This is a genomic window from Spiroplasma endosymbiont of Cantharis lateralis, assembly GCF_964030855.1.
In the GTDB taxonomy this organism is placed as follows: Bacteria; Bacillota_I; Bacilli_A; order Mycoplasmatales; family Mycoplasmataceae; genus Spiroplasma_A.
This window is the reverse complement of sequence record NZ_CAXIQF010000008.1, coordinates 519041-701480: the sequence shown is the minus strand read 5'-3', so window position 1 is coordinate 701480 and position 182440 is coordinate 519041. Positions and strand designations below refer to the sequence as shown.

Here is a 182440-nt window from a genome sequence, read left to right as displayed (position 1 = left end):
AGCTCTTTCTTGAGCTGATTTTGTTTCCTTATTAATTGGGTCTTGATAACATCCTGAGTTTTGACCAGGTAAACAACTTGGAAGAGTTACTTTTCCTAGTGCATTTTTATATACTTTTACAAAGTCATTAGAATTGACTCCATATAGTCTATCTGGATCAAGTTCATTTGTTGAATAGTTTTTAATAATTTTATTTGGATTTGAAGACGTTGTCTCTTGTAAAATTGGGTTTTTCAGAAATTCTTGAGAAAGTATAGAGTTCTTATCCCTATATTGCTCTCCTTGGTAGTTATAAAGTACTTCAGAACCTATTATTTTAGAATTAAGTTTTAAATCCTTTTCAATTTCACTAATTTGCAATTCAGCCTTTTCATTAAAACTCTTTCTTGTATTTTGTTCAAAACTGTTTGTTAATAATGGAGCAGTAGTTGAAAAAAGAGCTGCCATAGATAGTAGAAACTTTGCTTTCATTAATTTATCCCCCTTGTATTTGAATTATCAATTTCTTTAATGTTTGAATATAAGTAATCTATATATTCAGCTCTATTTGAGAAAAATTTATCATTTAGTCAAAATTGTTCAACTTCAATCTCAATTAAATTATTTCTAAAATTTAATAATTTCATAATGTAATACATTAAATTAGTTTTGTCTTTAAAATAGTATTTTATTCCATAAAAATCAAAATAATAAATAGTTGTCTCTTCAAAATCTAAACTATACAACTCATCATAGTTATTTTTACCTTGTACTAATTCTGAAAATAAAACCTTTTTACTTGGTATAAGTAAATGTTGATAATACATATTCCTTTGCTTCTTCAAATTTTGTAAAGTATCTATATTCGTTTTTGTTCAAATGAATATTTATAGAAAATTTGATATTCTTCTTTTTCCAAATTTTTCTAGCATGCTTTGAAGAGCCATTTGTTCATTATCAAATCTGCCTCCAAAAAAATCTGTATATCTTTCGCCAATTTTTCCACTAATTAAAATATTCCTCTAATAAAATATTTACAAGATCATCCTTATTTTCATTTTTATAGTTTTTGTCTTTAGAAGAGAAATAAACTTTTTTTCCATTCATTAAAGTCTCATTAATAATATCTCTTTTTAATTGAATAATAGCATCATCATAAGTTGGAAAGTATCTTTCCTGATATAAATATATATCATTTTTAATAGGTTTTTTTAATTGGGTCACTCTAAAGATTTTTGAAGGATCAAATTTTTTTGATGAAAGAATAAAATTTGTCATTTGATATTCTAATCTTTGATGAGTATCTGGTATTAATAATTGATAAGTTTTTGTACTACTTATAGGTATAAAATCTAGAATCTCAATAACAATTGAAGTTATAATTAAAGCCTTTTGTGCCTTAACAGATAAATCCAATACCTTTGTTACATATCTTTCAAAAACTCCATTATTTTGGGCTACTTTTTTTTTGAATATCTGAAACTAAATCATTAAATTTACTCTCAGCAAAATCTATACTCTTATCTGCAAGATGTTTAAGAATATTTTTTTATTTCATTTGAATCTTTTCTTGAGTTATTGAACTTACTAAATTCCTTTTTATTGACTAAAAAGTCTGTTATATAAGTTGCATCTTCAATACCAATTTTTTCTACAAAATCTTTTCATTCTTTTCTTGTATCAAATTTTAAAAAGAAATTATAATAAATTTTAGAGAGCATTAGAATTATCCTCTTGTGTGATATTTGTAAATCTAAAAGCCTCCTTCATTTGATATAGATAAATTGAACATAATGTTGAAAAAATCCATACTTTTAATATTTTTTAGACTATTAACAGCTGCATTGGATTCTCCAATAAGGCCATTTTTTGTTATTAAATATTTAAAGTCAGATAGTTCCCTTTCCGCCTTAAATCCTTCAAAAACAGTATTCACAGTAAAGTTTTCTAAACTTCCAAATCTATGTTCTAAAATACCTAAATCTACAATTGAATTGACATTCATTGTCACTAAAAACATTAATTGTTCTACCAAATAAACAATTGTAGAGCTTATTAAATTAAATAAGGCTTCTTTTGCACTCCCTGTTTCAGAGCTTACTAACTCTCAATTATTTTTATTTAAAATAATATTTTGTATATCTGAAGTTGATTCAATTATTGAATCACCTGTATAGACACCATCTTTTTCATCAATTTGTTCCAGATGATAAAGTCCTGGGGAGTTATAAATCTTATCAATTTTTGCCTTATCAACTTCAGTTGGATTTATAACTGATAAATCATTAACTTGACTATCTAAAAACTTATCTCCACTTTTAGTTGTATATTCTAATTCTAATGAGTTTTCTATTTGTTGTTTCAAACCTTCTTTTGTATATGCTAAATTTCCATAATTATATAAATCTTTACTTGGAAGGGAATTATTGTTTAAAAAATTTGAGTAATAATCCTCTTCTAAATCAGATTTATTTTCATATTCCTTACCATTTGAATAGTAAACTTTTTCTATTTTATCAAGATAACTTTTTTCAACTGCTTCTTTTGCAATTTGTTCATTAGATTCAGAAATAGCTTTACCATTTGCATCTTTATAAACTATTGTTTCATCATTTGAATCAGCTAAAACCTCAGGATATAGTTGTCCTAGCGAATCCATTACATAATCATCTACATTTTTATTTGTTTTTGTTTCTTTTATTTCATAAGAGTTTTCAATATAATCAAAAACCTCTTCAAAAGTTTCAAATTTATTTTCACCAAGAATTAATTGATTATAAACATCTTGATATTTTTGAGACTTTACTCCACTTTCTTTATTATATAAAAAATAGTCGATAGCCTCCATTTTTGAGTCAAATTTTTCTCCAAATAATTGATAATATAAATTATTGTTAGGATTTTTTCAATCACCATTTTCATCAATGTTACGACTACATGCTACTACCATTGATGCAGAACTTGCTCCAATAGATAGTGTACTAATATTGTTAGTATCTTTTTAATACTTCTCACCCTCTCTATTATTTTTTAATGTATTTAAAAATATCTTTTAAAAATTTTTGAATGCTAAATTGATTATTAATGATTCTGAATTTTATGTATGAAATAAATTCAGTAAAAAATATTATTGAAATATTTAACATAAATACTACTAATATGAAAATAATAATAATTGAACTATTATTTTTTGCAATTTCATTAATAGTTGCTGAATTGCTCTTAATATTAAATTTAATATTATTATATTGAGTTAATTCACTTATCATTAATCTATTATTTTGAATATTTTTAAATAATGTTTTTTGATATTGATTAATATTAATTATACTTTTAAAAATAGTTGAATTATAACTAGAAATATCTAGCAACTTATACGTTCTTATTTTTTTAAAACTTAGATTATATTCATAAGCTATTTCTTTATCAATGCCTATTGTATTAATAATATTAAAGTAAATTGAAGGCTCAATATTTGTCTTAAAAAAATAATTAAATCCATATCTTTTAAAATCTTTATAAATATATCTAAGTTCATTATCTTCAATATCTATGTTTTTAATATCCTTTCATAAAAAAGAATTTATGACATTTAATCAGTAATCCATTTCATATTCTTTAAAGTATAAAAAACTTTGAAAAACCTCGATATAACTTCTTTCAGTTATTTCATCAATTTCTAAGGGATTACTAATATAATTTATAAGATAAAAATAAAATATATCTTTATAAAAATTGTTAATAAGACCTATTTGAAAATCGCTTGCGTTATTAATTTTTAATATAAGTTTGCCATTTTTAAAGTCCAGTTGAGAGACCAAGAATTTTAGTTCATTAATTTTTTGATCATCTCATAAATAATTATTTTTTAGTGTTTGATTAAATTTTTCTAAACCTCTATAAAAATTGCTTGATTCTTTAAATCAAACTGTTATATTAGACATTATTTTTTCAAAATCCTCAGATTTCATTAAATTTTTTCAAATTAAATTTATTCCGTCACTTTTGTTATATTCATTGTTAATTTTATAATCATATACATTACAAACCGGATATATTTCTTTATTTACATATACAATTTCAGTATTATAACCCTCACAAAAATTAAGCATATATTTAGTATATTCATCAAAAATGACTTCATTTTTATAATTAATAATATTTAAATTTTTAAAATTTATATTATGAATAGGATTATTTAAAGCTGCAGCAATTAAATTAATATCTTCAAAGGAAAAATTTAATTTTTTCTTATTTTTTGAAACTTCATCTACTATTTCATAAGAAACTCTTCTTTCTGAAATATTTTTTTGAACAATTGTTAAATGTAAAATATTCATTAAAGATAAAATTACAAATAAAGAGCTAAAAATTATACTCGATACTTTATTTGAAATTATCATTACTCCTGAAATAATTAAAAAACAAAATGGAATATACAATATTAATAAGAGTTCTTTTATAAGAAATACTTTAAAAACAAAACCAATATTATTAAATCCTATTATTCAAAAGTGAAATAAAATAAATATTGAGTGAATAGAAGAAGTTACAATTAATAAAATAATAAAACTACTCAATAATCATAGACAAATATATCTAAAAATATATAAATTTCTATATGCATCTCTTTGAAAGAAATAGTGTAGTGTAACCTTTTTTCGGACACATTTTAAAAATACTTTATATATTGATATAAAATATTTGTGAACGAAGAGAGGTTTTATTTTGACTAAGTATTCAATCGATCAAAAAATTGAATTAGTATTAAATTTTTATAAATCAAATTTGTTATTATCACAATATTCAAAAGCAGTAGGAATTGATAAATCAAGATTAAAAAACTGAATAAAAACCTATGATGAAAATGGAAGAAGTGGCTTCAAAAAGTCCTTTAAAGCAAATAATGAGGAGATTATAAATTTAAAAAAAGGGCTTAAAAAATCAAAAAGAGAAAGTGAAGATTTAAAATTAAGAGATGAAATGTTTAAAGAATTAAGAGAATTGATTGATAGAAAGAAGTAAATAAGTGAGAGTTAAACACATTTAAATCAAAAGTAGTTTATAACTTTGCAATTAAAAACCCAAATATTGCAATTAGAAGACTTTGTAGACTAATTGATCTAGCAAAAAGTACTTACTATGATTGAATATCAAAAGGTAAACCAAAAATTAAGGCTATTAATTGAGATTTGGTTTTGAGAATTAATGATGTTTATAAAAATGAAGTTAAAATCTATGGATCTAGAAGATTATTGAAGTATTTAAATTTAAATTGTAGTCATAAAAAAGTTCTGCGAATAATGAAGTTTCTAAAGTTAAAACCTAATAACTATAAAATACAAAAGAATAAATCAGTTACTCCAGAAAAAATTGGTAAGTATCCTAGATTATTTAAATATCAAACAGATTTGAAAAATTATGGAGATATTTTCTCTGTAGATATTACAGAGAAAATAATAGCAGGATGCAAACTATATACTTGCGCCTTTTATCATGTAAACACTAAAAAAGTTTATGGTTTGGTAACTAAAAATATTAAAGGTATGAAATTAGTATTAGAGTCATTTTTTAATATGGTTAATGAGTTTGGAACATTTAAACCAAACTCAATTATTCACTCTGATAACGGTTCAGAATTTAAATCTTATCAATATCGTTTAGCTACAATGTGATTTGATTTTGGTTTAAGTATGTCTAGAATAGGCAGATCAACGGACAATGGATATATTGAAGGTTTTTGAAGCACTCTTAAAAGAGAAGCAATCAAGGAAGGTTATAAATACAATGTTGTAAATGAATATATTTATAATTTGAAAATGTATCAATATTTTTATAATACTAATAGAGTTAGTTATAAAATATAGGTGTCCGAAAAAAAGGAACAGTACACTTTGAAAGAAATAGTTAAGAATTTTTACTTTTTTTAAATAATTTATAATTACAAATGATATAAAGGGAATTATGCAAAAATAAATAAATCAATCAACATAATAAACTAAAACATTTATAAGGATTAATTTATTTTCATCAGCTGAGCTTTTTGAATTATACGATAAATTTGATTTATATGTAAAAAAGGCTATATTAAAAATTAAAAAATATATTAAAGTCAGTGAAATTAATATTATTCATGACTTTGCATTTTTAATATGCTCTTTAAAAAAATCAAAATTAATATGCATTTTCCCACCTATTATTCTTACTAAAGTTTTTAAATACTAGTTACTTAATATAAAACAAAATTTAATATGTATAAACTAAATTCAAACTTTTTAGAATTAAATACATAAAATAATCTCAATTTAAAAATTTAAATAAATCTATTTATTATTCACCACATTATACTTTTTTATTATATTCATTATTTACTTCTCCTTTCAAATTCATTTTATCAAAAAATAATTAAATAAGTGTTATTTTTTTAAATAAAAAAAACTTTAAAGTTTAAAACTTTAAAGTACTATCTAATATTTTTTGGAGCTGGAGCAGGTTTTCTTTTATGTTCTGAAATTTTGTGCAAATAATCAACTCTTTCTTTTACTTGAATATCCACTAATTTACCACTAATATAATCATCGATTAAATCATAACTAAAACCTATTTCAGATTCATCTGTTTGATCTTCTCATAAACTTGCAGTTGGAACTCTATTTATAATTGATTCAGGCACACCTAAAATTTTTGCAGCTTCTCTAACCTCTCTTTTTAAAAGATGAACAATTGGTAATAAATCCACTCCTCCATCACCAAACTTTGTAAAATAACCAATATGTCATTCATCAGCATTATCAGTTCCCAAAACTAAATAATTATGAGTTTGAGCCATTGAATAAAGTGTTGTCATTCTTAATCTTGCTTTAGAATTTGCAAGAGCTATTTTTGATTGTTCAATTCCAGATTTATTTAATGAATCTGATAGAACCTCAAATGTTTTAGATAAATCAACTGATACATTTTTTAAATTAAGCTTATTAATTAATTCTAATTTGCATTTTTCATCTAACTCACTTGATTTACATGGCATTCAAACAGTCACATAATCATTTGGAAATGCTTTTTTTGCAAGAGCTGCAACAACAGCTGAATCAATACCACCACTAATTCCTACAATAACACCTTTTTGATTTGCTTTTTTAACTTCTTGTTGTAATCAATTTACTAAATAATCTAAATATTCTTTTAATTGCATACTAATCCATTCACTCCAATTCTATATCAAAAACTTTAACTACATCACCACGTTGGGCTCCTTTTTCTCTTAAGATATTATAAACACCTAAATGTTTAAGTTTTTCATTAAACAGTAGTAAATTATCATAAGTTGAGATTGGAGTTTTTTGATACGCTTTATAAACATCCTCACCTTCAATTCTTCATCTACCATTTCCAAGATTTTTGACTTGAATATCTTTTAAGTCAGATTCAAAGTTATAAACTTTATAATCTTGAGGATTTTCATCTTTTATTTCTCATAAAGGAATATCTTTTACTATTTCTAAAGTAGAACCTATTTCTAATAATAATTGATCAATATTAATTTTAGTCAATCCAGAAACTTCAATAATTTTTTTATCTTTATATTTTTCCTTAAAGTATAAAAGATTTATTTTAGCTTCATCAATATCAATTTTATTAGCTACAATAATTTCAACTCTTTTTTCTAAATTAAAATTATATTCAATAAGTTCTTTTCTAATCAATTCATAATTTTTTACAACATCTTCTGTTGCATAATTTCCTGACATATCAATAACATGACAAATTATTTTACATCTTTCAATGTGTCTTAAAAATTCATGACCTAAACCTTTTCCTAAACTAGCTCCCTCAATTAGTCCTGGCAAATCTGCTACAGTAAAAGTTCTTCCGCTTTTATCTCTACTTACTCCTAATTGTGGATTTAAGGTTGTAAAAGGATAATCTGCAATCTGAGGTTTAGAGTTTGAAATAGCTCTTAATAAAGTAGATTTTCCAGCATTTGGAAGTCCAACAAATCCAACATCTGCTAATACTTTTAATTCCGCTTTAATATTTACTTCTTGTCCTGGGTCTCCTGCTTCAAAAATTGTTGGAGCTTTATTTCTTGAATTTGCAAATCTTGCATTTCCTCTGCCACCTTTACCACCTTGAGCCAAAACTTCTTGTTGTCCATCACTAATAAAATCAAATAATAATTCCTTTGTATCATTATTATAAATAATTGTTCCTACGGGGACTTTGATGTAAGTATCCTTACCATTTTTACCATGCATATTTTTAATATCGCCTTTAAAACCATCTTCTGCACTGTAAAATTTTTGTAATTTTAAGTCTAATAATGATGATTTACCTTCATCTGCTATGAAAATAATATCACCACCTTTTCCACCATCACCACCATTGGGTCCTCCATTTGCTACATATAGTTCATGACGAAAAGAAACAGCTCCATCGCCACCTTTACCTGATTTAATATTAAAATGCGCTAAATCTACAAATTTCATGAACTAAGTTCTCCTCTTTTATATACTATTCTAAACTATCACTATTCATTGATATTGATATTTCACCATTGATCAATTGAGTATAACAATTATGACATAAAAATGTTGGCATACCAATTGAAGCATTATAATCATCTAACTCTTGCCATGCTTCAATTTGAGGCTCTATCATGTCATTTAACTCATCATCGTCAATTTCAGGATTTTCATCCAATATTTCCTTTGCAATTTGGCCAAATGTTTTTGGTGCTTTTTCATCTATAAAATCTATTTCATCAATACCACAAACTGAACAAGTAACTCCAAATAATTGCATCATTACATTTTTTGGGTCATTAAATTTTACAAAATCCTCTTCTGTGAAAGTTGTTTTTATCATAATTTTTACCTCTTTTCTTTAAATGATATTATTTAACTCACTTAATAATAACATTGTATTTTCCTTATTAAAATCTATTTTTAATTCTAAACCCTCTTCTAAACTAATTCCTAATGAATCACAAGCCTTCATAATAATTGCCATTGCTAAATCATTTAATGTAAAGTTATCAAAATTTAAAATTGGAAAAACATTGTAAAAATATGAGTTTGCAATGTGTTGACAAATTGTAAATAAACTTGGATTTGAATCATAAATAGTTTGCTCTATTTTTAATTCAATATCTTTTAAAATTTCTTGTGCTTCTCTTAAATTAAATTTTGAAGGATTTATAGATATAGTAGAACCATTTTTTTCAATAAATATTTCTTGATCTACTAATTGTTCAATTAAAACCATAATTAAAAATGTTTTATATTCTGCTTTTATCTCACCATCTAATAAATAAACTTTAATTTCTTCTAGAATTAATCTAGCATTTAATCCCCTCAAAGCATCAAAAGCCATTAAATGAGATTCTTGATCTAATTTTTTGGACATAATATCAACAACTTTATCTGTTGTTCAATTTATAAAATTTTTTTCATTAAAATTAAGTTTTTCCATTATTTTTCTTTGCATTTGTTCCAATTGCTTTTCAAAATCTTGAGGTACATATGGAGCATTTAATTCCTCACAAACAATTTTAAAAGCCTGATCATAATCATTTTTAGCCATTGCTTCACTAATTTTTTGCATTATTTCTTCATAATAATTTTTCATAAAAGTACCTCTTAATATCTAATATTTTACCTTTTTTAAGAATTAAATAAATAGAAACAAAAAAATCTTTCAAATGTATGAAAGATTTAAAATTAAATAATTATTTTTTAACTGCTTTTTTAACTGCTGAAGCATCTTTTGTTTTATTATTAATAACTTCTTTAATACGTGCAGCTTTTCCAGTTAATTTTCTAATATAGTAAATTCTAGCTCTTCTTACACGTCCACGTTTAATTATTTCAATATTTTCAATAATTGGTGAATGAACTGGGAAAGTTCTTTCAACAAAAACTCCATTTGAGTTTTTTCTTACACAAACTGAATATGAAATTCCACTTCCTTGAGTTTTAATAACTACACCTTCAAATGCTTGGATACGGAATTTTTCTCCCTCTTTAATTTTTACATTAACTTTGATAGTATCTCCTGATGTAAAATTTGGAAGATTAGTATTCAATTGTTCATCAATTAATGCTTTTGTGTTTTTTGTTAACATATTCATAATTATTTATCTCCTTTCATTTTTTTTAATTTTTCTATAAATTCTAAATCTAATTTGCTTAATTCACTCTTTTCTAAAAGATCTGGTCTTTTATTAAAAGTATTTCTTAATCTACCTTCTTGACGATATTTTTCAACATTTGCATGATGTCCACTTGTTAAAACCTCTGGAGCTTTTTTACCTCTAAAATCAATTGGCTTTGTATAGACTGGATGATCTAATAAGTTATTTTCAAAACTATCATTTATATGTGAATCTTTTGCAATTACACCATCTAATAATCTAGTTATAGAATCTAAAATAACTATACTTGCTATTTCACCACCAGTTAAAACATAATCGCCAATAGATAATTCTAAATCAACATAATCTAGAATTCTTTCGTCAAAACCTTCATAATGACCACATATTAATATTATATGCTCATATTTTAAAGAATACTGTTTTGCCAAATTTTGATTTCAAGTTTGACCTTGAGGACTTGTTAAAACTACCAAACTATTTTCCTTTTTACAACTTTCAATTGCATTAACGACTGGTTCTACCATTAAAACCATTCCTTTTCCACCACCAAGTTGATAATCATCAACTTGATTATGTTTAAGGGTTGTGTGATTTCTAAGATCAATAATTTCAACATCAATGCTATTTTTTTCGATTGCTCTCTTAATTATTGACTCTGATATATAAGAATTAATTAAGTTGGGAAATAAAGTTATAATTGAAAATTTCATTATAATAAAACCTCAATTTGCTTCATATATATTTTCTTACTTTCAATATCTATTTTTTCCAAATAGAATTCAACGCAAGGAACCCAAATTTGCTTATTGTCTATTTCAACTTTTATCAAGTCATGTGCACCATTAAACATTTCATCAATAACTTTTCCATAAGAATTTTTTTGATAAAAACATTCAAATCCAATATAGCTAAATTCCTCTTCAACAATCTCAGATTCTTTTTTTACATAGACCAAACTATTAATTAATTTTTGAGCACTTTCAATATCTTTAATATTTTCTAAAGCAATTATGTGTTTTTTATTTAAAAAGTAAGATTTTTCAACTTCAAAAACATCTAAGTTTTTAGAACTACTTTCTAAAAAGAATTGCTCCTTTTTTATATCTTTAACAAGAATTAAATTACCTTCCAACTTAAATTTTACTTCACCTTTTAAACCATGGGTTGCAACAATTTTTCCTATTTTTTGTAAATTATTAAACATGTAGTTCAAAAACCTCTAAATCTATAATAATTTTCTTAGAAAAAATAGATACTTCAGAATTACATAAATTAGTAATTGCTTCTATAAAACCCTCATTTTTTTTGTTTTTAAAAAAATCTTCATTCTTTTCTTCAATTACAAGAATAAATTCATAAGTTTTATCAGTTTCGTATTTTTGCTTTAAAACATATAATATGTCTTTTGGAATAATGTCTTTTAAAATTCTTTCAAATGTCTTAAAAACATCTTGCATCACTATTTATCTGAATTATTTTCTTTTGTTTCAGTAACTTTTTTAGTTGGTGCCTTTGCAGTTTTAGCAGCAGTTGTAACTTTTGGTTTTGCTACTTTTTTACTAGCTTTTGGTTGAGCTTTTTTACTTTCCAATTTAGCATTGTGTAAATCAGTCATAACTCCTTCTTTTGAAAGAATATTTCTTACAGTATCAGTTGGTTGAGCACCTTGTTGAAGTCATTTTAAAACTATTTCCTTTTTAAGACTTACTTCTCCATTAATTGGATTGTATGTACCAATTAATTCGATGTATTCTCCATCACGTTTAACACGGGCATCTGAAGCTACAATTCTATAAAATGCAGCTCTTTTTTTACCAGCTCTTTTTAATCTTAATTTAACCATTTTTATCCTCCTTTTTTCTATTTAAGAACATTATTAATATTAAACTAAAAAAAAAGTTTGTCAAGTTAAATTACTTAACAAACTTATTTTAAGTGTAAATAACATATGATAATGTCTCAATGTATAACAAATAGAAATGTCCCAATATTTATATAAATATTGATATCCTCCAATTACAATTAAGTATTAGAGGTAACAAATTATGAAATTAAAAAGGAAATTAAGTTATATGGAGAATTTAAAATATAAAACAATTAAAAAAGTTATTTCTGGGGAAATAACAAAAATGAGAGCAGAGCAAATTCTTAACTGCACACGAAGAACAATTAATAGAAATATTAAAAGATTATCAAATGAAGGTATATCTGCATTTATACATAAAAACTGAGGTAAATTATCAAATAGATCTACACCCTATGAAATTGAACAAAAAATATTAAATTTGAGAAATGAAAAATATCATGACTATAATCTAGTTCATTTCAAAGAATCCTTAGAAGAATATGAAGATTTAAAAGTTAGTTACACTTACTTAAGAGATTTATTATTTAAAAATGAGGTTTACTCCCCTTATATGCACAGATCAACTAGAAAAGAATTAATTAGACAATTAAGACAAAAGTCCTTAGAAAATAAATTAACAAATAAGGAACAAGAGTTTTTTAAAGATAAGATTATTAGTTTAGAAGAATGTAGACCCATGCAAAATAGAAAGGAATATTTTGGAGAAAGAATTCAAACAGACGCATGTAGCCATAATTGAGTAACCAATGAAAAATGATCGCTACATGCTTTCATTGATGACTCAACAGGAAAAGTATTAGCAGGTTATTTTGATTATCAAGAAACATTATTTGGATATTATACAGCTACAAAACAAATGTTTCCAAATTATGGAACTCCTGAGGAAATACTTACAGATAAAAGAACAGTATTTTATTATAAGACAAAAGAAAAAGAGTCTACTGAAACAGACTCTAATATACAGTATGCCTTTACGTGTCAACAACTTGGAATTAAGCTAACAAGTACTAGTTGCGCGCAAACCAAAGGCAAGATTGAACGTCTTTGAGGTTCTTTTCAAAAACGACTTCCCCAAGAACTAAGACAATTCAATATCAAAACTATTGAGCAGGCCAATGATTACTTAATTAATGTTTTCATACCTAATTTTAATCACAAGTTCTCTACTCAAATTGATAATAACAAAAATAAAATGAAAATTTGAAATAAAAATACGGATATTAATTTTGTTTTAGCTAGAAGAGAAGAAAGACAAGTTCATAAAGGTGGAATAATTAAATATAAAACAAAAACATATTTAACATATGATGGATACGATATAACAACTTTTGCAAGTAAAACAAAATTACTAATAACTGAAACATATGATAATGAGCTCTATGCAAATTATACAGATAAGTTCTATAGATTAGTGGAAGTCAAAACTAAAAATACACCAGTTGGTCAGGTTAATGAAGTTAAAAAAACTGAGTCTAAAATTAAAAAACCTAGTGTTCCATCTAATCACTTTAAATATACAAATTATATTTACTTTTCTAAAACATGAAAGGAACAATATAAAAATCGTAGATTTACAGTTTAATAAATCTACGATTTTGAGACATTTTCATTTGTTATTGACAGTTAAATTACTTAACAAACTTATTTTAAGCACTTATTATGAGCATAAAATATTACTCTATTTGAAAATATGTCCTCTTCTTCAAAATGCTCATAGACATCTCCATCTGAAATTCGTATCTTGCATTTATAGCAAATTTTAGCGTGTATATTTCTTTTCATATAACATAATATTAAAAGTAATATAACATATAATATTTTAAATTTTATATAATATTAGAATTTAGAAATATAAAAAGATTTTAAAATCTATCTTGCAAAAAATTTATTTCATAAACCTATAAATATTCAAAACATTATAAGAATAGTAAAATTAATAATATAGTATGTATTTTGATCTTTAGATATTGATAATATATTTATTACTAAAGTAGTAATAAATATTATCAATGGCACTATAAACGTTTCAATTGAGTTTATTAAATTGAATTTAGATTGTTCTAAAAGTTCTAAAAGACCACCAAATACATATGTTAATAACATTGTTGAAAATACAATATATAAAATACTTTTTAATAGATTAAGAAGCTCTGAATTATATCAAGCTGGCTCTTCTGAACCATTATTTGTTGATACATCTGGAAAGAAAATAACATTAAGTATAATATTTGCAAATATTATTGAAATAATTACGTAATAAACTAGTAGATGCAACCAATATATTTTAATATTCAATTTTTTTGAAGAAACAATAATTGAGATATTGTAATGAATCATAGCAACTATTAACATTGCTAATGCAAAACCAGCAAAAAAGTAATTGTTTATTTTAATACTATTTAAAGACATTATAACTCCGGCAATTACAAAAATAGTCATATTTAATAAAAATGCCATAAATAAAGAATTTTTAAATTTAGAAATATATAAGCTAGATATTTTTCATCTACTTGCATGACTATTATCTAAATTATTTAGAGCTAAATTATACTTAATTGAATCTCAACTTGTATTTGTATAATAAGCTTCTGACATTTTTAATTCTTGTAATCCCCTTTGATTTTTAAGTGTTCTTTCTCTTTCAATATTAAAAGTTTCTTTGACATTATTTGAAATTACTTCTATTGCCTCAGAAAATACTTTTATATCCTTTTCTAATAATAAGTTATTTGCTAATTTATCAATAAAATCTGATAAATAATTTGGTATATAACTAATAGATTTAAAATCCTTTAAAGCTTTTTTAGCTCCATTTAAATCATTTGCTGCAATAATTTTTTTTAAATTATCAATATAAATAATAGTATTTTCAAATTGAAAAAGAATATTATCTCTCAAATTTTTTCTATAAGTTTTAAGATTTACAAATCTTGAAAATAATAGACTTTTAATTGCTCCATAAATAATTGTAAATATTGTACCTAAAAGAATTAATTTAAAAGGATCAAATAATTGAAACATCAATTCTCCTTCACCTTTATCCTTTAAATTATTAACTCAAGCACTATAAAAATAATACATAAAAAATAAAAAACATATAAAAACTAACTGTATACTAAATTTTTTAATAAAATCACCTATATTCTTTTGTTAGTAAACTAACTTAAATTGTTCTAATCAGAAATTTTCTTCTGTAAAACCTAATTTTTTATAAATATTAAAAGCCATTTTACTACCAAATAGACATGCTTCCTTTTGGCCCTTTTCTAAACATCTATTTATTAATGACTTCATTAAAAAAGTGGCAAGACCTTTTCCTCTTGCAACTTCTAACATTGCAATATCATCAATAACAGTTATATTTTCATCAAAGTGAGTTAAATGACCTGTTCCTACATATTGACCATCATATTTTATAATGTAAAGCTCGCTTACCTTTTGATACTCTTCAAAAATTCCATAAAATTTTTTAGAATCTGTTACTTCATCTGAAAATATTGTTCCAACTATCTTTACAAAATTATCTAATTGCTCTTTAGTATCAACTTTTATAAATTCAGCCTTTTTAACACTATATTTTTCATACTTTTGTAAATTTTTTAAATTAAGCGACATAAATTGATAATTAATCTTAAACTTAATTTCATTAATTAGTTTTTGCTTTTGATAAGCTTTATTTGTAAAATTAGTTACAAACTTTGGACTATACTTTTTAATTTCATTAAGTCCCTTAAAATTATAATCTCAATTTTTCTTTATAATTGAGGTTGGATGATCATTAAAAGATAATAATTCATGCTCATTTATTTCTAACTTGTTAATTTCATTATTGACTGGATCAACATAATAACTTAAATAAACTTTTGCAATTGTGTCATATTTTTTTACTTCTGATATTTTTGATTTATATTTGAATTCCATTTTTATTACCTCTAAACCTCAACACACTTATTTTACAAAAAAATAAAAAAAATGCTAGCAAAAGCTGGCATGTATTTTTTAAAATTGGCGCCCACGAGAAGATTCGAACTTCTGACCCTACGCTTAGAAGGCGCATGCTCTATCCTACTGAGCTACGTGGGCAAAATAAGACAAAATAATAATAGCAAATTTTAGACAAGAATGCTACAATTTTATCTCTTTGGTTATAAAAATATAGTTTTATAACTATTCTAAAATTTAAATTATTTTACTTTTTTACCAAATTTATTAGATTTATGAGTTTTTTTATTTTTTATAGGTAAGGTTTGCTTTTTATAAAATCATTTATTTAAATATTCTAATTTTAGTCTATCTTAAAACTTTAATATGCAAAGTAAAACTAGTAGAGTAATCATTTGATATTATTTCTCAATTACTTTTATTTTTAAAAGTATATATATTAAAAATTAACATTAAAATATATAAAAGGCAATAAAAATATTATTTAGTCTTTAAAAATATGCCTACTAAGTACTTATAAAATATTTTCTGTTTAAAACACTCATAGGATTTAAACAGACAAATAAATAACTTTATTTTAACTTAACTAAAATTGTTCTAAGATTGAACATTTAAAAATAAAGAATTTATATTATAACTAATCTATTTTTTTCATCTTAATAATTTTAAAGGAAGTTCCAAATTTGAAATATACATTTTAGATTTTTCAAAGTCTTTGCTTAATAAATTTTCATATTCTTTACACATATTTTCAAATTTTGAATAAAGTTTTTTTACTAGTTCTTGTGTTTGAACAGTGTGATCTAAAGGATGAGGGCCCATTAAAATAAGAATGTTTTTAAAAAGTTCAAATAAGTCATAATTCATTTTTGAAGCTGTTGTATTTTCAACTCCAAGCAATAAACTCATTATTTTTCCAATTTTATAAAAGCATTTTTTATCATAAAAGTCATCAAGTTTTGTATATTTTAATTCTAAAACTTCATTGATATCATCTTCAGAAATTAAAAAGTCAAATTCTAATAGATTTTCAACATCTAATTTTCTTTTAAATTTATCTTCTTTAGTTTCTTCAAAAAGATTTAAAACATCAACAAAAAGCTTTTTCTTTGGTTTTATTCTTGAATCTATTAAATTTGGTAAATACTCGTGAATTAATAAAATTAATCTTAATTTTGCAAGTACTGTATATATTATTTCAGAAGTTCTAAAAAGAGCTTCTTGATTATATGAAATAAATCTTTCCTTTTTTGATTCAATATAAGGAATTAAAACTTCTATATTAATATTTTGATTTGCAAAAGGTGATAAGATTTTAATATTTGATTTTTTTAATTCATTCTTTATTTCACCATTTTCATTAATATACTTATCATCAGATATAAATAAAGGCAGATAGTTTTTTAATTGATCAAATAACTCCTCACCATCATCAAGCATAGTAACTGCACTAATTTCTTCTTTCATAAGAATAGTTGTTAATTTTGTTAATTGGAAAAGAGCTTTAAAGCGTTCTTTTAAATCAAAACTATTTCATTTAGATGATGAAAAATTACTTAAAAAGAAAAGTCACTCTTCATCACTTTGAATCAATTCATAAGTTTCATTTAAATAATCTAACTCTTTTTCTCTTCATTCTCTTCCAGAATTAAATTTTCTTAATAGAACATCTCTTTGATAACATTTTTCAATTCTCTGATATAAACCCTGTTTTTCTTGAATACCTATTAAACTTAAAGTGAAAACAAATGGATAAATTGTTGAAGCTTTTATTTTACCATCATCAGCTTCATAATTAATGTCATACTCATAGTTAATTACTAATTCTCTGATATAAGCTTGAGATAAATTTTTTCACATTTCATATGTTCTAAAACAATATTCATTAATATAAGGTAATAATAGATTTGAGATTATATCTCAACATAATTCATAAGTTTCCTCATCCTTTAAATTTGCTTTTCTCGGTTTGTCCTTTACAAATCTATATCTAATTTTATAGATTTCTTCATATCTTTCTAAAATATATTCTGTATATGAGTTATTTTCCTCCAATGGAATTTCTGTTAAAACAATTCCTCGATATAAAGAATATTGAATAACTCCTAAATAAACTACTGGATATAAATTATAAATAAGTTCCTTTTGAGTTGTAATATAGTATTTAAGTTGTGCATTTTCGTGTACCAAATTATGTAAACCATACCAAAAAATACTTTGTTTATCAATTTCTCTCATATTAACCTTTCGCTATTTATACTAATGTTTTAATAAATTGCTTCATTGAATTTAAAGCTCTATTTGAATACATATCTTTTTTTTCTTCTTTTTTAATTTTAGACTTAATTTCTAAATTTTCAACAATACTTCAATTTGCTTTCATAGGTTGAAAATTTTTTGAACTTGTTGAAATAATATAATTTTGTAATCCACCCATTACAGTATTTATTGGAAATTTCATAAGCTCTTGTTGATTTAATAATCTTGCAATATTTATAGCAGCTATGATACCTGATGAAGTTGATTCAACATAACCCTCTACACCTGTAATTTGTCCTGCAAAGAATATATTATTATTTGATTTTAATTGATTGAATTCATTTAAAACAGTTGGAGAATTTATAAAGTTGTTTTGGTGCATAACACCATATCTTATAAAGTTGGCTTTTTCTAAACCAGGAATTAATCTAAAAACTCTTTTTTGTTCTGGTCATGTTAGATTTGTTTGAAATCCTACAAAGTTATAAAGATTATCTGCAGCATTATCCTGTCTTAATTGAACTACAGCAAAATTATTTGTTCCATCAAAATTTCTTAAACCTGCTGGTTTAAGAGGGCCAAAAGTTAAAGTTTCAAATCCCCTTTTTGCCATTACTTCTAATGGCATACAACCTTCAAAGTATTTTAAATTTTGTTCCGATTCTAAATGTACAGGAGCTAATTTAGCAGATACTAACTCCTTATAAAATAACTCATATTGCTCTCTGTTCATAGGACAATTAATATAATCTTGAGTTTCTCCTTTTTCATAACGATTCTTTCTAAATGCTATATCCATGTTTATTGAATCCTTGGTTATTATTGGTGCAACTGCATCAAAGAAATAAAAATAATCTTGTCCAATTAACTTCGAAATCTCTGACTGTAATGTTTCACTAGTTAATGGACCTGAGGCAATTAAAGTTATTTGAGTTTCATCTATTTTTTTAAATTCCTCTTCAATTACTTCAATATTTTTATTATTTTTCATTTCATCAGTAATGTATTTTGAAAATAATTCACGATCTACTGCAAGACTACCTCCTGCTGGTATTTGAGCAAATTCAGCAGCTTTAATTATTAATGAATCAAACATTCTCATTTCTTCTTTTAAAGTTCCTACCGCATTTTTTAAATCACTTGATCTCAAAGTATTTGAACATACTAATTCAGCAAAATAATCCAATTTTTGTACTGGATTTCTTTTTAGGGTCTTTTTTTCATATAATTTAACTTTGATATTTCTTTTTGACAATTGGTAAGCTGCTTCACAACCTGATAATCCAGCTCCAATAATATTAACTATTCTTTTCATTGTTTAATTATAACAAAAAAAGCGACTTAAAAATAAAAGGTAAATATCAATTTATCTAAATTAATTATCTTGATAAATTATTACTAAATAAGCAGTTAAAAACCTATTATTAATATCTTGACTCTTTTTAAGATTCATCCTTTATTTGCATAAAGAAGTAGAATTACTTTTTTTTTTTTTTTTACATTATTAACTATTTAATTTAAATATCTTAATTTCGTCTTATTTCTCTATTTTTTATTTTTTGTATCTTTAAAGAAGTTATCTTTTTATTTCTTAGATAAATAAAATAGAAATCTCTAATATTAAAAAATGCACAATATAACATTGTGCATAAAATATTTTAAGATTCTCATTTTAATTTAAATGAAGCTGTCACTGTAAAGGCACTTACCAATGCTATTGAAACTGCTAAATAAATTCCAGTCTCTAAATCAAATATAAATCTTCCTGCTCAAGCATTTGTAAATGGTTCCATGCAATATTTAAATATATTTAAATAAGTTGCATATTTTAGAACTGGACTATTCATAATTAAATCAATTGGTAAGAATGAACCACCTAAAAAAGCAATTGGCATATATATAATATTTGAAACTGCAATATAAGTTGTTGTTGATTTAAATATACTTGCCAATAGCATTCCCATTGCGACTGCTTGAACTAATGTCAACAATAAAAATGGAATTGATTCTCCAAATTGTACTGGTAAAGCAACATTTGCTCATCCAAACTCGCCACCAAACATTATTCCAGCTCAAAGTAAAGTTCATAAGAATCCCATAAGCATGAAAACAATTCCCATTGCTACAACAGTTAGTATAAAGAATATCGGTTTTATATTTGTTGCACCAATTCTTTTCATAAGAACACTATTTTTAAATTCTAAAATTGTTTGTGGAATTATAAAAACTCCCACAGAAATTATTTGCATTATTGCTAATGATCCTATTAAGTTATGTAATAAAGCATATTTAGGTTGACCACTTGATCCGGGCATTTCCATTGTTTTGAAAACAAACCCTTCAAGAAATAGAAGAATCAATGGGAAGAAAAATAAGAAGAATGGAACTGCAAAACCTTTTGCATAGTATTTCATTAAAAGTTTTATTAAAGGAAGGTTTTTCCCTTTATTTTTTTCACTATTAATAATTCTATCTAATTTATTTTTATTTTCCTTATCTGATTTTTCAATATCTTTTTTTAAATCAGCTGATTTTTCTTCTTTAAATTTTTTTCAAGTAAAATTATGAACTGACCCATATTGTTTTACTAAATCTTTAACAAGTCCTTGTTCTCTAATTTTTCCATTATGAATATAGATATATTTATCACAAAGCTCTTCAATTTCACTCATCATATGTGTTACCAAAATCATAGCTTTATTTTTACTTACAACATTTTCTTTAATAACATCAAAGATTTCACTTCTAACTTCAATATCTAATCCTGTTGAAATTTCGTCAAAGATAACTAAATCAGGATTGTGAATTAAACTTAGAAGTATATTTACTCTTTGTTGTTGACCACCACTTAAACCCTCTAAAAATTTATTTTTAAAATTTTCAATTTGAAATTTTCTTAGGATTTCAATTAATTTCCCCTGAGTCATTGGTATATTAAAAGTTTCTAAATAATACTTAATCATATCCAAAACTGTAATTCCAATTGGATATTTTGATTCTTGGAATTGTAATCCAATTGTCATATTTTCTTGTCTTTTAATTTTACCTAAAGTTGGTTTTCTAATACCTCCAAGTATTTCACTCAAAGTCGATTTTCCCCCACCATTAGGACCAATAATACCGATTCTATCTCCTGGATTTATCACTAAACTAACATCATCTAATGCATTTTTATTTTTATAAGTTTTTGTAATATTAGTGATCTCAATTAGAGGGATTGTTTCGTCAATACCCAATTCTTTTTTGTTTATTTGCTCTTTTTCTATCATAATTATTCCTCTCATTTAAATTTTAGACTCAATAAGTATAATACCATTATTTTAGTTTTAATTTAATAATAAAAACTAAAAAATATTTTATTATGAGTAATAAGCGATTATGTCCCTACATATTAACAAGCGACTTTGTCCTCCTTTATAATCAATAAATGGAGGTTTTATGAAAGGACTAATATTAAATACCATGAAACAAGAACAACTAAGATTAATTAAAGACTTATCTTTAAGAAAAGAATCTATTAAAAATACAGCCTATAAATTAGGTTATAGTGTTAGACACACAAGAAGAAAACTTAAAGAATATCAAGAGATTGGAGCAAAAGCTTTTATTCATAAAAATACCAATAAAATACCTATAAATAAAATTTCACAGTTATTTAAAGATGAAATAATTGAATTATTTCAAACTAAATATTATGACTTTAGTATTAAACATTATTGAGAAAGAAATTGAAAAAGCAAAATAAGCTATTCTGCAATTAGACACATATTAATAGAAGAAAATATTTTAATTGATACTCTTAACAGAAAAACAAAAAAAGATATTCGTAAAAATTTAAAGGCAGCAAACCAAGAAAATTTAACAAGCGAGTATCTTTCAAAATCAATTATAACAAGCAAACCCCATCCTACTCAAAAGAAAATTGTAAAGTTTGGAGAAATCTATGAAACTGATGCTTCAAATCATCAATGGATTAAAAACTTAAAATGTCATTTGCATATTGTAATTGATAAAGCTAGTAAAAGGATTTTGGCAGGCTATTTCAGTGAACAAGAAACTACTGAAAGCTATTACAATATCTATAAAAAAGCCTTTAAACATTACGGTTTACCAAAATTAAATGTTAGTGATAATAGAAATGTTTTTAGTAGTAAAAATAATCGTGATCACTTTGGTGATAGCGTTTCAAATACACAATTACAATTTATTTTTCACTCTCTTGGAGTAAATACAAAAACAACTTCAATCCCCCAAGAAAAAGCATTAGTTGAAAGAACTTTTGGAACATTGCAAAGAAGATGACCTCAAATAATTAGACTCTTAAATTTAAAAAATATTGATCAGTTAAATAATTATTTACCTCATCTTATTCAAGAATACAATCAAGATTTTTCAATCCCTTTAGACCAATTAGAATCAGTAACTAGAGAATTTGATCAAGATGAAGATATTGTTTTCTCTTATCGAAGTGAAAGAATTATTGATAATGGTCATAGTATTAGTTTTAAAAAAAATAAGTGATTTATATGTAAGGGCTTTACTCCAATTTACTTTAAGCCAAAGTTAAAAGTAATGGTTATGGAAACTGTAAATAAAAAGTATTATGCATTAATTGGAAATGACATTTACAATCTTATTCAAGTTGAAGATGAACGTTTACATGGAAGTATGAAAACACTATCTGATAAAGAATTTGAAACTACCAAAATACCCAAAATTGAATCTCCTTGAAAAGCAACTAACTGATATTTTTTTTGATAGAAAAAGAAAAAATACAAGATCTATTTATTAGATAAATCTTGTATTTTGAGACATAATCGCTTATTATCTACATTAATAATAAAAACCAAAAAATATTTTATAAATACTGATTTTTTTTAATAAAATAATAATGTTGAAAAACACAAAGGGAGAAAAATAATGAAAAAAAATACTATCGATATTATCAGCGTTTGGATTGAGTGGTACTGGATTTTTAGCAACTGCTAATGTTGTTTCATGTACAAATGATATTGAATTGCCAGAACAGCCAAAATCATATGAAGAAGCACAAGCACAAGCAGATATTCATGAAGAAAAATATAAAAAGCTTAAAGCTGAAATTCAAAATGAAATGCCCGATTTTCAAACTGAAAAAGAAGCAATTAATTGAGCTCTTAAAAGTACAAAATATCAAGAAACTTTGATTGAGGCGACATGAACTTTTGCTTATATGGTTAAGGCTTTATGATTTTTACAAGGAGAACAACCAACAGAGTCTATTGAAGAATATGAAGCAAATATGAACGATGCTAATACACAAAAAGTATTAACATCAAAAAGCAAAAAGAGTATAAATTCAATAATTAATTGAGCTAAAATTAGTCCTTTATCATAATTATAGATATTAAAAAACCTCTTATTAGAATAAGTGAATATAATCCTCTATGTATAGAGTTAGAATAAAAAAATTCTAATATAATCTATATAGAAGAGGATTTTTTATATGGCAAATTTTAAAGGAAATAAATCAAATATGGTATCTTTGGAAACTAAAATAGAAGTTGCAAAGGATTGAGCAATTAATCAACAAAGTTGAAAGAAATTAGCAAAAAAACATAATGTTTCATATTCTGCTGCAAGAAAATGAGCTTTAGGATATGAAGAATATGGAATTGAATATCTCAAGAAGATTTCTTCAAGAAAGGGACAAACCGCAGGAATTAAAAAAATTGATATAGAGCTAAAAAATAACCCATTTAGAAAAGAGATTCTGGAACTTAAAAAGAAAAATAAACTTTTAGAAATGGAGAATGAGATACTAAAAAAGTTCAATCAGTTCCTGGAGGATTGAGAAAAAAACAACAATTAAAGTATAACTATATTGAGAAAAATAAATCTGATTGATCAATTATTTTTTTATGTAAAGCACTTAAAACAACACAATCAAGTTATTACAGGTGAGTAAAAAAAGAAAGGCCCTCATTTAATTATAAGTTTGATGAGGTTTTAGCCGATTATATTTTAGAGATATTTAATTATTATAATCATATTTATGGTTATCCTAGAATCAATATAGTTTTAAAGCGCTTTTATAATATCAATGTTTCAAATAAATTAGTTTATAAATATATGAAACTTTTGGGAATAAGATCAAAAATTAGAATAAAGAGAAATATAAAACCAAAAGAGATCAAAGTTAGAAATTCTAAATACCCTAATATTGTTAATAGGCAATGAAATAGTTTTGATAAAGGTGAATTATTTGTAACGGATGTTACATATTTGCCTTATGGTTATAATAAGTTTGCATATTTGAGTATTATGAAAGATGTTAATACTGGCTTTATAGTTGGATATGATATATCTATGAGAAATGATAATAAAATTTATTTTAGAACATTGAAAATGGCTGAAGGCTATATGCTAAAAAATAAGAACTTAATAATTCACTCAGATAATGGCTTTCAATATACATCAATTTTTAGTCAGATGTATTGTAAGATGAATAAAATCTCTATATCTTTAAGTAGACCTGGAAACTCACTAGATAATGCTGCTTGTGAAACTTTTTTTTCTTCTTTAAAAACAGAGTGATATCAAAAGAACTTGAACTCTTTTCAAGAAGTATACAATAATGTTTTGGAGTATATTCAATTTTATAATTTCAAAAGAATAATGGTAAAGCATGAAAAAACACCATGAGAAACATGGTGTTCTAAATAGAATAAAAAAGCTATTCTATACTTGACATAATATGCTTACTTATTAGAATAAGAGGTTTTTTAATATCTTTTGAACAAATTTAACCCATTAGACCTGCATCATATAGATTTTTAAAGTGTCCAGTTTTACTTTTTAATTCACTAAAACTTCCAACTTGAGCAATTCCTTTTTCTGGAGCTAATACTATAATTGTATCAACATTTTTTATTGTACTTAATCTATGTGCAATTGTAACAGTTGTTCTCCCCTTCATTAGACTATCTAATTTAGATTGAATTTCTTTTTCAACTATATTATCTAAAGCACTTGTTGCTTCATCTAAAATTAATAATTGAGGGTCTTTTAAGAACATTCTTGCAATTACTAATCTTTGTTTTTGTCCACCAGACAACATAAATCCACGCTCACCAAGAATAGTATTATAGCCTTCTGGTCATGTCATTACTAAATCATGTAATTCAGCTAATTTTGCTGCCTCTATTGCTTCTTCATCACTTGCATCAAAACGTCCATATTTTATATTGTCAAGAACATCTCCAAATAAAATTTGAGGTTCTTGTTCAACATAACCAACTTTGTCTAAGTAACTTGATAAATTTACATCTCTTAAATCATTAGTTCCATTTATTAAAATTTGACCTTTAAATGGATCATAGAATCTTAATAAGAGTTTTGCAATTGTTGATTTTCCAGCTCCAGTTTCACCAACAAAAGCATATGATTTACCATGCTCAAATGTAAATGAAAATTTTGGAATAATAACTTTTTCTGGTTTTTCTGGGTATCTAAATTCAACATCTTTAAAAATAATTTCTTTATCAATATTTTCAATTTTAATTCCTTCTTCAGGATTATAATGTGGATCAATTCTTGATTTTGAAGTTATAATTTCATCAATTCTTACAGCTGAAGTTGAAGCTTGAATTAATCCTATTTGTAACCTCGCTACTTGCATAACTGGTCCAACCATTGTTCCAACAGATGATATAAATGATGTTAAAACAACAGAAATTGTTGTTGGATCATCATGTCATTTTATTGCAGCTGCAATAACAATTATCATCTGAATTGAACTTATTCCTGCCACTAAAATAGTTACTATTGTAGATTGTAACTTAATTAAGCTACTTGATTTTTTAAAGTAATCTTTATGAATTTCTTTAAATCTTTCAGTTTCATAATTTTCAGTTCCAGAAGCTTTAATAAGTCTAACTGTAGCAATTCTATCTGTTACATCTCCATTAATTGATGTTATAGAATCTCTTGTTTTAAAAGCAGCCTTTTTTACAATTCCAAAACTTGAAAAAATTGATGTTACAATTACAATCATTGTTATTATTACAACTATTGTTAAATAAGTATCTATTGTAAACATCATAATTAATGCTCCAAAAAATGTAAATGATGCATTTAACATTGTTACTGGGATTTGTTGTGCTTGATCTCCAATAATTTGTGTATCTGAAACAATTTTTGTTAAAATCTCTCCAATTTTTTTATCAGAATAATAACTCATATCTTGTTTTACTAATTTTTCTAGAGTTTTATTTCTTAATTCAATTTCTACATTTTTTCCCATTATTCCTGCTAAGTAATTTGAAGCAAAAGTAAATATTGCTAATGATGCAAATAATCCAAGTTGCACATAAATTCAATCTACTCAAGTTAAATTAAAACCAAATAATGGTGTAGTAGTAATTGGTTCTCCCTGACCTTCACGTGGAGGAACTAATATTATCATAATATTTTGAATAATTTTAGGACTTAAAACTCCTGCAACTGAAGAAGCAAGTGTCAGTATAACTAAAAAAATACCAACTATAGGATGTCTTTTTAAATAATGAAAAATAATTGCAAAAAATGCTTTTCCACTTTTTTTCTTTTTAAAATCATTATTATTAGTTTTTTTTGTTTTTTCTTCTGAAATTAATTCTTCAGTAATATTTTTATTTGACATTTCTTCACCTTTTTCTTAAAAATTATACATTAAAAAGCAAAAAAAAGAGAGATAAATCTCTCTTTGAATTAAATAACTTTTATCATTTGTGTGTCGGGAATAAAATGATTAGTTAATTTATACTTAGTTTTTTTAGGCCTAAGCCTTACAAGTGTGATATCTCTATCACAAATTCATTATATCATTATTAGATTTGATTTAATATATCTTTTGCATTTTCTACTAATTTTGCCCCGTCTTTTATTAGTTTATTTGTAGAATTCCTAGAATAGATACTATCGGGAATTGCAAAAACCTCTTTACCTTCATTTATTGAAAATGAGAATAATTTTTTTATAATATCTTTTTCTTTAAACTGAATGAAAAGAATTGCTTTTGAGATACCACAAATCATTCTATTTGCATAGTCTCCCATAAGATTAATAATATTACTATTAGATTCATATACTTCTGTAATTGCCAATAAATTTTTTCTTTCTGGTACATCAATTGTTTTTCTAAGATAATCTTTCATGCTTTCTTCAATTATTTTAATTAATTTATAATCATTTTTTAATCCAGTATCCAATACCTCATTATTAACGCCAATATTTTCAATTGTTGAAAATACAGTACCCTCTTCATTTAAGTCTCTCATAAATGTTTGTGTACTTTTGACTCCATAATCATTAATTTCTTCTCCTCCAACCAAAGCAATTGTTTTATTATGCTTAGACATAAGAGATATATCACCTTTGTAAAATATCACAAATGGTGGTTTATGGGTATTTTTTAAGTAATTTGGATATAGCGGACTTAATATAGTTATAAAATTGCAATCAATCTTATTTGAAACTTCATCCAAATCTTTATGAGTTATTTTTTCTTTTATATCCAAAGCATTATAGATTTGATCTCAATCACCATTATATTTTATTGAAAAATATAATAATACATTTTCCATTAATTTAATTGAAAAATTTTATTTGCAACTAATTCATTTCCATATTTATTATTTTCTGCATTTCCAAAAGAAACAATTCTTCCTTCCACACCAATATAGGATTGATCAAAATATTCATATTCCTCACCTAAGATATTGGATCAAACTTTTACATTTATAAAATCATCAATAGTTTCTCCCGATTTGGTTTTATAATTTCTTGGTACTTTTAAAACAAATTTATATAATTTTTTTTGACCATCTTTAGAATCAAAGACAACTTGAGGTTCACCCTCCATTTGGCCAATAATAGTTACATTATTCATATCAATACTCCTCCTACTATTAATATCGACATAAAAATAAAAAAAATAATTGATTAATCAATTATTTTTAAATAATTTTAATATTAGCTTCAAAATCTTTTTCAACATTGTCAGCAGATAAAAACAATTTTAAATTGAATCCAATTTCAGCATTTTCCTTTGCATTTACAATTATATTATCTCCATTTTGTATATAATTGATTGATTCAGTACTACTTGAATCAATTTTAAAATTAATTAATTCTTCATAATTTAAAATTACAATTGTAGATTTAGAACCAGCTTTTAAATCTAAACTATTGTCTTCATTTAAACCCTCAACTTTAATATTTTTGTAACCCTCTAGATTTTTAACAATTTCAAACTCTATTAATTCTGTATATGCATTTTTTGCAGTTAATTTTATTCATTCTTTTTTATGGTTTTCGTCTGTTTTATTAATAGAACCAGCTTTTATTATAATCTCATCATTCATTTCTCCCACTAGTTCAACATTAAGATTTGATGAACTTTCAATTTTAAGAGCATTAATTTTACTTCTATTTTTTATTTTTAATTTAATTGATTCAAACTCCTTTATAGTTTCTGGTGGTTTTTCAAAATCAATTGTTTTAAATTCCTTAATATTTTCATTACATGCAATAACTAAACTTGAAGACGAGATAACTAATGAAGTGGTTGATAAAATAGATAATATTTTTTTCATTATTTTTTATCTCCTTTTTCATTATTTTTGTCTTTTAAAACTATTTTTTTTCTTTATATACTTCTTTTTCTTGTTTTAAATCATCTTTTAATTTAAGTTTTAATTTTTCTTTTTCTTCTTTTGTTAAGTCTTTATTTCTAAGTTCTTTCATTGTGGAAGAGTTTAAAGTAATAATTTTATTAGTATGTTCATCCTTTAAACCTTTATTTTCAAGAATTCTTTGTTGGGATTTAAGACCCTTTTCACTTAAAAGATTTGATCCTTCTTCAATAAGTCCCTCTGTTTTTGCAACAATTGTTGCAACAGCTACACCTCCAACAACATTTGCCCCTGTTCTTCCCATATCAAATAATCCATCTAAGGGTGCAATTAGTTGTAGAACACTTCCTGCATAGCCACCAAATCCAATTCCTCCTAATACCCCAACAGTAACAACTGTTGCAGTTCCAGGAACACCAGCTATCCCAAGTGATGCAATAACAGTAACAAATAGAGCCATTATGAAGAATGTAAATAATCCCATATCATGAACAGCGCTTCCTGAACCAGTTCCTGTTCATAGAATACTTGTAGCTAATCCTGATTGAACTCCAGCACAGGCAATCAATCCCATAGTTGTAGAAATTGGTTGAATTGTATTAGCAGCTCTTCCATTTACTTTCATATCTTGTGTTAATGTTTCCATTGCAATTGGCAAGGATGCATTGGAAGATTGAGTAGAGAAACCTTGTATTAAAGGTTTTCAAGCATTTTTTCATCAAGCCCCAACTTTGATTCCACTTAAGAAAATTTCTAGTGTTAAAAGACCTAAAGCAATTGCTACTCCTAAATAACCTACTCCTATAATTTTACCAATTGAAACTAATGCCCCAATTGGTCTTGAAGTAATTGAAACAGTAATCATAGACATAACAGCCAATGGCATTATTTTCATAAATGTCATTAAAATTGACATCATGACATCTCATCCAGTATCCATAGCTTTTCTAATTGCTTCCATTTCAACATGTTTTCTTTTTGATAGAATTTTTACACTTCCACCAGCTAAAGCCCCAACTACCATTACAGGAATAATTGTGTTTTTAGATAGAGCTCCTACAATATTGTTGGGAATATAATCTCAAATTATTTGTGGCAATGGTACATTATCTTTACCTGTAACAGAAGAATCAGGTGTTAATTCAAATCCTTTTCCTACTTTTACTAATAATCCTATAAAGAAAGTTATTGTAAACATTACAGCCACATTAAATAATAATAGAGCAATCCCCTTTGCTGTAATTCTTCCTAAACCAGTTTCTCCAGGTTTAGATGTTATTTTAAATATTGCAATAAATACAATTGGCACTGTTAATAAGTAAACTCCATTTATAAATATATTTTTAAAGAATGAAGCTCAGATATTTAACTCATAAATTCAATATAATTCACTTCAAGGTTTGGAAATTTCTTCAAATGAATCTGAATTAGGAAAACCAACAATGGATTGTAAAACAATACCAAATATTAACCCAATTGACATTCCGAGTATAACTCTGTACATAAATGCAAATTTATATTTCTTTAAAAAGAATCATAAACCTACTTGTAAAGAAATAAATATAGTTATAGATACAAGTGATTGTCATGTACTAATAGCTACAAAATCTCTAAGTAAATTATGACCTTGTTCTTCTGCTAAGAATTGCATATAATCTCTCCTTTTTTTATTTGTTTAACTTAGATAAAGCGATATGAATAATATCGACAGTTCTTGAAAATGGTGGAGCATAAGGCAAGTCAATTTGTTCTAAATCAGAATTTACTTTTGCCTTTTGCCAAATTAAAGCTGCCAAAGCATAAATTCTTAAAACAGAACTATTACTTCCAGCCATTTGAGCTCCCACTATTTCTTTTGTATTTTCATTAATTATCAATTTAAGATATAAGTCTTTTTGATTTGGAGTATAGTTTGTGTGATCCTTATCTTTAATAAAAACAGATTTTATATTCATATTATTTTTTAATGCCATTTGTTCTGTTATTCCAGCTCTTGCTATCTCTAAATCAAAAATTCTTAACATTGAACTTTGAATAGAACCAACAAACTTTGCTTTTTTTCCAGAAATATTATCTGCTATCACTTTTGCAAATTTACTTGCAACTGTAGCTAATGGTGAATAAATATCTTCATTATTAATATAATCCTTAGAGGTTGCACAATCGCCAGCTGCATAAACACCCTTAACATTTGTTTCACCCTTTTGATTAACAATAATTGTTCCTCTGTCATTCATTTTTAACTCACTATTTTTTAAGAATAAAGTATTTGGTTGAAAACCAACAGAAAGTAAAACTGCATCTGCTTTAATTTCTTTACCACTTTTTAATAAAATTGAACTAACCTTTTTATTTTTCAATTTTATTTCTACTAATTGTTCTCCAAGTAAAGTATTAATTTTTTTATCAATTAATTTTTCTTCTATTAAATTAGAAATTTCTTCATCAAAAGCCTTTTTCATAACTTTTGACTCCATTTCCAATAAATATACTTGTTTATTCAATTCAGTAAGGCTTTCTGTCATTTCTAATCCAATAAAACCAGCTCCAACAACAACAATTTTTTTGATTTTGTCATTATTAATTATTTTTTCCTTTAATAAAACTCCATCTTCTAATGTTGTAAGAGAAAAAACATTTTCTCCATCAACACCACTAACATTTGGCTTAATAGGCTTTGCCCCTACTGCTAAAACTAAATTATCGTAATCTTCAAATTGACCATTAAAAAATACTTTTTTATTTTTGAAGTCAACTGAATCTACTTTTGTATTAGATATAATTTTAATACCTGTTTTTTCAAACTCTTCTTTTGTTCTTGCTATTAAAATATTTTTATCTTCAAAATTATTTGCAACAAAATATGGAAGTCCACATGCTCCAAGAGAAACGTAATCCTTTTCTTGTATAACAGTTATTTCTATACTAGGATCATTTCTCTTAAGTCTAGCAGCAACACCCATTCCAGTTGCACTACCGCCAATAATTAATGTCTTCATTTTTCTCCTTACCTTTGGCTTGCAATATATTAATGCCAATATTATTATAAGTACTAAGTTCGCTTTTTTCATTTTAAATATAAAAAAATAATGACAAGCATTATTTTTTTATATTTCTAAGAATTTTTTCAAATCTTTAAATAATAATTCACATTTAGACATTGCAGCCTCTTCATTATTACTTACACAAATGAAATATATTTTTATTTTTGGTTCAGTTCCCGAAGGCCTTACTGCAAATCAACTTCCATCTTCAAAGTAAAACTTCATTAAATTTTGTCCAGGCATATTGAATAAACCGTCAATATAATCTTCAACATAATTTAACTTTAAGCCACCCATTGATGAAAACTCTTCTTCTCTAAGCTTTTTCATAATAGGCTCTACTTTTGATTTAATTTCTTCCGGCTTAAAATTTAAGTTTTCAGTGTATGTATAATAATATCCATATTTAGCATATAGATCATTTAATACATCTATTAAAGTTTTACCTTTTTGTTTATAATATCATGCTGCTTCAACTAACATTGTTGTTGCTTGAATTCCATCTTTATCTCTTGTTGATGAATCAAGAACATATCCATAACTTTCTTCGTATGCAAATACAAAATTTAGATCTCTTTCAGGCTCTTTTAAAATTTCTGAACCCATTCATTTAAAACCTGTTAGAGTTTTTATAACTTTAACATTATAAGTTTCATTTGCTATTCTATCACCTAAATCACTTGTAACAAAACTTGAGTACATAGCTGGATTTTTAGGAGTTAACTTATGTTTTTTCATTTGACTTAATTTTCATTCAATTAATAATGGACCAGTTTGATTACCATCAATTCTAATTCATTTTCCCTTATGATTAACAGCACAACCAATTCTATCTGCATCTGGATCTTGAATAATTATAATTGAAGCATCTTTATGTTTTTCTCCATATTCTAAAGGGATTTTTCAAGCAGGTTCAAATTCTGGATTTGGATTACCAACATTTTTAAACGTTGCATCTTCAAATGCATGTTCTTTTACTTCTATTACTTCATAACCAAAACTTCTCAATAATGGTGGAGTAAATTCAGTTCCTGTTCCATTAACAGCTGAATAAATCATTTTAAATTTATCTCTTGATTCATTCTTATAAAATTGTAAATTTTCAATCATTTCTTTATATTTTTTTAATACATTTTGAGGAACAACTTCTAAAAGAGTTTTATCAAACTTATAATTTCAATTTAAAATATCACTTATTTCTTCCATATATTCAGCAATTATTTTTGTATCTTCATCAATTAATTGACATCCAAATTCATCATAAATTTTATATCCATTATAAACTGCAGGATTATGACTTGCAGTAATTACAATTCCTCCAATTGCATTTAATTGCTTTGTTGCAAAAGAAACTACTGGAGTTGGTTTCATAATATTATCTTTAAATAAATATGCTTTAATTCCAAAACTTGTTAAAATCTCAGCAGCTAATTGAGAAAATTCTTTTGAGAACTTTCTATTATCATGACCAATAACAACACCTCTATTTAAAACATCTCCATATTTTGATAACAATAATTTTGCATAACTCATTGTCACTTTTTTAATTGTGTATAAATTAAATCTACCTGGTCCGGCACCAAGAATACCTCTTATACCAGCAGTTCCAAATTCTAATTGTATATTAAATGCAGCATTTAATTCATCATCACTAGCTTTTAATAATTCCTCTTTTAAATTTTCATCTAAGTGATTAGATTTCAATCACTCCTGATAGACTTCATTATTTTTATTAAAATTCATGTTTTTTCTCCTTTAGAAATTTTATTGGTTTATAAGAAAATCTATGAATATCCAAAACACCAAACTCTTTAACTCTATTTTGGTGATCAATTGTACAATATCCCTTATTTTTTATAAAGTTATATTGCGGATATTTTAAATGATAATTATTCATTATCCTATCTCTATAAACTTTTGCTAAAATGCTTGCAGCTCCTATAGTAATGCTCAAGTTATCTCCCTTAATAATTTTTATGGTTTTACACAAATCTAATTCTATATTTTCTCCATCAATTAAGCAAACTTCTGGCTTAATTTTTAATTTTTTAATAGAATCTACCATTCCTATCTGACTTGCTTTCTTTGGATTAAATTCATCCACAAATTTTGAATCATATTCACAAATGCTATAGTCAATACAATTTTTTTTAATTTCATCAAACAATTCTTCTCTTTGCTTTTCATTTAATAATTTAGAATCTTTAATTTTAAAGTTGTTATACTCAGGTTTTAAAATTACAGTTGCTACAACAATTGGACCTGCCATTGCTCCCCTACCAACCTCATCACTTCCAGAAATTAAATTAACCTTATTTTCTTCTCTTATTTTTTGATCAAATAAGTATCTTGAGTTTTCTATCATTCCACTGTTAAATCACTTACTACTGTTGAATCTAAATCATTTTCCTTAATTGATTGTTTTGATATTTCCTTAATTTCAATTGGTTTTTCAAATGAGATTTTTCCCAAATTATTTTTAATGATGTCATGAATAAATAACTCAATAGCTCTTTCAACATCAGCTATTTCATCAAGAATTGTAAATTTATTTCTTTTAGCAATTTCTTCAAAGATAGTGAATGTATCATCATAATCTATTGGTCTTAATACATGCTTATTAATTTTATAAGTGTTTTCAATTAATGATGGATATGAATTATAAATATATCTCATTAATTTAGTTGCCATCCTCTCTTTTGGAATGACATCCAATCTAATTGAATTAGTAGCAGCGCAATTACAAGCTACGGTTTCATTTTCAAACTTTGCAGGTAAAATTCCAGGAGTATCAATCAATGTAATATTGTTTGTCATTACAATTCTTTGCATTCCCCTTGTTACTCCTGGCTTATTACCTATTTTTAAAGTCTTACCTCTTGAGAGCTTTGAAATAACAGTTGATTTTCCAACATTTGGAATACCAACAACTAAAACATTAAGTTGTGGTTTTTCTATTCCCCGTTTTTTTTGTTTTAATTGTGATTCTTTTGTCATTTCATTTATAAGCTTTAAAACATCACTATAAATATCAGCTTGTTTATCTTTTACAATGTATGTTATATTTCCAATGGATTTAAAATATTCAGTCCATTGATTAGTTATCTCTTTATCTGATAAGTCAAATTTAGTTAAAATTATTAACCTTGGTCTAGTGTTTAGAACTTTTCTTAATAATGGATTTTGTGTTGAAAAAGGTGCTCTTGCATCAACAATTTCCATAACAAGATCTACTATAGAAATCTTTTGTTCAATTTCTTTAATACTTTTATTCATATGACCTGGGAATCAATTAAAACTTGATTTTTCATCATTCATAGGATTACCTCCTCAGTGATAGTATCATTTTATAGTTTAATTATTAAAAAATCTAATTTATTTTTTAATTATTTATGATACTTTTGGTTCTTATTTATTTTAAACCCTCTATAAATTTGTTCCAATAAAATTATTCTTACCAAATTATAAGGTAAAGTGATTAAGCCAAAACTAATTTTATTATTATGAATTTCTCTAAACTCTTGACTAAATCCATCACTTGGACCAATTATAAAACATATTTTACCATTTTTATAATTTTGATTTTCCTCTATAGTTTCAGCAATTAATTCAGAACTATATTGTTTAGAGTTAATATCTAATAAAAAGATTTCATAATCTTTACTTTCTTGTAATTTTAAATTAATATTTTGCTCATTTTTTACCATATTAGATTTTATATCACCATGATCGAATTCATTAATTTCAATCATCTCTAAAATACAATGCATTTTAAGCTTATCAATGTATGCTTCATATACTTCTCTATATTCTTTATTAACTTTGTTAAAACAAATTATTTTTATTTTCATATTTACTCCTAAAACCCCTATAATTATACACTTACATATTTATTCAAAAGGAAATATGATAAAATATAACTATATTTTGGAGGATATTTTATGGCTGAAAAAAATAAATTTTATTCAATTTTAGACTACAGACCACAATTTGAAAACATAGTTGATGCACTTGTGCCTGATATTCAATTTTCTTATTCTGCTATTATGAATAATTCAACTATTCAAACATATTTTAATATGATTTCACTTGAATATTATGGATATGAATACTATCAATTATTGAGATTAAATAAATTAGAATTTAAAGTTAGTGAAAGAGCATTAAACTTAACTATTTTAGAAATGGTTTATAATATTATTACACAAATCATTGCAAGAAAATGAAGGTATTCTGAGTATATTGCATATGATATGTATATATTACCTTTACGTATTAAAAAATATATTAAGGCAATGAATTATGAATTTATAGAGTATGAAACTGCAGGTAAAAAACCAATTCTAAAATTAGTTGGACAACCTTCAAGAATTGTTGTTGAAGAATTAGTAGATGAATTTCATGATGATAGATTAAACTATGTTATAGAACAATTTAGATCTACTGGTGAAGATGAAGTTGAAATGAAATTAATATTATTTAAAAGCATTTCTCTTTTCGCTCATGAGGGTGAAGCATTAATTTATCAAAAGTTTGGAAAATATTTTGCAGAAAATTATTTTAAAGATGTTAAAAGTTTAGAGGCTTATAAAGCAGAGAATTTATCTGCAAAAGAAAAAAAACATGTATCTAAAATTATTAATGATATCTTTAATATAACTTTACTTTCAGTCTTATTAATGTCAGACGCAATGAAAACTGGTGTGTGAAAGAAAATGAAAGATATTGAAAAAAGAAGATTAGAATTAGAAAGTACTCAAAAAACAATTGAAGAAGCTAATAAAAAATTACAAGCTATTTCTAAAAGAGAAAAAGAGATAAAGAAAATTGAAACTAAATAAAACTCTCTAAGGTATTTTAATAAAAGAAAACTTATTAAAATATATAGGGAGTTTTTTTATTTTAAAATTTCATTCCTCCAAGATTTGGCATTTTTCCAGATTTAAGTGATTTAGTTAATTCAATAACTTGCTTTTTACCTTTATCAAATTGATTTAAAAGCTCATTAAATTCTTTTTCTGTTCTACCTGAACCTTTTAAAATTCTTTGCTTTCTAGTTATAGCTTTTAGAAGTCTTGGTTCTCTTCGTTCTTTTAATGTCATAGAGGTCATTAAAATATTTGCAACTCAAAGTTTTTGTTGAGCTTGATTAATTTGTGTTTCACTAACTTTACCATTTAATCCTGGAACCATTTTCATAATTCCTCCAAGATTTCCCATTTTTGCAACTTGCTCCATTTGATTTCTTAAATCTTCTAAATCAAATTGACCTGCAAACATTCTTTTCATTGTTTTTTCCATTGTTCTTTGGTCAACAACATCAGCTGCTTTTTCAAATAATGTCTCAACATCACCCATTCCAAGAATTCTATCAGCCATTCTTTTTGGGTAAAATTCAGCAAGAGCTCCAATTCCCTCACCTTCTCCAATAAATTTAATTGGCAATTTTGTAATATCAGTTATTGAGAATGTTGCTCCCCCTCGAGCATCTCCATCAAGTTTTGTAACAATAACTCCTGTTAATTTTAATAAATTATTAAATTCTTGTGACACGTTTATAATATCTTGCCCAGTCATTCCATCAACAGTAAGAATTATTTCCTGAGGAGAAACAGCTTTTCTAATTTCATTAAGTTCATCCATTAATTGTTTATCAATTTGCAGACGACCAGCAGTATCTAAAATTATTACTTCATACCCATTTTTTTGAGCATAATCAACTGCTTGTTTTGCAGTTTTAACAGGGCTTTGTTTACCTTGTTCAAAAACATCTAGATTATTTTTTTGACCTAATTCAACTAATTGATCAATAGCTCCTGGTCTATAAATATCTAAACCTACCATTAATGTTTTCTTTTTATTTTTTTTGGTAATTAAATGGGAAAGTTTACCAACTGTTGTTGTTTTACCAGCACCTTGCAAACCAACCATCATAATAATTGATGGCTTTTTATCTATTTCTAATGGTTTATTTGTTTTTCCTAAAATTTCAACTAGTTCTGCGTGAACTATTTTAACCATTTGTTGATCTGCTCTAACACCTTGTTCAATAAACACACCTTGAGCTTTTTCTTCAATGTTTGCTATAAACTTTTTAACTACATCAATATTAACGTCTGCTTCTAAAAGAGCTAATCTAATTTCTCTTAATACATCTTTTACATTATCACTATTTAAAGTAGTTTTTTTTAAATTCTTTTCAATAGACTTTTTCATTCTATTGGCTAAAAAATCTCCAAATCCCATAGTTTCACTCCAATCTCAATTAATTATAACAAAAAACACCATTTTTGAAATGCCAAAAAATAATTATAATTTTCTAAAATATGAGTAATAAGCGATTATGTCCCTACATATTAACAAGCGACTTTGTCCTCCTTTATAATCAATAAATGGAGGTTTTATGAAAGGACTACTATTAAATACCATGAAACAAGAACAACTAAGATTAATTAAACAATTATCTTTAAGAAAAGACTCTATTAAAAATACAGCCTTTAAATTAGGTTATAGTGTTAGACACACAAGAAGAAAACTTAAGGAATATCAAGAAATTGGAGCAAAAGCTTTTATTCATAAAAATACAAATAAAATACCTATAAATAAAATTTCACAGTTATTTAAAGATGAAATAATTGAACTATTTCAAACAAAGTATTATGACTTTAGTATTAAACATTATTGAGAACTAACTTGAAAAAAGAAAATAAGTTACTCTGCAATTAGGCACATATTAATAGAAGAAAATATTTTAATTGAGACTCTTAACAGAAAAACAAAAAAAGATATTCGTAAAAATTTAAAGGCCGGAAACCAAGAAAATTTAACAAGCGAGTATCTTTCAAAATCAATTATAACAAGCAAACCCCATCCTACGCAAAAGAAAATTGTAAAATTTGGAGAGATATTTGAAACTGATGCTTCAAATCATCAGTGAATTAAAAATTTAAAATGTCATTTGCATATTGTAATTGATAAAGCTAGTAAAAGAATTTTGGCAGGCTATTTCAGCGAACAAGAAACTACTGAAAGTTATTATAATATCTATAAAAAAGCCTTTAAACATTATGGTTTACCAAAATTAAATGTTAGTGATAATCGAAATGTTTTTAGTAGTAAAAATAATCGTGATCACTTTGGTGATAGTGTTTCAAATACACAATTACAATTTATTTTTCACTCTTTAGGAGTAAATACAAAAACAACTTCAATTCCCCAAGGAAAAGCATTAGTTGAAAGAACTTTTGGAACATTACAAAGAAGATGACCTCAAATAATTAGACTCTTAGATTTAAAAAATATTGATCAGTTAAATGATTATTTACCCTATCTTATTCAAGAATACAATCAAGATTTTTCAATACCTTTAGACCAATTAGAATCAGTAACTAGAAAGTTTGATCAAGATGAAGATATTGTTTTCTCTTATCGAAGTGAAAGAATTATTGATAATGGTCATAGTATTAGTTTTAAAAAAGATAAGTGATTTATATGTAAGGGTTATACTCCAATTTACTTTAAACCAAAATTAAAAGTAATGATTATGGAAACAATAAATAAAAAACATTATGCATTAATTGGAAATGACATTTACAATCTTATTCAAGTTGAAGATGAACGCTTACATGGAAATATTAAAACACTATCTAATGAAGAATTTGAAACTACTAAAGTACCCAAAATTGACTCTCCTTGGAAAGCAACTAACTAATATTTTTTTGATAGAAAAAGAAAAAATACAAGATCTATTTATTAGATAAATCTTGTATTTTGGGACATAATCGCTTATTATCTACATGCCAAAAAATAATTATAATTTTCTAAAAAGTAATAGTGCAAATTAAATAAAATTAAAGTTTCTATAAATTTAAATTTAAAAACGCTAGTTGAAACTAGCGCTATAAATTTTAAGACAGGAATTTAATTTCCTTATTTAACATTATTTTATAATCTTATAACTTCTCGTTTTTCACGAATTATAGTCATATAAATGTCTCCTGGAGTCTTATTTATTTTTTGAATGTTTTCTTTTAAATTTAAAGATATTTTTTTCATACTATAATCATCTACAACAGATGGATTTACCATAACTCTTATTTCTCTTCCTGCTTTAAGAACATAAACTTTAAGAACACCTTCTTGTTGTAAACAAATATCTTCAAGTTCTTGCATTCTTATAAAATATTGATCTGCATCATTATTTCTAGCTCCTGGTCTTGCAGCACTCATAGTATCTGCTATAGCTACAATTTCTGCATAGTATGTTTCTTTTTCAACATCATTATGATGTGATTCAACTGCATTAATTATTTCAGATTCTAAATTATATTTTTTTAGAATATCTACTCCTAATTTTACATGACTTCCTTCTTGCTCGAAGTCCACAGCTTTTCCAATGTCATGTAAAAGACCAGATTTAAGTCCTATTTTTTCATCAAGACCCATCTCTAAAGCAATTTTTCTAGATATCTTTGCAACTTCAATTGAATGCTGCAAAGCGTTCTGACCGTAACTATGTCTAAATTTTAATTTACCTAGCATTTTAACTATTTCTTCAGGTAAATCATCAATATTTAAATTTAATAGGACTTCATTTCCAATTTCCAAACAATGTTTATCCAATTTTTCTTCTTGAATTATTAATTGCTCTTCAATTGTAGCAGGATGAATTCTTGCTGTTTTTATAAGTTCGCTTAAAGTTAAATATGCAATTTCTCTTCTTATTGGATTAAAAGAAGATATTGTTACCCTATTTGGAGTATCATCAATAATTAAATCAACACCTCCATAAGATTGAAATGTTTTTATATTTCTTCCCTCTTTACCAATAATTTTCCCTTTTCAAGAATCATTTTCAATCTCAAAAAAAGTTGTATTTTTTTCAGAAGTGATTTCAATATGACAACTTTGCATTGCATCAATTAATATATCAGAAGCTTTTTTTTCAGCTCTAACTTTTAATTTATTTTCATAATCTTTAATTTTATTTGAAAGCTCATTTAAATATTTATTTTCTACAATATTAAATAACTCTGTTTTTATTTGATCTTCAGTTAAGTTTGAAATATTTTCAAGAGCTAACTGAAATTTCTTTTTTTGAATGGCTAATTCATTTTTTATTTTATTTGTATTAATTTTGTCTTGAATTAGTTCTTCTTCTTTCTTATTCAAAATTTCTACTTCTTCAAAGAATTTTTCTTTTTTTTGTTTCAAATTTTTAGTTTCCATTAAAATTTCTTCTCGGATATATTCAGCATCATTTTCAGCATTAAGTTTTATTAAAGCTGCATCTGCTTTTGCTTCCGCTAGAATTTTCATTTTAACTTCTTTTGACTCGTCTAATGTTTTTTTGAAAATGTATTTGCGCTGACGAGACTTAATTAAATATACTATAACTGTACCTAATACAATTAAAAGCACTATTAAAAAAGATATTATCGCAATATACACATGTACTAAATCATCGTTCATAACTAGCATTGTTCTCCAATCCTAGAAAAGCGTGGCGTTGCCTTATGCAACTTTATTATTTTACATTAATTAATAAAAATAGTATAAATACCCGACAAGATTTTACAAATAAATAAAATAAATAAAAATTAGAATAATTTTTATTTATTTTAAAATATTATCCAACATGTAGTTCAACTTCAAAAGTAAAACTCTCAGCTGATCAATTAAAAGAAGAATTCTCATTAATTGATTGGGCTTTTTTATATGTAATAATATAGTGAATATGTTGATGTGAATGTTCTGCTTTAGAAATTATATTTTCATTAAAACTAAATGAGCTATTTTCATTCTCTTCTTTTATTGCACTAACAAATAAAATTTCAAAGTTTTTTGTAGGTAAAATTGACTCATCCATAATTACATTTTCAACCTTTTTTGCAGCTTCTTGAATTGCATTAATTGCTTCCTCTTCTGTTTCAACAACTACTTTATTTAAAACTCTCTGCAAATTTTTTACTGTATTTTCAATAGAGTTTACATTATTACAAGCAATAACACTTGTGCTAGCTGTACTAATAAGTCCAAATGATCCCAATAAAGTTAAGATTTTTTTCATATATTTTTTCCTCTAATTTCTATTTCTAATATTTTATTAGATATAAAAATTATAAATTAGATTCATTATTTTTATTTATAATTTTTATAAATAAAAATAATTTAAATTCTATAAAAAATTTTAAAATAAAAAAAACTGTATTAAATACAGTTATAAATTTATTCAATACTTTCTTTAAGTTTAGCTTGAATCTCCAAATGTTTTTCTGGATTGTTATTAAATCATTCCCTCACTGATTCTTTTCCTTGACCAATTTTTTCATCGCCATATGAATATCAAACTCCAGCTTTATTTAAAATATTATATATTGTAGCCATTTCAATAATTTCAAGATCTTTTTCTACACCTTTATTATATGCAATAGTAATTTGACAAGTTTTAAAAGGTGGCGCTACTTTATTTTTTACAACTTTAATTTTAACTTTATTTGCGGTTGCCTCACCATTTGTAGATATTGTTTCTCCTTTTCTTACTTCTAATCTTATAGATGAATAAAATCTTAAAGCTCTTCCACCAGGAGTTATTTCAGGACTTCCAAATATTACACCAACTTTTTCTCTCAATTGATTAATAAAAATTACTGTAGTGTTAGTTTTAGAAACAATACCATTAATTTTTCTTAAAGCTTTGGACATCAATCTTGCTTGTAAACCAATTTGTTGGTCTGACATTTCACCATCTAGTTCTGCTTTAGGAACTAAAGCAGCAACAGAATCAACTACAACTATATCAATAGTATTTGATTTAATTAACATTTCTAAAATGTCTAAAGCTTGTTCACCTGAGTCAGGTTGAGCCACCACTAAATTTTTAATATCTATACCAATATTTTGAGCATACTTTGGATCTAATGCATGCTCTGCATCAATAAAAGCTGCCCTACCATTATTTTTTTGTGCTTCACAAATTGCATGTAAAGAAAGTGTTGTTTTACCACTTGATTCTGGTCCATAAATTTCTATAATTCTACCCTTAGGATATCCTCCTACACCAATAGCTCTGTCAAGTAAAAAACTACCTGTTGGAATAACTTCAATTGCTGAATTAGCTGCATCTCCTAATTTCATAATTGATCCTTTTCCAAAAGTTTTTTCAATATCTTTTAATACACTTTTAAAAGCAGGATCATCATAAATATTATTATCACTCATATTTAAAAGCACCTCATTTGTATTTTTTTCTAATATTTTTTCTATCATATATTTTCCTCCTCAATTATCATTATCGACAATAAGGAAATAAAATTAAATTTCTAAAATTTTATTAATAATGAATTCACTTGCTCTAAGTTTATACTCTTCTCTTGGAATATCTTCTTTAATAAGAAATTTATAAATAAAATTCTTATTTTTAAATCTAAACCCAATAAAACTTAAACCAGATTTGTTATCTTCATATTTTGGTGGAGCATAACCTGTAAAACCAATAACAATATCTGAACTTATTTTTTCACTAGTTTTTTCTAACATTAAAGCTAGAACTTCTTTTGAAACAACACTATATTTTTTAATTACTTCTATATCTATTCCTAAAATTTTTGTTTTAAAATCATCTGAATAACAAATAAATGAGCCCTTGAAATATTCACTAGCTCCAGAGATATTTGTTATTTGATTTGCAAAATATCCCCCTGTAAATGACTCACAAGTAGATAATGTTAAATTATTTAATTTTAAATATTCAAATAATTTTTTCATATACAAATCCTTAAAAAATATAGTGAGATTAAATTATCATAACCCACGTTTTGTAACACTTACGTGCATCAACTATCTATCTATCGCTTATGCATGCGATCCCAAAGGCTTGTTGAATTCCTCGCCCTTAAGCTCCTCTACCAAAATTTGAGTTTCTTGCTTGTGGAGTTTACCCGTTCCATTTCACTATTTCTAGCTAATCGTCTCTGTGGCACTTTAAAAAGCTTATCATAGGCATAAATGCCCTTAGACTATACTTAAGTCGTTACCAATAAATTGGTACCTAAAGTTATTTTTTTCTCTAGCACAAACACTACATTCATCTCAGAATGTGCAAGCGTGGAGTTTCCTCTATATTATTTTTCAAATATAGCAGTTGATTCAAAGTTAATCTCATTGTTTATTTTATACTAAATTACTTATTATATCTCTCTTTTTCTAAATTAGAAATTCTCTTAATAAGATCTGAACTATTTAATCCTGCTCTTGCTAATGCTTCCATTTGACTTTCACTTAATTTTAAAGTTGCCAATGTTTCTGTTAATTCATTTGATAATCTATTAATATTTTCTTTTAAAGTTGCTATTTCCTTTTCTTTTTTAATATTTTTTTCTTCAAAAAATTTATAATCTTCTGCTATCATATCTAAAAAAGCATCAACTTCTTCTACTTTATAACCTTTATATTCAACTTCAAAATCTTTATCAATAATTTCTTGTTTAGTTAATTTTATAAAATCTGCCATTTTTTATGCCCCCATTTAGTCTAATTGTATCTCATTTTATAATTTTTTGTAAATATATATCGACTAATATATTTGGGTGAGATTTTGATATTAAAAAATAAGGGAATGTATCTAGAAACTATTATAAATAATAGTATAAGTACTATTGAAGAAAATAATGGTTTCATTTATAAAATGCCAATTAATAATAATATTATTTCAATTAAAGATAATATCATCACAGCAAGATTAAATAAGAACTATTTTTGTGATTATATTGGTTTATGAAAAGGAACTTATTTAGAATTTGAAGCCAAAGAATCTGAGAAGGACTATTTTAATTTGAATAATCTTTCTTCACAACAATTTGAAAAATTAAGATTAGTAAATAAAAATTATGGTTCAGCTTTTCTATTAATATATTTTCATTTATATGAAAAAATATATATTATTCATATAAATGAATTAGAGAATATAAAAAGTAAAAAAATACCCTATCAGTATTTCAAAGATAATTTCTTAGAAATAAGTTTTTCAGGTATTAGTTTTAATTTTAATGATATTTTTAATCATTTAATCAATTATACATAGTTATTTTTACAGAAGTTTCTTTTGACTTATCTTCTAGTTTCTTCAACAAATCTTTAATATTATTAATTTTACATTCATCAATTATTGACATAATCTTTGGTTTTGAAATACCAAGTTCAATAAAATTTTCGATTTTATCTATTTCATTATCTGTAAGTTTATAGTCAAACAATTTCTCAATAAAGTTATATGTATTATCATTTCTTAATTTAGAATGTTTTTCTTCTAACTCTACGAGCAACCTATTAAATAAAGGTGTAAGATCAAGGATAGTTTTTTTACCTTTTTGCTCCAATTTAATAATTCGATTTTTTAATAGCAAAGATATTTCTTTTTCAATTTCTTCTTTTGAAAGCATCATATGTTCTGCTATTTGTGAAGGTGTAAAGTTTTTTTGGTCATCATTTGATAACTCCATAATTATTAGTAAAATAGCTAATTGATTTTCATTAATTTTAATTTTTGAATAATTTAAAATTAAAAGAGTTTTTTTGCTTATTAACCCTGTTTTAAAAAGTTCAAACATATTTTTTTACAAAATTAAAACTTGCTATTTGCAAGTCTTTTAAATTTTGTTCTTATTATTTAGCTACTGCTTCTTTTAATTGTTTAGCTACTTTAAATTTTGTTACTGTTGTTGCAGCAATTTGGATTTTTGCTCCAGTTGCTGGGTTAACACCTTCACGTGCTGCTCTTTCAGCAGTAACAAATTTACCAAATCCTGCTATTGCAACTTCTTCTTTATTAACTAGAGCATTTACAATTTCGTCAAATACGAAGTTAATCATTTTTTCAGCATCAGCTTTTGTATTACCAAATTCTAATGAAATTTTTTCTGATAATTCTTTTTTTGTCATGGCTATACACCCCTATCTCTATACTACCTTAGCATGTTGGAAAAAATCATTTACTAACGCACTAGGCTTATGATTATTGTATAGTATTTTATATAGTATTTCAAACATTGGTACTTTAATTTTATATTTCTGGCTTATCTCATAAGCTAACTTACAAGATAAAACTCCTTCAACAGTATTCTTATGAGAAATTAAAACAGTCTTTGCATCATCTTTTTGAGCAATTTGAACTCCTAATGAAAAGTTTCTTGATTTTAATGATGAAGCAGTTAGGATCAAATCACCAAGTGTTGCAAAATTCATAAATGTTTCTATTTTAGCTCCAAAGTGTTTTGCTATAGTATATATTTCTGTATTTCCAATTGTAATTAATGATGCTTTTGAATTATCTGCTGCTGAAAAACCATGCAACAATCCTGCAGCAATTGCAACACTATTTTTTAATGCTGCTGCAACTTCACACCCAACTACATCCGTTGTGGGCTTTACAATAAAATATTCATTAGAAAATAAATTTGCAATATATATAGCAGTTTTTTCATCTTCATTACAACTCATAACACAAGTTGGTTTTCTCATAATTACTTCAATTGCAACAGAAGGTCCATAAATTGCACCATAAGATTTCATAACATCTTTACCTTGAAATCTTTTTCTAATTTTTTTACTTAATAAATCAAGATTTTCTTCATCTAAACCTTTGGCTACATTTATTATATGCATTTCACGCTTTCCAAATTTTATTACATTTTCAATTGCATTATCTAAAGCAAAAGTTGGTACACTTAAAATTACAATATTTGCTTTTTCCATGGCTGCTGCAAAATCTGTTGTTGCCTTTATATTTGAATTAATTAATAAGTCCTGAAAGAATTTAGAGTTCAAATGATTATTATTAATATCTTCAACTTGAGTTTCTTCAATTCCATACATAATTACATCATGACCATTGTCTGCTAAAACATTAGCTAAAACTGTTCCATAAGCTCCAGTCCCTATTATTGCTATTTTTTCTTTTTGCATATTATTATTTCCTTTCTCTAAAAATTATAGTTATTGGTACACCACTAAAATCAAATTGTGAACGAATTTGATTCTCTAAAAATCTTTTATATGAAAAGTGAACAAATTCAGGATTATTTACAAATAAAACAAATGTTGGTAAGTATGCTTCAACTTGAGAAGCATAGAATATTTTCAATCTACCTCCATTATGATTTGGAGCAGGATTAATTAATTGAGCCTTATTGAAAACTTCATTTAATAAACTGGTTCTAATTCTTTTTTTAATATTTTTTTGAACTAAATCCACAATATCAAATATCTTATGTATTCTCTTATTTTCTTTTGCCGAAATAAATAAAACCTTTGCATAATTTAAATACTTGAAATAAGCCTTAATTTCTTCTTCTTTTCTTTTCATAGTATTGGTTTCTTTATCTTTAACTAAATCTCATTTGTTACCAATAATTATTATAGGTTTATTTTCTTCAAAAGCAAAACCTCCAATATTTGTATCATGATCTTTAATATTTTCACTCGAGTCTAAAATTAATAAAACAATATCTGACTTATTAATAGTACTTATTGATCTTAAGTAACTATATTTTTCAAGATTTTCATAAATCTTACCTTTTTTTCTCATACCAGCAGTGTCTATAATTGTATAACTATTTCCATTATATTTTATTTTACTATCCACTGCATCAACTGTTGTTCCTGCAATTTCAGAGACTATCATTCTATCTTCACCAACTAATGAATTTACTAAACTTGATTTACCAACATTGGGTCTTCCAACAATTGCTAGTTTAAGCTCATCACTTTCCTGACTTTCATCAAACTTTGGAAAACTTTCAATTATTTTATCTAGTAAATCTCCTATTCCAATACCGTGAGTAGAAGATATCATAAATGGCTCACCAAAACCTAAAGTCATAAAAGTAAAGGACTCATCAAATTGATCTTTTTTATCATATTTATTGACAGCAAGAATTACAGGTTTATGAGTCTTATAAAGTATCTTAGCAACTGCTTCATCTTCTTGAGTTATTCCATCTTTATAATTAATTGCAAAAACAATAACATCTGCTTCTTTAATTGCAATTTCTGCTTGCATTCTTATCTCTTTTGAAAATGGACTATCTTGTAAAGTTATTCCACCCGTGTCAACTACAATAAAAGGTAAAGTTAGTCATTCAGCTTTACCATACATTCTATCTCTAGTGACTCCAGGTTTATCTTCAACAATAGCTTTTTTTTCTCTGATTATTCTATTAAAAAGTGTAGATTTACCAACATTGGGTCTTCCAACAACTGCTACAATTCCTTTTCTTGCCATAAACTACACCTCCTTAAAAAGTAATTACTATTTAAGTTTTTCTATTTTGTTTAAAATTAATCTAATTACTTTATTTATGTTTAATTTACTTGTATCTAAATATCAAGCATCAGGCGCTATTTTAAGTGCGCCCATTTCTCTTTTTTTATCATAATCATCTCTTTGTTGAATTTGTCTTAAAATATCTTCATAAACATTTGGTTTTATTTTTTTTCTCTTATTTTGATTAAATCTTCTCTCTGCTCTTGATTCAACTGAGCAATCAAAATATATTTTTAATTCTGCTTCTGGAAGAACAACTGTAGTAATGTCTCTTCCAATGACAATATTGTTTTTATTTTGGGTCATTTTTCTTTGAGCCAAAACCATAAATTCTCTTACCTTATTATTTTTTGCTACATATTTAATATTTTCTGCAACATCATAGTCAAAAATACTTTTTCCATAATCTATATTATTTACTAATATAGATTTTTCATTTATATATTCAAAATTAAAGTTTTTAATTTGTTTTTCAATCTCAGCATCATTTAAAAAATCAACTTTATTATCTAAACAAAATTTTGTAAAAGCTCTATACATAACTCCAGTATCTATAAAATTCATTTTCAACTTTACAGCTATTCTTTTCATAACTGAACTTTTACCAGAACCTGCTGTACCGTCTACTGCAATATTAATATATTTCAATTACATTATCCTCCTATTACAAATATTGGAATTATTATTGCTAAAAACATTAATACTGTTAAAACAATTAAAATTGGTAAAACTCATTTAAATCGATATTTTTTTTCTTGTAATTTTCAGGTTTTCAAAACTCTATTTAAACCCTTTTCATTTTTTTCACTAACCTCTATTATCATTTGTTGAGTACTTCTATTATCTTTACTTCTTACTTGTTGAACGGTTGTCATTGAAATGTCTTGAGGATTAGTTTTTAATCAAGCTTGTTTTTCTTTTAATTTATCAATATTTCTTTGAAAATTTTTATCGTTTGCTTGTAAGCTATTATACAAATTCACATACTTATCATTTCTTAGGTTAAGTGAACTTTCATCTTCTTCAACTTCACTAATAAAATTTTTATTAACTTGATTTAAACCAATTTTTTTAAGTTCTGATATTTCCAATTTCATTTCATATTTTAAATCTTCAGGAAATAAACTTGATGACTTATCTCTATCTAGATAAGGTTTCTCAAATTCGTGTTTTGCATCAAAAATTGATAACTTTTCTTTAAAAAAATCTAAATCTATCATTTTCAGTTTTTCAAAAGTTGAATGTATTACTGATTTTTCATCTTGTATATTTTTTTTATAAGCTATTTCCTTTTTCACTTTTTCATGAATTGGCTTATTACGTTCCATTCTTGTTAGGTTCATCTTTTTTTCACCCCATTAACTTATATATTATAAATTAAATATGGAAATAATTGAAATTATTGTTATTATATTAAAGAAAAGGAGATGGTTTTTATGAAGAAAACTTGAATTGATAAATCAATGTGTATAGGATGTATGGCATGTGTGCAAATTGATGAAACTGAGACTCTTTTCATGGATGATGATGGTTTCGCTGAAGCAAACGAAAATGATCTAGAATTAGTTGAATGCCAAATGGTTTGTCCTACAGGCGCAGTTAAAATTGGTGATGAATAAAAAAATTCTCAAAAGAGAATTTTTTTTTATTCATTTATTTATTAATATTTTATAATAATAACTTATTTAATAAAACTCACTCATTAATAGTCTATTAAATTTATTTATTACAACTATAAAATAATTAGCCTTTTGGACAGTCTAATATCTTTTCTTATTTTTTTGATAATGTGAAATTATAATTTCTTATAATTTCAAAATTATTATATCATAGTTAAAAAAATATTATAATTTTTAATTATAATTTAGAATTTTTTCCACTATAAGTGAAATAAAAAAACCCTAATAATAGGATTTATTTATTAATAACTTATTTCTTCTTTTACTCTTCTTAATTGATCAAATACTTCTGATTGATATTTTTTTGTTCCATTAATAACAGCTAATAAAGGTTGTTCTCCAACTTTAGTTGGTAATTGTAAAGTATCTCCAACATATTTTGCAATACCATTAATTAATGCTGTTCCACCACATAAAACAATTCCGTTTCTGAAGATATCTCCAGCTAATTCTGGAGGTGTCATTTCAAGAACTTGAACTACTAATTCAATAACTCTTGATAAAGGAACTTTTAATACTTCTCTTAATTCTTCTGGTGTAATTTCGATTTCTCTTGGTAATCCAGAAACAACATCACGTCCATAAACTTTCATTGATTTTTCATCAATAAATTTAGCAAGTGAACCAATATTAATTTTGATTATCTCTGCTGTTTTAATTCCAATTTCCATTCCATATTGTGCTCTTATGAATTTTAGAATTTCTTCATTTAAATAGTTACCTGCTATTTTAATAGATTTTGAAATAACTATATCTCCAGATGAAATAACTGCAACGTCAGTTGTTCCACCACCCATGTCAACAACAAGTCTTCCTGTAGGAGCATTAATATTAACTCCCCCACCTAAAGCAGCCATTTTTACTTCTTCTTCAATAAATACTTCTCCAGCACCTAAACTAATTGCAATTTTTTTAAGCGCTGTTTTTTCTAATTGTGTAATTGCTGAAGGACAAGCTAATAACATTACACAATTTTTAAGAGCTTTTTCTAATCTAAGTCTTGCAAAAATATAATTTAATTGAGCTTGAGTAGCTTTGATATCAGTAATAACACCATCAACCATTGGTCTAACAATTCTTAGGTTTTTATTTCCTTTACCAATCATTTTGTATGCTTCTGCTCCAACTGCTACAATTTTATTTTCCTTAATTTTGTAAGCTACTATTGAAGGTTCATTATAAACTATTCCGTTTCCCTCAATATAAACTAATGTATATGCTGTTCCTAAGTCCATAGAAACAAATACTGGTTTTTTTCCTGCCATTTTTTTATTTACCTCACTATTTTCAACTTTCATATACATTCTATCAAATAAAAGGTCAAAAATTCAAAAAATTTATTTTTACTTGTAAAAGTGATTAATTTTTTTAACTTGAGGTTCTATTACTGCAAATAATGTATAGCAAATTGAAAATCTAACTAATTCTATTGCTGAAATAACACCTATAAATATTCCTAAATTTTCTTTTATACTTGTTCATTCTTCTGAATGAGTTTCATGATACGAAATAATAATTCCTGTTGCAAAATGATTATGAGTATGACCGTGATCACTATTTGTTGTAATGTATAACATTAAAAATACTAATAGTGTGTAAATTATTGTTATTACAGGTACATAGATAACTATTGGTGTTCATCTTTTAAATCTATCAACACTTTTAATTGGATGTTTATGAATACTTGAGTTTCTAAAAATAAAGTAATATACAAATCACATCAATCAAATTGATGCAAAGTATCCAAAACTATCAATTACTAAAGTTAATGGATTGTGAGCATCAATTAAATGAATAAATGGTACTATAAATGCTATTAGCCCTGAAAATATTGGTCCAAGTGCTGCAAGCGATAATGTTATAACTAAAATATCTAATATTCTAAATGGAATTGACACACCAAATAATGGCATTTTATCTAAAAACTGCTCATACAACATTTCGAATGCTGACAACGCTACAGCTAATGCTAAGAAAACTCCTGTTAGAGTTATTTTAAATGTTAAATTTCTACGACTTGTAAATAAGCTATTTTTTCAATGAAAATCAGCGTCATTTATATCATCGTGGTTACCTAGAGAATCAAAGTGGTGTTCATCATGATAATGGTCTTTTTTACCCTCTTTTACATCATCATGATCTGGAATTTCATGTTTTTTATTTTCCATATTTTTTCTCCTTTTATTATTCAAAAATATTATATATTAAATTATAAAAATTATAATTAAAAATTATAATTTTTATAATTTTTACTTTTTTTATTTGTTGTTTATAATAATAATGTGTGTATTTTCGGGGCAAGGTGAGATTCCTTACCGATGGTAATAGTCCATGAACTTGTAAAAGAGTTGATTCAGTGAAATTCTGAAACCGACGGTAAAGTCCGGATGAGAGAAAATACCATAGCATTTTTATAAACTTTTTAGTTTGTATTTTTGTTGTATACTAAGTGCCCTTTTCTTTTTTTAATAGTAAGGGCTTTTTATTTCAAAGGAGTTAAAATGGAAAATACTTATAATTTCTGAGGTCATAAATATGACTTTGCAGAAATAAATAGATACAACTGAAGAATGGTACTAAAAGATAATTTTGTTCTAGATATAAAAAGAATATCTTTATTGGCTATGCTTTTTGCAATTGAAATACTTTTTACTATTATAAGTAAGTACACTGTTGGTGGTTTAGCAATAGCAGAAGCTTTTACAATAGAAATATCTTTAATTGGAATTTTATTTATATATCTAACGACAAATGTTTTCTACGCTGCCATATTTAATATTGCAGCAAATTCACTTAGAATGGTTTTACCTCTTCCAAGTAATTACGTTGGTGTCCTAGCAATGACTATCTCTGATTTAACATTTATAATATCTTTTGCAATAACATTTTTTCTATTAAAGAAAATTATACTATTTAAAATTAAAAGAGAGAATCAAATGAAATGATATCTATTATTGATAGCTATATCAGGAACTTTTGCAATTATGATTTCTGCATTTATTTCTCTTATTTGTAATCAAAATTTTATTTTTGAATGATATGAAGTTTTATATCCTGGTATTGTTCCTGAAAAGAATAGTTATGGGTGAAATATTTTGTTATGAACAGGATTTGGAGTTTCAATTGCCAAGTTAGCAGTTAATCTAATTATTTTTTTATTGACTACTAAATTACTTGTTAAACTTATCAATAAACATTTATTTTAGAAAGTATTGTGTAGATAATAAGCGATTATGTCCCAAAATACAAGATTTATCTAATAAATAGATCTTGTATTTTTTCTTTTTCTATCAAAAAAATATCAGTTAGTTGCTTTTCAAGGAGAGTCAATTTTGGGTACTTTAGTAGTTTCAAATTCTTCATTAGATATTGTTTTAACATTTCCATGTAAGCGTTCATCTTCAACTTGAATAAGATTGTAAATGTCATTTCCAATTAATGCATAATTTTTTTTATTTATTGTTTCCATAATCATTACTTTTAACTTTGGTTTAAAGTAAATTGGAGTAAAGCCCTTACATATAAATCACTTATCTTTTTTAAAACTAATACTGTGACCATTATCAATAATTCTTTCACTTCGATAAGAGAAAACAATGTCTTCATCTTGATCAAATTTTCTAGTTACTGATTCTAATTGGTCTAAAGGTATTGAAAAATCTTGATTGTATTCTTGAATAAGATAGGGTAAATAATTATTTAATTGTTCAATATTTTTTAAATCTAAGAGTCTAATTATTTGAGGTCATCTTCTTTGCAATGTTCCAAAAGTTCTTTCAACTAATGCTTTTTCTTGGGGGATTGAAGTTGTTTTTGTATTTACTCCAAGAGAGTGAAAAATAAATTGTAATTGTGTATTTGAAACGCTATCACCAAAGTGATCACGATTATTTTTACTACTAAAAACATTTCTATTATCACTAACATTTAATTTTGGTAAACCGTAATGTTTAAAGACTTTTTTATAGATATTGTAATAACTTTCAGTAGTTTCTTGTTCACTGAAATAACCTGCCAAAATCCTTTTACTAGCTTTATCAATTACAATATGCAAATGACATTTTAAGTTTTTAATCCATTGATGATTTGAAGCATCAGTTTCATAAATTTCTCCAAATTTTACAATTTTCTTTTGCGTAGGATGGGGTTTGCTTGTTATAATTGATTTTGAAAGATACTCGCTTGTTAAATTTTCTTGGTTTGCGGCCTTTAAATTTTTACGAATATCTTTTTTTGTTTTTCTGTTAAGAGTCTCAATTAAAATATTTTCTTCTATTAATATGTGCCTAATTGCAGAGTAACTTATTCTCTTTTTTCAATTTAGTTCTCAATAATGTTTAATACTAAAGTCATAATATTTTGCTTGAAATAATTCAATTATTTCATCTTTAAATATTTGTTGAATTTTATTTACAGGTATTTTATTGGTATTTTTATGAATAAAAACTTTTGCTCCAATCTCTTGATATTCTTTAAGTTTTCTTCTTGTGTGTCTAACACTATAACCTAACTTAAAGGCTGTATTTTTAATAGATTCTTTTTTTAAAGATAATTCCTTAATTAATCTTAGTTGTTCTTGTTTCATGGTATTTAATAGTAATCCTTTCATAAAACCTCCATTTATTGATTATAAAGGAGGACAAAGTCGCTTGTTAATATGTAGGGACATAATCGCTTATTACTCATATCAATAAACATTTATTTTAGAAAGTATTGCTATACTTGAAATAATTTAATATAAAATAATTTTATAAAGGAGAACTTAATGATGGAAAAAAATGTAATTAAGATGATTGTTGAAATACCAAAAGGTAGTTCAAATAAATATGAATATGATATTAATACTAATGAAATTAGTTTAGATAGAGTTTTATACGGAGCTAATTTTTATCCAGGAGAGTATGGATTTGTTCCTGAAACTCTTGATTGAGATGGAGACCCATTAGATGTTATAAGTCTTGTAACATACCCTACACTTCCTGGGGTTGGAGTTAATGTTAGAATCTTAGGATCAATCAAAATGATTGATGCTGGTGAAATTGACACTAAACTATTTGGTGTATTTGCAGATGATAGAAGATTTGATTCATATAAAAAAATAGAAGATGTTCCTCAACACTTGAAAGATGAAATTGAAAATTTCTTTTTACAGTATAAAGCATTACAAAAAAAAGAAGTGAAAATTAATGGTTGAGGTTCTGCAAAAGAAGCTATGAATGAATTAAAAGAATGTAAAGAAAGATATATTCAATACAAGGATAGATATTCTAAACCTGGTGGCAAAGAAGAAATTATGGCTGAATGAAAACAAAAAGGTTTAGGCCAAGGATAAGAAATAAAAAATGAGATTATAAAGTGGATACAATTTTGGTTCACTCTATTTATCTCATTTTTTTATTTTTAAAGTAATGTGAATGGTCCAACAAATTTTAAATTTGAGGTTTTTGAATTAAATCTAAAGACTTTAAAATCTATTTTATTAAACTCTTTTGCATAAATTCTTGCTATCGAAATATCTTTTTTATAACTTTCACATTCGTTTTTTACAAATTGAATAATTTCCATTTCATATTTTTCCTCTAAGCCATTTTTTAAACTATTTGAAAAAAACATTAAAGTAACAATAAATAAAAATGAACTAATAGAAATAAATTCAAATATTGGTTTTTCAAAAATGAAAATTAAAAATTTGGAAGGATTTTCTTTAATGATTGATGTCTTATCTAAAAAAGAAAAAACTATTGCAATAATTAAAGTTGAATAATAAATAGTATATAGAAATAAAGGTATTCACTTAACTATTAATTGAAATTTTTTTATATCTTTATCTTTTTGATAAAGCTTAGTATTAAATCAAATACTTGCTAATATATAATCCAATTCATATCCAACGCTTGGCATTATTCATTTTGGTATTACTATCTGTTTTTTTCTTTTATTTATCATTTGATTAATTCTTGAATAGCTTTCAGTTTCACCATAAATAACATTTAATTCTTCTGCTCTCAAATATACCTTAAATTTAGAGATTATTGAATCAATTTTTGAACTTGAAATATTGCTATCTGCTGTATTTATCTCATGGATTATTATTTTATTTAAACTAAAAGTATTAAAAATTCTTATAGTTATTAAAGAAATTAATGATAATCCCAATGCAATTAAAAGTATCTTATTTAAAGAGTCCATAAGTTCACCTTTCTTTAAAATAATTATATAACTTTAAAATACTATCTTTTATATTTGTCAAATAAAAATTTAATTTCCGGTTTTAATGAATTTACTTTTTTTACATCATAAATACTATTAAAGTTTCTAACTATTCCATGGGAAGACATGAAAGCATTTACATAGAATTTACCATTTTTATAGTCTACTGGTTTTAAAGTTCCCCCTGCAGTTAATCCTGCGGCAAAAAAACGAACTTTATGATCATCAATCAAATCTAAATCATGTAATATTGAATCAAAATCAAGATTATACTTTTCTAATCAAGCACCTTCTTTGTTTTGTCTCTCAAATGTTTCTAACTCATTTGGTCAAACTTCTTCGTATCTTACAAGTCTTGATTGCATTTTACAGTCAGCTGAAATTGCAAGAGCTGCCATTAGTGATCCCTCCGGTGCTCCCCCAATTCCATAAACAAAATCAGCTTCTCCATTCACAACATCAATTGCTGCCAATACATCTCCATCTTGGATAAGTCTTACGATTATTCCCATATCATTCATTTTTCTTATAATTTCTTGATGACGTGGTTTATCTAAAATAATACACTTCAAATCTTTTCTTTTAGCTTGAATTTGCATTGCTTCAATCGAATAGACTACTCCTTTGGATAAATTAATGCTCTCCTTAAATTCTGTGCTAACAAAAAGTTTTTCCATATACATTTCGGGAAGTTGCAACATTGTATTTTCTCTTGAAAAGGCAATTGTTGAGATACTTCCAGCATAATTATATGCCGCTGGATGAGTCCCCTCGACAGGGTCTACACTAACATCATATGTTAAAACGCTAGGATCTTCTAAATCACCAAGTATTTGACCTACAAATAGCATAGGAGCTTCATCTAACTCTCCTTCTCCATTTACTACTTTTAATTTAAATCCCTTTTCATTTTTTAACATTACTTGAAAGGCTTCAACTGCAGCTTGATCTACTAAGTTTTTGTTTTTTTTACCAATATATTTATATGAAGCAATTGCAGCTACTTCAACAGTTCTTAATAAAATAATATCGCGATTCATTTTGAATACCCCTTATATAAATAATTATAACAAAATTATCTAAATCTACTTTTAGCTCTTTTGTATTGTTTATTTCCTTATTAGTCTATAATCTAAATTGTATAAAGGAGATGTATTTATGTCAAAAAAAATAAGAGCACAAGATAATTTCTTTGACTATATGAATAAGGAATGAATTGATAAAACTGAATTGCCAAGTGGATATCCATCATGAGGTAGTTTTGAGATGTTACATAAAAAATCAATGGATGATATTAAAGAATTAATTTTAGAGTTTAAAACTAAAAAGTCAGATTTAAAAGATGATCAAGAAAAAATAACTAATATTTTTGAAAATTACTTAAATGTAAAAAAAAGAAATGAGCAAGGAATTACTCCAATAATGGAGATTATAGAATTAATTGATTCATTAAATTCAAAGGAAAACTTTACTGATTTTTTAATAGAGTCTTTTAAAAGATTTAATATATCTTTTTTTCATTCAAAAGGAATAGACTCTGATTTTAAAGATAGTAATAAAAGAGCCTTAATGATAGGTTCAATGGGTTTAGGTATGTCAGATAGAGATTTTTATGATGAAAATCACCCAAGACATAAAGATATTAAAGCTGCTTATAAAATATATTTGGAAGATATTTCAAAGGCTTCAAAATTACAATTTAAGACAAAAAGTATTTTTAATTTAGTTTATAACTTTGAAAAAGAAATATCTCAAAGTATGTTAAAACAAGAAGAATTGAGAAGTCCTGAAAATATTTATAATGTTGTTAAAATAAGTGATTTAAACAAATACTGTTCATTTATTAATTGAGATAAGTATTTAACTCAAACAAAATATGGAAAAGCTGAAATATTAATATTATCTGAACCTAAATTTTTAGAAAAATTAAATGAAATGCTTAATAAATTTGAATTAGATGAATTAAAGGATTTCTTAAAAATAAAAACTTTAATTGCCTTCTCATCTATATTAAGTTTAGATTTATATCAAATAAATTTTAATTATTCAAGTATCTTTAGTGGTGTTAAAGAAATGAAACCTGAAATTGATAGAGCTGTTGAATTTACAAATTCAAGATTGGGAGAATTATTAGGAAAAGAATATGTAAAAAAACACTTTTCACAAGAAGCAAAAGAAGATGTTCTAGGAATTGTAAAGGACTTAATTAAAGTCTATTCAAAAAGAATAAATAATTTAGAATGAATGAGTAAAACTACAAAAACAAAAGCAATTGATAAATTGAACTCGTTTACAGTAAAAATTGGTTTTCCAGATAAATTTGAAGACTACTCAAAAATTGAAATTAGAAGCTACGAACAAGGCGGGAATCTATTTGAAAACATTAGAAATCTTTCAAAACACTTTATTGAAAAAGAGTTAAATGAAATAAATCTTCCTGTTGATAAAACAAAATGATATATGAATCCTCAAACTGTTAATGCTTACTATAATCCAACCTCAAATGAAATTTGTTTTCCAGCCGGAATATTACAAAAACCATTTTACGATATTAAAGAACCAAGAGCTAAAAATTTAGGTGGTATTGGTGCTGTAATTGGTCATGAAGTAAGTCATGGATTTGATGATGAAGGAAGTAAATTTGATAAAAATGGGAATTTTGAAAACTGATGAACCGAAGAAGATTATAAACAATATAACTTAAGAACTCAAAAATTGGTTGAGCAATATAACTCATATGAAATTAATGGAACTAATGTTAATGGAAAATTAACATTAGGTGAAAATATTGGAGATCTAAGTGGAGTTGCAGCAGCCCTAGATATTTGTAAGGCTCAATGTAAAGAAGATATAAAACTATTCTTTGAAAATTATGCAACTATTTGAATGAGAAAGTCTACTGACGAATTAAAAAATACTCGTCTTTTAATAGACCCTCACTCACCTGAGGAATTTAGATGTAATGGAGTTTTAATAAATATCGATGAATTTCATAGTGCTTATGAAACAAAACCAGAAGACAAAATGTATCTTGAAAAATCAAAAAGAATTAAAATTTGATAAAATAAAAATCAATAGATTAGTATCTATTGATTTTTATTTTTTTAAATTAATCTTTATTAAATGCTTCTTCTTTAATTGCTTTTTTGTCCTTTAAAACTAATTTCCCAAAAAAATAAGTTTTATCTTCTATAATTAGTTTTCCAAAAAACTTTGAAAAACTAAAAGCATATATAAAGCAAATTATAGAAAAAGTAGTATAAGTAACTGTCATCTTAACTAATAATAATTTGGACTTTTCATTTGTATTATCAAATCCATTTAATAATTCTGGTGCTCTTAGACTAATCCCCCATATTATTGATAAAACTATTATTAGTAAAAAAATAAAAATATTAATTGATAGAAATATTCAATTTATTTTAGTTTTTTTCTTATTTACTAAAAAAATAGTATAACCAAAAATAAATCAACCTAAAGTTACAATAACAAATAATAAGGACATATAGCCAATAAGTTCTAAAATAATCATATATCACTCAATCATTTTATCTATCCCCTCAATATCTTCTAGTTTCTATTTTTAATTTATTAATAATATTTTTATAACCCTGAATTTCATCATATCCTTTTTTACTTGATATATATTTTTCAAGATTTGTTTTATTTGACATGATATTTTTATCAAATAAAGTTTTATTATAATTTAAATCAAATTTTGTACCACTAAGTTTTTTACCTAATTTAAGAGTTTGTGCTATATTTTTGTATAAATATTCTTCTGAAAAATAATTTTTATCAATTAAATAATTAATTTTATTAACATTATTTGTTCCTACAGCTAATTGTAAAAGTCTAGTTGAAGGCATAAATTTAAAGTCCTCATCAGAATTAATATCTGCAGTTTCAATTATTTTTTGCTTATCTTTTTGTGTATCATATTGTGGATAAGTAAATAATGTATCTCCAGAGACATAACTTATATCTATAAAACTATAATCATTAAAATCAGATGATCAAGCAGAATGACCCTCTTCTCATCCATTTAATATATATTTCATATAATGTGGTTCACCTTGCTTATAAAGTGAAGATTGTATATAACCTAATATTCCAGGTTCTGCTCTTGTTAAACTAAAAGTACTATCTGAGTCTAAAAAGTATTCACCACTTTTTAAATTATTTTTGTTTCTAAAATTTTTAAAATTATTATAGTTCTTGTTTTTCTCATTATAAATATCTAGCAAATGAGTTCAAGCATAATCAATGTGATCATAACTTTCAATATTTTTATAATCAATATCTCTTTCTCAATCTGAAAAAGCCATTCCTAAGTAATCTTTATTTGGATCAACTTTTTTTAGTCATTCATTAGTTTTTATAACTTCACCAGAATTTATTTCATCTAAATAATAATATAATTTTATTTCATTAGCTCATTTTGGTTTTTTATTATCTACGTGTTTTTTAAATTCCTTAAATCATCAATTCATAAAACCTTGTCCTACACTATAATTTAAAGAACCATTAACATAAAAATATTCCTCTTCTTTTTCATTATAAATGTTAAGAGTTTTATTATCTGTAGTTCAACCAGATTTTGTTGAGTTAACAAAACCATGTTTCATTCCAGCGTCAGCTAAAAGATTTAAATATGTATCAAAAGTTTCTCAATCACTTTCATCAATATAAAGATCATCTTGAATGTCTTCAATAGTAATAAATTCTTCTTTAGAATTAATTGTATTAAAATCTCCTTTATATCTTCACGGAGTAAAGTTTAAAGATTTTCTTCTTACTTTTCAAAGATTATGAAACTCTCTTTCATCATCTCAATTAGTATTTCAGCTATCATCAATTCTTAATTGAAAAGAATCCATTCCAAGGTCTGCAAGTGATTCATACTCATTTTTTCAATATTTATTTCAATTAAAATCAAGATATTCATCAAAAGATAATTTATCTTCGATTCCTATTGGAACTCCTCTATTTTCATTTTCTTTAAAAACACTATTATAATAAGCAGAAGTTCATTCAGGAAAATAAAAAATATTATAATCTGCTTCTTTATAATCATCATAATTTATATCAAATAAATTTAGAGTTATTTGATTATTAATAGAGAAATCTTTTTCATTATCTTTTTTACCAGTAATTTTGAAATTAAGTTTTTCAACTGCCTTATTTTTAATCTCATTTGATTTTACAGAAACATTTATTATATAAACTTTATTTTCATAAACATTATTTAAAACTTTTCTATCATTAATTTTTTCAGGAACAAGTAATGTTTGTTGAATACCAAATGGATTTTTCATACCATTAGTTAATTTATAATCACTAGCATAAATAAATTCATTAAATCCAAATTCTACTTCAAAATCTTGTTCATTTATTGACTCTTCTAATTCAACTTCTATTGAGTCAAATTTTTCATTAGCCACTAACACTATTTGTGCAGTATTAAAATCATTTTCTCAAATGTCTATTGAATGCTCATTATTTAAATAATTATATTTTTCTATATCTCCATAAAATTCAGCATTTTCCAATGAATTACTTTCTTCGCTTGGGATATACAAAGCATAATTTTCATAAGCATCTGTAGAAAAAGCATGTAATTTTTCTTTTCCCTTAAAATTTTCTGTCATTTCATCTGTTAACTTGAAATCTAAATAGACGCTTCTTTCTAAACTAGATTTATTTATAAATATTGCTAGTGAAAAAATTATTAAAATGAATTGTAAACAAAGAGTTGAAATTAGTAAAATTTTTTTTGTCATAGTACCCCTTTATATATTAATTCTCAACATTATGATAAATATCTTGAACATCTTCTAATTGATTTAATTTTTCAATTAATTTCTCAAAATTAATTTTTATTTCATTATCTGTTATTGTAATCATTTCATCCGCTAACATTGTAGTTTCTGCAATATTATAATTATTAACACCAGCAGAATCCAAAGCTTTTTTAACTTGATTAAATGAGTTAAAAGGCGCATAAATGACTGTCATATTTTCTTCTTCTACAACATCATTTACTTCACAATCTGTTTCCATTAATAATTCTAATGTTTGTTCGACATTTTTCTGATCAAATGCAAAAATACTTACTGCTTGAAATGAGTGAGAGACAGCTCCACTGTTGGCAATCTTGCCACCATTCTTATTAAATGCATCTCCTATTTCAGCAATAGCTCTATTAACATTATTTGTTAGTGAATCAACAATTATCATCGAATTTCCTGGGCCATAACCCTCATATCTATTTGAAGTATAATTATCAGCATCTCCACCCTCAGCTTTTTTAATTGCTCTTTGAATTACATCAGCTGGAACTTGTTTTGATTTTGCTTTATCAATTGCACTTCTAAGAGCTAAATTTGAATCTGGATCTTTGCTACCAGCTTTTGCAGCCATATAAATTTCTTTTGAAGCTCTACCATAAATTGCTGATTTCATAGCAGCTGTTTTTTCCATACTTGCTTTTCTAACTTCATGTGCTCTTCCCATATTAAAACTCCTTTGCATTTAAAAACTTTACTATAAAATTTTACACTAAAATTTTTATTTATTTGGGAAAAGTGTCATATTTTGTTTTCATAATTATATTTATATTAAAATCATTCTAATTACAACTAAATAATTTATTTACATAATTTAAATTAATTAGAAAATCTACATATTTGTAACTTTTTTATTATAAATAGGTTCTATTACTATATATAATTTTTTGAATTTTTATTAAGTAATCTAATATCAACAACACTATAAATTTTTAATTTTTATAGTTTTATTTTTAAGTTCAAAATAATATTTCAATCATAAACAGTAAAACAAGTTTAGAAAAGTTTAAGTGTCTTTTTAACTTCAAATTTATTGTTAAACTCTTTTTATAACCTTTAAAATTATAAAAAAAATAATTCATATAATAGTATTTTTGATACTTACATAATTTTAGTAACTTATAATTTTATTTAAGAACTATTCTAGATATTAAAAAAAAAAAAAAAACTTAAAATTAAGTTTTCTTTTTTAGCTCAATAACATATTTATAAAGTCTTTTAATAAAAATATTTATATTTATTAAATAACAATTTTTATATCTAAAAATTATACAAGTTTTATTTTACTAATTTTGGATCTATAGAATAAATTTTATTCATAATAAAGTCCATTTTTGTTTCTAAATTATCTGTTTCAGCGTCTACTACCAAAAAATCAAACATATGTTTTCTTCTTTCAAAGAAATCATCATATTTTTTATTTAATGTTTCTCAATATTGTCTTGGAGTATTAAGTTCTTGACTTCTTCCTCTTTCTTTAATTCTTTGAATTGCTTTGTTGGTTGAAACTTTTAAATAAATTACCAAATCAAATGTTGCTCTATGCGCTAAATTTGGAATAACAACATGCTCATAAAAATCAGTGTAAGTTTTATAATCAATATCATTCATTGTTTTTAATTCATGATTAACTGCAACAAAAATTGGGTCTTCCAAAATTGTTCTATCAAAAATTACGTTTTCCAAAGATTTTGCTGCAATTAATTGTTGACTTCTTGCAGTAAGCATATATATTTGCATTTTAAATACATTAGCTTCCATATCTTTATAGTAATCATCAAAGTATGGATTATTATCAATTGGTTCTGGAAATATTTCATAACCTAGTCTTTTTGAAATCTCTTCACTAATAGTTGATTTACCTGCACCAACTGTTCCAAAAATAGCTATTCTCATTTATTTACCTCTCTTAACTTTCAATGAATTATAAATTCCATAAAACTGCTTAATTTCATGCGACTTTAGTTCTCTAAATTTACCAATTGGTAAATCATCAATTGTTAAAAACTCTATTTGAGTTCTTTTTAATTTTCTTAAATAGATATCTGCTGCAACTAGCATTTTTTTTACGTGATGCTTTCTTCCCTCTGCAATTGTTAATTCAATAACAGATTCATCATACTCTTCATCATATTTAAGTAATCTTGCTTGAATTGCTTTTGTTTTGTAATCATCATCTATAATTACACCATCTACAAGTTTTTTAATTTGATATTTATGAACCTTTCCTTTACATAATGCTTGATATGTTTTTCTAAATTCATATTTTGGATGCATTACAAAGTTTGCAAATTCTCCATCATTTGTCATAATTAAAGCTCCCGATACATCATAATCAAGTCTACCTACTGGATATACTCTTAATTTTGAATCCCTAAAAAATTCTGCCACTGTTTTTCTGTCTTTTGGGTCGTGCATTGTTGTTAATACTAATCTAGGTTTATTAAATAAATAATAAACCTTTTCTTTATTCTCATCTAAATTTTTATTATTAATATCAATTTTTACATTTGTATCAAACTTTGAACCCATTTCTCTAATAACAGTTCCATTAACTTTTACTCGACCTTGTTCAATTAATCTTTCTGCTTGTCTTCTTGAACAATAACCTCTAGTGGCTATTATTTTTTGTAATCTTTCTTCCATTATGAACCTCTATTAAAAATGTCTTTTTCTTCTTCTATTGCTTCTTTTAGTTTTGGCAACTCATCTAAGCTATTTAAATTAAAATATTTTAGAAAATCATCTGTTACTTTATATAGCATTGGCTTACCAACATCTTGTGATTTTCCAGCCTCTTGAATTAAATTTCTTAGCTTTAATTTATAAAAGATTGTTTCGCAATTTACACCTCTAATATCTTCAACATTAGCTCTTGAAATTGGACCTTTATAGGCAACTATAGAAAGAGTTTCAATGCTTGCTGTTGAAAGTTTTGATTCAGTCTTTACATTTGCTAATTTTGTATAATATTCAGCATTTTCTTTTTTTGTAATTAATCTAAATTTATTTTTTGCAAATTTTTGAATATTTAAACCGCATGACTCATCGCTCTTATATTTATCAACTAATTTATCAATTATTTTTTCAATCTCATTTGTACTAGCTTCATTTAATATAAATTGCAAATCTTCAATTGTTGTTCCCTCATCACCACTAACAAATAATAGACCTTCAACTATTGCTATCTTTTTATTCTTATCCATAATTTTCTCCTTTTAATAATCTAATTCAAATACTTTACAATAACTTCATCTCCATTTTGAGAAAGCGTTATAAATTTCTTAGCTGCTAAATCTAATACAGCTAAGAAAGTCGCTACCATCATTCTAATTGAGAATTCTTTTAATTCAATTAACTTTGCTAAATCAATTTCATCAATATTATTATTTTTCAAAAATGCTTTAATTTCTTCTGCTACTTCTTCAGGTGAAACATCTACTCTATTAATTGTATTAACTTCCATTCTTTGGAATTTATTTTTCTCAATTGCTTTTAAGAATATATTTGAGAATTTTTCTATATCAATATTATTTTGAGCTAAAGGTAATTCGTCATCATCAATTTTAGCTATTTTTATTATACTTTTTGTTTTACTAAAAGTCTTTAAAAAATCTTCTTGTTTTGTTTTAAAGAAATTTGTTACTTCTTTAATTTTATGATATTCCATTAATCTGCGTATTAAATCATCTCGTTCTTGATCTTCATAATTTGAATCAACTTCAACTTCTTCTTTTGGGATTAATAATTTTGATTTCAATTCTATAAGGTATGCAGCCATAACCAAATATTCACTTGCAATTTCAATATCTAGTAACTCATATTCTTTAATATAGCTTATATACTGTGAAGAAAGTTCGATTAAATTAATGTCCATAATATTCATTTCTTTTTCTTTTATTAAATGAAGTAATAAGTCCAGTGGTCCATTAAAATTATTTAGTTGTATTTCATTTCATTTATTCATAATGTACCTCTTAAATTAAACTATTTTTCCACTCTTAAGGAATCTAATGTTTCTTTGATTTGATCGTTTGATTGTAAGTATTTATTTAACGCTAGCATTATTCTACCAATTATTATGAATAATAACTCTAATGAGAAGCAAATATTATATTTATATGCTGGATCAACAAAGTCATGTTCAATGGAATTTCTTAACCTTCTAATATAATGTCAAGCCTTAGAATAAGTTACTCTTTCAATAACATCTGATAGTTGTTGGAAATCGAAAGCGCTTTTTGATAAAAAAGAAATATTTGGCAAAAAATCATTGGAAAATCTTAATGACTCACTAGAGTATTTTGTAGGTTCTTTTTTACAATACTTATCATTTAAATGCTTTGCAATATAAGTTAATTTATCAAATATTGTGTAAAGATATTTGAAACTTTCATTTTGTTGATGAAATTCAACTGAACTTACACTATACAATTCTTTAAAATTTTTTAGTGCATCATATTCTTTTGATTTTTCTAAAAAATATTTAAAGATTCTTTTTATTTCTACAAAAATTGAGAAATTGAAAGTACTTTCTTCACTATAAATTGCTTTTTCAATTGATTTTTTTACATTGCTTGTATAATTGTGAACATTTTCAGTACTTAATTTAATTCCACTTGCTTTTTTAAAAGTAATATCTAAATATCTGGCACTATTATCACAATATTCAACTAATTTTTCAATAATTGCATCATTTTTGAAAAAAGTCTCATCAATGTAGTTTTGAATAATATCACTATATTTATTAAACTCTATTAAAGATTCATATTCTTTAGAGGCAAGTGATTTATTGATTTTAACTATATCTCTTAATGTAGTTTTTTCTGACATAATTTTTACCCCTTACTATATTAATTATACATAAAAAAAATTTTATAACCCCATTATGTGTACTAAAATTTAGCTTATAAAAGAGTGTATAATATTTGAGTAAAGAAAAGACAATTTGGAGAAATTTATGATAAATAGAATTAATACACGAAAAGTTATGGTTGGCAATATTGAAATTGGAGGAAATAACAATGTTGTTATTCAATCAATGACAACATCAAAAACTCACAATGTTAAAGAAACTCTAGAACAAATAAATTCACTTTATAAAGAGGGATGTCAAATTGTTCGTGTTGCAGTATTAGGTATTGATGATGCTAATGCACTTAAACAAATTGTAGATAACTCCCCTGTCCCTATAGTTGCAGATATCCATTTTAATTATAAATTTGCCTTAATTGCAGCAGATGCTGGTTGCGCTAAAATAAGAATAAATCCAGGAAATATTGGAATTGAAGAGAATACAATTGCAGTTGTTGAAAAATGCAAAGAGAAAAAAATACCAATAAGAATTGGAGTAAATTCAGGTAGCTTACCAAGAAAAATGGTTGCTCAATATGGTTGAACTGCAAAAGCAATGGTTGAATCTCTTAGAGAACATATTGAGATATTAGAAAAGTATAATTTTAAAGATATTATTTACTCTTTAAAAGCAACTGATCCTTTAATGGCAATTGAAGCCTATGAACTTGCTAGTGAAAATTGAGACTATCCTGCACATTTGGGAATAACCGAAGCTGGTAGTTTATTAAATGGAGCAATAAAATCAAGTTTTGGTCTGGGTTATCTTCTTCAAAGAGGAATTGGAAGTACTATAAGAATTAGTTTAAGTGAAGACCCTGTTGAAGAAATTAAAGTGGCAAAAAGATTATTAAATTCACTAGGTCTATTTGAAAATATGGTTGAGGTAATTGCTTGTCCAACTTGCGGAAGATTAGAATTTGCTCTAAGAGACGTTGTTAAGGAAGTTGAAGAATTTGTAGAAGAACTGCAATTCCCTTTGAAGGTAGCAATACTTGGTTGTGTTGTTAATGGTCCCGGTGAAGCTAGTCAAGCAGATATTGGAATAGCTGGTGGAAATAAAGGTGGTATTATTTTTAAAAAGGGAAAAATTTTTAAAACTGTTCAACAAGATATGTTGGTTCCAGAATTAAAAGAACTAATATTAGAATATTATGAGGAATGAAAAAAGATGCAATAGCATCTTTTTTTAAAATTCAATTTGTAATAAAAAATTTCTTTCTTGATTAGGTTCTAAATTTAAAACTCCTGGTTTATCTTTTAACTCCTTAGATATTTTATTTTTCATATCAGGTAATCCATTTCAATGTTCAATACAAATAAAATCACAATCATTATTTTCTCTTCATAATACTAAATCTTTAAAATCTTTAGTTTTAATTTTAAATTCTATTTCTCCATTATTTAAAACAATATCTTCATGATAATAATTATCAGTTATATATGATTTACTGTTATTAAATTCTAAACTTTTATGTGTAAATTCTTTAATTTCAATATCCTTATTTAAATTTACAATAAGTCCATTTTCAAATTTATCTGAAAACAAAACTGGCTTATCAAATTTTAGATTTCCTTTATTAAAAAACTTAAAGCCAGGATGATGTCCAAGTGAGAAAAACATAGTTTCGTCCTCTAGATTTTTTACAATTATGTTTAAAAATAAATTATTGTCTATTAAATATAATTCAATTATAATTTTAAATTTAAATGGGTATATATGATAAAAATCATTATTTGAAATATATTCTATAACTACCCTACTTTTGCTATCCTCAGTAACTGTTCAATTCCTTATATCTCTAAAAAAACCATGTCTCTCAAGTTTTAAAGGTTTACCATTATGTTCTAAATTACCATTTAAATTACCACAAATAGGAAATAAAATTGGTCAATTTTTTTTTCATTCTGAACTTTTTTGATATATTATTTCTACATTAGATTTCTTAACACTTTTTATTTCAAAAGGATTAATTTCAAAAATAACTTCAATTTCATCATTAAAAATCTTATTCATAATCTTGATTAATATCCTCCTCTATTGCTTTTAAGTTCAATTTTGTTTTTGTTTTTGTTATAACTCTTTTTTTAATTAACATTTTTAAATTTTTTGTAGCTGAATTGTACTTATTATAGTCTGCAAATATTTTATTACTCATAAAGTAAAATATTAATATTGAGGCAAGCACAATAACACAAGCAATTGACATTATTAATGTTGAGAAATTATCAAAGGTTCTTAAAAGTTTGTCTATTTCCTCACTTGTTGAAGTCTCTTTAAAAATAAGCAATTGATCTAAATTTGAAAAATTTTTAAAAATACCTACTTTTAAACTAGATAAGCTATTTTGTGTTACTTCAACAATAAAATATCCAAGAAACATTGAACTACCATAAAAACCTGTAACTGGATTTTTTTTAGCTCTATAATTTCAAAATACACAAGCTGAAAATAATGAGTAAATAATTTGATTAAAGCAAATTCCAGTAAGTATATTTAATAATATAAATATAAATGGATTAGAAGTAAATGCCATTATTGTATATGCTGAAAACAAAGTAAATAGATTAATATAGATTAAATATTTTTGTTCTATTATTTTTCTTAAAACTTTATAACTTAATATTGAAGCTAAGATTGTTGGAATTAAATAAATAAATTCATTAATTCTTAATCAGGTCAAAACATTCTCGTCATTTAGATTTAAATTAGTTAAATTTAAAGCAATATATAACTTTATAAATAATGAGTTATTTATTGCACTAGTGAAAGTTAATAGAAAAGCCAATGTGTAAATAATAAAGAAAGTAAAATTATTCTTCTTAGGTAACTGTTCTAAAACTTCATTATCAAATACTTGAACTAGGTTTTTATTTTCCTTAATTATAAAACTAAGTGCCAAACCTGTAATTAACATTGATATCAATAATAAATTAAATACAATTGTACTTGCATTGTTATTAGCAACCATATTTACATTATTAAAATAAACTCCTAAAGAAGATGAAAAAGAAATAAATATAAATGTAATTCAAACTGAAGGCATTATATATATTCTAAAAAAGCTTTGCTCATTTAAAAAAAGAGTAAATAATGTTGAACTTGCTAAACAAAATGAAAGCATAATTGATACAATGATTAACATTCATAATGGCAAATTTAGAAAACTTATTAATGCTAAAACTAAGATTAGTAAAACATTACTTATTTGAATTCAAATTTTCCTATTTTGCATAATTCCCGTAGTAAAAGTTGCGATTGGCTTTAGAATAATTAAAAATAGAAAAGTTGAAAAAACACTAGCTAAAATAAAATTTGTCGAACTAATATTTTGTTGTAAACTTATCTGATTTTTTATTTCAATACCTGCATATCCTGCTGCTACTCAAAATAAAATAATTTGAACTAATCATAAATAAGTAGTCTTTTGTAATTTTTCTTTTTTGCACAAAAAAACCATTGAAATAGCACAAATTATAAAAAGTATTGGAAATAGAATTATTATATCTCAGTGTTTCATTTTGCACCTCAAATTATATTTTATTACAAATTAAAACTAAAAGGTCATTTAAATGACCTTTTAGTGTGAAATTTTTTGATGATTTTGTTCCTTTTTAGAAACTACTGGGTTAATTTGTTGCTGATTAATTTTTTTAATATCTTTTTTAATTTTTTTAATTTCATTATGAACTTTAATTAAATAGACACTTGATTCATTATTATAATTTTGAATTGAGTCAATTATTTCAACCCTATTCTCAAGTTGAAAATTATAAAATGCAATTTTTTTATATTGTTTATCACTAATTATTATCAAATAGAAAACTAAGTAAATTAAGAAAACTAATGTTATTGATATAAATGCTGTCATAAAAATAACATCTATTGCATTATTAAAATTGAAAGTAAATATGGCACTTAGATTTAATGTTTTATTTTGAACTCAGTAAACTGAACTTTTAATAAACAGTCCAATGATTGGCGTAATTACCATAGCTAATAATAAAATTACTAATCATAAACTCATTAATTTAAATTTTTTATAAATTTTAGAGTTTTTTAAAGCATCCTGATTAAAATTTCTGTTAACTCCAAATAAAGTGTTTGTATTATCAACATTATCTCTATATTTTTCATTTAAACTATCTTGAAAATTTTGTTGCTTATTGAAGTTTTCAAACAATCTTCTAGTATTTAAAGGTCCAGTTTCCAAAGTATCAAAGTGTTTCTCATCAAACTTCTTATTTGAGTTATTTGCAAACTTATTAAGTTCAATTTCTTTTGCAATTACTTCCTTATCTAATGACTCAGTAAAATCATTTTTAAATAGGTTTGTATTATTATTTTCAACTTGATTAATTTCCTTATTTAAATTAGAATTCAGCTCTTTTAATAAAAGAGAGTTTCTTTCATTTGAAGGATCAGATTCCAATTCCTTTATTAAATAATCTTTAAATTTATCATTTTGATTAAAGTTTGATTCATCAGGTGATGAACTTTCTTTTAATTTTCTCTTCTCATACTCGATTTCATGTTTTTTAAAATCTTTAATTTCTTGTATTCTATTAATTTCAGATTGTTTTTTTTCTTGTTGTAATTTTCTTGTAGGAATTATTTCAGTAGTTTTAGTAGCTACTTCCCCAACCAACTTTAGATCACTAAAAGTTTCACTTATTGGTGAAATATTTTCTAATGAAGATTTTCTCCTTGGTGTCAAATGAACTTTTGTTTCAGGAGTTTGAAAGTTTTCAACTAATGTAGATGATGTGTTAGACTTTTCAAATATATTTACTGTTTCATCATTTTCAAAATCATCATTTTCAAATTTATCAAAAATAACATCATCTAATGTAAATGTATTTTCTCCAGTTAAATCAAACAAACTAATATCTTCAGTTTCTTGTGTTATACCAATTTCTGAAAATAAAGATTCAATATAACTAGTATCAGTAATTTGATTTTCAGTTACCTCTTTTTGTACTTCTTTTCTTGGTCTTAACTCAATTTGTTGAACTTCTTGAGAATTAACTGTTACTATTTGTTGATCTATTAGGTTTTTTAATTTCAAAAATTTAATGAAACTAGAATTAATCTGTCTTTCAATTATTTCTAATATTACATAATTTTGGCGATTATATGATACAACCATCCCTATACTAAATCCCATAAGATACACCTCTAATATTTAGTATATATATAAATAAATGTTTTACAACCTTGCTTGAGTAACTTTTATAATGTATCTTTTAAGTTGAATTAGGGTCAAACATTAGATAAACAAAATAAAAAAAAAGCATAAGCTTTTTAATAAATACTAAATTTTCATCAAATCATTTTCTTTATCTTTTGCCATTTTATCAAGCATATCAATAAATTTATCAGTGTGTTTTTGAATTTGATTTTCTAAATCTTTTTTTACATCTTCTGGAGATGAACTATCTTTTTTAATTTTATCATTTGCATCTCTTCTTGCATTTCTAATTCTAACTTTAAAACTCTCAAGTTCTTTTAGCATTTTTTTAACTAAGTCTTTTCTGATTTCTTCAGTTAGTGCTGGTATATTAATTCTTACTAAATCAGCTTCAGCAATTGGATTTAATCCCAAATCAGCCTTATTTATTCCTGCTACAACTGCAGCTACCTGACCTTTATCATAAGGCTTAATAACTAACTGTTGAGGCTCAGGAGAAGATACTTGTGAAGTTTGATTTAATGGTGTTGGAGTTCCATAGAAATCAACCATAACACTATTTAGCATATTTGCATTAGCTCTTCCTGTTCTAATTTTTAATAAGTATTCCTTAAAACTTTCTATTGTCTCTTCCATACTCATTTCAGTGATATCAATTATTTCATGTGACATTTTAAAAATCCTCTCTTATTTATTTAATTACAGTGCTTTCTAATTCACCATGTGCAATTTTGATAATGTTGTCTGCACCATTCATATCAAAGACAACAATTTCCAATTTACCATCTCTTGATAATGCTGCAGCTGTTGAGTCCATAACTTGTAAGTTTCCTGCAACTAAATCATTGTGTGTTAATTTTTTTAAAAATTTTGCTTGAGAATTAGTATTTGGATCAGAATCATAAACTCCTTTAGTTCCATTTTTAGCCATTAATAAAGCATCAGCTTTAATTTCAATTGCTCTAATACTTGCTCCAGTATCTGTTGTGAAGTAACTATAACCAGTTCCTCCAGCAAATATTGTTACATAACCTTCATCAAGTTTTTCTCTTGCATTTCTATAGTTATATGAACTTGTTACAGTTTTAATTTCCAAAGATGAATAAACTTTTACTTTATCAAATCCTAATTTTCTTAATGTAGCTTCAAATGCCAATGCATTCATAATTGTTGCTAACATTCCCATATAATCCGCTTCAATTCTAAATAATTCAAGAGTATCTGCTAATTTTCCTCTTCAAATATTTCCCCCACCAATTACAATTCCAATTTGCAAACCTTGCTTAGTTAATTCAATTACTTGTTTTGCAACAGCATCCAGTCTTTCCTTATCATAAATGTCTCCATTTCCTTTTAAGGCTTCTCCAGATATTTTCAATAGAACTCTTTTAAATTTTAGTGCCATACTTACCTCGCTAGATAGATTATAACAAAAACCCATATTTTTTTGATAAAAATATGGGTTTTTTGCAATTTAATATTTATATTATTAAATCTGTTTATTATCAGCAACTTCCTTTTTTGCTTGTTTTTCTTGTAAATAGAATTTTAAAAAACCTATTGGAACAATTAAAATAACCAATAATATAACTAAAATAGGTTTTCAAATATCAGCCATTTTTGTTGTACTTAACATTAACATCATTGACCCTCCAAGTGTTAATAGACAAGTTAAATATGCAAAAGTAACAAATATTCAAAATAATCATTTTTTATAAATTTTCTTATAAGTAGGTTCTTTTAATCTTAAGTAGATTACATTAGTTGTCATTAATATTTTTAATGCACTTACTGCTAATGAAAAATAAGCTAATAGTTCAACAATTTGATTAAAAATTATATATAATATAGCACAACCAATTAAAAGTAACATAGCCATATATGGCTGATTTGATCATTTAGAAGTTTTTAAAAATGGTTTAGATAAATCTTTTTCTTCTGCCATCTTGTATATCAATCTTGTTTGATATAACAAAAATGCATTAATTGAACCAATAAATAATAAAATTGCTAAAACATTAAAAGTTATTTTTGATCAATAAGGTAATTTAGAAAAAGCCAATAATCCTTGATTACCATTTGCCATTTCGTCACCTGATGAAGCTAATGATAACAGAGCAATCCCATTTATTAAATAAATTGCAATAACAATTATCACACCACAAATGATTACTCTTGGTGTAGTTTTTTCTGCATTTTTAATTTCTCCTGCAACATAAGTTGGTACTTCTGTACCTGAATATGAAAACATAGTCATTGTAATTGCTGGAATTAATAAAGAAGATGAAATATATGCTTGACCTAGACCTTGATTCATTTCCTTATTACTTAAAAGTCCATTAGTTGAACCATAAACTAAAGCTAATATCATTACAAATAATATTGGTAAAGCTTTAATTACTAAAAAGATTATTTGACTCACTTGACTACTATTTTTTAAAAATATTTGAGTTCCTCCAATTAATAATAAAATTAAAATTGATATAGTCTTTAATAAATAAATATTATCAGATTTCGCCATACTCATAATAATTGTAGATAAAGCTAAGCAGCTACTTGCAATTGCAGTTGCTGATACAAATAATGTTAGAACTCAACCAAATCAGAAACTCATAACTTTTCAATTTGCTTTTCTTAATCAACTATAAGTAGTTCCATTTTCTTGAAAAGAAATTGCAGGTTCTACCATTAAAAATGTTTCAGGAAGAATTATTATTCCCCCAATAATTCAAGCTAATATTATAAGCAATGGATTATTACCAACCATCATAAAAACTTGATTAAAAGTAACAAGTAAGCTTGAACCAATTGTTGCTGTTAGTGTCAAAGCTAACACAGTTCAAAAACCCATTTTTCTATTTTTCATTTTTTATTCTCTCGCTTTCCTGTGAAAACTCTAAAGTTCTATTAATGTACTCTTCATTATAATCTGCAATTACATTTACATGTTCAGAACCTTCTGGTGTTCATAATATACTTCTTTTATTTTTTTCTAAAGAGATTTTTTTATTATACATATCTAAACTCATTTCATAAGGAATAAATGTATCACCAATAGCATGTATAAAAAATATTGGTACGTCCTTATTAAATTTCATATTTTTAATTAAATTGTAACTATTTTGATTAGTCTTTGTGATTTTACTAAACTTCTTAGTATAATTTAAACCATTTAATCATCAAGCTTTTTTAAAAAAATTATTTTGAATGTAATAACGATATTGATACTTAATTTTATTAAAACCACAGTCAGCAACTACTCAACTTATTTCATTTTTAAAAAGACCTTTTTGAGAATATAAAATAGAAGTTGAAGCGCCCATGCTATTACCGATTAAACCAATATTTTTAACATTATTGTTAATCTTCAAATCTCTTATAATTTCATCTAGCATTTCAATACTTGAATAGCCAATATCAGTATATTTGCCATAACTCTCACCATGTGCAAATGCATCAAAAGATAAAATATTATATCCCTTTTTAAAATAGTGGTAAACAAGTCTTAACGCTAAATATTTATCTTCAGTTCAGCCATGTAAAGCAATTACTCAATTATCGCTTTTCTTGTTTATAACTTTAATGCAGCTTATATCTCCCTTTTTAGTTTGCAACCTATACTCTTTAATATCACTATTTTTAAATGACTCCTCTTTTAAACTCATTTTTTTTAAATCTCAATAGTGATAATCTAAACAATTTAATTTACTTTCAATATTTGGATACTGACCAATATTTCTCTCTTTTTCAGATCTTGGATATGTATAACAAAAATCCTTATATATTTTAAAGTCCCTTTTTGATTTTATTAAAATTAAAGGAATTAAAATAATTGTAAGTATAATTCTTGAAAAATTATACTTATATTTTTTTATATTTTTAGACATAAATTATTCCTCTCAAGAATTTCATTTTAATTCCTACAAAAAAATTTTAAAAGATATATTTGATATATTTTAATTTTTATAAAAAATGAAAATTTTTTTTATATTAAAAACTTACTCAGTATACTCTTCTTGATTTAAGTTTCTATTGTAAAAAAATCTTTCTTTTACAGTTCAAAGTGACTCACATATTGAGGGAATACAAATTATTAAAAGTATATAATCAAAAATTGTATTTATAGAATTATAAATAAATGAGTAGCCAATATTATTTGCTCAATTAAATTCTTTATTAATTACTTCAATTTTATTTGGATTTAATCAGTATACAACTCCTGAAGTAACTCTTGAGAAATATAGAAATATAATTGGTATAGAAATAAAAGCAAATCATACTCCAATCTTAGTAATCATTCTCTCTGTTTTTACATTTGGTGTAAAAAAACCTGCTGTAAAAATTAATAGAGTTGGCAATCAATAATCAAAGAAAAATTGTCAAAACTGTAAGTATGCTCCTGGCAAAAGTATTGATAAAGTTGCTGCTAAGAAACATAAAGTAATTGAAGCAGATATTGATAAGATAAAAGCTCCAAAAAAAAGTGGTATATACTTAAATGTCAATGTAATATAAAAAGGCATTGGTGGAATTAATCCTGTTACAAAACCTATTGAAAAATATAAAGCTAATAATAGTGAAATTGAAGTTATATCAAATATTGTTCATCTTTTAATTTTTATTTTTTTAAATTTAAACTCTTGTTTACTTAAATAATAAATTAAAGTCTCCAAATTAAAAGTTATAAAAGCTAATGCCATTATATTTTTTTTATTAATATTATCCTTATCGAGAATAATATTAAGAATTAATGAAAAATTTATTAAAGTAAATAAAATAAAAAATAATGAAAAGCAAAAAGAGATGGTTATTATTTTTCCAAGTAATAGACTACCGTTTTGATCTCCTGCCTCAATAATTGTAATAATTGCTCAAATCACCAAACCTAAACATATTAATATTCTTATTGTAGATAAAGCTATTGATAATTTTATAATTTTTTTATTCATGAAGTTCCTCCATGAAAAAGGCAGAATTTTTATTCTAAAGGTCTTCCTACGCTAGTATTAACTAGATCAGGTTCTAAGAGTGTTTCTCAAACTTATTTAAAAGTTACCTCTGCCTTTTTCATACTTATTTTATATTAAATAAAATAAAAACACATATTAAAATGTGTTTTTATCTATTAATTTTATTTCTCTAAATCTTTCTTAGATTTTGCAACTGTCTTTTTGGCAGTTGATTCTGCTTTAGCCACTGTTTTTTCAGCAGTTTTTTCAGCTTTCTCAATTGTCTTTTCAGCTTTTTCAACTGTTTTTTCAGCTGTTTTTTCAGCTTTTTCAACTGTCTTTTTGGCAGTTGATTCTGCTTTAGCAACTTTCTTTTCAGCTACTTTTTCAGCTTTTTCAATTGTTTTTTCAGCTTCTATTTCCACTTTTTCAATTGGTGCTTTCACATCTTTTTGAGAAATTTCTAAAGCTTCAGATCTGATTTTAGCCACTTGTTCTTTAAAATAAGTAACCTCATCTCCCTTTTCTGGATTAACACCTGTTTTTGATGCATTCTCTAAAAAATAAATTCCTAAAGCTGTTTTTTTACTAAATTTGATTTTTTTAATTGTTCTTCTACCTTCTAAGTAGTTAACATAAACAGCACTTTTTTCATCATCTTCAATTATTTTTTGAATTTTTGATAATTTGATTGATTCTCCCAATGTAACAATTTTTTCATCATCAATATAAAATCATAGTTGATTTGAAAAAAATAAAACCATTGAAAACCAAATTGCCGATGTTACAAATGATATTACAATGCAAACAATAAACAATGAATTACTTAAGCTTGGACTTTTTAAATCTATAAAATAAAATACTAATGACATCACTGCTGCTACAATTGATAAAATTTGTAAACATATCATAATTCCAACTAATAATTTATTAGCAAACTTAACTTCTGATTTATTTGTTTTAAATAATCCTGTTAAATATCATGAATAGACTGATGATAATGGTGCTACAGTTAAAAGAACAATTGAAAGAATTAATAAATTACTTGCTTCTAAAGATAATAAATTATTAACCATATTAATTACCTGCCAACTGTGCTGCAACTTCAGCTGCAAAATCTGTTGTTACTTTTTCAATTCCTTCTCCAACTTCAAATCTAAACATTTGTTTTAAAGTTGCGCCTTTTGATTTTACAAAGTTTCCTACTGTTTGTTTTTCATCCATTACAAAACCTTGATCCAATAAAGTTATTTCAGCAATTTTTTTATTTAGTTTTCCTTTTAAAATATTTTCAGCAACATTTTCAGGTTTACCAGTTAAATCAGTAGTTTCCTTAATAATATGCATTTCTTGATCTTTAAATTCCTGAGGCACATCAGTTTGTGATAAATATTTTGGAGACATAGCTGCAACATGCATACAAACATTATATGCATCTTCACTTGAAATGTTTCCATCAAAATTTAGTAATACAGATATTCTTTTATTTGCATGATTATATATTGCTAAATTTTTTCCTTCAACTGCAGCAATTCTTCTTAATTCAATTTTTTCACCAATTGTTGCTGTTGCTTCAACACAAGCTTCACTAATATTTTGCCCTGATGCTAATTTAACATTTAAAGCTTCTTGCAAATTTGTAGCTTTTGATTTTAATAAAGCATTACCTATATTTTCAATTAATGCCATAAACTTATCATTTTTAGAAACAAAATCAGTTTCTGAGTTTACTTCAAAAATAATTGCTCTTTTACCATCAGTTTTTGCAAATGAAACTCCTTCAGCTGCAACTCTATCAGCTTTTTTAGCTGCTTTTGCTAAACCATTTTCTCTTAATCAAACTACTGCTTCTTCAATGTTACCGTTTGTAGCTTCTAAAGCTTTTTTACAGTCCATCATTCCAGCAGAAGTCATTTCTCTTAATTCTTTAATTAATTGTGGTGTAACTGCCATTTTAATCTCTCCTATTTAGTTTCTTCTTTATTTACAGCAGGTTTTTTAGGTGCAGCTGATCTTTCACCCATTGAATCATTATTTCTTGGTGTATATGGTCTTTGACCTTCTCCATATTGTTTCTCTTCTTTTTTCTGAGCAACAATTTTTAAACTACTTGGTTGCATTTTAATACCTGCTGCGTCAGCATAAACATCAACTATAAAATTAGTAATAATATTTACTGATTCTTGAATATCGTCATTTGCAGGAATTACAAAGTCAACCATATCTGGATCAACATTTGTATCACAAATAGCAATAACTGGAATTCTTAATTTTCTTGCTTCTTTAACAGCAATTTCATCAGTTTTAGGATCAACTACAAACATCGCTGCAGGTAGTTTATGCATTTGTTTAATTCCACCTAAAGTTTTTTCTAATTTAGCTTTTTCTTTTCTAATTAAAATTTGTTCCTTTTTAGGTCTTAAGTTTATTTTTCCTGTTTTTTCTTCATTTTCAATGTCTCATAAAGTTTTAATTCTTAATGAGATTGTTTTCATGTTTGTTAATGTTCCACCCAATCATCTTGAGTTTACAAAGAAATTACCACTTCTTAACGCTGCTTCTTTTACTGCATTTTTGGCACTTCTTTTTGTACCAACAAAAATTATTTTCTCTTTTTTTTGTCCAATTAAAGTAACGTATCTTTTAACGTCTTCTAATCTTCAAATAGTTTGTTGTAAATCTATAATATGATTTTTATTTTTTGCTCCATAAATATATGGTTTCATTTTTGGATTTCAACGCTTAGTTTGGTGTCCAAATTGAGCTCCAGCATCTCATAACTGTTCTCTTGTTAAATCTTTTGCCATGTTTTAATTTCCTTTCAAATTTTTATTCGTTAATCTTCCATAATGGTTCTAAATAAATCCACTTGTTTAATTAAAAATAACAAGCACTAGGATGTAAAATTCCCATATGTGATTGCATACCCAAAATTAAATATACAATATTTATAGTATATCATTTTTTAATATTTGTTCTACAAAAAAATAATGCTTTAAAAGCATTATTTTAATTTTGTTAATTTAACTAAGGATTTTGCATAAATTTCCATCATTTTCTTTAAATCATCAATTTTTACATATTCATTATATGCATGCATAGTTGAATCATTCATATCAAATTCTGCTCCAAAAGCAATCATATTTGGCATTGATTTAGCAAATGTTCCCCCACCAATTGCTATTGGTTCAGCTTTTAAATCTCCAGTTACTTCTTTATAAACTTGCATAATGTTTTTTACAACTTCACTATCTTTTGGGAAATAAACTCTATCTTCAATTGATGATAATTTTAACTCAATGTTTTGATTTGAAACAAATTTTTTTAAAACTTCGACAACATCTTTTTTTGGTTCTCTTGTACAAGGTATTCTAAAATTAATTGTAAATCTAAAGTCTTTTTTAGAAACTTCAACTATTCCATTACAAGCAGTTAAACTTCCAGTCTCATCTGTTAAGTCTCCAAATATCTCTTTCATATCAAAATTTAAGTGAGCATATTTTGAAACAAATTCAGCCAAAGGATGTTTCAATCCCATTTCAGCAATTGCTTTTAATAATCAAGTTGATGCAGATATTCCTTTAAAAGGTAAACTTCCATGAGCTGATACTCCCTTTACAAATAAGTAGTTATCTTTTTCATAAGAATCAATTGAGTTTTTCTTTAATCAAGCTGCAATTTCGCTTTTTTTAGGTCCATCATATTTAACTAAATCATTTACAGCGTTATATACTTCTCCTCCACTTAGTTCAAATTCTGATTCAAATTTTCCCACTAAATCAACATCAGCAATTCATTTTTCTGCATAGACAACAGGAAAATGACCATCAGGAACATATCCTAAATCGCACAATTGTTCATTTGCAACATATGCTTCCATACATTCTCAGTTTGTTTCTTCACTTGTTCCAAAAATAAATCTTACTTTATAATCTGGTTTAAAACCATTATCAATTAGATATTTAAAAGCAAAAATATTCATCATTGTAGGCCCTTTATCATCAAAAGTCCCTCTGCCAATTAATTTTCCATCTTTGATTATTGGTTCAAATGGATTAGTTTTTCACTCATCAATATTTCCTGCAGGAACAACATCTAAATGACAAATTATTCCAAATAATTTATCTCCAGTTCCATAATCTGCATAACCATATCTGTAATCTGGAGCTATAAAAGTTTCAAAACCAAAACCCTTTAATAAATCTATACAATGATTTAAAACATTTTTTATTTCTTGATGTACAGGTGCTCCATATGTCAAATCTCTTCTATAAGATGGCATAGCAACTATTTTTTTTGTTTCTTCCAATGCTTGATCAAAATATTGACCTAATAATATATCTTTAACTACATTCATAAATTATCTCCTTAATTTTTATTTCTTTCCTTTACAACAATATCATAGGCATCATTTATTTGAGCCATTTTTTCTTTTGCATATTCATTATTATTTTTATCTGGATGATACATTTTAGCAAGTTTTAAATAAGCTTTTCTAATTTTATCATCTGAATCAGTTGGTAACACTTCCAATATTTTGTATGCTTCTACTAATTTTAACTGCTTTTCATCAACTTCAAAATTTGTTTTACTTTTTTCTTTTGATTTAACCTGCAATTGAATTTCAATCATTTCAATAATTTTGTTTAATTGTTTAGAGAATTCAAGAAACTGACTATCAATATACTCATTCAAATTTTCTGGTTTAATTGATTTAAAACTTTTATTTTCCTCTTTAAAAATGATAGCTGGTATAACTGCTAAAATAAATGTCTGCTTATACAAATTAAAAGTTTTTGTAAGAAACTCACTGTATATCAATAGTAGAACTTTTGTTGAAAATACAATGAAATTCTTTTTAGATAAGTTCTCAAAAATTACGAAAAAATCAAACTCCTTAACTGCTCAATAGTCATAAAAACTTTTTTGAGTATTTTCAATAGTTAAAATTAATTTTTCATTTTTATATTTATTCTTTATTTCTTTAAAATCAGATTTGAATGGAAATCTATTAAAGTTTTCGACTAAATCAATTTCTTTTATTAAAACTATTTTATCCTTTTGGCTTGCAAATGAGGATTTAAAGCTTTTTAATGCTTCATTAACTTGAATATTATCTTTACTATTTTTTTCACGTTTTCCTAATTTAATCTTATACAAAAAACTTAAAATACCAAATAAAAATAATAAAATAAAAACTAATACTCAAAATGACATTATTAAACTCCTCTTTTCATTAAAAAAACTCCTATTTAAAGGAGCCTTATTTATTATTATTTAGATTCTTGGGGAATAACAACAGCTCTAGTTCTGTTTTTACCAAATCTTTGATATTTTACTATTCCTGATACTAACGCAAATAATGTATCATCTCCACCACGTCCAACGTTTACACCTGGATGGATTTTTGTTCCTCTTTGTCTGAAAATTATAGAACCTGCATTAGCAAATTGTCCATCTGCTTTTTTAGCTCCTAAACGTTTTGATTCTGAGTCACGACCATTTCTAGTTGACCCTACTCCTTTTTTAGAAGCAAAATATTGTAATCCTAATAAGAAACGCATATTAAATCATCCTTTCTATTTTAAAATTCTTTGGATATTGTACCTCAATAGTTTCTAATTGAATAATCATAAACTCTAATAGATGATTTAATAAATTATCTTCTATTATTACTTTTACTTCTATTCTATTTGCATCAACATTAATTTCTGTATTTTTATTAAATTTAATATCTAATGCATTTAATGAGCCTGAAACTATCCCTGTAATTGCAGCACATACAAGATCTTCTCCATGATCTTTGAAATTCGCATGTCCACTTATTACAAATGAATTTATTTTATTTTCTTTTTTAAAAATTTTTGCTTTTACCATCAACTATTCCTCTGTTTTATTTGAAGTAGAAGTTTTAGGTGCAGCTGTTGTTTTTGGTGCAGCTGTTGTTTTTGGTGCAACTGATTCTATTGTTGGTTTTGAACCACTTAATGAAATAGTATCAATTTTAACCTTAGTATAAGGTTGTCTGTGACCATATACTTTATTAACATTTTTCTTAGGATGGTATCTAACAACTCTAAGTTTTTTACCTTTACCTTGTTTAACAACAGTTCCTACAACTGTTGCTCCTTTTATTAAAGGTGATCCTACAGTTCCATCGATCATTAGAACTTCATTAAAAGTAACTTTTTTACCTTCTTCGACCTCTAATTTTTCAATATAGATTTCATCTCCTGATTGAACTTTAATTTGTTTTCCACCAGTTTTTATAATTGCGAACATCTTTATTCCTCCCAGTCTAGACTCGCCTTGTATGTGAGTTATTTTGCAAACTTCTTTATAACATACAAAAGTGCGGTTGAAACTAGCAACCTAAATAATTTTATACCAAATTAATAGATTTTTTTACTTTTTTTTACTTTTTTAAGCAAATATTAAAATAAATTTACTACATTTGGAATATTATTTTCGGCTTCAATTGCAGCTTTATTCGAAATTGAATTATCTGCCTTAAACGTAGAATTTCCAATTTTAGCATCTAACTTATCAACTTTATTTAATGAAATTGCTGTAAAAACAGTAGTAGCAATTGTTCCTATTGAATTTGAGAAAAGTTCACCAATTGATTTTGTAATAGAACCAAAACCATTAAGTAAAGCTCCTGTCATTCCTTTACCTCCAATAATTTCTCTTGATTTTTGTATAGATAATTTTTCCATATTTAGACCTCCTATATTAATATCGTCATAATATTTAAAAAATTAATCTTTATAAAAATATTTTGTTAATTCATTTTTATTTACAGAGTATTTTTTTGAAATAGTCTTTATTGCTTCCTTTTTACTAATATTTTCCAATATTAGTTTTTCAACCTCACTTATAATTAATTCCATATCTACTTTTATTTCATTCTTTAAAGAATATTTAGAATCAATAATAATACAAAATTCTCCTTTTAATACTAACTGATTATTATTAATATATTCACAGATCTCAACAATTGTTCCCCTTAAAAACTCCTCATTGAGTTTTGTTAATTCTCTTGCTAATACAATATTTGTATTTTCGTTTAATTGTAGAGAGAGCAGATTTAATGTTGCTTGAATTCTATGAACAGATTCATAGAAAGATATAATAGTATCATTATTTTTATTGTCCTTAAAGATTTCATGCATATCTTTTTCTATATTTTTTTTATCTAAAAAACCCAAAAATAAATTCCTTTTTGCAACAAAACCTGAAGCTGCTATTGCATGAATATATGCAGGACCACAGTTAATTGAAGTTATATTCACTTCTATATCATTTTCAATAATATTTTTGATAACAATGGCTCCTGGATCACTAATGCAAGGAACACCTGCATCACTAATTATCGCTATATTTTTACACTTTTTAATATCTTCCATTATTGTTGGCAAAATTGAATATTCATTAAATTTATGTAAAGCTTTTAATTTCTTTGATATCTTTAATTTTTCAAATAATTTAAAACTTACTCTAGTATCTTCACAATAAATAACATCAGAGATTTCAAAAGTATCAATTACTCTTTTTGATATATCATTTAAATTACCAATTGGAGTTCCCACTAAATATATAGTGGTCAAATCATTTTTAAACGTGGTTTGAACTTTTAACATATGGCTTCTCCTTTTATACAAAAAAACCTAATAAAATTATTAGGCTAATTATTTAATATCTTTAATTGTTATTTTATAAGGTTCTTTTAGTTCTCTTACTTCAACTGAGTCTCCAACAACTTTACCCATCATTGCTTTTGCCAATGGTGATTCGTTTGAAATTTTATTTTCAAACGGATCTGCTTCAATAGCTCCTACAATTTTAACAGTCATTTCTTTTTTAGTTTTTTGACTTGTAAATGTAACTTGACTTCCAATTTTTACTTCTTTATTTTTTGAATTAGAATCTTTAATAATTTTTGCTTTTGAAAGCATTGCTTCTACTTCTTTTATTCTTGCTTCTACTTCAGCTTGTCTGTTTCTTGCTGCATCATAATCAGCATTTTCTGATAAATCTCCTTGTGCACGTGCTTCAACAAGTTCTTCAATAACTTGTGGACGGACATTATTGATTAAATGAGTTAACTCTTCTTTTAATTCCTTAAGACCCTCTGCTGTTAAAATAATATCTTTATCTATCATATGAATCCCCTTTTATTAACTAAAATATTATACATTTTTTTATTATAAAAATGACTATATTATTCTATTTTTTATTATCTAATTGTTTTTTTAATTCCTTAATATTTAAAACAATTTCATCCTTTTTAACAATATTCTTTATTTCTTCAAAACTAGCATTATAAAAGTCTATTCTAGAAGGAAATTGACTATTTATTTTTTGAATCATTTTCTCTCCAATACCTTTTATTGTAGCTAATTCATCTCTTGTAAATGATTTATTATGTTTTTTTCTAAAACCAGCAATAGCATAATTATGAACTCTATTTTGAATTAATTCTAAGAATTTAAAAACCTCTTGAGATTTATCTAAATATACTTCTTGCATGTCATAGTTCAAAATATATTCAGTCCTATGTTTATCATTTTTAACAAGTCCAATTATTGGAATATTTAAATCTAATAATTCTAATTGTGACCTAGCAGCATTCACTTGAATTTTGCCTCCATCCATTATTATTAAATCTGGTAAATTTTTTTCTTCACCAATTTCCTTTTGATATCTTCGATAAATCATATTTTGCATTCTTTGAAAGTCACCTTTTTCATCGATTATAATATTATACTTTCTAAAGTCATTAAAACTTGGCTGTGCTCCTTTAAAAACAACCATAGCACCAGTTACAAATTCATCTAAAATATTGGCTACATCAAACATTTCAATATGATATGGATAATTTGGAAGCTTTAGAGTTTTTTGTAAGTTATCAAGTAATTCTTCTTTACTCATTGATTTTTGATTTTTATAAATTTCTTGTTGTCTAATATATTCCTTAGCATTATTTCTAGCTAGGTCCAGTATTTTTAAACTCGTTTCATCATTTCCATAAGTTATTTTTTCTTGAAATAAAAATTTTAGACTTGTTTGTTCCAATATTTTAGGAAGAATAATATAATCAGGAAGCATATTTTTTAAGTATATTTGCATAATAAAATTTTCAAATAAAGATATTAAATCTTCTACACTATTTTTAATAATTAATTGATCTTTTAAAATTAATTTTCCACTTCTATAAAATAAAACAACAAAACAGATATACTCTTCTGATTCAAAATAATTAAAAACATCACGATTTAAATTATCATTAATATCCACAAATTGTTCTACAATTGAAAAATTTAAATGAGCTATAATATCTTTTATTCTTTGTGCTTCTTCAAATTGAAGATTATTTGAAGCAATAATCATTTTTTCTTCTAGTTTATTTTTAAAATCATCATTTGTTCTATTAAAAAAATTTTTAACTTTTGTTATTTGTTCTTGATAATATTCCTTTTTAACATCCTTAAAGCAAGCTCCAGAACATTGGTCAATATGAAAGTGAATACATGGTTTACCCAAATTACCTTTACATCGTCTTAAAGGATAAATTCTTTCTAGTGTTTTTAAGATATTTCTAGCACTAGTTCCATCTGGAAGTGGTCCAAAAGAAATTTGATTTTTATTATCAAAATTTCTAGTATATACATAAATTGGATCATGTTCTTTTGTAATAGCAATATAGGGATATTTTTTATCATCATTTAAAACAATATTATATCTGGGACGATATTTTTTTATTAGGTTTTGTTCTAAGATTAAAGATTCTTTTTCATTGTCAGTAACTATAGTTTCGATATTAAATATATCTCTAACAAGTTGTGTTGTTTTAAAATTATGAGCCTTATTAAAATAACTGGCAACTCTCTTTTTAAGATTTTTGGCTTTTCCAACATAGATTACTTGATCTTTTTTATTTTTATACAAATAACAACCAGATTTCTCTGGTAAATTTTTAACTATGTTTTCCATAAATCTCACCTCAAATATAATTATATATAGTTAAATAAATTAAAATCAGCAAAACTAATTTGCTGATTTTAATATACATCTTCATTTTGAATATAAACATCTCTTGGTTTTGAACCATTTTGAGGTCCAATGATACCGCTTTCTTCAAGTTCGTCAATAATTCTCGCAGCACGGTTATAACCAATATTAAATTTTCTTTGAATTAAGCTTGTAGAAGCCTTTTGTGTTCTAATTACATAATCTTTAATTTCATCAAACATTGAGTCCTGACCAGCTCCAAGATTAACTGTAAAACTTGGTTCCTCTGCTTCAGCTTTTAAAAATTCTGTGTCAAAAATCTGTTGTTGTTGACTTGAACAATGTTTTACCAATTTCTCAATTTCATCATCACTTATGTAAGCTCCTTGAGCTCTTACAAGGGATGTACTTCCTGGAATTGTATAAAGTAAATCTCCTTTACCAATTAATTTTTCAGCTCCATTTGAGTCTAGTATTGTTCTTGAGTCAATTGATGAAGCAACTGAAAAGGCTAATCTTACAGGTATATTTGATTTAATAACACCTGTAATAACATCAGTTGATGGTCTTTGAGTAGCTACAATTAAGTGAATTCCTGCTGCCCTTGACAATTGTGTAAGTCTCATAATTGAATCTTCTACATCTTTTTTATTTGATGTCATCATTAAATCAGCAAGTTCATCAATAATAATTACATAATAAGGTAACTTAGTTGAATCTGTTTTTTGTTTAGCATTAAATCCTGCTATATTCTTAACCCCATATGTTGTAAATAATGCATATCTTCTTTCCATTTCATTAATAACTTTTTTCAAAGCACTATTTGCAATATTCATATCACTAATAACTGGTGCAAGTAAATGTGGAATTGAAGAGTAAACTGAAAGTTCAACCTTTTTAGGGTCAATCATTAAAAACTTAACTTCATGTGGTTTTGCTCTCATTAAGATTGAAGAGATTATTCCATTTATCATAACTGATTTACCACTACCTGTTGAACCAGCAACAAGTAAATGAGGCATTTTATCTAACTCACCAAATAGTAACTCTCCAGTAACTGTTTTACCAATAGCAAATAATAACTTATTTCCCATTTTTACAATTGGTGTATTTTCAATAACACCTCTCATTGGAACTGCTTCTGGTTTATCATTTGGGATTTCAATACCCACGGCAGCTTTTCCTTGAATTGGAGCTTCAATTCTAACATTTTGACTTGCAAGTGCTAATTTTAAATCGTTTTCCAATGAAGTAATACTATTAACTTTTGTTCCTGGTTCAGGTTGTACTTCAAATTTAACTACACTAGGCCCAATGCTCATATTTTTTACACTTGCTTTTACACCAAACTGTTTAAATGTTTCATTAATACTTTCCGCCTTTTGTTTGGCTGAGTTAGTAATTTCTTCTTGGTCTTTTAAATTCACAACATGTACTTTTAAAATATCAATTAATGGCAATTGATATGAATGGTTTACAAATTGTTCCTTTTCAACTGCTTTATTTTTATTAACTTCCATAGTTTGGTTAACTTTATTTGTTGATTGATATGACGATGAAGAATGTAAAATATTTCTTGAAACGTTCTCTTGCATTGGTGAAGTATAGTCACCATAATCTTCAATCATTTTTTTCTCTTCTTCTTTTTCTTTTTTAGTTTCACTAATAAAGTGATCTAATGTAATTTGACCTGATTGAACTTCTTCAATTTTAGTTGAATTTTTTCTATTTCTTGATTGTACTAATTCCAGTGTTTTTCCATTTGCACCAAAAGGAGTTATATTTGTTTCTTTAGCTAATTCTTCTCTTGCTTTTTCAGTTGATACTTGACCATATTTTGTATCATATGGAAGAGAATCATAACTATAATCTTTTTCTCTTCTTGGAATATAATTATGTTCTTCTCTAACTAAATTTTCAGCTTGTCGTCTAGCTTCATTAATTTTTTGATCTAAATTATAATCAACTACCCTATTTTGATTTGGGTTTTGAGTTAAGTTCGGGTTTGGATTTGGATTTGGATTTTGATGACCATATTGCTCTTTATAATTTTGATTTGAATTATAACTTTCTAAATTTACATTAGAAAAATCATCATTGTAAAAATCATTATTTACTTCTTCATAAATATTATTTTCATAGTTTCTATTAAAACTTGGAAGTTCAATTGTAATATCTGATTCTTTTGATGAAGACAAAATTATTCTTTCATCAAAAGTCTCGTCATTTTGAATATTCAAAATATTTAAAATCCCTCTTCCATTACTTTCTCTTTTAGGTTTTTCTGAAGCTGAATAATTTACACTTTGAGTATTTTTAAGGGAAAGAATTCTTAATCTTTTACCTCTACGCTTATGCTTTGGTTTTAAGAAAAAGAAAGGATCTCCAGTAAAAATTCATATCATATCTAAAGCAAGAAATAAAATTGCAATAATTAAACCAACATATATTGATGTGTATGCAAATATTCCAGAAAGAAAAGTTCCTATTAATCCTCCACCAGATCAAGTTGTAAAGTATGTACTTGGGTCTGCTATTCAAATTGTTCCACTATTTTCACCTCAAATAGAGTTATTCTTTCAATTAGTTAAATAAGAATTCAATGAGTCTTTTAGTATTGTTCCTGATCATATATCTTTTACTATAAAATCTTGAGTTTTTACATGATAAGCAACAATAAATAAAATTGCACTAATAATTCAACATAAGCAAATCCAAGTTAAAAAAATCATAGCTATAAACCTCTTTTTAGGTTTAAATTTTATTCCAAAATAAATTGAAAAGTCTAGTAAGAAAAATAAAGAGTATAAAAAATATTTAAATCATCCAAATGGCAAATTAAAAATTACATCATCGAAGAATTGACCAACTATTGTAATTCTTCCCAGTGACATTAAATTTAAAAAAAATAATACTAAAGCTCCAACTATTCAAGAAATTGAGTCATTTTTTCTTTGCTTTTTTTGAATAGAAAAAGCCCTTGTACGATCATTATCATTATGATTATTTAGCCCTTTGTTATTATTCATCATTTCACCTTATTTTTGCCCTTACCATATAATTTTAATATATTTTAACCTTTTTTTACATTCAATTAACAAAAACTCATAGAGACTATGAGTTTTTTGATTTAGTCATTTTTGGCTCAAAAAATGAACCATCTAATTCATTAATGATTACTAAAACAATTGGTTGCTTTCCAGTTTCTTGTTTCAAAGTACTTCTAATTCTTGAAACAATTTCCTTTTTAATTGCATTTAAATCAAAACTAGCAGGTTTTGTTTTTGCCTCATTTTTATATTTCTCTAAAATATCAATTATTTGTTTTTGCATTAATTTAAAAATTGGATTTTCATCAGTAATGTAAATAACACCTCTCATTTGAATATCAATTAATGATATCAATTCTTTTGTTTTACTATTTACATTTGCACCAATTATAACCGCTCCATCAGTTGCAAGTTGTTTTCTTTCATTTAAAACAACTGCTCCAATATCACCAACACCAATTCCATCAACATTTACATCGGCTGTTTTTATTGAATCAGAACCAATAACTAATTTTCCACCATCACTAATTTTTAAAATTTGCCCATTATTAATTAGTTTTATATTTTTCTTTTCCACTCCAGCTTCGATTGCTGCTCTTTCAGCACTTAAAAAATCTTTATATAAACCTTTAATTGGAATAAAAGATTTCGGTTTCATTATTCTTGTCATCAATTTTATATCTTCATAACTTGCTCTCATAGATCAAATATTTTTATCACTTAATGATATTAATTTTGCATTTGTTCTTGATAATTCATCTAAAATTTCAGCATGTCTTTTTTCTACCCCAGCTGCTGGTGGAGTTGCTAATATAATAGTATCATTCTCTGTAAATTCAACCTTATCATCATTTCCCGCAGCTATTTTTGCAAGTCTTGCATATAGAAGATCTCCTGCTCCAGTTAAAAGCAAAATACCATCTTGACATTTCATAAAGTCTTCAATAGATATAATATCTTTTTCAGTAATTTGTAAACTCTCTTGGATTACTTTTGATTCAACAACTTTAGTAATTGTTTTTCCATAAATTGCTATTTTTCTATCATTTGCCTTTGCTTGTTTTATTATTTCAAATAATTTAAAAACATCTTCTTCAAACATTCCTAAAATTAAACGTCTTTTTTTATCTTTCATTGGCGCTGCAATGAATTTTTCAATTCTATGATTTGGAACTGTATATCCAATCCTTGATGCATATTCTGCGTCACTTATTAATGCCAAAACACCCTTTTGAGCAATTTGGTTTAAGTGATTCATATCTGTTGAGAAATATGATTGTTCATTTCCATCAATAATATAATCACCTGCATATACAATTACACCATCTTGTGTATGAATTGCAAAACCATATGATTCTGGAAATGCAGCTGTTGTTCTAAAAGCTTCTATTTTTACATCACCAAAATTAATGATATCTTTATCATTAATAATTTTAAAATTATTTTCTCTATTTTTAATTCTGTATTTTAAATTTCTATATTTTAAAATTGTTGTTGTAAGTTCATTGCAATAAACTGGTACGTCTATTTCTCTTAAAATGTAACTAATTGCTCCTGAATTATTTGAACTTGGATTTGAAAGAAAAATTCCTTTAATTTTTTTTGAATTTGCTTTTAAAAAGTCAAAATTGGGAATTATTACATCAATCCCTAATACACTTCTTTCTGGAAATTTAATTCCTGCATCAAAAATATATAAATTATCATTAACACTAATAACAAAAATATTTTTTCCTCTTTCGTCTTGACCACCAAGAGCCATAAATTTAATATCTGCCATATTTTTCTCCTTATTTTTTTAATTTCTTCTTATTATTTTGTTTAATTTTTTTTAATAAACATTAACCAGAATTGAATTCTATTTAATTATAATTTATTTATAGTTAAAGTAAAGTTTTTTTAAATAAAAGAATAAAATCTTAATGAGAGAGGAAGAAATTTATATGTATATTTCAGTAGAAGATTATTCATTAAATTACGATAAATATTTCACTTTAGATGTTAGAACAGAAATGGAATTTAAGACTTTACCTCATTTTGATTGAGCAATAAACGTGCATATTGAGGAATTTATAAAAAAATTTGAAACCATTTTAAAAGAAAAAAATCCTGAAAATAAGCCAATTGTGACTGTATGTAATGCAGGAAATAGAAGTGGTGAAGTTGCTAGATTTTTATCAGAAAAAGGTTATAATGCAAAAACACTTGATGGTGGAATTTATAAGTATAAAAGAAAAATAAGATAATTAGTCTATCTTATTTTTTAATTCCTCTTCTAATTTTTTTAAAAATAACTTAATCGAAAATTCTTTTGAAGTTAAACTTAATGTTTTTCCTTCAAGTTCTGCCTTAATTTTTAGTTTTTTTAGATTATTTGTATTTACTAAGTGCTTTGATAAAATTAAAATCTTGTCATTATTAATACTATCAATATTTTGAATAGTACCTATTTCATTTAAAATTTTTTCATAAATAGTTCAGCCTTTTTCAATTGAGTTTATTCCAAACTTTTCTTTTCTTTTTCTTAACATACTTAATGTTGAAAAATAAAGAAATAATGAAATGAAACAAATAATAAATAAAATGGCAATAACAATATATAGAATATTATTCATTATTCAATTATCTCCTTATCTTTAATAAAAATATCTCTCAAAATTTGAATTTTACTTGTATTTTTAGAATTGCTAATATCAGTTACTACTTTTATATTTATTTTTGAAGGTCTTATTTCAATTTCTAAATCATTAACTGGATATTCAACAGTATCAATTATCATTATCTCATTTGATTTAGCTTCAAATTTTAATTTTAAAATATATTGATCATTTAAAATTAAAGGTGCATTTAATGTTCTAAATTTATTAGTACTTACAGGAACTAATTCTTGCAATTGATACATTTGACTATTTCTTGATAAAATCACTGCTCCACCAGCTGATTTCATATAACCACTACTTCCATTAGAAGTAGAAACAACAAGTCCAGTTCCATGAAACTTTTCTAGAAATTCATTATTTATATAAATTTCAACATACAATGGTGTTTTTTCATTAAGAATTTTAACCTCATTTGCAGCAATTAAATTTTGAGATTTTGTTTTAATTTCTAATAATTCAAAATTACTTAAACTAAAATTATTTTTCTCAATTGAATCTATTGTAGCATCTAAGTTTTCAACTCTATTTTTATTAGTGTAGAAACCAATTCCCCCTGACTTAAAGGGCACAAATTTAACATCTTTTATTTGCTCTTTATATTTAGAAACAGCCTTTAGAAAAGTCCCATCTCCTCCAAATATAAAGATATAATTAGGTAACTTTTCATTATAAACTCATCCTCTTGACTCTAACTTTTCTTTTAAATGAAAAACAACTTCTTCTGTTGATTTATAATCATTTTTTATAATACTAAATGAAAGCATTATTTCACCTCTAAACTATTATTAATTTTACTTATTTTTGGAAGAAAAATATATAAAGATTGTATAATATTAAATGTAAATCAAGGAGCAAAGAATTATGACTAAAAAGAGAATGTTGTCTGGTATAACCACTACAGGAAAAATGACATTAGGAAACTATATTGGAGCTATGAAAAATTTTGTAGCATTACAAGATGAATTTGAAATGTATGTATTTGTAGCTAATCTGCATGGAATAACTACCCCAATTGATAAAGAAACTTTAAGAAAAAATATAAAAGAAATGGTCACTTTATATTTTGCTTGTGGAATGGATCCTAAAAAATCAACAATTTTCTTGCAAAGTGATGTTTTAGAACACACTCAACTAGGTTGAATTCTTACATGTAATACAACAATTGGTGAATTACAAAGAATGACTCAATTTAAAGATAAATCAACTAAAGTAAAATCTGAAAATGGAACTGAATTTATCCCTACTGGTTTACTAACATATCCAGCACTAATGGCAGCAGATATTCTACTTTATGATGCTGAATTTGTACCAGTTGGAAAAGATCAAAAACAACATATTGAATTAACAAGAAATATTGCAGAAAGAATGAATAATAAATTTGGAGAAATGTTTACAATTCCTGGAGATTACACTCCAAAAGTTGGTTCAAAAATAATGGATCTACAAGATCCTACAAAAAAAATGTCAAAATCTGCTGCTAATCCAAAAAGTTTTATTGCTTTATTAGATGATATTAATGAAGTTAAAAAGAAAATAAAGTCTGCTGTAACTGATTCAGAAAATATTATTAAATATGATATTGAAAAAAAACCAGGTGTAAGTAACTTATTAACAATTTACTCAGCTTTGAAAAATATTTCAATTGAAGAAGCAGAAAAGTTTTTTCATAATAAGGACTATGGAGTATTAAAAGAAGAAGTTTCAAATGTAGTTGTTGATTTATTAGAAAAAATCCAACTAAAATTTAAGGAATTATTTAACTCAGATTTAGTAGATTCTTGATTAGAACAAGGCGCAGAAAAAGCAAGAAAATTAGCAAGTAAAAAATTAACAAAAGTAAAAAATTTAACTGGTTTAAATTATAAAAGAAAATAAAAAAAACTCTTAAGTAGAGTTTCTAACTAATCAGCAGCACTTCATTGTGTTGCTTTTATTTTTTTAACAATTTTTGTGCAATCATCTTTATGTCTAAATTCTCTACATTGGGGATGAATTGCAATTAGATTATCTGATGTTAATTTTAAATTTTTAAGATCAATAAATTCACATACTCATGAGAAATCTCCCTTTTCAAATTTTGATTTATCCATAAAAAATTTACATATAAAACACAATCTAAATTTATCTTCATTTCTATTAATTAATTTGGGAGAATTATTTCAAGCACTAATTATATCCTCTTTTGAAAATTCAATTTTATTATTCTCTAATATTTTTGCCATAAGGTACCTCTTTTAATCTTTATAATTTTAACACAATTAAAAAAATGAGCTAAATTTGCTCATTTCATTATTTTTTAGCTTCTAAAGCTTTTTTAGATGAAGTTACGATTGATTCAAATTGTTTTGGTTCATGAATTGCTAATTCAGATATCATTTTTCTGTTAATATCAATTCCTGCTAATTTTAAACCATTCATAAATTTAGAATAACTTAATCCTAATGGTCTAACTGCTGCATTTATACGAATAATTCATAATTTTCTAAAATCACGTTTTTTAAGTTTACGTCCAACAAAAGCATAAGACATAGAACGTACAACTTGTTCATGAGCCTTTTTATAGTTTGCTTTTTTTGTTCCATAGTAACCTTTTGCTCTTTTAATTCAACGTTTTCTTCTTGCTCTAGTTACTTTACCAAATTTTACTCTTGCCATATTGTTCTACCTCCTAATTTTGTAATAATCCTTTTAGACGTTTCATATCTCCAGCTGAGACGAAAGTTGCTTTTTTCAAATGTCTTTTTCTTTTTGTTGATTTATTTTGTGCTAAATGAGATCTATAAGCTTTACCTCTTTTTAATTTACCTGCACCAGTTTTTTTAACTCTTTTTGCTAAAGAGCTTTTTGTCTTCATTTTTGGCATAAATTCTCTCCTCCTATAATTAACCTTTTTTTGGCACTACATACATATCTAAGAATCTTGTATTTAGTTTAGCTTCTTTTTCAACTTTTGCAATATCTTCAATTTTAGTAAAGAATTTATCTAATGTTTCTTTACCAAATTCTTGAAAAGTTATTTCTCTACCCTTAAATTTTAATGATACTTTAACTCTATCGCCTTGTAATAAGAATTCTCTTGCTTTTCTAGCTTTAGTATCTAGATCATGCTCTCCAATTCCTACAGTTAAACGAATTTCCTTATTTTCAACTTTAACTTGATTTTTCTTATTTTCTTTTTGTTTACGTTTTTGTTCATATTTGAACTTACCATAATCAAGTATTTTAGCAATAGCTGTATTACTATCTTGCATACCAACTTGAAGTAGGTCTAAACCTGCTTCTTCTGCTAATTTTAAAGCCTCAAATTTGTTTAATGGACCATTTTTAGTCCCATCATCATTAATAATTAAAATTTGTTTTGCTCTAATTTCTCTATTTACAAAATCTGTTATTATTTTTTTATTGTCTGCCATTTGTCCTCCGAAATAAAAAGTGTGCCGTTAAAAGATTAGGAGCACACTTAAAATTTATTTATTTTATATATAGATAATAAATAAGTTTTATACCGTTTCTTTACAAATTACGGTGAGCTGTGCGCTTCTTTCTTTAAACCTTAATTATTATAATATAGTTTTTTGAAATTTCAAATTTTTTTTAAAATTTATAATATTCTAGTTATGAGTAATAAGCGATTATGTCCCTACATATTAACAAGCGAGTTTGTCCTCCTTTATAATGAATAAATGGAGGTTTTATGAAAGGACTACTACTAAATAACATGAAACAAGAACAATTAAGATTAATTAAGCAATTATCTTTAAGAAAGGCCTCTATTAAAAATACAGCCTTTAAATTAGGTTATAGTGTTAGACACACAAGAAGAAAACTTAAAGAATATCAAGATATTGGAACAAAAGCTTTTATTCATAAAAATACAAGTAAAATACCTATAAATAAAATTCAACAATTATTTAAAGATGAAATAATTGAATTATTTCAAACAAAATATTATGACTTTAGTATTAAACATTATTGAGAAATAAAATGAAAAAAGAAAATAAGTTACTTTGCAATTAGACACATATTAATAGAAGAAAAAATTTTAATTGAAACTCTTAACAGAAAAACAAAAAAGATATTCGTAAAAATTTAAAGGCCGCAAACCAAGAAAATTTAACAAGCGAGTATCTTTCAAAATCAATTATAACAAGCAAACCCCATCCTACGCAAAAGAAAATTGTAAAGTTTGGAGAAATCTATGAAACTGATGCTTCAAATCATCAATGAGTTAAGAACTTAAAATGTCATTTGCATATTGTAATTGATAAAGCTAGTAAAAGGATTTTAGCAGGCTATTTCAGTGAGCAAGAAACTACTGAAAGTTATTATAATATCTATAAAAAAGCCTTTAAACATTATGGTTTACCAAAACTAAATGTTAGTGATAATCGCAATGTTTTTAGTAGTAAAAATAATCGTGACCATTTTGGTGATAATGTCTCAAATACACAATTGCAGTTTATTTCTCACTCTTTAGGAGCAAATACAAAAGCAACGTCAATCCCTCAATAAAAAGCATTAGTTGAAAGGACTTTTGGAACATTACAAAGAAGATGACCACAAATAATTAGACTCTAAGATTTAAAAAATATTGAGCAGGTAAATAATTATTTACCCCATCTTATTGAGGAATACAATCAAGATTTTTCAATACTTTTGGACCAATTAGAATCAATAAGTAGAAAATTTAATCAAGATGATGATATTGTTTTCTCTTATCGAGGTGAAGGAATTATTGATAATGTTCATAGTGTTAGTTTTAAAAAACTAAGAGATTTATATGTAAGGACTTTACTCCAATTTACTTTAAGCTAAAGTTAAAGTAATGGCTATGGAAACAATAAATAAAAAGTATTATGCATTAATTAGAAATGACATTTGCAATCTTATTCAAGTTGAAGATGAACGCTTACATGGAAGTATTAAAACACTTTCTAATGAAGAATTTGAAACTACTAAAATACCCAAAATTGAATCTCCTTGGAAAGCAACTAACTGATATTTTTTTGATAGAAAAAGAAAAAATACAAGATCTATTTATTAGATAAATCTTGTATTTTGGGACATAATCGCTTATTATCTACATATAAAATTTGTAATTGAATTTGAAAATCCTTATATTTTAATAAATTTTGCAAGGTTAAAATTTCTGTATTTTAGCTATTAATATTTTCTTTAATAATTTCATTTATTTTTGTCTTTTGTTCATCATTAAATTGTACTTCCTCATTTTTATTTTTTTCCTCATTTGAGGACTTTGATTTATCTAATCCTCAAAAGTTTCAGGTGCAATATTCTGATTAATTTCATCTACTTTTATATTTGTTTGTCCTTTGATATTTGGCGAGTACCAATAAATTAATTATAAAAAGCTTTTTAAAAAAGTATGTTTTTTTAGAAGAGATTATTATTTGTTTTATTAGTTAATTCAAAAATTAAAAAGGGTCTTATTGTATAGGTTATCAATCCTCTTATTTTACTTGCTTGTTTATCTGTAGGAGGGTTTCTTTTATTAAACATTTTTACTAAAAAATTGTAATCTTTTTCTGGATCATTATCATTATATTTATTGGCTTTAAAAACATTTTTATCATAAAAATATCTCAATAATTTTCTGTTAAATCCACTATCCTTAAGCGTTAAAAATTCATTATTTTTAACTTTTTCCAATAGTTTAAACAGTGCTTCCTTTTCAGAAATTATTTCATTTAAATCTTCACGTTCAAATTTTTCAATACATCTACTTCCGATAGGAAATAAAATAATTCCATTTTTAATATTTTTTATTTTAAATAAATATTTAATATTTTCTTTACCACATATGCATGAAGAATCCATATTTATATCCTCTTCTCAATCCAGTATTTCTCACTCTATAACTGCGTCAGTTCATTCATTAGATTCAGAATTAAATAATATATGATTAATAAAATTATCTTTATAACTACTCACAATTTCACCTCTAAACTATTATATATTGTTTTTTATTAATCAAAAATTTGATTAATAATATACTCAAAAATTTCTATAAAAACATAAATAATATCAATTTCAGAAATAACATTTATTTTTCCATATGTTCTTCCATCGTTTTTAATTGGATGAGTAGCCAAGACTAAACTACTTAATGTAGTTATACTTTTTGTATTGTCAAAATCTAAAAACTGAATTGCTGTTGATTTATTATCTATTTTTAAAGTTAAAGGGTGTTCAATTGAATTTCTTAATAACTTTAAATTTTCAAAAAAAATTAATTTCTCATTTGAGTCCTTTCTTAATTTGTCTACTTCCTTATAAAAAAAATAACTACTTGCTTTTTTATTAAAATCTTTGCTTTTTAATTCGTTAATTAATATGTTTGGATCTACCTTAAAACATTCTCTAAAGAATAAACTAAGTTCTAACAAAATGGTTATATTTAATGGTAGCGAATAGAAAATTAATGCTTGATATTCCTTATAGTTTGAAAAATCAACTTTGTTAAAAATATTTTTGAAAATATTGTAATGTCTTAAAATTTGATTTTCAGCGGAATCAAATCTTTCAGAAATAAAAGTAAATTCTTCTTTATTTGATACATTATCTGGTAAATAAAAAATAGTATCCTGATTTTTTTTAAAAAAATCAATTCACTTATCATAAAATTGATTAATTAAACTTTTTAGTTTTTCTAGTTGTATATCCAAAATTGCCACAATTATTTACACCTCTTATTTTTATAATATATTTATTTTTTTCTTTTATCAATACCTTTAAACTCATAAAAATCAAATAAATTAATTCTGCTAGATATTCTATGATAATCGAAAAGTTTTTAGTAGTAAAAATAATCGTGACCATTTTGGTGATAGTGTCTCAAATACACAATTGCAGTATATTTTTCACTCTTTAGGAGTAAATACAAAAACAACGTCAATCCCTCAAGAAAAAGCATTAGTTGAAAAAACTTTTGGAACATTACAAAGAAGATGGCCCCAAATAATTAGACTCTTAGATTTAAAAAATATTGAGCAGTTAAATAATTATTTACCCCATCTTATTCAAGAATACAATCAAGATTTTTCAATACCTTTAGACCAATTAGAATCAGTAACTAGAAAGTTTGATCAAGATGAAGATATTGTTTTCTCTTATCGAAGTGAAAGAATTATTGATAATGGTCATAGTATTAGTTTTAAAAAAACTAAGTGATTTATTTGTAAGGGCTTTACTCCAATTTACTTTAAGACAAAGTTAAAAGTAATAGTTATGGAAACTATAAATAAAAAATACAAGATCTATTTATTAGTTAAGTCTTGTATTTTAAAACATAATTTCTTATTTTCTAAAACTATTTCATAATTATGATAGAGTTATTTATCATTCTTTTTTTACAAATCAGATTAGTTATTCTTAATAATTTTTATATTCATAATGTACTTGCTGATGTAATTCAGCCCCCATTAAATTTAACATTTACTCCTCATCCTAAAAAACTTACTTTATCAGCAACAATAAATTGACCATTTGAAAAATATGATGTTGTCATAACAGGAACATAAGATAATAGAACTACATATTTTGCTACTGCAGCAGTCATCACACCAGAAAAAGTCAAAATATCAATTGAGTCTATAAAAATATTATCTCAATCCATAGTAAAAATTCCAAATGATGCTTGTCACCACTTAACATGAACATTAATTCCTCTAACATAAAGTGTTTCCTCACTTCTAAAACTTTCTTTCAGCTTTTCTAAATCATCAAACTTTAAAATAAAATTTTGTAAATTTTTAAATAATTCTTTATCCTTAAAAAAATTAATATTAAAAACAGTTTTATCTACCCTAATAAAATCATTTACCTTTATTAGAGAATCCAAAAAATGCTCCCTTAAAAAGATACTCTCCTCAAAATTATTAACATCTCTTTCCAAAAAGTTTTTATTAGAGTTTAAAAAATCTTTTTCCTTACTAATTATTATATTAGTTGTAGGTGCTGCAACTAAACTTAAACAACCAATTAAACTTAAATAATTCATATTTTTATCCTTTCTGAGCTCACACTCATAATATAATATATACCCATTTTTTTAAATATCAATAGTATATAATTCTATTAGGATGTGATTTTATGTTGGATATAATTAAATTTAATTTTAAAAGAATGAAAAGTAAGTGATATTTAATACTTGGTTTTTTATTTATTTTTTATTTTTATTTTTTGATTCTTGATATAGCAACCCTTATTATTGCTGAAATAAGTTTTGAAGAGAAAATGGAATTTATAAATATTAGAGGTCAATTTATAAATATAAGTTTTATTCTATTTTTTATGTTTTTTAATTGATATCTTTATAAAGATTATCAAAGTGGAATCTGAAATCATTTAATAAGTTCAAAAATTAAATCTAAAAAAATAATTTTCGCTTATATATTAACTAGTTTTATTATTTCAATAACTAACTTAATAATTTATTTTCTCTGATCTATAATTTTTTATAGAAATTATTTAAATGACTATGGAGTTATTAACTTTTTTATAAATAATTTTTTTAAACAATTTTCATTAATTATAACTATTTTTGTCATATTAATATTAATTTTTAAAATTTCTCCTGATAAAAAAGAATTATCATTATTTTTTTTAGCAGTGCTACTATTGTATTTCACATGAATAGACTATTTTTTGCCATTGCTTAGTTTTAGTGTGAATAGTAAAATAATAAAAATAATAGTTAACTTAATTCCACTTATTAACATATCAATGATTAATAGTTTAAATGAATATATTTGATTAGCTATATTAGTTAATTATTCATTAATAGTGTCTGGAGCACTAATATTCACTTTTAGAAAATAGGAGGTTTTTATGAAAATCAATATGAATAAAAAAATATCAGACTTTTTTCAAATTAATATTAATGATTTAGAAATAAGTGAAAATGAAATTATTGGAGTTATGGGTGCAAATGGTTCTGGAAAGACTACATTTCTAAGACTACTGTCAAATAACTTTAAAAGGAGTAAAAATGTTAAAGTTGATCAAAATTATAGTTATTGTATATTACAACAAATAAGTGATTTTGGACTTGTTAAATTAGTAGATTTAGTTATTATGTTTAATAATCTAAATAAGAAAAATATTGATATAAATAAATTTTTTGATAACTATGATTTACTCCCATTTAAAGAAGCCTATTTTGCTAAACTATCTCCAGGACAACAGCAACGTTTTAAATTTATGCTTATTCAGTTATTTAAAACAGATATTTTAATTTTAGATGAGACATTTAATTTTCTTGATAGTGCTTGAAAAAATAAATTATTAAATGATATAAAAGAAATAAAAAATAATTACAAAAATATCTTTATTATTGATCATGACTTAGAAAAAATAAAACAAATTTGCAATAGAATCATTTGTTTTAAAAATGGTGAAATTGTAATTGATTCGAGAGATGTTAATTCAATTAATCAAATAGATATAGACAATATATTAGTTAAATAAAAATTCAACTAAACTAGGTTAGTTGAATTTTTTTATCTAAATTTATCTATATCAGCTATATTAGGATTTTCCCTTTCAATATTCCTTATAAGCTTATTCTTTTTACAATAAATCTCAATCTCGCCTGAAATAACTTCAATTTTATTTTTTAAGACATCAGTTGCTTTTACATTATCATATTCATACTTTAAATTTCTAATCCCATTTTCCAATTTATATAATCCTAAAATTTTATTATGCTTCAATTTTTGCTCTTCTTTTGTGATATTTTTCTCTGGAATTTTTGTTGAACCAGGAAAATAATCAATATCAATGTGTTTACAACCTATATGATGATATCCTTTTGAAATTGCTTCACTCATTGTAATATATTTATTATCATATTGTTCTAAAGATAAAATAGTATTTTCAAAAGGAATACATAATTCACAACTATCTTCTTCTGGTTGAACATAAACAATTGTTCTTAATCTCAGAGCTTCTTTTTTACCAAATCAATTATAAATCCCAAGCATTGGTCTATTACTTCTATTCTCTTTTGCTTCTGTTATCTTCTTATCCACTTCAGAATCTATAAACTCTTTTGGATTATTTACTATGTCTTCTTTCTCTTTTACTTTTTTAGTTATTTTGTTTCAAGGAATAATAAAATAAAGTAATATAAGAAATAAAACAATAATCAAAATAGCTCATCAAGGAAATTTATCCATAATTTCTATTAATTATTATGATCATTAAGATGTTCATAATAATCTCTTGCCTCCTTTAAATTTATTCTTTGTTCTTTTTTACAGCTCACACAAATTCCATTATAAGAAGACTTTGTTTCAAAATTAATTGGATTTTTAAAAACAAATTTTTTAAAATCTCAACAACTTTTACAAAAAGTAAATATTCAATCAGTATCTTGTTCAAAATTAAAAGCCATATTTTCCTCCAAAAAAAGAAATGTAACCATTTCTTTTTTTACTATTTTTTAACTTCTTTTGTTTCTTTAATTTCAACTATTTTTTTCAATGCATTTGCTGCATGTTCAACATCTGGTCCAATAACAATTTGTAAACTTTCATTTCCTAATCGTTTGATTCCATAAGTTCCTGCAGATTTTATTAAGGCATCATCAATTTTACTATTATCTTTTAAAATTAATCTTAATCTAGTTGCACAATTATCAATACTTACAAAATTATCTTTTCCAATGGCTTCAACAATTTTTGAAGCCATATTTTCATATTTATCTCCCTTTTGTGAAGCCTCTTTTGAAGTTGAAGCTTTACTTGAAGTATTTAAATTACCTTTAGCAGAAATTGCCTCAACATTTCTACCTGGTGTAGAAAGATTCATTCATTTAATTACAAAGTAGAATACAAAGTAGTAAGTAGCTCCAGCTGCTGCTGTAAGAACTAAGATTCACAATGGGTTAGATACTATAGTACCTTGATTATTTGATAATGCTCATGACTGTGGTAGTGAAGCTGCATAATCAATAAATCCGGCACTAAATCCAAATCCAATTTGTATTTTCATAGCTGTAGTTATTGCCATAAATATTCCTGTAAGTCCTGCATGAATTCCAAGTAAAACAGGTGCAATAAATACAAATGAGAATTCTAATGGTTCTGTAATTCCTGATAAGAATGAAACCCCCGCAACTCCTCCAAGGAATCCTGCAATTTCTTTTCTATTATTTTTATCAGCTGTCATTATCATAGCAACAGCTGCCATTGGAAGACCACCCATCATTATTGGGAAAAATCCTGCTTGAAATAATCCTGAGTTACTAATACCTTTTGCAAATGCATTAATATCTCCCATAACTGTAGTTGGGTCTCCAACTGTTGGAATTGAACCAAAGCCTGGTTCTACTATATTTCCACTAACTGGCATTTGGAATCAGAAGAATGTATTCATAATTTGATGTAAACCAAATGGTAACAATAATCTATTTAAAATTGAGTAAGCTGTTGTTCCAGGTATTGCCACAGCTGGATTTTCTGGATTAGCAACTGCTGTACCAAAACTAATTAAACCTAATTGTATTCAAGGTCAAATAATTGCAAAAGCTAGTGCTGTTGGAATTGTAACTACAAGTGCTATCATTGGCACAAATCTACGACCTCCAAAGAATGATAGAGCAGTTGGAAGTTTTATATCTTTAAATCTATTATATAGAAATGCTGATAAACATCCAGATACTATTCCCCCAAGTACTCCAGTACTTAAAACATAAACTCCTCCGGCTATATCCCCTTCTTCAATTTTCTGTACATAAAGTAATTTTGAAAAACTATGTCCATCTTTATCAGTAAATGTCATTAATTTTCCATAAAGCATTTCAGGAAGAGTTCCCTCTCCAGTTAATGCTGCAATAGATAAATAAAATATTACAGCTACAAGAGCAACCTCACCCCGATGATCTTTGGCTAATCCAAAAGCACATCCAATAGCAAATAATAATGCAAGATTATCAAATGGGATTGAACCTGGCTTTTGAATAATCAACGAAATTCAATAACCTATTTGATTAGTTATTACCAAATTATCATTAATTGTTTCACTACTATAAGTAATACCTAAAGCACCAAAACGATTTAAAATAGCTGCAAATGGTAAAACTGCAATTGGGAATTGTAGTACTTTTCCCAATTCTTGAAGCATAGTTAAAAATTTACTTCATCCACTACTTGAACTATTTGAATCTTTAACTTTTTTAGTCTTTAACTTTTTCTCATTAGTTAAATGTACACTTTTATCGTTCATTTTTTATTTCCTTTTCTACTTATAAGTTCATATTACAAAAAAAAAAAAAAAATGCAACAATTTTCTATAAAAAGTTGCAATTTTAGAAAAATTTTTAAATTAAATGACCTCTCCTAAGCAAATTGCTAAGAAAATTAGAGCCATTAAATAGCCCACTACTGCTAAAGTAAAAATACCATAATATTGTCAGAATCTAAATACTTTAAATTTAGTAGTAATAACTTTAAAAGAATCCTTTTCATCTTTTTTATTTCCTTTAAATCTAATAAAAAAGATAGTTGAAAAAATTCCAAGTAACAATCCCAAAATTCCAAAACTAAACAATGTTCAAAATGTTCCTGTACTTAATGAACCTAATAGCATTTTTTAATCCTCAATTCTAAATCTAAAATGACTTCATGGACCGATAAATTCAAGTAGTCTATACTCACTTTTTTTTATTGTACCAATTCAATTATACTTTTGATGTTTATCTTCAAATTTATCTTTTAAAATTATATGACACTCTCCCTTATATTTAATGTCATTGTTATTTATTATTACTACATCACCTTTATTATAAATTTTTTTAGTATTTTGTGATTGGATTGAATCATTTTTAAATTCGACTCTTGAAAAAGTTGATCTTATAAAATATTCTGTAATATCGCCTCTTCTAAAATGATTAAATTCTAATAAATTTTGCTCTATTTTACTAATTTTATAAATTGGTTTTAAATTCAAAGTTATTTCATATTTATCAATATTTGCAAGTTCTTCCATCTCTGATTTTGTTGCATATGCATTACCAATTATAACTGTATCAATTTCGTTTGTATAAAATAAAATTTTTGCTTGTTCAGAAATACTTAGATTTCTTTGTTCTTCTAATGTAGGTAATTCTTTTCAACCTACAGCAGAGGTCATATTTCCATGATGGCTTCCCACAAAAGCTGCAGTAGATAAATTATATTTTAAATATCTTTTATTTGCTTCACTAAAATAGTCAAACGGTAAACCAGTATATTCTAGGGGATAAAAATTATGACATCCACTTAATCTATCTTTTATTGGTTTAAAATCTATTACATTATCAATTAAACTATCATTATTTGACATATTTAATTGTATATCAATTGCCCCCTTGTTATGGGTAATATTTGCAATTTCAAATGGTAAGCTTGGTGAATCTAATCTTAAGCAATCAATTCCATATTCTTTACATTTTGATATATCATTAACATTAATTCCAATTAGTTCCATTGATTGATATTCAACATCTAATATAGTATAAAATCCAATTTCCTTTGCATATTTTAAAGACTTCAAAACCATTTCAGCTTTTTTCTTATCATTTTGTGATCCTACAAAATGTAAAATACTTGTAAAAACTACTTTATAGTTTAATTTTTTTGCTAGATCTAAATACTGCTTATCCCTTTCAAAAGTTGATTGTTCTGGATAAATTGATATTCCTAATTTTCTTTTCATAAGTTACCTCACTAGTATAATCTTATCAATAAAAAAATCACTTTTTGAAGTGATTTTTATTTACAGTTTTTTAAAGCAAATTTTAAAACTTTTTCTCCATTTGCTTTACCATAATCTTCTTTTTCTATAACAAAAACAGGCATATTAAGATATGATTTCATTTCATCAAGTTCATAACCAACTTGAGGGCCTAATAGAACTATATCTCAGTTTTTTCCATTAAGTTTAGCTTCATTTATTGAAACTGCTTTGATTTCAACATTAATATCTTCTTCAAATGCATAGTTTTGCATATTTTTAACTAAAATTGATGTGCTCATTCCTGCATTACAAGCTAATAGTATTTTTTTATTCATATTTGATTTCCTCCCAAGATAATTTAACTTTATGAATTTAAATTATTTATTCTATTACTATTTTCTAATATATTTAATTCGTCTAATTTTGGTTTTTTTGTAAACTTACTTAATAGTTCACGTTGTTCTATTTTATTTGCCATTAAAATAAATGGCGCATAACATCCCATTAATATAACTATATTTATCCCTGCAACAAATCCACCCATAATACTTTTTGTTGTTAATATTCCACCAAGTATTGGTGGTGTTGTTCATGGAACCAGAACACTTGAATGTGGCATAATTCCTGCTACTGTTGCAAAATAAGCAAATGAACCTGCTAATAGTGGTCCAACAATAAATGGTACAAATAATATTGGATTTAAGACTAAAGGCAACCCAAATAGCAATGGCTCATTAATACAAAATAAAGCTGGAATTAAAGTTACTTTTGCCATAGACCTATAATCGCCCCGTTTTGAGAACATTAATATAACAAGAATTAAACCAATAGTTCCTCCAGTACCTCCCATAAATATGAAGTTATTCATAAATGGATTTGTAAAAACATATTCTGGATTTAATCCCTCAGCTAACGATTGTTGATTTTGAGTAAGTCCATCTAGTTGAATTGGTTCTAATATTGGTGAAAGTACTCCACTTGCATGAATTCCCATAAATCACAATATTTGTCATAAAAGAACTATTGCAATCATTCCACCAAATCCAGAAACTGCATTAACCATAGGTTTTTGAATTGCTACAGTTATTAAACCATTTAAATCAATGAATGTAACTTTTTCAGTTCCAATAGATATTTCTCCTACACTTTGACCAATTCAAGTAATTGAAAATGCAATAATTCCAAAAAACACAGCTGAAATAGTATAAGGAATTAAAATATTAAATGATTTAGAAACTCCATCAGGAACTGATTCAGGCATTCTAATTTTAAATTTTTCATTTTGTGAAAGTCTACCAAATAAAACAGTAGAAGTAATACTTATAATCATGGCAGTAAACATTCCTGAAGTTCCAAAAACTCCAATATTTGTTCAAAATGACGGACTCATAATAAGAAATGCTACAAATGCAACAACAGCTGCAGACCATTGATTAACCTTATAATAAGGTGCTAAATGGTATGCAATTGCACCTGCTAGTAAAAACCCAAAGAAAGCATAAGTTCCATTCCAAATATATGAACCTATTGTTTTAAATTTATCTAAAATAGCTAATTCATCAGCAGTTAAATAAAAGAAGTTAAAAAATCCCCCATTGGCTGCTCCTAAAATTATATTATTAATTAAAATAAAAACAGCACCAACTATTACTAATGGCATTAATGAAAAAAATCCATTTTTTAATGCAACCATAAATTTTCAATTCGATAGTTTTCCAGAAGCATTAGTTACTTTATCTACAGTCATTTTTATAGTTAAAGGATCTGCTTTACCAGCATTATATCTAATTAAAAGTTTTTGATGCTTTATTCTAAATTTTTCTTCTTTTATTTTATTTTCATAAAAAATTTTATTTTCATTAATTTTTAATGAAAGATCATAAATTGTTTCATCTAATTCATTTTGAAAAGGTTTAATTCTTCTAGCTTTTCTTTGTTTCTTTAAGATATCATCAATATCAGCAAGACTTTGATTATCTTTTTTTCATTTTTCCATTAGATTTTTAGATTCAATTTTATAGTTTTTTCTATAATTAAATATTTTAGTTGCAGCATCTAATTTAATTTCTTTTAGTTGTTCAGTTAATTTTAAATGCTCCTCTTTAATTAAAGACTTTTTATCATTTCATTCTTTTTTAATTTTTATTTTAAGTTCCTTATTTTTGGAATTCATAGAGCTTTTTTGAGACTTTATAAAAGAAATTTTACTTTTAGTTTCCTCAATATCCAATTTATTTTTTTCAAGTCTATTTATTTTTTTCTCTTCATATTCTGAATCTAAATTTTGAATATTGTTTTCATAATCTTCATAGAGTTTATTTATATCAGTTTTTTGATATTTTGCAATTGAAAGTGACAAATCAAAACTTGCTTTTAAATCCTTTTGCTTTTCTTTTTTAATTTTATTAAAAGTTGAAGATACCAACTTTAACTTTCTTTTCTTTTGATGAAGTTCATTTGATAATTCAAATAATTCTTTTCTATTATTTTTTAACTTTATTTTGTTTTCTTTAATAATTTTTGTTGCTTCAAAAATTTCAGGATAATTTTCATACTTTTGCATAATTAAAAGTTACCCCCATCATCTGTTTCTTGAAAACCATATTTAAAGAATTTTTGAACTTCTTCACTATTTAAACTTCCCTCTAGGCCATTAAAATGAACTCTAGGAACAATCATTATTTTTTCTTCAAGACCAAAATCCTTTTCAACTATTGCCTCATTAATTTTTCCATCTTCTTTTTTTATACCCAAAGACATTACTTCAATTAAATTATCATCAATTTTTAATGCCTCTTCTTCGTTTAATTGCTCTGGAGATTTTCCTTTATAATCTTCACATGATCTTCAGCTATTTAAATAAGCTATTTTTTCAGCTTTTTCCATTTCGCTATAATTTAACTCACTATTACTTTTTAAAGTATGTTCACAACTTCAATTATAAGTTAAGATCCCATTAGTATCTTTGTTTTTTGAATCATATCAATAACCAGTATAATCCTTTAATGAATCTTCTCCTTTTTGACCAACATTAAGATATTCAATAATACTCTTATCAAATTTAAGTTTTGTTAAAGAGTTTCCACTACTAATTACTTTTTCCATTACTATAAACTTTAGCATTGGTACAAAAAAACCATTTTCAACGTATTTATTCATCTCTTGAATGCTCTCAATATAAGCCTTATTTTGAGATGTTTGTTGATAATTATTATAGTTATCTTTTGTTATTACTTCATAATAGGCTTGTGTAAATTTTAAGTTATTTTTTAGAACTACAAATCTTGCAGCATTTGATTGAAATTCAGGTTTTATTATCTCATCTCCAAAAAAATCTAAAAAGTTCTTTTCTGATTCATAGTTCATTATTTTAGAAGCATTACCATAAATTTCTTTATCTTGAAGTACATAGTAATAATAATCATTATTGTTATCACTTTCTTCATCAATTACTACCATTGAATCAAAATAGCTTTTTGCTATTGAAAATAGTTGTAATGACTCATTAGTTATTTCCTTTAACAAAGCATTGTTTCTTTTAATTTCACTATTAATATCCAATGAAAATAAATTCCTACGTACTTTATTTGATAAATCTATTTTACTTGTAATATTAAAATATTCATTCTCAGCAATAGATTGTGCATCTTTTTTTAAAATTGCTTTAAATTCTAAAGCCCAAGTTGCATTACATGAAACAACTTGAGTGGTTAGTAAAACTGAAGAAGTACTTAATCCTAAAGCACCAATTACAGATATTAGTTTTTTCATATAATCAACTCTTTCTATATATATTTTATAATATTTAAGGCATTAAATACAAATAAATAAATTCAAGATTTAATTTTTGTAAATAATAAAGCTTTTTCTTATTTTATACTTCTAATAAAAAAAATTAACTAAAAGATAGAATAATTAATAATATAAATATAAAAAAGTGTACTTTAAATTTAAACAATTATTTATTTACTTAGTTATTAAATAAAATAAAAAGACAAAACCTAATAAATAAGTCTTGTCTTTACTAATAAAATAAATTTATTTTATTGTTATTAAATTATCAATACCATATTTGTAAACTCCTCAAGCTCCAACCATATTTCCTAATTGCGCTGTTCTAATAGTTATTCTTGAGTAAAAATCTGGTAAAACATATTTTTTTAATTTTTGCTTAATAATTTTAATTAATGGCTCGCCTAAATTGGAAGGTCCCCCACCAATAACAATCATTGATAAATCAAAAAAATGAATTAATACTGAGATACATTTAGCTAATGGTTCTAAACTATCTTCAAATACTTTTATAACCTCAGGGTCATTAATTTTAACTAAATCCGCTACATCAATAATATGGATATCTCCATTTAGCTGATTAAATATTTTACCTAATGGACCCTTAGATTTTGAACCAATCTGTTTTAATTTTTTTTCAATACCTGTTGCTGAAGATACTGGTTCTATACAACCAATTAAACCACAACTACATTGACACTCTGATTGAAAACCACCGCCATGTCCTGGTTCACTTGGCAGTCCAGTGTTATCTCCAAAAACTAATTTTCTATCAAAAATTGCACCACCACCAACGCCAGTTCCCAATGTAAATAAAGCCATTGAGTCTGGTTTTCCTTTTAAAGAAATTGCTCATTCTCCGTAAGCCGCAGATTTTGCGTCATTTAATACAAATACATTTTTATTATTAAATAACTTTATTAAGTTCTTTTTAGCTGGATAGTTTTTTCAACCTAAATTTGTTGAATAAATCACTGTTCCAGTTTTATTATCAACAATTCCACAAACTGCTATTCCAATGAAATCAAGTTCATTCATATTTATTTCATTTTCTTTTGCTATTTTAAAAGCTTCTTTTGCAATATTTTCAAGTATTTTATCTTTATTTATAGTATTAAAAATAAAAGTATGTCTAATTTTCATATTATCAAAAAAAGCACATTTAGCAGTTGTGGCTCCTAAATCTATTGTAAATGCTTTTGGCATGTTATGCCCTCCCAAAATTTTATTTATTTATAATTTTATACATTTCAATCATTTCTTTTCCAAGATCAATAATTGCTTGAGTAGTTAGCATTTGATCTTCAGCATGAATAAATATTAATTTTAAATCAAGCTTTTCTCCATTTGCTTCTCTTGAGACAATATCAAAATGAAGATTATGAGCCTTTGTCATTTCCAACTCAGCTTCTTGCATTAATTTATTTGCAGTATTAAATTCTTTTACCTTTGCTGAACGAATTGCTCTTATTGCATTCGATTTTGAAGTTCCAATACAAGAAATCATTTCCATTGATATATTTTCTCAATTAATTTCACTCATTTTTGCTCTCCTATTTCATAAGACCTAATGTATACAATTTTTTAAAACGACCTTCTTTTTGTTTAAGTTCGTTAAATGTTCCTCTTTGTGAAACACCATTTTTATCAAGTACTATAATCTCATTAACATTTTTTATTGTACTTAATCTATGTGCAATAACAACTGTTGTTCTACCAACCATTAATTTATCTAATTCTAATTGAATCTCTTTTTCTACAACATTATCCAATGCACTAGTTGCTTCATCAAGAATAAGTAATTGAGGGTCCTTTAAAAAGATCCTTGCAATTACTAAACGTTGTTTTTGCCCTCCGCTTAACATAAAACCTCGTTCTCCTAAAATTGTATCATAACCCATTGGGAGTTTTTTTATGTAATTATGGATTTTTGCCTTTTTAGCTGCTTCAATTGCTTGTTCATCTGTTTTATCAAAAAAAGGATATTTAAGATTTTCCATAACAGTTCCATAAAGAATTTGTGGTTCTTGCTCTACATAACCCACTTTATTTAAGTAACTACTTGGTTCTAATAACTTAATATTCTTACCATTAATTAAGATTTGCCCTGTTGTTACATCATAAAATCTTAGTAATAATTTTGCAATTGTTGATTTTCCAACACCAGTTTCTCCTACAAAAGCATAGCTTTTATTTTTTTCAAAAGTTAAATTTATTTCAGCTAATATTTTCTTTTTTGGAGATTCAGGATAATTAAAGGTAACTTTATCAAAAGTTATTTTTTCAATATCTCCTATTTCCTCAGGTTGATCTGCAAAGGTTAATAATGAATTTGTATCATAAATATAGTTTAATCTCATTATACAATTAGATAATTTTGTAAGTCCTCGCATTCACATTGGTAATGTTAATAATGAATAAAGAATGTTATTTGTAGCTGATGTAAATGCTACAAGTAAGTGTGATAGTTCTGATGGGTCCATAGAATTCTTATAAAGACCGATAGCTGCAATAATTGTAATAATTGGTAATGACCATGCAAAAGTATAAGAAAAAAATGATAATAAAGATTGAAGTCAAATTACTTTACTTAATTTTTTATCATATTTATCATGTAACTTCATATTTCGTTTAGTTTCTATATCTTCTGATGCATTTGCTTTTATAGCTCTAATATTGATTAAACGATCTGTAATATCTGCATCAATTGATTGTTTAACATCAACTGACTCAATAATGGCTCTTCGATAATAAATAAATAAAACTCAAATTATTATTACTAAAACAATAAATATCATTAAAACAATTAGAGCAAGATTAACATCTAAAATAAACATAAATATCATCATTGCTATAAAACTAACAGTTGTGAACAATAAATTTAATAAAAAATCATTAAATGAATCTCCTGCTCCTTGACTGTCATTAATTACTCTCGACATTATTAGTCCTAATTGGTTTTTTGAATAGTAGCTAATATCAACTTCAACAAGTTTTTTTAAGGCTTTAACTCTTAAATAAATTTCAACTTTTTTTGAGAAGTAAGCCGAGTAAATATTTGTCAAATAGTCAAAAATTACAATTAGTAGTAATAGTGCTAATCCAACATATGCTCAGCTAACCCAAGTCATTGAAAATCCTAAAAAACTATTAGCTTGTTGTCCCTCATTAATAATATTTTTTGTCATTTGACTAACTACAATAGTCATTGAAGAGTAAAAAATTGCATCAATAATTGTAAAAATAATATAACCTACAAAAGTAGTAGGATTTTGTTTAATACACTCTCCAATCATTTTAAAAGAGTCTATAAATTTCTTTTTAGAGAATGCTTTATCACTTATAAATTTCTTTTTTTTCATAAATACCTCAAAAATAAAAAACCCTTTCTAGGTTTTTTGTGGTCCATCTTAAAAAATATGAGAACCTGTATAATTCAGTCCAGTTCCTATTAATAGTAATGCTATATTAATTCCTAATAATGATAAATGGAACTTTCACGTACCTTTCATTATTGTACCATAACTTGTTCTACCAATTTGTGCTGCTCCAACAACAATTCCTGAAGCTGGAGATACCATATTTGCCATTCCATTTGCAAATGCAAATGCTGTAATACTTCCAGAAACCATTGTTATTGAAGAAGAACCAATAGTAACTGAATTTGCTAGTGGTCCCCAAACTGGAAAGATTGCAGTAGAAAATCCTGAAGTTGAAGGTAGAGCAAATGATAATGGAATAAACAATAGGAAAGTTATTATTATAAAAGCAAAAGGATTCATTGAATTGCTATTTGACCCATTAATTGAAGTTAACATTAATGACTTAATTCCAGTTTCACTTAATAAATAAGTAATAGCTCCAGCTATTGAAATAATAAATGCTACACCTATCATATCTTTAGAACCTGTTAATAAATCCTCTACAAAAGTTTCTTCTCCCTCTCAGTTTAAAATAGAAACTATTAATGAACCTATAAGGAAAAAACCAGCTACAACGTACATATCTCCATGTCCAAATCCAGGAACTAGTGATGTAAAGAATGGCATATATTCTTGTACTCAAATACCTGCACCCTCAAAAATATTTTTACCAATTAATGTATCTCAAGGAAATAAATAGGCAATCATTAAAAGAAACATAAATAAAAAGATTATACATACTGTTATCCTTTTCTTTGTCAATGGTACTTCATTAACTTGTTCTTTTAAGAAAAACTTTTTATCTTCTTCTAATGTAGAAAAAGTATAAGATAAATGTGGATTTTTTTTAACTTTTCTTGCATAAAACATAATGTATGCTGATGTAAAACCTGTAACTAAAAACCAAGCAATTATTCTAAATGCTAGTCCATCAGTTGGATTAGAAATTCCTTCTTGACTTGAGTTAGCAGCTGCTGAGGCTGTAAAAATTAAGAAAGGATCAAATGTTGCTAGCATTGGACCAATACCACCACCAAGAAGAACAGTAATTGTTGCTGTAAAAACATCAAAACCTGCGACAAGCATAAGTGGAATAACTATCATATGAAACCCTAAAGCTTCTTCAGCCATACCATATGCTGACCCACAAAAACTTAAAAATACTACAATAATAGGAATAGCTCATATTGTTTTATCTTTAAATTTTCATGCAATTTTTTGAGTTAAAGCATCTAATGACTTAGACTTCATAACAATATAAATAAAAGCACCAATTGCCATAACAAAAACAATAATTTCAACCTTATCATTAAATCCCTGAAAAATAGAGACAAATAAATCAATAATACCAATAGCTTTAATTTTTTCATCTTCAGCTTTTACGCCTGCATAGTGTAAAATTCACGATACTACCATTATGATTACTAATACAAAGAAAAGTATTGTAAAAGAGGTAGGAATTTTGAACTTCCTCTTTTTATTAATTTTTAATTCATTATTATTCATTTTAAGTTCTCTCATTCTAATTAATATAATTTATTGCTATTTATTATTTTATTCGTCTATTAAAAAAATTTAAAGATAAGTATTAATTGAAAATTAATCAAAAAACATAGTTTAAAACTACTTGCGTTTGCCCTTACTGTTTTGCTTGATTATTGATCTCATATAATACTCCTGTGCTTTTATCTATTAAATTATAATATAAAAAAATGTCATTTCTGACATTTTTAAAATATATTTTTTGATTTTAAAATTATTTATTTATTATCCTTTGAATCATTTTCAGCTTTTTGTTCTTTAATTTTTTTATCAATTCTCTTAATTTGTTTATCAGCTTTATCTTTAAAACTAACAGTTTTTCCTTCTAAATATTCTAATTTAATTTTTTTGAATAAAATTGAAACATATTCCTTATTAATATAATATAAAATACCTGGTAATAATAAAGCTCCTGATAATCAGTTACCTATTAATGTTGGAATGGTACTTAATGCAATAAATAAAAGAACCTGAGAAAATTGAGGTGTTAATCCACTTTCTAAAGTTAATTGTGGATTAAATATTGTTTCAAATAATAGCATTCACAAAAAGAATGAATTTGCTGGTCCATGTTGGAATCCACCTATTGCAAAGAAAGCAATTGGAAAAATTAATAATAATACTATAGTTGCTGAGTTTTTTGTTGAACTTGTTAATGGTAATGTTGAACATACCATCATATTACATAAAATTCCAGAACAGATCCCAATACCTATTGTTGCAAAGATACTAACTGCTTTAATTGAAGTACCATTTGATAAATCATCTGCCACTAAATATAATTTATGAATAACCATATCAAAAGTTTTAAGTAAAAATGCTTCATTATTCTTAAGTAAACCACCTGCACCTGCAAAAAGAGCTACAAATATAAAAGTTCCTAAGAAGTTTCCTAAAAGAACACCAAAGATTCCCTTAAAGTAAGATCCTTTACTTGCACACCCTTTAAAAACAGGAATACTGCTAAAAACATGACTTGTAAATAAACCCCCACCAAGAAAGGTAATTAAGATTATACATCCTGGGAAAAGAAAACCCAATAGAAGAGTTCCTACTTTTTCAAAACCAGTTCCTTGTAAAGACACCATTGCAATAACACATGCCACATAACCAAAACCAATAATAACACCACTCATAATTCCTAAAAGAATTTGCTTAACAAAAGTATAATGCAATTTATGAATTGCTGCCTTGAATCCTCCAAGTGTACCATCAATCATAAATGAATGTTGTGCATCTAATATACCATAGTCTTGTTCCTTTAGAAGCTTTATTTCTTCTTCAATATTTCTATTTTTATTCATAAAGTTTTTCTCCTAATTAATATACTATTCTTTATCTCTAATTTTAGTTTCAACCATCTTAATAAATTCTTTTAATGAGACTGTAGTTTGTTGCTCACTACCATATCTTCTAAAAGTTACTGTATCATTTTCTGATTCCTTTTCTCCAAGAACTAATTGATATGGAATTTTTCTTACTTGTGAGTCACGGATTTTATAACTTAATCTCTCATCTCTTAAATCAATTTTTGATCTAATTAATTTTGCTTTAAGTTGCTCTCTTACTTTCTCAGCATATTCTTTATTTGCTAAATTAACTGGTATAATTTCAACTTGTAATGGTGAACATCAAAGTGGTAGAACACCTTTTGTTTGTTCTAAAAGTACTGATATAAATCTTTCATAAGTTCCTACAAGTCCTCTATGAATCATAATTGGTTTTTCAAGTTCTCCATCACTGTTGATATAACTTATATCAAATCTTTGTGGTAATAAAAAGTCTAACTGTATTGTTGAAACTGTTATTTCATGACCTAAAGCAGTTTTTGCTTGAATATCTAATTTTGGACCATAAAATGCTGCTTCACCAATCATTTTTTTATAATCAATTTTTAATTCATTTAAAACATTTTCTAATTCAGCTTCAGCATGATTTCACATTTTTTCATCATTAAAGTATTTTTCTTTATCTTTTGGATCTCTTAGAGATAAAGAAAGATAGTCAACTTTAATATCAAAAGTTAATAGTACTTCTGTAATTAAATTAAAACATCTGATAAATTCTTCTTTTACTTGTTCAGGTGTAACAAAGATATGTGAATCAGTCAATTCCATAGCTCTAACTCTTTCAAGCCCTGTTAAACTACCTGATGATTCATATCTATGTTGTAAAGCATGTTCTGCAAATCTTAATGGTAAATCTCTATAACTTCTTTGTTTATATTTATACACTGCAATATGATGCGGGCAACTCATTGGTTTTAAAACCATTTCTTCTTTTGGAAGCATCATTGAAGCAAACATATCATCACGATAATGATCTCAGTGTCCAGAAGTTTTATAAAGCTCACTAGTACCAATAACAGGAGTTTCAATTTGAATAAAATCGTATTCAAATTCCTTTTGCATTAAATACTTTTTAATCTCTTGTTTTAAAATGGTTCCATTTGGCAATCAAATTGGTAAACCTTGCCCAATTAAAGGATCTAAATGATAAATTTCTAAAATTTTAGCAATATGTTTATGATCATTTTCCTTAATTTCTTCAATTTTTCTTTGTTTTTCTTCAAAAGCCTTCTCAGTAATTGCAGTTAAACCATGAATTTTATATACAAACTTATCTTCTCTTATTTGAAAAGCAGTAACCTCATTTAATTGAATTTTAAATAAGTCACTTGTTTTATTAAGAGTTGCAAATCTTGAATAAAATAAAACATCTTTTATAGCAGAAATTGGGAATTTAATATATCTTTTTTTATTTAAGTCAACCATACCCATTGTATATTTTTCTTTAACATTCATTTTATTCATCATATCAATATAATCTTTTTCAGTAAAAGTATTTCCTTTGAACTCAATATCAAGAGCTAATGAAATATATTTATTTGATAGTTCTTCAACTTTTTTAATATTTTCTAAAGTCAATTTTTGATCACAATCAAAATAACTAAAAAATTCTAATTTATTATATCCTTCTTCTTCAGGGTAAAGACTACCCTCAGGAAAAACTTCTTTAAGTGCTAATCCAACAATCACCTTGGCAGTATAATTTATAACAGATTCATATAATTCATGTCTCTCTGTTATTAATTGTAATTTACAGTCTCTATCAATAAGTGCTGTATTTGGCACAACCTCTTTATCGTTAATAACTGCACCTACACATTTTTTTCCAAGTGATATTGAAATTTCTTGAGCAACTTCAAGAACAGATTTTGGTTCATCATAATTTATAATATTGCCATCTAGTAGTGTTATTTTCATCTTTTTCCACCTCTGTCTTTATAAAAAATACATAAACTAACATTCTTAATTATACATAATTTTATTAAGCACAAACAACAAAATTGACTTTATATTATATTTTATTGAAACCTTTCAAGAAAAAAAACCAAAATAAGAATAAAAAAATATACTCTTGTATGTAAGTATATTTTAAAAAACTATATTTTAAAGGTTTTAAGATTTTTATCAAAATAATTTATAACATCTATACATTCATCAATATTTTCTAATTTGGCTCCTGATGCACTAATATGACCTCCACCACCAAATTTAATTGCAATATCTCTGACATTACATTTATCTGATCTAAATTCAACTCTAATAAAGTTTTTATCCTCTGTAAAAAATACTCAAGCATTAGCATCTTTAATTTCACCTAGCATATTAACTCAAAGTGCTACTTTATTAAAATTATCCATTTTAAAATCTTTCATTATTTCTTTACTTAAAATAATATAGGCTATTTTCTGTTTTGACATTTTATAATTGGTTAGAATATAACCTTTTAATTTAACTTCTTGTTCTGTTAAACCATAAATATTTTTATAAGCATTACTTATATTAAAACCCTTTTTTAGAAGAACACTTGCCATTTCAAATGTTCTAGAAGTTACATTTCTATACATAAATCTATCTGTATCTGTTACAAGGCCATGAAATAAATAATAAGCTGCTTGTTCTGAAAAAACTAATTTTGATTTATTATAAAGCTCTGTTAATAACTCACAAGTTGCAGGATAAGAATCATCAACAATTTCCATTGTTCCATATTGATTAACATTAACATGATGATCAATTTTAAAAATATCTGAAGCTGCTTTTAGTCAATTTAAATCTTCAATATCGATTCTCTGTTTTGTCGCAGTGTCTGTAATGATTACTAATGAGTCTTGAAAATCTTTTTGCTTTAATACTTGTGTTTTACCAATACATTTATATTCATTTGGTAAAACTCCACCTAGTTTGATATCCTTATTTTTAAAGTTATCATTAATAAATTGATATAAAGACATTTGTGAACCTATAGCATCAAAATCTGGATAAATATGTCTTAAGAGTATTATTTTTTTATTCTCATTTATTAGTTTAATAAGTTTTTTAAACATTTTATTTCCTCTAATATTCTAAACTTTCAATTCTAATTTTTGTTGACTTTTTAATAAAAGATTTTGAGTTTTTTATTTCTTTCCTTAATGTCTTATCTTCTAATAGATTTTTAGAATTTAGATCAAGGTCTTTAATCTGTTGAATCTTATTATTTTTTAATTCTTTTTTAAATTCAATTCTCTTTTTATTAAATTCTTCTATTAATTTTTTATATTCCAAATTATGAGTATTATAAATATTTTTAGCTTCAATTAAATCTAACTCTAAATTATCACTTAAATTAAAGTTTTTTATGTAACTCAAGTATCAAGCATGCTTCTTAGAAACTTTTTTCATTTTGCTAATTGTTTTTGCTTCTTGAAGAATTTGCTTATTAATATATGCATAATAAGCTTCTGATTGAATAAATTCCATTCCATCTTTTGATAATCCTAAAACTTCATTTGCTTTGTATTTTGCAAAATTTTTATGTTTAATTGCAAGAATTATTTTTTCAATATATTTAGGATTAATTCCTAAATTAATTTTATTTCTTAAAGTTGTAGAGATATATTCAATTAATAATGTAAATAGTATAATACCAAAAAGCAAAGCACCAAATTCATTAAATAACTTATCTGCAAAATAACTATTTAATAAATAGCCCATATTTCCTGATGCAACAACACCTAAGATTGCTACTTCTTTAAAGTTTATATCAAATCTATAAATTATGTATGAAATAACACTACTTGTAGTTTGAGGCATAACACCATATTTAAATCTTTGGAATTTATTTAATCCTGTAGACTCTAATTGATATAGGACTTTTAAATTTATATCATCAAAAACTTCTCTATTATATTTTGTAAGCATACCAACAGTTCCAGCTGCAATTGCTAGAGTTGCTGTAAATGGTCCCATACCAACAAGTGCAATAAATAAAATTGCATAGATGTAAGTTGGAATTGATCTTATAATAGAAGTTATTAGCACAAAGAATTTTGCAACATAATAATTTACTATATTCTCTGAACTTAATATACCAAAAATATATGCTATGATTGCTCCTATAAAAGTACCAACAATAGCAATTGATAAAGTTTGAAATAATAAATAAATTACTGATTGAGGTGCATATCCATAAGGAATAAATAATGATAATCAATTTATTTTAAACATCTCTAATATATTATGGTTAGTATCCTTAATAGTTTGTGAACTTTCAATACTAAACTCAATGAAAGTTAATGAATAACAAAAAAGTGCAAAAAGAATAAAGTATAAACATAATCTTTTAATGTATCTTTTTGGATTCTTTTTAATAACTTCATCTATAGTTAAATTCTTTAAATAAATTTCATGTTCTAATATTGCTGAATTATCTAAAGTATTTCTCATTTCTTCTTTTAATTTAAGAACTTCAAAATTAAAATTAGTTAGATAAACCTTATCTCTTCTAACATTTATTGAGTTTTTTTCATCTCAGATAAATCATGTTTTTGAGTTTAAATTTTTCATTTTAAATTCTTCAAATGAAATTATATCTTGTTTTAATTTTGAGTTATGTTCACTTAGGAACTCAGCTTTTTTATTTTTTAAATCCTGTTTAATTTGCTTAACTAAATCATAATTTTTATCTTGTTTTGCAACTTCTAAGCTAGAATATAAATCCTTTTGAATAATATATCTTATATAGAAATTTATATTATTCATTCTTGAAATTTTTTTAATTAAAGTCGTATATTTTTTTTGTTTCTTTTCATCTAAAATATAATCTTTATCTAATAAGATATATTTTTTTAATACATATATTATTAATTCCAATAAAATTACTACAGCAACTATTAGAAATAATAAAAAACCTACTCTAGATCAATCATCGTTATCCCTTGAATTATCAATTAATTTACCAATACCATAATTTGTAACTCCACCAATAACTGAAATATATCTTATATTAGTTTCTAGCGCATAAAAAGTAGCTGAAGTAATATGATTTGATATTTGTGGTACAACAGCAGATCTAAAAGATCTCATTTTATTAGCCCCTGTTGCTTGTTGTGATATAAAAATTTTTGTATTTATATGTTCTATTCTCTCAAATAAAATTTTTGAAGTTATTGAAAATGTAAAAATTGATAAAACAATTGTGACTGTTAAAATTGTTTGTCCAAAATATCCAACAAAAATAAGAGCATAGACAAAAGCAGGAATTGTTCTAAAAATTGCAATAAAGCTTTTAGCAGTATTATTAATAAATTTATTATTTACAATATTTCCTGCAGCTAAAATTGCAACAGGAATTGCTATAAGCACACCAATTATAGTTCCAGCAAAAGCTGTTACCATAGTCATAAAAATGGAATTTATAGCAGTATTTAAGAAAACTATTCCTACTGTATCTGGTTTAAGAAAATCTTCTCAATCCCATTTAAATAAATCTCCAATTCTTTCAAAAAACAAACCAAAAGATGAAAAAAATTCAGGTCAGTTAGTTTCTAACATATTGAAACCAAAAATTATTAATATAAAAACTATAATAGATAGAGTTATAAAAAATGTTTTTTTAGGAGCTTTTGTGTAGCTATTATTTATTGCAAAAACATTTCTAGAAGTAATCGCATTAATTTTTCTATTCATTTTAATAATTTTCTCCATAAACTTCTTTTAATATTTTCTTTGTCAACTGTTCAGGTTTTCCATCAAAAATTATTTTTCCATCTTTTAATCCAATAATCCTTGAAGCATATTTTTGCGCTAATTCAACATGATGTATATTTAAAATTATTGTTATTTTTTCTGTTTTATTAACATTTTGAAAATCCTTAATAACTTGATTAGCAAGTATTGGATCTAATGCAGAGACTGGTTCATCTGCAATAATTAATTGAGGTTCTTGAGATAAAGTTCTTGCAAGTGCAATTCTTTGTTGTTGACCCCCACTTAAATTTTCAGCTCTAATATATGCATAATCTAATAAATTTAGTTTTTCTAAAGATTTTAATGCAATCTCCTTATCATTTTTTGAAAATATTCCAAAAAGAGATCTTCAAAAATTCACTTTAGAAATTCTTGAATTTAATACATTTGTTAAGACTGTTTGTTTTTCTAAATTATTATATTCTTGAGACATAAGACCAATCTTACTTCTTAATTCTCTTAACTTTTTATTTTTTATTTTACTTAAATTGTATTCTTCAATATCATTTCAACTAATTAATATTTCTCCCGAAGATATTTTATTTATACCATTAATGGTTTTTAAAAGTGTAGTTTTACCAGCCCCTGATAATCCAATTACTGCAACAAACTCGCCATCCTCTATTTTTAAATTAATATTTCTTAAAACATGTTTACCATTAGGTCAAACCTTGTTTACATTTATGAATTTTATCATATTAAAAAAATACAAAAAAGCTTTAAGCTTTTTGTATTATATTATTTTCTATCAGTTTTTCATCTTATCTAATAGAGTTTGTGTTGCGTTTGTTGTTTGAGTAATTGATTTATCTGTTGCTAATTCAAAATCAAAACTATTTTCCTTACTTGATGGTCCTACATAACCTGTATGATTGTAAATTTCAAATATGCTTGCATTTTCTTTATCTTTAATTAAGTTTTTAAATGCAGTTCTTAAATCATCTTTAAAAGTTTCATCCTTTATAGTTTTTTTAGAATAAGCTATTAAATCATTAACAATTGGATCAGTTGCTCCAATTATTGTTGTATTTTTAAAGCCATTTTCAACATCACTTGAAATTTTACTTTCCATTCTTATGTCACTAAACCCAACTGCATAATTTGCAGTTCCACTTGAAACTTCTTGAGAAGCTTGAGGATAGCTACTTTGTTCATGTTTATTTTGTCATAAATCTTTTAATTCATTATCTCCAATTTCTAAAACATCTTGTAGTCAAAGCATTGGATATAAAACTCCTGAACTTGATGTTTTGCTAGCCCCAAAAGTGAATTGGAATTTTTTATCTTTTGTTCCTTTTAAAATTAATTCTTTTAATGCTTCATGATAACTAGCAGAGCCTTCAAATGAATCAATGTTAAAATTGTTCTCACTTAGAAATTTATTATTAGCATATATATATGATCTATAGTATGATGCTTCATTTTCTTGATCTAATAAAAGTCCCTTTGCTTTTTCTTGAGTTTTTAATTCATCAATATTATCTTTAACCATTTCATTATAATGTTTAGATAATTCTAATGAAGTTTCTAAAGTAACTTTTTCCATTGCTAATTCTGAACTAAATTTACCACTATCATCTTGAAACTTTTCAAAACTTGTCTCAGGTTTTGCCCCTGCTCTTGAAGCATTTAAAAGAATTCCTTGCTTATCAAATACTCCATCTTTTTCTGTTCCTCTATATTTTGTATATGTATTTACAGGTAAGAAAGCTAAATGCGCTTTTCCATCTTGTAAAGTTTTTCCAGCAACCTCATAATTTGTTGAAGTTGATATCTTAACTCTTTTTGTAGATGTTCTATTATCTGCTTGAGCAATTTTTGATAATTCATTTGCCAATTTTTCCTCTAATGGTTTTACAGTACTTATAATTTCTGTACTATTTTGAGATGGTACAAATAATATATTTATTGTATCCTTATTTGGATTACAAGATACTACATAAGTACCTGAAGAGATAACAATTGATGCTGATCCTAAAATCGAAAGTAGTTTTTTCATTTTTTTCTCCTATTAATTATGTTGAAACCATAAAGTAAAAGAAAACATACTAACTATATTTTTTTATAGATGTATGTTTTCTCCTATTCCTTATTAATTTCAAAAAAATAATAACATTTATTCAATAAAAATTTAAAAAAATACATAGAAAATTTTCTATTTATCATTTTAAGTAATAAAAAAACCTAAACTTTTAAGGTTTAGGTTTGTAATTATCCTACTGTAATTTCTTTAATATCTTCATTTCTAACAAATAATATTCTTTCACCTTTTTTTGCTCCTCATGATTTTGCAACTTGTGATATTGCTTTATTATCTTTCATGAAGGCATCTAAGTTATCAACTTTATTCATAAAGATTGAGTGCATTGATCCAAAACCAGTTCATAATTTTTCATTATCACAAACACCCAAAATTGTAACATTTGGTCTAAATTTTGAAATAGTTCTTAATAATTCACCAGTTCTTGAAACTACAATCGCATACTCATAACTTCCACTAATTGTAGTATTAGCTAATTGATTTGCAATTTCTGCTCTTTTACCTGAACTTGATTTTCTAGCTTTTTCTAATTGTTTTGTATAGTAATTTTTTTCATAAAATTCTACTTCAGCACGCTTATTAATTGTTGACATAGTTTCAACAGTAATAAATGGGAAGTCACCATTTGCTGATTCACCACTTAACATAGTTGCATCAGCTCCTAATTCAGTAGCATAATAAACGTCAGTAACTTCAGCTCTTGTTGGTTGTGGATTATCAGTCATTGATTCTAGCATTTGAGTTGCTACAATAACTAATTTTCCTTTTTCTCTACATTTTCTAATTATTTGTTTTTCTCAATATGGTACATCATAATATGGGATTTCTAATCCTAAATCTCCACGAGCAACCATAATTCCATCAGAAGCATCAATAATTGAATCTATATTATCACATCCAACTTGTGATTCTATTTTTGAAATAATTTGAATATGTTCAGCTTTTTTCTTTTTTAAGATTTGTCTTATTTCATTAACATTATCTGCTGAGTTAACAAATGATGCTGCAATATAATCAATATTATTATCAATACCAAAGTTTATATCGTTGTAATCTTTTTCTGCTAAAAATGGTAATGTAAACTCAATACCTGGTAAATTAACTCTTTTATTAGTTTTTACTAAGTGATTATTAAATGCTTTACAAATAACTTTAAATTTTTCAACTTTTGTTACATGCATTGTTAATTTTCCATCATCAACTAAAACAGTATCTCCAACTTTAACATCTTGTGACATATCATATGACATTTGCATTTCAGTTGCAATACATTCTCTAGTTGAAAAATCTTTTGGATTTGTGTAAACAATTACTTCTGTTCCAACTTTAACTTCTTGTTTTCCATCTTTCATTTTACCAATTCTAATTTCTGGACCTTTTGTATCCAATAAAATTGAAATTGGTTTATTAATTTCTTTTCTTAAAGTTTTTACTCATTCAAATCTTTCACCATGTTCTTGAAAATCTGCATGTGAGAAATTTAAACGTATTGTTGTCATTCCTTTATCAAACAATTCTTTTATAGCTTCTTTTGAGTGAACACTTGGCCCAATAGTTGTAATAACCTTTGTTCTTTTCATTTTTTCATTTAAATTAAATTTATTCATTTTTTTCTCCTTGTTAATAACAAAAAAATTATATCACTTTATTAGAGTAATTGCTTAAATACACAATTCTATAAAAAAATACCACATTTAAGTTGTATTTTTTTTATACTTGATAAACTTTAATATCTTCATTTTTTACAATTAAAATTTCTTCGCCTTTTTTTGCCCCTCAAGATCTTGCAATCTCTATTAAGACATCTTTATTTTTAATGGCTTGATCAATACTCTTTACTTTGTTCATAAAAATTGAGTGCATTGCTCCAAAACCAGTTCATAATTCCTCTTTATCACAAACCCCTAAAATTGTAACATTTGGTCTAAATTTTGAAATAGTTCTTAATAATTCACCAGTTCTTGAAAGAACAAGAGCAAATTCATATTTACCATTTCTTGTGATATTTGCTAATTCATCAGCAATTTCTGCTCTTTTACCAGTAGTTGATTGGCGAGCAACTTCTAAAGCTCTATCATAATATATTTTTCCATAAAACCCTAATTCTGCTCTTTTATTAATTGTTGCCATAGTTTCTGTAGTAATAAATGGATAAATCCCTGCAGCTGATTCACCACTTAACATAGTTGCATCAGCTCCTAATTCAGTGGCATAATAAACGTCAGTTACTTCAGCTCTTGTTGGTTGTGGATTATCAGTCATTGATTCTAACATTTGAGTTGCTACTACAACAACTTTTCCAGCTTTTCTACATTTTCTAATCATTTGTTTTTCTCAATATGGTACTTCATAATATGGTATTTCTAACCCTAAATCTCCACGAGCAACCATAATTCCATCTGAGGCTTCAATTATTGAATCTATATTAAAAATTCCTATTTTTGACTCTATTTTTGAAATAATTTGAATATGTTCTGCCTTTTCTTTTTTTAGTATTTTTCTAATTTCATTAACATTATCTGCAGAGTTAACAAATGATGCTGCAATATAATCAACTTTTACCTTAGCTCCAAATTTAATATCATCAATATCTTTTTGAGCTAAAAATGGTAAAGAGAATTCAACACCTGGCAGATTTACTCTTTTATTTGTTTTAACAATATGACTATTAAAAGCTTTACAATTCACTAATCCTGGTTCTACATTAATAACATTCAATGTTAATTTTCCATCATCTACTAAAACACTATCTCCAGGTTTTAAATCAATACTCATATCATATGAAACAGTCATTTCATTTGATTTACATTCACGATTTAAATATTCCTCTTGTGTTGTAAAAACTCTAATATCTGTTCCAGCTTTTATTTCTTGAGCACCATCATGAACTTTTCCAATTCTAATTTCTGGCCCTTTTGTATCTAACATTATTGAAATTGGTTTTTCTAACTCATCTCTTAACTCAATAACTGATTTAATTTTTTCTGCTTGTTCTTCTTGTTTTCCATGTGAAAAGTTCAATCGAACAACGTTCATACCAGCTTCAAAAAGTTTTCTGATATCATCTTTTGAATGTGTACTTGGTCCTATTGTTGTAACAATTTTAGTTCTTTTTATTTTTTTTGCTATTTTACTTGGTTCGTAAAATTCTATTTCTTTATTCATTATATCTCTCCTTGTTAAAACTATACTGCTTTATTGATTTCTCTTAATTTTTTATATTCTTCATTTTTATCTACTTTTGGCATATTTAATGTTGATTCTATATCTCTTGCAACTAAATTATTGTTGCTCATTCCAATATATAAACCACCTTTTCCAGCTATTAATTCTTCAACTGCAAAGATACCTGCCTTTACTGCTAAATATCTATCCATAGCTGTTGGTTTACCACCTCTTTGAATATGACCAAGTATTGTAGCTCTTGTTTCATAACCTGTTTGCTTTTCAATTTTTTTTGCTAATTCATTAACATCATAAATTTTTTCAGCAACAGCAACAATTACACTTCTTTTATTTTTATCATGAAGTACTTTAACTTGTTCAATAATTTCTTTTTCTGATAACAAATTTTCTTTTGTAGAAAATACTTCAGCACCACTTCCTGTTGCAGCGTATAATGTTAAATCTCCACAACCATTTCCCATGATTTCTACTACTATACATCTGTTATGAGATTGTATAGTATCTCTCACTTGATCTAAAGCATTAATAACTGTATTTAATGCTGTATCAAAACCAATTGTATAATCTGAAGAAACAATATCATTATCAATTGTTCCTGGAAGACCAACGCAATTAATTCCCATTTTTGTTAATTTTTCAGCACCTTGATAACTTCCATCTCCACCAATTACAACTAATGCTTCTATTTTTAAAGCTTTTAAATTTGCAACAGCTTTTTGTCTAACTGACTCTTCTTTGAATTCAGGTAATCTAGCTGAACCAATTACTGTTCCACCTTTTGAAATAATATCTGCTGCAAAATTAATATCTACTTTTTCAATTCAATTATTAACAAGGCCTTTATAACCATCTCTTATAATATAAGGCTCTATTCCTTTTGAAATTGCAGTTTTAATAACTGATGCAACAGCTGCATTCATTCCAGGAGCATCTCCTCCTGAAGTTAATACTCCTATTTTTTTTATCATAATAACTTCCTCCATATATAGATTATATAACTTTTTTAAAAATCTAATTAAATAATAGAAAATGCTATTATTTTCATTTTCAATTTTCTATTTTTTCAACATCACAAACTGCAATGTAAGGAAGATTTCTCAATCTTTCATCATAATCTAAACCATAACCAATTACAAATTCATTTGCAATTTCAAAACCAACTCAATCTGATTTAATTGGAACAACTCTACCTTCTTTTTTATCTAAAAGAGTCACTATTTTGACTTCCTTAGCTCCTTTAAAAGAAATATACTTTTTAATATAATTTAGTGTTATTCCTGAATCAATTATGTCTTCAATTATTAAAACATGCTTATCTTTAATTGATAAATTTAAATCTAAGTTAATTTTTGGCTCTCCACTAGTTTTTGTTCCACCCATATATGATGAAACAACCATATACTCTGTTTGACATTCATGATTAAAATGCTTAATAAAATTTGCCATAAAAGGAACACAACCTTTTAAAAGTCCTACAATTATAACTGTATTATCCTTTACATTTTGTTGTCTATAATAACTTTCAATTTCTGTTGCCAATTCACTAGTTCTTTTGTCAATCTCCTCTTGATTAAATAAAATCTTTTTGACTAAAGGATGTGTTTTCATTGATACCCCCACTTATTTATATTGTAATTATATACTACTTAATTGAGTTCAAATAGGTTTCTAAAATTAATTTAGCTGCTAATTGGTCTTTATTTTCTTTTTGTTTTTTTCTACTAAAATCAGCTGAGATCATTATTTGTTTTGCCAGTCTTGTAGTTAATCTCTCATCAACTCTTTTAATTTGTTCTTCTTTCACAATTTTTTGTTCTAAAAAAATTTCAATAAATTCTTCGACCATTTCAACTCTTTCTCCAGAAGAACCATTCATATTTTTAGGATAACCTATTACTATTTCTTCAAAACCTTCTTTATTTAAAAAAGTACTTAATTTAGTAACTGCCTCTAAAAAGTTATACTCTTGAAATCTAATTGTTTCTTTTGGATTTGAGAAATAGCCTTCACTTGTTGCAATACCAATTGTTTTACTCCCAAGATCTAATCCGATATATTTAGCCATAATTATTTTTTCCTTTCATAAATTTTTTTGACTATTATTTTTGATAAAAAATAATAAATACTTACCAATAAAATAGAAAATAGAACATCTGTTAAAAAGTGCTTTAACATTAATACTCTTGAAATACCTGTAAGTAATATTAGAGAAAATATACAAGTAGTAAGAATTATTTTTGAAACTCTTTTATTATCTAAAAAATAAATTAAACTTAACATTGCTCCTGCTGCAGCTGTATGACCAGAGGGAAAACTACTTCCTCTTATTTTAGAAAAATTTATTTGCAATAGTCATTGAAAATTTTCTTCCTCTATTAATACATCATAAGGTCTATTTCTTCCAAAGAGAATTTTAAAAATACCTACATTAATAAATAATAATGATATAAAAATTGTTGCTGATAAGGCTTGTTGAAAATATATATTAATATAATTATTTTCACTATCAAATAAATATCTTAAATATATATTTACGAAAATAATAAAAATAACTAATAAGACTAATAGAAATATGGAGAAACTAAATTTTGAAATATCAAATGAGTTATTTTTAAAAGAAAATTGTTTTTTAAAGTAAAGAAAAATAGTTATACTTGCAAAATAAATAAGACTAAATAAAATGACATAAACTATTTTTGCATTTCTATTTATTTTTAGGTAACTTAAAAATTTTAATAAAAATATAAATAGAAATAAATAAATTGGAAAGAATAAACAAATTCTACCATAGGTATCAAAAATGGATGTGAATCATGTTTTGTTTAAGTTTTCATTTATTAGCTTAGATATTTTAAGATCAAAAATAGAAGTTAAAATAAAAAAAGTTAAAATTACTAGAAATAAAGTTAATATTAAATATTTATTTTTAAGCATAGGTTTTTTACTCATAATTTAATTATAAATAAAAAATCTACAACAAAAAAAGAATCCTTAAGATTCCTTTATAAATTATTTTGTTAAATTGTAGAATGATTTTAAACCATCGTAAATTGCAGCTTCTCCCAATTCAGCTTCAATTTCAATTAATCTATTATATTTTGCAATTCTATCAGATCTTGACATTGACCCTGTTTTAATTTGACCTGTATTTAAAGCAACAGCTAAATCAGCAATTGTTGAATCTTCAGTTTCACCTGAACGATGTGAAGTAACAGCTGTTCATCCTGCTTTTTGAGCCATTTGAATTGTTTCAATTGTTTCTGTTAATGTTCCAATTTGGTTTAATTTAATTAGTACTGAATTAGCAGCTTTTTTCTCAATTCCTTCAGCAGTAATTTTTGGATTTGTAACAAATAAATCATCTCCAACAATTTGAATTTTGTGACCCATCACTTTTACTTGTTTTTGGAATCCATCTCAATCTGATTCAGCTAAACCATCTTCAATTGAGATAATTGGATATTTATCAACTAATTTATCTAAGAATGAAACCATTTCATCAGTTGTTAATGCTCATTCTTTTCCTGTTAATTTTTCAATTTTCTTAAAGTGATATTTTCCATTAATGTATAATTCTGAGTTGGCACAATCCATTGCGATCATAATACCATCTTTACCTGTTTTATAACCAGCTTTTTTAATTGCTTCAACTAATAAATCTAAAGCAACTTCAACTGGAGTTTTTGCCTTAAAAGCTTCAATAGTTTCTTTTGGATATGCTCAAGCAAAGTTTGGTGCAAATCCTCCTTCATCACCAACAGCTGTAATATCTTTTTTATCATGTAATAAAGATTTTAAAGCTTGGAAAGTTTCTGAAGCTCATCTTAATGATTCACTAAATGTTGGTGCTCCAACTGGCATAATCATAAACTCTTGGAAATCAATTGCAGAATCTGCATGTTCTCCTCCGTTAATAACATTTAACATAGGTACTGGTAATCTTCTTGCGTTTGTTCCACCAATATATCTATATAATGGAATTTCCAATTCACTTGCTGCTGCTTTAGCAACAGCTAAAGAAACACCTAAAATAGCATTTGCTCCTAAATTTTTCTTGAAATCATCACCATCTAATTTACACATTTTTGTATCAATTTTTACTTGCTCTGTTACTTCCATTCCAATTATTTCTTTTGCAATTTTAGTATTTACATTTGCAACAGCTTTTAAAACACCTTTACCATTAAAGCGTTTTTTATCTCCATCTCTTAATTCTAATGCTTCTCTTGAACCAGTTGAAGCTCCTGAAGGAACTTTTGCTGTTCCAAATCCTCCAAATTCAGTTGTAACATCAACTTGAACTGTTGGGAAACCACGTGAGTCTAAAACTTCACGCGCAATAATACTAGTTATTTTTGACATATTAAATTCTCCTTACACTTCTATAATAAACCTATTTTTTGTATATTTAAATAATTTTTTCTAATATAATATTGGAACTTTTTTTAAAAAAATTCCATAATGGAATTTTTAGTGTGGATCATTTCTATGTTGTTTTCTTTCATTCTCTGAAAGTCATTTTTTTCTTAATCTAATATCTTCTGGTGTTACTTCCACAAGTTCATCTCATTCAATAAACTCTAATGCTTCTTCTAAAGTGAATTTTCTTGCAGGAGTTAATTTAACTGAATCATCACTTCCTGAAGCTCTTGTATTTGTTAATTTTTTACCAGTTGTTGGATTAACATTTAAGTCATTATCTCTTGAATGTAAACCTACAATCATCCCATCATAAACTTCAACTTGAGGTCCAACAAATAATATTCCTCTTTCTTCAAGATTATTTAGTGCATAAGGAAGTGTTATACCGTTTGCCATTGAAACAAGAGTACCATTTTGTCTACCTTCAATTTTTCCTTTATACTCTTCATAACCAACACTTGATTTTACCATTACACCTTCACCACGAGTATCATTAGTAAACTCTGATTTAAATCCAATTAAACCTCTTGTTGGTATATGGTAAGTTACTTTATCTCTTAAACCATCTGAATCCATATCAACCATCATACCTTTTCTTAAGTTTAATTTATTAATAACTGTTCCAGAAAATTCTGTTGGTACGTCAATAATAACTTTTTCCATAGGTTCAAATTTTTGACCCTTTTCATCAATTCTTACAACAACTTCTGGTCTTGATATTCCAAGTTCAAATCCTTCTCTTCTCATTGTTTCAATTAAAACAGATAAGTGAAGTTCTCCTCGACCTAAAACTTTAAACCCATCTGCTGATGAATCAGTTAAAGCCTCAACTTTTAAACCAACGTTTACTTCTAGTTCTTTATCTAATCTCTCTTTAATATTTCTTGTTGTAACATATTTTCCAACTCTTCCAGCAAATGGAGAAGTATTAACTAAAAAATTCATACTCATTGTTGGCTCTTCAATAATAATTGGAGGTAAAGCATCTATTTTATCAACTTCACAAACTGTATCTCCAATTGTTAAATCACCAATACCTGAAATAACAACAATTTCACCAGCTTGTGCTTCTTTAACAGCAACTCTTTTCATTCCTTCATAGATAAATAAACCTGATATTTTTCCTTTAGTGACTGAACCATCATTTTTAGAAATTGCAACTTGTTGACCTTCCTTGATTACACCTTTAAATAATCTTCCAACTCCTAATCTTCCAATAAATGAGTCATAAGCTAAAGATGATATTTGTAATTGAATTGGTTCATTTGCCAATTCTAATGGGTAGTTTCCAACTTGCTTAATAATTGTTTCAAACAAAGGAACTAAATTTTCACTTGTTTCTTCCATTGAGTATTGAACAATACCATCACGAGCTGTACCAAATAATGATGGAAATTCAATTTGTTCATCATTTGCATTTAGTTCCATAAATAATTCAAGAACCTCATCAACCACTTCTAATGCTCTTTGATCTTTTTTATCAATTTTATTAATTAATAGTATTGGTCTTAACCCCAACTCTAATGCTTTTGATAAAACAAATCTAGTTTGAGGCATTGGACCCTCAGCTGAATCAACTAACAAAATAACTGTATCTACAGTTTTCATAATACGTTCTACTTCACTTGAAAAATCGGCATGCCCAGGAGTATCAACAATATTAATTTTGTAATCATTATATTCAATAGCACAATTTTTTGAATAAATTGTAATACCACGTTCTCTTTCTTGGTCATTGCTGTCCATTACTTGTTCTTTTACTTCTTCATTTGCTCTAAAAACGTTAGATTGATTTAAAAAAGCATCTACTAATGTAGACTTTCCAGCATCAACGTGAGCAATAACTGCTATATTAATAATTTTTTTATTCATGATTCTCTCCTATTTAATAACCTATTGATAATAACAAATATTTAAATATTATACCAACAAAATGGCTTATTTTATTTTATAAAATTTTGTTGATACACAGCATTTTAGTATTTAATTAAGATTAATTTTTTAATGTTTTATAAAAAATTTCTTTAGTTTGATCAGATAACATTTTAGTTTCTGCTATTCTTAATTCTTCTTCTTCAATTAAAGGTTTATTTTCTTCAATAATGGCATTTGTAATTCTCTCTTCTTCAGAGACAATATACTCTCTTAATAATAATGAAAAGTAAATTTTTGTTGAGTGATAAATTGCAAAGTTATAAAGTATAACTTCTTCATCTGTACCAAATTGAAGACTATTATCTTCATCTTCTTCCAATAAGTCTAATAAATCACTTAATAAGTCATTTATTTTATATGTCTCTTTAATTACTAAATAAAAATCATTTATCTCTTCACATCTATGTATAATTTTCTTAATTTCATTTGTTACTATTATGTATTTGTGTGAAATTTTCATTGTATCAATTTCTTCAACAAAACTTTTATAATTGAGATCAATAAGCTCTTTAAATGCATAATCATATATTTTTAGATTATTCATAACTTCCTTTTTTGATTCTAAAAATAATATTCTGCTCGAATCATATAGATACTCATACTCAAAAAAATTATCACAAATTGAAATCATCCTTAATAGGCAACTTAAGCTATCTCTATCAACTTGATTTTTTTGTTTTACTTCAATCTCTTCAAATTTTATTTCAATAAAATCTCTAAATTTTTCAATGTCTTTTGTCTCAAATCATTCTTGTTGAATTACCTTTAAGAATTTACTTTCCTCACCAAATACTGAATATAAAATAAAAATTTCTTTACTTATTAAATCACTTTGTATAAAACTATATTCTTCATATTCTTTAATAATCATTAATTATCTCCTACTATAAAATGGAAAATCCAAGTGAGTTATTTTTTAAATAAATTAAATGTTGATAGGTTAATAAGTTCTAAATGAGAATAAATTTTTATTACATTTAAAGATTTATCTATTACTATATTTTGAATAATTTTTGGCTTTAATTCTTTTTTTCAAACTTAAATAATTTCATACTTCTCATAATATTTCTCAACAATTTCTTTAAATAGATTAATTTTTTTCATTTCCATTGCAGAGTTTTGATCTGAATTTAAGTCTGGATGAAATTGCTTTGCCATTTTTCTATAAATTTTCTTAAACTCATCAGGCTTTGCCATTTTTGATATACCAAAGTAATTAAATGCATCATTTACTTCATCATTAAATACAAGAGTTTTTGTTTTTTCAAAGAAAGTATCGAATTCCTCATCATCATCTACTGAGAAAAAGTTTGCTTGTATAGTTGAATTATTTGTTGACTTTGCTTTACCATATTTACTTTGAAAGATAAATGTTTCAACTGTTAAATCAATAACTTGATCAAACATTCTAGCTCAGTGATAAGTGAAATCATCACCTAAATCAATAATTTCTTCAATTAAAAGATGATGCTTATACGGATCTAATTTTCTTTTATCAATTAATAGAAAAGCCTTCTCAATAATTCCATCCAATGCTTCTAAAGAAGTTCTTTGCATTACTTCAAAAACCCTTATTAGTGGAGTATCATTTATATTTTTATTTGCAAAAGTATAATTAAATAGTTTTCAAAATTTTTTAGTAATGTAAAAACTAAATTTAGAAATACTATTAACAATTAATGCAGCTTCATAACTACCTAAACGATTAGAAATGCTATTATATGTTTCTTTGAAATAACTTGCCATAGGATAAGAATAAAACTTCTCAACTATTGATATTGAACCTAAATTTCAAGAGTACTTCTCCATGTTTTCAGGTGAATTTTGATTTTTTATTATTTCTTGAATTAAGTCATTAAACTTTGAAATATCAATAACTAAATTATCTATATTTCAATGATTAGCAGGTTTCATTGCTCTATCTCAAATAATCAGACTTGAGATATCTTCAGAGTTATCAAAAAAATTTGATGCTTTTTTAGTCTCTTTTTGCATTTTTTTAAATTCTCGTTTTCATCCCATAAGTTTTCTCCATAAAGTTATTATACTTTATAATACATTCACTTTTAGTATTTCACTTATGTTTTTATAATTTGGCATATATCTTTCAACATATCTTCAAAAGTCCTTTGAGTGATTTTTATGAACCAAATGACTTAATTCATGAATAACAACGTACTCTAATGCAATAATAGGAAAATGAATTAATCTTGTATTTAAAACTATTTTTGATTTTTCAGGGAAACAAACACCCCATTTACCTTTCATAACTTTTACTGATAGATTTTTGAAGTCTAAATTCATTATTTGTTTATATTTATTAACAATAGTTTCAAAATAGAAAAAATAATTAATTGCTATTTTTTTATACATTCTCTTTATTGTTTCTTCTTTAGTTTCATAAATTTTGAAATCAAGTTTTTCTTTTTTATCAACTTTATCCAAAAATCTTGCAGCATATTTTTTATCATTGATCTTGAAAAAGCCATTTTCTGAAATCATATAAAACTGGTTTTTTTCTCTATATTCAATTATTTTTTGAATCTTTTGAATATTTTTATAAATTAACTGTTCAATTTCTCAATCATATGCATGAAGTGGTGCAGAAACATTAATACTAGTATCTTCTAACTTTAATCTAATAAATTTTTGATCTTTTAAAGTTAAACAATAATCTATTTGTTGACCTTTATAACTTAAAGTCTTATTCAGTTTTACCCTTTTTCTTTCTTTTTGCATTTTTTCTTTCTTTTTTTTCTTTCTTTTTATTTAATATTTCTTCTTCCATTTTCTGAAACTTTTCAAATTTCTCTCTTTTTTCTTCTTCAATTGTTTCTCGTCTTACTCTTTTAATTTCTTTATTAACTTGATCTGGTTCAAATTCTCCAAACTCAATTTTTCCTTCTATAACTTGAGTTACTAAACTTCTAGAGTTCTCATCTCTAATGAAAAAATCACTGTAATCTAATTTCAATTTTCTAATCATATGTGCTTCAAAGATTGAAAATAATCCAAAAATTACTATAACTCCATACATACATTGTAGAGCAATCATTCAGCTACTAAATGGAGAAAAACTATCCTTTAAAGATTTTCATGCTTGATATATTACATCATAATTGGGATCTGTTGGATTTGTTTTAATACCTGCTTCAAATAAAGGAATAATAAAGTATATTCCATATATAAAACCTACAAACAATATTGGTCAAAATATTAAACTAAAAGCTAAGTAAGCTCTTTGCCTTCATAGTTTTTTATTAAAAAATGGTTTTACAACTGCAAAAAGTAGGATTAGCAAGGTCATTAATCATGAAACAGGAGCTATTATATTAATTACAAGCGTAGTCGTAGACGTTAGTCTATCTGGATACATAAATACTCCAATAAATTTTGCTAAATTTCTTATTCCATCATCAAAACCAATTGTAAAACCAACAATAATTGGGGCCAATAATCAGAAAATTATCATTAATATTCTAAAAATCAATAAAATAGTCATAAAAAAAATTGAGCCAGTTTTAAAATTTTTAAAATTTACTTTTTTGACTTTATTTTTTTCTTTTTTTAATGTCTTTTCTTTTTTTAATGTCTTTTCCTTTTTCATAAAATCCCCTAATACTATAATTCTATATAAAAAAATTTTTAAACAAAATAAATGTTTAAATTCTTTTAATGTTTATTTTCATCAGTATTAGTTCTTCTTGACATATATTTAAATTCCCCTGTATCAAAATTAGAAGAATTAATATTATCATAATCTTCATCTTCATTAGAATTCGCAATTGGATCTTCTAAATTTAATGGTAATTCTAATTCATCATCCTCATATTTAACTGATTCATTTGCTAAATTCTTTTTAATTTCTTCGGGTTTAATTTCTTGTTCAATATCATTTAATATTAGTTGATTTTCTTCAATTGAATACGGAATAATTTTATTATTTTTAGGTTCTTCCTCTGTAATTAAAGAAGACATATCCATTCCGCTTAAAGCTCCAGTTCTTTCAATTTCTTCAATTGCTTCTTCATATGATTTATTTAGACCACTCTTCATGTTAAGGATTTTATTTTTTAAATCAGAGACATCTTTAAGAGAATCTTGAGATTGATAACTTTGGTCATTCATTTTTTTAGCAACTGAGTCTAATTTTTGATTATTATTTTTAGCTGCGAAATTTTCTGGATTTATTGAAATATTAATAATTGTAATAATTAAATCTACAATTAAAAGAGAAAGCAATGGCATAAAATAAGTCATTTTAATTTGAATTTCTGCATTTAAATATAAAAATGTATGAATAGATAAAATAATAATTACTCAAAAACTTATAATAATATCAAATACTCCAAATACTTTTTCTACTTTATTTTTTCCTAAACTTGAGAATAAACTAATTCCAAAGTAAGCTAAACCACTAAATAATAATCCAATTCTGTTTATATTAAGATCTTTAAAAGAGAAAATTATCTTATTATTTAAATCAACAGTTATTCAAGGCAAGATTAGAATAAGTGACACAGATATTAACAACATTATTATAATTTTTCATATTTTAATTTTTTTCATCTAAATACCGCCTATATGTTTAATTATATAATTTTATTAATAATAAATATATAACAATTCCTAAAGAATTATATATTTATTATCATAAAAATTCAATTCATAAAAGAATATCTGAATTTATTAATTCTTAAATAAAATTAAATTTAACTAGAGCGACCTAAAACTTTTTTCATTTTGTAGTGTCATATTTCACCATCTAAAAATTTGTTTGAAATAACTTCAAAACCATTTTTTTTATATAAATTTAAAGCAGATTCTTGGGCATCTAAAAAAATCTCTTGAGCATTTAAATTATCTTTTATAAATTCTTCTAAGAAATTAATGATTTTATTTCCAATCCCTTTACCCCTAAACTCTTTTAAAACCGCAATTCTTCCAATATATCATTCGTTAGCTTTCTTTAGAATTCTAGCGCAACAAACAACTGTATCATTTTCAAAACCAATTACATGAAAACTTTGTGAATCATACTCATCATACTCATCAGCCTCTGGGTATTTTTGTTCATCACAAAATACTTTTTTTCTAATCTGACATGCTTGATTAAAAATATCATTTTGTGTTGAGTATTCAATTAAAAAATTCATTAATTATCCTCCTAATCATCTAATTTAAGAACAGCTATGAAAGCTTCTTGTGGTACTTCTACAGAACCTATAGCCTTCATTCTTTTTTTACCTTCTTTTTGTTTTTCCAATAATTTTTTCTTACGTGAAATATCTCCACCATAACATTTGGCTAAAACATTTTTTCTCATTGCCTTAATAGTTTCACGAGCTATTATTTTTCCACCAATAGCAGCTTGAATTGGAACTTCAAAATTTTGTCTTGGAATTATTTCTTTTAACTTTTCAGTTAAAATTCTTCCTCTTGTTTGAGCAAAGTCCCTATGAACTATTGTTGATAAAGCATCAACAATATCTCCATTTAATAGAATATCCATTTTTACTAATTTTGATTGCTTATAACCAATTAATTCATAATCAAAAGATGCATAACCCTTTGACATTGATTTTAATTTATTGAAAAAATCAAAAACAATTTCGTTTAATGGCATATCATAAACTAAAGTTCTTCTCATATCATCAATGTATTCTATATCAATATAATTTCCTCTTCTATCTTGACATAGACTCATTAAATCTCCTAAATATTGATCTGGGGTCATAATTGTCACTTTAACAAAAGGTTCTTCAATAAATTTTATTTTTTGAGGATCTGGTAAAAAAGCTGGATTATCAATTTGAATTGTTTCATCATTTGTTTGAGTAACTTTATAAATAACAGATGGAGCAGTAGCAATTAATATTAAATCATATTCTCTTTCAAGTCTTTCTTGAATAACATCCATGTGTAATAAACCTAAAAAACCACATCTAAAGCCAAATCCCAAAGATTGAGAACTTTCAGGTTCATAAACCAAACTTGCATCACTTAAAGAAATTTTCTCTAATGCCTCTTTTAGATCTTTATATCTTGCTGTATCCACAGGATATATTCCACAATAAACCATAGGATTTAATTTTTTATATCCATCAAGGGCAACTTTTGCACCATTTTCTTTTGTTGTTATTGTATCTCCAACTTGCACATCTCTTACTGTTTTAATTGCTGCAGCAATTCAACCAACTTCTCCTGCTTCAAGTTTATCTTTCTTTACTTCATAAGGTGTTTTAACTCCCAATTCTGTAACTTCATATGTTGCTTTTGATTGCATCATTTTAATTGTTTGGCCAACTTTTATTGTTCCCTCCATAATTCTTACAGAGACCATTACCCCTCTATATTTATCATAATAAGAGTCAAAGATTAATGCCTTTAAGGGTTTACTATCATCAGGGTCTAAAGGTGCAGGAATAAATTTTACAATTGCCTCCAAAACATCTTCAACATTTAAACCAGTTTTTGCACTTATCATTGGAGCATTTGAGCAATCTATTCCAATCACTTTTTCAATTTCTTCTTTTACTCTTTCTGGATCTGCTGCAGGTAAATCAACTTTATTAATTATTGGTACTATTTCTAAATCATTGTCTAATGCCAAATAAACATTAGCTAATGTTTGTGCTTCAATACCTTGACTGGCATCAACAACTAGCAATGCTCCTTCACAGGCAGCCAAACTTCTAGAAACTTCATAAGTAAAATCAACATGACCTGGTGTATCGATTAAGTGAAAAATATACTCTTCACCATCTTTAGCTTTATACTTTAATTGAACTGAATTAAGTTTTATTGTAATTCCACGTTCTCTTTCAATATCCATTGAGTCTAAAAGTTGTGCTTGCATATCTCTTTTTTGAACAGTTCCAGTTAATTCAAGTAATCTATCTGCTAAAGTTGATTTTCCATGATCAATATGAGCGATTATACTAAAATTTCTAATTTTTGATTTATCCATTTTTAATCGCCTCGTAGTTTTCTTTAAATATTATAACCAATAATCTATTAATAAAAATTAATTTATTGTGAGTCACTAAAAAATAGTTCTAAAAAAACTTAAAATTAATTCTCAAAATTATAGAAAATAGATTCAAAAAAAAATTAGTTTTTTGCTATATTATTTTTTATTTCTAAGTATTTTTTTCAAATTTCATTTACATAATCATGAATAAAAGGTTTTTGTCTAGTTTTTATCATTTCTTTAATTTCATCAACACTTTTTCATACTTTTTCTATAATATCTCTTGAATAGTTCCAACTAATTCTATTTCTATTAAATTCTTTTAAATCCAATATTTTATAACTATAGTCATTAAAAACTTTAAAATCTAAATCATAATCTATATATTTTACTGTACGTTCTTCAAAAATATATGGTGATGCTAAATTACAATAGTAATTAATTCCACGCTCCTTAAACATACATATTATGTTATATCATTCCTTCTTAAAAAAGAATCAAATAGCTGGTTCATTTGTTTTTCATTTTCTACCATTAATTTCAGTAATTAATACTTCCTCATTAATTAATATTATATGATTTTCTGTTTCTTCAAAAATACTAACTTTTTCTCATGATCTATATATTTTGCCATTGTGTTTATACGCATGAACAAAAACTAAATCTCCAGTTTTTGATTTCATTCAAAAACCTCCTTTCAGTACCCATTCTATATTATTATTAATATACAAAATAATTATAACTTCAATTCAAGCCTTATTTAAAAAAACAAATACTTTCATATTTGTTTGTTTAAATAATATTATTAATATGCTCTTGCAAAATATACCATTAAATTTGATTCTTTATTACAATTAAAACATTTTGATTTGATTTGATCTACGCCATCAGGAATACATCTTGAGTTTGTTGAAGTTTTTTGTTTTACATCATTTTCACATTCAATTTCTCCACAAAAAGGCACTAATACAAATCCTGGTGTTTTTTCAATAATTGATAAATATTGCTTTACAGTATCTGCTTTAAAAGTTTTATCAAGTCTATTCTTTAATGCTTTTTGATAAAGATTTTTATCGTGCTCTAAAATTTCATTATTTATATAATTTTCAACATCTTCTAATTTTACTTGTACTTTATTTCTTAAGTCTCTTCTAGAGATAGTAACAACTCCATCTTTTAAATCTCTTGGTCCAACTTCTACTCTAATTGGAACCCCTTTGATTTCAGCTTCTGAGATTTTAAAACCAAAAGATTTGTCACTTTTATCTAGTTCAACACGATAATTTAAATTTAACTTCTTATGCAACTTATTTGAAACATCCATTACTTCCTTAGAATCATTAATTGCAATAATTGATATTTGAATTGGTGCTACTTTGCTTGGTAAAACAAGTCCAAAATCATCTGAATGAGTCATAATAATTGCACCGATTAACCTTGTAGATATTCCCCAACTTGAAGAATATGCATACTCTTCCTTTTGGTTTTTATTTTGAAACTTAATATTAAAAGCTTTTGCAAAGTTATCTGCAAAATAGTGACTTGTTCCAGACTGCAATGATTGTCCATCATACATTAATGATTCAATTGTATAAGTTTCTTTAGCTCCAGCAAATTTCTCTTTTTCAGTTTTTCTTCCAGAAATTACAGGTAACAAAAGAATATCATTTGCTAACTTTTTATAAATTTCTAAAATATCCAAAGTCATTTCCTTAGCTTCAACTTTTGATGAATGAAAAGTATGACCTTCTTGTCATAAAAACTCACTACTTCTCAAAAATGGTCTTGTTGTTTTTTCTCATCTCATAACATTTGCTCATTGATTATATTTAACTGGTAAATCTCTATATGAGTTTATTTCTCTCGATAAAAAATCAGCTACTAGAACTTCACTTGTTGGTCTAATAAATAAATTTTCTCCAAGATTTTTATCTCCAACCTTAGTAACAGTTGCAAGTTCTGGAGCAAATCCCTCTACATGTTCTTTTTCAGCAAGAAAAAGTTTCTCTGGTATTAAAAGTGGAAAATAGACATTTTGAATTGCTATTTTTTTAAATTCAATATCTACAATTTTTTGAATTAGCTCTCAAATAGCATAACCATGTGGTTTAAAAATCATTGTTCCTTTTACAGGGCCATATTCCATAAGTCCAGCATTTTTAACAACGTCTGTATATCACTTACTAAAATCCACATCTCTAGATGTTATTTTTTCCATTTTATTTGCCATTAATTATTTTCTCTCTTTCTTTTTATCAATATTTCCAGTTTCTCCAAGGAAAACATCAATATCAATATCATTTGCTTCTACATATGTTTGAATTCTTTTTAAATTTGCCTTATCTTTAATTAATATAAATTCAATTGCTTCTAAGGGTACTGTTTCATATATATAGACTATATTTTTTGCCTCATCAAATGCTCAATCATTTTTAGTTAATTTAGCTAAATTATGAGGATCAATTCCAATAACACTAATTTTTTCAATATCTACTTTTGATTCACTTGCTCATTTTCAAAAATGAGCTCTTGTTGAAGAATCAAATTCTAATCCTATTGAGTTTTCATTTTCTAGATAAGTTCAGACTATATATTCTTCATTTTTTTTAAGATTTTGATCTTTTAAAAGTCTAATACCTCGCTCTAAAATTAGTAATACATTATTTACATCAGTATAAAAATATAAGTTATTAATATTTTTAGTTTTAATAATATTTAAAACTTTTTTTTGTTGTTCTTTACCTTTAAATAATTTTTTGAAAAAACCCTTTTTAGGTTTATTTTCACTTAATTCAGTATTTTTATCATTTTTTTTCATGCTATAAACCTCTTAACATATTTCATATTACTTATTCTATATCTAATACCTTATATATTCAAATAAAAAACCAAGATTTTAAAATCTTGGTTGTATTTTTTAAAAAATGGCGGATTGAGAGAGACTCGAACTCTCGCGCCAGTTACCCGGCCTAACACCTTAGCAGGGTGCCCTCTTCACCAACTTGAGTACCAATCCATTTACATTTTTAATTATAACAAAAATATTGCTTTAACATAAATACATTTTTTTAAATTATTAAAAACAATTTAGTTAAATTAAATTTCAAAATTTTGAAAAAAAAAAAAAAAACATTAATGCCTATATAATAAAACAATGGAGAAAAACAAATGATAGAAAGGTATTGGGGAGGCTAAGTAACATTATTTCCTAAAATTTTGGATCATTTCGTTTGGTGTACATCCATTTTTTAAGATTATATTTGTACTATTAAAAATTTTAACAAATTTATATATACAACTTCTAAAATGTTGATCATTATTAAATTTATTACCAAATATTAAATAAAAATACTTTTTGACTCATCTATGTGTTTGTTCTACAAATTGATTACCTTTAAATCCTGATGCTGAATTTGATCTAATTATATTATGCTGTTTACAAAATTTTTCTGTTTCTTTACTTGTAAATGCAGAACCTAAATCACTATGCATAATAATTTTCTTTATTCTAACTAAATCCATTTTTCTTACTAAACCTTCTAGCATTTCAAGAGTTACTAGTATATTTTCAGAGTTGCCAACTGAATATGAACTAATTTCATTAGAGTAAAAGTCATATGCAGGTAAAAATAAGCGTTTTGTTTTAACTCCTCCAATATAAATATTTTTAAATCATGTACCATCAATTCCAATCTTTTCTAAATATTTATTAGAGCTATAATCTCCTTTTATAAGATCTAATGAGGTATATTTCTTATGAGTACTTATTCCCATTCTTGTTTTTGATTTAGAAGATGCTATTTCTTTTTTTAATTTTAATAAAACATCTGTTCTAAGTTCAATAATTGTCTCTCTAGAAAGATTTATATTGAAATCTTTTAATATCTTTAATCTAGCTTTTTCAGCACCAAATATACCGTCCTTCCTTGAATAAATACTTTCTACAGCCTCTTTGGCATGAAGATGATATTGTCTTTTATATTCGGGTTTTCCTCTTTTAATTCAATTAGTATAACTACGATAACCAACACCATAAATTAGAATAGTTTGTTTTGCATCATTTCCCATTAATGATAATTCATATACTGTTTGATATATCTGAATTATATCTTTTTTTGTATATGTCTTTTTATTAACCTTTTGATAACCTATTAGAAATGATGCTATGGACTTTTTTAATAACTCAACTTCCTTCTCTGCTTGTTTTCTTTTCTTCTTTTCCTTCTTAAGTTCTATTAAATAAGCACTTCGCTTAATTTGTTCTTCTAATTCAAAAAGCCTCTTTTTCAATTCTTTATTCTCTTCACTATATTTGTTAACTTTATTTTTAAGTCTAACTTCATTGGTTTTATTACGTTTTTTCCTATCAAATACTTTAATATCAGATGACTCATGATATTTTTGATATCAATCTAAAATACTTGAATTAGCTTTTATATTATATTTAATTGCAATATCTTTTAATTTAATTCCATTAATATAATCATTAACAGCTTGAATTTTTAACTCATTTGAGTATTTCATTTAGATACAACCTTTCTTGCTAATACAATTATAATCTTGTTCGGAATTATAAAACGAAAAAATTGGGATACCTATGTACTTAGACCCCCCAATACCAAATTAAAAACCTAACAAGAGTCTTTAAAAATGATACTGGCATAAAAAATGTCAGCTTCAATATTAATGACCAAGATATTATCGCCTTTGTTGGTGATAATGGTGCTGGAAAAACAACAACAATAAAAGCCATTTTTGGAGAGCTTCACTTAAAAGAAGGAGAAATTTTAATAAATAATGAAAATTTATTTATTAATAATAACTTACAAAAATTGGCTTTCTTTCCAGATACTAATAATATTCCACTAGACATGAAACTTCACGAGTATATATTATTTTTATGTGCTGCTAATGGAATCAACAAAAAACAATTAGAAAATAAAATTAAAAATATCTATGAAATGCTTGATTTAAATAAATTTAAAAATAAAAAAATAAAAGAGTTATCTGCTGGATGAAAGAAAAAGGCAATTATGGCAAGTGTTCTTGTTCGTTCTCCGAAATATATTATTTTAGATGAACCAACAGCAAATCTAGATGTTGAATCAAAAATAGAGTTTATTTCAATTCTTAAGGAGTTAAATAAACTTGGTGTTACAATTCTTATTACAAGCCATATTATTGAAGAACTTCAAGAGATAGCAAATCATTTGGTTCTTATCAAAAATGGAGAAATTGTTTATGATAAACAATTTGATAATAAAAAAGAGTTAATAATTAATATTTATAAAAAATTTATCGATCCAAAAAAAGTAAATATTGAATTAATTTCAAACTTATATAAGGAGGATAACCAAAATGAAAAATAAAAATGTAAAGAGTTTATTTATAATTTATTTTTTAAATTTAAAATTAGCTTTAAGAAATAAATCTATTATTATCACCGGTTTAATTTTCATTTTTGTTAGTTCTTTATTTATTCTTATGCAATCACTTTCAAGTAGTTATCCTAAAATGCAACTAATGAATTTATCATTATTTAAAACAGTGTCATATATTTGTAGTGGATTTTGCTTTAGTATTTTCCTTACTTTAATTTCATTCTTCTTTTTTAAAAAGCAAAAGGATGATGGAATTCAAAATATAGAGTTAAGAGCAGGAATACCCATTTGACAATCATTTTTGTATAGATATTCACTTGCAATATTAATTTCAATATTATATGTTTTAATAAACTTTATTTTAGGTACTTTATTTACACTAATTTCAAACTATGAACAAGTTATTGTCAATGATATATTATTAACTCAATTGGCTTTTTATTTCTTTTTACCGATAGTATTAATACCTTTTATAATAGCTATTTCAATGACTTTTAGTGTAGCAATTGGGATTTTGAACAACTTATTATTAGCTTTACTAATTTTTATATATCCATTTGGTGCTGCATTAAGCAGTCAATTAAACGGAACTATCAATAAAATATCAGAAACTAGTTATCTAAATGCCAATATTAATATGTATCTAGGTCACTCATTCTATAATAATTTAAAAAATGTTGAGAAGTATAATGAGATTTTTAAAGAAACCGAAATTGATTTTAGTTATAAAGATCTTACAAACGATAATTTTGATAATATTAAAAAAAGAGCTTTTTTAAATGGTCAATCTAATTTACTAAGCAGTGACAATAAAATTCTAAGTGAATATAAAATCTCTACTCTTATGAATGAAATTTTTGAAAAAGCACAAGAGCTTGAACCTTATAATTCAGATATTGAAAATCAATATTGATTGCTGTCTAAAGAAGGATGATCAGAAAAACAAGTATATATTGAAATTCAACCAACTTTAGATCATTTAAAAAAACAGTTGCCAGAATTATTAGGCTTATTCAATTGAGTTGAATATACTTATAATAATTATTTAACAATTATTAAAGATGGTAATCATGGAGATTCAAACGGATTAGCCTACTCAATTTTTAAGAAAAATTCTTTGGATATTGAATTGACTTTTGAATTTAAAAATGAAGCTTTAAATATAAATAATGAAAATATATTCAATATTTATAAAGAGCATCCTGAAATTATGATTATTAATTGACTAATTTTGTCAGGTTATAGAGCATCAATGTACAATGATTTTAATAACTCAGACAATGATATTTTAAGTATTAAAAATAATGGTATTAATTACGACTCTGAATTTAAATCAAATAACAGTTCTGCTAATGGTAATTTTTTTAATAACTGATGATATATTTACAGAGGTAATAATACAAAGCCTTTTGTAAATGATTATGTTTCTTCAATTTCATCTATGATGCAACCCACTAAGCCTTTAAAATATTATTCAAAAAATGATATTGAAGAGATTATTAAAAGAACAAAGCCAGAAGAGGAAAAATTAAATGATGAAGACTTATCTCTTTATAAAGATTTAGAGATGAAAATAAATGGTGGATTTAATATGACATTATGCATAATATGCTGAATAGCTTTTTCGGCAATATTAACATATTTGAATTTATTAATTTATAAGAAAAAATCAAAAATATAAATTTCATTTAAATATTTTCTAATTTTAAATCCAACATTTATCTATGTTGGATTTTTTTATTTAGCTAATAAAAAATATAATTGAGAATTATTAAAGGTCTTTTTTAAAAATGAAGTGTTTCATTTCTTTTTCGTTATAAATCTTATTAAACTCTCCTATTTTAATAAAATCATTTTTTAAAACAACTTTTTGAGAGATTAGATTATCATATTTTATTAAAGAATAAACTTGCTTTAATCCATATTTATTTTTTGCAGTTTTTAATAAATCTGAAACTGCTTTTGTAGCATAACCCTTTTTTCAAAATTCATATTTAATAATATATCCTATTTCATATACAATATTTCCATTTACTTCTTGTAGTGTTATTCCTGCTTGACCAACTACTAAATTATTTTCTGAGTCAGTAATAAGTTTATAGCCTAATTCATTTTCTAAATATCTTTTTTGTTGTTTTTTTATTCAAGCATGTACATCTTTTTCATTGAAGTCATGTTCTCAAGCTTTCATAACTTTTTTATTTAAAAGCATATCAGCAATATCTTGATAATCTTCAATACTCATTTTTTTATAAGATAATTTCATATTATAAACTCTTTCCGTTTTCTTTAATTATAAAGTATAAAAAACCTTATTAGTATTTTCTTGTAAGAGATACTTAATAAGGTTTTATTTTTTAATTTAAAAGATTTTTATCTACTAAACGTCGTTATTTTTTTTGGCTTTTCGTTGTTCACCCAAGACTTTTATCATACGTGGTTTAATGGCTTCTTGTTCTCCACCATAAACAATTTGAATATTTGTTCCTCTAATAAGAGCTCCATTGGCTCCTCCTAAAGATATGATACCTTCTTTGTCAACAACACTTCCGTCTTTTACAGTTACACGTAAACGACTTGCACAAGCATCAACATCGACAATATTGCTTTCTCCACCTAAAAACTCAATTATCTTTGTGGCTTTTTGAATTCTTGCATTTTCAGAAGAACTCTTATTATTTTCAATTTTTATATCATCAACATTCTGACCTTTTGCTTCTTTGTAATCAGCTTTTGTTGCTAATTTAACATCACTACTTCCATCTCTTCCTGGAACCATTACATTTCCATATTTTACTGCAAAGTAGAATGAGAAGAAGTAAGCTGGTGCCATAATACCTGCAACCCCTAGAATTGCAAATACTGATGTTGCACTCATAGCTTTACTTCCAAAGAATGGAATTATTCCAAATACTATATAATCAATAAATCCTCCTGAAACTGTCATTGAAACGTGAGTTTTAAATAGTCCAGATAATAAGAATGAAATTGATGCTAATGGCATATGTACACCATAGAATAATCAAGGTGCTAAGAATAAGAATGTATATTCTATTGGTTCTGTAATCCCTGTTAGGAAACAAGTAAAGGCAGCTGAGAAATAAATTCCCATCACTGATTTTCGATTTTCCTTAGGAACATTTAATCACATTGCTAATCCCGCCATTGGTAATCCTAACAACATGAAACCAAACTTACCAGATTGGAATCTTCCAATATTTAATCCTAAAATATCTAAATCCTTAAAGTTTAAAACATCTGAATTAGCAATAACTTTATAAGCCATTGTTTGATCTCCCATTGATTTTCATAAATCAGTGTAACTAGTGCTTATTAAATTTCTAATTTGGTCAAATGATGGTGCTGCTGTTCCTAATAATTTAACTCCATCATGGTTTTTAGCTCATACATCTGCAAATTGCTGTTGAACAATTGGATCAACTGTTTTTTCAAATGCTTCAGCAATTGAACCTCCAGCGTTTGTTCATCATAATGGTGCATAGAACACATGATGTAATCCAAATGGAACTAATGAACGCTCTGCAACTTCATAAATTAATGAATCCACACCATAAGGAAGTTTTCCTGATGCTTGTCCAAATGCTGCTAAGCCCATACCTAGATATGGTCATAAAAACATAAATATAAATGACAATGGTATAACTGCAACAAATGTTACAATAGGAACTAATTTTGTTCCACTAAAGAAACTTATTGCAGAAGGTAATTGAGTATCATGGAACTTATTGTAACATTTTGCTGCAATTGCCCCAACAAATATACCTGCAAATACTCCTGTATTTAATGAATTAACTCCAATATTTGAAGTAATTAATCCATTTGGAATTCAATTAATTCATAGTAATGAATAATAAACGCTTCCAGCAGCATCAATATATTCAAGATTTGAATTAATTGCTATACCATTTCCAGCCTCTGCAATTTCTCTATTTGCTGCACTTACATATTTTGCAATATCTTGTAAATTAAATTCTAAATTTTCTCAATTAATTTCTCATTTATTATTTCCAAGATCTGTGTAAAGTTGGTGTCAACTTGAGTCTTCTAATTGTACTCAAACTGTACTATGATCTACTGTACTTGTATGTAATAGAGCAGCTTGCATACCATTCATAACAAGAAAACCAACAACAGCTGTTAAAGCTGCAATACCTGAGTCCTTAGTATAAGCTAATGCAACAGATATACAAAATAATACTGGTAAATTTCCAAAACAAACATCACCCATTTTATTTAGAAGTGATCCAAAATAAAATAGAAATGCAACATCACCAGCATTTGATGAAATCGCTGCCCCAACACCAAGAAATACACCCGCTATTGGTAAAAGTGCTATTGGTAATAAGAATGCTTTACTTAATTTTGAAAGTGTGGGCATAACATTTTTACCCATGCTTTTCATTTTAGCAACAAACTTATTTGAAGACTTCTCACCAGATTTTTGAGTAATATTTTTCATTTAGTTTATTTCCTTTCTTTTTTTTGTGGTTGTTAACTAGAACATCATCATTAAGCCAGTGAACGCCATTATAAAACCAAAAAGCGCAACAAAAAGAGGAAAGTTTTTTTTAGTAAACTCCCAAATTGTCTGGCTTTCTTGATTTCCAGTTTTAAAATTTGAATTATCTTTTACTTTATTTTTGGCATAATATGCCCAATATCCAAAACCTACAATTATTAATAATCCAATTATTAATAATGACAACCCTATAATTTGATTTTGTTCCATTTTTAAAATTCTCCACACTTTTATTATATAATGGAAATTTTTTTATTGCAATACCATTTTTAAGTTTTAATTATAAAAGCGTTGCTAAAACGCTTTTATAATTTTATACATTAAAACCTCTAGAATTAGCTTTGGTTTTTTCTATTCAATACTTAAATTTTTCCTCGTCTTGAACTTTTTCTAATTCAATGAATCTAATATCTTCATTTTTTAAACCCTTTTCATTCATATAATCATCTATATTTTTATATTCTTTATGTTCAATTTTATTTACAATTTCTAACGTTGTTTCACTAAAATTATTACTTTTGAATATTAATATTGGTCAAAAATACTCTTTTGAATTAAAATTATTAAAAATTAGAGCATAAATACCTGACTTATTTTCAAACTCATCACCATATTTTACTACCCCTTTATTTTTAAAGATCTTTTTAATGTCATTATTTTCCATTTCTTTTTTTAATTTAAAAACAGAAGAAGCTCCTCAAACTGAAACAACTAAACCAATAATAAATAAAATTATTATTAATGATAAAGCTCATATTGGCATACTTGTGCCTCTATTAATTTCACTCATATAATAAAACTCCTTTTCTTATATAAAACTTTTTATATACAGTGGTTTAATATCTTTTAAATCCTTGATTTCAACAAAAAAGGACTTAGTTTCAAAATAACATTTTTGAAAATCAATATTCTTATAATCTGTAACTAAACTAAAATCTGAAAATTGTTTTTGAAAATCTTCAAGATATTCAAAAGGTAATAATTGATCTTCAATAATGTTTTTACCACTATCATAAATTCCTAAATATATTTTAGCTCCCCTTGCATCTAATATACTTATAGCTTTCTTATTGCCAGCTTGAAATGCTAATGAGGATAAAGTAAATACATTAAATTTCTCACTTAAAGTTTTCAATGTTTTTACAATAGTAATAGCTACTCTTACACCTGTATAACTTCCTGGACCCTTTATTGCATATAAATTCTCTATTTCTTTTATAGTTAATTTGTTCTTATTTAAAAAAATAATAAGTTCATTCAATACAATATCACTTACTCTCATTTGATTGTCTAAAAATAGAGTATCGATAACCTTATTATTTTTTTCTAAAATGATAATTAATTTATTATTACTTGTATCTAAAAAAAGATTCATTTAATTGCTCTCCTCTATAGAATAAATTCTTTTGTTTTCAGAGATTATCTCAATTGATATTTTTATTACATTAAAATATCTAAAATAATCAATTGCTAAATTTTGACTTCATTCAACTACATTAAAGGAATTAATCATTTCTTCTAAATACATTTCACCATCTTCTTTTGGACTTAACCTATAAGCGTCAATATGATTTATTTTTAATTTATCAATTTGATATTGGTGCATTATTGTAAAAGTTGGTGAGGTAACCAATTCTTTTAATCCCATAGCTTTAAGCAAGTATTTACTAAATGTAGTTTTTCCAGAACCCATTTGTCCCTCAAGAATTAAACAACTATTCTCCTTAATTTTAGGCAGAATTAATTTAATAATTGTATTTAATTCATCAAGATTGCAAATTTCTAATCTCATTTAGCAATACTCCTTTGCCTATATGTATATATGATATAATGAATTTGCACTATTTTGGAGGTAATTATGGTTAAAGATATTTTAATAATTGGCTGTGGTTCTGCGGGGCTATATGCTTGAAAAATGGCAGCCGAATTAAAATTAACTGGAGATATAGTTGAATCAAAAGACACATATGGTGGTCAAGTTAGTACCTATTATCCAGAAAAATATATTTATAATTTTCCAGCTATTCCAAAAATTCAAGCGCAAGAAGCTATGGATCAAATGTATGAAGCAATTAAAAAAGAAGATAATGAAATTATGGCAATTTATAATACCTATGTTTTAGAAATAAATATAATAAAACCAGAAGAAATTGGCCATGATAATTGATTTGAAGTTAAATTTTCTAACAAAAAAAAGAAAAAATATAAAAGAATTCTTTTTACAGATGGTATGGGCTTATCTAAGCCAATACCCCTGGTTAAAAAAGATTATAATAATATATTTTATTCAATTACAAATATGAGTGCTTTTAAAGGTCATAATGTATTAATTTTTGGTGGAGGTGACTCATCTCTTGATTGAGCAAATGAACTTAGCAATAATATTGCTAAATCAGTCACTATAATTCACAGAAGAGAAGAATTTAGAGCAAAGCCAGCAAGTATTGAAGAAGCACAAAAAAATAATGTTATATTTTTAACACCATACAATTTTGTTAAAATTTTGGAGCATAATAAAGATATTGCAAAGAAAATAAAGATAAGCAATATTAATACAAATGAGGAGTTAGATCTAGAATTTGACTCAATTATTGTTCAATTTGGACAAACAATTGAGAAGCAAAAATTTGAAAATTTGAAATTAAATATAAATGACTTAAATAGATTTGAAGTAGATTATACTATGCAAACTAATGTAGTTGGAATTTATGCAGCTGGTGATTGTTGCATTTATCCCACAAAAGTTAGAAACTTAGTTTCTGGAGTTTATGAATCTATGCAAGCAGTTATACATATTGAAAAAACTCTAAAAAATAGAAAAGTTGTAAATAATGGTTGATAAAAACTAATTATTTAAAATCTAATTTTTAATAAACTTTTAATCAGAGGTAGAGAATAAAATGAAAAATAAAATGAAAAAAACAGCTTGATATATATTTTTTATTTATTTCTTTGCTTTTTTAATCCTTTCTGCAACTATGGCTCAAATTGATCCAGCCCCTAGATATCATATTTTTGGATGATGAAATAAGATCTTCGCAGATATGGCTTTTTGAACTACACAAACAAACTGAATGTTTTTTATATTCTTTTTATTTGTTGCTTTAAATGGAAAATGGGGTTTATGAAAACCAGGTAAGGTTGCTTGAATTAATTTTTTAAGTTATTTTACTTTAACAATGGTGCTTTTCTGATCTGCTCTATCAGGTTCAAAAGAGTACCCATTAGTACTATGGTCTAATCAATATGATACTTTTCTTAAGTGATTTATTACAATTACTACACATCTTGTAACATACTTAATTGCTATGGGTTACTATTTTTTTATAGTAAAAAGAGAATACATTGATATAACAACTTGATATAAAAAAAACTTATTGGTTGGTTGGATTTATCCAATGTTTTATTTATTTTTTGTTTTAATTAGAATGCTAATAATGAATAATTTAGGTACTGAACATTTTATTATGCAAACTCCAAATAATAAAATTATTTGAATTGAAGAAAACTATCAATGAGTTTTTGATTTAGATGTTAGTGTTCTCTCAACACCCTATTTTTTCTTTAATCCATTTGTTCTTAATGGAACAGAACTTATTGTAATTGGTTCTATAGGTTGTTTACTTTTAATTACTTTATGTCAATATTTACTAATATGAATTAATAATATTTTTTTAAAAGAAAAAAAGACAATTAAAAATAAAGAGATTATTATTTTATCTCAACATGAAAAAATACTTGCTTGTTCAAAAATTTTTCTAGGTTTAATTTTTATCTCAACTTCAATTTATAAGTTAACAATTTTTTCAAATTATAACTTCAGTGAAAAAGACAGTGAGTTATATTATATAGCATATATCGTTTTATACTTATTCTCATTAGGAACTAATCTCATAATGACAATACTTACAATCTTAAAATTGCTTAAAATATATGAAAATAAAAATCTTGAATTTGTCTCATCGGTTTTTTCTGGTTTCTTTTTAATACATATTTATTTCTTATCTTTAATAATTCTTATTCCTATTATCTTTGAAAGAGTTATAGAAAATAAAAAAAGTTTGTTACTCAATAAATAACAAACTTTTTTAGATAAAAATTTAAAATTAATTCAAAACTCGCTTTTTAGTATCAATTTTAAGTAAGATTTTATCAATAGCTGAATTAATATCATTGTTATAAAAAATTACACTAATTTCTTCTCCAGTTAAAGAATCACTATAAGTATACATATATTTATCAATTGATGTTTTATTTACATCACCATTGACTCTAGCATTTGAAAGAGCTGCTTTTAAAGCCATTTCCTGAGAAGCATAATAAATGTAACTATTAGTTTTTATATCTTTTAATTTATAAACTAAATACCTTCCATCGGAAATAATTGAATCATAAGACTTTTTAACATTATTTCATGACTCTATCTCTTTTTTATGTGTCATTTTTGACTGTAATGAGATTGTACTTTTTAATGCCCTAATTGCTTCTTCTTCTGAATTTCCACTCTCTATTGATTGACCAAAAACATCATAAGCAATATATCTTTTTTTAAGACTCAGGTTACTTTGTAAAAATTGCTTTTCTCTGGCTTCTTCATAACTATCTGCAAGTAATTTACCATCTGGACTAGATAAATCTGGTGTTGAACCATATGAATATTTTAAAACAGTATTAAATTTTCCTTGTAATTGTAGAAAATTATCTAATTGTTCTCTTGTTGCATAAAAATCAGGTTTTAATTGATATTTATTTTCTCCATCCACTATTACTGGATTTTTTAATATATCATTTTTCACAATTAATCAATCATAATAACTTTGAATTAATGAGAAACTTGTTCCTTTAGCATAATTTATATCATACATTAAATCCTTATAGACACTGCCATCAATATTTTTTATATAATTCTCATTTAAAATATCAGCATAATCTACATATTTATTATCATTTCCTCTAAAATTTGTTAAATTTTTTTGAAAATATTCTTCGAATCAAGCATCATACATAAAAGTTTTATCCTCTCTAGTAGATTCTTGAATTGAGTATCTTTGATTTAAATTACCTAAAGATTCAATTAATTGACCTTTACTTGAATCATAATAAGTGTTTATTTTAGAGATTGTTTTATCTTCATAATTATAATTATCAAAACTGGGCTTATTAAAGCCTCCCCCCTTGCTTCATTTAGGAACTAATTTAATAGTTGCATTATATATTTTATTATCATTTGGTTTTTTTAATCTAAAGTTTCTATATCAATACTCTCTTCCAATACCTAAAGATCCTTCACTGTCTTTTGATCATTTTGAAGCGCTTTTAAAATCTTGAATCATTTGAGTTTTAGAATTATATTTATCTGCAAAAATTATTGATGGTTGTTGCCCCTTATAATAAATATTTTGTTTTTCACCTTCAAAAGATATTCTTATCTCATTTTTTTCTTTGATTGTAAACTGAAGTGAATTAACATATTCCATTTTAGAAATGTCATAATAATAACTATCCAAGAAATTTTCCTTAAGCTCTCTTTTCATTTTTTTATAAAGTATTTCTTTATTTCCATATTCAACAATTGGTTGTAATAAACTTTGGCCTTCTAAATTAGTAGTTTTATTTACAAAATAACCTTCTTCAAAGTTTTTCAAAAGATTATTAATATCTTTTATATTAAAGGCATTATAATATTTATTATTATATTGATAATAAAGAGATTTATTAATTTTCATATTATTTTTTTGATTTATTTTTGCTTCTTCTGGAGAGTCAAATCATTCTTCTTGATCATAACTATATTTTTGCCTTACAAGCCCACCATGAGTATAGGTTTCTAAAGCAGCATCACTTGTTTTTGCAATATTTCCAAAGGCATCTCTATAAACTGGAGCAAATTTATCCATGTCTATATCATAAATTTTATTTTCATCTAAAGTCATATGCTCATAATCTTTAATTATTTTACTAGGATTAGAAGATGTAAATTCACTTTCCACTATAGAATTAGATAAAATATATTCATTTAAAGATTCTTGACTTGTAAAAATTTTGTTATCATATTCACTATAAATTTGATTCCCTAAATAGACTTTATTTTCTTCAATATCTTTTCTTAAGAAATTTACTAGTTCTTCCTTATTTGATGTGCTATTTTCAAAATTTGTAATACCAGCAACTGAAGCTGCTGAAAAATTAGTTATAGCGCAAGCTGTTAAAATGTATTTTAGCATTTTGTTTTTTACCCCTTTCCATTAAATCATTTTTTTCATAAACGATTTCTATTTGTTTATCAACTCATTGTTCTAAACTTTTCTCATTTAAAAATTCAATTCCCTTAAATGTATAAGTTTTTTCTTCTCTGTTTGATGTGTAAACTTCGTAATTTACTTTTTTATCTAAATAGTTTAAAGCTTCTAAATACGATCTAAAGTATTTTTTTTGACCATAGAAATTCATTTCATAAATACTGAATTCATAACCATCATTTTCTTTTAAATCATAATAGTAACTACTTGTGATTAAATCTGTATTCATAATTGATTTAGATTCAATAACTTGATTATTTCTAATGAAGTCTTGTATCTCTTTTTTTGATTCCTTTATAACTTTATTATTATTCATTTCATAACTATAAACTTCTTTATAATTAGAAAAATCATCTGCTTTTCGTTCTAATTCCTGAATAGCCATTTGTTTTGATTCATATCCACCACCAAAGCCATCCAGATAATATTCTTTTCCATTTTCCTTATAATATTTATTAAATAAACTTCTAATATATTTTTCTTTTTCTTCTGCCAATCTTTTTTCATAATCATAACTTGATATACATCCATTTGAAGAAGAATTTCCTTGACATATGCTTGGAAGATTTAAGATATAATTATTATCTTTACTAATAACTGATGTCAGTAGCTGTTTTGTTTCAAGATAATTTTCTGGTTTTTTATAAATTGAGTATTTTAAATCTTCAATAGCCTTATTCTTATCTTTATAATATTGACCATTAAATTCATATAGTTCCTTAATTTCTTTTCCATCTCTTGAAGGAGAAAAATATTTTAAAGGTGCATCATTCAAAGTATGAATATTTTGATCTTTTACTTTACCAAAGGATATATTTGATAAAGGTATTTTAAATGTTGGTTCAAAATAAAAAAGGGACTGATTACTATCTAATTTTGCTTCATATGTTTTTAAACTTACAAAACTAAACATTTGACCTAAATTTCAAGCCGCTGAAACTAGCTGAGCAAGAGCTAATGGAGAAAATCTAAATCTAGATTCTGAAAGATTTAGTCCCATGGCCTTAATAAATTCTTCATTATTATCAACTAAAGCATTAGTTATCATATCTGTATTACCTTTTGTGTTTTGTTGAAAATTTTGATCACTTTTATTTTGGATTTTTTGTAAATCCTTTATACTATCTTTTGCTTGCTTAATTGCTCCAGTAATATCTCCCATTGTATTCATAACATTATTGACTCCTCTAAAAATGCTCTCTGATATATCTCATAAGAGTTTTTTAGTTCCCCCATCATTAAAGAAATTTGAAGTATTTAAAAATAAGCTATAAATATCATCAAATGAGATACTTTCATCCAACAATATATTTGCACCATCTTCATTATCATTAACATCAATAAAATTATTCATAAATTCTTTTTGAGAGTTTAAAATTTCTACAATAATTTCTTTTAAAATTTTTTCAAGTTCTTTTGAATCTATTTTAAGATTATATACTTTTGTTAAATTTAAAAATCTTTTAAAAGAGACTAATAACCTATAAAAGTCACTAAATTCATTATCTTTTACTTCTGCTAAACCATAAGATAAATCCTCTTGCAAATTAGGAGAAATTAGATCATAAAAATAATAATTAAAATCATTTAACAATGTTGCATTTAAATTTAAACTATCAAATGTATTCTCTAAATAATTGGACATGTTATAGTCACTTCCAATTGGATCCTTTATTAAAGAATCTAATACAATAGTCGTAATTCCCGCAAAAACTCATCCCATTATCGGTAACATTAGTGCATTAATATCGTAAGATTTAATTGACTTAAATTCTGCCACCGTCGAAACATTTTCATTACTTTCAAAATATTTTGGACCTACAAAATAACTTAGACTACTTTTACTATGTTGTGTAACTCAATAAGAGGATTTATCTGCATTTATTACTGGTTGAACATTTTTATCAACTATTTCATTATCCAAATCTCTCATTGCATCTAAAAATTCTATATAATTTAGGTTTGAAAAATCTTTTCCCTGATATTCAAATCCTTTTGAGATATTATTTCTTAATCAAAAATTAATCTGTTCTTCTGTTTGACAAATTCCACCTTGTTCATAACAAATAGATTTTGATTCGTTATGCTCTAAGTTTTTCAATTTAACATTTAAATAATGTTCTCTAGCACTAAAAATATTATCATATTGTTGACCATCAATTTCATAATTTAATTTAAAATTATTCGTATAAGTTTCTTGTGCATCTTTCTTCGAATAATATGTTAAATCATTATTTCCTTTATAAACTGTTTTAATACTATCATTATTACTTGTTTTAACTAATCCAGATAACTCTCCTGAATTATTAATTAGATAATTATTAGGATTTCTTTTAGTTGTGGCATCCCTTAACTGGAATTTATTTTCAATGTATATGTCTAACTCCTCTTTGTTATTAAATATCTCATCATCAAATATGTATACATTATTTTCAAAAGAATAGTCATTTTCAAAAGATTTTAATTTTGAATAGTCATATATTTCCTCTTTTGAATTAAAATACTTATTATCAAATTTAAAATAAATTGCTTGTTCTAAATTATTTTTTAAAATTAATGGTAAAGATATACTCAATGATATTGAAGATATTAAACCTGATAATGAACCCAATAATAAAATTTTTTTTAATTTAGTTTTTTTTGCATTACCAAATATTTTATCAACAAGTTTTTTTATGCTACTTTCTTATTTTTTCATTTTCTATTTTATTCCTTTCAAAATTATAATATTTAAAAAATGAAAAAATTCAATATTTTTTTATACTTTTTTAGCTAAACATAATTTTTAGCTTAGTTTAAAGCAAATTGTGGTAAGGCTTTTACATATAAATCACTTATTTTTTAAAGTAATACTATTACAAGAATCAATAATCTTCTAACTTTAGTATGATAAAATTCTATTTTTATCTTTATGGAAATTTTTGGTCTCATTTTAATTGCTATTTCAATTATTGAAAATATTAATTGTATTTCTGAATAGGAACTATTAAATAATTATTTAGATGCTTAATATTTTTTAAATATAAAAGTCTAATATTTGAGGTGATCCTCTTTTTTATTTTTAAAAATTTTTTCAACTAATTACTTCTGCTGAGTAATTGAGACTGCTTATTTCTAACTACTAAGAAATCTTAAAATCACTAAAATTTAATTTTGGTAAACTCTAGTATTTAAATAATTTTTATAACTGATTAACTTATCTAAGTTATTTTGATAAATTTATTAATTAAAATATGCAGATGCTACTTTATTTTTTTGAATTAATTGATAATTTCATGCAGCAATTTTATATACATCTTCTAGTTTCATATTTTTATTTGTGCAGTGCGAACTTTGTTTTTTATAATTATTTCTCCAAGTTGATTCTGCGTTTAAAATTTTTTTTACTACATTTAAATTTTTATGTATATTCCTTTTATTTTTCTGTTTAGACTTAGAGTTAAAATACTTTTTTATTAAGCTTCATTTAGTTAAATAGTAGTTTATTCTTATTTCCAATTTTTTTACATGTAACTTATAGTTATTTTGAATAAAAGCATTAGTTTTAAACTTCTGATATTTTTTAAGTTTTTTTGTATGCATAGTAATATAATCTTACTTAAGTGTTGTATTTTAACATATTCTTTTTATAAGATAACTCTTTTAATTAATCTTAGCTGCTCTTGTTTAATAAAATTTAATAACAGTCTTTCATGAATCCTGTATTTATTAATTATAAAGGGGATGTTAATTGTTAATTTCTAGATACATAATAGTTTATTGAAACTAAAAAAATCAATATTTTTTATTTTTTGTAGATAATAAGCAAAGATGTCCCAAAATACAAGATTTATCTAATAAATAGATCTTGTATTTTTTCTTTTTCTATCAAAAAATATCAGTTAATTGTTTTCCAAGGAGAATTAATTTTGGGTATTTTAGTAGCTTCAAATCCCTCATTAGATAGTGTTTTCATACTGCCATGTAAACTCTGATTCTTAACTTAAATAAGATTGTAAATGTTATTTCCAATTAATGCATAATACTTTTTATTTATGGTTTCAATAGCCATTACTTTTAGGTTTGGTTTAAAGTAAATTGGAGTAAAGCCGTTAAAAATAAATCACTTAGATTTTTTGAAACTAATACTATCAGCATTATCAATTATTCTTTCACTTCGATACGATAAAACAATATATTCATCTTAATCAAATTTTCCAGTTACTGATTCTAATTGGTCTAAAACTATTGAATAATCTTGATTATATTTCTGAATAAAATGAGATAAATAGTTATTTAATTGCTCAATTTTTTTAAATCTAAGAATCTAATTATTTGATGTAATCCTATTTGTAATGTTCCAAAAGTTTTTTCCACTAATGCTTTTTACTGAGGGACTGACCTTCTTTTTATATTTCCTCCTAAAGAGTGAAAAATAAATTGTAATTGTGTATTTGAAACACTATTACCAAAATGATCACGATTATTTTTACTGCTAAAAACATTTTGATTGTCACTAATATTTAATTTTGGTAAACCATAATTTTTAAAGTCTTTTTTATAGATATTATAATAACTTTCAGTAGTTTCTTGCTCACTGAAATAACCTGCCAAAATTATTTTACTAGCTTTATCAATTACAATATGCAAATGACATTTTAAATTATTAATTTAATGATGATTTTAGTCATCAATTTTATAGATTTCTCCAAATTTTACAATTTTCCTTTGCCTAGGATGTGGTTTACTTGTTATAATTGAATTTGAAAGATACTCTAGTTCAAATTTTCTTGGTTAGTTTACTTTAAATTCCTAAAAATATTTTTTTGTTTTTCTGTTAAGAGTCCCCAATTAAAATATTCTCTTCTATTAATATGTAACTAATTGAAGAGTAACTTATTTTCCTTTTTTAATTTAGTTCTCAATAATCTTTAATACTAAAGTCATAATATTTAGTTTGAAATAATAGTTGAGTTTTATTTATTGGTATTTTTATGAATAAAAGCTTTTGCTCCAGTCTTTTGATATTCTTTAAGTTTTCATATTGTATGTCTAACACTATGACCAAATTTATAGGTTGTATTTTTAATAGATTTTTTTTCTTAAATCTAACTTTTTTAATTAATATTAGTTGTTCTTGTTTCATGGTATTTAATAGTATCCTTTCATAAAATCTCCATTTATTGATTATAAATGAGGATAAAGTTACTTGTTAATATGTAGGGAAATAATCACTTATTACTCATAAATAAAGGAAATCAATATTTTTTTGTAGATAATAAGCGATTATGTCTCAAAATACAAGATTTATCTAATAAATAGATCTTGTATTTTTTCTTTTTCTATCAAAAAAATATCAGTTAGTTGCTTTTCAAGGAGATTCAATTTTGGGTATTTTGGTAGTTTCAAATTCTTTATCAGATAGTGTTTTCATACTTCCATGTAAACGTTCATCTTCAACTTGAATAAGATTGTAAATGTCATTTCCAATTAATGCATAATACTTTTTATTTACAGTTTCCATAACCATTACTTTTAACTTTGGCTTAAAGTAAATTGGAGTAAAGCCCTTACATATAAATCACTTATTTTTTTTAAAACTAATACTATGACCATTATCAATAATTCTTTCACTTCGATAAGAGAAAACAATATCTTCATCTTGATCAAATTCTCTAGTTACTGATTCTAATTGGTCTAAAGGGATTGAAAAATCTTGATTGTATTCTTGAATAAGATGAGGTAAATAATTATTTAACTGATCAATATTTTTTAAATTTAAGAGTCTAATTATTTGAGGTCATCTTCTTTGCAATGTTCCAAAAGTTCTTTCAACTAATGCTTTTTCTTGGGGGATTGAAGTTGTTTTTGTATTTACTCCAAGAGAGTGAAAAATAAATTGTAATTGTGTATTTGAAACGCTATCACCAAAGTGATCACGATTATTTTTACTACTAAAAACATTTCTATTATCACTAACATTTAATTTTGGTAAACCGTAATGTTTAAAGGTTTTTTTATAGATATTGTAATAGCTTTCAGTAGTTTCTTGTTCACTGAAATAGCCTGCCAAAATCCTTTTACTAGCTTTATCAATTACAATATGCAAATGACATTTTAAGTTTTTAATCCATTGATGATTTGAAGCATCAGTTTCATAGATTTCTCCAAACTTTACAATTTTCTTTTGAGTAGGATGGGGTTTGCTTGTTATAATTGATTTTGAAAGATACTCGCTTGTTAAATTTTCTTGGTTTGCTGCCTTTAAATTTTTACGAATATCTTTTTTTGTTTTTCTGTTAAGAGTATCAATTAAAATATTTTCTTCTATTAATATGTGTCTAATTGCAGAATAGCTTATTTTGCTTTTTCAATTTCTTTCTCAATAATGTTTAATACTAAAGTCATAATATTTAGTTTGAAATAATTCAATTATTTCATCTTTAAATAACTGTGAAATTTTATTTATAGGTATTTTATTGGTATTTTTATGAATAAAAGATTTTGCTCCAATCTCTTGATATTCTTTAAGTTTTCTTCTTGTGTGTCTAACACTATAACCTAATTTATAGGCTGTATTTTTAATAGATTCTTTTCTTAAAGATAAGTCTTTAATTAATCTTAGTTGTTCTTGTTTCATGGTATTTAATATTAGTCCTTTCATAAAACCTCCATTTATTGATTATAAAGGAGGACAAAGTCGCTTGTTAATATGTAGGGACATAATCGCTTATTACTCATACTCATAAATAAAGGAAATCAATATTTTTTATAAAAAATATTGATTTTATTGTAAAATTTAAAAAGAGGTGAATTATGAAAAAACTATTATTAACATTATCTTCTATATCATTAACAGTTATGCCCAGTTTAAATATAATTAGTTGTAGCACTACTAAAGATGATGAAGACTACTTTATACCAACTGAGCAACCTAAAAGTATTGAAGAAATTGAAAAGAGTGTAAAAACTGCAGTAAGTAAGTCTGACAATTTCAAGACTAATTTTGATAAAGAATGAAGTGAATATAAAATAAAAATTGACTATGAAAGTATGACAGAGGAAGAACAAGAGAGTGAGTGAATGAATTATAATCTTAACTCTATTAACACACAAAAGGATAGTATTTTTAGATTTTGAAAATTAGTATATGCTTATAAGGTATTCCAATTTAATGAAAACTATTCAGAGGAACTTGAAATAGATAATGGAAGAAAAATTATTTTTTCAGCAGTAAGTAAAGATGAATTTATAAGACTTTCAGATTTTTTTTTAAATGATAAATACTCAAACAATAAAACAAAAGTTCATCTAAAAAAAATGTATGATTGAGCAATACAAGATAACCCAAATGTAACTGAATAATCTTTTAAAATTTATAAATTATTTAAAAAGAAAAATAGAAAACCTTATGTGATTTGTATAAGATTTTCTATTTTTTATTTTTCAATTAATGATGGTTGTGTCATTTCCTTTGGAGTTTCTACTCCAAGAATTTCACATATTGTTGTTGCTACATCAGCAATTGCAGCATCTTTTTTTCTAATTTTAATTGATTTGTCTGTTATTATAATTGGTACTGGCTGACTTGTATGTTTTTTGTTAGGTCCACCTTCTTTATCAATCATAATTTCAGCATTACCATGATCAGCTGTAATAATCATTGTAGAACCATTTTTTTCACATGCTTGATAAACTCTTTCTAATTGTTTATCTAAAGTTTTTACACCTTTAATTGCTGCTTGTAAATCACCTGTGTGCCCAACCATATCACAGTTAGCATAGTTTAAAACAATTAAGTCAAACTCTTGTGACTCTATTCTTTCAACTAATCTATCAGTAATTTCAACTGCAGACATTTCTGGTTTTAAATCATACGTTGCAACTTTAGGTGAAGCAATTAAATCTATTGAAGCACCTTTAAGTTTTATTTCCTCTTGTGTTGCTAAACCATTTTTAAAATAATCTTTTCCTCCATCAAAAAAGAAAGTAACATGAGCTATCTTTTCAGTTTCAGCAATTCTTAATTGCTTATAACCCTTTTTACTTAATCATTCTCCTAAACCATTGATTACCTCAATTGATTTAAAAGCAATATGATTTGATTTAACTGAATCTGAATATTCCATCATACATAAGAAATATATTTGATCACCTAAGAAAGTTAAATTTTTAAAGTTTGGATCACTTCACGCTTCATAATTTTTATTTGTAAATGTACTTGCCATTTGAATTGCTCTATCTGGTCTAAAGTTTATAAAAACTACTGTATCACTTTTTTTTATAAAACCATTTTCACAAGTTTTATTATAAGCTGGTAAGATACCTTCATCATCTTTTCCTAAATCATATTGAGACTGAATATATTTTGCAGGATCTGTAAATGAGTTTTCACAATTTCTATCTACTAATGATTTATACCCCTCTGCAACTCTTTCCATTCTTTTATCTCTATCCATTGAAAAGAATCTTCCTGAAATTGAACCCACTTGTCCAACTTTATACTCTTTAAATAAAGCATTTAATTGCTCTAAGTAATTTAAAGCCACAGTTGGTTTTGTATCTCTTCCATCTGTAAATAAATGAATATAAATTTCTTTAACTCCTGCCTTTGCAGCAGCTTTAAAAGTTGCAAACATATGATTCATATGTGAATGAACTCCACCATCAGAAAATAACCCCATTATATGAAAAGCACTATTTTTATCTAATGAGTTTCTAATCGCCTTTTGAATTTCATCATTTGAGTCAAATTTATTATCACTAATTGCTTTATTAATTAGTGATAATGATTCATACTTAATTCTTCCCGCTCCTAAGTGAATATGACCTACTTCAGAATTCCCCATTTGTCCTTCTGGAAGTCCAACTCATTCACCACTTGCGTGAGAACTTGCTCACGGATATTGCTTTTTAAGACTTTCTACAAACTCCATGTTTGCTTGAAAAACAGCATTACCTTTTTGTTCTTCTGCAATTCCTCATCCATCTAATATTGCCAATACTACTGGTTTTTTTGTTTTCATTTTTACTCTCCTAGTATATATTTTTTTATTGCTTTGGCCACAGCACCTTCTAAATTTGTATATTTAGATACTTCAGTTGCCTTTGCTTTAATTTCATCATGTGCATTTGCAGGAGCGATTGATAATCCTGCAAATTCAAACATTGGAACATCATTTGCACCATCACCCATTGCCAAGATTTCTTCTTTTTTAATAGAAAACTTTTTAGATAGAAATTCTAATGCATATTTTTTATTAATACCTTTTTTAGTAACTTCTCCTGCTAATGAACCCTCTGTTCAAGAAACCTCTAAACCAATTTCTCTTAATTTTTCAACATACTTTTTATTAGTATTCATTGTCAAGATTTTATGACAATCTAACATTTCCATAGTTGAATTATAAACTACAGGTTCATAGTCAAAAAAATGAGTTTCATGTTTTAAAACTTTTCCTTTTTCAATTGGCATATTAATATAACTCAATTTATCATTTACAGTATATGCTCAAAGTTCTATTTCGCTAAAGTCTTTGTCAGTTTTTAAAATTTCAAAAGCTTTAAGAGCTGTTTTTTTATCAATTGGATTTGCATCTATTGCTTTATTTTCTTTTAAATCATAAATTAATGCTCCATTAAAGGCAGCAAAAATAGCTCCATCATTTTTAAAATTAAATAACTCTAATCTATTTAATTTTGTGTGAATTGGTCTTCCAGTTACAAAAACCACTTTTATATTTTTTTCAATGGCTTGATTAATTGGTTCAACATTTTCCATTACAATATCATCTAAAGATTTAAAAGTGGTACCATCCATATCTAAAGCTAAAATTTTATAATTCATATTTATAAATTAACCTTTGTAATTTACTAATCCTAGATAAGAATCTTCAATTAATGATGCACCACCAACTAGTGCTCCATCTATATCTGCTTGCTCTAAAATTTCTTTAATATTTTCTGGTTTAACACTTCCACCATATTGAATTAAAATTTCATCTGCAACTTCTTGGTTATAAAGTCCCTTTATAATATCTCTTATTTCTTTACAAACATTTTGAGCTATTTGTGGAGTTGCAACTTTTCCAGTTCCAATTGCTCAAATTGGTTCATAAGCAATAACTACTTTTTTAGCATCTTGAGCTGATATTCCTGCAAATCCCTTAGTAATTTGATTTTTAACTCATTCAATTGTTTTACCACTTTCATAAGTTTTCAAACTTTCTCCGCAACATAAAATTGCAGTTATATTTGCTGCTAATAAGCTTTTTGCTTTATTATTTATCATTTCATCAGTTTCACCAAAAAGATCTCTTCTTTCTGAGTGACCAATAACTGCATATTTAATACCTAAATCCTGCAACATTGGAACTGATATTTCACCAGTAAATGCTCCTTCTTTTTCAAAGTAACAATTTTGAGCTGCAATTGCTATATTCTTAGCAACTTTTTGTACATCGCTTAGCATAATTGAAGGCACAGCTATACCTGCAATAATATTTTTATCTACTTTAACTTTTGAATCCACAGCTTTAATAAATTTAATTGCTTGTGAGTTTGTTTTGAACATTTTTCAGTTTCCTATAATAATTTTTTTTCTCATTTTTATATGCTCCTCTAATGATTACACTATAATTTTACACCATATTATAATGTTGCAAATTAATTAAAATAAAAAAACCCCTTAAGAGTTAACTTATTTTAATAACCTAGCAGCTTCATTGTCAATTACTACTGTTACATCTTTGTGATTTAACAAAATTGAACAAGGTCAATCTTTTGATATTGGCCCCTCTACTAAGTTTTTAACAGCTTCTGCTTTTGCTGATCCTGTTGCAATTAAAATAATTTTTTTTGCATTCATAATTGATTTCAAACCCATTGATATTGCCTGAGTTGGTACATCATTTTCATTTTCAAAAAATCTTGAATTTGCTTCAATAGTAGATTTTGTTAATTTAACTATTGAAGTTAACCCCTCAAAATCACTTCCTGGCTCATTAAAGCCAACATGACCATTAATACCTAAACCTAAAAGCTGTAAATCAATTCCACCCTTTTGAGAAATCAATTCATCATATTTTTGTGCTTCATTATTAGTTTCAATCATTCCACTTGGTACAAAAGTATTTTTTTGATCAATGTTAATATGATCGAAAAGTTTATTGTTCATAAAGTATCTATAAGATTGACTATGTTGTGAACTTAATCCTTTATATTCATCCAAATTAAAAGTTGTAACTTTACTTCAATCAATATTTAGTTCTTTTGATTTAACAATAATATTTTCATAGGTTGTAATAGGTGAACTTCCTGTTGCTAAACCTAGAACAATTTTAGAATTAGACTTAACTTCATTTAATATTAAATCACTTACAATTTTACCTGCTTCATTGTTATCACTAATTTTTATAATTTTCATAAGTATCCTTCTCCTCTTATATTCATATATTAACTAATTTTTGAAATTAATTTATTTCAAAAATCAAAATAATTATATAACCCTTCTGTGGCTTCTAATTTAAGACCTAATCTTGGAATCATTCTTTGTAATAATACATAGGTAAGCAATCTATTTTTTCCTCTAAATAAGTACTTTTTATTTTTAATAGAAATTATGACCCCAAATGTTTCAATCGAAACATCTAAAATTGAAGAAAATTCAATTGTTTTAAGAACATTTTGATTACTATCAGTTAGAAAAATATTTTGATTTGAAAAATAACAATCATAAGTTCCCATTAATTGAATCTTTTTTTCAGCAACTTCTGGATTATAGTTGTGGATATTTACACTAGTTTGAATTAAATTTATTCTTTCTTTCTTTTCTAGTTGAAATCTAACTGGAAATTGTTTTAGGGGCCTTCAAGAGTTAAAAACCAATTCTTCCATATCTCTAATAAATCTTTCTTCTTTAGAATTTAAAGTTAGTTCTAATTTTTTTATATTTCTTTTTAGTTTCCCAATAAAACCTTCTGAAAGTTTAAAGTTGGCATTTATTCACCTTCAAAGAATTCAATGTTTAAAATAAGTAAATGTATTTTTATCATTTATTTTCTTTTCAACTCTTTTAATATATCACTTTGATTTTCTAGAAAGATTATTCTCATCAAAATACTTAATAAAACCTGATCTTTTTAGATAATAGCTTATATCTCCATTTACTCTTAAAAACATTTTCTACCACCTTTTATTTAAAAAATTATTTATACTCATTTTTATTTTAAAGAAATTATTCCAATTCTTTTAAAATTGCTACATTATTCATATATTATTATAATGTAAAAAGATTAAGGAGCAAAACAAATGAAAACTATAGTAATTGGAACTAATCATGCTGGAACAACAGCAGTTAGAACTTTAAGAAGATTAGATAAAAACATGGAAATTACAACTTATGATCAAAATGATAACATATCATTTTTAGGTTGTGGAATCGCTTTATGAGTTAGAGGAGAAGTAAAAGACCCAAATGGTTTATTTTATGCTTCACCTGAAATTCTAGAAAGTGAAAACATAAATGTTAAAATGCAACATCAATGAATTGGATTGGATGCAAAGAAAAAAACAATTAGAGTAAAAAACTTAAAAACAGGAGAAGAATTTGATGATAATTACGACAAATTAGTAATAGCATCAGGTACATGACCAATATTCCCTCCAATTGAAGGAATTGATTTAGAAGGTGTTCAAATTTGTAAGAATTTCCACCATGCCAAAGTTATTAAGGCTGCTAATGATAATCCTGCAATTAAAAAAGTTGCTGTTGTTGGAGCTGGATACATTGGAGTTGAATTAGTAGATGCTTTTGTTGCAAACAAGAAAAAAGTATCATTAATCGATATTGCAGATAGAATTATGCCAGTTTATTATGATAGTGAATTTACTGGATTAGTAGAAGAAACAATGAAGGAAAAAGGAGTTAATTTAGCTCTTGGACAAAAAGTTGTTAAATTTGAAGGAAAAAACGGAAAAGTAACTAAAGTTATTACAGACAAAGGTGAAATTGCAGTTGATTATGTAGTATTCTCTGTTGGAGTTATTCCTCAAACACAATTATTAAAAGGTGTAATTGATCTTGATGAAAGAGGAGCAATTAAAACAAACGAATTTATGCAATCTTCTAACAAAGATATTTATGCAGTTGGTGACTGTGCTCAAGTTTACAACTGTTCAATGAAAAAAGATACTCAAATCGCATTAGCAACTACTGCTGTAAGAACTGGTATCTTAGCTGCTGCTAACATTATCAAAGGAAATAAATTGAAAAGTCCAGGATTCACTGGAGCAAATGGAATTGAAGTATTTGGATGAAAAATGGCTTCAGTTGGTATTTCTATGGAAGCATGTAAACGCTTTGGGCTTGATGTAGAAGAAGTTATGTTTAAAGATTCTGATAGACCTGAATTTATGTCAACTTATAAAGACGTATGAATTAAAATTATTTGAGAGAAAAAATCAAGAAGAATTATTGGGGCACAAGTTGCTTCTGTAAATAACCATACAGAAGTTATGTATATGTTTGCTTTAGGAATTCAAAAAGGACTTACAATTGATGAATTACCATTAGTTGATATCTTCTTCTTGCCTCACTTTAATAAACCATATAACTTTATAACATTAGCTAGTTTAGAAGTTTTAGGATTAAATTATTTCAAAAAATAATTTATAAATAGTAAAAAAAATGGAATTTAAATTCCATTTTTTTTACTTCTATTTTAATCCTATAACTATACCATTTTGCAAATCAATATCTTTTGAGTTTGGATTTTTATTTAGTCCAGGCATACTCATAACATTATTGGTATAAACGAGAATAAATTTAGCTCCACTATTTACAATTACATCCTCAACAATAATTTTATAATTTTTTAGTTTACCATCATTTCCATCAATTGAATTTGCTGATTTAACCATACATACTGGAAGATTTTTATATACTGTTTTATTAATAAATTTTATTTTTTCTTGAGCTTTTTTGCTAATTTCAAAGTCATTCAAATAATAAAAGCTATTAATTATTTTCTTTATTTTCTCTTCAATCTTTTCTTTCTCTTTAATTAAGTTTTTAAAATTTTGTTTGATATCACAAATTTCAACTACTTTTTTAGCCAAGGCTTCAGCACCTGCTGCTCCTTTAATATAAGCTTCATTCATTTCTCATAAATAGTTATTATCATCTAATCAACTTTTTAATTGCTCTAATTGCTCTAAACTATCATTTTCAATAAAGTTTATTGCAACAATTAAATTTAAATTATATTGGCTAACATGCTTTAAGTGTTTCTCTAAATGATCAAAATTATTTTCAAAATCTTTATGTAAATTTAGTGCTCTTAAAGTCACAACCATTACTGTACAATCTGGAATTAAATCATTATCTTGATTTACCACATTGATGTACTTTTCAAATCCTAAATCACTACCAAACCCCGATTCAACAATGCAATAATCTCCTAAGTTTAATGCTAAATTTGTTGAAATAATTGAGTTTGTTCCTGTAGCAATATTTGCAAATGGACCACAATGAATTAAGGCTGGAGTATCATATTTTGTTAAAACTAAATTTGGTTTAATTGCATTTTTTAAAATAGCCATTAAAGATCCTGTAATTTTTAATTGCTTTAAAAATATCTCTTTTCCTTTTAAATCATAGGCAATTAGAGAATTATCTAATCTAATTCTTAAATCTTCTAAACTTTTAGATAAGCTTAAAATTGTCATCATATTACTTGCTGCAGTTATTGTAAATTGTTCTTTTCTAGAGACTTTACTACTTATTTTAATATCAACATTTCTTAGAGCTCTATCGTTTAAATCCAAACATCTTTTTCATATAACTTGATTTGGATCAATTTTAATATCACTATTTCAATAAATTTCAGAGTCAATTTGTGCTGAGATTAAATTATTAGCTGTAGTAATAGCGTGAATATCTCCAGTAAAGTGCAAGTTAATTTCATCCATTGGAATAACTTCACTTTCTCCTCCACCAGTCGCAGTCCCTTTTCTACCAAATACTGGTCCTAAACTAGGTTCTCTAAGAGCTAAAATTACATTTTTACCAATATGATTCATTCCATCAGCTAAACCAATTGCAGTAGTTGTTTTACCTTCTCCTGCTGGAGTAGGATTTATTGAAGTCATTAATATTAACTTACCCTTTTTATTATTCATATATTTTTCATAGTTAATTTTTACAATATTTTTGCCATAAAAATCAAAATCTTTTTGATCAATTTTTAGCTTATTTAATACTTTTAAGATTTTTTCCATTATAATCACCTTTAGAATGTTTCTTAGAAAGGATTTAAGTCATGAATAAAATAATAGATGGTAAATTTTATGCTCAGGAATTAAATACTCGTCTCAAAAATAGTATAGAGCAAATAAATGGAAAAAGAAAACCAAAATTAACAATAATTCAAATTGGCGATAATTTTGCAAGTAATAAGTACATAAAAAATAAATTGAATGCTTGTCAAAAAGTAGGAATTATTGGAGAGTTAAAAAAGTATCAGGAAAATATTAAACAAAGTGAAATAATTAGAGAAATTGAAAAATTAAATGAAGATTTAACTGTTGATGGGATAATTGTGCAACTTCCATTGCCATCACATATTAATGAAAAGGAAATTACAGATACAATTTCTCCTTTAAAAGATGCTGATGGCTTTACTCCTATAAATTTAGGAAATGTAATGTTAAATAAATCAAATATTTACCCTGCAACACCTTATGGAATTATAAAGTTACTAGAGTGAAAAGAAATCAATTTAATTGGAGCAAATATTGTAATAATTGGAAGAAGCAATATTGTAGGAAAGCCTCTTGCTAATATGCTTATTAATAAATCAGCTACAGTTACAGTTTGCAATACTAAAACAAAAGATTTAAAAAGCATTTGCAAAAATGCAGATGTTCTAATTAGTGCTGCTGGTGCTGCAAATTTAGTTACTAAGGATTTTGTAAATGATAAAATGACAATAATTGATGTAGGTGCTAATTTTGTGGATGGCAAGTATTGTGGAGATGTGAAATTTGATGAGGTATTTGAAATTGTTAAATATATTACACCTGTTCCAGGTGGCGTTGGTCCTATGACTATATCTTGTTTATTAGAAAATACATTTAATCTTTATAATAAAAAGGAGAACAATTAGTTCTCCTTTTTATTATTTTTTAATAAAGAATTTGTTATTAATAAAACTGAAGCAATAACTACAAAAGAAGACATAAGTAAAATCATCCCTAATATAGAAGCCTTAGTTAATAAAATAATCATAAAAAATATACTAGCAATAATTAATGAAAAGAAAGCATTTCCCATAACATGATCAATAATCATAGCTAATGAAAACTCTTCATCAGTGACAATGCTTTTAAATCTTTTGGCTTTAGTTTTCTCAATTAAAGCATAAGCAGTTCCAAATATAAACATTAGAATAATTAATAAAGAGTAATAAACATTATTTATACTTGAGAAATTGACATAAATACTTGTTATTAAAAAACTTATAAACCCAATAACAGATACGATAGTCAATAGCATTGCTATTCTATTTACATTATTATTTTTAAATTTAATTGTTCCAAAAATTGCTTGAGCTAAATATTTTGAAATAAATCCAAAGATTAAAAATAATAACAATGATGTATTTTTTATTTCAGTGTTTATAATAATTTTATTATTTTCAAAACTTAGAAAAAAGAACAATACTAAGGATCAATCTAGAAACTTAAAAAATCCTATAAAATAATTTTGAATAAATATCTCAGTAAAAAATTTTTTATTACTTTTTAATGTTTTAAAAGAATCCTTATTAATATTTAACACATTTCCCTCAGACATAATATTTGCATTAAATAAGAATAAACTAATAAGAATAATCATTACTGCTATAAATAAGAATAATATATATAAACTTTTTGAGTAATAATCTATTAGAAAAGGTATTGGTAGTAATAAAAAACCAAAAATAGAATTATATTTAGAGGTTTTATTTTTTAATCCATTCCTTCTTTCAAAACTTTTTATAATCTCAATATTTATTGGTAACAACCCCGCCACAAAAATTCCGAACATAGTTAATCCAGTAAATAATAATGAATTAGCTAGAGCAAAATTATTTGTTTCAAATGAACTAAATGTAAATACCAAAGCAAACAATAATCCAATTGAGTTAATTTTTAAAATATTTAAATTGCCAATTTTTTTAGCTAATTTAATTCACGATGGAGTTATAAATAACATCATTATAGGAACAATTATTATTGCTGCCAAATAATTAATATCATTGAATTTCGTTACCATTTTATATGGAACAAAACTAAAATAACTTATTAAAATCATCATTGAAATAATCATAGATGCCATTTGAATATTATAATTTATTTTTTTATTTGAAATCTTCAAAATGTTATTCTCACTTTCTTCAATATATTTTTTAAATGAAATATTATATATAGATGAATATCTTCCTTCAATTTTTAAAAATAGATTTTGAAATCTTTTTAATAAGAAAGGTGTTATTACACAGTACATAAAAAATATTATATAGGCCTCATGTAAATGTGTTAAATATAATGAATAACCTTCAGTCTTACCATACGTGAAAATTGATACTAGCAAATATAAGGATGTAATCATTAAAGCAAATACTGGTGCAATTATATAAACTACAATTTTGTTTTTTAATAAAAAATGTCTAAATAAAATTATAGTTATATTAAAAAATAAGTAAATTGCAATTGTACAAATGCTTAAAATAATATCTATTGGCATTAATAAACTTAATAGTGATATTCCAATTGTTGATAAAATTGAAATATTAGCTTTCAAAAACAATGCCGTTAGTAGAATAATTAAAAGTGTTAAGTCTACACCTGGTAAAGGTGAAAAAATTAGTTTTAAACACATTGCTAATGAAATCATCATAGCACTCGAAGTAAGATCTAAAATCTTATTACTGACATTTTTATTCATTTTCTATATCCTCTCTTTTATAAATTTATAAAAGAGGAAACGAAAAGAAGTTCACCATACTCTTAAGTAAAAAGCTCATAATTATTTCCTTCTATCTTATTTTAAAATTAAACTCTCCATTTTCATTATCAAATATAACACCATCTCCATTCATTGAAAGTCTATCATTATAGATTTGAATTTCAACTTCTGAATGTGGTTGTTCAAAATAATCACAATTTTTATATCTATCTGTTATTTTTATTACTCTTTGATTTTTACTACCAATAAGTCTTCTATTCTTATCTAAAAGCTTCATAATAAATGGTCCATCAATTAAAATATCTATATTTTTTAAAATATCATTATGTTCTTCTAACATTTGTTCATAAATATATCCTGTAAAACAAATTACTGATAAATTATTTTTTTGACTTCAAATAACAAGTTCCTTTAAGCCATCCGGTTGTAAAAAAGGTTCGCCTCCAATTAGAGTGATACCTTCAATATTAAATAAAGTCTTTGCCTCTAAGATTTTCTCATAAATAAACTCATTTGGCATAAACATCTTTTTTTCTAAACCTAATAATTCCTGATTAGAACATCCATTGCAACCAATAGTGCAACCTTGAAATCAAATAACAAACCTAATTCCTGGTCCTTCAATTTCACTATTCATAAGAAATTTTCCAATATTTAAATTAGCCATTAATATTAAATATTATTTTTCCTTCATTTGTTGAAGTTAAAATTTTAGTTCCAGTTCTTATGTTTTTTAAATTCTGAAATATAAATTCTGAAAGTGGATCTACTAAATTAGTTTCAAGAGAGTTTAAAACATCTCTTCCACCTCTTCTTTCATCAGCATTTTTTAATATAATTTCAATTAAAGTTCTATCAGTTAAATCAATATGCAATTCAGCTTTATACTTTTCATAAATTGCAATTTGGATTGGTTTTACTTTTTGACGTATTATTTTTGCTTTTAAATTTAAATCCTTTATAAAATTGAAAGGAACTATATTATTTCCAAACCTTCCTAAAAGTTCAGGTCTATTTAACTCATTTGTAAAATGATTTTGAACTTTTTTTATAAATTGATTATGAACTTCGCTTGCACTTTGATTGGGATCAACTTCTGCTGCTCCTATATTTGAAGTAAATATTATAAAAGACTCACTAAAACTAACTGTTTGACCAGTATTATCTGTTAATCTTCCATCTTCAAGAATTTGTAAAAATTTATCAAATATTTTTGGACTTGCCTTTTCAATCTCATCAAATAAAATTACACTAAATGGCTTTTCCTTTACTGAATTTGTCAGTTGTCCTCCACCCTCAAAACCTACATATCCAGGAGGTGCTCCAATTAGTTTCTGATCAGCATTTTCTTGTCCATACTCTGACATATCAAACCTTATAAGGTTTGCCTCATCATTAAATAAAAAAGTCGTAATAGCTTTTGCAAGTTCTGTTTTTCCAGTTCCAGTTGGACCTACAAAAAATAAAGTTCCTTTTGGTTTACTTCTTTTTGAAGAAAAAGTTATCCCAGTAAGCCCAGTATAAGCCTTATAAATTACTTTTGCTACTTTTGCAACAGCCTCATCTTGTCCAATAACTTTTGAAGAAAGTTCTTGTTTTATTGTCAACATTTTTTCATAGCTTAATTCTTCTCATGGAGAAGTCTTTTCTCCATAATTATATATATTAAACATTTTATTAAAAGTAATTGGCGTTGCAAAATTACAACTAAACTTTGCAAAATGAGATAATTCTTTAAGTGTTCAACCCTCTGTTGCATCAACTATATTTTCAAACTCTGTTGAAATATCTGTAACTTGAATTCTCAATTTAATTGTAGATAAAAATTGCTTTCTTTCATCTCTACTTGGTTTTGGTAATGTTGAAATAATAATTTCAGGATTATCTAAGTATAAACTAGGTGGTAATTGATTTATTTTCTTAGTTAAAAAAACAATACAGTTTGTTAGTTCATCAATTCTTGAAATTGAGAATTTAGATTCTTTTAATGTCTTTGAAAATTCTGTTAAAACAGCTCTATCATCAACATCTAATCCTTGGTCACTAAAAACAAAATTAGTATAATCTGCTACAAAACCAATTTTTCTTTCATCTTCTCTATTAATATTTTTATTTAAAAGAGTAAAGAAATCAATTGGTTTTTTTAGAACTAAATGATCTTTAAAATCACTTTTATCAATATCACCATTGAATAACTCATCAAATTCATTACCAATAAATTCTCCACTACTTGATTTAATTGAAGAACTAGTAATTAGGCTAGTTATTTTTTTTCCTTTTAGCCCAGAATTTTGGTCAAAAATAAATTTATCAGAGTATTTTTTTTGATCAAAAATACTAAAAATTATATCGTGGATATTTACATATTTACCCTCGAATTCATAAATATCATCTATATTCCCCTCAATTATAATTGCCTTTTTAATACCTATTAAATTTTTTAATTGGTTTAATTCTCTCTTTACACTCATAAATTCACCTACTTACTTGAGTTCTTATTTTTTTTGTTATTTATATTTTGCTTGTTTTTCACAATATATTTTGGTTCTCTATACTGCTTATTAAATTCTTTACTTGAATGTAAGTTAAATTCTTTAAGCTTATTTAAAAAAGCCTGAGCATCAGCATCATGCTCATGACCTTCAAACCCTTCTCAATTATAAACAAAACTTCCATCTAATTTTACAACAAAGTCTGCTGTTTCACCAGTCAGTTTTTCACCATGAATAAGAATTAGATTTTTTTCTTTTATTTTTCTTATATTTTCTTCTTTTACTATATAGCCAACTTCTCTTATTGACTTCACAATTTTTATTACATTATCTTTTCTAATAGCTTCTTGTTCAGCCAATTTTGATGAGCTTATAAAATAGTCTTTTATATCTTTTTGATAATTTTTTGTTTCTTTTAAAGAAATTAATTTATTAGCTTGCTCTTTAATAGCAGTTAATACATCTGAATCCTCTTTATATAATTGAATTGAGTTTTCAACTATTTCCTTACTCATTACTTTATTAGAAGTTTTAAACTGCTTTATTTCTTCAGTTATTAAATTAATAATTTCTTCAGGTTTTTTATTAATCAATCTATGTTGACTTTTTTCAAACATTTCTTTAATGTAAAGTTTATCTTTTTCATTTTTATATTTACTAATTAATTCATTTTTAAAACTTATTAAATCCCTAAAATTATCTTTAGTAAATACTTTTAAAATATTCTCTTGTTCTTTTATTAATACATCTCTTTTTAAACTAACCACCTGAGCTTTAAACTCAGCTAACGTATCACGTTTTCTCTCTGCATATCTTTGAATTTCATGATAAGTTTCAATTGCAATATGTGTATTTTGAGAAAGCTCTATTTCATAAGTATTTCTTGCTAAATCTTTTTCTTCCTTTTTTAATTCGTCCAACAATTTTTCAATTTCTTTTTTATAGAATCCTGAATTATCAATTTGCTCACAATGTGATATTAATTCAATAATATATTCAATTAATACATCAATATCTTTTTTGATAAATGAAAACTGTTTTTCACAATTAATTAAAATTTCTTCAGCTGACATACTCATGCTTATTTTCCTCCAAACATATTAGTATACTTTGATAAATCAGTTTGTGTATATTTTCTTTCTTTTCCAAAAATAATATTTAAGGCTTTTTTATAATAATTATCATTATTTTTTAAAATCTTATCTACAATTTCAGGCTTATTTAAAACATTTTTAACTCATACTAATTTTAACTCAATTGGCATATTATATATTTTTTTATCTATAAATTCATTTATATCATTTTCTATCTTATTTATATAATTTCCAGCCATAATTTTAACTTTATAATCTATTATTTCTTCTGTTTTTTGAAGAAACTGTTCACTTTTATATTTGTAATAATATCTATAGAAATCTGTTAACGAGTCAGATAAATTTAAAAGATACTGATCAAAATTTTCAATATCTAATGAGTTACCAACCAACTCTATAATAGAATCCAATAAAAATTTATAATTCTCTTCTACAAATTTATAGTTAGAAATATATAATTCCTTAGTTATTTTTCCAATAATATTTAAAGTTTGAGCATGTTGAGCTCATACATCAGAGTTATACTTATTATCAACAAACATCTCTGCTCTATTATTTGTTTTAAAATATTTTGTTAATACACCTAAAGAATCTCTAACATTATATTTTCAACCATCAATTGAGTTTTTTTCTAAATAACTATTAATTCTATAAATATTTTCAATTGTACTTTGCATATTTATTTTGTCAAATATATCTAATATATTTTTTGTATCAATAAATTGATAATTTTCTAATATATCAAATAATTCATCATCTGTTCTTTCATTGGATATTTTTATAATTAAATTTTTTGCAACTCTTTCTAATATTAGAGATAATTTTCTATAGGTTTTTTCTGCTAAATATTGTTTCATAGCATTATAATTTTGCCCAAAGTCAACTGTCTTAAGTAAAAATTCTTCAAGAATTGCAGAGACTTTTTCTTCTAAACCAAGACGCTCCAAAATTAAGTATATATTCATTGATATATCATACTTTTTATTTATAAGTGAATCTTCAAATTTTTCTAAAGCATTATCTATACTTGATATAAATAGATTTGCTAAATCAAGAGGTTCGGTTGGGTTTTTATACTTATAAATAACAGGAATATTTATATTAATAGACTCAAAAGATTTATTTGCCAATAAAAAACTATTTGATATATTTTTAGAATCCAAATAGACAAAAGAATTATTTTGTAAAATTTCATTGTCAATATGGCCAACATAAAAAATTAGCTTATTATCTATTACACTTATTGTTTTTGTATTTCTTTTGGAATTATAGAAAATAATTATTTCAATGTTTTTGGCTAACTCTTTACTCTTTATAATCTCATCATCTGATTTTATAAATTGATCATTTATTAACATTAAATTATAACTTGTTTTAATATTTAAATTTGAAAATAAGTCTGGGTTAGACATAAAGTCATTCTTATTTTTTATATGTAACTCTGGCATAAATAATTTTTTTATTTTTTCATCATACTTACTTAAGATACTTTTTAAAATATCCAATGCCATATTAGGATTGAATCTCAAATAGTCATCAAAAAAATTACTTTCAGTTTTAATTTTATAAGTCCCATTATCAAATAACTCAATTCAAGCTTCTATGGCTGCTGTATCATTTTGAATATACTTTTCAAAGTTACTAACATCATTTATTGATTCTTGCCCCTCATTTATAACATCCCTTAAAAAAGAATTATCTCCAAAAATGTCAGGATTTTGATTTATAAATTCAGAACATGAATTATAAAGTCACTCATTATTTGAGAACTCTTTTTTATCTATTGTTGTAGAAAGTTTGTGAGTAAACTTAACATCGTTTACTCTTTTTTTTCAATTAATTTCCTTAATAACTTCCTTATTCTTATAAACAGGATCTATATAAAATTTTATATCTTGAAATTTATTATCTTGAGAAATTGTGTAAGTTCCCTTTTTAAACTCTTCTTTTAATTTTAAGTCAATTGAAAAATTATTAATTGGTGTATTCATATTTAATAGTCCCACACCAACTTTATTTTGACCAATTTCTATTACTTTAAAATTTATTAACTCTCTTAAGGCTCTCTCAAAAAGAATTCTATTTTTTATATTAAAATCTTCTTCCAAAATATCATTAATATTTTTATTTTTATTTGGATGCTCTATTATAATTAATAAAATTAAAAATTCCATAAATGTAGGTTTTCTTATTTCAGAATACTTTATTTTTAATGGTATATAAAATTTTTCATATTGAATTTCAATTTTATTAAATATCATTTTTCTAATCCTCCATTATTTCATTAGGTTTAAGTAAACAACCTTCAAAATCAAGTTTTGATATTATATCAGCATAAACTTGATAACTATTTGAAACACTTGGGTCATCAATAGTTGGTATCTTAACAGTTATATCATTTACTGCTCTTTGAGCTCCTATTATTATTAATAATTCTCTTGCTCTTGAAAAAGCTACATTTATTCTTTCATATTTTTTTAGAAAGTCTCTTCCAGATTTAGTTGATAACTTTTCTGGATTTCTTACTAAGTTTACTAAAACATAATCTGCTTCTTTTCCTTGAAAATCATCAACTGTATTAATTACTATATTTATATTTTTAAAGTTAGCAATATTGATCTCTCTTTTTAGTTTATTTACATGTAGTCCATAAAAACTAATTACAGCAACACTTGGTTTTATTTTTTGTTTTTTCTCTAAAACTGCTTTATCAATTTTAATTAATAATTGCTTTGTTAATTTTATTTCTAAATCGTTAAATAAACTAGTTGAGAAATCTTCACTTTGTTCATAACTAATTTCATTTTTTACATTATATGTAGAATCAACTCAATAAGAAGAATTCCTTGAGTTAATTATTTCTTTATTAAAATGATTAATAATTTTTAAGTCATGTCTTTTTTGCTCGCTTACTTGTGACTCAACTTTTAATTGTCCATCATAAAATTTATTTACAATTTCCATTATCTGTTCATGACTTCTATACTGAGTTTTAAGAATAGTAGTTATATTTTTATTTTTGGCAGATATAAGTTTCTTAAAAGCAGAATCATCTAATAATTCATACATCAAATTATAATTGTAATCTTTATTAAAATGTTTATTAACATCTTCAACATCATTTGGTTGTAATTTTAATATTGGTGGTAATTGTCTGTAATCACCTACTAATATTAAAGCTTTACCATAGATTAAAGGCATTAAGATTTCCAATATAGTAGCCTTTGAAGCTTCGTCAATTATAACCACATCAACATCCATGTTTCTTAAATTTAATTCTTCCAACCCTAATTTATTGGCAAAGTTATCTTTTGTAAATTTAAATAAATTTGTAGATGTTAGCGTCATTGAATATACGTTAACTAAATTATCCAAAATAGTTTTTATGTATTTTTGACTATCTTTAAAAGTTTGACCTGTAAAATTTTTTGAAGCAAGTTCTTCATTAAAATTATTTGTTATTTTATAATTGTCATTTAAATATTTTATAATTGAATAATACATTTCTGAAAAGTTTTCTTTTCTTACTCTACCTTGTTTCAATTTTTTTTCTAAATTTTTTAATTCAGATTTTACTTGTTCTTCTAAATCAATATCAGTTAGGCCAAGGTCTAATGAAAATTTATCATTAACTACTTTTATTAATTCTCTAAGCTCCCTAGCACTTGAACCTGCATTTTCAGCCAAATTATTTTTTGTAACTATTAATTGATTTTTTTCAATTTCAAATTTATCTAAATCAAAATCTGAGAATACCTCATTCTCTTTATTTTGTAATCTTAATTCTATTTCTACTTTTAAATTTCTTAGGCTAACCAAAAAAGTTTCAAATATTTTAT

General features: G+C 25.3%; 170 protein-coding genes, 2 tRNA genes, 1 other RNA gene, 4 pseudogenes, 2 riboswitches and 1 other annotated feature (1 of these 180 only partly in view). Of the genes and pseudogenes, 27 read left to right on the top strand and 150 right to left on the bottom strand.

The features are described from left to right. The 6 genes from AAHM99_RS05610 to AAHM99_RS05585 all read right to left on the bottom strand — a co-directional run. The coding region (locus AAHM99_RS05610; protein ID WP_342275675.1) for a hypothetical protein at positions 1 to 471 on the bottom strand (471 nt) is incomplete at its 3' end. Then, on the bottom strand, positions 471 to 824 hold the full coding sequence (locus AAHM99_RS05605; protein WP_342275674.1) for a hypothetical protein: 354 nt from the start codon (positions 822 to 824) through the stop codon (positions 471 to 473). The genes AAHM99_RS05610 and AAHM99_RS05605, both read right to left, overlap by 1 nt. 160 nt (positions 825 to 984) lie before the next feature. Next, complete coding sequence (locus AAHM99_RS05600; RefSeq protein ID WP_342275673.1) at positions 985 to 1395, bottom strand: hypothetical protein; 411 nt, start codon at positions 1393 to 1395, stop codon at positions 985 to 987. A 119-nt stretch (positions 1396 to 1514) separates the two neighbouring features. Beyond that, positions 1515 to 1700: a hypothetical protein gene (locus AAHM99_RS05595; protein ID WP_342275672.1), complete on the bottom strand. Its 186-nt coding sequence runs from the start codon at positions 1698 to 1700 to the stop codon at positions 1515 to 1517. A gap of 32 nt (positions 1701 to 1732) precedes the next feature. Next, positions 1733 to 2929, bottom strand: coding sequence for a hypothetical protein (locus tag AAHM99_RS05590; protein WP_342275671.1), 1197 nt, complete (start codon positions 2927 to 2929; stop codon positions 1733 to 1735). A gap of 73 nt (positions 2930 to 3002) precedes the next feature. After that, the gene (locus AAHM99_RS05585; RefSeq protein WP_342275670.1) at positions 3003 to 4382 is read right to left on the bottom strand and encodes a hypothetical protein; all 1380 of its coding nucleotides are present in this window, start codon (positions 4380 to 4382) and stop codon (positions 3003 to 3005) included. A 325-nt stretch (positions 4383 to 4707) separates the two neighbouring features. On the opposite strand from AAHM99_RS05585, the gene AAHM99_RS05580 reads away from it, so the two are divergent. Together AAHM99_RS05580 and AAHM99_RS05575 are read left to right on the top strand one after the other, a co-directional pair. Then, positions 4708 to 5004, top strand: a complete 297-nt coding sequence (locus AAHM99_RS05580) for a transposase (RefSeq protein ID WP_342274827.1) — start codon at positions 4708 to 4710, stop codon at positions 5002 to 5004. Between the two features lie 278 nt (positions 5005 to 5282). Further along, positions 5283 to 5846, top strand: coding sequence for a DDE-type integrase/transposase/recombinase (locus AAHM99_RS05575; RefSeq protein ID WP_342274807.1), 564 nt, complete (start codon positions 5283 to 5285; stop codon positions 5844 to 5846). A 596-nt stretch (positions 5847 to 6442) separates the two neighbouring features. On the opposite strand, the gene nadE is transcribed toward AAHM99_RS05575, so the two are convergent. The 9 genes from nadE to rpsP all read right to left on the bottom strand — a co-directional run bounded on the left by nadE (position 6443) and on the right by rpsP (position 11975). Beyond that, positions 6443 to 7171: an NAD(+) synthase gene (gene nadE / locus AAHM99_RS05570; RefSeq protein ID WP_342275669.1), complete on the bottom strand. Its 729-nt coding sequence runs from the start codon at positions 7169 to 7171 to the stop codon at positions 6443 to 6445. A gap of 1 nt (position 7172) precedes the next feature. Next, a complete protein-coding gene (gene obgE, locus AAHM99_RS05565; RefSeq protein ID WP_339029433.1) occupies positions 7173 to 8465 on the bottom strand; it encodes a GTPase ObgE in 1293 nt (430 codons plus the stop codon). A gap of 25 nt (positions 8466 to 8490) precedes the next feature. Then, positions 8491 to 8844, bottom strand: coding sequence for a hypothetical protein (locus AAHM99_RS05560; protein WP_339029435.1), 354 nt, complete (start codon positions 8842 to 8844; stop codon positions 8491 to 8493). A gap of 18 nt (positions 8845 to 8862) precedes the next feature. Further along, on the bottom strand, positions 8863 to 9606 hold the full coding sequence (locus tag AAHM99_RS05555; protein ID WP_342275668.1) for a DUF3196 family protein: 744 nt from the start codon (positions 9604 to 9606) through the stop codon (positions 8863 to 8865). Positions 9607 to 9706: 100 nt separating this feature from the next. Beyond that, positions 9707 to 10111, bottom strand: coding sequence for a 50S ribosomal protein L19 (rplS, locus tag AAHM99_RS05550; protein WP_425288813.1), 405 nt, complete (start codon positions 10109 to 10111; stop codon positions 9707 to 9709). After that, positions 10111 to 10842 carry a tRNA (guanosine(37)-N1)-methyltransferase TrmD gene (gene trmD / locus AAHM99_RS05545; protein WP_339029441.1) on the bottom strand — a complete coding sequence of 244 codons (732 nt, stop codon included), beginning with the start codon at positions 10840 to 10842 and terminating at the stop codon, positions 10111 to 10113. The genes rplS and trmD overlap by 1 nt, the downstream gene beginning before the upstream one ends. Then, positions 10842 to 11336: a ribosome maturation factor RimM gene (gene rimM / locus AAHM99_RS05540; protein ID WP_339029443.1), complete on the bottom strand. Its 495-nt coding sequence runs from the start codon at positions 11334 to 11336 to the stop codon at positions 10842 to 10844. The genes trmD and rimM overlap by 1 nt, the downstream gene beginning before the upstream one ends. Continuing rightward, positions 11329 to 11589 (bottom strand): hypothetical protein, encoded by a 261-nt coding sequence (locus AAHM99_RS05535; RefSeq protein ID WP_342275666.1) that lies wholly within the window; start codon positions 11587 to 11589, stop codon positions 11329 to 11331. The genes rimM and AAHM99_RS05535 overlap by 8 nt, the downstream gene beginning before the upstream one ends. Positions 11590 to 11591: 2 nt before the next feature. After that, positions 11592 to 11975, bottom strand: a complete 384-nt coding sequence (gene rpsP, locus AAHM99_RS05530) for a 30S ribosomal protein S16 (protein ID WP_342275665.1) — start codon at positions 11973 to 11975, stop codon at positions 11592 to 11594. 202 nt (positions 11976 to 12177) lie between these two features. Here rpsP and AAHM99_RS05525 point away from each other — a divergent pair, with 202 nt between their 5' ends. Further along, positions 12178 to 13581 (top strand): ISNCY family transposase, encoded by a 1404-nt coding sequence (locus AAHM99_RS05525; RefSeq protein WP_342275664.1) that lies wholly within the window; start codon positions 12178 to 12180, stop codon positions 13579 to 13581. A gap of 287 nt (positions 13582 to 13868) precedes the next feature. On the opposite strand, the gene AAHM99_RS05520 is transcribed toward AAHM99_RS05525, so the two are convergent. The 6 genes from AAHM99_RS05520 to AAHM99_RS05495 form a co-directional block, all read right to left on the bottom strand. Continuing rightward, positions 13869 to 15020: a hypothetical protein gene (locus AAHM99_RS05520; protein ID WP_342275663.1), complete on the bottom strand. Its 1152-nt coding sequence runs from the start codon at positions 15018 to 15020 to the stop codon at positions 13869 to 13871. Between the two features lie 129 nt (positions 15021 to 15149). Beyond that, positions 15150 to 15920 (bottom strand): GNAT family N-acetyltransferase, encoded by a 771-nt coding sequence (locus tag AAHM99_RS05515; RefSeq protein WP_342275662.1) that lies wholly within the window; start codon positions 15918 to 15920, stop codon positions 15150 to 15152. Between the two features lie 85 nt (positions 15921 to 16005). Next, positions 16006 to 16082 (bottom strand) — tRNA-Arg (locus AAHM99_RS05510). Between the two features lie 501 nt (positions 16083 to 16583). Continuing rightward, the gene (locus AAHM99_RS05505; RefSeq protein WP_342275661.1) at positions 16584 to 18179 is read right to left on the bottom strand and encodes a hypothetical protein; all 1596 of its coding nucleotides are present in this window, start codon (positions 18177 to 18179) and stop codon (positions 16584 to 16586) included. A 16-nt stretch (positions 18180 to 18195) separates the two neighbouring features. Beyond that, on the bottom strand, positions 18196 to 19515 hold the full coding sequence (gene trmFO, locus AAHM99_RS05500) for a methylenetetrahydrofolate--tRNA-(uracil(54)-C(5))-methyltransferase (FADH(2)-oxidizing) TrmFO (protein WP_342275660.1): 1320 nt from the start codon (positions 19513 to 19515) through the stop codon (positions 18196 to 18198). Positions 19516 to 19858: 343 nt separating this feature from the next. Then, positions 19859 to 21469 (bottom strand): ATP-binding cassette domain-containing protein, encoded by a 1611-nt coding sequence (locus tag AAHM99_RS05495; RefSeq protein ID WP_339029464.1) that lies wholly within the window; start codon positions 21467 to 21469, stop codon positions 19859 to 19861. Positions 21470 to 21638: 169 nt separating this feature from the next. Here AAHM99_RS05495 and AAHM99_RS05490 point away from each other — a divergent pair. The 4 genes and pseudogenes from AAHM99_RS05490 to AAHM99_RS05475 all read left to right on the top strand — a co-directional run bounded on the left by AAHM99_RS05490 (position 21639) and on the right by AAHM99_RS05475 (position 24905). Then, a pseudogene (locus AAHM99_RS05490) lies at positions 21639 to 22992 on the top strand (transposase family protein). Between the two features lie 165 nt (positions 22993 to 23157). Beyond that, positions 23158 to 23577 (top strand): hypothetical protein, encoded by a 420-nt coding sequence (locus tag AAHM99_RS05485; RefSeq protein WP_342275658.1) that lies wholly within the window; start codon positions 23158 to 23160, stop codon positions 23575 to 23577. Between the two features lie 108 nt (positions 23578 to 23685). Continuing rightward, entirely contained in the window at positions 23686 to 24051 is a 366-nt protein-coding gene (locus tag AAHM99_RS05480; RefSeq protein ID WP_342274828.1) for a helix-turn-helix domain-containing protein, read from the top strand. Then, on the top strand, positions 24030 to 24905 hold the full coding sequence (locus tag AAHM99_RS05475) for an IS3 family transposase (RefSeq protein WP_342274829.1): 876 nt from the start codon (positions 24030 to 24032) through the stop codon (positions 24903 to 24905). Before AAHM99_RS05480 ends, AAHM99_RS05475 begins: the two co-directional genes overlap by 22 nt. Positions 24906 to 24984: 79 nt before the next feature. Here the strand turns inward: AAHM99_RS05475 and AAHM99_RS05470 are convergent, their stop codons facing one another. The 10 genes from AAHM99_RS05470 to AAHM99_RS05425 all read right to left on the bottom strand — a co-directional run bounded on the left by AAHM99_RS05470 (position 24985) and on the right by AAHM99_RS05425 (position 35750). After that, entirely contained in the window at positions 24985 to 26862 is a 1878-nt protein-coding gene (locus AAHM99_RS05470; RefSeq protein ID WP_342275657.1) for an ABC transporter ATP-binding protein, read from the bottom strand. A 187-nt stretch (positions 26863 to 27049) separates the two neighbouring features. Continuing rightward, positions 27050 to 27805, bottom strand: coding sequence for a DNA-processing protein DprA (locus AAHM99_RS05465; RefSeq protein ID WP_342275656.1), 756 nt, complete (start codon positions 27803 to 27805; stop codon positions 27050 to 27052). Further along, positions 27805 to 28110: a single-stranded DNA-binding protein gene (locus AAHM99_RS05460; RefSeq protein ID WP_339029471.1), complete on the bottom strand. Its 306-nt coding sequence runs from the start codon at positions 28108 to 28110 to the stop codon at positions 27805 to 27807. Before AAHM99_RS05460 ends, AAHM99_RS05465 begins: the two co-directional genes overlap by 1 nt. Positions 28111 to 28177: 67 nt before the next feature. Then, positions 28178 to 28816 (bottom strand): lipoprotein, encoded by a 639-nt coding sequence (locus tag AAHM99_RS05455; protein ID WP_342275655.1) that lies wholly within the window; start codon positions 28814 to 28816, stop codon positions 28178 to 28180. A gap of 40 nt (positions 28817 to 28856) precedes the next feature. After that, positions 28857 to 30506, bottom strand: a complete 1650-nt coding sequence (locus AAHM99_RS05450; RefSeq protein WP_342275654.1) for a dicarboxylate/amino acid:cation symporter — start codon at positions 30504 to 30506, stop codon at positions 28857 to 28859. 16 nt (positions 30507 to 30522) lie between these two features. Further along, on the bottom strand, positions 30523 to 31854 hold the full coding sequence (locus AAHM99_RS05445) for a CoA-disulfide reductase (protein WP_342275653.1): 1332 nt from the start codon (positions 31852 to 31854) through the stop codon (positions 30523 to 30525). 108 nt (positions 31855 to 31962) lie between these two features. Continuing rightward, entirely contained in the window at positions 31963 to 33642 is a 1680-nt protein-coding gene (locus AAHM99_RS05440) for a phospho-sugar mutase (RefSeq protein ID WP_339029477.1), read from the bottom strand. After that, positions 33632 to 34264, bottom strand: coding sequence for a ribonuclease HII (locus AAHM99_RS05435; RefSeq protein ID WP_342275652.1), 633 nt, complete (start codon positions 34262 to 34264; stop codon positions 33632 to 33634). Before AAHM99_RS05435 ends, AAHM99_RS05440 begins: the two co-directional genes overlap by 11 nt. Next, on the bottom strand, positions 34258 to 35217 hold the full coding sequence (gene ylqF / locus AAHM99_RS05430; protein WP_342275651.1) for a ribosome biogenesis GTPase YlqF: 960 nt from the start codon (positions 35215 to 35217) through the stop codon (positions 34258 to 34260). The genes AAHM99_RS05435 and ylqF overlap by 7 nt, the downstream gene beginning before the upstream one ends. A gap of 68 nt (positions 35218 to 35285) precedes the next feature. Further along, on the bottom strand, positions 35286 to 35750 hold the full coding sequence (locus tag AAHM99_RS05425) for a 23S rRNA (pseudouridine(1915)-N(3))-methyltransferase RlmH (protein ID WP_342275650.1): 465 nt from the start codon (positions 35748 to 35750) through the stop codon (positions 35286 to 35288). 90 nt (positions 35751 to 35840) lie between these two features. On the opposite strand from AAHM99_RS05425, the gene AAHM99_RS05420 reads away from it, so the two are divergent. After that, the gene (locus AAHM99_RS05420; protein ID WP_342275649.1) at positions 35841 to 36740 is read left to right on the top strand and encodes a hypothetical protein; all 900 of its coding nucleotides are present in this window, start codon (positions 35841 to 35843) and stop codon (positions 36738 to 36740) included. Positions 36741 to 36801: 61 nt separating this feature from the next. Here AAHM99_RS05420 and ffh read toward each other — a convergent pair whose 3' ends face one another. After that, positions 36802 to 38145 carry a signal recognition particle protein gene (ffh, locus tag AAHM99_RS05415; RefSeq protein ID WP_342275648.1) on the bottom strand — a complete coding sequence of 448 codons (1344 nt, stop codon included), beginning with the start codon at positions 38143 to 38145 and terminating at the stop codon, positions 36802 to 36804. Between the two features lie 157 nt (positions 38146 to 38302). Here ffh and AAHM99_RS05410 point away from each other — a divergent pair, with 157 nt between their 5' ends. Further along, positions 38303 to 39610, top strand: coding sequence for a hypothetical protein (locus AAHM99_RS05410; RefSeq protein ID WP_342275647.1), 1308 nt, complete (start codon positions 38303 to 38305; stop codon positions 39608 to 39610). A 233-nt stretch (positions 39611 to 39843) separates the two neighbouring features. Here the strand turns inward: AAHM99_RS05410 and rny are convergent, their stop codons facing one another. The 6 genes from rny to AAHM99_RS05380 all read right to left on the bottom strand — a co-directional run bounded on the left by rny (position 39844) and on the right by AAHM99_RS05380 (position 44410). Then, positions 39844 to 41370, bottom strand: coding sequence for a ribonuclease Y (rny, locus tag AAHM99_RS05405; RefSeq protein ID WP_342275646.1), 1527 nt, complete (start codon positions 41368 to 41370; stop codon positions 39844 to 39846). A 157-nt stretch (positions 41371 to 41527) separates the two neighbouring features. Further along, entirely contained in the window at positions 41528 to 41968 is a 441-nt protein-coding gene (locus tag AAHM99_RS05400) for a lipoprotein (RefSeq protein WP_342275645.1), read from the bottom strand. Between the two features lie 158 nt (positions 41969 to 42126). Further along, positions 42127 to 43167 carry a recombinase RecA gene (recA, locus tag AAHM99_RS05395; protein WP_342275644.1) on the bottom strand — a complete coding sequence of 347 codons (1041 nt, stop codon included), beginning with the start codon at positions 43165 to 43167 and terminating at the stop codon, positions 42127 to 42129. A 45-nt stretch (positions 43168 to 43212) separates the two neighbouring features. Further along, positions 43213 to 43665, bottom strand: coding sequence for a CinA family protein (locus AAHM99_RS05390; RefSeq protein WP_342275643.1), 453 nt, complete (start codon positions 43663 to 43665; stop codon positions 43213 to 43215). A 34-nt stretch (positions 43666 to 43699) separates the two neighbouring features. Further along, an RNA gene (gene rnpB, locus AAHM99_RS05385) (RNase P RNA component class B) lies at positions 43700 to 44053 on the bottom strand. 27 nt (positions 44054 to 44080) lie between these two features. Next, positions 44081 to 44410, bottom strand: coding sequence for a DivIVA domain-containing protein (locus AAHM99_RS05380; protein ID WP_342275642.1), 330 nt, complete (start codon positions 44408 to 44410; stop codon positions 44081 to 44083). An 84-nt stretch (positions 44411 to 44494) separates the two neighbouring features. Between AAHM99_RS05380 and AAHM99_RS05375 the strand changes: the two genes are divergently transcribed. Further along, positions 44495 to 44980 carry a Holliday junction resolvase RecU gene (locus AAHM99_RS05375; protein ID WP_342275641.1) on the top strand — a complete coding sequence of 162 codons (486 nt, stop codon included), beginning with the start codon at positions 44495 to 44497 and terminating at the stop codon, positions 44978 to 44980. Here AAHM99_RS05375 and AAHM99_RS05370 read toward each other — a convergent pair. Genes AAHM99_RS05370 through AAHM99_RS05345 form a run of 6 tightly spaced genes read right to left on the bottom strand, consistent with a single transcriptional unit; the run spans position 44955 to position 49563 of the window. Next, positions 44955 to 45506: a DnaD family protein gene (locus tag AAHM99_RS05370; RefSeq protein WP_342275640.1), complete on the bottom strand. Its 552-nt coding sequence runs from the start codon at positions 45504 to 45506 to the stop codon at positions 44955 to 44957. The two genes, AAHM99_RS05375 and AAHM99_RS05370, sit on opposite strands and share 26 nt — an antisense overlap. Positions 45507 to 45561: 55 nt before the next feature. Then, positions 45562 to 45837, bottom strand: a complete 276-nt coding sequence (locus AAHM99_RS05365) for an HU family DNA-binding protein (RefSeq protein WP_342275639.1) — start codon at positions 45835 to 45837, stop codon at positions 45562 to 45564. A gap of 18 nt (positions 45838 to 45855) precedes the next feature. After that, positions 45856 to 46860, bottom strand: a complete 1005-nt coding sequence (locus AAHM99_RS05360) for an NAD(P)H-dependent glycerol-3-phosphate dehydrogenase (protein WP_342275638.1) — start codon at positions 46858 to 46860, stop codon at positions 45856 to 45858. A 4-nt stretch (positions 46861 to 46864) separates the two neighbouring features. Continuing rightward, positions 46865 to 48178, bottom strand: a complete 1314-nt coding sequence (gene der / locus AAHM99_RS05355) for a ribosome biogenesis GTPase Der (RefSeq protein ID WP_342275637.1) — start codon at positions 48176 to 48178, stop codon at positions 46865 to 46867. A 27-nt stretch (positions 48179 to 48205) separates the two neighbouring features. Beyond that, a complete protein-coding gene (cmk, locus tag AAHM99_RS05350) occupies positions 48206 to 48868 on the bottom strand; it encodes a (d)CMP kinase (RefSeq protein WP_342275636.1) in 663 nt (220 codons plus the stop codon). A 5-nt stretch (positions 48869 to 48873) separates the two neighbouring features. Further along, entirely contained in the window at positions 48874 to 49563 is a 690-nt protein-coding gene (locus tag AAHM99_RS05345; protein WP_342275635.1) for a hypothetical protein, read from the bottom strand. A gap of 135 nt (positions 49564 to 49698) precedes the next feature. Between AAHM99_RS05345 and AAHM99_RS05340 the strand changes: the two genes are divergently transcribed. Continuing rightward, positions 49699 to 49839, top strand: coding sequence for a hypothetical protein (locus AAHM99_RS05340; protein ID WP_339034621.1), 141 nt, complete (start codon positions 49699 to 49701; stop codon positions 49837 to 49839). 302 nt (positions 49840 to 50141) lie between these two features. On the opposite strand, the gene mreB is transcribed toward AAHM99_RS05340, so the two are convergent. Together mreB and AAHM99_RS05330 are read right to left on the bottom strand one after the other, a co-directional pair. After that, positions 50142 to 51164 carry a rod shape-determining protein gene (gene mreB, locus AAHM99_RS05335; RefSeq protein ID WP_342275634.1) on the bottom strand — a complete coding sequence of 341 codons (1023 nt, stop codon included), beginning with the start codon at positions 51162 to 51164 and terminating at the stop codon, positions 50142 to 50144. A 78-nt stretch (positions 51165 to 51242) separates the two neighbouring features. Next, entirely contained in the window at positions 51243 to 52067 is an 825-nt protein-coding gene (locus AAHM99_RS05330) for a hypothetical protein (RefSeq protein WP_342275633.1), read from the bottom strand. A 116-nt stretch (positions 52068 to 52183) separates the two neighbouring features. After that, a riboswitch (FMN riboswitch) is annotated at positions 52184 to 52302 on the top strand. Between the two features lie 98 nt (positions 52303 to 52400). On the opposite strand from AAHM99_RS05330, the gene AAHM99_RS05325 reads away from it, so the two are divergent. Continuing rightward, positions 52401 to 53105: an ECF transporter S component gene (locus AAHM99_RS05325; RefSeq protein ID WP_342275632.1), complete on the top strand. Its 705-nt coding sequence runs from the start codon at positions 52401 to 52403 to the stop codon at positions 53103 to 53105. A gap of 50 nt (positions 53106 to 53155) precedes the next feature. Here the strand turns inward: AAHM99_RS05325 and AAHM99_RS05320 are convergent, their stop codons facing one another. Then, on the bottom strand, positions 53156 to 54508 hold the full coding sequence (locus tag AAHM99_RS05320) for a hypothetical protein (RefSeq protein WP_342275631.1): 1353 nt from the start codon (positions 54506 to 54508) through the stop codon (positions 53156 to 53158). Between the two features lie 159 nt (positions 54509 to 54667). On the opposite strand from AAHM99_RS05320, the gene AAHM99_RS05315 reads away from it, so the two are divergent. After that, the gene (locus AAHM99_RS05315; RefSeq protein WP_342275630.1) at positions 54668 to 55231 is read left to right on the top strand and encodes an inorganic diphosphatase; all 564 of its coding nucleotides are present in this window, start codon (positions 54668 to 54670) and stop codon (positions 55229 to 55231) included. Between the two features lie 68 nt (positions 55232 to 55299). Here the strand turns inward: AAHM99_RS05315 and AAHM99_RS05310 are convergent, their stop codons facing one another. Together AAHM99_RS05310 and AAHM99_RS05305 are read right to left on the bottom strand one after the other, a co-directional pair. Further along, the gene (locus AAHM99_RS05310; RefSeq protein WP_342275629.1) at positions 55300 to 56088 is read right to left on the bottom strand and encodes a hypothetical protein; all 789 of its coding nucleotides are present in this window, start codon (positions 56086 to 56088) and stop codon (positions 55300 to 55302) included. A 41-nt stretch (positions 56089 to 56129) separates the two neighbouring features. Continuing rightward, a complete protein-coding gene (locus AAHM99_RS05305; protein ID WP_342275628.1) occupies positions 56130 to 57149 on the bottom strand; it encodes a fructose-bisphosphatase class II family protein in 1020 nt (339 codons plus the stop codon). A gap of 118 nt (positions 57150 to 57267) precedes the next feature. Here AAHM99_RS05305 and AAHM99_RS05300 point away from each other — a divergent pair, with 118 nt between their 5' ends. After that, positions 57268 to 59172 (top strand): M13 family metallopeptidase, encoded by a 1905-nt coding sequence (locus AAHM99_RS05300; protein WP_342275627.1) that lies wholly within the window; start codon positions 57268 to 57270, stop codon positions 59170 to 59172. Positions 59173 to 59218: 46 nt separating this feature from the next. Here the strand turns inward: AAHM99_RS05300 and AAHM99_RS05295 are convergent, their stop codons facing one another. From AAHM99_RS05295 to AAHM99_RS05260, 8 genes are all read right to left on the bottom strand, one after another. After that, a complete protein-coding gene (locus AAHM99_RS05295) occupies positions 59219 to 59656 on the bottom strand; it encodes a hypothetical protein (RefSeq protein ID WP_342275626.1) in 438 nt (145 codons plus the stop codon). A gap of 1 nt (position 59657) precedes the next feature. Next, on the bottom strand, positions 59658 to 61892 hold the full coding sequence (locus AAHM99_RS05290; RefSeq protein ID WP_342275625.1) for a hypothetical protein: 2235 nt from the start codon (positions 61890 to 61892) through the stop codon (positions 59658 to 59660). Between the two features lie 16 nt (positions 61893 to 61908). Beyond that, positions 61909 to 62625: a YebC/PmpR family DNA-binding transcriptional regulator gene (locus AAHM99_RS05285; protein WP_342275624.1), complete on the bottom strand. Its 717-nt coding sequence runs from the start codon at positions 62623 to 62625 to the stop codon at positions 61909 to 61911. Positions 62626 to 63236: 611 nt separating this feature from the next. Next, a complete protein-coding gene (locus AAHM99_RS05280) occupies positions 63237 to 63854 on the bottom strand; it encodes a deoxynucleoside kinase (protein WP_342275623.1) in 618 nt (205 codons plus the stop codon). After that, positions 63855 to 64607 carry a pseudouridine synthase gene (locus tag AAHM99_RS05275; protein ID WP_425288812.1) on the bottom strand — a complete coding sequence of 251 codons (753 nt, stop codon included), beginning with the start codon at positions 64605 to 64607 and terminating at the stop codon, positions 63855 to 63857. It lies immediately after the preceding gene. After that, entirely contained in the window at positions 64604 to 65164 is a 561-nt protein-coding gene (scpB, locus tag AAHM99_RS05270) for an SMC-Scp complex subunit ScpB (RefSeq protein ID WP_342275621.1), read from the bottom strand. Before scpB ends, AAHM99_RS05275 begins: the two co-directional genes overlap by 4 nt. Before the next feature lie 20 nt (positions 65165 to 65184). After that, positions 65185 to 65925, bottom strand: a complete 741-nt coding sequence (locus AAHM99_RS05265) for a segregation and condensation protein A (RefSeq protein ID WP_342275620.1) — start codon at positions 65923 to 65925, stop codon at positions 65185 to 65187. Positions 65926 to 65945: 20 nt separating this feature from the next. Beyond that, a complete protein-coding gene (locus AAHM99_RS05260; RefSeq protein WP_342275619.1) occupies positions 65946 to 66791 on the bottom strand; it encodes a hypothetical protein in 846 nt (281 codons plus the stop codon). 127 nt (positions 66792 to 66918) lie between these two features. On the opposite strand from AAHM99_RS05260, the gene ispG reads away from it, so the two are divergent. Further along, positions 66919 to 67992: a flavodoxin-dependent (E)-4-hydroxy-3-methylbut-2-enyl-diphosphate synthase gene (ispG, locus tag AAHM99_RS05255; RefSeq protein WP_342275618.1), complete on the top strand. Its 1074-nt coding sequence runs from the start codon at positions 66919 to 66921 to the stop codon at positions 67990 to 67992. Between the two features lie 9 nt (positions 67993 to 68001). Here ispG and AAHM99_RS05250 read toward each other — a convergent pair whose 3' ends face one another. From AAHM99_RS05250 to AAHM99_RS05145, 22 genes and pseudogenes are all read right to left on the bottom strand, one after another. After that, positions 68002 to 68829 (bottom strand): aldose epimerase family protein, encoded by an 828-nt coding sequence (locus AAHM99_RS05250; protein WP_342275617.1) that lies wholly within the window; start codon positions 68827 to 68829, stop codon positions 68002 to 68004. Further along, a complete protein-coding gene (locus tag AAHM99_RS05245) occupies positions 68822 to 70333 on the bottom strand; it encodes an MFS transporter (RefSeq protein ID WP_342275616.1) in 1512 nt (503 codons plus the stop codon). Before AAHM99_RS05245 ends, AAHM99_RS05250 begins: the two co-directional genes overlap by 8 nt. 60 nt (positions 70334 to 70393) lie before the next feature. Continuing rightward, positions 70394 to 71980 (bottom strand): hypothetical protein, encoded by a 1587-nt coding sequence (locus AAHM99_RS05240; protein ID WP_342275615.1) that lies wholly within the window; start codon positions 71978 to 71980, stop codon positions 70394 to 70396. 147 nt (positions 71981 to 72127) lie between these two features. Continuing rightward, on the bottom strand, positions 72128 to 72676 hold the full coding sequence (frr, locus tag AAHM99_RS05235; protein WP_342275614.1) for a ribosome recycling factor: 549 nt from the start codon (positions 72674 to 72676) through the stop codon (positions 72128 to 72130). A 19-nt stretch (positions 72677 to 72695) separates the two neighbouring features. Further along, positions 72696 to 73409: a UMP kinase gene (gene pyrH / locus AAHM99_RS05230; RefSeq protein WP_339029557.1), complete on the bottom strand. Its 714-nt coding sequence runs from the start codon at positions 73407 to 73409 to the stop codon at positions 72696 to 72698. Positions 73410 to 73493: 84 nt separating this feature from the next. Continuing rightward, the gene (locus tag AAHM99_RS05225; RefSeq protein WP_342275613.1) at positions 73494 to 74870 is read right to left on the bottom strand and encodes an amino acid permease; all 1377 of its coding nucleotides are present in this window, start codon (positions 74868 to 74870) and stop codon (positions 73494 to 73496) included. Continuing rightward, on the bottom strand, positions 74860 to 75891 hold the full coding sequence (locus tag AAHM99_RS05220; protein ID WP_342275612.1) for an alpha/beta hydrolase: 1032 nt from the start codon (positions 75889 to 75891) through the stop codon (positions 74860 to 74862). Before AAHM99_RS05220 ends, AAHM99_RS05225 begins: the two co-directional genes overlap by 11 nt. Before the next feature lie 111 nt (positions 75892 to 76002). After that, a complete protein-coding gene (locus AAHM99_RS05215; protein ID WP_342275611.1) occupies positions 76003 to 76953 on the bottom strand; it encodes an energy-coupled thiamine transporter ThiT in 951 nt (316 codons plus the stop codon). 25 nt (positions 76954 to 76978) lie between these two features. Next, positions 76979 to 77074: riboswitch (TPP riboswitch) on the bottom strand. A gap of 61 nt (positions 77075 to 77135) precedes the next feature. After that, positions 77136 to 78029 (bottom strand): hypothetical protein, encoded by an 894-nt coding sequence (locus tag AAHM99_RS05210; RefSeq protein ID WP_342275610.1) that lies wholly within the window; start codon positions 78027 to 78029, stop codon positions 77136 to 77138. Position 78030: 1 nt separating this feature from the next. Continuing rightward, a complete protein-coding gene (gene tsf / locus AAHM99_RS05205) occupies positions 78031 to 78906 on the bottom strand; it encodes a translation elongation factor Ts (RefSeq protein WP_342275609.1) in 876 nt (291 codons plus the stop codon). A gap of 11 nt (positions 78907 to 78917) precedes the next feature. After that, complete coding sequence (gene rpsB / locus AAHM99_RS05200; protein WP_342258527.1) at positions 78918 to 79760, bottom strand: 30S ribosomal protein S2; 843 nt, start codon at positions 79758 to 79760, stop codon at positions 78918 to 78920. A gap of 197 nt (positions 79761 to 79957) precedes the next feature. Further along, positions 79958 to 81310: a Sapep family Mn(2+)-dependent dipeptidase gene (locus AAHM99_RS05195; RefSeq protein WP_342275608.1), complete on the bottom strand. Its 1353-nt coding sequence runs from the start codon at positions 81308 to 81310 to the stop codon at positions 79958 to 79960. Positions 81311 to 81321: 11 nt separating this feature from the next. Further along, a complete protein-coding gene (locus tag AAHM99_RS05190; protein ID WP_342275607.1) occupies positions 81322 to 82170 on the bottom strand; it encodes a J domain-containing protein in 849 nt (282 codons plus the stop codon). Between the two features lie 56 nt (positions 82171 to 82226). Beyond that, positions 82227 to 82517, bottom strand: a complete 291-nt coding sequence (rpmA, locus tag AAHM99_RS05185; RefSeq protein WP_053945913.1) for a 50S ribosomal protein L27 — start codon at positions 82515 to 82517, stop codon at positions 82227 to 82229. 1 nt (position 82518) lies between these two features. Next, a complete protein-coding gene (locus AAHM99_RS05180; protein WP_342275606.1) occupies positions 82519 to 82830 on the bottom strand; it encodes a ribosomal-processing cysteine protease Prp in 312 nt (103 codons plus the stop codon). A 108-nt stretch (positions 82831 to 82938) separates the two neighbouring features. Next, positions 82939 to 83235 (bottom strand): annotated as a pseudogene (gene rplU / locus AAHM99_RS05175) (50S ribosomal protein L21); the annotation flags it as partial. An 8-nt stretch (positions 83236 to 83243) separates the two neighbouring features. After that, positions 83244 to 83323, bottom strand: a sequence feature (ribosomal protein L21 leader region). Positions 83324 to 83387: 64 nt separating this feature from the next. Beyond that, positions 83388 to 83672 (bottom strand): hypothetical protein, encoded by a 285-nt coding sequence (locus AAHM99_RS05170; protein ID WP_342275605.1) that lies wholly within the window; start codon positions 83670 to 83672, stop codon positions 83388 to 83390. Positions 83673 to 83714: 42 nt separating this feature from the next. Continuing rightward, entirely contained in the window at positions 83715 to 84596 is an 882-nt protein-coding gene (rsmI, locus tag AAHM99_RS05165; protein WP_342275604.1) for a 16S rRNA (cytidine(1402)-2'-O)-methyltransferase, read from the bottom strand. Between the two features lie 48 nt (positions 84597 to 84644). Further along, positions 84645 to 85115, bottom strand: coding sequence for a transcription elongation factor GreA (gene greA / locus AAHM99_RS05160; protein ID WP_422398405.1), 471 nt, complete (start codon positions 85113 to 85115; stop codon positions 84645 to 84647). A 67-nt stretch (positions 85116 to 85182) separates the two neighbouring features. After that, positions 85183 to 86949, bottom strand: coding sequence for an excinuclease ABC subunit UvrC (uvrC, locus tag AAHM99_RS05155; RefSeq protein WP_342275603.1), 1767 nt, complete (start codon positions 86947 to 86949; stop codon positions 85183 to 85185). 68 nt (positions 86950 to 87017) lie between these two features. Beyond that, entirely contained in the window at positions 87018 to 89996 is a 2979-nt protein-coding gene (locus AAHM99_RS05150) for a DNA translocase FtsK (RefSeq protein WP_342275602.1), read from the bottom strand. A gap of 85 nt (positions 89997 to 90081) precedes the next feature. Beyond that, positions 90082 to 91797, bottom strand: coding sequence for a ribonuclease J (locus AAHM99_RS05145; protein ID WP_342275601.1), 1716 nt, complete (start codon positions 91795 to 91797; stop codon positions 90082 to 90084). A gap of 163 nt (positions 91798 to 91960) precedes the next feature. On the opposite strand from AAHM99_RS05145, the gene AAHM99_RS05140 reads away from it, so the two are divergent. Further along, positions 91961 to 92263 (top strand): rhodanese-like domain-containing protein, encoded by a 303-nt coding sequence (locus AAHM99_RS05140; protein WP_342275600.1) that lies wholly within the window; start codon positions 91961 to 91963, stop codon positions 92261 to 92263. Here the strand turns inward: AAHM99_RS05140 and AAHM99_RS05135 are convergent, their stop codons facing one another. Then, entirely contained in the window at positions 92264 to 92632 is a 369-nt protein-coding gene (locus tag AAHM99_RS05135; RefSeq protein ID WP_342258537.1) for a hypothetical protein, read from the bottom strand. Continuing rightward, positions 92632 to 93441, bottom strand: a complete 810-nt coding sequence (locus AAHM99_RS05130; protein ID WP_342275599.1) for a diacylglycerol kinase catalytic domain-containing protein — start codon at positions 93439 to 93441, stop codon at positions 92632 to 92634. Before AAHM99_RS05130 ends, AAHM99_RS05135 begins: the two co-directional genes overlap by 1 nt. A 97-nt stretch (positions 93442 to 93538) precedes the next feature. Here AAHM99_RS05130 and trpS point away from each other — a divergent pair, with 97 nt between their 5' ends. Continuing rightward, positions 93539 to 94552: a tryptophan--tRNA ligase gene (gene trpS, locus AAHM99_RS05125; RefSeq protein ID WP_339029593.1), complete on the top strand. Its 1014-nt coding sequence runs from the start codon at positions 93539 to 93541 to the stop codon at positions 94550 to 94552. A 26-nt stretch (positions 94553 to 94578) separates the two neighbouring features. On the opposite strand, the gene AAHM99_RS05120 is transcribed toward trpS, so the two are convergent. The 4 genes from AAHM99_RS05120 to infC all read right to left on the bottom strand — a co-directional run bounded on the left by AAHM99_RS05120 (position 94579) and on the right by infC (position 96090). Continuing rightward, positions 94579 to 94899 (bottom strand): hypothetical protein, encoded by a 321-nt coding sequence (locus tag AAHM99_RS05120; protein ID WP_342275598.1) that lies wholly within the window; start codon positions 94897 to 94899, stop codon positions 94579 to 94581. 67 nt (positions 94900 to 94966) lie between these two features. Next, on the bottom strand, positions 94967 to 95332 hold the full coding sequence (rplT, locus tag AAHM99_RS05115; RefSeq protein ID WP_342275597.1) for a 50S ribosomal protein L20: 366 nt from the start codon (positions 95330 to 95332) through the stop codon (positions 94967 to 94969). Between the two features lie 13 nt (positions 95333 to 95345). Then, positions 95346 to 95540, bottom strand: a complete 195-nt coding sequence (gene rpmI, locus AAHM99_RS05110) for a 50S ribosomal protein L35 (RefSeq protein ID WP_339029598.1) — start codon at positions 95538 to 95540, stop codon at positions 95346 to 95348. A 19-nt stretch (positions 95541 to 95559) separates the two neighbouring features. Beyond that, a complete protein-coding gene (gene infC, locus AAHM99_RS05105) occupies positions 95560 to 96090 on the bottom strand; it encodes a translation initiation factor IF-3 (protein ID WP_053945899.1) in 531 nt (176 codons plus the stop codon). Between the two features lie 281 nt (positions 96091 to 96371). On the opposite strand from infC, the pseudogene AAHM99_RS05680 reads away from it, so the two are divergent. Next, positions 96372 to 97721, top strand: a pseudogene (locus tag AAHM99_RS05680) (transposase family protein). A gap of 350 nt (positions 97722 to 98071) precedes the next feature. On the opposite strand, the gene AAHM99_RS05080 reads toward AAHM99_RS05680, so the two are convergent. Both AAHM99_RS05080 and AAHM99_RS05075 read right to left on the bottom strand, forming a co-directional pair. Beyond that, positions 98072 to 98629, bottom strand: a complete 558-nt coding sequence (locus AAHM99_RS05080; RefSeq protein WP_342275592.1) for a hypothetical protein — start codon at positions 98627 to 98629, stop codon at positions 98072 to 98074. A gap of 35 nt (positions 98630 to 98664) precedes the next feature. Further along, positions 98665 to 99372 carry a hypothetical protein gene (locus tag AAHM99_RS05075; protein ID WP_342275591.1) on the bottom strand — a complete coding sequence of 236 codons (708 nt, stop codon included), beginning with the start codon at positions 99370 to 99372 and terminating at the stop codon, positions 98665 to 98667. 103 nt (positions 99373 to 99475) lie between these two features. Between AAHM99_RS05075 and AAHM99_RS05070 the strand changes: the two are divergent. Then, positions 99476 to 99949, top strand: a pseudogene (locus tag AAHM99_RS05070) (transposase family protein); the annotation flags it as partial. 130 nt (positions 99950 to 100079) lie between these two features. Here AAHM99_RS05070 and AAHM99_RS05065 read toward each other — a convergent pair. Beyond that, positions 100080 to 100697 carry a hypothetical protein gene (locus AAHM99_RS05065; protein ID WP_342275589.1) on the bottom strand — a complete coding sequence of 206 codons (618 nt, stop codon included), beginning with the start codon at positions 100695 to 100697 and terminating at the stop codon, positions 100080 to 100082. 830 nt (positions 100698 to 101527) lie between these two features. On the opposite strand from AAHM99_RS05065, the gene AAHM99_RS05060 reads away from it, so the two are divergent. Then, positions 101528 to 102166, top strand: coding sequence for an ATP-binding cassette domain-containing protein (locus AAHM99_RS05060; RefSeq protein ID WP_342275588.1), 639 nt, complete (start codon positions 101528 to 101530; stop codon positions 102164 to 102166). Positions 102167 to 102198: 32 nt separating this feature from the next. Here the strand turns inward: AAHM99_RS05060 and AAHM99_RS05055 are convergent, their stop codons facing one another. From AAHM99_RS05055 to AAHM99_RS04870, 38 genes are all read right to left on the bottom strand, one after another. Beyond that, on the bottom strand, positions 102199 to 102876 hold the full coding sequence (locus AAHM99_RS05055) for a structural protein (RefSeq protein WP_342275587.1): 678 nt from the start codon (positions 102874 to 102876) through the stop codon (positions 102199 to 102201). Between the two features lie 8 nt (positions 102877 to 102884). Beyond that, on the bottom strand, positions 102885 to 103094 hold the full coding sequence (locus tag AAHM99_RS05050) for a hypothetical protein (protein WP_339029615.1): 210 nt from the start codon (positions 103092 to 103094) through the stop codon (positions 102885 to 102887). 41 nt (positions 103095 to 103135) lie between these two features. Further along, entirely contained in the window at positions 103136 to 104926 is a 1791-nt protein-coding gene (locus AAHM99_RS05045) for a PTS transporter subunit EIIC (protein ID WP_342275586.1), read from the bottom strand. A gap of 99 nt (positions 104927 to 105025) precedes the next feature. Then, a complete protein-coding gene (locus tag AAHM99_RS05040; protein WP_342275585.1) occupies positions 105026 to 105289 on the bottom strand; it encodes a hypothetical protein in 264 nt (87 codons plus the stop codon). A 3-nt stretch (positions 105290 to 105292) separates the two neighbouring features. Then, positions 105293 to 106396: a MupG family TIM beta-alpha barrel fold protein gene (locus AAHM99_RS05035; RefSeq protein ID WP_342275584.1), complete on the bottom strand. Its 1104-nt coding sequence runs from the start codon at positions 106394 to 106396 to the stop codon at positions 105293 to 105295. 56 nt (positions 106397 to 106452) lie between these two features. Beyond that, positions 106453 to 106752, bottom strand: coding sequence for a PTS sugar transporter subunit IIB (locus AAHM99_RS05030; protein ID WP_339029621.1), 300 nt, complete (start codon positions 106750 to 106752; stop codon positions 106453 to 106455). Between the two features lie 29 nt (positions 106753 to 106781). Further along, complete coding sequence (locus AAHM99_RS05025; RefSeq protein ID WP_342275583.1) at positions 106782 to 108980, bottom strand: PTS transporter subunit EIIC; 2199 nt, start codon at positions 108978 to 108980, stop codon at positions 106782 to 106784. Between the two features lie 2 nt (positions 108981 to 108982). Next, positions 108983 to 110188, bottom strand: coding sequence for a hypothetical protein (locus AAHM99_RS05020; protein WP_342275582.1), 1206 nt, complete (start codon positions 110186 to 110188; stop codon positions 108983 to 108985). Positions 110189 to 110455: 267 nt separating this feature from the next. Further along, a complete protein-coding gene (locus AAHM99_RS05015) occupies positions 110456 to 111415 on the bottom strand; it encodes an ROK family protein (RefSeq protein WP_342275581.1) in 960 nt (319 codons plus the stop codon). A gap of 19 nt (positions 111416 to 111434) precedes the next feature. Continuing rightward, the gene (locus AAHM99_RS05010) at positions 111435 to 111752 is read right to left on the bottom strand and encodes a PTS sugar transporter subunit IIA (RefSeq protein ID WP_342275580.1); all 318 of its coding nucleotides are present in this window, start codon (positions 111750 to 111752) and stop codon (positions 111435 to 111437) included. Positions 111753 to 111762: 10 nt separating this feature from the next. Next, positions 111763 to 113571, bottom strand: coding sequence for an ABC transporter ATP-binding protein (locus tag AAHM99_RS05005; RefSeq protein ID WP_342275579.1), 1809 nt, complete (start codon positions 113569 to 113571; stop codon positions 111763 to 111765). 48 nt (positions 113572 to 113619) lie between these two features. Beyond that, positions 113620 to 115137, bottom strand: a complete 1518-nt coding sequence (locus AAHM99_RS05000) for a hypothetical protein (protein WP_342275578.1) — start codon at positions 115135 to 115137, stop codon at positions 113620 to 113622. A gap of 254 nt (positions 115138 to 115391) precedes the next feature. Continuing rightward, positions 115392 to 116477 carry a formate/nitrite transporter family protein gene (locus AAHM99_RS04995; RefSeq protein ID WP_342275577.1) on the bottom strand — a complete coding sequence of 362 codons (1086 nt, stop codon included), beginning with the start codon at positions 116475 to 116477 and terminating at the stop codon, positions 115392 to 115394. Between the two features lie 24 nt (positions 116478 to 116501). Further along, positions 116502 to 118439 (bottom strand): threonine--tRNA ligase, encoded by a 1938-nt coding sequence (gene thrS, locus AAHM99_RS04990; RefSeq protein WP_342275576.1) that lies wholly within the window; start codon positions 118437 to 118439, stop codon positions 116502 to 116504. Between the two features lie 179 nt (positions 118440 to 118618). After that, positions 118619 to 119566 carry a DHH family phosphoesterase gene (locus AAHM99_RS04985; protein ID WP_342275575.1) on the bottom strand — a complete coding sequence of 316 codons (948 nt, stop codon included), beginning with the start codon at positions 119564 to 119566 and terminating at the stop codon, positions 118619 to 118621. A gap of 10 nt (positions 119567 to 119576) precedes the next feature. Next, positions 119577 to 122189 (bottom strand): PhnE/PtxC family ABC transporter permease, encoded by a 2613-nt coding sequence (locus tag AAHM99_RS04980; protein ID WP_342275574.1) that lies wholly within the window; start codon positions 122187 to 122189, stop codon positions 119577 to 119579. 1 nt (position 122190) lies between these two features. Next, positions 122191 to 122946, bottom strand: a complete 756-nt coding sequence (gene phnC / locus AAHM99_RS04975) for a phosphonate ABC transporter ATP-binding protein (protein ID WP_342275573.1) — start codon at positions 122944 to 122946, stop codon at positions 122191 to 122193. A 48-nt stretch (positions 122947 to 122994) separates the two neighbouring features. Beyond that, complete coding sequence (locus AAHM99_RS04970) at positions 122995 to 124248, bottom strand: PhnD/SsuA/transferrin family substrate-binding protein (RefSeq protein ID WP_342275572.1); 1254 nt, start codon at positions 124246 to 124248, stop codon at positions 122995 to 122997. A 212-nt stretch (positions 124249 to 124460) separates the two neighbouring features. Beyond that, entirely contained in the window at positions 124461 to 125897 is a 1437-nt protein-coding gene (pyk, locus tag AAHM99_RS04965; RefSeq protein WP_342275571.1) for a pyruvate kinase, read from the bottom strand. Positions 125898 to 126000: 103 nt separating this feature from the next. After that, the gene (gene pyk, locus AAHM99_RS04960; protein ID WP_342275570.1) at positions 126001 to 127455 is read right to left on the bottom strand and encodes a pyruvate kinase; all 1455 of its coding nucleotides are present in this window, start codon (positions 127453 to 127455) and stop codon (positions 126001 to 126003) included. 20 nt (positions 127456 to 127475) lie between these two features. Beyond that, the gene (pfkA, locus tag AAHM99_RS04955) at positions 127476 to 128444 is read right to left on the bottom strand and encodes a 6-phosphofructokinase (protein WP_342275569.1); all 969 of its coding nucleotides are present in this window, start codon (positions 128442 to 128444) and stop codon (positions 127476 to 127478) included. Between the two features lie 67 nt (positions 128445 to 128511). Continuing rightward, a complete protein-coding gene (hpt, locus tag AAHM99_RS04950) occupies positions 128512 to 129084 on the bottom strand; it encodes a hypoxanthine phosphoribosyltransferase (protein WP_342275568.1) in 573 nt (190 codons plus the stop codon). A gap of 34 nt (positions 129085 to 129118) precedes the next feature. After that, entirely contained in the window at positions 129119 to 129541 is a 423-nt protein-coding gene (gene ruvX / locus AAHM99_RS04945; protein WP_342275567.1) for a Holliday junction resolvase RuvX, read from the bottom strand. Between the two features lie 2 nt (positions 129542 to 129543). After that, on the bottom strand, positions 129544 to 130425 hold the full coding sequence (locus AAHM99_RS04940) for a phosphatase PAP2 family protein (RefSeq protein WP_342275566.1): 882 nt from the start codon (positions 130423 to 130425) through the stop codon (positions 129544 to 129546). Between the two features lie 60 nt (positions 130426 to 130485). After that, entirely contained in the window at positions 130486 to 131838 is a 1353-nt protein-coding gene (eno, locus tag AAHM99_RS04935; RefSeq protein WP_342275565.1) for a phosphopyruvate hydratase, read from the bottom strand. A gap of 108 nt (positions 131839 to 131946) precedes the next feature. Continuing rightward, entirely contained in the window at positions 131947 to 133773 is a 1827-nt protein-coding gene (typA, locus tag AAHM99_RS04930; RefSeq protein ID WP_425288811.1) for a translational GTPase TypA, read from the bottom strand. 118 nt (positions 133774 to 133891) lie between these two features. Continuing rightward, positions 133892 to 134704 carry a hypothetical protein gene (locus tag AAHM99_RS04925; RefSeq protein ID WP_342275563.1) on the bottom strand — a complete coding sequence of 271 codons (813 nt, stop codon included), beginning with the start codon at positions 134702 to 134704 and terminating at the stop codon, positions 133892 to 133894. A 167-nt stretch (positions 134705 to 134871) separates the two neighbouring features. Further along, entirely contained in the window at positions 134872 to 135855 is a 984-nt protein-coding gene (locus tag AAHM99_RS04920) for a DnaJ domain-containing protein (protein WP_342275562.1), read from the bottom strand. Positions 135856 to 135882: 27 nt separating this feature from the next. Further along, positions 135883 to 136572: a M48 family metallopeptidase gene (locus tag AAHM99_RS04915; protein ID WP_342275561.1), complete on the bottom strand. Its 690-nt coding sequence runs from the start codon at positions 136570 to 136572 to the stop codon at positions 135883 to 135885. Continuing rightward, entirely contained in the window at positions 136538 to 137440 is a 903-nt protein-coding gene (locus AAHM99_RS04910) for a hypothetical protein (RefSeq protein ID WP_342275560.1), read from the bottom strand. Before AAHM99_RS04910 ends, AAHM99_RS04915 begins: the two co-directional genes overlap by 35 nt. A gap of 65 nt (positions 137441 to 137505) precedes the next feature. Continuing rightward, complete coding sequence (locus AAHM99_RS04905) at positions 137506 to 138402, bottom strand: hypothetical protein (protein WP_342275559.1); 897 nt, start codon at positions 138400 to 138402, stop codon at positions 137506 to 137508. Positions 138403 to 138545: 143 nt separating this feature from the next. After that, complete coding sequence (locus tag AAHM99_RS04900) at positions 138546 to 138989, bottom strand: GNAT family N-acetyltransferase (RefSeq protein ID WP_342275558.1); 444 nt, start codon at positions 138987 to 138989, stop codon at positions 138546 to 138548. An 11-nt stretch (positions 138990 to 139000) separates the two neighbouring features. Continuing rightward, positions 139001 to 140803 carry a translation elongation factor 4 gene (gene lepA, locus AAHM99_RS04895; protein ID WP_339034465.1) on the bottom strand — a complete coding sequence of 601 codons (1803 nt, stop codon included), beginning with the start codon at positions 140801 to 140803 and terminating at the stop codon, positions 139001 to 139003. 143 nt (positions 140804 to 140946) lie between these two features. Next, positions 140947 to 141489, bottom strand: a complete 543-nt coding sequence (locus AAHM99_RS04890; protein ID WP_342275557.1) for a DUF402 domain-containing protein — start codon at positions 141487 to 141489, stop codon at positions 140947 to 140949. A gap of 122 nt (positions 141490 to 141611) precedes the next feature. Then, a complete protein-coding gene (gene proS, locus AAHM99_RS04885; protein ID WP_342275556.1) occupies positions 141612 to 143036 on the bottom strand; it encodes a proline--tRNA ligase in 1425 nt (474 codons plus the stop codon). 3 nt (positions 143037 to 143039) lie between these two features. Continuing rightward, a complete protein-coding gene (locus tag AAHM99_RS04880; protein ID WP_342275555.1) occupies positions 143040 to 143624 on the bottom strand; it encodes an acetyltransferase in 585 nt (194 codons plus the stop codon). A gap of 107 nt (positions 143625 to 143731) precedes the next feature. After that, positions 143732 to 143822, bottom strand: a tRNA-Ser gene (locus AAHM99_RS04875). 185 nt (positions 143823 to 144007) lie between these two features. Further along, the gene (locus AAHM99_RS04870; protein WP_342275141.1) at positions 144008 to 145330 is read right to left on the bottom strand and encodes a DDE-type integrase/transposase/recombinase; all 1323 of its coding nucleotides are present in this window, start codon (positions 145328 to 145330) and stop codon (positions 144008 to 144010) included. A gap of 98 nt (positions 145331 to 145428) precedes the next feature. On the opposite strand from AAHM99_RS04870, the gene AAHM99_RS04865 reads away from it, so the two are divergent. Together AAHM99_RS04865 and AAHM99_RS04860 are read left to right on the top strand one after the other, a co-directional pair. Continuing rightward, positions 145429 to 146175: an ABC transporter ATP-binding protein gene (locus tag AAHM99_RS04865; RefSeq protein WP_342275677.1), complete on the top strand. Its 747-nt coding sequence runs from the start codon at positions 145429 to 145431 to the stop codon at positions 146173 to 146175. Then, the gene (locus AAHM99_RS04860) at positions 146165 to 147868 is read left to right on the top strand and encodes an ABC-2 transporter permease (RefSeq protein WP_342275554.1); all 1704 of its coding nucleotides are present in this window, start codon (positions 146165 to 146167) and stop codon (positions 147866 to 147868) included. The genes AAHM99_RS04865 and AAHM99_RS04860 overlap by 11 nt, the downstream gene beginning before the upstream one ends. Positions 147869 to 147958: 90 nt before the next feature. Here AAHM99_RS04860 and AAHM99_RS04855 read toward each other — a convergent pair whose 3' ends face one another. From AAHM99_RS04855 to tsaE, 6 genes are all read right to left on the bottom strand, one after another. Next, complete coding sequence (locus AAHM99_RS04855) at positions 147959 to 148453, bottom strand: GNAT family N-acetyltransferase (protein WP_342275553.1); 495 nt, start codon at positions 148451 to 148453, stop codon at positions 147959 to 147961. Positions 148454 to 148567: 114 nt separating this feature from the next. Beyond that, positions 148568 to 150586 (bottom strand): PTS transporter subunit EIIC, encoded by a 2019-nt coding sequence (locus tag AAHM99_RS04850; protein ID WP_425288810.1) that lies wholly within the window; start codon positions 150584 to 150586, stop codon positions 148568 to 148570. A gap of 117 nt (positions 150587 to 150703) precedes the next feature. Continuing rightward, complete coding sequence (locus AAHM99_RS04845; RefSeq protein ID WP_342275551.1) at positions 150704 to 150937, bottom strand: hypothetical protein; 234 nt, start codon at positions 150935 to 150937, stop codon at positions 150704 to 150706. A 103-nt stretch (positions 150938 to 151040) separates the two neighbouring features. After that, positions 151041 to 151517, bottom strand: a complete 477-nt coding sequence (locus AAHM99_RS04840) for a hypothetical protein (protein ID WP_342275550.1) — start codon at positions 151515 to 151517, stop codon at positions 151041 to 151043. Positions 151518 to 151535: 18 nt separating this feature from the next. Continuing rightward, positions 151536 to 152102, bottom strand: coding sequence for a tRNA (adenosine(37)-N6)-threonylcarbamoyltransferase complex dimerization subunit type 1 TsaB (gene tsaB / locus AAHM99_RS04835; protein ID WP_342275549.1), 567 nt, complete (start codon positions 152100 to 152102; stop codon positions 151536 to 151538). Next, complete coding sequence (gene tsaE, locus AAHM99_RS04830) at positions 152103 to 152519, bottom strand: tRNA (adenosine(37)-N6)-threonylcarbamoyltransferase complex ATPase subunit type 1 TsaE (RefSeq protein ID WP_342275548.1); 417 nt, start codon at positions 152517 to 152519, stop codon at positions 152103 to 152105. A 66-nt stretch (positions 152520 to 152585) separates the two neighbouring features. Here tsaE and AAHM99_RS04825 point away from each other — a divergent pair, with 66 nt between their 5' ends. After that, complete coding sequence (locus AAHM99_RS04825; RefSeq protein WP_342275547.1) at positions 152586 to 153569, top strand: NAD(P)/FAD-dependent oxidoreductase; 984 nt, start codon at positions 152586 to 152588, stop codon at positions 153567 to 153569. Between the two features lie 58 nt (positions 153570 to 153627). After that, a complete protein-coding gene (locus tag AAHM99_RS04820; protein WP_342275546.1) occupies positions 153628 to 154806 on the top strand; it encodes a hypothetical protein in 1179 nt (392 codons plus the stop codon). Between the two features lie 27 nt (positions 154807 to 154833). Here the strand turns inward: AAHM99_RS04820 and AAHM99_RS04815 are convergent, their stop codons facing one another. The 6 genes from AAHM99_RS04815 to AAHM99_RS04790 all read right to left on the bottom strand — a co-directional run bounded on the left by AAHM99_RS04815 (position 154834) and on the right by AAHM99_RS04790 (position 163669). Continuing rightward, complete coding sequence (locus tag AAHM99_RS04815) at positions 154834 to 156951, bottom strand: hypothetical protein (RefSeq protein ID WP_342275545.1); 2118 nt, start codon at positions 156949 to 156951, stop codon at positions 154834 to 154836. Next, positions 156914 to 159637 (bottom strand): hypothetical protein, encoded by a 2724-nt coding sequence (locus AAHM99_RS04810; protein ID WP_342275544.1) that lies wholly within the window; start codon positions 159635 to 159637, stop codon positions 156914 to 156916. The genes AAHM99_RS04815 and AAHM99_RS04810 overlap by 38 nt, the downstream gene beginning before the upstream one ends. Before the next feature lie 611 nt (positions 159638 to 160248). Next, positions 160249 to 160608: a hypothetical protein gene (locus AAHM99_RS04805; protein ID WP_342275543.1), complete on the bottom strand. Its 360-nt coding sequence runs from the start codon at positions 160606 to 160608 to the stop codon at positions 160249 to 160251. Positions 160609 to 160855: 247 nt separating this feature from the next. Then, positions 160856 to 160981 (bottom strand): hypothetical protein, encoded by a 126-nt coding sequence (locus AAHM99_RS04800; protein WP_342275542.1) that lies wholly within the window; start codon positions 160979 to 160981, stop codon positions 160856 to 160858. A 410-nt stretch (positions 160982 to 161391) separates the two neighbouring features. Next, entirely contained in the window at positions 161392 to 161655 is a 264-nt protein-coding gene (locus AAHM99_RS04795; protein ID WP_342275541.1) for a hypothetical protein, read from the bottom strand. Between the two features lie 661 nt (positions 161656 to 162316). Continuing rightward, on the bottom strand, positions 162317 to 163669 hold the full coding sequence (locus AAHM99_RS04790; RefSeq protein ID WP_342275384.1) for a hypothetical protein: 1353 nt from the start codon (positions 163667 to 163669) through the stop codon (positions 162317 to 162319). 152 nt (positions 163670 to 163821) lie between these two features. Here AAHM99_RS04790 and AAHM99_RS04785 point away from each other — a divergent pair, with 152 nt between their 5' ends. Further along, the gene (locus tag AAHM99_RS04785; protein ID WP_342275540.1) at positions 163822 to 164370 is read left to right on the top strand and encodes a hypothetical protein; all 549 of its coding nucleotides are present in this window, start codon (positions 163822 to 163824) and stop codon (positions 164368 to 164370) included. 74 nt (positions 164371 to 164444) lie between these two features. Here the strand turns inward: AAHM99_RS04785 and gpmI are convergent, their stop codons facing one another. From gpmI to AAHM99_RS04760, 5 genes are all read right to left on the bottom strand, one after another. Further along, positions 164445 to 166031 carry a 2,3-bisphosphoglycerate-independent phosphoglycerate mutase gene (gene gpmI / locus AAHM99_RS04780; protein ID WP_342275539.1) on the bottom strand — a complete coding sequence of 529 codons (1587 nt, stop codon included), beginning with the start codon at positions 166029 to 166031 and terminating at the stop codon, positions 164445 to 164447. 2 nt (positions 166032 to 166033) lie between these two features. Beyond that, complete coding sequence (locus tag AAHM99_RS04775; RefSeq protein WP_342275538.1) at positions 166034 to 166852, bottom strand: Cof-type HAD-IIB family hydrolase; 819 nt, start codon at positions 166850 to 166852, stop codon at positions 166034 to 166036. A gap of 9 nt (positions 166853 to 166861) precedes the next feature. After that, entirely contained in the window at positions 166862 to 167611 is a 750-nt protein-coding gene (tpiA, locus tag AAHM99_RS04770) for a triose-phosphate isomerase (protein WP_342275537.1), read from the bottom strand. 93 nt (positions 167612 to 167704) lie between these two features. Further along, positions 167705 to 168430, bottom strand: a complete 726-nt coding sequence (gene nagB, locus AAHM99_RS04765) for a glucosamine-6-phosphate deaminase (RefSeq protein WP_342275536.1) — start codon at positions 168428 to 168430, stop codon at positions 167705 to 167707. Between the two features lie 29 nt (positions 168431 to 168459). Continuing rightward, complete coding sequence (locus AAHM99_RS04760; protein ID WP_342275535.1) at positions 168460 to 169185, bottom strand: hypothetical protein; 726 nt, start codon at positions 169183 to 169185, stop codon at positions 168460 to 168462. Positions 169186 to 169314: 129 nt separating this feature from the next. Here AAHM99_RS04760 and AAHM99_RS04755 point away from each other — a divergent pair, with 129 nt between their 5' ends. Further along, on the top strand, positions 169315 to 170673 hold the full coding sequence (locus AAHM99_RS04755; protein ID WP_342275534.1) for an FAD-dependent oxidoreductase: 1359 nt from the start codon (positions 169315 to 169317) through the stop codon (positions 170671 to 170673). A 48-nt stretch (positions 170674 to 170721) separates the two neighbouring features. On the opposite strand, the gene AAHM99_RS04750 is transcribed toward AAHM99_RS04755, so the two are convergent. Next, the gene (locus AAHM99_RS04750; protein ID WP_342275533.1) at positions 170722 to 172284 is read right to left on the bottom strand and encodes a formate--tetrahydrofolate ligase; all 1563 of its coding nucleotides are present in this window, start codon (positions 172282 to 172284) and stop codon (positions 170722 to 170724) included. A 41-nt stretch (positions 172285 to 172325) separates the two neighbouring features. Here AAHM99_RS04750 and AAHM99_RS04745 point away from each other — a divergent pair, with 41 nt between their 5' ends. Beyond that, entirely contained in the window at positions 172326 to 173171 is an 846-nt protein-coding gene (locus tag AAHM99_RS04745) for a bifunctional 5,10-methylenetetrahydrofolate dehydrogenase/5,10-methenyltetrahydrofolate cyclohydrolase (RefSeq protein WP_342275532.1), read from the top strand. Here the strand turns inward: AAHM99_RS04745 and AAHM99_RS04740 are convergent. From AAHM99_RS04740 to AAHM99_RS04715, 6 genes are all read right to left on the bottom strand, one after another. Next, on the bottom strand, positions 173168 to 174994 hold the full coding sequence (locus AAHM99_RS04740; RefSeq protein ID WP_342275531.1) for a hypothetical protein: 1827 nt from the start codon (positions 174992 to 174994) through the stop codon (positions 173168 to 173170). The two genes, AAHM99_RS04745 and AAHM99_RS04740, sit on opposite strands and share 4 nt — an antisense overlap. Before the next feature lie 91 nt (positions 174995 to 175085). Beyond that, positions 175086 to 175682: a 4Fe-4S single cluster domain-containing protein gene (locus tag AAHM99_RS04735; RefSeq protein ID WP_342275530.1), complete on the bottom strand. Its 597-nt coding sequence runs from the start codon at positions 175680 to 175682 to the stop codon at positions 175086 to 175088. After that, positions 175675 to 177486, bottom strand: coding sequence for an AAA family ATPase (locus tag AAHM99_RS04730; RefSeq protein WP_342275529.1), 1812 nt, complete (start codon positions 177484 to 177486; stop codon positions 175675 to 175677). Before AAHM99_RS04730 ends, AAHM99_RS04735 begins: the two co-directional genes overlap by 8 nt. A gap of 8 nt (positions 177487 to 177494) precedes the next feature. After that, positions 177495 to 178586: a hypothetical protein gene (locus tag AAHM99_RS04725; RefSeq protein WP_342275528.1), complete on the bottom strand. Its 1092-nt coding sequence runs from the start codon at positions 178584 to 178586 to the stop codon at positions 177495 to 177497. A gap of 2 nt (positions 178587 to 178588) precedes the next feature. After that, positions 178589 to 180862 carry a hypothetical protein gene (locus AAHM99_RS04720; protein WP_342275527.1) on the bottom strand — a complete coding sequence of 758 codons (2274 nt, stop codon included), beginning with the start codon at positions 180860 to 180862 and terminating at the stop codon, positions 178589 to 178591. A gap of 4 nt (positions 180863 to 180866) precedes the next feature. Beyond that, positions 180867 to 182440 carry the final stretch of an AAA domain-containing protein gene (locus tag AAHM99_RS04715; RefSeq protein WP_342275526.1) on the bottom strand. 2284 nt of this gene lie beyond the right edge of the window, so 1574 of the gene's 3858 nt are visible here — the last part of the coding sequence; the start codon falls outside the window, past its right edge; its stop codon occupies positions 180867 to 180869.